Here is a 192,803-nt window from a genome sequence, read left to right as displayed (position 1 = left end):
GTGCGCCTTCGGCGTGGCGGGTGACGACGGTGACCTCGTGGCCGGCGGCGGCGAGGGCGACGGAGAGAGCGTGCACGTGTCGGCCGAGGCCGCCGACGAGCACCGGCGGGTACTCCCAGGAGAGCATCAGCACCCGCAGCTGCCGGCCAGGGTGGATCTCGATCACGTGGGCGTTGGGTGACATGCGGCCCCCTTTGAGTTGTCCCCGGGCGCGCGCCGACCAACACCGGAACGGTGCCCGCCGTTGCGTCTGGATCGCAGCCCATCCTGCCGGGGCCGGGATAACCAGCGGAGACACCGCCGTTGCGGTCGTGTAAAGCGCTACTGGCCCTTTCGGCGCACCCGCAGCAGCTCGGCCACCGACCACGCCTGAAACGGGCAGCCGGTCGCGGTGTGCGGCGCGAGGCCGTCCGCCGTCTCGCTAACTGAGCCTAGCCCATATTCGGTCAGATGAGCCTCAATACCAACGAACACGTCATCGACCGACATCTTGGCCCGGCGGCAGGCGTCCACGTACGGGCCCAGCAACCACGGCCAGACCGTGCCCTGGTGGTAACCGCCGTCCCGCTCGGCCGGCCCACCCCGGTGTCGCCCGACGAACTCCGGCGAATCCGGGGCGAGGCTGCGCGGCCCGAGCGGGGTCAGCAGACCCGCCGCGACGCGGCGCAGCGTCGACTCGTCCGGCTCCAGCGGCGCGTACGGCAGCGACCAGGCGAGTAGCTGGTTGGGGCGCAACGCGTCGTCGTCGTGGTGGGCGGCACCACCCAACGGGTACGCCGGCGCGGGCGCGTCCAGCACGTCGTGCAGCCAGCCGGTCGGCGCCGGGAAGCGCTCCCGGAACGACGCGGCGGCCTGTCCGTGCTGTCGCCACAGGTCGCCCGCGTCCTGCCCGGCCAGTTCGGTCAACTCGGCCAGCCCGGCCAGCCCGTTGATCCACAGGGCGTTGACCTCGACCGGTTTGCCGGTACGCGGGGTGACCGGCACCCCGTACACCCGGGCGTCCATCCAGGTGAGCGCGGTGCCCGGGGCGCCCTGGGTCAGCAGCCCGTCGGCCGGGTCGACAGCGATGCCGTAGCGGGTGCCGGACACGTGGGCGTCGACCACCGAGCGCAGCGCGGGCAGCAGCTCGTCGCCCAGGTCGGTGTCGCCGGTGACCGTGACGTGTCGGCTCACCGCGTGCAGGAACCACAGCGTGCCGTCGACGGTGTTGTACTCCACCCGCCCGGTGTCGGCCGTGTTGGCCAACATCCCCTCGGACAGCGTCGCCGCGTACGCCCGCAGGAGCTCCCGCCCCTCCGCGGCCCGCCGGGTGGCGAGGAACAGCCCCTCGTACGAGATCATCGTGTCCCGCGACCAGGCGCCGAACCACGGGTAACCGGCCACCACGTCGACCGCCCTGCCGCCGGGGCGCACCACGAACGCGTCCGCCGCCAGCACCAGCGTCGCCTCCACCGCGTCCGCCGGCTTCGCCGCCGTCACCACCTCGCGGTTGCGTCGCCGGGCCGTCGCCACGATGTCCGCGGCCGGCGGCGGCTCCTCGTCGAGCCGGCCGGCCCAGGCCCGCACCGACACCGTGTCGCCGGGGCGTTCCAGCTCGCCGACGAAGCGTCCCGCGTACCAGAGGTCCTCGTCGGCGTGCAGGCCCCGGGTGGCCTCCTCGCGGTGGTGCACGCCCAGCCACCACTGCCCCTCCGGCACCCAGCCCGGGCCGGCGATCCGGTAGGTGCCCTCGATCACCGCGCCGTCGGCCACCGGCTCGACCTGCGGCGTCGGGCCGTCGGCCCGCCGTTCGCCGTGCGCGTCGCGCCACGTGCAGGCGGCGGCCAGCTCCAGCCGGACCGGCCCGCCGGCCACCAGCCGGTGCACCACGGCCACGGCGGACCGGCCGGGCAGCATCGCGACCTCCCGCTCGATCACCACGGCGCCGATGCGCCACCGCCACCGGGGCAGCCCGTCGACCAGCTCGAAGCGCTCCAGCAACTCGAAGCCGCGCGGGTCGACGTCGCCGGAGGACCACTCGTGCGCGCCGAGTCGGACCCGCGCGCCGGAGGGCAGGGTGACCGCCGGGTCGAGGCTGGCCAGTCCCACCCGACGGGACGCCGGGGTTTCGCCGGGCACCACGAGCAGACCGTGGTAGCGGCGGGTCCGCAGCCCACCGACGGTGCCCATCGCGTACCCGCCGACGCCGTCGGGCACCAGCCACTCCCGGCTTGCCGCGCTGGTCAGGTCGCCGCAGACCTGCGGGCCGAAGCGAATGTCGATCAACTTTCCTCCACCGGCGGCGGGGTGTAACACGCCACGACGAGAATGGCCGCTGTGGTCAAGTACCGCGGCGACGTCAAAGATGTGCACGTGATCACTGACCGTTCGTCCTCCGACGCCTCGCCACCCGACGCCGAGCGGCTCCGGCTCGCCCAGGCCGACTCGGGGGAGCAGGACTGGCGCGCATGGGGTCCCTATCTGTCCGAACGGGCGTGGGGGACGGTGCGGGAGGACTACAGCGAGCACGGTACGGCCTGGGACTACTTCCCGCATGACCACGCGCGGTCCAGAGCCTACCGGTGGAACGAAGACGGGATGGCGGGCGTCTGCGACGACCGGCAGACCTTCGCCTTCGCCCTCGCGCTGTGGAACGGCAAGGATCCGATCCTCAAGGAGCGGATGTTCGGCCTCGGCGGCGACACCGGCAACCACGGCGAGGACGCGAAGGAGTACTGGTGGTACGAGGATTCGACCCCGACCCACTCCTGGATGCGCTGGCGTTACCACTACCCGCAGGCCGCCTTCCCGTACGACGAGTTGGTCGCGGTGAACGCGCTGCGCGCCCGGGACGACACCGAGTACGAGCTGGTGGACACCGGGATCTTCGACGACGACCGGTACTGGGCGGTGACCGTCGACTACGCCAAGGCGTCCCCCACCGACCTGTGCATGGTGGTGACCGTGGCCAACCGGGGCGACCGGGCCGCCACCCTGCACGTGCTGCCCAGCCTGTGGTTCCGCAACACCTGGTCGTGGGGGCTGCCCGGCGGTGACCGCATACCGCGGCTGGTCGGCGAGGGCTCCCGGCTGGTCGGCGAGCACTGGGTGCTGGGCCAACTGCTGCTGGAGGGCGACGGCGACCCGGTGCCGCTGCTCTGTGACAACGACACCAACGCCGAGCGGCTCTGGGGGCTGCCCGGCCGGTCCCGGTACCCGAAGGACGGCATCAACGATCACGTGGTCAACGGCGCGGCCACGGTCAACCCGGCGGGGGAGGGCACCAAGGGCGCGTTGCACTACGTGCTCGACGTGCCGGCCGGCGGGCAGCGTCAGATCCGGCTGCGGCTGACCCGTACCGCGCCGCCGCCGGCCGCCGCCCCGCCGCCCCGGGCGGAGTTGGGCAACGACTTCGAGGCGGTGGTGTGGGCGCGGCGGGCCGAGGCGAACCGGTTCTTCGCGGGCGTGATCCCGGCGGCCGCCAGCCCCGACGAGGCGCTGGTGGCCCGGCAGGCCATCGCCGGGCTGATGTGGGGCAAGCAGTTCTACCACTTCGATGTCAAACGCTGGCTCGAGGGCGATCCGGGCTCCACGCCGCCGCCGGCCGGTCGCCGGCAGGGGCGGAACAGCGCCTGGTGGCACATGACCAGCTTCGACGTCATCTCCATGCCCGACCCGTGGGAGTACCCCTGGTACGCCGCCTGGGACCTGGCCTTCCACTGTGTGAGCATCGCGCGCGTCGACCCGGGCTTCGCCAAGGAGCAGTTGCTGCTGCTGTTGCGGGAGTGGTATCTGCACCCCAACGGGCAGATCCCGGCGTACGAGTGGGCGTTCGGTGACGTGAATCCGCCCGTGCACGCGTGGGCGGCGCTCAAGGTGTTCGAGATCGACGGCGGCCGGGACTACGAGTTCCTCGCCCGGGTGATGCACAAGCTGCTGCTCAACTTCACCTGGTGGGTCAACCGCAAGGACACCGGGGGCAACAACGTCTTCGAGGGCGGCTTCCTCGGGCTGGACAACGTCGGGCCGTTCGACCGGTCGGCGGCGCTGCCGGTGGCCGGTGTGCTGGAGCAGTCCGACGGCACCGGCTGGATGGCGATGTACGCCCTCAACCTGCTGGACATGGCGATCGTGCTGGCCGAGCACGACCGCACCTGGGTGGACACGGCCACCAAGTTCTTCGAGCACTTCGCGTACATCGCCGCCGCCGCGTACGAGCAGGGTCTGTGGGACGACGAGGACGCCTTCTTCTACGACGTGCTGCGCCTCGCCGACGGCTCGAAGGTGCCGCTGAAGGTCCGCTCGGTGGTCGGGCTGCTGCCGCTGGCCGCCACCACCCGGCTGACCGCGAAGACCCTGCACCGGCTGCCCGAGCTGGGGGCGCGGCTGCGGTGGTTCCTCACCAACCGCCCCGAGTACGCCCAGGTGATCGGCACCCGCCGGCTGGGCCCGGACGGGCGGCAGCAGCGGCTGCTGTCCATGGTCGGTCCGGAGCAGGTGGTCCGGCTCCTGGCCCGGATGCTGGACCCCGACGAGTTCCTCTCCGACTTCGGCCTGCGTACGCTGTCCCGCGCCCACCTGGACAAGCCGTTCTCGGTGACTCTTGGCGGGCAGGATTTCTCCGTCGGCTACGAGCCGGCCGAGTCGACCAGCGGGCTGTTCGGTGGCAACTCGAACTGGCGGGGCCCGATCTGGATGCCGACCAACTTCCTGCTGATCAGCGCCCTGCGCGACTACGCGGCGTTCTTCGGCGACGACCTCCAGGTGGAGTACCCGACCCGCTCCGGGGTCAAGCTGACGCTGGACGAGATCGCCGACGACCTCTCCGCCCGGTTGATCTCGCTCTTCACCCAGGACGACTGGGGCCGGCGACCGATCTACGGCGCGTGCCGGATCTTCCAGACCCACCCCGACTGGCGGGACCTGATCGCCTTCCCGGAGTACTTCCACGGCGACAACGGCGCCGGGCTGGGCGCCTGGCACCAGACCGGCTGGACGGCGCTGGTCGCCGACCTGATCCTCACGTTGCGCCGCTGACCCGCCGGTGTGAGCGCGGGCGTGAGCGCGCTACGACACCGAGCAGGCCGATCATGTGGTGGGGGGTGCATGGACGTCGCGCGGTCGGGTAGGAGCGCAGCATGACCGCCTCCGCGATTCCCGCAGACGATCCGAAGCGTGCGCTCGTACATGTCACGCCCGACGACGCCCGCCTGCCGCACCTCTCGATCGCCGGCGGGACGTACACGATCCTCGTTGGTGGGGGTGACACGGCCGGGCGGTACTGCCTGATCGACATGCGGGTGCCGCCGGGCGGCGGTCCGCCGCCGCACCGGCACGACTTCGAGGAGATGTTCTCGGTGCTGGAGGGTGCGGTGGAGTTCACCTTCCGGGAGGAGACGACCGTCGCGCGGGCGGGGGAGACGGTCAACATCCCGGCCAACGCACCGCACTTCTTCCGTAATACCTTCGACCAGCCGGCCCGGCTGCTGTGCATGTGCACACCGGCTGGCCAGGACGACTACTTCCTGCGGGTGGGCGACCCGGTCGACGGTCCCACCGCGCCGCCGCCGTCGCTGAGCGCCGACGAGCAGGAGGTACGCAAGCAGCGCGCGGCCGCGTTGGCCGCCGAGTACCGCACGGAGTTGTTGGTTCCGTAGCGCTGTCCGCCGCTCATGGGTTGACCGGTTGCGCTTGGTGAGGCCCCCTACGCTGCACTTCATGGATCGAAGGATCTGGTTGCGTCGCCCGGCGTCGCTTGGCCGGCACGTCGCCGTCGTGCTGCTCGCCGGCGCGATCGTGTTCGTTCTGGCGGCAACGGCGCTGTGGCTCGCCGTCGGTTCGCCCCGGCTCCCGCGCGGCGCGGCGTACACCGTCTCGAACCAGTTGGAGCTGGTGAAGCTGGCACTCGCGGTCGTGGCCGGGGTCGGTGGGGTGGTCGCGTTGGTCGTGGCCTACCGGCGGCAGGCGGTCGTCGAGGAGGAGAACGAGCGGTCCCGTGCCGCCGCCCGCCGCGACGACACCCGCCTGTTCAACGAGCGCTTCGGCAGCGCAACGACCCAGCTCGGCCACGAACGGCCGGCCGCCCGGGCCGCCGCGGTCTACGCCGTGAGCGGTCTCGCCGACGACGCGCCGAGCCAGGAGTTGCGCCAGATCTGCGTGAGCGTCCTCTGCGCCTACCTGCGGCTGCCCTACGAGCCGGACCCCTCCGCGCCCGGCTGGACGGCGGGCGAGCGGGAAATCCGCCAGGGCATCCTCGGCACCATCCAGGCCCACCTCGCGCCCGGGCCGCTGCCGGACTGGAACGGCTGCGCGTTCAACCTGAGTGGTGCGGTGCTCGACGGAATTCCGCTGCCCGGCATCCACCTGAGCGACGGCACCAGTCTCAACCTCACCCGGTGCCGGGTCGTCGGCGGGACGATCGACCTGCGGGGAGCGCAGCTGACCGGCGGCCGGGTGACGCTCACCGGCTGCGCACTCGACGCGGGGGCCAGGTTCGCCTTCGAGGGCGCGGTGGCCAGCGGTACGCGCTTCGTGGGCGACCCGCTGCCAGCGGATGTCGTGGCGTTGCTCAGCCCCACATCCGGGTCGCCTGGGTCAGCATCGCGGTCAGCCTGAACGATCCTCCACCGGCTCCGCTGCGAACGGCGGTTGTCGGCACGTCGGGCAGGTGCGAGCATGCCGCTGAGCCCACTCTCCTACGTGGAACGTGCATTCCGCCCCGGGCAGGAATCTGCTCGAGTCGGGTCGGCAGCCGGAGGGAGCGAACGTGGAGAACGCCGCAATGCCCGCCGTGTGTGTCCTCGGCCCGATCGAGATAGTCACATCGGGTTCCGTGGTCGGCCTTGGGCGCCTGGAGCAGAGCCTGATAGCGAACCTGGCAGCTCATGCGAACCGAGTCGTGTCGATCGACCGACTGATTGAAGGGCTGTGGGGTGAGCACCCACCAGCTTCGGCCCGGAATCGGGTGCAGGCGCTGATCTCGTCGCTGCGCCGGGCTCTCAACGACCGCGCCGTGGTGGTGACCCACTCCACGGGCTACCTCCTGCAGATCGACGACGACAATTACGATGCGGCCCAGTTCGAGAGCCAGGTACGGCTCGGTCGGGCGGCAGCCGAACGGGCAGCCCACGCTGACGCATCAGTGCTCTACGAGGCGGCGCTGGGCCTGTGGCGCGGGCCCGCGTTCGAGGGCATCGATTCGACGTTGGTAAAGGGCGAGGCGACGCGCCTCAATGAACTGCGGCGAACGGTGCTGGTGGAGTGGGCGACCACCAGGTTGGCCGGCGGCGACCAGCAGGCAATGGTGACTGAGTTGATGGGACTCGTCGCCGCGGACCCGCTGCACGAGGGCCTCCGGGGCCTGCTGATGGTGGCACTGCACCGCGCTGGCAGGAAGGCCGATGCGCTTCGCGCGTACACCGAGGGTGCCAGCTTTCTGGCCGACCAGTACGGCCTGGACCCCGGCGCCGATCTGCAGCGACTACGGCAACGGGTGCTTGTCGACGACCCGGAGCTGGTGGCGACCGCTCCCGAAGCGCCACCGGCGGGCCCGACTCCTGCCCAGCTTCCCGCCGCGACCCGTGGATTCGTTGGGCGCGACGCGGAACTCGAGCGCCTCGACGCGGTGTTGGCCAGCCATCACGGATCTGCCGCCGTCACCATCGTGGCCATCTCCGGGACTCCGGGCGTCGGCAAGACAGCCCTCGCGGTGCACTGGGCGCATCACGTCGCTGACCATTTCCCCGACGGGCAGCTCTACGTCAATCTTCGGGGCTTCGACCCAAGTGGTACGGCGGCGCATCCGGCCGAGGCACTGCGGGGTTTTCTCGACGCGTTCGAGGTGGCTCCCCATCGCATCCCTGTCGAACCTGCTGCCCAGGCCGGGCTCTACCGCAGCCTGCTCGCGGGTCGCCGAGTGCTCGTGGTGCTCGACAATGCCCGCGACGCTGAACAGGTCCGCCCACTGTTGCCGGGGTCGCCCGGTTGCCTGGTCCTGGTGTCCAGCCGGACGCAGCTCACCGGTCTGGTCGCAGTGGAAGGCGCTCATGCGGTGCAACTGGACCTGTTCAGCCGAGCCGACGCGCGGTACATGTTGGCGCAGCGTATCGGCGGCAGCCGGGTAGCGGCCGAACCGGCAGCCATCGACACTCTCATTACCCATTGTGCGCGCCTGCCGCTCGCCCTGGCCATCGTCGCGGCGCGCGCGGCGATGCACCCGGCCGCCACGCTCGACACGCTCGCGGACCATATGCGCCTGGCCGGAGGCGGCCTCGACCAGCTTGACGGCGGCGACGCGACCACCAACGTGCGGGCGGTCTTCTCCTGGTCTCTGGGCGCCGTGAGCGGCGAGGCGGCGAGCCTGTTCAGACTCCTCGGCCTGCACCCGGGTCCTGACTTCGCCGAGCACGCCGCCGCCAGTCTCGCCGGGGTGTCGGCAGTACGTGTCCGCATGATGCTTGGTGAGCTGACCCGAGCCCATCTGCTCGTCGAGGTCGGTCCTGGTCGGTACGCCCACCACGACCTGCTCCACGCGTACGCACGGGAGCTGTCCGAGGCATCCCTCAACGCCGTCGAGCGGCGGTCTGCGCTCCGCCGGATGCTCGACCACCTTTTGCAGACCGCGTGCAGCGCGGCGCTTCTGTTGACGCCGCACCGCGATCCCATCACGGTGCCCGATCCGGCGACCGACGTCGCCCTGGAGCAGGTCACGACTCGGGAGCAGGCATTGAGGTGGTTCACCACCGAGCATCGCGTTCTGCTCGCGCTGGTGGAGCTGGCAGCCGAGCAGGCCGGCATAGAGGAGTACGCCTGGCGGTTGGCGTGGTCGATGGGGGACTTCTTCGACTGGCAGGGCCATTGGCGGGACTGGGCGCACACGCAGCAGCTCGCGCAGCGGTCGGCGACCCGGATCGCCGACCAACAGGGGCGCGCGCAGAGCCATCGCGGGCTGGGCCGCGCCTATATCCGCATCGGGCGCCTCGGCGAGGCTGACGAGGCGTTCGCGGCGTCGCTGCAGTGCTTCGACCAGTTGGGTGACCCGTCCGGCCAGGCGCATGTCCATCTGGATCTGAGCTGGCTGCGGGACACCCAGCAGCGCTATGCGGAGGCATCCCACCATGCGGAGCAGGCGCTCATGTTGTACCGCGCCATCGGCAACGCGCACAAGGAGGCACACTCGCTCGCAGCCGTTGGCTGGTCCTGGGCGCGACAGGGCGACTACGAACGTTCCCGCGACTACCTGAGCGAGGCGCTCGTTCTGCACCAGCGCAACGGCGACCAGCATGGTGAAGCCTCGGCGTCCGAGAGCCTCGGCTACGCCCACCACCATCTCGGTGAGCACCCTCAAGCCGTGCAGCACTACACCCACGCCCTCGCACTGTGTCAGTCCCTCGGTGACCGGTACGGACAGACGGTGATCCTCGATCGCCTTGGCGATGTCCACCACGAGGCGGGGACCATCCATGCCGCACGCGACGCGTGGAAGAGGGCCGCGGACCTCCTCGACGAGTTGGGCAACGACGAGTCGGGGCGGATACGCGAGAAGCTCACCACCGTGACCTGAGCGGGGTGGCGCTTCGCTCACGGAAGGACATTCGTCGCACCACCACACCTAGCACGCTGTCGATCGGCACATATCCGAAGTGCCGTGAGTCGCGGCTCTCGGCGTTGTCACCTCGGACCAGGAGGCAACCACTCGCCACCGTGGACCCGGCAAGAATGCGTCGTTCCTCGGCCGGTATCCGGTCGCCCGGTCCGGCATTGACACGTTTGATCATCCAGGACAGGTCGTCGTCAACATGCTCGTCCGGCATTCGGAAGACGATCACGTCGCCGAGGCGTGGCTGGCGCCGGACCCGCACGAGCACGATGTCCTGGTCTTGGAGGGTCGGGTTCATACTGCTTCCTCGTACGACGATCATGTGGAAACGTTGGCGAACGAGGCGGACGCCGACTGCTGTCAACACGGCGGTGAGCAGGAAGGCAGCGGCCGCGAGATAGGTCATGTGCCGACCCGTTCATCTTGGTAGCCCGCAGCCTGTAGCCGAAACAGGCCTGCGTACTCACCGTCGGCGGCCATGAGTGCGTCGTGGTTCCCATGCTCCGCGATACGGCCGTCCACCAACACGGCGATCAGGTCGGCGTCCCGCAGCGCTGCCAGACGATGGGACACGAGGAGGCTGGTCCGACCGCGTCGGCGGTGGTGCAACGTCGCGTGAATCTCGTGCTCGGCGACGACGTCGAGGCCCGCGTTCGGTTCATCGAGTATCAGCAGGTCGGCGTCCTCTCTCATCAGCGATCTGGCGAGCGCGACGCGTTGCCACTGCCCACCAGAGAGAAGCACTCCGCGTTCCCCGGTCTCATCGTCAAAGAACGCTCGGCTCAGCAGGGCGTCATATTGCCGGGGGAGCGTCGAGATCATGTGGTGAATTTGGGCCATCTCGGCGACCTGCTGGATCCGGCTGCGGTCGTCGATACGGCCGATGTCACCGATCCCGATGTTCTCCGCGGCAGTGAGTTCGAAATTCATGTGGTCCTGAAACGTGGCTTGGATCCGACTCCGTAGGTGTTCGATGTCGAACTCGCTGATGTCGACGCCGTCCCAGAGGATCTGGCCGCGCTCGGGATCGTACAACCGGCAGAGCAACTTCGTTATGGTGCTCTTTCCGGCGCCATTCGCACCCACGAGTCCCGCCGAGGCGCCATGCGGCACGGCGAGCGTGAAGCCCTTCAGCACCCAAGGACCGGTGCCGTATCGGAACCAGACATCCCGGAACTCGATGCTATTACGCAGGGGCGGCACCTCTCGCCGACCGCTCGGTAGGTCCGGTGGCGTCTCGAGCACGGCGACGAAGGACCCGAACAGGGACAATGCTGCAGAGAGCTGTCCTATTTTGAGGACGATGCCGAACAGCGCACCCTGGACACCCGCGACGGCGGCGCCGAACAGGCTCAAGTCGCCGATCGTCAGGTGGCCGGTCAGCACCCCGCGGGCCACGACAAGGCCACCCAGGCCGATTACGGCTGCGCCAAGAGAGGCGAGGAGAGTCTGCGCGACAGTCGTTCGCCTCGCCACCTGCAATTCGAGGTTCGCTGCGTCCCGCTGCAGGTGGATCATGCGGCCGTGAAACAGCCGACCGAGCCCAAAGAGGCGGATCTCCTTGGCCGCTCGTGTGTCCGTGAGCATGGCGGCAAAGAACGCGCGACGCCGATGGCTGGTGGTCGCCTGCTCGGCCGCCCGTACCTCGAGGCGGGCGATGTGGAGATGCACCAGGGTTGCGGGCACCGCAACCACGACGAGCAGGGGTGCCATCGGCGCCCAGAGAACTGTCAGCACTCCGATGTACGCCGCCAGCGTGACAACAGATCGCACGGTCTCCCGCGCGAAGCCGGCGATCTCGCCAGGAGCACCCTGAGCGCCCTGCTCGGCCAGCCTCAGGCGGTCGAGGAACGATGGATCCTCAAAATGCTGAAGTCCGGCGATGGCATTCACCCGGCGATACAACTGGTCGGTGACCTGAAGCGATGTGGCGTGCCGTTGCTTGAGTTCAACCAGCCCCGACAGGTGCCCGAGCGCTGCTATCGCCACCGCTATTCCGCCTGCCCACACCACCAGGAGGGTCACCCGACTCATGTTGGCGGCACCGCCCGACGCCAGTTCGTCCAGGAGAAGCTTGCCCAGCCAGGCTGCGGCGCCGGGCAGTGCCGCCGAGGCGCAGGTGAGTGCCAAGAGGATGAGGGTCTCGGTGCGCGCCGCCCGCCAACCCAGCGCTAGGGCCTTGGCTGCCAATCTGAGCTGAATGTGCTGGCGACCAGAGGATGATTCGTCGGGCGGCACGTCACCGCTCTTCACGTGAGTGACTGGGTCAGGAGCGGCTCGCGCTGCGCCCCGTTGACCGCGTCAAATTCTCTCCCTACGGAGGTGACGACCCCGTCGTCCACCCGCAGGAGCGTGGGGTAGCCCGTGATTCCGCCGAACGCGCCGTTGACGGCCTCATCGAGGTCCCCGGACATCACGACCACTCGGGCAACGCTCCGCAGATTGTCGACGAGGTATTGGGCCTCATCTGTGGCGGGGATCCCGGCGCGGACGAAGAACAAGGCAGAGGTGCCCGAGGGGAACCGGCCGTCCCGAGCAGCGTCGACGAGATTTCGGCAGGGACCACAGCCGGGCATCACGAAGCCGACAACTGTTGATTGTCCGGCCAGGTCCGAAGTCGAAGCAGTCGCACCGTCGATGTCACGGGCGAGAAAGTCGCCTATCCGTGTGCCGATCGCGGGCAGGTCGAGCTCCGGAGGATCCTCGTGGGGCGTCGCCCCGCGCAGGCTTCGGATGATTGCGAAGCACAGTGTCAGGTTGAGAATAGTGATCGCGGCCAGCACAACCACGCACGCCAGCAGAGTGTTAATCACGACCTGCCTCCGATCCCTTGATGGACCCGCGGGACGCGGGTCGTGAGAAAGATGAGGTCTTCCATACGCACCACAGCCAACCCCCCGATTACCGCGACGGCTATGGCGGCGACGGCACCGGGGTGAGAGAAACTGCCCCCAGGTGCCGCATTAATCCAACCTGCGACCCCGACTCCGGCTACGACGATGAGGAGAAGGTCGCGCACCAGGTGCGGTGCGCCCTGCGGCATGGTCCCGCTCATGCCGAAGCACTGACAGGTCCGGTGCCGTCCCTGCACGAGCGATACGGCGGTCGCGGCCGTGAACGCTGAGGTCATGGCCATGGCTAGTGCGAGCCCAAGCCAGGTCCATCGTGGCAGGAGAAGCAGAAGGACGATCGCACCCTCACCCAGCACGACGACGTACGCGACCGGCGTGTGGAGCCTCTTCGGGATCCAATCGTATTCGCGCATTGACCGAGCAAACTGAGCAAAGGCAGTCGGCCTGCCTTTGCCCACGACCGCCGCAAGGAAAACCAGCAGCAGCAGGACTCGACACATCAACAGCACGTTAGCCACGGCCAGCCCTTCGACGGGACGGGTGGGCTCCCGATGGCGCCCACCCGCCGTGACGTGTCAGCAGTAGGAACGGAACACGTCGACGGTTCCGCACCTGGTGGTGGTCCAATAGCACGGTCCATTGCACGAGATCTTCATGATGTACTGCGGGACCCTGAGCGTTTGGTTGCCAATGCACCAAGCCTTGGCTTCGTTGCCGATACAGCCGCAGGATTGCCCCTGTTCGGGCACGCAGGCCCCCGCTTCGCTGCGCTGGATGAGCAGACCGAGCATCCGGTCACCCAGCCGGTTCATGACTCGCGTCATCAGACCTCCCTGGTGGTAGGAACTTGCTGGTCACCACCATGAGGTGCGGCGCTGCGATACCGCTGCGATAGCGCTGCGTTAGCTGGTCGAGGACTTGCGCAGAGCCAAGCGGTAGACCTGGCGTGAACCGCCATCCGGACCCGGATCGGTTACCTCGCCGGGGGAGAAGCCAAGGCGCTCGTAGAAGACACGTGCACCGCTCGCGGAGGCACCGGGGTGATCCGCCCCGAAGGTCACCACCTCGACGATGCCTGGGCCTGGCACAAATCGTCGCATTGCGTCCGCCATCAGCGCGCGCCGGACGCCCTTTCCTCGTGCCTGTTCGGCGACGACCAACCAGTGGACGTGGTAGGTCGGAGCCTTCACCGCGAACAGCAGGCCACCCAGAAGATCCGGCCCCGGGGTGGCGGCGACGAGCGCCGTGGACCGTCGAATGTGCTTGCGTACCGCGTCTTGGAAGCCGCGATCCTCGACCATCGGGCCGAACCAGTGCTCGACCTGGGCGGCCAAGCCAAGAAGACCCGGAAAGTCCTGCTCTCCCGCAACTCTGACGTGCACGCGAGCATTCTGGCTGAGGGGCGCGGCGGGCCGGCTCGAACCGGCCCGGACCCGCCGCGCGGCGCGGTGGGAGCGGCCGGGGCTACGGGCGTACGCAGCCCTGGATGCGGGGACGCTCACGTGCTGGCGGGGCCACGCCCGTCGCCAACACGCAGCCGCCTGGTTCGTACCCGCTCGCTGGTCTGCGTCGCTTGGACCTGGCCACCGTCGTCCTTCCCACCTCGCTCGGGGTGGTCCTTCACCCCGACGTCGACCAGCACATCCCAAGGCGGTGGGCCCGGACAAGGATCTTCACGCGCTGTAGACGGCCGACGCCCCCGATTTCACGTCGCCGATACGCCGGGTCGAGCGTGAGCGTCGGGCGAACGGCCCATCGCAGTGGCCTTCTACGCGTGCCCACTCAGATCGGTCGACGGCGCACCTGATAGCGCAGGTGAAGCACCCGGTCGCCCTGGAGCATCACGTCAGGATCCTCCAACAGGTGCTGCGCGTGGACCGACCCGAAGTAGCGCTTGCCGGACCCGAGCACGACGGGTACGACGTCCATGCGCACCTCGTCGACCAGGCCCGCGGCGAGCACCTGGCCACCGACGTCGCCAGCGGCGACCTCGACGATGCGGTCACCCGCAAGCTCCTGCGCCTTGGCCACGGCTGCCTCGACGCCGTCGACGAAGTGAAACGGCGCCTGCGGGTCCCAGCCCTCGGGCGCCGGCCGGTGTGTCACGACGACCACGTGGTCGATCCCACTCGGAGGTTTCCCGTCCCAGCCGTCCGTCAGGTCGAAGACGTGGCGGCCGGCGATCGTCACCCCGATCTGGTCCCAGTACGGCCGGGTGTAGTCGTAGGACGTCTGCGACACCTTCACCACGCCGCTCTCGTCCAACGGGACGTCACCGCTGGACAACCAGTCGAACAGCGGTCCGGGCTGATCCTTCTCGTCCGCGATGAAGCCGTCCACCGACACCGAGCTGTACATGACCACCTTGCCCACGGACCCTCTCCTCTGCTCTGGGGTGAGCTCAAGTTAGCGTGTCGTGGGCTGTCGCTCTTGTACGAAATCAATCGGTTGGCAACGGCCAGCCGTCCAGCACGTGGCCGGGATGGTCGCGCAGGAACCGCCGGCGGACTTCGACGTACCGGGTCGGCGTGAGCCCGGTGAACGCCCGAAACTCGTGGCCGAAGTGGGCCTGGTCGAAGTAGCCCGCGCCACCGGCGACGTCGCCCCAGTCGATCGGCTCGGCGAAGTCGATCGCGAGCAAGGTGGCGGCGAAGCGGTGGGTGCGGGCCAGCCGCTTCGGTGTGACGCCGATGAGCTCCTTGAACCGTTGTGCCAGATGAGTGCTGCTGACACCGGCTGCCACCCTCAGGTCGCCGATCGCCACCGCCCCGCTGGTCGCCGCGATGACGCTGCTCGCGTGGCGGACCAGCCCCAGGCCGGCGGTCTCGCACAGCCGTCGCATCAGCTCCTCCTCGAGCAGCGTCAGCATCTCGTGCGGGCCGGCCGCCGTGGCCAGCCGCTCTCGCAGCTCAGCAATGGCGGGTCGGCCCCAGACCTGCTCTACCGTCACCGGCCGGTCACACAGCTCGGCCGCGGGCATCGGCAGGAACGGCGCTGGCCCCCACGGCTTGAAGTGCACGCCGACGGACCGGGTCTGGAGTGGGTAGCCGAACTCCCACGCGTGGGTGGGCATGGTGACCACGCAGCCGTCGGCGTACTCGGCCGTCTCGATGTCCGTGCCGGCGCGGATGCGGAACGGCGCCCCGAGGTTGACGATGAGCAACGCCGCCGGACTCGCCGGCAGCGTCAGCCGGGCGTACGGCGGCGCACCCTCCAGGTAGTAAAGGTCGTCGATCAGCCCGTCCAGCGGCGGTCGCGGCACTCTGGACAGGTACTCCACGCCCACAGTATCGCCGGCATCGCGCGCCGGGATGGTCCAGCCGCGCCGCCAGCATCGAGCTGGCGAGAATCCAGTGGCACTCGCGATCGCGGTACGGGTGCGCCGGCAGGGCCGTACAGCGCTCAAAGAGTGAGGAGTACCTAGAGCGGTGGCATGGGTGTCTCCGTTGGTCGGCGGCGTGACCGTCGGGCGTCCGCGCCGGCCACGCCGAGCAGCACCGCGGCGGCGGTCGCGCCGGCGATGATCGGGTGCAGGTGGCGGGTTGCCGGCACCAGCAGGCCGAGGGCGAGCAACCCGAGGGCGAGCAGCCCGAGGAGCCGGGATCGGGAGACCCTGCCGAAGACCTGGAACTCGAGGGCCGACCGGCCGGCGAGGAAGAGCGCCGGGCCGCCGAGGATGGCGATGAGCCAGGCCTCCGGGAGGTGCCCGAGTGGCTCGTCGATGAACAACTCCATGCCGACGCCGGTCAGGACGATCCCGGCGATCATCGTCAGGTGGGCGAATGCCATGTCGGTGGCGAGTCGAGAGGCGTTCCGGGAGCGGCTGATGGCGGCATCCAGCGCCTCTCCCGCCACGTGGAAGTAGATTCGCCAGAGCAGGACGGTTGTCGCCAACGCCAGGACGAAGCCGCCCGTGTGTTCGGCCTGGAAGGTGCTGCCGCTGAACGCGAGCCCGATGACGAAGATCGCCTCGCCGAGCGCGATGAGGAGGAACTGTTGGTACCGCTCGGCCAGGTGTTCGGCCGCGATCGCCTGGACGCCGAGTCGTTGCGCGCCGAGTCGGGGGGTGGGCCACCCGAAGAACGCCCCGACGTAGTCGATCAGCACGGCGATGGACCAGAGCCAGCCGCGCAGTGCGCCGTGATTCGTCAGCCCGCCGACGACCCAGAGCGGAGAGCTCAAGCCGAGCCAGAACAGGATCCGGATGGACTGCCGGGGGTCGGGCCGGCCGTGTGCGGCGAGGTAGAAGTACGTCACCCGGCCGATCTGCAGGGTCACGAACGTGATGGCGAAGAGGGAGGCCCGGGCGCCGAATCCGTCGGGCACCGCGACGGCCATCGTCATGGCGCCGCCCATGGTCATGACGATGACGACCTGGACTATCGACGCCTCCGGATCCAGCCAACTGGTCGACCAGACCGTCAACGACCAGACCGTCCACAGGGCCAGGAACAGCACCAGCGCTTGACCGAGACCCGCGAGCACTCCCCGCTGACCGTCGGTGAAGTCGGTGATCAGCCGGGCGGAGATCCGGGTGAGGGCGAAGACGAAGACGAGGTCGAGGAACAACTCCAGGAAGGTGGCCCGCTGGAGGCTGTCCTTGGTACGCAGCAGCCGTTCGCGGCGCGTCTCTCTCATCTCCTCAGCTAACGAGCGAACGTCGGGTTTGGCGTCACCCGGCGCACCCGGTGGATCGGACGTGAGTCACCAATCTGTCACCACACGGCTACGAGCGGTGTCCGCCACTACGCTTCGGGACGTGTCCGGACCTACCGATGGGACCACCGAACGGGACCGACGTGACGTCATCGTCACGGCCGCCAGGGAGTTGGCCGAGGAAGAGGGTTGGACGGGGATCAGCGGCCGACGGCTGGCCGACCGGGCCGAGGTGGACGTCGGCGACCTCTACCGGCACTTCGTCGATCAGGAGGCCGTGCTCGCTGCCGTCGCGGTACGCGGCTTCGCCGACCTGGCCGCCGCGCTGACCGCGGCGCACGCGGACAACGAAGTCCCCGAGCGTGCGTGGGAGGTGATGGCGAGCGCGTACCTCGACTTCGCGTACGCCAATCCGGCGGCATATGACGCGATGCTGACGCTGACCCCCGACCTGGCCCTCGGCGCTGATGGGGTGCCGGCCGCGCCCCGGGCCGTCTTCGCTGCCCTGCGGGCGGCCCTGACCCCGCTGGCGGCGGGCCGTGACCCGGACACCCTGGCCGAGGTGGGCTGGAGCCTGCTGCACGGTGTGGTGATGCTGACCCGGGGCGGCCGGCTACGTCCCGAGGGACAGGACGAGCGGGAGACGATGATCGCGGAACGGTTGCTGCGGTGGCCCTGACCGTCAGCCGGACATGGGGCGGCGGGCCGGACCCTTGTCGACGAACCGGAACGTGCTGGGCGGCCGCCCGTTGCCCGACTCCTTGAGGATGAGGCCGTTGCCCGGGGCGTGCTGCAGGGACCGGGTCTCGCTGCCGATCGCGTACGTGCCGTCGCCCGTGGCGGTGATGGTGAACCGCTGGATCGGGTTGTCCTCGTCGCAGACCGCGGCCTCGATGGTCAGCTCGGGCTCGATGTCCAGGCCGTTCACCTGCCAGCAGGACGGGTCGTCGTTGGCCGGGTGACCGTCGGCCGTGCCGTAGGCCTTGATCACGTAACGGTCGCCTCCGATGGGCGTCGGAACGAACAGTTGGCGGCCGCCGGTGTCGCCGCCCTCCTCGAGTCGACCGCTGAGCTCCAGTTCCTCGGATGCCTGCACCCGCATGATGGTGACCTCCCGCTGACCGGACAGCAGCGGATCGGTCGCGGGTGCGCCAGGGGACGGCGCGGCGAGTGGCGTGCCCGTCGCGGTGCCCGAGGGCGTCGCCGTACCAGCCGGGGCATCCGGTGTCTTGTCGCCACCGCTTCCGCAGCCCGCCAGCGCGCCGGCACAGGCCAGCATCGCCGCGCCCGCGACCCACTTCATCCTGATCACCACGTGCTCCTCGAGGCGCAGCTCCGGCAGACGATCGACGAGTATAGAGATGCCCGCGCGATGATCTCGCGGCTATCCTCCTGGCTTGGCCTTCGAGGCGCCGAGGACGAGGAGGGGACGGCATGACGGTCGACGCGACGGGTCGGCGACAGGCGCAGGTGCTGATCTTCGACGCGGACGACACGTTGTGGGAGAACAACGTCGTCTTCGAGCGGGTGATCGACGACTTCCTGGCCTGGCTCGACCACCCCACCCTGGACCGGGTGGAGACCCGGGCGATCCTCGACGACATCGAGCGGGCCAACGCCGTGACACACGGCTACGGCAGCAAGGTCTTCCTGCGCAGCCTGGCGGAGTGCCTGGAGCGGCTGCGCGAGCGCCCGGCCACCGACGCCGAACGCCAGGAGATCGACCGGCTGGCATTGGCGCTGGTGGAGCACCGGGTGGAGCTGATGCCGGGGGTGGCCGAGGCGTTGGACGAGTTGGCCGGCCGGCACGAGCTGCTGCTGCTGACCAAGGGCGAGCGGGAGGAGCAGCAGCGCAAGCTGGACGCCTGCGGTCTGCTGCACCACTTCCGGGCCGCGCACATCGTCACCGAGAAGGACGTCGACACCTACCGGTGGCTGGCCCGGGAGCACGGCTTCGCCCCGACGGATGCCTGGATGATCGGCAACTCCCCGAAGTCGGACATCCTGCCGGCCCGGGCCGCCGGGCTGAACGCGGTGTTCATCCCGAACGAGAACACCTGGGTGCTGGAGCACGACGAGCTGGATCCGACCGACGCGGGAGTGCTGCGGCTGGCCGCCTTCCCCGATCTGCTTCGGCACTTCTGACCCCGCCGCCACGGGACCGCGGGCGGGGCCTCCTTCTCGTAAAGTGAGCGCGCCACACCTCGACAGCCACCGGCCGTACTCCGTCCCGGTGGCGCCGTGTCGCCGCAGCCCTCCGTGACATCGGGACCGAACTCATGGACACGACCAGCGACGGTCCGCCTCCGGCCGAGGCGACCACGACCTGCTACCGGCACCCCCGCCGGGAGGCGTTGCTGCGGTGCGTCCGCTGCGACCGATACATCTGCCCGGACTGCATGCGCGAAGCTCCGGTCGGGCACCGCTGCCCGGAGTGCGTCCGCACCGAGAACCGTACGGTCCGGGAGGCCCGTACGGTCTTCGGTGGCCGGCTCGTCAGCGTGCCGGCAGTGACGTACGCGCTCATCACGCTCAACGTGCTGGCCTATCTGGTCGAGCTGGTGCACCCGGCGATCCTCGGCCAGTTCGACAGCCTCGGCACGGGTCTGGTCGACGCGGACGGCCAGCGCTACATCGACGATGGCGACAGCTACGCCGGGTTCCGCCCGATCGGGGTCGCGCACGGTGAGTGGTACCGCCTCATCACGGCGGCCTTCCTGCACCTGCCGCCCGGCTCGGGTGGGTTCGGGATCACGCACATCGCGTTCAACATGATCTGGCTCTGGGTGCTCGGTCGTGTCCTCGAGGAGCGGTTGGGGTCGGCGCGTCTCCTGGCCGTCTACCTGCTCGCGGCACTCGGCGGGTCGGTGCTGGGTTTCCTGGTCGACCCGGGGCAGGCGGCGGTCGGCGCCTCGGGCGCGATCTACGGCCTCGCGGGCTGCTACTTCGTGCTCACCCGGCGCCTGCACCACCACCCCCTCGACCGGAACCGGCTGCTCCTGATGTTCGTACTCTGGATGGTGCTCTCGGCCGGCTTCACCTCCTGGGAGGGGCATCTCGGCGGTCTGCTCATCGGCGGCCTCGCTGCGGTCGGCATGGCGTACGCCCCGGCGCGTCGACGGGTCGTCGTACAGACAGCCGTCACGGTCGCACTGGCGATGCTGCTCGTCGCACTGGTGGTGGGGCAGTCCCTGAACCTCGGCCGGTGACACGTCGCGTGGGGGCTGACCGCGAGGGGGGTCGGCTGTCAGGATGGGCGGCATGAAGCGCAGAACTGTCCTGTTCGGTGCCGCGGCGGGCCTGGTGACGCCAGCGGTGCTCGCCCCGACGGCGCCCGCGCTGGGCGCGACCCGCCCGTCCGCGCCCGCCTGGGACCCGACGCCGGCGCCCCGGCCCGTCCGCCCGACGGCGCCGCGGCGCCGTAACCTGGCCCACGGTTTGCGGACCCTGCCGGCGCAGACGAAGCAGGTCATCATCGTCACCACCGCCACCGCCACCGCCACCACCACGTACGCGACCCTGGAGGCGTACACGCGGGTGCAGGATCGCTGGCAGCAGGCCTCGGCGCTGATGCACGCCCGGATCGGGTCCAAGGGGTTCAGCGACAACCACGTGGAGGGTGTGCCGAGCACGCCCACCGGCGTCTATGCGATCGGCTCGACGATGTACGGCATCGCCGCGAACCCGGGCGTGCGGTACCCGTACCACCGGCTCGTCAGTGGTGACTGGTGGAACGAGAACCCGACGTCGTCGCGGTACAACTCCTTCCAGCACAGCACGAGCAACCCGGGTGGGGCCAGTGAGGCGCTGTGGACGGAGGTGCCCGCCTACACGCACTTCGCGGTCATCACGTACAACATGCCGCCGACCGTGCCGACGCCGGTGCCGTACAAGGGCAGCGGCATCTTCCTGCACCAGTTCAGCACCAGCGGCGGCAACCCGACCGCCGGCTGCGTCTCCCTCGCGCACGCCGATCTGGTCGATGTGCTGAGCTGGCTGGACCCGACGCTCTCGCCGCGCATCGTGCTCAGCCCGTACAACCAGCTCGGCCGCTACTGATCTGCGCCTCGGCGGGGTCTCCGGTCAGGAGACCTCGCCGCCGCGGACGATGGCGACCGCCACGCGGCAGAACTCGTCCATGTCGGGGTTGAAGCCCGCCGCGATGTCGGGGTGCAGCCCGGATCGGGTCTCGTCCAACAGTCGCTGGCAGACCTGCTCAATCGGCTCGCCGGCGTAGCCGGCGCGGACCCGGTCGATGGCCGCCTGGAGCGCCGAGGTCAGCTGGTCCTCCAGCGGGCCGCGCAGCTTCTGCTGCACGGGGTCGAGCCCGCGCGGGTCGAGCGTGACATGTGGCTCCGACATCGGTGGTGCTCCCTTCGTCGGCGTCCGCGGTACCCCACCGGGGACGTCGGTCAAACCACGGTCGGTGCGGCGGCGATCCGCACCTGGTACGAGAATTCCTCGGCCGGCTCCTCCTGGTACGACAATCGGCGAATCTGCCGGTCGTCGGCGAAGAGGGCGACGTCCACCAGGACGCCGAGGTGGGCCAGGCCGATGCTGGCGACCCGCTTCTTGTCCTGCAGCACCGCGCAGACGCCGCCGAGCAGGGTGCTGGCGTCGGACGTACGGTGGCCGGGCGGACAGCGCAGCACCAGGTGGACCTCGATCGGCCCGGGCAGCGGTGTCCAACCCGTGCGCTGGGACGCCTCGCAGGCGGCCTGGAGTAGGGTGCGGACCCTCGTCGCCTGCCGGTGGCCGGCGGCGAAGATGGACAATGCTTCGGTCTTGACCGGCGGCAGGCCGCTCACCTCGAACGTCAGGGTGAGAGCGCGAGTGTCCTGCACGACGAGCACCTCCTCGTTGGGACGATCCTGCCGAACCGGAAGAGCGGCGGTGTGACGTTCCCGCGATTACCAACCGATCGGGCAGGCTGGGTCGGCCGGAGGCGTGTCGACGGCGGCGGCGAACGCGCTGGCAGCGGCGCTAGGGAAACGCTAGCCCACCGCACGCGCGCTGGGTAGTCGGTCGATCACCCGATGGGACGTGGCGCGGTGTCGGCGGCCGGATCGACGTCAGGTTTCGCGACTTCCCAGCTCGGGCAGTGTGGAGGTCACGAAACGTCCGGGCCGCCGTTCCGCAGGTCCAGCGTCCCGACCGATTCGCCGTGCGCCGGGCACGGTGCCTTCCCCGGCTGCTGGCCGACACGAGGGGAGGGGTGATGAACGACCCTGACGAAGCCCGACGTCGACGGCGACCATGGGTACGCGCCGTCGCGGCAGCCGCCGCGGTGACGCTGGTGGCGCCCATGGCTGCCTGCGGTTCCGGTGACGATGGTGGCCCGCCGACGATCAACCTGTACTACCCGCCCGAACAGAACCTGCAGAAGGTCGTCGACGACTGCAACGCGCAGGCCCAGGCCCGGTACGAGATCGCGTACCGGGTGCTGCCCCGGCAGGCCGACGACCAGCGGGTGCAGATGGTGCGCCGGCTGGCCGCCGAGGACACCGGCATGGACCTGCTCGGTCTGGACGTCACCTGGACCCAGGAGTTCGCCAGCGCCGACTGGATCCGCGAGTGGACCGGCCAGGACAAGGCCGAGGTCGAGCAGGGCACCCTCGCCGGGCCGTTGGAGACCGCCCGCTACGAGGACAAGCTGTACGCGGCGCCGAAGAACACCAATGTCCAGCTGCTCTGGTACCGCAAGGACCTCGTGCCGCAGCCGCCGACCACCTGGGACCAGATGATCAGCGCGGCCCAGCAGCTCAGGGACCAGGGCAAGCCGTACCAGGTGCTCACCATGGGTGCCCAGTACGAGGGCCTGGTCGTCCTCTACAACACCCTGGCCGAGAGCGCCGGAGGGAAGATCCTCAACGACGACGGCACCAAGGCCGTGATGGACGACGGCACGGTCCGGGCGTTGGAACAGCTGAAGACATTCGCCACGTCGGGCGTGACCTCGCCGTCGTTCAGCAACGCCACCGAGGATCCGGTCCGGCTGGAGTTCCAGTCCGGCTCGGGAGCGTTCCAGGTGAACTGGCCGTTCGTGTATCCGGCCCTGCAGGAGGCGAACCCGGACCTGGCCAAGCAGGTCGGCTGGGCCCGGATCCCCGGCATCGACGAGGGCACCCCCAGCAAGGTCACCATCGGCGGGGTCAACCTGGCGGTCAGCTCCTACTCCAGGCACCCGGAGCTGTCGTTCGAGGCGGCCCGGTGCATCCGCGACGCCGGGCACCAGAAGTTCTCCGCCATCAACGACGGCGTGCCGCCGACCATCGAGGCCGTCTACGACGACCCGGAGATGGCCGAGGCGTACCCGATGAGGGAGACCATCCTGGAGGAGCTGAAGGACCCGGCGACCCGTCCGCTGACCCCGGCCTATCAGAGCATCTCCACCGTCATGTCGGCGATCCTGTCGCCGCCTTCGGCGATCCGTCCGCAGAAGACCGCGGACGAGCTGCGTGACGCCATCGCCGACGCCCTCCAGTCGAAGGGGGTCCTGCCGTGACCCGGCCCGCCGCCACCGCCATCCCGGAGGAGACCGACGGCCAGCGTGCCACCGTGCCGGCCCAGCGCGGCCGTCGCAAGCCGCCGCTGAGTGAGAACAAGAAGGCCGAACGCAAGCTGGGTTGGCTGCTCTGTGCACCGGCGGCTCTGGTCATGGTGGCGGTGACCGCGTACCCGATCATCTATTCGGTCTGGTTGTCCCTGCAACGCTTCGACCTGCGCTTCCCCGACCAGCGCGAGTTCATCGGGCTGGACAACTACGTCACCGTGCTGACCAACGAGTTCTGGTGGACGGCGTTCGGGGTGACCATGCTGATCACGGTGGTCACCGTGGCCGTCGAGCTGGTGCTCGGTATGGGGCTGGCGATCATCATGCACCGCACGCTGGTCGGGCGCGGCCTGGTCCGGACCTCGGCGCTCATTCCGTACGGGATCGTCACCGTGGTCGCGGCGTTCTCCTGGCGGTACGCGTGGACGCCGGGCACCGGCTACCTGGCTGACCTGTTCAGTGACGGCGCGCCGCTCACCGAGCGGGCCAGCTCGTTGGCGATCATCATGCTCGCCGAGATCTGGAAGACGACTCCGTTCATGGCGCTGCTGCTGATGGCCGGGCTGGCGCTGGTGCCGGAGGACCTGCTCAAGGCGGCCTCCACCGACGGGGCGACCGCCTGGCAGAAGTTCACGAAGGTGATGCTGCCGGTGATGAAGCCGGCGATCCTGGTCGCGCTGCTGTTCCGCACGCTGGACGCGTTCCGGGTCTTCGACAACATCTTCGTGTTGACCGCCGGCGGCAACGAGACCTCGTCGGTGTCGATGCTCGCCTACAACAACCTGATCCGTGGTCTGAACCTCGGCATCGGCTCGACGATGTCGGTGCTGATCTTCATCACCGTGGCGATCATCGCGTTCGTCTTCGTGAAGCTGTTCGGCACCGCTGCCCCGGGCAGCGACGACGGGGAGAGGCGCTGACATGGCCACCGGTACCGAAACCACCACCCGCGCCCGGCTGCGCTGGGGCCTCCTGGACGTCCTCGTGGTCGTCTTCGCGCTGGTCCCGGTGCTGTGGATCGCGTCGCTGTCGTTCAAGACGCCGGCCACCCTCACGGACGGGAACTTCATCCCTCGCGAATGGACGCTGGACAACTACCGGACGATCTTCGACACCGACCAGTTCGTCCGGGCCTTGATCAACTCGATCGGCATCGCGCTGATCGCCACGCTCGTCGCGGTGGTCCTCGGCGCGATGGCGGCGTACGCGATCAGTCGGCTGGACTTCCCCGGCAAGGGCCTGCTGGTCGGGGTCTCCCTGCTGATCGCGATGTTCCCGCAGGTGTCGCTGGTGTCGCCGCTGTTCGAGATCGAGCGGCAACTCGGCCTCTTCGACACCTGGCCCGGGCTGATCCTGCCGTACATCACCTTCGCGTTGCCGCTGGCGATCTACACGCTGTCGGCGTTCTTCAAGCAGATCCCGTGGGACCTGGAGAAGGCCGCGAAGATGGACGGGGCCACCCAGGGTCAGGCGTTCCGGCGGGTGATCGCGCCGCTCGCCGCGCCGGGGCTGTTCACCACGGCGATCCTGGTCTTCATCTTCTGCTGGAACGACTTCCTGTTCGCCATCTCGCTGACCTCGACCGAGCGGTCACGTACGGTGCCGGCCGCGCTGTCGTTCTTCACCGGCGCGTCGCAGTTCGAGGACCCCACCGGGGCGATCTGCGCCGCCGCCGTGGTGATCACCGTGCCGATCATCCTGTTCGTTCTCTTCTTCCAGCGTCGCATCGTGTCCGGTCTGACCTCCGGCGCCGTCAAGGGATAGGTGAGTAGTCATGGCTGACATCGTGCTGGACAAGGTGAGCAAGAGCTTCCCGGACGGGACCGTCGCCGTGCAGGACGTCGACCTGGAGATCGCCGACGGCGAGTTCGTGATCCTGGTAGGGCCCTCAGGCTGCGGAAAGTCCACCACCCTCAACATGATCGCCGGGTTGGAGGACATCAGCTCCGGTGAACTGCGCATTGCCGGGCAGCGGGTCAACGACAAGGCTCCCCGGGACCGGGACATCGCCATGGTGTTCCAGTCGTACGCGCTGTATCCGAACATGACCGTGCGGGAGAACATGGCGTTCCCGCTGCGGCTGGCGAAACTCGACAAGGAGACCATCAACCGGAAGGTCGACGAGGCGGCGAAGGTGCTGGAGCTGGCCCCGCTGCTGGACCGCAAGCCGGCCAACCTCTCCGGTGGGCAGCGTCAGCGGGTGGCGATGGGCCGGGCAATCGTCCGCCAGCCGAAGGCGTTCCTGATGGACGAGCCCCTGTCCAACCTGGATGCCAAGCTGCGGGTGCAGATGCGCACGGTCGTGTCCCGTCTGCAGAAGCAGCTCGGCACGACCACCGTCTACGTCACCCACGACCAGACCGAGGCGATGACCCTCGGCGACCGGGTGGTGATCATGCGCGGGGGCGCGGTGCAGCAGGTCGGCCCGCCGCAGGAGCTCTACGACCACCCGCGCAACCTGTTCGTGGCGGGTTTCATCGGCTCGCCGTCGATGAATTTCCTGCACGCCGCCGTGCAGGAGGGTGGGCTGCACACCGCGCTGGGTGAGGTGCCGCTCGGTGACCGGATGCGCCGTGAGCTGGAGGCCGCCGACGCGCCGCGTGAGCTGATCCTCGGTATCCGCCCCGAGCACTTCGAGGACGCCGAGTTGATCGACGAGGACACCCGCCGCCGGGGCCTGGAGTTCGAGGCGCCGGTGGAGATCGTCGAGTCGATGGGCTCGGACAAGTACGTCTACTTCACCGTGGAGGGGGAGCGGGCCAGCGCCGCCGAGTTGGAGGAGCTGGCCGCCGACGCCGGCTCGGCCGACTTCGCCGGAGCCGGCGGCAACCTGGTCACCCGGCTGTCGGCCGAGTCCCCGGTGGCCGAGGGACAGCCGCGCCGGGTCTGGTTCAACCTGGAGAAGATCCACCTTTTCGATCCGGCCAACGGCCGCAACCTGACCCTGCACGAGGGCCGGGCCGCCGGCGCGCTCGCCGACTGACCGCGTCACCCACGTGGTGCCGGCGGATCCGCCCGCCGGCACCACGACGGTCAGGTGAGCCAGTCGACGCTTAGGGGCAGCTCGAGATAGTCGGCGTACCGCGCCAGGGCCTGCTCCACCCGGGCGCGATCGCGGGCGGCCAGCGGCAGCAGCGGCTGGACCGTCACGGTGACCGCCTTCCGACCGATCTTGCGCTTCCACACGGCCACCACGCGGCCGGCGCGGACCACCGTGGCCTGGAAGATGCCGTTGTTGCCGGGGACCACGGCCTGCTGGTGCGCGGCGTCGAGCATCAGGGTGCGATCCCGGTAGCCCAGCAGGTACTCGTCGAAGCCGGGCAGCACCAGCACGTCGTCGACCGCGGCGGCCGGTGTGTCGGCCAGGGCCGCGTCGACGTACATCTCCTCGCCGTCGACCCGCACGACGCGCAGCGCGTCGCCGGCGGCGGCCAGCCCACGCCGTGCGTCGGTCAGGGTGAGGCCGGTCCAGCCGGCGAACTCGCGGGCGGTGACCGGCCCGTGCCCGCGCACGTAGCGCTGGGCGAGCAGCGTCAGCGCCTCGTCCCGGTCGAGCCGATGTGATCCGGGCGCCCACTCGTCGAGCAGCGCGAAGGTCTGCTCGGTGCCGACGGTCGGCGCGAGGCAGGTCACCCCGCGCACGCTCGCATACCAGAGCAGGTGGTAGCCGCGCTGACCGTCGGTGCCCAGGCCGGCGGCGCGGAGGGTGGCCAGGCACTGCGCGCGGGTGAGCCGGCCGCCGCCGACCAGCGCCGCGCCGAGCACGTCCACCGCCCGGTCGGCGTCAGCGTCGGTCAGCTCGAGCTGCGCGCGGCGGGTCGCCGCGCCGGCCAGGGACCGGACGCCGGTCAGCTCCAGCATCCAGCGCGCGTCGGCGGGTGGGACGAGGTGCACCGTGCCCCGCATCGGCCAGGTGCGCAGGGCCTCCCGCCGTTCCAGTGCCGCCTGCACGTCGGCCACCGTCTGCCCGGGCAGACGCGCGCCCAGTGACCACAATCCGCTGGCCAGGTCCTGTGCCTGCATCGCGCCGAACCACTCGACCACCTCGGCGACGCTCCCGGCGTGGGCGCTGGGGTGCGGGCGTAGTAGCAGGCTGGTCATCCGCAGCGCGAGCGCGTCTGCCGTGGTGACGTCGTGCGTCATCGAGCTCCTTCGTCCAGGTGCTCGGCCAGGGTAAGGCGGACCACCGACGTCTAGGGTTCCGGGATGGCGATCGAATGGCACTTTCGGGTGCGACGGCCCTTTGCGCTGCGGGAGGCGCTTCGCCTCACGAACGTCCGGTTGGTCGAGCTGCTCGGCCGACCGGACGGCCTGCCCGCGGTGGAAGCCCGTGCGGCCACCACGGCGCGGCGCCGGGGTGGACCGAGCGGCCCGGCGTCGGACCGTGTGCTCGACGCACGACTCGACCCGCTCGCGGAGGTGCTGACCGATGACCTCGACGTGTTCTTCGAGATCCCCGGCGTGGCCGGGGGCGCCCTGGTCACCGTCATGCTGTATCTGCCGGGTGCCGAGGACCCCGGTGACGATCCCGAGGAGTGGGGCCTGTTCGTCTGGGTGGACTCGCACCGCGACCCGACCTCGCAGGTGGTGAGCATCGCGGCCGTCATCGCGCTCGCCGAGTGCGGCGACGGGAGAGTCATCGACGAATCCGGGATCCTCTCCGACACACGCTTCAATTCGCCCGCCGAGCTGCTCGAGCGACTGCGCGTTCCGGCCCCGCTCGACGCACTCGACGACGCCGTCGACGCGGTGCTGGCCCGGACCCGGCTGCGCGGAAGGGCATAGCGGCCGTCGCAGCGGGAAGGCTGCCGCTCGGAAGTGCGCGCGCCGCGCGTACGGAGGGGAGCCTCATGACTGCCGCAAGCGAGCCGGCCCGTGGTGCCGGCGTAACGGCCGGGTCCCGGAGCCAACGGTCGGGCACCGGCGGGAAGACCAGCGCCGCCGCCACGTTCGCCCTGGTCTTCGGGGTGGCCGCGCTGTTCAGCGTGCTGACCGCCATCCTTTTCTGGCTCGGCCTGGTGCTGGGCATCATCGGGATCATCCTGGGCATCTTCGGGCTCAAGATGGCCGCCCGACCGGGGGTGACCGGCCGTGGCGTGTCGATCGGCGGCCTGGTGCTCAGCATCCTGTCGGTGCTCATCGGCCTGGGACTGGCCGCGGGCATCTCCACCTTCGTCAACAACGAGAGTGCGGTGGACCGCCTCCAGAGCCAGGTCGACAAGCTGCGCGACAGGCTCGACTGACACTCGGCGAGCGCAGCGGGAGATCACAGTAGGGTGGGCGGCGTGCTCCGTCAGGTCACCGCGATCCGCTACGTCACCCCGCTGCGGGAGGGTGGCTCGCTGCCCGGCGTGGTCGAGGCCGACGACCTCGGCACGTACGTGGCGAAGTTCCGCGGCGCCGGGCAGGGGCCGAAGGCGCTGATCGCCGAGGTGATCTGCGGTGAGCTGGCCCGTCGGCTGGACCTGCGGGTGCCGCCCCTGGTGGTGCTCGACATCGACCCGGTGATCGGGCGGGCGGAGCCCGACCAGGAGGTGCAGGAGCTGCTGCGCAACAGCGGCGGCGCCAACCTGGGGATGGATTTCCTGCCGGGGGCGCTGGGCTTCGACCCGGTCGCGCACCCCGTCGACGGGGCGCTGGCCTCGCGGGTGCTCTGGTTCGACGCGTACGTGGAGAACGTCGACCGGAGCTGGCGCAACCCGAACCTGCTGGTCTGGCACCGGGAGCTGTGGCTCATCGACCACGGCGCGTGCCTGTACTTCCACCACAACTGGCCCCGGGCCGGTGCGGCCGTGCACCGGCCCTACCGGGCCGAGGACCACGTGCTGGCGCCGTACGCCGACCGGCTCGCCGAGGCCGACGCCGAGCTGGCTCCCCGGATCACGCCGGAGCTGCTCGGCGAGGTGCTGGCGCTGGTGCCGGAGGCGTGGCTGACCGCCGCGGACTTCGACACGGGCGACGAGGCGCGGGAGGCGTACCTGACGCATCTGTCCGCCCGGGTCGCCCGCACCGCCGACTGGCTGCCGCAGGGGAGCGCGGCATGAGACAACCCTTCGAGTACGCGGTCATCCGGCTGGTGCCCCGCATCGAGCGCGGCGAGCTGATCAACGTCGGGGTGTTGCTCTACTGCCAGCAGCGCGACTTCCTGGCCGCGCGTACGCACCTGGACGCCGACCGGGTCCGCGCGCTGGCGCCCGACGTCGACCTGCCGGCGGTGGAGGCGGTGCTCGGTTCCTGGAACCGGACCTGCGCGGGCGACGGGCCGGCGACCCGGATGCGCCTCGGTGAGCGCTTCCACTGGCTTGCCGCGCCGCGCAGCACGATGATCCAGACGGGGCCGGTGCACACCGGGCTCACCGTTGATCCGGCGGCGGAGCTGGAGCGACTGATGGCGGCCCTGGTCCGCTGATCGTTCGATCGTGGGGCTGTGGGCCCCTGATCGCGCTGCGCCAGCGCCGTTGCTGGCGAAGCGCGATCCCCCGTTCAGGTTCCCGGCGCGGGGCGGCGGCAGGTTCCCGCCGGCGCCGGATGGGTTCAGGATCGCGGTCCGCGGCGGCCGGGGGGCGGGGATGTCGGGGAACTTGCGGAAAATTTGAGCCCGTCGCCGACTGCCGCCCGGGCGGCGTCGGCCGGCCGCCGTTTGACGGCGTACGTAACGGGAAGCCGCCGGAGCTGACTCTGACGGAAAAGGGGTACTTCTGATGGCTGCTCAGGTCAAGGTAGCGGTGATCTACTACAGCGCCACCGGCACCACGTACCAGTTGGCGCAGGCCGCGTGCGAGGCCGCCGGGGACGCGGGTGCCGATGTGCGGCTGCGCAAGGTGCGTGAGCTGGCACCGGACGAGGCGATCAAGTCCAACGCCGGCTGGCACGCGCATTCCCTGGAGACCCAGGATGTGCCCGAGGCGATGATCGACGACCTGTCCTGGGCCGATGTGACGATCCTCGGTGCGCCGACCCGGTTCGGGATGATCGCCGCCCAGCTGAAGCAGTTCATCGACACCACCGGCCCGCTCTGGAGCCAGGGCACGCTGGTCAACAAGGTCTACGCCGCGTTCACCTCGTCGGGGACCGTGCACGGCGGGCAGGAGACGACCCTGACCTCGCTCTTCAACGTCTTCTACCACTGGGGTGGCATCGTGGTCGCCCCTGGCTACACCGACACCAGCCAGTACATCGCCGGCAACCCGTACGGCGCCTCGCACACCAGCAACAACGGAGAGATCCCCCCGGACACCGTGGCGCGGGGCGCCGCCGCGCTGACCGCCCGGCGGGCGGTGCACATCGGCGCGGCGCTGAAGCAGGGCCTGGCTGGCTAACAGTGGCGGGCGACCGGTGGCGCGGACGGGGGCTCTCGGCCCGCCCGGCCACCGGTCGATGAAGCCCTACCCCAGCGGTGGGACGACCATGCCCCGTCGCCTCGACAGCTCGTCCGGTGGTGACGCCGGCAGCAGGTCACCCAACAGGTCGGCGAGCACGGCGAGCCCGTCCGGGCTGAGCACCGACTCCGGGTGGAACTGCACCCCGGCGAAGCCGCGTCCGCGCAGGGCGTGCACCGCTCCGTCGCGCTCGTCGCGGGCCAGCTCCACCGGCCCGTACGCGGTGTCCAACCGGTCGACCTCGGCGCGGGCGGTGAACGTGGAGTAGAAACCCACCCGGCGGACCTGGCCGAACAGCGGCACCTCGCGTTGCAGGCCCTGGTAGGGCGCCTCCCGGCGGTGCGGTGGCAGCCCCAGCATCCCGGCCAGCACCTGGTGACCGAGGCAGACCGCGAGGGTCGGTCGGCCGGTGGCCAGCAGCCCGGCGAGCAGGCTCCGCAGCGCGACCATCTTCGGCTCGGCCACGCTGCCCGGGTCGCCCGGTCCGGGCCCGGCCACCACGAGGTCGTAGGGGTCGACCGGGCCGCTGGCGTGCCACGGCCGCAGGGTGACCGCGAGACCCAACGCGCCCAGTTGGTGGGCCAGCATCCCGGTGAAGGTGTCCTCGGCGTCCACGATCAGCGCCCGGCGGCCGACCAGCCCGGGGAGCCCCGGCGCGTCCGGTGCCCGCTGATCCAGCCAGAACCGTGCCAGCGGCGCGTTGCGGGCGGCCAGCGCCTCGCGTACCGCCGGGTCGTCGGCCAACCGCGCGACCGGCCCGCGGCCGCCGGCGGGCGCCGCCGGCCCGAGGCCGAGGGCGGCCAGCACCCCGGCGGCCTTGGCGTGCGTCTCGGCGACCTCGCCGGCGGCCGTCGAGTGCCGGACCAGGGTGGCACCGACCGGCACCCGCAGCTGCCCGGTGGGGGAGATCTCGGCGGTACGGATCAGGATCGGCGCGTCCAGCGTCTGCCGGCCGGCCGAATCGTGACCGAGCAGGGCCAGCACGCCCGCGTAGTAGCCTCGCCCGCCGCGCTCGTGGCGGGCGATCACCCGGCAGGCGTTCTCCATCGGGCTGCCGGTGACGGTCGGGGCGAACATGGTCTCCCGCAGCACCTCCCGCACGTCGCGGGTGCCCCGCCCGGCGAGCAGGTACTCGGTGTGCGCCAGGTGCGACATCTCCTTCAGGTACGGGCCGATCACCTGGCCGCCGTGCTCGGCGACGGTGGCCATCATCTTCAGCTCCTCGTCGAGCACCATGTACAGCTCCTCGACCTCCTTGGGGTCGGCGAGGAAGCGCAGCAGCGCGGCCCGGTCCGGCTCGCCGCCGGTGTGCCGGAAGGTGCCGCTGATCGGGTTCATCAGCACCAGCCCGTCGTCGACGCTGACGTGCCGCTCGGGGCTGGCGCCGACCAGGATCCGGGTGCCGGTGTAGACCACGAACGTCCAGTACGCGCCCCGTTCGGCGATCAGCAGTCGACGCAGCGCGGCCAGGGCGGCGACCAGCGGCGGGCCCTGCACCCGAGCGTGCAGGCTGCGGCGGATGACGAAGTTGGCGCCTTCACCGCGGCCGATCTCCTCGGCCAGCACGCGTTGCACGGACCGCGCGTACTCCTCGTCGGTGACGTCGAACGCGGCGTCCACGGCGTGGACCGGCTGGTCGGGCAGCGCGGCCAGGGCGTCGGCCAGGTCGATCCGCTGGTGGTCGCGAACCTGGAGGCACTCCAGGGGCGCGCCGTCGTCGTGGCAGGCGAAGCCGCGTTCGGTGATCTGCCGGTAGGGCACCAGGGCCAGCGTCCGCGGCCCGGGCGTGCCCGGCGGCAGTGGGATGTCCGCCAGTCGGTCGACCGCGCCGACCGGGCCGGTGAACAGCTCCAGGTCGTCGGCGCCGTCGCGGCGCAGCAGCGCGAAGGGACCGGGGTCGACGCCGGATGTGATGGCGGCGAGCAGATCGGTCAGGTGGGTCATCGAAGTCTCCGTCGGGCCGGGCGTCGCCAGTGGGCGACCATCCGGGCTGGGAGATCCGGCGGCCGCCTCTGTGGCGGCCGCGTGGATGGAGCTACGCGCGGGGGGTGGCCGCCGGGTCGGCGGGCCACCAGCGGGTCGGCTGCGCGAGCATGCGGTCCACCCTACGCGCTGACGGCCGGGCCGGTAGCCCGATCAGGCGTACCGGTACGCCCGGCCCGACCGAGGTTCCCGCGCGGTCGGCACCGGGTAACTTGACCGGCGATGAACATTCTCGCGCTCGACCTGGGCACCTCCTCGGTACGCGGGCTGGTGCTGGACGGTGACACCCAACCGCTGCCCGGCGCGCTGGCCCGGCGGAAGGTCAGTCTGGCCATCGGCGACGACGGCACCGGCACGCTGTCGGGTCCCGGCTACCTCGCCTGCCTCGTCGAGTGCCTCGACGAGCTGGCCGCCGCGGGGCACCTGCGCGACGTCGACCTGGTGGCGGTCTCCGCGCAGTGGCACTCGGTGCTTCCGCTGGACCGTGACGGCACACCGTTGGGCCCGGTGATCACCTGGCTGGACACGCGGCCGGGGCCGGTCGGCGGGGCGCCGGGCCCGACCGACCCGGATGGCTTCCATCAGCGCACCGGCTGCTGGTGGCACCGCACCTACTGGTCGATGCGGCTGCCGTGGCTGCGCGAGCACTCCGGGACGTCGATCGCCCGGTTCGTCGGCCTGCCCGAGTACGTGCTGGGTGAGCTGCTCGACGCGGCGCCCATGTCGGTTTCCCAGGCTTCCGGGACCGGCTTGCTGGACCTCGGCACCATGCGGTGGGACGAGGAGGCGCTGACGCTGGCCGGGGCGCGACCGCAGGACCTGCCGCCCCTGGGTGAGCTGGACTGGCACGGCCGGCTGCGGGCCGAGCACGCCCGTCGTTGGCCGCAGCTCGCCGAGGCCCGCTGGTCACCGCCGGTGGGTGACGGCGGGGCGTCGAACGTCGGCTCGGGCTGCACCGACCCGAGCCGGGCCGCGGTCACCGTCGGCACCTCGGCGGCGGTCCGGTTGATGCAGCGCATCCCGGCCGGTGAGCCGCTGCCCCGACTGCCCGAACGGCTCTGGCGTTACCGGGTCGACCACGACCACGTGGTGACCGGGGCGGCGTACTCGAGCGGCGGCAATCTGTTCGCCTGGGCCGACCGGGAGCTGCGGCTGCCCCAGGGCACCGAGCTGGACGCGGCGTTGGCGCTGGTGCCGCCGGGTGGTGGTCGCCCGGCGGACCCGCGTTTCGGTGGCGACCGGGCACCGGGGTTGGCGCCGGCGGGCACCGGTGAGCTGCGCGGGATCAGCTTCAGCACCACCGCGGTGGACATCCTGGCGGGTCTGATGCAGGGGCTGTGCGAGCTGGTCGCGGAGGATCTTGCGGTGCTGGAGTCCACCATCGACAAACCGGTCGGCGTGGTGCTGGGCGGCGGCGCGGTGGCCGCCTCGGTGTGGTGGCGGCAGGCGTTCGCGGCCGCGCTCGCGCCGCGACCGGTGTCGCACCAGCGTAATCCGGAGATCGGTGCCACCGGTGCGGCGTTGGTGGCGTTGGGCCGCTTCGGTGACGCTGCGGAGCTCGCGGACATCGGCCGGACGGACGAGTTGGTTTTGCCGACCACGACAGGACGTTCGCACCCGCAGTATCCTTCCTGAACCTTCGCCCTGCCCGGGCCGTTGACAGCGCTCCCGAGCCTGGTTGGATGGACTCCGCTCCCCGGGCCGCGGCGGACACGGTAGGGACGGAGGAGGCAGGGTGGCGGTAGGTCCCGACCCGGTGAACGGCGCGGTGTCCAACCATCGTCGGCGTCGCTTCGACGTTCGGGTCGTCCCGCACCGGCGCCGCTCGCCGTTCCGGCTACGGGACTGGCGGATGCGCACCAAGCTGGCCACCGTGCTGGTGGTGCCGTCGGTGGCGTTCCTCGTGCTCGCCGGCGTGCAGACCACCACGCTGGTGGGACGGACCGCGGCGCTCAACGACTTCGCCCGCCAGGTCGGCATCGGTCGGCAGATCACCGGCGCGGTGCACCAGCTTCAGCAGGAGCGGGACCGCTCCGCGGGGGAGCTGGGCGAGCTGCGCAAGGGTGGTTCCGGTGGCGACCGGGACACCGCGGCCACCGCCCTGAAGCCGCTGCAGTCGGCCACCGACCGGGCCATCGTGGACCTGCGTCGGGCCGCCGAGCCGTTGGCCGACGCCGACGCGTCCTGGCGGGTCGCGTTCTCCGAGGTGCTGGAGGCGTACGAGCAGGTGGTCGACATCCGACCGGCGGTCCCGCCGGCGGTGCTGAGCAACGACACGATCCTGAGCAACTACCACCGGGCGATCGACGCGCTGCTCGACCTGCTCGCCGAGCCGACGCCGGGTCAGGACCGGCCGGCGTTGAGCGACGCGGTGCTGCGCTACGTGCAGCTGGCCCGGGTCAAGGAGCTCTCCTCCCGGGTACGCGCCCAGCTCTATGCCGCGTCGCGGGCCGGCCGGTACGGCACCGAGGACCGGGTGCTCCTGAGCGACCTGCGGGCCCAGCAGTTGACCGCACTCGGGGCGTTCCGGGTGGCGGCCACCCCGGAGCAGATCCGCCGCTATGACGAGACCTCGGTGGACCCGGCGTTCCAGGCGGCCACCGGGTTGGAGGAGCGGAGCCTGCCGACCGGTGCCGCGACGTCCGCGGTGTTGCCCGCCGAGCAGTGGTGGACGGCCAGCGAGCAGCGTCAGGAGTTGCTGCGGCAGTTCGAGGCGGGCGTGCTCGACGACGCGGTGCGCCAGGCCGACGACGTCAGTTCCGGTCAGTTGCGGACCACCCTGCTGGTGGTCGGCGGGATCGTCGCGGTGCTGCTGTTCGCACTGCTCATCTCGCTGCTCGTCGGGCGGTCGGTTGCCCGGTCGATGCGGCTGCTGCGCAGCCAGGCGCTGCGGATCGCCCAGGTCGAGCTGCCGGACGCTCTGGACCGGCTGCGGACCGTCACCGGCGGTGTGCCGGGCATCGAGGTCGCGCCGGCGGTGGTCCGCTCGCTCGACGAGATCGGCGAGTTGGCCGAGGCGTTCGTGGCGGTGCACCGGAGCGCGGTCTCCGTCGCCGTCGAGCAGGCGCTGATGCGACGTAACGTCAACGCGATGTTCGTCAACCTGGCCCGGCGTAGTCAGGTGCTGGTGGAGCGGCAGCTCGAGCTGCTGGACGACCTGGAACGCGAGGAGAGCGACCCGGACCAGCTGGAAAACCTGTTCAAGCTCGACCACCTTGCCGCTCGGATGCGCCGTAACGACGAGAGCCTGCTGGTGCTGGCGGGCACCGACTCCACCCGGCGGTGGAACCGGCCGGTGGGCCTCGGCGCGGTGCTGCTGGCCGCGGCCGCCGAGATCGAGCAGTACCAGCGGGTCCGCCTCGAGTCGGTGGGCGACGTCTACCTGGTCGGGCACGCCGTTGGTGAGCTGGTGCACCTGCTGGCGGAGCTGTTGGAGAACGCGACCGCGTTCTCCCGGCCGGACACCGTCGTGGTGGTCAACGCCCGGGTCGAGGCCGCGACCGCGTTGATCGAGATCGCCGACCGGGGCCTGGGCATGAGCCCGTCGGCGTTGGCGGAGGCGAACGCGGTGCTGGCCAGCCCGCCGGCCGCGGACGTCGCGGCGGTCGAACGGATGGGTCTGTTCGTGGTGAGTCACCTGGCCGCCCGGCTCGGTGCGCAGGTGCGGCTGGACGGCGGCCGCGACGGCCTGGTGGCCCGGCTGGTGCTGCCTGCCGCGCTGCTGGCTCCGGCGGGCACGGTGGAGTTGGACCCGCCGGTGTCGGCCCGGATGTTGGCCGCTGGGGCGTCCCGGGGTGCGGGTGCGCAGCGGGTGCCCGGCGCCACTCGGCCGACCGGCGCGTCCGGGCCGGCGCGGCCGGCCATGGTGCCGCTGGACCTGCCCGTGGCGGGGCGCTCGCCGGGGGCCGCCGGGCCGCGTCAGGCCAGCGGGGTGCCGGTACGGGCCGAGGACGTGCTCACCCCGGCGGCTGCGGCTGTCGGCGGCGGCTGGTGGTCCCGGCAGGGGCCGGCCGAGCCGACGCGGTCGGCGGGGCCGGCGCCGACGGTTCCTCCGAACACCCCGGTGACCGGGGGTACGAACGAGCGGGGTCTGCCGGTGCGAGTGCCGATGGCGCAGCTCTCGGCGGTCACCCGGCCGGCTCAGCCGGCGCCGGCGTCCACGCGCGACGATCTGGACCCGGCGGCGGTCGGCGGCATGCTCTCGCGGCTTTACAGCGGGGTGCGGCGGGCCGAGGCTGAGGACACCACCGAGATACCCGTGCCACCGTCCCGGGGGCACGAAGAAGGGGGACGACGACAGTGACGACGTTGAGCCAGGAGGCGCGGGACCTTAGCTGGCTGGTGAGCGCGTTCGCGGAGCGGGTGCCGGGCGTGGCGCACGCGGTGGTTGTCTCCTCCGACGGGCTGCTGGTGGCGCTCTCCGACCATCTGCCCCGCGACAACGCGGACAAGCTCGCGGCGGTGACCTCCGGGCTGATGAGTATCACCGCGGGTGCGGCCCAGATGTTCGACGGCGACGTCGTCAAGCAGACGGTGGTCGAGATGGGCCGGGGGTACTTCCTGGTGATGCAGGTGCGGGACGGGTCGATCCTGGCCACGCTGGCGGCCGGGGACGCGGACATCGGCGTGGTGGGCTACGAGATGGCCCGGCTGGCCAAGCAGGCGGGGGAGATGCTCACCCCGGCGCTGCGGGCGGAGTTGCAGCAGGCGTTGCCCCGCTGAGGTGTCCGGCCGTGCCCGGACGGTCACCGGCTCAGCGGAGCCGCACCGTCCGGGGCACGGCCGTCGGGTCAGAAGCCGCTGTCGGCGATGACCGAGCGGTACCAGTGTGCGCTGCTCTTGAGCACCCGCCGCTGGGTCGGGTAGTCCACGTAGACCAGACCCCACCGCTGGTCGTACCCCTCGTTCCACTCGAAGTTGTCGAGCAGTGACCAGACGTGGAAGCTCTCCAGCGGCACCCCGGCGGTGATGGCCTGGTGGGCGGCGGCCAGGTGGTCACGCAGGAAGCTGATCCGGCCGGCGTCGTCGACGGTGTCGTCGGCGGCCAGGAGGTCCGCGGTGGGCAGCCCGTTCTCGGTGACGGTGAGCGGGATCGGGCCATAGTCGCGGGTGACCCGGGTCAGGATGTCGTACATCCCGTCGGGGTAGATCTGCTGCCATCCGGCGGCGGTGGTCGGCCAGCGCGGTTCGGTGCCGCCGTCGGCGGTGACGTAGATCGGCGTGTAGTACTGCACGGCCAGCAGGTCGACCGGCGCGGAGATCACGGCGAGGTCGCCGTCGCGGATGCCGCGGACCATCCGGCTCTGTGGGCCGAGGTCGGCGAGGACGTCCTGCGGGTAGCTGCCCTTGAGCACGGAGTCGAGGTAGAGGCGGTTCTCGTACCCGTCGTAGAGCTGGGCGGCCGTGGCCGCCTCGGGTGAGTCGTCGGCGGGGTAGCAGGGGTGCAGGTTGAACGCGGGGCCGATCCGACCGGTGCCGCCGGTGGCGCGCAGCGCGTGGACCGCGAGGCCGTGGGCGAGTTGCAGGTGGTGGGCGACCAGGTACGCGGCGTCCGGGTCCTGGCGTCCGGGGGCGTGGTGGCCGTCGAGGTATCCGTTCTGGACGACGGTCTTGGGCTCGTTGATGGTCAGCCAGGCCGGCACCCGGTCGCCGAGGGCGTGGAAGACGGCGTCGGCGTAGTCGGCGAAGCGGAGGGCGGTGTCCCGTTCTTCCCAGCCGCCGAGGTCCTGCAACGCCTGCGGCAGGTCCCAGTGGAACAGGGTGGCCATCGGCGCGATGCCGCGCTCGTGCAGGCCGTCCAGGAGGCGGCGGTAGAAGTCGAGCCCGCGTTGGTTGGGCGCGCCCGTGCCGTCGGGCTGGATGCGGGGCCAGGAGATGGAGAAGCGGTAGCTGCGGAGGCCGAGGTCGCGCATCAGGTCGAGGTCTTCGGCGTAGCGGTGGTAGTGGTCCGCGGCGACGTCGCCGGTGTCGCCGTTGTGGGTGCGCCCGGGGGTGCGGCTGAAGGTGTCCCAGACCGATTCGCCGCGGCCGTCCTCCTTGGCGGCGCCCTCGATCTGGTAGGCGGAGGTGGCCGCGCCCCAGCCGAAGTCGCGGGGGAAGCGCAGCGGGCCGACGGGCCCGGTGGGTATCGACATGGATTCTCCTCGGGGATACGGGCCGCCGCGAACATTCGGGAGCGCTCCCAGCATAGGCCAGGGGCGGTCGGCCCGGTCAGCCGGCCGTCGTGGTGGTCGGGGGTGGCGGGGTGCGGCGGAGTGGGGCCCGGACAGCGAACGAGGCCGACCGGGCGGCGCGGTGCGCCTGTCCCGTCGGCCTCTTTTCCCATCGAGTACGGGGGTTTAGTGTGGGGACGGGGGAGGGCAACCCCCGTCCCCACCGTAACTGCACACGCACGGGCGAGATGTCGGTCCTGCCGTGTGTGTCGCGCGGGAGCCGGGCCACGCGAGTGGCTGTGGTTCCACCTCCCTCCGTGTGGCGGGTCGATGGCTGACGGCGGCGTCCGGGCTGGCCCGTCGTCAGCTCTCGGGCCGATCGATGGAAGCGCTCCCATCGACGATGCTGCGACTGTAACGCCCGTCACGGCTTTGTGAAAGACCCAAAACGAGATCGAAACATGTGACTGAATCAGCTCGCCGTGCGCTTGTTGTGGGAGCGCTTCCATGGCAGACTGTCGATTCAACGCGACAGGAGCCAGAGCGCGTCAGCGCGGGTCCGCCGAGGGCAACCGGCAGCACGACCTCCGGTCACGGCCACCCGAGCGCAGCCGACCCGACCCCGTGCCGGCCGCGCCGCCGTACCCCCGGCCCGGGCCCGGGTGACCACCTTCCCGGCGCCTCGAATCCCCGCGGACCACCACCCTCGCGGGCAGGCGCCCCGCCGGGACCAACCCGGCCTGGTCCGAGGAGACACCGCGCACATGAGACAACTGGCACGACGCCGTCGACTGGCGATCATCGCCGCCGCCGCGCTCGCCGTCGGCGGGGTGACCCTGCCCGCCGGCGCCGCCCAGGCCGCGCCCGCCTGCGACGTCGTCTACGCGACCAACGACTGGAACACCGGTTTCAGCGCCAACGTGACGATCAAGAACCTCGGTGACCCGGTCAACGGCTGGACGCTGACCTTCGCCTTCCCCGGCAACCAGCGGGTCACCCAGGGCTGGTCGGCACGATGGAGCCAGACCGGCAACCAGGTCACCGCCGTCAACGAGTCCTGGAACGGCAACCTCGGCACCGGCGCCAGCGTCAACATCGGCTTCAACGGCTCCTACACCGGCACCAACGCCAAGCCCACCTCGTTCGCCCTCAACGGGGTCACCTGCGGTGGCGCGCCACAGCAGCCGCCGACCGTCGGGCTCAGCGTGCCGGCCGGCCCGTTCGAGGCGCCGGCCGACGTGCCGCTGACCGCCACCGCCAGCGACCCGGACGGCAGCATCAGCAAGGTCGAGTTCTACCGCAACGGCCTGCTGGTCAACACCGACACCACCGCCCCGTACGCCTACACCCTCGAGGACCTGCCGGCCGGCGCCTACACGGTGCAGGCCAAGGCGTACGACAACGCCAACCTCAGCGCCACCGACGAGAAGTCGTTCACCGTCACCGCCGCCTCCGGGCCGACGCTGATCGCCACCCCGTCCGCGGTCGCCGTCACCGAGGGCGGCAGCTCGACGGTCAACCTCACACTCAGTGCCGCCCCGACGGGCACCGTGCCGGTCAGCCTGGCCCGCACCGGCGACGCCGACATCACCGTCTCACCCGCCACGGTCAGCCTCACCCCGAGCAACTGGAACACCGGGGTCACGGTCACCGTCGCGGCGGCCGAGGACACCGACACCATCGGCGGCACCGCCACCGTCACCGCCTCGGCCACCGGCTACGCACCGCTCGCGGTCACCGCGACCGAGGTGGACAACGACACCCCGGGCGGCGACAACGTCTACACCGCGCGCTTCCTCGACCAGTACGGCAAGATCAAGAACTCCGGCTACTTCAGCCCCGAGGGCGTGCCGTACCACTCGGTGGAGACGCTGATCGTCGAGGCGCCCGACCACGGGCACGAGACCACGTCGGAGGCGTTCAGCTTCTGGCTCTGGCTGGAGGCCCAGTACGGCCGGGTCACCCAGAACTGGGCGCCGTTCAACAACGCCTGGACCGTGATGGAAAAATACATTATTCCGAATCATTCGGACCAGCCGACCGCCGGTGCCGCCGGCACGCCGCAGTACGCCGCGGAGCACGACCTGCCCAGCCAGTACCCGTCCGCGCTGGAGCCGTCGGTGCCGGTCGGCCAGGACCCGCTACGCGGTGAACTCCAGTCCACCTACGGCACCGGTGACATCTACGGCATGCACTGGCTGCTCGACGTCGACAACACGTACAAGTTCGGCCGCTGCGGCGACAAGACCACCCGGCCGGCGTACATCAACACGTTCCAGCGGGGCACCCAGGAGTCGGTCTGGGAGACCGTGCCGCAGCCGTCCTGCGACACCTTCACCGCCGGCGGCCCGTACGGCTACCTGGACCTGTTCATCAAGGAGTCCGCGGCCCCCGCCAAGCAGTGGAAGTACACCAACGCCCCGGACGCCGACGCCCGTGCCGTGCAGGCCGCGTACTGGGCGCTGACCTGGGCCAAGGCGCAGGGCCGGCAGGCCGACGTGGCAGCCACCGTGGCGAAGGCCGCCAAGATGGGTGACTACCTGCGCTACTCCATGTTCGACAAGTACTTCAAGAAGATCGGCAACTGCGTCGGGGCGAGCACCTGCCCGGCCGGCAGCGGCAAGGACTCCGCGCACTACCTGATGTCCTGGTATTACGCCTGGGGTGGCGCGTACGAGCCCAACCAGAACTGGTCCTGGCGGATCGGGTCCAGCCACAACCACTTCGGCTACCAGAACCCGTTCGCGGCCTGGGCGCTGACCAACACCCCGGAGCTCAAGCCGCAGTCGCCGACCGCGGTCGCCGACTGGACCAAGAGTTTCGAACGGCAACTGGAGTTCTACACCTGGCTGCAGTCCGCCGAGGGCGGCATCGCCGGCGGCGCCACCAACAGCTGGGGCGGCAACTACGGGCAGCCGCCCGCCGGCACCAGCACCTTCTACGGCATGTACTACGACGTCGACCCGGTCTACAACGACCCGCCGTCCAACCAGTGGTTCGGCATGCAGGCCTGGTCGATGCAGCGGATCGCCGAGCTGTACCTGCAGACTGGCAACGCCAAGGCCAAGGCACTGCTGGACAAGTGGGTGCCGTGGGCCATCGCCAACACCACCGTCGGCGCCAACTGGTCGATCCCGTCGGACATGGCCTGGACCGGTCAGCCGACCACCTGGAATCCTGCGGACCCGCAGCCCAACACCAACCTGCACGTCGAGGTTACCGTTCGCGGCCAGGACGTCGGCGTCGCGGCCGCCTACGCCCGGACCCTCACCGCGTACGCGGCCAAGTCGGGCAACGCGGCGGCCAAGACCACTGCCAAGGGGCTGCTCGACGCGCTCTACAGCGTCAGTGACGCCAAGGGCGTCTCCACCACCGAGAAGCGCGGCGACTACCGGCGCTTCGACGACACCTACAACGCCAGCACCGGCCAGGGCCTCTACGTCCCGCCGGGCTGGACCGGGACGATGCCCAACGGCGACGCCATCGCCGCCGGCAAGAGCTTCGTCGACATCCGATCCTTCTACAAGAACGACCCGGACTGGCCCAAGGTGCAGGCGTACTTGAACGGCGGCGCCGAACCCAGCTTCAACTACCACCGGTTCTGGGCTCAGGCCGACGTCGCCATGGCGTACGCCGACTTCGGCAACCTGTTCCCGAACGGCTGACCGCGCCCCGGGGGGGGTGGCGTGCGCCCCCCCCCCCGGGGGCCGGCCGGGTCCGGGGGATCGACGGGACCCGGCCGGCGGACGGCCTGACACCCACGGTCAGGCCGGGGCGGGCCGGCCATCCGGCCAACGCAGCGGATCGGCTGGCCCGTCCCACCGCCCGGACTGGAGGCTGCCGCGAAAAAGCCCAGAAATTCGGGTCGTCTCGGGATCACACCGCGGACCCTGACGGAGTAACGTACGTCACCGGAGAGGCCGCTCCCCCCGTGGCGGCCTCTCCGCTTTTTTGCCCATTTCTCACCTGTCCCCGGCGGCGTCGTGGTGCCCGCCGGCAGGCCGGTCACGTCGGCGGAGCGGCCGACTCCGCGGTGACCGGGTGACGCAACCCCGGGTGCCCGGCCGGCAGCGACCGACGCAGCACCACCCAGCTCACCGCCAGCGCCGCCGCGACCAGCGGCCAGGTCAGCGCGACCCGGGCTACGACGAGCGCGAGCACCTGACCACCGAAGTACAACGGCACGAACACCGCCAGGCGCACCAGGTAGGTCGCCGTCCACACCCAACTGGCCCGCCCGTACCCGCGCAGCAGCGCCGGGTCGCGCCGCCACCGGGACCGCTGGCCCAGCGCCGCGCCGACCAGCAGCCCGAGCAGCGGCCAGCGCACCACGATGCTGACCGCCCAGACCAAGGCGCTGGCCGCGTTCGAGAGCAACTGGATCAGAAAGAAATTCTCGGCCCGGCCGGTGCGCACCGCGATCAACGCCGCGACGCAGACCGCGAGCAGCCCGATCAGCACCGAGCGCGGCCGGTCACCCCGGCGCAGCCGTACGACGGCGACCAGCGCGCCGACGACGAGCGCCGCGCCGACCCCAGCGCCCAGCGAGTCGCCGCCGAGCAGCCAGCCCACCGCGAACGCCAGCGGCGGCAGAGTGGCGTCGATCGCGCCGCCCCGACCACCCAGCAGATCCGCCAACGACTCGGCCCGGGCTGGCTCCCGTGGGTCGGCCGGTGACTCGGCCGGGGCTGGCTCCCGTGGGTCGGCCGACGACTCGGCCCGGGCCGGCTCACCGGGGCCCGGACTCACCTCCGCGCGCTGGTCCGCGCCGGTCGCGGCGTCGCCCGCGTCCTGCTCCGGTGTGCCGCCCACCGCCACCTCCTCGCCTCCGTCCCAACCTAACCGCTGGCGGCCGGTGGGCCACCGGGCACGCGGCCGACGCAGGCCGCTACGGTGTGCGGATGCGGGCGACGGCACGGGGTTGGACGGCGGTTTGGTTGGTCGTACTGGCCCTGGTGCAGGCGGCCGCGTTCTTCGTCGTCTGGCGGGTGGCCGTGCACACCGAGATCGGCCAGTGGGTCGACACGGTCGCGCTCACCGGTAACCGGATCGGCCAGGACCGCATCGAGGAGCCGGTAAGCAAACTCCTCAACGCGATGTCGGTGGTCTCGCTGCTGGCCGCGACCGCGACGATCGGGTTCATCGCGCTGATGCGCGGCCGGATCGCCCTGGCCATCACCGCGACCCTGCTGATCGCCGGGGCGAACATCTCCACCCAACTGCTCAAGTACGGGTTCAACCGGCCGGACTTCGGGCTCGACCCGGAGCGCGCGGGGGTGGGCAACAGCCTGCCCAGCGGGCACACCGCCGTGGCGGCCTCGGTGGCGGTCGCGCTGGTGCTCGTGCTGCCGCCGAAGGTGCGGGCGGTCGGTGCCTTCCTGGGCGCCGCGTACGCCGCCGTCGCCGGCGTGGCCACCCTCTCCGCCGGCTGGCACCGACCCAGCGACGCGCTCGCCGCGTTTTTGCTGGTCGGCGTCTGGGCGGCGCTCGCCGGGTTGGTACTGCTGATCACCCAGCGGGAGCAGGCTCAGATCGCCCCCGGCGACGCGCATCGGCTCGCCGTGCTGCTGCTCGGCGGGGCCGGCGTACTCGCGCTGGTCGCCTCCGGGCTGGCCCTGTCCTGGCTGGTCGACCTGCGCGACATCGGGCCGGACGAGTTGGCCCGCCGACCGCTCTTCGTCGGGTACGCGGGCAGCGCCGCCGGCATCGCCGGCACGATGGCGGTGGTGATGGCGTTGGTGCTCACGGTCGTGCACCGGCTGGTGCCGCGCGTCAAGGGCTGAGCCGGGGGTGGACATCGTTCGGGCCGCGTTCCGCGCCGAGTGTGCACAGCTCACCGCGATCCTGTCCGAGCTCGACGATGCTGACCTCGACCGGCTCACCGACTGCCCGCCGTGGACGGTCCGCGAGTTGTTCGAGCACGTGCGTGCCGGCGTCGCTCGGCTAGCCGACATGCTCGCCGAGCCGGCTCCGCCGCGCGCCGAGGTGGACGCGGCGGCCTACTTCGGCGCGGCGAAGTTCACCCCCGAGGTCGACGCCGCCCGCATCGAGGCGGCGCGGGTCGAGGCGGCGCGGGTCGAGGCGGCGCGGGTCGAGGCGGCGCGGGTCGAGGCGGCGCGGGTCGAGGCGGCGCAGGTCGATTCCGTTCAGGCCGACGCGGCGTTGGTGGCTATCGCGCAGGTCGACGGCGGACGGCCAGGGGTGCGCCGGGCCGGGCCGGTGTTGTCGGCTGACCTTTACCGGGCCTGGCGGGACACCGACGCGGCGGTCGCTGCGGCACCGACTGAGCGGGTGGTCCGGACCCGGCACGGCGACGCGATGCGGCTCGCCGAGTTCCTTCGGACCCGGGTAGTCGAGGTGGGCGTGCACGGCCTGGACCTGGCCGCAGCACTGGACCGGCCGCCGTGGCTCACCCCGCAGGCGGCGGCGGTGATCGCCGACCTGCTCACCGGCGGCCGATCGGTGCCCGCGGGGTTGGGCTGGGACGAGCTGACGGTGATCCGTAAGACCACCGGGCGGGCGGAGCTGACCGGCCCGGAACGCGTCGTGATCGACGGTGCCGGCTTCCACTGGCTCACCTTCGGCCGCTGAGCGCCCCGCCAACGCCCCCGGGGCTCGCCACCGGCCCGGCTGGAGTCGCCCACCGGCCCGGCGGAGTCGCCCACCGGCCCGGGCGGGGTCGCCACGGCCCGCTGATCGCCGCTGCCTTGCGCGAAGGTCGCCCCAACCTCACTTCGAGATTCAAGATCCGCACAACATCAGGGAAACTGCTGCCTCGTCGCGCTACGGAGGCAGCAGTTTCCTGGAAACTGTGCGGATCTTGATCGGCGCCAGCCCCCGGGAGCGCGCCAGCCCCCGGGAGCGCGCCAGCCCCCGGGAGCGGGTCAGGCCCGGGAGCGGGTCAGGTGGGGGAGCGTGTCAGGTGGGGGAACGGGGTCAGCGCGCGGAGCGGGGCGCGGGTACGTGCGGGGCGACCTGGCGCAGGTGCGTGAGCACCACCGGGTCGATGCGCCCCGGCACCAGCCGCTCCTCCAGGTTTTCCAGGCCGGCCCAGGAGACCAGTGCCGCCTCCGGCCCGTCGTCGGCCACCGGGTGCCCCAGCGCGGTCAGCAACGCCCCCACCTCGGCGGCCACCGCGCCGCTCAGGTCGAGCAGCGTGGCCGGGTCGGGTCGGCTGAACAGCAGCGTGTGTACGGCGAGCAGCCGGCCCAGCTCGGCGACCGGATCGGGGTGATCGTCGATCCGCAGGTCGACCAGCACGTCGCTGCCGCCGCCGTAGCCGCCTGCGCGTTCGACCACCAGCAGGCCCGCGCTCTGCCGGCCCCGCCGGTCGCCGCCGGCCTCGTCACCGGCGCGCAGCGCGGCGACCAGCCGCTCGGCGAACGGCAGCGCCGAGCCAGCCAGCCAGGCGTCGCCCAGCGCGTCGACGACCTCCGGGCCGGTGAGCACGTTGCCCTGCGCGGCCCAGCCGTCGCCGGTGCGTCCGCCGGCCCACGGGTGGCAGGCCGGTCCCGTCCAGCTGGCGCCCGGGCCGCTGGCACCCACCACGCCGAGTTGGCGGTGCTCCCGCTCGGTGTCGGCGGCGACCAGGCCGGCCACCACGTCGGCGGCGGCGACCCCGGTGCGCAGCAGCGTCAGGCCCTGCGGGCGGTAGGCGAGGTTGACGTGCGCCTGGGTGGCGAGTGCGCCGACCTCGGCCTCGGCGGCCGGCACCAGCGCGCCGGCGGCGAGGAACTTGCTGGCCACCGCCACCCCGTGCAGGCGGCCGTCGGCGGAGCGGGCGACGAGGGAGAAGGTCACCCGCCGAGATTAGCCTGCCGCACCCGGCCTGCCATCGTCGTACACCGATGGGTTCAGAACGGAGGCGAGGGCGCCTCGGGCGGGTGGCCGCGCGCCCGGCGGGCGTCGGCGACCGCGACGGCGAGCAGCACCAGCACCCCGGTGGCGGTGGCCACCAGACCCGGCAGGAACAGCAGCGGTACCGCTGCCCCGGCCAGCACCAGGATGGCGATCCACCGGGACGGGGAGACGCGGCCGAACACCTCGTACTCGAAGCGCGCCCGGCCGGCCAGGAACAGCGCGGGCCCGCCGAGCACCATCGCCAGCCACGGGCCGGGGACCTGTTCCATCGGATGGTTGATGATCAGCTCGTAGCCGATCGCGGTGGCGGCCAGGCCGACGACCATCACGAGGTGGGTGTCCGCCGCGGAGCGGCCAATGCTGGCCGGGTGTCGGGCCTTCGTGACGGCCTCGCCGAGGATCTGCCCGGCGCGCTGGATGTAGATCCGCCACAGCATGATCGAGGTGGCCAGCGCCAGCGCGAACGCCCAGGCGTGCGACATCTCGAAGGGCCCCTTGCTGTAGGAGAAGCCGGCCACCAGGATCGTCTCGCCCAGCGCGACGAGGAAGAACTGCTGGTAGCGGTCGGCCAGGTGCTCTCCGGCGATGTCCCACTTCGAGACCGTCGAGCGACCCAGGCCCGGCACCGGCCAGCCACAGCGGGCGGCCAGGTATTCGAGGGTCAGCGCCGCCGTCCAGAGCACGACCTGCCGGTCGGTGGGCAGTGCCGCCCCGACGATCCAGAGCACGCCGCTGGTGGCGAACACCACCGCCATGCGGATCTTCAGCCGGCGGTGCGGCTGTGGCCCCAGTGCGATCACCAGGATCAGCGGCCGGGACACCTGCGCGACCACGTACGCCACCGCGAACATCATCCCGGTCGCGCTGAACGCGCGGGGGATCGCCACCCCCATCACCATGCTGCCCACCAGCGCGATGACCACCACGGCCTGAAGCGGTGTCCGGTACGGGTCGTAGCGGCTGGTCGTCCACGCGGTGCCCTGCCAGACCGCCCACAGCGCGAGGAGCAGCAGCAGTGTCTTTCCGCTGCTGGTCACGGCGGCCCAGGCATGGTCCCGGGCGCCCTCGCGGATCAACTCCTCGAAGGCGCGCGCGGAGATCCGGGTGAGGGCGAAGACATAGACCAGGTCGAAGAAGAGTTCCAGGAAGGTGGCCCGGCCGGGGACGTACGACGCCGGCTCCAGGCGTCCGGCCGCCCTGGATGCCACGGTCAGCGGCCTCGGCCGTCGGTCCGGTCCACCTGGCAGTCGTAACATCGCGCGGCGGCCCGAGCGGTCGGATGTGACAAATCCGCCCGGTCCGGGGATCTTGCTCGCGGGCCCGGTCAACCGGCACGATCGATCGGTGACGAATCGATGGGGCATGACGGTGCCGTTGGGCGGGATCCCGCTGGCCGACCACGCGGCGGTCTACGCGACTCTCGACCGGGCCGGATTCACTGACGTCTGGTCGTCCGAGGTCGCGGGGACCGACGCGTTCACTCCGCTGGCGCTGGCCGCGGCCTGGCAGCCCCGGCTGCGGCTGGGCACCGCGATCACTCCGGTGTTCACGCGGGGGCCCGGGTTGCTGGCGATGAGCGCGTCGGCGCTGGCCGAGGCCGCGCCGGGCCGGTTCTCGCTGGGCATCGGCGCGTCGTCGCCGGTGCTGGTGCGGGACTGGAACGCGGTGCGGTTCGAGGAGCCGTTCCGGCGTACCCGGGACGTCCTGCGTTTCCTGCGCGCGGCGCTGCGCGGGGAGACGGTGGACGAGGTCTACGACACGTTCACCGTGCGCCGGTTCACCCTGGAGCGGCCTCCGGCGGTGCCGCCGCCGATCCTGCTCGCCGCGCTGCGGCCGGGCATGCTCCGGTTGGCCGGCGCGGAGGCCGACGGCGTCATCCTCAACTGGCTCGGCGCCGACGACGTGCCGCGTGCTCTCGCCGAGTTGGGTGAGCGTCGCGCCGGTTTCGAGGTCGCGGCGCGGATCTTCGTCTGCCCCACCGAGGACGTCGCTTACGCGCGGGCGTTGGGCCGCCGGCTGATCACCAGTTACCTCACCGTCCCGGCGTACGCCGATTTCCACCGCTGGCTCGGCCGTGACGAGGTGCTGGCGCCGATGTGGCAGGCCTGGGCCGCCGGTGACCGGCGTGGTGCCGGTGCGGCGGTGCCGGACGAGGTGGTCGACGCGCTGGTGCTGCACGGCTCACCGGAGCGGTGCCGCGCCGAGGTACGCCGCTACGCCGACGCCGGTGTGGACGTGCCGGTGTTCGCGCTGCTGCCCACCCCGGAGGTGACCGCCGGCGGCGCGACGGCGCTGACCACCCTCATCGCCCAGCTGGGCACCAACCCCGTAGGAGCCTCGACGTGAACCTCACCGATCGGATCGTGGTGGTCACCGGTGCCGCCGGTGGCATCGGGGCGGCCCTGTCGCGCCGTTTCGCCGCCGAGGGCGCCGCCGCCGTGGTGCTCGCCGACCTGGACGCCGACGCGGCCCGCGCGGTGGCCGAGGGCATCGGCCCGGTCGCGCATGCCGCCGCGCTCGACGTCACCGACGAGGAGCAGGTCCGCGCGCTGGTCGCGGACACCGAGCAACGGTACGGCCGGATCGACCTGTTCTGCGCCAACGCGGGCGTGACCAGCGGTGGCGGGATCGAGGTCGACGACGCCGCCTGGGATCGGGCGTGGCGGGTCAACGTGCTCGCGCACGTCTACTCGGCTCGGGCGGTGCTGCCCGGGATGCTCTCCCGGGGCGGCGGCCACCTGCTGCACACCTGCTCGGCGGCGGGCGTGCTGACCGCGGTGGGCGACGCCGCGTACACGGCGACGAAGCACGCCTCGGTGGGGTTCGCCGAGTGGCTGGCCATCACGTACCGGGACCGGGGCATCCGGGTCAGCGCGCTCTGTCCGCAGGGCGTGGATACGCCGATGCTGGCCGACGGCATTGTCGAGGGTCACCTGGGTGCTCGGGTGATCGCCGCCTCCGGGGCGGTGCTCACCGCGGACCAGGTCGCTGACGCCACCATCGCCGGGTTGGCCGAGGAGCGTTTCCTGATCCTGCCGCATCCCGAGGTCGCCGACTACGCGCGCCGCCGCGCCGAGGACCCCGACGGCTGGCAGGCCGGCCTGCGCAAACTGGTCCGCCGCCTAACCGCCTGACCCCTACCCCTACCCCTACCCCTACCCCTGTCCCTGGCCCGCGGCCTGCCGCGGTGATCAAGAGGTTTGTGTCAGGAAACGGCCTGGCCGTGACCCAAACCTCTTGATCACCGGGCTGCTGGGTGGGGTGGGGTGGGGTGGGGTGGGGTGTTTTTAGGGGCGGCGGCGCAGGGGGGCGGGGTGCGTTGACCAGAGCAGGCGGCGCCACCAGGGGCGGGCGGAGCGCAGGGCGGTCACGTAGGCGGTGACCACCTCGGCGGCCCGGGTCGCCTGGTCGGGGGTCGCCGCGTCGGGGGCGAACGCCATCCGATTGAGCAGGTCGGCCAGCTCGTCGACGCCGGGGCCAGTCCCCGTATGCCCGCCGTTCGCGGCGCCGCCCGGACCGGCGTTGGTCACGTTGCCGCCCGGACCGGGGTTGGTCACGTTGCCGCCCGGACCGGCGTTGGTCACGTTGCCGCCCGGAGCGGCCGACCCGCCGGTCACGGTGCTGTCCGGGGCTGCCGGCCCGCCGCCGGATCGGCTGCCGGCGCGGTGCAACGCGTCGGCGAGGGTCTGTCGGGCATGGCGGGCCACCTCGGTGGCTGCGAGGTCGTCGCCGACCGGTCGGCCGGCCAGGCGGAGCGCGTCGGTGACCTCCCGCCAGGCGCCGGCGATGCGCTGGCCGGGGTCGCCCCGGCTGAGTCGGGCGCGGGTGAGTGAGCGGCGCATCGCCAGCAGGGTCAGCAGCAGCGCCCCGACGAGGAGCAGCAGACCGCCGCTGCCCCCGGCGACGAGCACCGGAGTGGACACGCCGCCGTGGTTGTTCGGTCCGGCGGGGGCGGCCACCGGCTCCGGCGTGGCGGTGGGCTCCACTGTGGGCTCCGGTGCCTCGGACGGTGGCGGGTCCTCCGGCGTCGGGCGGAAGTCCTCCTCCACCGGCCGGGGCTCGTTGTTCGGTTGGGGCATCGGGTTGAACGGCACCCAGCCCAGGCCGTCGAAGAGCACCTCCGGCCAGGCGTACGCGTCGCCGGCCTGCACCGGCCCCTGCCCGTTGGACTCGAAGCCCACCACCACCCGGGTGGGCAGCCCGGAGAGCCGGCCGAGCACCGCGAACGCCGCCGCGAACTGCTCGGAGGTGCCCTCCTGCCCGCCGGCGTTGCGGGGGCCGAAGAGGAAGAAGCCCAGGTTGGGGTACGCGTGCCCGCTCGGCGCGTCCGCGGCCACCCGGTAGTGCTCGGCCAGGAACTGCTCGATCGCCTCGGCCCGCGAGTACGGGGCGCCGTTCTCCTCGGCGAGTTGGGCGGCCAGTCGGCGCAGCGGGTCGGGCACTCCGTCGGCGACCCGCAGCACCCGGGCCACCTGCTCGCCGGCCGGTACGTTCGCGGTGGCCAGCAGGTTCGGGTCCGGCTTCTCCTGAGCCGAGGTCACCGTATAGCGCAGCCCTGGCGTCAGCCCCTCCGGCCGGATCAGCGTCCCGGTCGCCGGGTCGTACGCCACCCGAGCGCCGCTGACCTCCCGCGGGGTGGCGACAGCGGGCAGTAGTTGGCCGCTGAGGTCGGCGACGGTGATCTGCTGTTCAATCGTCTCGACCGTGCTGTCGGGTGCCGGCGCGGTGGCCGGCAGGTTCCGGCCGGCGTTGCGGTACGTCGCGCCGACCCGCCAGGTCACCCCGTCGTAGTCGCTGAGCACCGCCAGCCGGATCCGCACGCCGTTGGCGGCGCTCGGCGCGGCACCTTCGGCCGGGCTGCCCGTTGCAGGGGTGGTGCCGGGGCGGGCCGTGCTCACGTCGAGCAGCTTCTGTTCCGGGTGCAGCGCCCAGCCGGAGATCCGGATCAGCGGGTTCTCGTCCAGCGTCTGCACCTGCGGCGGTTCGACGTACCGGCGGGGGTCCACCGGCCGCCCGTCGACCTGGTTGGCGACCAGCGGGCCGAGCAGCGCGACCAGTCCGACGACCAGCGCCACCCCGAGGGCCGCGGTGGCGGCGAGCCGGAGTCGCACGGCCGCGCGGACCCGTGGGGCGAGGCCGGCGCTCGGATCGCCGCCGGCCGGTGGCGCGCCGGTCGGCGCCGCGAGGCCGATCGCCGCGACGGTGACGAACGCCAGCGTCGCCCCGATCGCCGGTTCGGCGTTCGGGCCGACCACGTAGAGGGCGGCGGCGTAGAGCCCGGCCGCCGGCAGGTAGCCCAGCAGCACCCGGCCGGTGCGCAGGGCCACCTCCGCGCCGGCCAGCCCGGCCAGCCAGGCGGCGACCACCGGCACCAGCACCGTGTCCGGTGTGGGCTCGACGGGGATCATCGCGGTGAGCAGGCGGGGGATGCCGTTGCGCGCGGCGTCCGCGGTCACCTCGAGCAGGCTGCCCGGCAGGCCCGCGCGGGTCGCGGTCAGCCGCAGCGACCAGAGCGTCCAGCCGGCCATCGCGGCCACCGACACCGGCGCGACCAGCCAGGAGGGCAGCCGTCGGGCGGCCACGCTGACCAGCACCGACCAGGCGGCGGCGCCGATGACCAGCCGGGTCAGCAGGTCGCCCGCGTACACCCGGCCGAGCACCACCCCGGCGAGCGCGGTCAGGCCGATCAGTGCCAGCGGGACGACGGCCGTCCGCACTGCCCGTACGATCCGCCCAGGCCGCGCGGGGCCGGCCGGATCCTGCGGCTCGGGCCCCGCCGGGTCGCCGGCGGCCGTGCCGCGCGGCTCGACGGCCGTCACCATCGCCGCACCCCGTCCCACTCGGCGGCGAACTGCGCGCCGTCGGCCGCGTCGATGACGATCAGGCCGGCCGCGCCGGCCGGCGTCGGCTCGGCCGCGCCGAACACCCCGACGACCACCGAGGGGTACGCGCCGCGCAGCGCGCCGACGTGCCCCAGGTCGCCGCGGCCACCCGGGCCGGTCAGGAAGATCAGTGTGTCGCCGAGTCGGTCCTGTCGCAGTCGGGTGGTGGTCGCGCGCAGGGCGTCGGCGTCGCCGGAGAGGTCGGCGGCGGCGAGCCGGTCGAGTGGCCCGAGGCCGTACCCGTCGGCCGGGTCACCGCCGTCGGTGTGCTCTGCGGTGGGCTCCGGGGCGACCAGCAGCAGCGTCACCGGGAGGTCCGTGCGGTGCGCGGCGGTGACGACCGACGCGGCGGCCTCGCAGGCGGACTCGAAGGACTCCACCACGCCGCCCACCCGCTTCGGGTACGCGGCGGCCCGGTTGTCGAGCAGCACGACGAGGCGGGGCAGGCTGGTGTCCACGTTCTCCCGCACCATCAGCTCGCCGACCCGGGCGCTGGTGCGCCAGTGCACCCGGCGCAACTCGTCGCCGACCACGTACTCGCGCAGCGAGTCGAACGTGATCGACCCGTGCGGCACGCCGTCGACGCGGCCGTCGAGGCTGCGCCCCGCGCCGGTGGGCACCGCCGCCAGCGGGTGGATCCGGGGGTGCACCCACACCGGGGTGCTCGCCCCGTACGGGCGGGCCAGCGCCACCAGGCCCAGCGGGTCGCGTCGGGTCACCCGCAGCGGCCCGACGGGCACCACGCCCCGGCGGTGGGTCGGCACGTCGTAGCGGACCTCGGTGTCGCGGCCGGGTCGCAGGCGCAGCAGCGGCACCGGCACCGTGCGGTCCCCGCACCGGTCCTCGGCGAGGAGGTTCGCCGAGCGCAGCCGGCCGGTGTTGCGCACGGTCAACGTCATGCTCGCCGGTTCGCCGCGGGCCACCCGGTCCGGGTCGGCGTGCCGGGCCACGGTCAGGCGGGGCCGCCAGGCCGCGGTCAGCGCGGCGTAGAGGACGGCGGCGCCGGCCGCCGCGCCGAGCAGCGTCAACTCGGGGTACGCGAAGCGGAAGCCGACGCCGAGCAGGACGACGGCGGCGACGAGCAGCCCGACTCCGCGGGCGGTGATTCCCATGGCGGTGCTGCCGGTCAGCCCTGCACCGGCGCCGGCTGCCCGGACGGCAGCGGCACCGGCACGGAGGCGATGGCCTGGCGCAGCACCTCGCCGGCGGTCAGCCCGCGCACCTGGGCGTCCGGGGTGAGCAGGATGCGGTGCGCGAACACCGGTTCGGCGAGCGCCTTCAGGTCCTCCGGCATGATCCAGCCCCGGCCGTCGATCAGCGCGTACGAGCAGGCGGCGCGGGTCAGCGCGATGACGCCCCGGGGGCTGACCCCGACCCGGACCTGCGGGTGCGTACGGGTGGCGGCGGCCAGCCGGACTGCGTACGCGTAGAGCGGCTCGGCGATGTGCACCCGCAGGGCCATCCGGACCATCTCTCCGACCGTGGCGGTGTCGGTGACCGGGGCGAGCGCCTCGGGGGAGCGGACGGTCGCGCCGCGCAGCACCTCCACCTCGACGGCCTCGTCCGGGTAACCGACGGACAGCTTGACGAGGAACCGGTCCAGCTGCGCCTCGGGCAGCCGGTAGGTGCCGTCCATCTCCACCGGGTTCTGGGTGGCGACCACGAGGAACGGCGCGGGCACCGGGTGCCGGACACCGTCCACGGTGACGGTGCGTTCCTCCATCACCTCGAGCAGCGCCGACTGGGTCTTCGGTGACGCCCGGTTGATCTCGTCGGCGATGACGATGTTGGCGAACACCGGCCCCGGGTGGAACTCGAAGTCGCGGGTCGCCTGGTTGAAGATGGTCACCCCGGACACGTCCGAGGGGAGCAGGTCGGGGGTGAACTGGATCCGCCGCCACTGACCCTTCACGGTGGCGGCGATGGCCCGGGCCAGGGTCGTTTTGCCCACCCCCGGCACGTCCTCCAGGAGCACGTGCCCCTGGGCGAACAGCGCGGTCAACGCCAGCCGGACCACCTGCGGCTTGCCGAGCACCACCGCGTTGACGTTCTCGGCCAGCCGGGCGGCCAGGGCGGCGAAGCCCTGCACCTCCGTCTGGGTGAGCGGCTCGTGGGTGTTCACGGTCGGTGGTGCTCCTTGCCTGACTGGTCTAGCAGGTGGGCAGGACGTTGATGTTGTCGCCGCCCTCCAGGTTGAGCCAGGCCCAGGGGATGTAGTTCTTCCCCTCGTAGTTGACCTGCACCCACCAGGTGCTGCGCTTGTCGTTGTTGTAGATGTAGGCGTAGACATCTTCGCCCGACTTCTTGCAGTACGCCTGCAGCCGGGTGCCCGGCCTCGCCCAGCCGACCTGCTTGTCGTTGTCCTGCCGGGTGACCGAGAAGACTTCGTTGCCGTTGCGGCCGCTCACGTCCCGGTCGCAGTAGGTCGACTCCGGCCCGGAGGCGCCGTTGCGGCAGGTCGCGATGCCGTACAAAGCGTCGGTGCTCTGTGCCCTCGTCGCGGTGCCCTTGCCGGCAGCGTTGCTCGCGGTCACCGTGAACGTGTACGCCGTGCCCGGCGTCAGGTTCGGCACCGTGATGCTGGAGCACGCCCCCGCCTTCGCCGGCTCACCCGGCGTGCTCACCGAACAGGTCGCCTGGCCACCGCCGGCGTCCACGGTGAACGTGATGGTCGCCGCGGTGGCGGTCGCCGACGAGCCGGTCACCGTGACCCGCGGCTCGGCGACCGTCCGGGCCGTGGCGGTGGCCTCCGGGCCGGGCCCGGCCTCGTTGACCGCCTTCACCTTGACCGTGACGTTCTGGCCGTTGCCCAGCCCCGTGACGGTCGTGCGGGTGTCGGTCACCTCGCTGCTGCGCCCGCCGACGTCCACCAGGTACTTCGTCACCGGGCGGCCGTTCTCCTCGGCCGGCGCCCACTGCACCGTGACCGCGCCCGGCTGGGTGGCGACCGTGCCGGCCCGCAGGTCGGCGGGCCGGCCGGGCGCCGCGTACGGCACCACCGTGTTGCTGACCGGTGAGGCCGCCGAACCGGCGCCCTTGTCGTTGACCGACACCACGGTGAACGCGTACTGGGTGCCGAACTCCAGCTCACCGGCGGGCACCACCAGCTCGGTCTTCGTCGACTCGCCGGCCGGCGCGTTCGCGCCCGCCGAGCTGGCCGTTACAGCGTACTTCGCGATCTTGTTGCCCTGCCCGTTCGCGGCCGGCCACTTGACCAGCACCGTGCCGTCCGGCCGCTCCTGCGCGGTGACGCTGGCCGGCGGGTCGGGCACCGCGGCGGTCGGGGTCACCGGGTTGCTGTTGCGTGACGGGCCGTCGCCCTTGGCGTTCACGGCGTGCACCGCGAACCGGTACGTCTCGCCGTTGGTCAGGCCCTTGACCTCCACCGCGCGCTGGTTGGCGCCCACCTCCAGGCGCTGGCCGGCGCCCTCCACCACGTACTTCATGATCGCGGCGCCGTTCGCGGCCGCCGGCCGCCAGCTCACCCGGGCCTGGGCGTTGCCGGCGGCGGCGGTGACGCTGCGTGGCGCGCTCGGCTTGCCCACCTTGGGCTTCTTCGGCGGGGTCGGCGGGGGGGTCGGCGGTGGGTCGGCGCCGAGCACGTCGGCGGCGTACTTGTTGACCTCGCGGACCTGGTGCTTGTCGTCGACCACCCGTGCCACGGCCGAGTCGGGGGAGTTGATGAACAGGTGGTTCTCGCGAACTTCCAGCTCCAGAGGCCCGTTCGCCCGACCGCGGATCGTGTCGACCAACTGGCCGCCCGCGTCGAAGGCGTAGATGGTGCCGGTGGACTCGTCGGCGCAGTAGAACCGGTCCGCCCAGGCCACCGCCGGGCTGAGCCGGTCACCGGCGCCCGGCACGGTGAACGCCTTCTCCTCGCCGCCGTCACCCACCACCGTCACCCGCCGCTCGGCGGTCACGGTGACCGGGACGCGGGGCCCGCTGGTGCGCGCCGGCAGCTCGCCCGGCCCGGTCAGCGTCAACGGCGTCGGGTGGACCACGCCGCGCTGCACCCGCACCAACTTGCCGGCGGTGCGGTCGAGCACCGCCACCCCGTCGTCCAGGGTGGAGACGACCAGCTCGTGGCTGGGCTCGGCGACGTCGTACGTCTCGACCCGCTTCGGGCTGAGGCCCTCACCGGCGGATGCGGCCGACGCCGGCGCGGACGGCAGCTTCGCGGCGGTGACCGCCGAGACGGTGCCCTCGCTGGGCACCGCGATCCAGAGTCGCCCCTCGCCGTCGAAGCTGCCGCCGGTGATGCCCGGCGGGTAGCGCACCGGCTCACCGACCGGCGCCAGGGACCGCGGGTCGAGCTGTCGCACGATGCCCTGCACGGCATCGACGACGAACGCTGCGTCCTCGTGCAGCGCGACGCTGACACCCAGGCCGGGGGTCGTCTTGGTGGTCGCGGTGAGCTGCAGGGTCGCCAGGTCCAGTGAGCTGATCTGCCCGGTCCGCAGATCGCGCAGGATCAACAGCCGGTCGGTCTGGGTGACCTGCATCGGGTGCTGGCGGGCGTTGGGCACCTCGGTGCGGGTGTCCACCCGGGCGGTGACCCCGTTGACCCGGGCCAGCTCGCTGCGCGCCGTGCTCCACAACCAGGAACTCGCGTCGTAGTTGGCCACCGCGTTGTCCGCGGCACCCAGGCCGAGGACGGTCAGCCCCATGGCGGCCAGCAGCGCCGTCACCGTGCCGACAGTCACCAACCCGCCGCGCATCCGGGATCGAGATCGGGGGGCGCTGGACTCCACGGCGTCGTCGATGTCGGCCACAGCCGGCTGCCTCCCCTGAGTCGTGGCAGGTGGCGTGCCTTCCGGCGACGCCTCCCCTGAGCCGGGTGCCATCATATGGCGCGGCCGGTGACGGGGGAACCCGCACCGTCACCCTTGTGGATACCGAGCGTGTGCGTTGTGGACGCCCAGCTCAGCTCGGTGGGGTGCTGCGCTCCCGTGCGGTGCAGACCTGCCCGGACGTGGCGAAGCTGTCGGTGGAGTAGACCGCCAACACGGTGAAGCAGTAGTCCACCCGCGAACTCAGACCATTGACCGTCCAACTCGTCCGGCCCGGGTCGACGGTCGCCATCACGCCCAGCGTCAGCCCGGCCCGCCCGCCGGCGACCATGAACGGCACCGCCCCCTTGGTCGGGTCCGTCCAGGTCAGCGTGATCGTGACGGCGTCGTCCCGCAGTTTCAGATCGCCCGGGGGAGGGCCCGCCACCGTCGGCGCGACCGACGGCGCGGTCGTGTTCGGCGGCGCGGGCGCGTCGTCGCGGTTCAACACGACCGCACCCAGGCCGGCCACCGCCACCACGGCCACCCCGGCGGCCACCACCGCGCCGATCAGCGCCGCCCGGCTGCGGCCCGCCGACCCCGAGGCCTCCTCATCGGCGTACGCCGACCGGTACCCGTCCGAAACCGAGGGGTACTGCTGGCCCGGGTAGATCTCCTGGCCCGGTGGATACTGCTGGGCCGGGTACTGCTCGGGGACCGGGTACTGCTGCTGGACCGGGTATGGCTGCTCGGCGACCGGCTGGGACACGGGGTACGTCGGGGCCGCGCCGGTCGACGACGCGTACTGACTGGGGGTCGGCGGGGTCGACACCGGCTCCGGGTACCCCGCGTCGACCGGCGTGCTCGGCGTCGTCGCGACGGGGTCTGCGCTCGGCGGCCAGGTCGACGGGCCCGCCGTGGACTGGACCGGGCCGGCGCTCAGGCCGCTCGTGCCGCTGCTCTCCGCTCGGACGGGCGGGAACACCTCGGTGTGCGCTTGCGGGATCACGGCCGTGAGGTCCGGCGCGCTCGGCAGCGTCGCCGGGAGGTCGACTCCGCCTGGCCCGACCGCACGGTCGGCGTCGGTCCCGTCGCCGTCCACCGGGGAAACGTCCGCCGGGTCGGTGTCGCCCGCAGGCAGCGGCTGCGGCGGGGCGGTGCTGCTCCACGGCGGCGCGGTCAACCCCCACGGCGGTACGGACGGCGCGCTCACCGGCGGCGCGGAGACAGGCGGGCCGTAGCCGGGCGGCCCGGAGACCGGGTAGGGCTGGCCGGGTGGTGCGGAGACGGGCTGGCCGTGGCCGGTCTGGCCGTAGCCGGGCGGCGCGGACACCGGGTAGGGGTGCCCGGGTGGCCCGGAGACGGGTTGGCCGTGGCCGGTCTGGCCGTAGCCGGGTGGCGCGGACACCGGGTAGGGCTGGCCGGGTGGTGCCGACACCGGGTGGGCGTGACCGGGCGGTGCGGAGACCGGGTGGGGCTGGCCGGGTGGTGCCGACACCGGGTGGGAGTAGCCGGGTGGTCCGGACACCGGGTGGGGCTGGGCCGGCGGACCCGACACCGGATAGGGGTGTGCGGGTGGCGCGGAGACGGGTTGGCCTGACCAGGGCGATCCGGACGGGTGCGGATGGCCGGGCGGGGCACTGACCGGCTGCGTCGAGCCGAAGCCGGCGGTGGCGGGGGACTGGCCGGTCGACGCCGGAGCCGAGGCGCCGCTCGCTGTGACGCCGATACCGCCAGCCGAACCACCGGTGGCCCCTGCCGTGGCGGCAGCGGCCCGGGCGGCCTCCTCGGCCAGCAGCGGCTCGAGCTGCCGTACCTGGATGGTGGGGTTGTCCCAACGGGGAGCCGGCTCGGGCGGTGCCGGCTGCGCCGACGGCACCGGCACGGCGGTCGGCCCCTGGGTGTGGGGTGTCGGTGGTGCGCCGGCCGCGGGCCCGGTCGGGTGCGCAGGCTCGACGCCTGCCCGCTGCCTCGGTGGTGTGGCTGGTCGGGACGGCTGCCGAAGCGACGCCGTCGGCTGACCATGCACCGGCGGCTGAGGCGGTGTGCCGACCGAGGGGGGCGGCGGTTGCGCCTCGACGCGCTGACGCGGCGGCACGGGAGGCGCGGGCGGCGGCCCGGGCTGGGCTGGCGCGACGGAGGGCGGCGCCGGCCGGGTGGACGTCACTCGGGGGGCGGGGATTGGCGGTGGGCCGGCGGAGAATGCCGGCTCAGCCAGCGTCAACCGGGGCGCGGGTGCCGGTGGTGGGCCGGAGGCGGTGGGCGGTGCCGGTGGTGGGCCGGCGGCGGTGGGCGGTGCCGGCGCGGCGGGTGGGCGTACCGCCGGGGGGATTGGTGGGGGCGCGGCCGGCGGTTGCGGCGGTGCCCAGGGTGACGCGGCGGCCGTTGGGCTGACCGCCGATGGCCGCATCGCGGCCAGGGTCGCCAGGGACAACGTCGGGCCGGACAGCGCCGAGCGCATCCCGGGGTCGTCCGCCGGCCCGGTGTCGCTGCGCGGGCCGTCCGGGACTGACGGCGACCCGTGTCGCTGGGCTGGCGTGGCTGGTCCGGGAGCGGGTTCGCCGAGGTAGTGGCGGGCGGCGCGTACCGCCGGGTGGTGCTCCCCGAGGGCGGCGGGCCCGGCGGTGGCGACGCGGGTGTAGTTGCGGCGGGCCTCGTGGCGGTTGCCCAGCTCCTCGGCGACCTCGGCGAGCTCGAACGCGAGCGCGAGCATCACCGGGTTGGAGTGGTCCCAGCGCCGCTCGCCCGCGGCGAACGCCTCCTCCAGCACGCGGCGGGCGGCGAGGGGGTCGTCCGACTCCCGGTGCAGCCGCGCCAGCAGGTGTGCGGTGTGCAGGACCTCGGGGTGGTCCTCGCCGTAGGACGGGCGGGCGGTCCCGACGGCGTCCGCGAGCAGCTGCCGGGCGGCGCTGAGGTCGCCAGCGGTACGCAGGGCGAGAGCCCGGTGTTGGGCGGCTGCCAGAGGGGAGGGATGGGCCACGGGGCAATGCTGCCGTTAGAGGGGCGCCGGACGCTACCCGGACACGCCTGGATGGGGCGTGGGGAGCGCTGCCGTGAGGGTCTGAGCTGCGGTTTGACCGTCTTGTCGGAGGGGGCGGAAGGCGATGTGCATGATCCACGAGCGGCGTGTACAGTAACTCCCCGTGCGGCCCGCTGGGCCGGCCAACGATGGAAAGATCATCCAGGTCGAAGCGGTAGGCTTGTACGAGTAGGTCCGGGTGGCGGAATGGCAGACGCGCTAGCTTGAGGTGCTAGTGCCCGTATAGGGCGTGGGGGTTCAAGTCCCCCCTCGGACACATTATTTTCCCACGAAGCGTGATTTCTCCTCGCGTTTCGAGCGATCCCCGTCCCGTTGGGCAGGGATTTTTGCTGTCGTGGCAAGGAAGCTCCCCGCCGGGGTGAGCGGGTAGATCGCGGTCTCGGCTTCGATGGTCCACGCGTGGTGGTCACACACAATGATCATGTTGTTATTGCGTAAGTAGGCGGCCAGCCCCACCGGTCGACACCGTGCTCGCGGAGCACGCCGGCGGCATACAACCGGATCGCTCGGTGCCACGACGACGGCGCCACCTTCTCCGCGATCACGCGGATGACGTCGTCACGGGAGCGCAGGTAATGCAACAGCGTCCAGTCGTCGAACAGGTCGTGGGCGAAGGAGACCCGGCCGTCGACCTCGGAGAGGATCCCGTCGACGCGCAGCTGGTCGACGAGCCCAACGGCCTGGACCGGGAGGTCGTCCAGGGGAGTCGGTGACACCGAGCCGCCAGCCGCAGCGCGCGGATCTGCCGATGTGCGCTCATCTGAGCATTCGGACGTGGTCGCATCGAAACAGTCGTGTCGCCGACCACCGTCGGACCCCAGCCTGACCCACCGCGACGCCAACAACCGATACCACCGGATGAACGGCGGCCGCGAGCCAGTAGCCGACGTGCGCGCTGTTCGGGACGTTGCGATGGCAGGTTTGGCCGGCGATGCGGTGGCCGTTCGTGCTTCCTCCGGCCACCGGAGAGTGCTCGTGTGGCTTGTTCGGGTCTGCCGGTCGCGCGGCGTGGCCCGGACTGCAAGCAGGCGATGTAAGCGCCCCGGGCGGCGCGGCACCAGTGCCGTTGCACCATAGTCAGACAATCTTTATATTGACGATTATGTCGAAGGCCATGCGAGAGCCGACGTTCTGGATTCTGACCGCACTGGTCGATCAACCACGGCACGGGTACGGCGTGATCCAGACGACCGAGGCGCTCTCCGAGGGCCAGGTCAGGTTGCAGGCCGGCACCCTCTATGCGGCGCTGGACCGGTTAGCCGCCCAAGGACTGGTCGCGATCGACAGAGAGGAGACCGTCGAAGGGCGTCCTCGGCGCTACTACCGCCTCACCGACGACGGCGCGGCGGCACTCGCTGAGGAGACAGCGCGATTGGCCCACAACGTTCGCACCGCATCGCGGCGGCTGAACGCCACGCGGCCTGGCCCGGCGTTCGCATGAGCCGCCGCCTCGCCACCCCATATCGCCTGCTGCTGCACGTCTACCCGAAGGGCTCACGTCGCGGAGAACTGGCAGACACGCTGCTCATGGCCGCCGAGGCCGGACACGTCCGGCCCGGCCCTATTGCGACGCTCAACCTGCTTCGGCACGGCATGCGAGCCCGACTCGGTCGCCCACTCAGCAGAGGCGTGGTCGTGCTGGCAATCTTCGCCTCAATTGTCTCCGGCTTTCTGAGCGCGTCGCTGGCGAACCGTATCGGTTGGGAGGCGGCGCCAGCGCTTCCAACCGGCGCAGCGTGGACTCAGCTCGCCCAGATGCTCACCCCAGGCTTATCGGCACAATCGTACGGAAGGTCGGACGACCCCTTCCGCAACAACGGTGGTGAGACCGATGCGGCGTCGGTCAGCTACAGCACGGGTCGAACGCCTGCGACCGAGGACGTCGACGCCTATCTAGCCGGCCTGCAGCAACGCCTGGAGGCGGCCGGCTGGCGCGTCACCGACACCTACTCGACCAGCCCGACCGACATCGAAACCGGCGCCCGGCAAAACAACTCGCAGGCGTTGACCGCACGCAACGGCGCGCTCGTGCTGTCGTTCGAGGACTACTTCGACGCAGCGAACGCCGAAGGCGGGCTCAGGGTCTCGATCTACCGAGCGGAACCACGCTGGCTCACCGGTTCGACGCTCGCCGTCGGCCTGCTCGGTATGTTGGCCGGCTGGCTGCTAGCCGGCTGGGCCAGCCGCCGTCTCGAGCACCGTCCGTGGGCCGCTCATCTCGCGGCCACCGCCGCCTTTGGCGGTCTCGTCCTGCTGATCCCCGCCTGGCTGCTCGGTAGTCTGCAATTCCTGGGCACACTGTCCGACGCGGCCGTGCCTGACTCGCCGTTCTGGCGTGGCCTGGTGCCCACCGACGAGTTTGGCGGCATGGCCTACCCCGCCGGGGCGGCGATAACAGCAGCCATCGCCGTGGCCGTGCTCTGCCCGCCCCGCCACGGCCCGGCCCGGCCCGCACTCGCCACCGACCCGGGCTCAGCCAGTGATCTGACCCATGAGGCCAACCTCGACCAAGATCAGAAGTAGCCGCCGACCGGGCGCGGCGTCGCGCCGATCACCATCTGCAGCGGCCCCCGGCCGGTGGGCACATCCGGCTTTGCCGCTGATCGAGTGTCTCCTGGTCTGGATGGCCTAACGATCGTCTATTTTCCGGCATCCTCTTCTAGCCGCATATGGTGCGCGGGGCAGCTACCCCGGCGGTCCCCTGAGGCGTCGGTGGCGGCCATGAACGCCTGCCCCATGGTGGAGGCCAGATGGCGGTAGTCCTCAATGAGCGGCCCCACCAATCGTCCGTCGGGCTCGAAGGCATCACGCAAGCCCTTCGCCAGGTCTTCTAACCGCTGATTCCAGATCCCGGCAGCCTTCCAGTGCCTACGCTTGAACGACTGCCAGCGGCGCCAGCCGACCTCGATGACATCGTCGGCGGTATCCGGCATGACAGCAGGGGATCCATCCTTGTGGAGTTGCTCCATTGCATCGCGTGCCGAGGACCGTGTTGCAGGCGGCATCTCCATGAGTGCGAGTATCGCCGAGGCGTCGGCAGCGGCACGTCTGAACATCCGCTCATGCCGCAGATAAGGCGCGTCCCGACAGGACGGATGTCACTGTCCGTAAGGCGCTCCGCCCAGCGACGAGCACGCGTCGGAGTCCGAGTCCGAGTTGGCAGTAGACCTCGGCCTTGTCGGTGGGCTCGGCGTCGCGGAGCACGGCGGCGATATTGCCGCGTCCGTCGACCAGCTCTTTGATCTCGGCTCGGCTCATGCGGCGTGGGCTGTTGCTCGAGTGGGTGTGGAGATCGGCTTCGGCGCGGGCGCGTTCGGCTGGGTCTGTGAGATCCAATCGGTGACGACTGCGGGGTCTGTGCTGGCGTCGAGGGCGGCGCAGTAGATGAGGCCGCGGAACACGAAGGGGTTGCGGATGCGCTGTCCCATCGCCACGTCGTCGACGTCGAGCAGCACTTCGTCGGTGCGTTGCTTGTTCCACACCTGCCGTCCGGTGTACCCGGGTTGGTGAGGATGACGCGGATGGCGCTCTTGGACCAGGCGATGCCGCTGCGGTGCCGGTGCGGGCGCGCTCGTGTGCCGAGGGACAGGGCACGCGCATGGCGGTGAGACTCTCGGCGATGGCGAAGAGGCCGATGCCGGCGAGGAGCTCGGCGAAGATCCGCCGGAGTCGTGGTGGTGATGTGCGCTGTTCAGCAGCGGGACGGCACGTGACCAGCAGCTTTTCTTTCTCCGGCAAACGCTTGGCGCCCCGACGGCTATGACCGGGAGAATGCTCGCAACGCGGGGAGTGTAGGCATTGTTCATCGACGTGCGTGCCCGCTGCCTCTGATCCCGCCGCTATCAACATCCCATGGGAGGTTCACGGAATGACCACACGCAGGACACGGGCGCGAGTAGGTTTTACGGCGCTCGCCGCGCTTGGGCTCGCATTGTCCGCTGCAAATCCCGCCATGGCCGTCGCCAACACATACGTTTTTGAAGGTAGTGACTACGCCGCAATCGTCCCAGCCTGGAGCAACTGGTTCGAGGTATGCGACATGGAGAAGGACGGCAGCGGCGTCTATGCCCAATTCCGCGACAGCTACGGAAACTACATTGGGGGATATGACGCCAAATACTGGGACAGTGATGGGTCGGCTGGCGGGTGCAGGAGTGGCAACCTGTCTGGTTATGTCGCAAATATCCAGGTCTGCGAGGACGATTGGGGCGATGACACCTGTTCCGGCTGGAAGCCTGTAGCTCATTAGTTGCGGCAGTTCTTGCAGCGCCGTTGCACGAACATCGCGGCCGCTGAACGGTAATGGAGACGGAGACCCTCTGATCTCTCCGGGGGTCTCCGTCTGCGACCCCACGGCGCCGGCACCATGATCATCAGGCCTGCGCCAAGCCTTACCGGACGCCATCCGCCGGCAACTGCCAAGCGTTACTGCAGCTTGGCGGCACGAGCGCGGATCGCGGCACGAGACCCGACTTGGCTTACCGTTCTGGGTTATGGGCCTTCTTGAGGTTGTGACCTGCATTTTCGGGTTCGCGAGAGCTGAGACTGTGACCCTGCCATCCGAGTCGAGCCCGTGGAAATTGGTCCCGCGCACCGCGAACGATGTCGACCGCGTCCGGCGACCCGGCGGACGAGCGACCCGCGAACGCCTCGAACGAGGGCTCTCGATCGATGATGTTCACCCAGCCCGTAGGCAAGCCTGATCGAAGTGTGCCCGAGCGCAACCCGAAGTGTCCGCACACATGCCGATGCGCGGATGTGCGGCCGTGCCGGCATTTCGCGGCGAAAGGCCAGGTCTTGACAAACTCACGGCATGGCTTCCCGGACGGCGTGAACGGTGGGGACGATGTCCGCGACGGCCACCATATCGATCGACCGCCTTGCCGGACAGCCCGATCTGCAGCGACAGGTCCGGCAGCGCCTTCAGATGCAGCATGCGTCCCGGATACCACTGCACTCGTACGGGGCTTGCGCCGGTTACCGGGAAGCGGCCGGCGGGAAGGTGTTGCTGGCGTGGTCAGCGGTTGTTCGCCGATGTTGGCCGCCTACCGCTGGACGGGGTGGCACCCTGGGCACGTGGACTGGGCAGGGAAGGTGGCATCGGAATTACGGTGAACGGCCTCTGATGCGTACCGCGTTGATCGTAGTAGCCGCGGTGGCGACGGCGGTGGTCGTGGACCTGATCTCTGGCCTGCTCATCCGCCGCGTAGCCCGCGGCCGTTACCAGTGGGTGCTGGAGCCGTTGCGGCATGCCTGTCGCCGCCCGGCTGCAGCGGTCCTGCTGGTCGGGGCGCTGCACTTTGCACTGCCGGTGGGGCCTGCCGGGTGGCAGCGGAACCTGCGGCACGTCGTTCAGCTGGTCCTGGTCGTCCTCGCGGCGTGGCTAGTGATCAAGGCGTTGCACGTCGCCGAAGCGGTCGCGTTCAGCCGACTGCCGGGCGACCCGGTCGCCAGCCGGCGGATCCGACGGGCTCGCACACAGATCCGCCCCGTGCGGCGGCTCACCGTCGCCGTGGTGACGATCGTTGCGATCGGCCTGGTCCTGATCACCTTCCGGCCGGTACGCCTCTTCGGCATCTCCGTGCTGACATCGGCGGGCGTGGTCGGCGCACTGATCGGCCTGTCCGCCCGAACCGCGCTCGGCAACGCGTTCTCCGGCATCCAGGTCGCCTTCGCCGATGGCCTGAACGTCGGCGACGTGCTGGTGGTGGACGGTGAATGGGGCCGGGTTGAGGAGGTGAAGCTGACCAACGTGGTGATCCGGCTCTGGGACGAGCGGATGCTCATCCTGCCGACCACGTACTTCACCGAGCGGCCGTTTCAGAACTGGACCCGGAACGAGTCCCGGGTGGTCGGCAAGATCCAGATCCATGTCGACCACACCGCCGACCTGGACGACCTGCGCCGGGAGGCGCGCCGGCTGGTCGAGTCCTCACCGCTCTGGGATGGTGACCAGTGGGTGCTCCAGATGGTCGACTCCACCCCGCAGACAGTGGTCATCCAGGTGCAGGCCTCGGCCGCGGACGGTGCCAGCGCGTGGGACCTGCGTTGCGACCTGCGCGAAGGACTGATTCGCTACCTGCGCGACCGTCATCCCCAGTGGCTGCCCCGCACCCGCAGTCAGTATCAGCCCTGAACGGCCTTTGGGTGGACCACCGACACGATGCCGCCGCTGCGGCATGACAGGATCCTGCCGCGGCGCGTGCGCCGCGCTCGGTCTCCGAACGGAGCGCGGCGCAGTGACTGAGCCGAACGGCGGCCGGCGGTCCTGGCCTCGGCGGAGTTCGGCGGCTCCCCCTGGCCGCGCGTGCTCGGGTCAGGTGGACGGGGGCTTGGTGGGGCGCCCTACGGTTTCAGCACGATTTTGCCTCGCGCGTGGCGGGACTCGCTCAACTCGTGGGCGGCGGCCGCCTCTTCCAGAGAGAACACGGCAGCGACCGGCACTGTGAAACCACCCCGCTCGGCGAGTTCGCCGACGGCGGCGATTCCTTCGAGAGCCGGTGTGTCCGCGCCGGGGCCAGAGCCGCGCGAAAGGTGCACGCCGTAGGCCGCGGCGTTGATGTCGGCGATGCTCACCACCCTGTCCGGGCCAGCGACCAAACCGACCAGGTCGGGTATAGAACCAGAGCCGGCACAGTCGAGTACGACATCCACTCCGCCGGGCACCAGAGTATGGACCCGCTCGGCCAGCCTGGGGCCGTAGGTGGTCGGGATCGCCCCGAGCGAGGCGACGAACTCATGGTTGCGGTCGCTGGCCGTGCCGATGACTGCCGCGCCGCGAGCGACCGCGAGCTGGATCGCGGTCGTACCGACTCCGCCGGCCGCGCCCTCGATCAACAGCGTGGTGCCGTCCTTGACGCCCAGTCTGTCGAGCACTCGGGTGGCCGTCTCGATGTTGCCGGCCGCGCCGCCGGCCTGTTCCCAGGTCAGGGCGGCGGGCTTCGGTGCCCATGCGGCCAGGACGGCGTATTCGGCGTTCGCTCCGCCCATCTGGGCGTAGTCCGTGATCCCGAAAACCTCATCGCCGACCCGAGCCGTGGTCACCCCGTCACCAACCTCATTCACCACGCCGGCAGCGTCGACACCGGGCACGTGCGGCAGACGGAGCGGAATCCAGTCCTGGAATTGGCCGGCGCGGACGTACGTGTCGGCCGGATTGACGCCCGAGGCCCGAACGGCCACCCGTATCTGGCCGGGTCCGGCGTGCGGTTCCGGTGCCTTCGAGACCTCAAGGACACTCGCGGGACCGTACTGGGAAAATTGCAAAGCCCTCATGCAGACGGACGCTAACGCACGCCGCTGTCCGCCTCGCTAAAGTGAGAGTCGTGACCGATCGTTTGCCTCACGCTCTTCGCTCCGACGCCCTGGACAACCGCGAGCGCATCCTCGAGGCCGCCCGCGCGGTCTTCGCCGTTGACGGTCTGGACGTGCCGATGCGGGAGGTTGCCCGTCGCGCCGGGGTTGCGCCAGCCACCCTGTACCGCCGATTTCCGACCAAGGAGATGCTGGTCACCGAGGCATTCGCAGAACAGATGTACGCGTGTCGCGCTGTTGTCGACGAGGGCCTTGCCGATCTGGATCCATGGCGCGGTTTCTGTCTCGTGATCGAAAAAATGTGTGAACTGCACGCACGCGACCGAGGCTTTACCGCAGCCCTTATTTCGACCTTTCCCAATGCGGTTGATTTCGACGCGCGCCGTGAATACGCGCTCAGAGCAATCGGCGAACTGGCCCGCCGCGCCAAGGAAGCGGGCCGCCTGCGCACCGACTTTGTCCTGGATGACGTCATCCTCGTGCTCATGGCCAACAGCGGTATTCACGCGACTTCGCCGACTACCCAGGTCACCGCCTCCCGGCGCTTCGCCGCGCTCGCCATCTCGGCATTCCAAGCCTCCCCGGATGTCTCACCGCTTCCGCCCGTGGCGCGGTTGGCACCCCCGGCGTCGGTATCCAGACCCAGCCAGGTGGGCTAGTACTCCAGTGACACTTCGCGACCTGGACGACTGGTAGTCGGAGTCGTCACTGGTGGGCTTGCCGTGCGCGGGCGTGGTGGGTGCGGCGCCAGGCAGACCAGCGCAGGGCGCGCCCGACGTCAGATCACGGCAAGCCCGATGCTTCGCCGGTCCGATCGCGACTCGGCGTGTGCCCACCTACCTCCCGCTGTGGGACTGCCCGTCCTTCTCGTCCCGCCAGCCGTCAGGTTCGGGATGGTAGCCGTAAGCGGCGGCCCGCACTGTCTCCTCGTTTTCCAGCCCGGAGCCGATCGCGCCCCCGACGGTGGCCAGCGAGCTGGTGATCCAGGCGAGCGTCAGATAGTCGGTGACGTTGACTGGCCGCTGCAAGGTCTGTTCCAGCACGGATGGGGCGATCAGCAGCGCTCCGACGAGCGCCGTTCCAACGAACAACACCACGTAGGACACTGCCGTGGCCAGAGTGAGGGTGAGGACCGTGCCCAGGTTGAACAGCCGTGCTAGCTCGGTCGGTGTCTCTCGGTCTGGCTTCTCCCACAGGCCGTGCGCGACGATCAGCCAGGCCACCAATGCGGTGAGTCCGAGCAGCATGATCACGGCGAGCCGGAGTCCGCCGAGCGCATCGCCCATCTGCCAGATGGTGTCCGTGGTAAGCGCGAATGCGGCCGTGCCGAACGCGCCGACCAGCAGCTTGGACAGGCCGAGCAGGGTACGCCCAGGGCGGTTGGCGCGGACCATGCCGGACAACAGCCGCACCCGGCCGATCAGCCGCGAGGCAACGTAGCGCCGCTCACCGGCGTCGGCCTCGCCGACCACTCGGTGAACGGCGGGAATCCGGCGTGCCATCCCGGCTGGTGCCCGGTCGGCCGGCGGCACCCGCTGGTCGGAAATGTCGGTCAGCAGCCGGCTCACCAGATCCGGGACGGCTGCGCGGGCTTTTCGCAGCTGGTGCAGTCCCAGCGCGGGCAGGGACACCACCGCGACTCGACGCCGAGCGGAGGTTTGCGCGACCAACGGCACCCGGTCGGCGTGCAGCGGCAGGTCGGTCAGGCAGATGGCGACGTCCCATTGGTCGTCGGCACGCCGATGCGCGAGATCGTCGAGCAGGGCCTCAACACCAGCGTCGCGGCGGGGCGCCCTCTCGCCCCAGCCTTCCCGCACGGTCCACCGCACGTCCGCGTCTACTCGCTCGGCGAGCCCGCTGGCCAGCTCGGCGGTGAGCCGTGCGGCGACCCGGGCGGGGTGGTCCGGTGGGGTTGCCACCAGTCCGACGATGATCTCCGGGCGGTGCTGTTTCCTGTGTGTCATCGGTGCTCCTCACCGGTAGCCGGGCTCGGCCGCCGACGGCGAACAAACCGGGGTATCAAGCACCATCGCGGCAGCTCCCGCGCCAACTGAGGTAGTGATAGGGCAAGGCCGCCGAGAGGAGCACCCCGACCAACCCGTGAACGCACCTTGGCGCCCTCGTAGAACGATCGCCCGTCTACGCAGCCTAAAAGACCACTCCGGCCGGTGTAGCGAATTCAGTCGAAGGCGCTCTGCGGCTCGCAGAGCACTGCCTCGTGGCGCACATCGCAGGTGGCCGACAGATCAGCGCTCACGTCCAGCCGACTGGGCGTGGCGTCGGCGCGGACGAGGGGTCTCCGTCTCCGCCCCCACGGCTGCTGGAGAACTTAGCTTGAGGGTTTGGCCATGCCTTGCAGTACGGTGAGACCTCCGTAAGCGGGCGGCGGTTTGGTGCTGGAGTGCTGAGGCGTTCCGTCGCCGACCTGGAGGCAATCGGGTGATCCCTGCGAGGTCGATGAGCCGGACGGGCGAGACGCCAAGTTGGCCTGTCAGGCCGAGGCCTTGGGACCATGCGGAGCTCGGGGCAGTTTGTTCTTCACAGTGGAATTCATCGGGGGCGAGGCGTGGGTAAACTCTTAAATGTCCTACTAATGTGGACAGTGCTGGCCGGCATCGCGCCGACCCAGCCTGCCCTGGCAACCGCGGCGGATCCGCCTCCACCCGTGGTCGGCTCGGAGTTCTCATCCCAGGACGTCGGCATCGGCTCAGGTCACCTTGGGGGAGCCGATCGGCAGATGGACGGCATCCGGACGTTCCTTCCCAACAAGTCACCTATCGTTCGGATCGAGTTGGATTGGTGGTATGTCGAGGACTACCGCGGCAGTGTGCTGCGATGGGACCGCATCGATCCGTTGGTGATGGCGGCGAAGGCCAGAGGCATGCGGGTTCTGCTGATCTTGGCCTATGCACCACCCTGGGCCAACGGCAACCACAATGTGCCGAAGGTGCCGGTCACGACATGGTTCCCGACCAATGACGACGACTGGAAGTCAATCGTCGAACGGACGGCAGCGCATTTCGAGCTGCCTGAGTTCGGCAATACCGTGAAGGCCTACGAGGTCTGGAACGAGCCGAACATGGTTGGTTCGTTCGGGAACTACGAATCCGACCGTAAGACGCGGTACTGGCAAATGGTTCGCATTGCCAACAAGGCTGTCCACAGTGCCTGTGTCACTTGTGTCGTCGTGGCAGGCGGGTCGGCCCGGGGTGTCGAGTCGCCGGCCGGCAGCAACCCTGACGAGTCGGCTGTGTGGCTGGATTGGGCGTACGTCAACGGTTACGGCGACGACTTCGACGCGGTCGCGCTGCACCCGTACTCGGAATGGCCGGGGCCTGGGCAGTCCACGTGCGCAACGCCCTGGTCGAACATGTTCGGCCCGCCCGGCGAGGCTAGCCCGTGCGGTGAACTCGCCCGGGTTCACGCCGTGATGGTCCGCCATGGTGATGTGGCGAAGAAGATCTGGGCCACCGAGATCGGCTTCCCCGCGCAGGACGGCACACCCTACGTCCAAGACGCGCGGGCCAATATGGTGTTGGCCGTCCAGATGTGGCGAGCGTTGAGCTACACCGGCCCCTTCATCGTCTACAACTTCCAGGACGCGTGTGAACCGGTTACCGAGATCGAATGCCAGTTCGGTGTCGTTAACCGGGCGTTCCAGCCGAAGGAGCCGTTGTACAGCGCGCTGTCCACCGCGCTGCGGCATGACAGCCTGCTCACTGTGAACCAGCAGCTCCAGCCCGACGCTGTGGCGGCCCTCCACTCCGTGGACGGCCGGTTTGCCCTGTCGCTGCAGCCTGACGGCAACCTCGTGTTGCGAGGCCCTGGTTCGACCGTGCGGTGGACGAGTAACACCTTCGGGGACCACCGGCTGATCAACCAGTCCGATGGCAACCTCGTGTTGTACCGCTCGGACGGGACCGTTGTCTGGTCCTCCAACACCTGGTCGAGCGGACCGTCTACGCTGACGGTCCAGAACGACGGCAACCTCGTACTCCGCCGCAACAGCGACTCCTTCCCAGTCTGGTCGTCGAGGACAGCCACGCTCGACGCCGATCAGCAACTGCGGGCCGGCAGCCCACCGCTCTACTCGGCCGATTTGCGGTTCGCCCTCTCCATGCAGACCGACGGCAACCTCGTCATCAACCGCCTGCACGGCGGCGCCGCGCTGTGGGCCGCAGGGACCAACAACGGTCACCGGTTGATGAATCAATCCGACGGGAACCTCGTCTTGGTCGCGCACGCAGGCTCCACCCCTGTCTGGTCGAGCGGGACCTGGGCCGCTGGCCCTTCGACGCTGCGTCTGCAGAGTGATGGCAACCTTGTGCTGCGCCGCAACAGTGACGGGGTGGTCACCTGGACGTCGGGCACCTTCGGTTAGGACAGAGGATCCGGACGCCTGCGCTGAGGAGTCCGGATCCTCTCAACGCAAAGTCCATCGCCGGGTGACATGGCTTGACTCTTCGCGGATTCCTCGCGCTGCCTGGCCGCGTCCGGTCCAGGGTCGTGTGGGGCGCGGCCTGTTGGCCAGCTGTCACCGCGATTCTGCACTCCCACCTCTTTGAACGGTGGGGTTGGCACCTTGCGGTCATCAAGGGGCTTGCGGCCCGGGATCCGGTGCCGCCGGGGTGGACGGGGTGACAGCAGCGGCGTGATTAAGCCCGGAGGTCGTTCGGGACGAACCACGGCGACTGCTCATCTCTCCTCACGATCAGGCAGGACGAGCCTCACGTCCCGAGGCACCGGCCTGTGTCGAAGTCGGTGCTGCCGCTAACGGCCAAAGCCGTGCTGGCTCGAAGCGAGCCGAGTCGCGGCGGCGACGTCGACCCGGCAGATGCTCAGGTAACGCAGCACCTCGTCGTAGTCCACAAGTAAGACCGTCCGACCCTGCGTACGCCACCTGGGAAGATTCGCCGCGAAAGCCGCCCACAAACCGGTGCACGGCATGCCGTCGGCAGCGTGGCGAGCATGCTGCGCGGCCGGGCCGCCGTGGGCGAGCCAGCCCGCGCTGCCCACCAGGTCGACACGGCCGCCGTCGGCCGCCGCTCGGGACACGGCCTCGGCCACGCGTGAGGCCACCTCGCCTTCGGTAACATTCGTGGCCTGCTCGACCAGCACGCGGTCGAGTCCGGGTGCTGATTCGAGCACCAGCACGGCGACCGCATCGACCGTCGGCGTGATCGACGCGGGCACCGCACTGCGGTGCAGGCGCGCCTTCTGGTCCACGATCAGGACGAGCGCCCGTCGGACCGGACCGGGCAGGATGGATTCTGCGGCCAGGCGCAGGGCGGTGAACGGAGCGGCCGTTCCCTGGTCCGACACGGCGAAGGTGAACGCCTGCCCGCCCATGCGCTCGGCCAGGTGTGCCATCGGGAAGACGGGATCGGTGTCGGGCGTGGTGCTGGCCATGATCGCCAGCTCGAACGGCGCGTCCACCCATCTGGTCGAGGCGACCAGATCATGGAAGGTGTTGCGCTCGACCGTGAAGAGTTCCTCTTCCCAGGGCAGGTCGTACATCTGCCAGAGGTCCTGGAAGTAGCCGCGGGAGAAGTCGTCGAACGGACGACCGGCTGCCACCACGTGGTGCTCGACGTGCGCCAGCCGCAGCGCGGTGGTAGCGGGCTGATCCGCGTGCTGGGACGAGGTCGCGGAACGGGACGTGACGTACATGGGCACCTTTCGCGATAGGGGCGGAACGGCGGCTCGGGTCAGCAGGCCAGCACCATCGCCGAGAACGTCGCACCGAGCCCGACCGATGTCATCACGTAGTAGTCGCCGTTACGCAGGCGTCCCTGCTGCTGTGCCGTCTCGCGGTTGAGGAACGGATCGGCCGCGAAGCAGTGACCCGTCGACGCCAGGTTGTCGAGGAAAAGCCGGTCTCTGCCCCGAAGGCCCAGTCTGCGCAGCACCCGTACCCACGACATCCGGTTGACGTGGTGCGGAAGGATCAGCGCGATGTCGTCGATGGTCAGCCCGGCGCCGTCGACCGCCGCGCGGATCACCTCGGCCAGCGCGTCGGCATACCCGTCGGCGAACTGGTTGTTCAGCTCTGCCGGCATCCGGGGGCCCAGATAGTAGCGTCCGTATATCCGTGAGGCGTAGCTCAGCACGGTGTCCGGACCCTCGCCGGGTGCGACGAGCACCGCCGCTGTGCTTTCCCCCATCACGGCGGTGAACGACAGCACCTGCGCGGAGGAGGTGAACATCTTCTCGCCGACGAAGATCAAGGCCAGTGCCTGCGGGTCACCGTCGCGCTCCAGCAGCCGTCCGGCGACTTCGACGGCCAGCAGACCGGACGCGCACGCCTGCTGGTTGAGGCAGAACGCCGTCGCGTGCTCCAGACCCAACCCAGACCGCACGGTGTGCAGCGGGTTTGTCGGGTAGGGCGAGGCGATGGGCATGGTCCGGGCCTGGATCACATAGCGAATCCGATGCCGCAGCCGCGGCAGGTCCGCCAGCCTGGCGGCCGACACGAGCATCTGGTCGGCGAGCCCCATGCCTTCGGCGATGCGTATCTCCGAGAATCCGTAAAAACGCTCGTAGACCTTGATCTCGGCCTCGTCGACTCCGTGCCGGCACAGGTAGTCGGAGATCGACACGCGTTGGGCCGGGTGGAAGCCGGCAATCGCCGCGATCGAAGTCACTTTCCCTCCAGGGCGGGTGCACGCTGTCGTCACGTCGAGTCCTCGCCCGTGCCCGGCGGAGTCGGCGGAATCGACCCGTACCGGGGTCGCGCCCCGCCGCGACCAATGTGCCCGGCCGGGTTCGGGAGCAGGAGTCCCGCCTGCCCGCCCGGCCGACCTGATCGCATGGGCGTGCCCGAAAGGCACCGCGGCCCCCGCTGGTCCCGGCCTGCCCGGTTGGCGCCCGATCGGTGTGGGCCCAGCCGGTTATGCCCGATGGAGGGCGCGACAACCCCGGGCCACGCGGTGAGACTTGACCCGTCCGCGCACCACAGCCCACGCCTGGCCGGACGCCATCGCGCACCCGGGTCGGCGGAAGGAGTCGTTCATCCGGCCATGAAGACCATCGTGACAGGTGGAGCAGGCTTTATCGGATCGCACCTGACTTCGCTGCTGCTCGAGCGCGGCCACCAGGTGGTCGTGGTCGACGACTTCTCCACCGGACGTGCCGAGAACCTTGAGGGTATGCCCGTGACCGGCAAGCTCACGATCGCTGAGGCCGACATCGTCGGGCCGCAAGCAGCCCACCTGGTGGGCCAGGTGCGCCCCGACGTCATGTTCCTGCTGGCAGCCCAGTCGACCGTTCAGGTCTCGATGCATGACCCGATGCTCGACGCCCGGGCGAACGTACTCGGCCTGGTCAACATGCTGGAGGCGGCTCGCCTGGCCGGCTGCCACAAGATCGTTTTCGCGTCTAGCGGCGGCACGATCTACGGCCAGGTCGAGGCCGAGCGGCTTCCGGTGACCGAGGACCACGCGCACGCCCCTCTGTCGTTCTACGGCGTGACGAAGTCCGTCGCGGCCGAGTACCTCAGGCTCTACCACACCGAGTACGGCGTGGACTACGCCGTGCTGGCGCTGGGCAATGTGTACGGGCCGCGGCAGCAGCCGAACAGCGAGGGTGGCGTGGTGGCGACCTTCGTGAACCGCCTGCTGCAGGGCCTGCCGTGCCGGATCAACGGCGACGGCACGACCACGCGCGACTACGTCCACGTCTCCGACGTGGCGGAGGCGTTCGCGGCGGCCGCCCGCAGCGGCACCGGCGTTTTCAACATCGGCACGGGCATCGAGACCTCGCTGCTGGAACTGCACCACCTGCTGTCCGAGCGGACCGGTGCCCGCCTCGAACCAGAGTTCGGCCCGCCCCTGAGGGGCGAGGTGCGGCAGATCCGGCTCGACATCTCCCGCAGCCGCACGCAGCTCAGCTGGCGGCCCTCCATCCGCATCGACGAAGGCGTCGACTCGGTGGTCGAGTGGCTGCGCTCCACCCCGCAAGACCTGCGCGCGTCGGACGACCGGACGCTCTCCACACAAGGGATACGTCGATGAGCCAGGGATCCGAGCAGCAGCGGCCGTTCGACGACGGCTGCCCCCACCGCAGGTACGCGCAACTGCACTCCAGCGGGCGCTCCGCGCATCGGATCCGGACGCCTGACGGGTTGCCGGCATGGCTGGTTACCGGATACGACGAGGTCGAGCAGCTATTGGCCGACCCTCGCCTGGCCCGCAACATCACGCGGGCGGGCACCCGTGCCCAGGTCGCCCGCAGCCAGGCGATGCCAATGCCGCCGCAGTTCACCACCCGTACGGTGGCCAGCCTGGACGGACCCGAGCACGCCCGGCTGCGGACTTTCCTGAACCGGACCCTGGCTTTCAAGCGGGTCAGGGCACTACGACCGCGGCTGGAACAGGCCGCGGCGAGTGTCCTGGAACCGCTGGGCGCCTCGGGCGCGGTCGACCTGATGACGGCGCTGGCGGTGCCGTACCCGATGGTCGTCATCTGCGACATGCTCGGGATCCCGCAGACCGACCGTGCCCGGTTCCAGCACTGGACCAATGTGATTATTGACATCGATCCGTCCGGGAGTATGCCCGGCGGCAGGCGGGCGGCCGGGCAGGAGCTGCTGGCATACCTGGGCGACCTGGTTGCCCGGCGACGGCAGGACCCGCAGGACGACGCCATCTCCGAATGGGTCCACTCCCGCGACGACCACGGCGCCCACCTCGACGACCACGAGCTCGTGGGGCTCGCCTTCGCGCTGCTGCTGGGCGCGTACGACACGTCCATCGGCATGATCGGCGCCAGTCTGCTGGAGCTGCTGCGCAGACCGGAGCTGTTCGCCGCCCTGCGCACCGATCCGTCCCTGGTCCCGAGTGCCGTGGAGGAGCTGCTGCGCAGCTGCGGCGCGCTGCACACCGCCCGTCGATTCGCCACCGAGGACATGACCGTGGCGGGGACACCGATCGCGCGGTCGGACACCGTACTGCTCTCCATCGCCGCGGCCGGGCTGGACCCCGCACGCTTCCCTCACCCGGACGAGCTCGACTTCGGGCGAGCCGACCAGCGACACCTCGCCTTTGGCCGCGGGCGTCATTTCTGTCCCGGCGCGGAACTCACCCGCATCGAGCTGGCCGTCGTCATCGAGCAGGTGACGACCCGCCTGCCGGACCTGGCCCTGGCCGTGCCCGCGGACGAGGTGACCTGGCGCCGGTCCTCCTACGTCGTCCAGTTGCCGAACGCGCTCCCGGTCACCTACTGACGGTGATGCGTCGGGTGCCTTCCGCAGCGCGGCACCACCTCTGGCCGCCGGGTCAGGATGGTGCGCGGTTTCAGGTCTGGCTGGTGCCGTGACCACGAACGTTCACGGTGTTGGTTGACACGCCGGGTTGCCTTGTCGGCCGATTGGCGTCATGACGGTCAGGCGGTGGCGGATCCTGTACGTCTGCGGCGGCTCGGTGACCAGGGCGGTCACCGGCTGCCCAGAGTCACCCGGCGGGGAACCGGCCCACCGCTCCGACTACGGCGGGCGATGGTCGTGCTCGTTTGGGCCGGGCGGGAACACGTGCCGGCGATGGACCTCGGATCGGTGACGCACGCGTTCGCCCCCGATTGACGCCCCGACCTATGCCGCGGCCGAACGGGGTGCCAGGGGGCGAGAAGGTCAGGCATCGGAGCTCAGGAGACGATCCAGCGGTGGGGTGCCTATCGGGTCCAGATGCTCGGCGAGCAGGCGCGCCGCGGCGAGCGTCGTCAGATCGCCCAGATAGGGGCCGGCGATCGCCACCCCCACCGGCAGGCCACGCGTGTCGAGCCGCACCGGGACCACGGTCGAGGGCAGGTAGACCACTCCGGTCAGGCCTGCCCACACGGTTTGCTGCCAGTAGGGGCGCTCCTGCGCGTCGACGGTGATCTGGCGCGCGGCGATCGGCCGGTGATCGTGCCGGATCGCCAGATTGGGCGCGACCGGCAGCAGGATCGCGTCGTATCGGCTGAAGAACTGCCGCCAGTGCTGCCGCAATCGCTGCCGCTGGGCGTCGGCGTGGAACCAGTCATTCAGCGGCCGGTCGGCCAGCTCGCCGCCCAGCCGCGCCGCGTTGCCGCCCGCGGGGCCGGTGGACGCGGCGAAACCCGCCAGCAGCTGCCGGAACACCTGATCGCTCTCGGCCAGTCGTACGCCCGGCGGACGGGCGGGTTCCACCGCGATCCCGGCGCGGCAGAACGCGTCGACCGCCGTCTGCAGCGCGACGGCGACCTCGGCGTCGACTGGACAGTAGGGGTCGTCCACCCAGGCGGCGATCCGCCGTACCGGTTGGGCCGGCGGCAGGCTCACCTGCCATGCCGGCTGATCCCAGGGATGCGGCCCGACCGTTGCCCTCAGGACGGTCTCCAAGTCGTCGACCGTACGCGCCAGGGGGCCTGTCACCGCGAGGTCGACAGTGGTCTGCTTGAAGGGCATGGGCGGGATGTGCCCGTGCATCGGCACGATCCCGAAGCTCGGTTTGTGCCCGAACACGCCGCAGGCCGAGGCGGGCAGCCGGATCGAGCCTGCGACGTCGGAGCCGAGCTCAACCGGGGTGAAGCCGCTGGCCACCGCACCGGCGCCGCCGCCGGAGGAGCCGCTGGTGCTGTGGTCGGGATGCCAGGGATTGCGTGCGGTGCCGAAGACGTCGTTGTAGGACTGGATGTCGGCCGACGCGGCCGCGAGGTTCGTCTTGCCGAAGACGATGGCACCTGCCCGGCGCAGGCCTGCGACCGCGGCGCCGTCCTCGCGCGGGACGAAGCCGCTCAGCACCGGTACGCCGCCGGTGGTGCGCAGCCCTCCGGTGGCCAGGCTGTCCTTGACCGTCATGGCGACACCGTGCAGCGGTCCCAGCCGGTCGCCCCGGACCACCGCCTCGTCGGCCCTCCTGGCCCATTCGTACGCCCGCTCGTCGAGCGTGGTGACCAGTCCCAGCGGCGCGTTGTAGCGCTCGATGCGTGCCAGCAGCACATCGAGGTACTCGCGGGCGGACAGCGTGCGCGCCGCCACGGCGGCTGCCACCCTGCCGGCCGACCACCAGCACAACTCGTCCACCGCTATGTCCCTTCCGGGTCGCGCCGCCGCTGCCCGACCCGCGCTCGCCGCTCAGGCACCGAAGACGGGGTCTTCCAGCGCCCTCTGCTGCACCAGGGCGTATTTCTGCGGCGTGCCGATGTCGTGCCACTCATCGGAGAAGCGGTACGCGCCGACGGAAGCGCCCAGGCGGGTCAGCGTCGTGATGAGCGCAGGCATGTCGGTGGTCCGGTCGGCGGGGATGTGCTCGCGCACCGCGGGGTCGGCGACGTAGATCCCCGCCGCCACGTCCAGCGTGAGCTCCGGCTTCTCGCGTACTCCGACGACCTGCCCGTCCGCGATGTCCAACACGCCGAGCTCGATGGGCACCCGGTGGGTGTGCGTGGCGACAGTGAGCACATCGCGGCCGGCGCAGTGCGCCCGATGCAGCTGGGCGAAGTCGATGGTGCTGAGCACGTCGCCGTTGACGATCACCGCGGCTTCGTGCCAGTCCTCGACCAGCAGCAGGGGTCCCGCCGTGCCCATCGGCTCCCGGTCGAAGGCGTAGTCCAACGCCACCCCGAACTGGCAGCCATCACCGAACCGCTGGCGGATGGCGTCGGCCAGATGCGACACGCACATCGTGATGCGATCAGTGCCGGCCTGGCGCAGCCTGTCGACGAGGATTTCGAGTATTGACCGACCACCGACGCCGAGCAGCGCCTTGGGCGTGTTCCGCGTGTGCGGCAGCAGCCGGGTTCCCTTGCCTCCCACCATGACGATGGCATGCACGAGGTCCTCCCTGGCGTTTGCTCCGGCGGCGCCGCGGTGGTCCCGACGGCGGTGGTGCATGGGGAGTATTCGCCGAGGGGGAGGGGGCTTGGGAAGCACCGAACGAGCGCGCGCCGACGGACCCCCAAATGGGCATGGTCCGACGGAGGCGTTGGCTCGCCTGGCTCGGGCCGATTGAATGGCAAAGGCTCGGAGTCCGCGGCGATACCCACTCCAGCGCTGCCGCCTGACCTCGGATGCGCCGCCGCCGCCGGCGTTGCGACCGTCATCGACCACGTGGGAGGAATGGGCGCATGCTTCAGGCCCGACACGTCGCCGTGCCCTTCACCGGCCGGGACAGGGGTATCCACGATCTGACGCGGGGCCAGGCGAACCTGCTCAGGGTGATGCTCGATGGTGTCCCCGTGACGCTGAGCGCGACGCTTCCCGCGCCTGACGGCACCGATCTGGCCGGTCTGTGTGCGGCGACGGCGCAGCTCATGGCCCGGCACGACTCGCTGCGCACCTCGTACCGCCTGGGCGCGCGGCCGGTCCAGGTCGTCAACGGCGGCGGTCATCTCGACATCGCGGTCTACGACAGCGAGGTGCCACTGAGTGACCAGGCGCTGGCGCGGGTACGCGACGACGTGCGCGGCGGCGCCTGGAGGGACCTGGACACCAAGGCGCCGTTCCGGGTGGCGGCGGTGTCTGTCGGCGCCGTCGTCTCGCACGTGGTCGTGGCGGTCTCCCACGTGGCCGCGGACATGGCCGCACTGATGATCATATTGGCGGAGCTGGAGTCACTGCTGGCCGGGCGGGACCTGCCGCCGCCGGGACCGCAGCCGGTGGATCTGCTGGCGTTGGAGGATTCACCGGCGATGCGCCGCCGGCAGCGCAGCAGCCTGAGCTACTGGCGGTCGCAGTTGCGCGGTACGGCCCACTCGCTGTTCGAGCCCGGCGTGGCCGTCGACCGGCCGTTCCACCGGGGTCTGCTGGTCCGGTCTGCGTCGGCCGCCGACGCGCTCCAGGCGGCGTCCCGCCGGATCGGGGCCGGCAGGCGCACTGTCGTCCTCACCGCGGTGTCCATGGTTGTCGCCCACTACGCCGGGCAGCGACGCTGCCCTGTCACCTCACCCACCGCGAACCGCTTCCTGCCCGGAATGCAGCGGTACGTGGGCCAGCTGGCCTCGGATGCCTTCGCCTGCTTCGATCTGGGCACCGTGAAAACATTCGACGCTGCGGCGCGGCTGGTCGCCCGCGATGCGATCCGGGCGTACTGGCACGGCTGGTTCGACACCGCTGAGCTGTGGGGCCTCTACGACGACATCGCCCTCGAGCGGGGTGTGCGGGCGCACGCGCGCGAGTTCGTGTTCAACGACATGAGCGCCCTGGACGGCGTACTGGCAGAGGAGCGGGACCAGTTGACCGCGATCAGGTACGGCCTGATCGAAGAGCTGGGCCCGCACGATGATCCGTCGCGTAAGCAGGTCCGCCTAGGCGCCGGGATGCTCTGGCTGGCCGATGAGCCCGCTGTCTCGCGGTTCTCCTACGACCTGCTGGCCGTCGACGGCGAACTCGCTGCGGCGCTGTGGGCGGACCCGCGGTGCTTCAGCTGCGCGGACCTGGTGACGATGGCCGAAGCCGTCGAGAGGCTGCTGATCGCCGCCGGCGGTGGCGACGTCGGGTTCGACGAGGTGGCGGCGGTGACCGGGGTCAGCCCGCCCGAGCGGGGTGACGGCTGGCATTTCGTGGACTCCGGCTGGGTGGAGCTCGGCGTGGTGCGCCGGCTGCTCGGCAGCGTCGTCGGCGACGACTGCCTGGTCGCGGCGGTCGAGGATGAGACGCGCGGAACACAACTGGTGGGCTTCGTGGCGGACCGGACCGGCACGCTCACAGCGGAGTCGGTCCACCGGGCCTGTGTCGCGGCGCTGCCCGCGCTGTCGGGCACCATGACCCCGCACACATACGTGATCTGCGCCGACGCGCCGCGCGACCGCGACGACCCGCAGGCGTGGCGCGCCCAACGGCAGCTGGCCAGCGGGGCGGGACGCGGCTGATGACCGCTGATCTCGTGGTGGTGGGATCGGGGCTGTTCGGTCTCACCATCGCGGAACGCTGCGCGACCAAGTTGGGGCTGAACGTCCTGCTCCTCGAACGGCGAGGGCACATAGGCGGCAACGCCTACAGCGAGATCGATCCCGAGTCGGGCATCGAGGTGCATCGCTACGGCACCCATGTCTTCCACACCTCCAACGAGCGGGTGTGGGCCTACGTCAACAGGTTCACCTCCTTTACCGATTATCGGCACCGGGTGTTCGCGCTCACCGGCGGACGCGTCTACCCGATGCCCATCAACCTCGGCACCATCTGCCAGTTCTTCGGCCGGTCGATGTCGCCGCAGGAGGCCCGTCGACTGATCGCCGACCAGGCACAGGACGTGACGGACCCGCAGAACCTCGAGGACAAGGCCTTGTCGCTGATCGGGCGGCCCCTCTACGAGGCGTTCATCCGGGGTTACACCGCGAAACAGTGGGAGACGGACCCGCGGCGCCTCCCCGCCGACATCATCACCCGCCTTCCGGTCCGCTACACGTTCAACGACCGGTACTTCGACGACGTGTACGAGGGAATGCCGGTGGACGGGTACACGCCATGGCTCGAACGGATGGCCGACCATCCGCGCATCCAGGTATGCCTCGACGTTGACTTCTTCGACGTCCGAGCGGACTTCGCCGGCAAGGTACCGATCGTGTACACCGGTCCCATCGACCGCTATTACGACTATGTCGAGGGTCCGCTGGCCTGGCGCACGCTGCGATTCGAGCGGGAGGTGCTGCCGATCGGTGACTTCCAGGGCACGCCACAGATGAACTATTCCGATCCGGACGTGCCCTTCACCCGGATCCACGAGTTCCGCCACTTCTATCCGCAGCGCCGCCACTATCCCCGCGACCGCACCGTGATCGTGCGGGAGTACTCCCGGTTCGCGACGCGCGACGACGAGCAGTACTACCCGGTCAACACCGCGCAGGACCGTGCGCGGCTGCTGCGTTACCGCAAACGCGCGCGGGAGGAGGACGCGGTGTTCTTCGGGGGGCGGCTCGGCACCTACCAGTACCTCGACATGCACATGGCCATCGCATCCGCGCTGGCCATGTTCGACAGGATCGGCCCGTTGCTCACCGCGCGGCGCGCCCGGCGCCGGCCATGACGACCGGGTGGGTCGTGACCAGGGGGGTTGACGCGACGCAGCCGTGGCACCTGTTGCAAGGATTGGCTCGGGAGCAGGGCTGGCAGGGGGCGCTCACCCGTCTGCACGCGCTGGCCGGCTCCGACGTCATGGTGGTCGGTCCAGGCGGTCAGGCCCTGGTGTGCCCGGAGCTTGCCCGCACCGCCGTAGGGCTGCACGTCGGCGGGACACGCCTGCCCCGTGACCGGGCCCGCGAACGCGTGCTCCCCGTACCGGTCGCCGGCTTGGTCGCGCTGCGCGTGCGGTCGGAGCCGCCCACGGCCGCCGCCGAGTGGCATCCGTGGACCGCCGCGATCGCGGGGCTGCGGCTCGGCCTCACCTACCGCCTGCTGGACCAGGCGGTCGCCCATCTCGGCCGGCGCAGCAGCGGCGGCGTGCCCCTGCTGCACCACCAAGCGCTGCAGGTCTCCATCGCCGACCTGGCCGTGGAACACCTCGAGCTGGGCTGCGTGCTCGACACGGCCCAGGGCCGCCTCGGCGCCACAGCTGCAGCGGATCTGCACCGCCGGATCACATGGGTCGACCGCAAGCTGCTGCATCTGTTCGGGGCCTATGGCTACGAGGCCGACGGGCCCGCCGCCACGGGCCACGTGTCGGAGTTGCTGGCAGACACCTACGGCCTTCCCCGCGGTGAGGAGGTCCCCGCGTGATCGAACTGGATCGGCGGCTCCGGCTACTCCAGGCTGAGGCGCGTGACTGGGCCGACGAGATCCGTCCGTACGCCTTAGCGGTGGACCGTGACCCTGATGCGATCTCATCCCTGACCCGCCTCGCGGTGCTCTCGCGGCTGGGCGGGCTGCAGATCCCGGCCGAGTACAACCCACGTCCACTGGTGGTGTCCGGGGAGCGGTTCTACCTGACCAGTGCCCTGGAGCGGATCGTCTTCCTCGAGGAGGTCGCGGTCGGCGACCTCGGCATCCTGCTCGCCTCGCCCGGTGCGCCGATGAGCGGCGTCGTGGTGGACGCGATGGGGAGCCCGGAGCAGAAGGAATGGTTCTTCGGACGGCTGCTCGACCGGCCGACCTGGACGTTCTTCGCACTCACCGAACCGGAGCGCGGCTCCGACGCCAGTCACCTGCAGACCCGGCTGGAGCGCCCGGCCGGGGACGGGCCCGCGCTGCTGCACGGGCACAAGCGATACGTGGGCAACGCTGCCCGTGCCGACCTGGGGGTGGTGTTCGCCCGGACCGGCCGGGGGCCCCTCGGGCTCGGCGCTGTGCTGGTGGAGCGGGACGCGCCGGGTTACGCGGCCGAGCCGATCCCCACCCTGGGTGTGCGGGGTGCCCAGCTCGCGGCGATCCGGCTGACCGGGGTCGCGGTCTCCGACGAACGGGTCCTGGGCCGCCACCTTCCGGCTACACGGCGGGGTGCGCTGGGCTGGCTGCGCACCTTCAATCTGCTGCGTCCGGTGGTCGCCATCATGGGAGTGGGTGTGGCCCGCGCCACGTACGAGTACCTGCTGCGGCAGCGACAGGCGTCCGGGGGCGCTGTGCGGGACCGGCTCGCGGTTATGGCGCGCGACATCGAGGCGGTCCGCCAGCTGACGCTGCGCAGCGCGGTGGCGGTCGACCACAACGCCGACGACGGTCATCTGGCTTCGGCGGCGAAGGTGAGCGCGGCCCGTCTGGCCGAGCGGGTGACCGTCGAGGCGCTCGAGATGCTGGGCCCGGGTGCGCGGCTGGACCATCCTCTGCTCGACAAGCTGGCCCGCGACGCCCGGGCGGTGGAGTACATGGAAGGCACCAGCACGATCCAGCGGCTGGGCGTCTTCAAGGAACTGATCCGTCGCGGTGCCGGGGCCGAGCCCTCGCAGCGGTCTGGGTAGTTTGATGTTGCGAGGGCTGCTGCTGGACGGGCGGCGCAAGTCGACGCAGCCGATGGCGGATCGGCGCGGGCTGGCTGTCCAGCCTGCCCGCGACCCACCAGCCACGCCGAGCTGGTCCGCTGCGGCAAGACCCGCCGGCGGATCGAACACGGCTACCGCGAGCTGAGGACCGGCCTCGGCCTGGGCCACTTCGAAGGCCGCTCATGGACCGGCTGGCACCGCCACGTCACCTGGGTCACCGCCGCGCACCTGTTCATCAGCGACTACGCCTGGACCCATGAGTGGCTGTGCCAGCCTGACCCTCTACAAGGTCATCCACGAGCTGCAACGGCTCCTCGCGGCCTGGATCGGCGCTGCAACACACGCCACCAACCCGTGAAACCGTCACACCGTAACAAAAACCACTGAACCTGACGAAGCGCTACTAGACGAGGCCGCTCTTCATCGCCGTCACCACTGCGGCGGTCCGGTTCGGAGCACCCAGTTTGAGCAGCACCGCACCCACGAGACGCTTCGCACCATGGGTGGAGATGCTCAGTGCCCGCGCGATCTGCTTGTTACTCAACCCGTCTGCGAGCAGCACCAGCGCCTCCGACTCGCGAAAGGTCAGCGACACTGGGCGCGACTCACGGCCGTGTCCGATCCGCCGCGCGCCGGTGAGCAGTTGGCGCGCCAGCGACGGCGGCATGGGCATCATGCCCGACACGGTCCGCGAGAGGCTGTCGTTCAGGGACTCGGCGGACAGGTCGGTGATGTAGACGAAGCCGTCGGCGGTTGCGCTGGCCGACTTGAACGCCTTCCGGATCCGCGCCTCGTCGCCGGCGACGAGGATGCGGGGTAGGTCGCCGCCGGCGATCGTCGGCTTTTCGTCGAGCGCAGACCACTGCTCAACCGAAACGATCACCACGTCGCACGGGTGGGAGGCGAGCAGCGGGCCCAGGTCCTCGGAGTCGACCAGGCGGTAGACGTGGCCGACGTTTCGGACATGGCTCAGCAGGACTTCGAGTCCCTTGCTCAGTACTTCGCCCTCCACACATAGAGCGATGTCGAGCGCGGCGTCGTTCTCGTCTGGACTCTGTTGGGCACGGTTGTTGTCCAATCGTTCCTCCCCCGTGATAATTCCTCACTTTCTATCACTGTAAAGTTACTTTACGCAACAGATTTGGCCCGCATAAATGCACAAAGGCCGCGTTCGCGGTGGTCAGGGCGGCGAGAGGGCAGCGCTGTCACTCCAATGTGGACTGAACCTACGGCGGGTCGCACGGTAGTGACCCTGGGCCTCGGCAGAGTCGTCAGGTGATGCCGAGTAGTGCTGGCCCTACACCTCGCCGTGCCGGTTCAGGTACGCGGCCACGATCGGCTGTTCCGGCAGGAGGATGTCCGGCGGCAGGCGATGCGGCGGGAAGAACCGGGCACTGCGTACCTCGGTCGCGTCCAGTGTCCGCGTCGACGGGACGGTCACCCGGCCCACGTATGCGGCGGTCACGTTGAACACCTCGTCGCCGTTGGGGTAGCGGTAGAAGTACTGCGGGCCGGAGAAGACGCCGAGGAAGTCGAGCCCGTCGAGCTCGATGCCGACCTCCTCACGGACCTCGCGCCGCGCGGCGTCCTCGAACGACTCGCCCGGCTCCATGAAACCGCCGGGCAGGCCCCAGTCGCCGGTGTCCGCCCGCTCGATCAGGAGTAGGTGGCCGTTGTCGCTGACGACCACAACGGATGATCCAGGCAGGATCAGCGGACGGCTTCCAACGAGGTGACGCAGCTCTTTGAGATAGTCGTTCACGCGATACCTGTTCTCTCGGGCGACGAGACAGCGGTTACCGGCTGCGGAGCCGGGTCGGCCGCCCGCAGGACGCCTGCGATCCGTTCGGCGTGCCGGTGGATGTCGTGTATCACCGCACAGATCCGATCGACCAGCGAGGATTGCATGAGTGAGTGCATCGGCAGCGTCAAGCTGGTCGCGGAGAGTCGGTCGGTGCCGGCCAGCGAGGTGACCACCGGTACGTTCCGGTAAACGGCCTGGCGGTGCAGAGGCGGGTCGAAGTACGGCCGAGTCTCGACGTTCTCCGCAGCCAGAGCGGTCGCGAGCTCGTCGCGCTCGAGCCCGAACTCGGGGTCGACCCGCACGGTGAAATCCTTCACCGAGCTTTCGGCGCCGGTCATGATGCTCTGGAAGCCGAGGCCGGGTATGCCGGAGAGGTTTCTCTGGTATCGCGCTGCCAGCTCGCGACGCCGGGAAAGCCAGGACGGCAGCATGGGGAGGGCGGCTCGGCCGAGGATCGCAGCCATCTCCGGCAGGCGGCCACTCAGCCCTACCATCGTCGCGTCGTAGCCACCCGCGTTTCCGTAGACCCGGGCGGTGCGCAGGTCTCGGGCGAGGCTCGCGTCACCGGTGCTGATCAGACCTCCCTCACCAGCCGAGAGGGTCTTCGTCGGGCTGAGGCTGAACACCTCGGCGAGCCCTTTCGAGCCAATCATGGTGCCGTCCGGGTAGCGACCGCCGAACCCGTGGGCGGCGTCGAAGAGCAGGACGCTCCCACTGTCGTTGGCGACCGCCTGCAGCCGTTCGGTGTCGCAGGGCGCACCGAACGTGTGCACGGCCAGGATGGCGGCCGCGCCCGGTGCGACGGCGGCGACTGATTCCGGGTCGAGCGTGCACGTGAGCGGGTCGCTGTCGGCGAAGACGAGCTCCATGCCGTTCCACACCACCGCGTGCCCTGTGGCCATGAAGGTGAAGCTGGGGACCACCACCTTGCCGCGCAGCCCGAGGCAGCGCAGGAGCAGGAGTAGTCCGGTGGTGCAGCTACTGACGGCCACCACGTGGGGGACGTTCAGAAATTCGGCCGTCTCCTCCTCGAAGGCCCGTACCTGAGCGCCGTTCGTGACCTGGCCGGACCGCAGGGTCGCCCCGATGCGCTCGAGCACATCAGGGCCGCTGGGCATGGTCGGCCGAGCGACCGGGACGGTTTCGGAGAACGCCGGCGGGTTGCCGAGAAGGGCCGGGATGCCAATCATGCTCTGCCGCTTCACGATGCCGGGTTGGGTTGGACAGCCTGCATCGCGGTCAGGTAATTGCTGTAGCGCGCGGCACGGAAATCAGCATAGTGCCCGGCGCGGATGGCATCTCTGATCTGCCGAACACCGTCCACCAGGCCGCGGGCCGGTGCGAAACGGAAGGCACGGGCGTAGGCGCCGAAGCTCACGCGGTAGTCACGCGTGTCGACGACCTCTTCCTGGACATCGATCATCGTACCCGGAACCTCCTGCGCGATGATCTGTGCGATCGACGATATCCGGTGGTTGTCGCGCTGGCTGCCCACGTTGTGCACCAGCGGACCCGGCCAGGACGGTGTGGCGAGCGCGCGCTCGATGGCAGCGGCGGCATCGCGAACGTGCAGGATCGGGCGCCGCTGACGCCCGCCATATACGACGATCCGGCCGTCGGCTACCGCGTTGGCCGTCATGATGTTGACCGACAGGTCGAAACGCATCCGGGGCGACAGGCCGTAGAGCGTGGCGAAGCGCAGGATGCACGGGGTGGGGCCGGCGTCGTGCGGCGACAGCAGGTAGTGCTCGGCGAGCACCTTGGTCTCGGCGTACAGCGACTGCGGCCGAAGCGGCGACCACACGTCGACCTCCTCGTCTCCGGTGTACCCGTAGGTGCTGCACGTCGAGGCCAGGAGCAGCCGGCGAACACCCTGCCGTCGGCACGCTTCCGCCACTCGGATGGTGCCCAGGTAGTTCGTATCCCACGTCCGGTCCGGGTCCACGCCGCACGCTGGATCGCCGACGACGGCGGCGAGATGCACCACGGCTGACACGCCGGCGAGGACGCCCTGCCAGTCGCCGGGATCGGTGATGTCGGCCTCGATCTGCTGGACGCCGCGCGTGGGTGGGTGCGTGTCCTCCCAGGGCACCCGGTCCAGCGCGACGACCTCGGCGCCGCTCTGGGCCAACGCCTCGACGAGGACCGAACCCAGGTAGCCGCGCCCACCGGTGACCAGTATCTTTCCGCGATTCATTGGTTCCTCCTGCTTGACACGTGATCGGTGGGTCTACGCCTGGGCGCCGGCCCGGATCGCAGGTCCGGCGGCAGCGGTCGGCTTCTCGCTGAACAGCCGCTGCGGGCGGAGCAGATCCTCGACCGTGCCACGGGCCCGTACGCGGTGCGGCACACCGTCGTGGACCAGGACCTCGGCGGGACTGCCGTGGTTGAGAAACAGCACGGGCGAGGCGGTGGGGCCATGGGCTCCCGAGCGCAGCACCCCGATCGGGTCCGAGGGTCGTACGGGCGGCAGCGGAACGACTCTGAACAACTCGTCGCTCATGCGCTGGTCCCTTCTGCGTGGATGGTCGGTGGCCCGGCATCAGTGCTGGCGCGACCGCCCGCGCTCCACGGTCATGGCGCCACGCTCCCGTACCCCGTGGCCGCGGACAAGGTGTCGCCGAGCACTCGATCGGGCGGTCGTTTTCTCGAACCCGCTAGTCCATCGGGTATGCCGCATCTATCACGTTGAGGGGATTCCGGCCAGTCGCGTAGCTTCGCAGTCGCGGCTCCCGGCTGTCCGCAGGGTGCCAGGCCACTGCGTCGCGGTTGACGAAGCCGCGTCGATCCGTGCGACCGGATTGGGGATTGCGATGGGAGGCCGATGAGCGGCACCGGATCGCCCGACTCCGCGGCGCCGACCAGGTTCGTCTTCGTCACCGGGCACGCGTTCGGCCGTCGTGCGGTGGAAGGCATCGTGACCTCCTCGGCGTATCTGGCCGGCGACCTGGCATGGTCCGGGGCCGTGCAGCTCGGCGTCGGCCGGCGGCACGCGACCGTCGGATACGACGGCATGGAGGACGTCGCTGCGTGGCACGGCGTCGAGCTGCGGCACACGGTCGACGGCTCCCTGATCGGCCTCGTCGACTGGATGCGGGAGCTGGCGCCGCATTTCATCCTCGTCGTCGGTTGGTCGCGGATCGTCGCGGCGCCGGTGCTCGACCTTCCTCGGTCGCTCTGGGGCGCCGAGGGCGAGCCGCGGAACACCCCTCGTTTCGGTGCCGTCGGAATGCACCCGTCCCTGCTGCCGGAGGGCCGGGGGCGCGCGCCGATACCGTGGACCATCATCAAGGGTTTGCGGCGGACGGCCCTGACGACGTTCTTCCTCGAAAACACTGTGGATTCCGGTTCCGTCGTCGCGCAGCAGCACCTCGATGTCCGTGATACGGAGACCGCGGCGTCGCTCTTCCTGCGGCTCGCCGACGCTCACTACCACGCCGGCAGGCAGCTTGCCGGCCTGATGGCGGCGCGGCGCGTCGTCGGCCATCCACAGGACGAGAGGCTCGCCACGACCTGGCCCAAGCGCACACCGGCCGAGAGCCAGATCGACGTCGCCGCGCCTCGCCGCGTGGTCACGGCGTTCGTTCGCGCGCTGTCCGGACCGTACCCTCACGCCTTTGTCGAGACCGCAGGTCAGATTCTGCGCGTGGACGCTTGCCGCGATCTGCCGGCCAGCCGGGCGGCGCGGCCCGGAGAGATCCTCGGCACGGACGGCAGGTGGCTGCACCTGGCCGTCGGCGACGGGGCCCTGGCAATGCGGGTCGTCGACGACGATCTCGCCGGTCTGGCCAAGGTGGTGGGGGCGGCCTGAGCTCCCGGGGTGGGCCCGATCCGGCGAGCAGCCGCTGCCCGAAGCACGAGGAGGAGAGGTATGTCCGGCCGAATACTGGTGGTCGCCGCGCATCCGGACGACGAGATCCTGGGGATGGGGGGCACGATCGCCAAGCATGCCCAGTACGAGGGTGCCGAGGTCGCCGTCCTGTGGGTCTCCGATGGCAGCACCGGGCAATATCCGGGCAACCGCGAGATCCTCGAACTGAAGCAGAAGGAGGCGGAGTCGGCCGCCCGAACCCTCGGGGTGGTCCACTGCATCCAGCGCGAGCTGCCCAACATGCGCCTGGACGCTGTTCCGCACGTCGAGGTCAACCGGGTGGTCGAGGAGGCGGTCGAGGAGTTTCGTCCGGACACCGTCTACACCGTCTATCCGGACGTCAACTTGGACCACCGCATGGTGTTCCAGTCCGTGATGGTGGCGACCCGGCCGCGGGTCGGTTGCCCGGTGCGCCGGGTGCTCAGCTACGCGACCACGTCGGCTGTCGAGTGGACGTCCCCGCACGAGGCGTCCTTCCGGCCGAACTGGTTCTCGAACATCACCGACACCATCGAGGACAAGGTGCGTGCCTTCGCCTACTACACGACAGAGACCCGCGCCTGGCCGCACCCGCGCTCCTCACGTGCGATCCGGGCGAACGCCGAGACCTGGGGCACCTGGGTGGGGTGGGAGTGCGCGGAACCGTTCCTGCTCGTCCGACAGCTCTGCGATTGAGGGATTCGATGGGTGACGTCCAGCTGAGCGGTGTGGTCATGGCGCATCCCAACCGGGCCGTGCCTGGCCGCGCACTGATCCGGTCCCTCCGACCGGGCTTGTTCGACCTCGTGCTCGACCCGGTGCCGGACGGGCCGCCGACCACCCTCCGGACGGCGACGCTGGCCTGGTCGTCGATTCCGGCGACAGCCACGCACCACGTGGTGTTGGAGGACGACGCGGAGCCGGTGCCGGGATTCGTCGAGCACGCTGAACGGGCCGCCGCCGCCATGCCGCACGCGGCGATCGCCTTTCACAGCAACTGGAGCTCACGCAACGGCGGAGCGGCGCGTCTCGGCGTGCTCGCCGGCGCCCGCTGGGCTGTCGCGACGCAGGAGTACACGCCTGCGGTAGGACTCATGCTGCCCGCGGCGGTCGCGGCCGGCTTCGCGGCGTACGTCGCCAGGCACGGCGACGGGTGGCCTGCCGACGTCGTGCTGGCGCGGTACCTCAGATCCGTCGGCGTAACCACGTACCTCACCGTGCCGAACCTGGTGGAGCACGGCGACCTGCCCAGCTTGGCGGACAACGATCAGCACGGGTCGCGCCGGTCCGCCTGCTTCGCCCCGCTCGCGGCAGACGCCGACTGGAGCCCTCGGCTGGTGCTGGAGCCGGACGTCGTGCCGTTCTTCAAGTTCGGCATGGCGCACTGCGCGTTCCGCGACAGCCCAGGCGGCCGGTGGCGGACGTTCGGGTTCGAACGGAGCGCCCGCCGGCTCGGCATCGACATCGAGGCCTGCAACGACGCGTTCCGGTCGGCTATGGCGCGGCTGCCCGAGGCGGTGCGCGGGCTCGGCGAGCTCTCTCCACCGGTGGTGGAGTCGCTGTGGCGGGCCGCGTACCTGACAGGTTGGGTCGGGCGCCGCCCGGAGCGCTTCCCCGACCCGGCCGACGCGCTGGCCGCGTGGTCGGCCGACCCGTTGGTGGACGTGGCGCTGACAGCGATGGGACAGGGCGGGATCTGCATGAGCCTCCCGGCGCGGCGGTTGGTGGCGCTCGGCGACCATCTCAACTCGGTCGCGCGGGCCGGCCTCGTCGCGGGCGCGGTCGACAGCGGGCGGGCGACACCGGCCGCCGCGACCGCTACGCGCCGCCGGGTCGTCATCATCGCCGCGAAGGGTCAGGCGCTGGGCCGCTATGTGGCAGCCGACCTGGCCGACCGCGGGTACCACACCGAGATGGCGGACCTCGACGGCGCCGGGCCGCTGGGTGGGGAGCTGGACCTGGTTCTGCGTGGTGCGGACGCGGTCGTGTACGTCGGCTCCGGCGCGACGGACCACGCGCTTGCCGGGCTGGGGGCGCTCGCGCGGTCCGCCGGCGTCGCGCACCTCGTCCACCTCGACCCGCCGGGTGCGCCCTGTCCGGCACCGACCACCGCGGACGAGCCGGCGACGACCACGCTGCGGCTCGGCGTGCCGTACGGCCCCGAGGTCGACTCGACCCCGCTGAACGACCTTGTGGCGCGCTCCCTCGTCAAGCGGCCGCTCGTCGTCCCGGCGGGGCAGGACCGGCTGCGGTTCACCCACGTGTGGGACATCGGCGAGGCGGTGAACCGGGCACTCGTCACCGCTTCACCGGGTCGGACCTGGGACATCTGCGGCGAGGAGTACGTCACCGCAGCCGAGTTGGCCGAAGTCGTGACGCGGGTGGTGAAGCCGGTGCCGGTCGAGACGACACCGGACGCCCCGGGCGGTTGGCCGGCAGGGCGGGAGCTGACGCCGTACGCAGCCAGGTCAGGGCTCGGCTGGACCCCGGTCATGCCGCTCGCGGAAGGCATCCGGACCGTGTCGCAGTGGTTGGCGTACGAGGTGGACTGACAATGGAGGTCGTCTGTGCGACAAGCCCCGGCGGCGTGGGGGTGAACGAGGACGCGCTGGTGGCGGGCCCTGACTTCGCGGTCGTGGTCGACGGGGCGACCGCCGAGCCCGACACCGACCCGGGGTGCGTGCACGGCGTGCGGTGGTTCGCCGTGTCGCTCGCCGGTGAGCTGGCACGGTTGCTCACCGGCGACACCGCCCGTGCGTCACCCCTGACCGAGGTGCTGTACCGGGCGCTGGACACGGTCGCCGGCGCGCACGCGCACACCTGCGACCTGACCAACCTGTGCAGCCCGTCCGGGACTGTGGCGATGCTTCGCACGACGCCCGAGGATCTGGAGTACCTGGTCCTGGGTGACGCGGCGTTCGTGGCCGAGGACGGGCAGCGCGAGGGCCAGGTGGTGGTCAGCGACGACCGAATTCGGCGCTTCGACGACCGCCCGTGGGCGCAGGTGCGCTACGTGCGCAACGTGCCAGGCGGGTTCTGGGTGGCTGGGAGCCGGCCGGAGGCCGCCCGTCACGCCGTGACCGGCGTGCTGCCGCTGGCCCGGTTCAGCCGCGCCGCGCTGCTCACGGACGGCGCCGCGCGACTGGTGGAGCGGTACGGCTGGGAGTGGCCGGCGCTTCTGGAACTGCTGGCGGCGCGCGGCCCGACCGGCCTGATCGCCGAGACGAGGGCGTTCGAGCGCCGGACGCCACCGGGCCGTTTTCCGGGCAAGGCGCACGACGACGCCACGGCGGTGCTCTGCCGCATTACCGCGTGATCGGCGATCCTCCAAGGGATTGACGGGCCTGACCGATTGGCCATGCCCCCTAGTCAAGGCAGCGGTCGACGGATTCAGTGTGGACGATCGGCACGGCACTGGCAGGTGGTGGTGTCCGCGTCCGGTTCCCAGTACGTGTCATGGGCCAGCCACTGGGTCAGGCCGTGCAGGCCGTGCTCGACCTCGACGGTCGGCCGCCAACCGAGTCGCCGTGCCCGCGACACGTCGACCACCGGATTGTCGCCGCCGGCGCACGCCACCGGTCGGTCGTCGACCGGGCGTACCACCCGGCACACTAGATCGACCAGCTCACCGCGGTGAAGTGGCTCGCTGCCGCTCACGTTGACCAGGCGGTCCGCCGGGGGACGGTCGACGACCGCCGCGACCGCGTCGGCGACGTCCTTGAGGTGGACGAGCTGGATCGGCCAGCCTCCGGTACACGCCGTGATCGGCCGGCTTGCCGCCGCGTGGCCGGCCATCTTCGTGATTGTTCGGTCGGGCGGCGTACCCGGGCCATAGACCGCACCCAACCGCAGCGTCACGGCGCCGGCGTCCCCACAGAGCAGCTCGACCTCGCGGAGCGCCACCGTGACCGGATCCCCTCCGGCGAGCGGGGTCGTCTCGTCGACCCGGCCGGTGCAGCCGTCGTAGACCCGGTACGAGCTCAGCAGTACGACACGGGCGCCTTCGCGAACCGTGAGCAGGGCGCGGATCTGGTCGCGCTCTCGCTCGACGTCCGCCGCGGAGATTTCGGCACCGAAGGCGGTCGCGTGCCGACCAGCGAGCACGATGACATCTATCCCGTCGAGGCTGGGCTCGTCGGGATCGATCCGCGTGACGCGGCGGCCGAGGTCGGCCAGCCGTGTGACGAGGTATTCGGCGAGGAACGTGTCCGCGCCGAGGACACCGAGCCGCGGACCGGCTGCGGAACGGCGGCTGCGGAGCGGGCCGAGGCCCGCCTCCAGGCCGTCGAAGATGGTGGCTTCGAGGGCCGCCGCGGTCCTGCTCGCGGCGGCGGCGTCGACGAGGTGCGATATTCCGCCCTGGACCATGGTGCCGAGCGCGGCGCGCAGCACCGGGTCGTCCAGGCTGACCGCTGCGTGCCCGTCGGCCTGGTTGACCACACCCATGGTGTACGCGGTGAGCCACGTCATCCAGGCGAGGTCGTCCGTGACGCCGGGCGCGTCGGGTCGGCGGCGTTCACGTAGCCGGCTCACGTCGACGGCGAAGCGGTCCAGGTATTCCGCGCACTGTATGTGTCTGGTACGCGGCAGGTCTGCGCCCGAAACGGGTACGACCGCCTGCGCGGCGGCCGAGGTGAACGCGACGAAGAACGGCACGGCGGACGGTTCGCGCAGCAGTTCGTCGCCGGGCCGGACGGGCTCGTCCGGCAGGAAGCACGCAGACCGGCGCAACCCCTGGTAGTCGTTGTTCGCCAGTGACCGCACGTTGTCGTGTTCGACGAGGTTCGGCACCGCAACGTACGCCGGGACGCCCTGTTCCCGCAGGAACCGGTGTAGCAGTACGTCGGCGGGCCAGCTGGTGCGCCGCGTGCCTGCCCATGTCACGAACCGCGCGGCGACTTCCCGGGGCAGCACGACGGCATTGGTTGGGGTCCATTCGTTGACCGCACGCACCCACCGCGCCCCGGACAGGGTGCCCTGCCGCACCGCGGCGCCGTTGCGGGAGCCCCAGAACGCGAAGAGCGCGAGCGCGGCGTCCGGGTGCGCGCGTACGGCGGCGTGTACCCGTTTCAGCAGGCCCGGGTGGGGGCTCATGTCGTCGTGCATGAGCAGGTGATGGGTGGCGCGGTCACCCGCCGACGACCAGCCGCGCAGGGCGGTCCTCAGCTCCGAGGGCGGTCCGGAAGGGTCGGGGTCGGTCACGACGTCGCAGACGCCGCCAGGCAGTGCCGCCGCGAGTGCCCGTGCCTGATCCAGCCGTCGGGGGTGCGTGATCACCGTGGCGGTGACGACCGGGTGGGTGGTGTCGCGCACGGTCACTGTCATCAGCCCTTCACCGAGGTGATTTTGATGCGGGTGTACTCCAGCAGGCCCCAGTAGCCGTATTCGACGCCGAGGCCGGAGCTGCGGGTGCCACCGAACGGCACGTCGTGGCGCAGGTCGCCGTGGTCGTTGATCCAGACGGTGCCGCAGTCGAGTTCGTCGGCCACGGCGCGCGCAGCCGAAGGGTCACCCCAGACTGAGGCGCCCAGGCCGTACTCGGTGGAGTTCGCCCGCGCTACGGCGTCCGCGAGCTCGTGGTAGGAGATCACCGGGAGCACCGGGCCGAACTGCTCGGTGAGCTCCAGTTCGGTGCCGGCCGGCAGGTCCGAGACGATGGTCGGGCGGTGGAAGTACCCGCCTCCCCGGCTCGCGGCCCCACCGTGGTGAACCGTCGCGCCGCGGGCACCGGCATCCTCGACCAGCGCTGCGACGCGATCGGCGAGCTGTCGGCTCACCAGCGGCCCCAGTTCGGTGCCGGCCTCGAGCCCGTCGCCCACCACCACCCTGTCCGCCAGCGCCGACAGGGCCTCGACGAGTTCGCGCCGGCGGTCCTCCGGGACGTAGACGCGCTTGATGGCGGCGCAGAACTGGCCGCTGTTGCGCATGGCGCGCCAGAAGATCTGTTCGGCGATCGCGGTGACGTCCGTGTCGGGCAGGACGATGCAGGGATCGTTGCCGCCCAGTTCGAGCACCGTGTGGGCCAGACGTGCGGCTGCAGTGCCGGCGATCGCGCGACCGACCTCGATGGATCCGGTGAACGAGACGAGCGCGACGTCCGGGTGCGCGACCAGGGCGTGGCCGAGTTCGGCGTCGCCGACCACGGCGGTGAGCACGCCCGGCGGCAGGGCGCCGGTCAGGATCTCGGCCATCCGCAGTGACGACAGCGGTGTCAGGGGTGACGGCTTGAGCACGACCGTGTTGCCGGCCAGCAGCGCTGGAGCGATCTTTGTGACCGCCAGGATGATCGGATAGTTCGACGGTGCGATCGCCGCGACGACGCCGTATGGGACACGGTCCATGGCGATGTGGGCCGCCGGCTCGTCGACGAGCGACTCGCGCTCCAGCGGTAGTGCGGCGGTGTGCCGGAACCAGTCCGCGGCGAGCCCAACCTCGGCGCGCGCGTCGGCCAGCGGCTTGCCCTGTTCACGTGCGAGCAGCTCGGCGAGTTCCTCGACGTGGTGGGACAGCGCGGCACCGCAGGCGTGCAGATGCTCCCGCCGGTCGGCGTCGGTGCGGCGCGACCAATCCCGGAACTCGCTGCGGGCACGCGCGACGATGCGCTCCAGCGCGTCGACGGTGCACCGCGGGGCGTGGTCGAAGACCTGCCCCGTGGCGGGATTGGCCACCGGCAGTCTGCTTTCTCGAGCGGCGGTAACGGTTGTCGTCACGTGGTCTCCACCAGCTGTCGGATCATCGTCGCGCCCGACGTCCGGTCGGCGCGTGGGCGGTAGCCCCAGTCTGGCCGTGGCGGCGTCGGCCGACGACGCTGTTTATGGACATGCCTTTTCGGCCAGGTCTGTTGTGCGTACCGGGGAGTCTTGCCGGGTTGTCGGCGGTTCGGTGAGCATCTGTCGGCGGCGCCCCGTCGGCTCGCGCGGCCACGACCACGTGCCGCCGGTGAGCTCGGCGCGCTGTGAGCTGCGGGCGCCGGTGCCGGCACAGAGATTGACAGGAGAGACCGATGGACACTGCACACACTCCGGCCGGCGGCGTTGCCGGCGACCTCGTCGGCGCGATCGCCGACATGCTGGACCGCGAACCCGCGTCGATCTCCCGCGAGACCCGGTTCTTCGATGACCTGGGTTTCGACTCCACCAGCATCCTGGTGCTGCTGACGCAGATCGAGACGCGGCTGAGTTTCGAGTTCGATCCGGACGAACTCGAGCCGCAGGACCTCGAGACGGTGGGATCGCTGATCAGCTTCGTGGAGCGCCAGGCCGTCTCCTGATCCCGCGCCGACGGCGCGGCCGCGACCGAGGTGGCATTGCCGGCCGCCTTCTCTTTTGCGCCGATCGGCGCCTAGGCCGGTCCCGTCGATACCGCTGTCATAAAGCATGCTGAGCGCCTTTTGGCAAGCACAATCTGCCGGCCTGGCATGTCAATCCGATCGGCAAATGATGAGGGTGCAGATTCTCCGGATCGGACGAGTAAGAGCGCTTCTCGCAGCGATTCATCGGTAGTAGCTTGTAGGCGGTTTCACGCGGCAGGCGCCTGGCATGCCGTGCCGGCGACCGCGATGATGCGTGCCGAATCCTGCGCCGACGACGATTCGCCAGAGGATTCCGCCCGCATGGAAAAGGAGCACATTGATGTCCGACCAGCTGTTGTGGCCGCCTGGCCCGGGCAGCCCGGAATCAGCCGCCCGGGCGCGGGTCAGGCCCGCTGGAGACATGCGGGGAGCATCATGATGCCGGACAGCGTGGTTCACGCCAGCGGGCTGATCAAGCGTTACGGAGACAACACCGCCGTCAACGGTGTCGATCTGGACATTGTCCGCGGTGAGACGTTCGGGTTGCTGGGACCGAACGGCGCGGGCAAGACGACCACCATGCACATGATCAGCTGCATCTCGCGCCCCAGCGGTGGCACTTTGCGCGTGCTCGGGATGGATCCGCTCTCCGACGAGGTGCGCATCCGCAGTCGGATGGGGATCTGCGGGCAGGCCGACCGGCTGGACCAGGAGCTCACCGTACGGGAGAACCTGATCACCTACGCCAGGTACTTCGGCATGTCCCGGGCGCTGTCCCGGCAGCGCGCGGACGAGCATGCCGAGTTCGTCCAGCTGGCGGACCGGGCCGGCGACCGGGTGGACACGCTGTCCGGAGGCATGAAGCGGCGGCTCAGCATCGCCCGCGCGATGATCAACAATCCCGACCTGGTGATTCTGGACGAGCCGACCACCGGTCTGGACCCCCAGGCCCGGCACCTGCTCTGGGAGCGCCTCTACCGGCTCAAGCAGCGTGGCGTCACGCTGCTCCTGAGCACCCACTACATGGACGAGGCCGAGCAGCTGTGCGACCGGATCGCGGTGATGGACCTGGGCAAGGTCGTCGCTGTCGGGTCGCCTCGCGACCTGATCGCCGCCCATGCCGGTCCGCACGTCGTCGAGCTGCGGTTCGGCGACGACCCGGTCGAGCAGTATCGCGACAAGGTGGACGGCATCGGCGACCGGATCGATGTGCTGCCGGAGCGGCTGCTGATCTACGCGGTAGACGCAGACGCGGCCGCGGCGGAGGTGCACCGGCGGGGCTTGGCGCCCTCGGGCGTCCTCGTCCGGCGCTCGACCCTGGAGGACGTGTTCTTCCGCCTCACGGGAAGGATGCTGGTGGAATAGGCATGGCGCATCCATCGACCGCGGTGTTCGAACGCCACCTGCTCATCTACCGGAGCCTCTGGCGGACCACCGCGTTCTCGTTCTTCCTCGTGCCCATCCTCTACCTGGTCAGCATCGGCATGGGCGTCGGCGAATACGTCGGCCGCGTCGGCGGGTTCAGCTACCTGGACTGGATCGCGCCCGGCCTGCTCGCCACGCTCGCCTTTCAGATCGGGGTGAGCTCGTCCACCTACGCCGTGTTCGTCGACTTCGCCTGGGTCGGCGGCCTCTACGTCATGCGCAACACCCGAGTCCGCATCAACGACATGCTCGCCGGCTGGTTCCTGTTCGTGCTGGTCGTGCTGGGGCTCGCCGTGTCCGTGTTCCTGGCTGTCACGGCCGCGATCGGTGCCGTGCACTCGATCTGGACGCTGCTGGCACCGCTCGTGTGTGCGCTGCTGGCGATCGCCTGCACCGCGCTTGTGGCGGCGTTCTCCGCGACGATCCGCAGCGACAGCTACTTCCCGCTGCTGTTCCGGTTCGCGGTGGTGCCGACCACGCTGTTCTCGGGCGTGTATTTTCCGGTCGCCGCCATGCCCGAGTACGTGCAGCCGCTGGCCTACGCGCTGCCGCTGTGGCACGGCGTCGAGCTGGTCCGCGCCACGATGCTGGGCACGACGCCAGCCTGGCCGGTCGCGGCCCACCTCGGCGTCCTGGCGGCGTACCTGGTCGTCGGCTACGTACTGGCGCGGCAGGCGTTCCGCAAGCGGCTCGTCGACTAGGGGGATCCATGGTGACAATGGCAATCGCGCACCGGCTCTCCGCCCGCCGAGCGGCGGCCGTGCTGGAGCGCAACGGCAAGGCGACCCGGGTCGGGCCGTCATACTGGCTGCTGTTGGTGTCGGGCATCCTGGAGCCGCTGCTGTACCTGCTGTCGATCGGCGTCGGCGTCGGACAGCTCATCGGCGGGGCGGTGCAGTACGGCGACCTGGCCATCTCCTATCAGAGTTTCGTCGCACCGGCGATGCTGGCCTTCTGCGCGTTCAGCGGTGCCTTCGGCGAGAGCATCTTCGGGTTCTTCAGCAAGCTCAAGTTCGCCGGCGTCGTCGAGAACCAGTTCGCCGCGGGCGTGCGGGCCACGGAGATCGTGGCCGGTGAGCTGGTCGCTGCGACGCTGCGAGGCGCGGTCTACAGCCTGCTCTTCCTCGGCGTCACGGTCGCGTTCGGGCTCGTCACGCTGGGCGCGGCGGTCCCGACGCTCGCCGCGACGGTGCTGATCGGAGCCGCTTTCAGCGCGCTGGGCCTGGCGATCAGCGCCACGCTGCGGGGGTGGCAGGACTTCGAACTCGTCACCACTGGCCAGCTTGCGCTGTTCCTGTTCTCCGGTACGTTCGCACCCATCGCCACCTACCCACCGGCGTTGCAGGTCATCATCGAGGCGACCCCGCTCTACCACGCCGTGGAACTGGTGCGGGCGCTGTCGCTTGGCGCGGCGGGGCAGGGCACGCTCGTGCACGCGGCATACCTGGCCGTGATGATCCCCGTCTGCGGCTATCTGGCGGTCCGCCAGGTGGATCGGGCCCTGCGCCGCTGACCCGGGCGCGGCGGCCGCCGGGCGCGGACCGGTGACCCCCGAACAGGGGCCCCGGTCGCTGCCCCGGCGGCCGTTGCCTTTCCTCGGGTCAGCGACGCCGCGCGAAGCGTGGCGGATCGGCGCTGTGCATGGTCGCGACCGCGGCGACGTAGCCGTCGTCGGCCGCTGTGTCCCACACCCGGACCCCCGGAGGTGGGGCGGCCGCGTTCAGTCTGGCCATCTGGGTCACGCGCAGACCGGTCACCTTGAGCAGCGCCTCCTTGCGCACCCACAGCCGCAGCAGCGTCATCCCGGCGATCTCCGCGGGCTCCTCAGGGTGCAGGACCAGCCGCCGGAGTCCGTCGATATCGCGTCCGACCTGCTCGACGTCTGCGCCTACCCGCTGCCGCTCGCAGACCGCCAGCAGCACTCGGTCGCCTGAATGCGACAGCGAGAACTGCGGCCCCGCGAACGTCAGCCGGGGACGCCCGTGTGACGGGTGCGCGCAGTTCTCGCATGAGCGGGAAAAGGTGAGGCTCCGCGGCGGCAGCCCGGTCAGCTCGCCCAGCTGCCGCCTGGCCAAGGACCAGGCGGCAGCGAACCGGTCACGGTCGGCCGGCTGGCCCATGCGCTCCATCCGGGCCAGCTCCGAAGCCGACAGCAGCGAGCGGTCGTGATCATTGACTGCGGACGGCCGGACCCACCAGATCGATACCATGAGCCCGCCGGTGCCTACCGCCGCGCGGACACGAAATAGCTGCGCGGCACGACCGCCGTCGGCGGTGGGGTGCTCGCCTCCGGCCAGCGACCGAATGCCGCCGCCGGCATGCCCGGCTCCAGGACCGCGTCGACCTGCCAGCCGGTGCCGGCCACGAAGCCGGCCGGGTCGTCGGTGCCGAACCGCCACGGGCTGTTCGCCTCCCGCAGCCGGCGCAGGAACTCCTGCGTGTACGGGAAGGAGAAGATGCCCGTGCCGATCAGGTCCACGGCCAGGCGGCTGCCAGGAACGGAGAGGTCAGCCGCGCGGCTCAGCAGCCGGTGGGCGAGCGGCTCGGGCAGGTAGAACAACAGTCCCTCGCCGAACCACACTGTCGGGCGGCCGGGGTCAAATCCCGCTGCCGACAACGCGTCGACCCATCCGTCGGTGTCGTCGAAGGCCACGGGCACGATGTGCCGCTGCGCACTCGCGGGCACGGGGACGTCGTGCAACCGGTCCACCTTGTACGCCAGCAGCGAAGCCTGATCCAGCTCGAACAGCGTGGTGCCGTCGGACCACGGCAGCCGGTACCACCGGGTGTCCAGGCCGGCGCCCAACGCCACCACCTGCGCGGGCGTCCCGCCGCACGCGTCGCCGATGAAGTCGTCGAACCATCTGGTGCGGATGGCGATGAAGGGGTTGCCGTCGCTGGGCGCACGGTCGGTGTGGAAGTGCTGCAGCAGTGCGGCCCCTTCCTCCCCGGCGAGCAGCCCGGCGAAGGGATCGTCGAAGATCCGGTCCGGTCGGCTGCTCTCGCGGGCGCGCGCCGCGGCGGTCCAGAGCGCGGTTTTCGCCACGGCTGCCATCGATTGCCGGTCAATCATGCGGTCGGTGTCCACCTGCCGAATTGAAGTGGCCCGGATGCCGTCGATCCACTCCTCCGTACGGCTATGGCCGGCCGGGTAGCCGCAGTGGCCGGACGAAGGTCGCTTATCGCCGTGACCGGCCGTTGGCACCATGTGCTGGCACCGTCAGCGTAGCCGTGCCTCGGCGGCTGGGGGCGCGCTGAATCGGCCGATCAGGAGGTCATCGTCGCCATGGATCTGACGCGAGCACAGTTCACCGAGATCGTCGGCAGGGAGATGGGCAGCGTGCTCATGCGCCCTCCGCTGGCGGACTCGGACGACTTCTTCCTGGCCGGCGGTGACTCGTTGCGCGCTGTCGCGCTGATCACCCAACTGGTCTCCCGGTGGCATCCCACCGAGGGCGAGGAGGCCGATCGTCTGCGTAACGCCCTGCTCCTGGGCATCTTCGAGAACGCGACCCCCGAGTACCTGGCCGACCTCATCGGTGCAGAGCAATGACATACACCGTGCGCGAAGGGACACTCCTTCGCGACGGTGCACCGCTGCGGCTGCTGGGCGCGAACTACTTCCCGGCGCTGGCCGGCTGCCGGATCTGGGTCGACTGGGATCCGGACACCATCCGTCGCGACTTCGCCGCGATGGCGCGCGCCGAGCTCAACGCCGTCCGGATCTTCGTGATCTGGCGCGACTTCGAACCGGAGCAGGGGCAGATCGACCCCGTCAGCCTCGACCGGCTCGCCGAGGTGGTGAGCGCGGCGCGATCGAACGGACTGCACTGCCTGATCTCGTTGTTCACGATCTGGATGAACGGCGAGCGGCTCGACCTGCCCTGGCGCGAGGCGCGCAGCCTGTGGCGCGACCCGCTGATGCTGGAACGCCAGGAGCAACTGGCCGGGCGGATCGCCGCCAGGTTGCACGAGCACGACAACGTCGTCGCGTTCGACCTGGGTGACGAGATCGCCAACGTCGACCCCGCCGAGGCCGGGCGTCTCACCCGGGCGGACGTGGCGTCCTGGTACACCCGGCTGGTCGCGGCCGTACGCGCGCACTCCCCGAACAGCCTCGTGCTGCAGGCCAACGACGCGTCGGCGGTGTTCGACACCACGCCCTTCGGCGTGGACAACGCCGCGCAGCTCGACCTGCTCGGTGTGCACGCGTTCCCGCTGTGGTCGCCTGGCGGCATCGAGTCGACGAAGTCGTACAAGGCGACCAACCTGGCGCCGTTCGTGGCCCGGTTCGCCGCCGCGTACGGCGCCCCGCTCATCGACGAGATGGGCAGCTACGGCGTCGATGAGCCGACGGCGACGGCGTTCCTGGGTGCCAGCGCGGCGGCGAGCATCGCGGCCGGTGCCGCCGGGGTCTTCGTGTGGTGCTGGACCGACATCGTGTCCGAGGCCGACCCCTACCGCCAGCGCCCCACCGAACGGGCTGCCGGGCTCGTCACCGCCGACGGAAACCCCAAGCCCAGGCTGCGGGCTCTGCGCCGGATCTCCCGGACGACACCTTCCCTCGCGGTCGACCGCGGCCCGGCGCAGGCCGCGATCTTCCTCAACGAGCGGCTGCGCCACCCGGTCGAGTCCTACCAGGACATCAGCGGCGCCGGGCCGCGGGCGGTGTTCGTCGCCGACCTGCTGCTCACTCGCGCCCACCTCGGCCACATCATGCTCGCCGAGAGCACACCGATGCCGGACGGTGCCGGGCCGGGGCTGGTGATCTGCCCCTCGGTGGAGCATCTGACCCTGCGCGACCTGCGCCGGATCCGCGAGTTGGCGGAGCGCGGAGCCACGGTCTACCTCTCCTCCGGCAGCCACCTGACCGGTTTTCCCGGCGACGACCTGGCGGGAGCCCGGGTGGTCGACTTCTGCCGCGGCGACCCCGGCAAGGCCGGACTGCGCTGGGGTGACCAGCGCTGGCCGCTGGACTGGCGCGACGAGGTCGGCACCCCCTCCACCCTGGAGGCGACCACGGGCACGGTGCTCGCCGAGTATCTCGACGGCACGCCCGCCCTCGTCGACAACCCGGTCGGTCTCGGCCGGATCCTGTACACGAACCTGCCGCTCGAGCGCTTCCTCGACGGAGTAGGCGGCCTCGACTCGGCATGCGGCGAGATCTTCTATCGCATGCTGGCCGAGGTCGCGCGGGTGCGGCCGAAGGTTGACTGCCCCGAGCCCGAGGTCGAGCTGATAGTCGGCACCGTGTCCGGGTCCCGGTGCGTCGTGGTGGTGAACCACGCCGACCGGCCGGTCCAGACCGTGCTCGCTACGCCGTCGGACGCCGTGCCGGTGGCTCTGGCGGCGAAGGACTGGACCGTCGTCGAGCTCGGGGAGGCGACGGCGTGAGAGCGGTGGTGTATCGCGGCCCGCGAGATGTCGCGGTGCGAGCGGACCTGCCCGAGCCGACCGTGGAGCATCCGCGTGACGCCGTGGTCCGGGTCACCCGGGCGGCGATCTGCGGCAGCGACCTGCATCCCTACCGGGGCCAGATCCCGGGATTCGCTGCGGGCACGGTCCTGGGACACGAGTTTGTGGGTGTGGTCGTCGACGCCGGCGCCGAGGTGTCGATCCCGCGCGGCACGCGGGTGGTGGCCTCCGACGTGATTGCCTGCGGCCTGTGCGCGATCTGCGCGAAAGGCTGGCACTACCACTGCGCGCAGGCAACGCTGTTCGGCTACGACACGGTCGTCGGCCCGGCGGTCGCCGGCGGTCAGAGCGAGTACGTGCGGGTGCCGTTCGCCGACACCGTGCTGTACCCGTGCCCTGACGACCTCGGCGACGAGCAGATGCTGTTCGTGGGGGACCTGCTGACCACGGCGTGGGCCGCGGTCGACGCGGCGGTCGCCCCGGGATTCACGGTCGGGGTCGTCGGCGGAGGTGCCCTCGGGCAGCTCGCCGCCATGTGCGCCGCGGCCGCCGGTGCGTCGCGCGTCGTCGTCGCTGATCCCCATCCGGCCCGGCGTATCGAGGTCGAGGCGCGCGGCTTCGCGGCGGTCGAGCCCGCCCTGCTGCCCGCCACGCTCGGCGACGCCCAGGCGGTCATCGAAGCCGTCGGCAATGATGCGGCGCTGGCGTGCGCCGTCGACAGCGCCGGCCGTCGGGGCACGGTGGTCGCCGTCGGGGCACACAGTTCAGTGGCGATGCCGTTGCATACGCAGCGTGCGTTCACCCGGGAACTGACCCTGCGCTTCGTCGTCGGTGATCCGATCCGTGACCGCGAAGCGGTGGTGGCTCTGCTCAGGTCGGGTGCGGTGGACCCGACTGCGGTCGTCTCCGACCGCCTGCCGCTGGCCGAGGCCGTTGAGGGATATCGCGGATTCGATCGACGTGAGTCGCTCAAGGTGCTGCTGATCCCCTAACCGCGGCCGGGTCGGCGCTCGCGGAGCGGTCCGCACCGGCCCGTCCGGTGTGCGCAGAAGACCGGTGACGTTCCACCGTCCGATCGGGGGCTCGTTAATACTTCAACAACACCAGGGGGACGTTGCGTTTCACGAACCAGCCGACACCCACCGCGGCCATGTGGTGGTTCCCACCGCCGTCGGCGAAACCGAACATGTGCGGCTCGACTTCCTCGAGGGGGTCGACGCGTCATCGCAGCGCGGCGAGCACGGCGTCGACGACGATGCGGGATTGGTCGCCTGTCATCGACGCGTGCAGCGGTAGCGACACCAACTGCTCGGCGACCGCGTCGGTGACCGGCAGCCGCAGGTCAGGTAGCGCTCGCCGGTAGTAGGTGAGGTGGTGGGTCGGCGTGTAGTGCACCGACGTCTGCACGCCGGCCGACCGCAGCGCGGCACGGAACGCGGGCCTCGAGGTCCAGGCGGGCAGCACGACCGCGAAGAGGTGATCGGCGGTGACCGCGGGCGGGCGGTCGGCGAAGGGCAGCACCAGCTCCGGAACAGCGGCCAGCGCCGTGCGGTAGTCGGCCACGACGGCGGCGCGGACCTCGCGGTCAGTGGCGAGCCGTTGCAGCTGGACCCGACCTATCGCGGCGCCGATCTCGGTCGGCCGGTAGTTGAAGCCCAGCGCGGTGATGTCGTACCCCGAGCCGCTGTCGCGTTCGCGCGGTGACGTGCTCATCGCGTGTGACCGCAGCGACCGACAGCGGGCCAGCACCTCCGGATCGGTGGCGACGATCATGCCGCCCTCGCCGGTGGTCATGTTCTTGTTGGCGTAGAAGCTGAAGCAGCCGACGTCGCCGACGGTGCCGAGGCACGCGCCGCCGCGATCGCGCACCACAGGGGCGTGCGCGGCGTCCTCGATCAGGAGGAGCCCGCGCTCGGCGGTGAGCCGGCGCAGGGCGGCCAGGTCCGTGGGGTATCCGGCGTAGTGCATCACGACCACCGCCCGGGTGCGCGCGGTGATGCGGCGTTCGACGTCGTCCGGATCGATGGTGAGATCGGTGGGGGAGCGCACATCGGCGAAGACCGGCACGGCGCCGACGGCGACGGTCATCGCCGCACCGGCGACGAAGGACAACGACGGCATGACGACCTCGTCACCGGGGCCGATGCCGAGCGCCAGCAGCGCCAAGTGCAGCGCGGCCGTGCCGCTGCTCACCGCGACCGCGTCGGCGACGTCCAGGGCGCGCGCGAACTCCAGCTCGAACGCTCTGGTGACCGGTCCCATCGACAGCCAGCCGCTGGTGAGCACGTCGGTCACAGCGGCAATCTCGCGGTCGCCGAGCGTCGTCGCGCCGAGGGGCACCCGCCATGCCATGGTGTCGGCGGCGCTCATCGAGGGACCTTCACCAGGCGCTCGGCGTACCAGCGCACGGTGTCGGCGATCCCTGCGGCCAGTCCCGTCCGCGGCCGGTATCCGGTCAGCTCCCGCAGCCGCGTCAGGTCGGGGACCCGCCGGTCCGGAGAACCCGGGGGAGCCGCGTGGACTTCCAGGCGCGGTGCGGTCCCCACCGCCCGGGTGACCAGCTCGGCCAGGTCCCGCATGGACAGTTCGGTGGTGTCGTCGCCGATGTTGGCCGTCACCGGTGCCGCGCCTGGCAGCTCGGCCAGACGCATGGTCGCCTCGACCGCGTCGGAGACATGGCAGAACGCCCGGGTGTTCGTACCGCCATAGATGGGGAACGGGTCGACGCCCTGCAATGCGCGGTCCACGAACTGCGGGATGACGTGGTTGAGGCCCATCCTCGGCCCGTACACGTTGTAGTAGCGGCCGATCCGGATCGGAAACCCGCCGTGGTGCAGCAGCAGCGCCTCGCTGACCAGCTTGCTCAACGCGTACGTGGCGCGCGCCTCATGCGGCTGCCGCAGCACGAACGCGCCGTCCTCGGGCACCGGGAAGCCAGTCAGGCCCGCCGCGGCGGCCCCGTCGGCCACCTCGCTGGTGGAGCTGAGGAAGAGGGCCCCGACCGAGCGGCGGGTGCACCAGTCGACCAGCGCCATGGTGCCGGCGACGTTGTCCCGCAGCACCCGGAACGGCTCGCGGGCCACCCGGTCGACGCCCACCCATGCGGCGAGATGGAACACGATGTCGTACTGCGCGGGTAGCGAGGACGGCATCCCGTCCGTCAGGTCGTGGTCGATGATCCGCAGGTGCGGGCGCAGCGCGACGAGCGCGTCGTCCGTACCGTGCCGCGACATGTTGTCCACGACGACGACCTCGAAACCGTCGGCGAGCAGCCGACGGCACAGGTGCAGGCCGATGAAGCCGGCGCCACCGGTGACCAATGCTCTTCGCACGTTCACCCGTCCTTCCGCTGGGACCTGCCAGGCAGGCTGGTGAGATCGACCTTTCCCATACCGGTACGCGGCAGCCGGGACAGTTCGTGCACCCGGTGCGGCACTTCGTAGGCCGCCAGCCGGGTGCGGCAGTGCGCGATCAGCTCCGCGACCGACCCTCCGCCCGTCAGCACGATCGCCACGTGGACCTCCTGCCCGCCGAGGGAGTCGGCGCCGTACACGGCGGACTCGGCGAGACCCGGATACTCGGCGACCACCCTCTGGACGCGGGCGGTGTTCACCTTCCGGCCGCCCACGTTGATGAACGCGCTGCGACGCCCGCGCAGGAAGAGCCGCCCGTCCTCGTCGAGCACGGCCAGGTCGCCGGTGTCGTGAAAGGTCGGTGGCGGAGACGACTCGCCCAGGTAGCCGCGGAACATCGTCGTGGTGCGTACCAGCAGCCGACCATCGTCGAACCGGAACTCGGCATCGCCTGCCGGTAGCCCCACGCAGTCCGCGGGCCACGGCCGGTCGGTCGGCCGCTGGCAGGCGATCAGCCCGGTCTCGGTGCTGCCGTAGACCTGGAGCACACGGGTGCCCAACCGCTTGCCTGCGGCAGCCGCGACGTCGGCGGAGATCGCGCCGCCGGATGACAGCGCCAGCCGCAGCCGGCTCGGCCGGGGGTGGACGGTGCGCGTCACCAGCTCGTACACCAGCGGGGTGCCGAGCAAGACGGAGCTCTCCTCGACGGCGGTGGCCAGCCCGCGCGGGTTGAACTGGGTGAACATGGTCAGCGCGGCACCGGAGACAATGGCGGCGAAGAGGCCTCCCACCATCCCGAAGGAGTGGGCGGCAGGCACTGCGGCGACGATGACGTCGTCGGGGGTGATGCCGTAGATGTCCCGGTAGAGGGTGCCGCCGCGCACCAGGTTCGACAGGGGCTGCCGCGCCAGCCGGGATTCACCGGTCGAACCGGAGGTCGCCTGGTAGACGTGGACTTCGCCGGCCGGGTGAGGGTGGCTCGATGGGACTCGGCCATCCGGCGCGACGAGCCGGTCGACTGGGATGATCTCGTACCCGTCGGGCTGTCCGGTGGTGTCGCTCGTGACCAGGGTCCGGGTCCCGGCCGCGTAGAAGACCGAACCGGGATCGCGCAGCTGCCGGCTGCCGGATTCGAAGACCGCGACGTCGACACCGGCCAGCAGCACACCGAGCAGTCCGGTCAGCCCGGCGACGGTGTTGTCGACGGCGTACAGGATCGTGTGTCGCTGTGGGAACAGCTCGCCGCAGCGGGTTGCCGCGAGCTGGGCCTTCCGCTCCAGGTCGGCCCAGGACAGTGACGTTCGGTGCCGGCCCTGGTACACGGTGAGGGCGGTCTGCCCGCCGTAACGTCGCGCGTTCGTGCGCAACGCGCTGCCCAGCTCGGTTCTCACACTGCTCCGCCTCACTGACCCGCAGAACTCCGGTCCGAGCATCACTGACCCTCGAAGACCAGGTCGGGACCCGTTCGGCCACGTCTAGGGCTCACGCTAGGGCGGGTGCGTGACAGCGGCAACGGTCGATAATGGGTATAGCTGGGTGTCCAGGTCCTTCGACCGTCTGTGATGGGGCTGTCGCGTGGCACTGCGTGCGGGAGGCTGGCCGGAAGAAGCGCCGTCCGGACGGGAGAGGCGCACGAGATGAGGGCGGCGGATGTCAGGAGAGCACCGCGCCGGCGGCGAGGACGGCCACGCCGTCACGATCGTCGGCCTAGGCTACGTCGGATTGCCGCTCGCGGTCTGTTTCGCCGCCGCGGGCGTGCGGACGCTGGGGGTCGACACCGACGGTGACGCTCGGGCCGCAGCCGCGGCGGGCAGACCATCGTTCTTCGAGCCTGGTCTGCACGACGAGTTGCGCGCCCTGCCACCGGGGGCCCTCACCTTCGCTGGAGGACTCCCGGACACGCCGTCAGCTGCCGTCGTGATCTGCGTGGGCACCCCGTTCGACCTCGCCTCGTGTCAGCCGGACCTGCGCCAGCTCGAAGCGGCGGTGGCCGCCGTCGCGGCGCACATCGGCCCGCAGACCCTGGTGGTGGTGCGCAGCACCGTTCCGGTCGGCACCTGCCGCGACAAGGTGCTGTCCGTCCTGCGCACAGTGGTGGATGAGCCGCTGCTCGCGTTCTGCCCGGAGCGCACCATCCAGGGCCGTGCGCTGGCCGAGATCCGATCTCTGCCGCAGGTCGTCGGCGCGCTCGACGAGCGGTCCCGGGAGCGCGCCCGGGCGCTGTTCGACCGGATCGCACCCGACCAGGTGCATGTCTCCTCGCTGGAGGCCGCCGAGTTGGTCAAGCTCGCGTGCAACGCGCACACCGACCTGATCTACGGCTTCGGCAATGAGCTGGCGACACTCGCCGAGCATCTGCGGCTGGACGCCAACGAGGTGATCCGCGCCGCCAACGTCCGCTATCCGCGCCCCGACCTCGCCAGACCGGGCTTCGTCGGCGGCAGTTGCCTGACCAAGGATCCGTACCTGCTGGTGCACAGCGGCGAGGCGGTCGGCTACCGGCCACCCATGGTCGCCGCCGCGCGCAAGGTCAACGAGAACGTGCCCGTCCGCGCCGCCCAGCGGGTGCTCGGCGCCCTGGCCGTCCGCCAGACTCCGGTCGAGGAGTGCAAGGTGTTCGTCTGCGGGGTCGCCTACAAGAGCCGGCCTGCGACCGACGACGTGCGCGGGGCCGCTTCGGAGGTCATCGCCCGCGAGCTGGGCGCGCAGGTCGGCCTCCTGGTCGCGCACGACTTCCTCGTGCCTGCCGAACGGACGGCGTCGATCGGGTTCAAACCCGTCGACCTGGAGGAGGGCCTGCGCGACAGCGACGCCCTCATCCTGCTCACCGACCATCCCGGCTACGCGGACCTGACGCCGCAGCTCCTGCGTGCCGCGATGCGACCGGACCCGGTCGTGTTCGACATGTGGGGTGTGCTGGCCGATCGGCTGAGCGACGCGGAGGGTGTCGACTATCTCCGGCTCGGACGAGGTTGACGGCGTGCGCCGGATACTCACCGCGTTCGGCTGCATCGACGGTGGGCAGACCTCCGGCGCTCAGCGCATGGCCTGGCGGACCACCGCAGCCCTCGCGCGGCGCGGTCACCAGACGGCGGTGATGACCGACGCGCAGTTGCCCGCCGGCGGCGACGCCGAGCGGTGGCGGCGGTTCGAAACGGCCGGCGCGGCGCAGACGTTCGCCCCGGACGTAGTGCACGCCTACGACCTGGCCCAGCCGGTGGTGGTGCAGCGGGCCAAGGAACTCGCCGACCGCGCCGGAGCGTGCTTCGCCCTCACCCCGGCGTCGACCCCGGAGTGGTGGCCGGACATCCCGGCCGGAGAGCGGCTGTGCCGCCAGGCCGACGTCGTGTACGTGCTGACGGCCACCGAAGCGGAGCGGATCCGCGCGCTGGGCGTCGACCCGGCCCGGATGAGGCGGCTGCCTTCGGCGCCGGATCTGGTCGGCAGGCCCGACCCGGCGGCGTTCCGGGCGCGGTACCCGGTGTCCGACCGGTCGGTGCTCTTTCTCGGGCGGAGGGTGGCGGCGAAGGGGTACCGCACACTGCTGGACGCCGCGCCGCTGGTGTGGGCGGCCCGCCCGGATGTCACCTTCCTGTTCGCCGGACCGTACGGCGAGCCCGCTGCCGCCCCTGCCTTCCGCACCGTGACCGACCGGCGCATCGTGGATCTGGGTGTGGTGGACGACCAGCTCAAGCATGACGCGCTCGCCGCGTGCGACGTGTTCTGCCTGCCGACACGGGCCGACGTGTTCCCCCTGGTCTTCGTTGAGGCGTGGGCGCTGGGCAAGCCGGTCGTCGCCGGGCGCTTTCCCGGGGTCGGCGACGTTGTCCGCGACGGAGTGGACGGTCTTGTCGTCGATCATGATCCAGAGTCGGTCGCCGCTCATCTGCTGGACCTGCTGTCCGATGACGCCAAGCGGACCGCGCTGGGGCGGGCCGGCCTGCTGCGGGTCCGGGCCGAGATGAGCTGGGAGCGCGTCGCGGAGGCGGTCGAGGCCGGTTATCCAGGGCGGTGCTGTTAGCTGCGATCGGGTGCCGTAGGGCGTTAAGCGGTTCCAGGTGATGTGGGCGCGACAATGCAAGGCCGATCTTCGTTCGCTGTCCCGGGGGCAGGCCCAGGAAGAGGAGCAGCACCGCTGACACGCCGCAGTGGGTAAAGGGCCAGGCGCAGCGACGCGATCCCAAACGAGAGGGTGAGGACCAGGACGATGCAGCTCAGCGCCGCGAAGCCATACCCGCCTTGGTACTGCCGCTGGCGCCCGCGAAAAGGGGACTCCCCATCAAGTCCGGCGACACCCCACAGCTCCTGGCGTTGCTCGATGCGATCTGGGTCAACGAGCCCGGACCCGGACGGCCCCGCAAGCGACCTGATGTGCTGATCGCCGACAAGGGGTACGCGCAGGACTCCGCTAGGCCCGCCTCCACGTCGGTCATCGACATGTCGGCGCATTCGGCCGCATCCCCTCCGTGGCGATCCCACGGTCCGGCCGACGTGCTGGCTGCCGCACCCGACCTGCTGCGCCCATGAGCGTTGTCGAGCTCCACCTCGTCGATACGGCGACGGCCATGGCCGAGACGGAGCTGCTGGACGAGGCGGAGCGCCGGCAGTGCGAGACGATCGGGCACCCGCTCGACCGGCACCGCTTCGCCGTCGCGCACGCCGCGGTCCGTCGCGTCGTCGCGGATCGCCTCGCGGTGCCACCGGCCGCGGTCTGCTGGACCTACGGCCCCAACGGCAAGCCGGAGCTGGCTGACGCTGTGCTGCGGGTCAACCTCTCCCATTCTGGCGGCCTGGTCCTCGTCGCGGTGAGCCCCGACCGGGCCGTCGGCGTCGACCTGCAGCAGGTCCTGCCGAGCCTCGACGTGGCCGCCATGGCAGCCCGCTTCTTCCCGCTGGGCGAGGCCGCGCTGGTGGCCCGGTCCGGCGATCGCGGCCCGGAGCGGTTCGCCGCGCTGTGGGCACGCAAGGAGGCAGTCGTCAAAGCGGCCGGCGACCGGCTGACCCGGGGCCTGCGCCTGCCGGTCGCCGGGGGCGCGTTCCAGGTGGTCGAGCACGACGGTACGCGGTACGCGGTGGCCGATATCGTCGCTCCGCCGGGATTTCGCGCAGCGGTCGCACTGGCCGGCCCGCAGCCGTTCCGGGTTGACCCCGAGACGCTCACGCGGAGGTAGCCGAGGCTCGGGGCGCGGTCAACGACAATGATCCTGCCCGCCTCGGGCCAGCTGCGCAACGCGCTGCTGGCCGTCTTCGACGACTCGACGCCCGGGCACCATGATGCGGCGGAGGGCTACCGGCGCTTCGACCGGCGTGAGCGCTCAAGGTGCCGTGATCGCGGCCACCGCCGGTGCAGCCCCGGCCCGCGACATCCGGCGGACGAGCGCGACGAGGGTCGCCACAACGGTCACGCCGCCGAGGTTGGCCACCGCCACGGCGTCGTACAGCGCACTCGGGCTGGATCCGCGCCGCGCCAGCCAGCCGCCCACTGCGACGACGCCGGCGAAGTACACGACGTTCAGCACCAGGGCCAGCGGGCCGTGGCCGATCTGTTCCAGCACCGTCAGCGCCAGCAGTACGAGGCCGAACAGCGCGTACGTCGGCGAGACCACCGCCAGGTAGCGGCTCGTCTCGTGGGCCACAGCGGGATCGCCGGTCAGAACCAAGGCCAGCGGGTCGCGAGCCGACCAGCACACCAGCGCGGTGAGCGCGTAGCCGCCGGCCCCGAGTTCGAGCCCGGCCCGCAGCAGCGCCCGCAGCCGCTGTGGTTGGCCGGCACCGAGGTGCTGGTTCATCAGGATCGCGACCCCGGAGCCGAGCGCCACGGCCGGTACGACGAGCACGCTCTGCAGCGTGATGGCGGCGGCGAAACCGGACACCACGAAGGGCCCGAACGTCGACAGGACCCACAGCATCCCGAGGTTGCTGGCGAAGACCAAGACGAACGACATCGCCACCGGCAGTCCGATCCGTACGAGGAGGCCGGTGACCTCGGGCCGCCAGGTGAGCGCGGCGCCGGCCGGCCACACCGAGCGGCGCCGCGCGAGGATGAGGCCGAGGACGGTGCCGGCGACGCCGCCGACGGCCGCCGCGGCCGGCACGCTGAGGCTACCCAGACCCCAGCGCAGGCCGAGCAGGTACACCAGGCCGATCTCGAACAGTGCGGTGGTGACCAGCACGAGGCCGCCCAGCCATGGATGGCCGGTGCCGCGCAGCGCCGCGACGCACAGCGCCGGTCCCGGCAGGAGCACCATCGCGGCACTCACCCATCGCACGAACGCCACGAAGTCCGCACGCACCGCCGGCTCGACGGAGAGCAGGGTGGCCAGCGGTTGCGCGCATAGCGCGGCGACGAGCCCGACGAGTGCCACACACGGGAAGCCGACCCGGGCAATGCTGGCCACACCCGCAGCGACGGCGCCCGGCTGCCCACCACCGTGCGCGACGGCCGCGGCGACCTGGGCGCTCACCCCGATACCGGCCTGCAGTGCGAAGAACAGGAAGGCCAGCGGCGTGAACAACGACCGTACGTACAGCGCGTCGCCTCCCATGATGCCCATGAGCACGAGCACGGCGGCCGGGGTGATGACCCCGATGAGCTCGCTGGGCACCATCGGCGCGACCATGCGCCACAGCGCGCGCCGCTCAGCCGCGAGGGCCGTGTGCGGATGTGTCGTCTCACCGGCCGAAGCGGCCATTGATGACTCCCTGACTGGCGTTGAGGCGCTGGATGTTGCGGGTGCCTTCCATGAACTCGACCCCGCGGGCGTCCCGAGCGAGCTTGTCCAGCAGCGGGTGCTCCAGGCGGGCGCCCGCCCCGAACAGGGCGAGCGCGGCGAGGGTGGCGTCCTCCGCGACCGCGGCCGCCCGTGCCTTGGCCGCCGAGCCGGCATGCCCGTTGCGGGGGTTCGCGTCCACCGCGTACGCGGCGGCGTAGAGCAGGCGGCGGGCCGCGTGGAGGTCGGCCTCCAGTCCGTCGACGCGTATCCGCTCGGCGCAGCGCAGCGACCGCCGGTTCGCCGACACGTAGTCGAGCGCGGCCCGCGCGATGCCCAGTCCGATCGCGGCGACGCCCGGGCGGAGCTGGTTGAAGGTCTGCGTCGCCGCCCACATCCCGGCCGCGGACGCGGACAGGTGCCGGCCCAGGACGTCGCGCTCCGCCACGGCCACGCCGTCGAGCGTCACCGCGCACAGCTGCGCCGCCCGCAGGCCGATCATTGGCAGTGGCGTGGCTGCGTAGCCGGGGTCGGTGGTGTCGACGAGGACGGCGGTGACACTCAGTGGGCCGGGTCCGTTGCGGGCGAACACCGCAGCGACGCGCGCCCGGGCGGCGTTGCCTACGTACCGCTTGGTGCCATCGAGGCGGTGGCCGTCGCCGGTCGCGGCCAGCGTTGTGGCGAGCCGGCCCGCGTCCGAGCCGCCAGTGGGTTCGGTAAGCGCGAAGGCCGTCCACAGCGTGCCTTCCTGTGCCCTCGCGAAGAAGCCCTCCTGCTGCTCCGAGTCGCCGAGCCGGCTCACCAGCACCCCACACAGCGCCGGGCCGGGGGCGGCCAGCAGAGTGCCGGCGTCGCCGCGGGCCAGCTCCTCGCCGGCGACGACTCGCTCAATGGCGGTCATGCCGTCGAAGCGGTGGCCGTCGAGGACCGGCGGGTCGTCGTTGAACTGCGGCGGGATGGTGGTCCGCCGCAGGTAGGACACGGCGGCGCTGTCGAGGGCGCGGGGCGTGCCGGGTTCCCGGTCGGCGTCCAGTGCGTGCGCCCGCAGATCGTCGGACCAGGCCCGGGTGTGCCGGCGCAGTGTTGCCAGCCGGTCGTCCAGCTCGATCACGCGTCCTCCGCTTCACTCCGGCCGCATGTGCCGAGCCGCTGATGACGGACCCCTGAACCGCACTCCGGCTCGATCATGCAGCTGCCCCGCTGTAGACGTCGGCGAGCAGCTCGGACAGCAGTGCCACCTGTCCCGGGCCGTCGCTGCGGTAGCCTGCGGCGCCGAGCAGCCGCAGCAGAGCGCGGTCGGTGTGCAGGAGCCGCTCGTGCAACCTATGGAGCCCTGCCGGCTCCAGGCCGCCCGTGGACAGCTCGACGATCAGCTGATCGGCGGCCGCCTCAGCCAGCTCGACCCGCACCAGCTGGTGGCTGATCAGCGGGATGCCGCCCGAGGTGCGTTCGCCGAGATGGTCGAGGCATCGGTCGAGCAGCCACTGGGACAGGCCGAGACGTAGCCGCAGCACGCCGGTCCGCCACGCCTCGGGCGGCTCGGGTGGGGCTGACCCGGCACTTCGGATCGCCAGCCATCGGTCCGGACCCACGGTCAGCTCGGCGAGCGGTGTGGCAGCATGCTGGCGGGCGTTCGCGTCGACGAGGAGGGCGGCCGGCGCGACGGCGTGGCCGCCCGGGCCGTACGGGATCGCGACGTCGAGGACCTCGGCCCGCAACTCGGCGAATGCCGCTGCGGGTCGGCCCGCTCGCGCGGTGCGCCGCGGGTCGCTCACGCGGCATCCGGTAGGTCGAGCCGGCACAGCGACAGGTAGCCGAACCGATCGTCGTACTCGACGAGGACCAGCGGCCCGGCGCCGGTGGCGGCGGCCGGCCAGACGGAGGTGGCCATCGGGCCGGCCCAGCTGACGGCGTCCGAACGGTCAAGCGACGGCGGCAGAGCGTCCGGGGGCACGCCGGGCCCGGCGAGCACCCGGACCGGGCAGGTCGGGTTGGTCCGGCCCGCCAGCTCCGCCAGGTCCGCGGCCAGCCGGTCGCCGACCGCGTCGGGCGCCACGCCGTTGTGCTGCCAAAGGAGGACGCCGCCCGGGTCGCCCGGTGGCACCCGGTCGAACACCAGCGCGACCGCCGCGTCGATGCCGGGCACGGCCTCCCGTTCGGCCACCTGCCACGGCACCGCACGCTGGTCGAACGCCATGACGAGCACGCGGGCGAATGGCTCACTCGCCGCGTAGGCGCTGGCGACCCGTAACGCCGTGAACATCGCGACGCGGCCCTGCTCCGATACGGCGAACGCGACCGGCGCACCGGGAAGTGTCTCGGTCAGCAGGCAGCCAGCCGAGAGCCGAGGGTCGACGTCGGGTTTGGCGTGGGCTAGCACGACTAGGTCGACGGACGGACCGTCGCCGACGATCTGCGCCGCCATGGCGGCGAACGAGACCGGCCGGGCGTCGCGAAGGACCTCCGGCCGGTACGCCCGACCGTAGTTGACGACCAGGTCGCCGAGGTACCGGTCGATCTGGTCGTACAGTGCCGGGCCCAGCTCGTCGTCGGCCGGCGGGAAGATGCGCCACCGGGCCTCCGCGAGCCGCAGTGGTAGCACCACCGGCGCGCCCGGGACACGGCGGCCCGCCAGCGGCGGCGGGGTCGTCACGTGCACGCCTACGCCCCGGCGGCGACGGCCGGCTCGGGTACCACCAGCCGCTGCGGCCGCAGCAGATCCTCCACCGTGTCTCGGGCTCGGACGAGGTGCGCCTGCCCGTCGAGCACGAGAACCTCGGCCGGGCTGCCGTGGCTCAGGAACAGCACGGGCGACGCGGTGGGGCCATAGGCACCCGAGCGGAGCACACCGATCAGGTCGCCGGGGCGCAGGGAGGGCAGCTGCACGGCCCGGCCGATGGTGTCGTTCGGCGTGCACAGCGGCCCGGTCACATGCCATCGCTCGGTGGCCGGCTCGTCGGTCCGGCTCAGCAGCGACATCGGGAAGTTGCGCTTGACGAACGAGCCGACGCCCACGGCCGCCATGTGGTGGTTGGTGCCCCCGTCGGTGACCGCGAAGTTCTCGCCCATCGAGGACTTCACGTAGGCGACCCGGCTCACGTAGGTGCCGGCGAGCGCGGTGAGGTAGCGGCCGGACTCCAGGATCAGCCGCGTCCCGGGGTGTCTGGCGGCGAAGCCGTCGATGACCGGGTTGAGCCGGTCGGCCAGCGTGGGCAGGTCCAGGTCGGACTCGCCCTCGAAGTAGGCGACGCCGAGCCCGCCTCCGACATCGACCAGATCCAGCGGGAAGTCGGCGTGGGCGGAGATCCGCTCGGCCAGCTCGAAGATCCGCGCGGTGTTCTCCACGATGGCGTCCTCAGTGAGGATCCGGGTGCCCATGTACGCGTGGATACCGGCCAGCCGGACGCCGTCGACGCGGATCGTGGCCGGGTCGGCGTCGAGAAGCTGCGTATCGTCGATGCCGAACTGTCGGGGCTTGCCGCCCATCGTCAGCCCCGATCCCTTGACGGAGAAGCCCGGATTGACTCGCAGCACCACGGGGACGACCTGGTCATGCTGCCGGGCGATGCGGCCGATGAGGGCCAGCTCGCCGAGCGACTCGCAGACCAACGCGCCGATGCCCGACCGCACGCACGCCGTCAGCTCCGCAATACTCTTGCCCGGTCCGAGGAACATGATGTTCTCCGGGGCGATGCCGGCCCGCTGTGCGGTGACGAGCTCGGCCATGGACGAGACTTCAGCGCGGGCGCCGAGCGAGCCGAGCAGCGCGCAGATCGACAGGTTCGGGTTGGACTTCAGCGAGAAGAAGATCTCGACGGCCGGATGCAGCGCCGCGCGCAGCGCGGTGAACTGCCCGCGCAGCACGTCGGCGTCGTAGAGGTACATCGGGGTGCCGAACCGCTCGGCGATCTCGCCGACCGGGATGCCTTGCACCGTGAACTCCTCGCTCATGCTCTGGTCCCCTCCGCAAGTCTGGTGAGCCGGTTGGTCAGCTCCGCGTCGAGCGCGTTCAGCCCTGCGGGCGTGTCGGAGACGAGGAGCGCGTACAGGCGACCGTCGAACGGCTCAGCATCGCCGCTGGCCGCGGCATTGACAGTCGCGAAGTTGTGGACGAGTACTCCGGCGCCGGCCGCGGCGGTCAGCAGGATCCCGTCGAGCGCGGCGCGCAGCCGCTTGAAGGGCAGCCGCGCGCCGAGGCGCAGCGGATACTGGCGGGCCGCCAGCAACCGGTCGGACGGTACGAACGCTTCCTGCAGACGGGTCTGGTAGGTAGACATGTTGTTGCGGGCGTTGATTTCGATTACCGGGAACAGCCGATCGTCCGCGCCAGCGAGCGCATCGATGCCGGCCACGCCGCAGTAGCCGTCGGCGGCCAGCCGGCGCCCGATGGCCTCGCCGGCGGCGCGCAGCTCGTCGTGTTGGGTCGGGCTGAGGTCGGCCGGGAACCGGTGCCCCTTGTGGACTGCATTGGTGGTGATCGCCTCCTTGACGAAGTCGAACCGGACCGTGCCGTCCCGGCCGACCGTCACCTGGTAGTTCAGGTCGGTCCGCTTAGCCACCCAGCGTTCGATGAGCAGGGTCAGCCGATCGTCGCCGGTGCGGTCGGCTCGGGCCCGGAGCTTGCGGTCGAGTGAGCGCAGGATCCGCTCGTCGTCGATGACGAGGATGCCCTTGCCGGAGACACCGAACGCATCCTTGACGACGATTCTTCCGCCGTCCCGCAGAACCGCGAGTGCCCGCGATACCGCGGCATCCCACTCCGGCAGGCTCGCGCAGGTCCAGCCGTCGGGCTGGCGCAGGCCCAGCTCGTCGGCGATCAACCTGCTGTAGATCTTGCTGTTGACCGCCTTGCAGATCGCCGCCGGGCTGCCGGCCACCGCGATGCCACCTGCGGCTGCTAGACGCTCCTCTAGGGCCGAGACTCCGTGCGGCAATAGCCGGGCGCCGCCTCTGCCCAGCTCACGCAGGCGCTCCAGCAGCGCGGAGTCGGCCAGCGCGTCCTCGGTCACCACCCGCGCCGGGTTCTGGCCTCGGACGCACAGCAGCGACGGCAGGGCGATGCCGAGGTCGGCCAGATAGGCCAGGAAGTCCGCGTCGGGCTCCTCCTTCAGTACGACGTGGTCGCCGGGGCCGGCGAGCAGCATCGCGAACTCGTCCATCCGGTTGACCACCGCTGCAGCGGTGCGCAGGCTGTAGCGGGGCAGCCCGGGCTCGCCCTGCGCCCAGCGGTCCTCGACCTCGAAGTTGCCGAGGAACACCAGCGGCGTGGCGGCGTCGCTGCACAGCGCGACCTTCAACCGGGTCAGGAAGTCCATCCGTCTGTCTCCTCGCGTCAGTGCTCGAAAACCATCGCCGAGAACGTGGCGCCGAGCCCGACTGCCGCCATCAGGTAGCGGTCGCCCGGCCGCAGCCGACCGAGCTCGACTGCGGTCGCGTAGTTGATGAATGTGTCGGCGCCGAAGCAGTGCCCGGTCACCGGCACGTTGTCGAGCAGCACCCGCTCGACCGGGAAGTTCACCGCCTCACACAGCCGTGCCCAGGACAGCCGGTTGACGTTGTGCGGCAGCAGGAGGTCGAGCTGCGCCCAGCCGAGCCCGGCCCGATCGAGGGCGGCCGTCATCACCTCGACCAGTGCGTCGACGTACACGGTCTCGAACTCCTGGGCGAGCTCGGGGCTCAGGAACAGCCCACCGTGGAAGCGGCCGTACGTGCGGGTCGCGTACGACAGCAGCCGGTCGCGGCCGCCTCCGGGTCGTACGACCACGCAGACGGTGCCCTCACCCATCACGGTTGTAGCCGGGATGAGCTGAACGGTCGGCGTGAACGCTTTCTCACCGGCGAACACCAGGGCTAGCGCGTCCGGATCACCGTCGTCGGCGAGCAGCCGACCGGCCATGTCGAGTGCCAGCAGCCCGGAGGCGCAGGCGTGCTGAGTCACGGTGAACGCGGTGGCGTGGCCGAGGCCAAATGCGTCGCGGACCTCGTGCAGTGGGTTCTCCGGATATGGCACGCCGCTGTCCATCGTGCGGGCCTGCAGCACGTAGCGGACCCGGTGCTCCTGGCCGGGCAGTACGTCGAGCCTTCCGGCCGCGGCGGTGAGCAGATCGGTCAGTGTGCCACCGGGCTCCAGGCGGACCTCGGACAGTCCGTAGTACCGGACGAACATGCGCACCTGCCGGTCGGTCAGGCCGAGTCGCTCGGCCAGGTCGCGGATCGGCACCCGGGCCGGTGGCAGATAGACGGAAACCGCCTCGATCGCGGTCACACCGTCCCCCGGTCGGCCGGCACCACGCCTGCACAGTGCGCCACCAGTTCGTCGACTGTCGGATGATCCCAGACCACGGTGGGCTCGAGCCGGATCCCGAGTCGGTCCTCCAGGTCACCGCAGAGCGTCAGGGCGAGCACGGAGTCCAGGCCGTAGTCGGCAAGGGATCGCGTGGGATTGATGAGCGCGGACTCGCACTCGAGGTAGTACGCAATTCGGTCGATCAGCCAGGTGCGCAGCGCTCTGGCCTGAAACGTGGTCATGAGTCTCCCCTGGGCAGCGGTCGATCGGCGAGGTCGAACGTGCGGTGACCGGCGAGGCGGCTGGCCAGCTCGGCGTACAGGGCGGCCCGGCGTGCCGCGAGCGGGCGAGGGCCGGCCGCGACGGCGATTCGACCGCTGCGGGCCAGCCGGTGCAGGGCCGCGACCACCCACGCCGGGTCGCCGAGGAAGCGGTCGTCGGGTTCGTGGCACCACACGTTGAGGCAGGCGGTCGCGGCCAGCACGGTGGCGTAACGCGCGGCCAGGCCCAGCGCCTCCGGGCTCGCCTCGGGGCCGAGGTCGCGCGGGTGCAGCTGCGCGCAGTCGGTGGTGAGAGCGGCGAGCTCGGCGCGGAACGCCACGGCGAGCCGGTGCAGGTCGGGGTCGGCGCCGGCGGTGATGTCCACTGCCGGGGCGAGCGCGGCCGCAAGCGGGTCGCGGCCGCCGGTGGTTACCGCGAGGTCGGCGAACGACAGCGGCGGGAGCGGGGTGCCGCGCTGGTACACCGCTGCGGGTGGCGGCTGGCCGCCGGATCGCCAGTCGCGCCGGGCCATCAGCGGCAGCTGGGGCAGCATCGTCATGAGGCAGGCCACCCGAGCCGCATGGGCGAAGCCGGCAGGCGCCAGGTCGCGCAGTAGCTTCTGGAACAGGGCGTGCTCGCCGGTGCGGACGTAGAACTGCGCGCCCAGTAGCCGCGAGAGCCGGTCCATCGCGTCCATCAGTCGCCGGGACACGAGGAACTTCGTGGCCGACGCGGCGACGCTTGTGCGGTCCGGCACCGCGTGGATGGCGCGCGCCGTGACCAGTGCCATGCTGTCGGCGATGAGCAGGTCGACGAACGCGTCGACGAGCGTCGCCCGGACCGCTGGTAGATCGCCAACGGTGCGGCCGTAGAGCGTGCGGGCCGCCGCGAACCCGGCGGCCACGCGGATGCCGGTGTCGAGCACTCCGGCCAGCATCGCGGGCAGCGCGGTGCGGGTGACCTGGAACGAACGCAGCGCCACCTCGACGCCATGGCCGGGCGCGCCCAGCACGGCCGACCGGGGCACCGGGCAGCCGTGGAACTCCAGTCCGCCGAGGGGCACGCCGCGCATGCCGGTGCTGGCGTAGCGGGGCAGCTCGACCAACGTCGCTGGAGGTGCCGCCGCGCGGTCAACGATGAGCTGCGACAGGCTGCGGCTGCCCGGCGCGGGGTCGGTACGCGCGAGCACGACGAGCGCGGCGGCTCGGGCCGCGTTCGTGATGACCTCCTTGCGGCCGGTGAGCCGCAGCCCTGCGGGCCCGGACGGCGTGGCGGCCAGCTCGACGCGGGCGAAGTCGTTGCCGTGGGCGAGCTCGTGGTACGCCGAGGCGACCCGGTTGCCGGCCAGCAGCAGGCCGGCGATGGCCTGGCACTGCTCGGTCCGGCCGGCGGCCCAAACGTTGACTCCGGCGATGAAGGAACTGACCCCGTAGCCGAGGCCGAGTGCGGGGTCGCGGCGGAACACGGCCCGCATGACATCGATGAGGTCGTCGAGGCGCACCAGACGCCCGCCGTACCGGGCCGGCACGAACTCGGCATTGAGCCCGAAGTCGTCGAGCAGTCGTTCGCCCTCGGCGCACATCTCGGCCCGCTCGTCGGCCCGCAGGACAGCCTGGTGCGACAGTGGTGCGCCGGGCCGCCACGGATCGCCGAGCAGCTGGTCCAGCTCCTTGGCGCGGGACGGCTTGGCGGTCGTCAACTGGGCTCACCCCCGAGGTCCATAACCGGCAGGACCGACGCGGCGCCGGTGGCGGCGAGTAGGCGCGCCAGCTCGTCGAGCGCCTGACCGGCACCCGGGGCTGGCGCGTCGAGCCGCTCCAGCACGAGCGCGAGCGCGCCGCGTAGCCACGCCGCTTCGTGCCACCAGGCCTCCCGCCGACGCTCGTGGTTGGCCAGCCACAGGTGGACCGCGGCCGCACCGGCAAAGCACCACTCGTAGCGCTCGACCAGCTCGAATGACTCGGCCGGCACGTCGCGGGCGAGGGTGGGATGCGCGTCGATCTCAGCCTGTACGCGCTCCGTCGCCGTGAGCAGTGCCGCGCCGAGCGGGCGCAGCGCCGCAGGCAGCTCGGTCACCGCGGTGGGCAGCGCCTGCACGACCGAGCAGCCGGCGCGGGACCGCTGCGACAGCGCGCCGATGGGCGGCAGCGGCGTGCCCAGCATCGCGGCCCGGCGTACGGCGTCGTGGTCCGCGTTCCGCCCCGACCAGCCGCGGGCCAGGGCGGGGAGCTGGTTGAGGACGGCCTGCCGGTTCACTGCCGTGTTGCCGTCGAAGATCGCAACGACCCGGTGGTCCCGTTCGAGCTTGGCGAAGGCGCCGTGCGCGTACACGTCGGTCAGGAACGCCCGCGCGCCGAGCAGCTCGGCAGCGCCGGCGACGAGCTCGTCGACGACGGTCGGAACGAAGGCCTTGGCCACGGCCGACACCAGGGACAGCTCGCCGGACAGGGTGTGCGCCGAGCGGGCCGCCAGCAGGGTGGTGCACTCGACGAGCAGGGCCCGGGCGCACAGGCCGCCGAGGGTGCGGCGCACGTGCGGCAGGTCGAGCAGCCGCCGCTCGTACAGCACGCGGTCGCGGGCGTACTCCAGCACCAGCCGAAGCGCGTGGTCCGCGGCGCCGAGCGACAGACCGGCACACGCCACCCGGGTCAGTTGGAGCGCGCGCAGGACGATCTCCAGCCCGTCGCCCGGCGCGCCGACGAGGGCGTCGTGCCCGACAGTGGCGGCGGTCAGGGCAAGGCCGCTGATGTCGGCGCCGCGAATGCCGTGTGTCAGAGCCTTCGGTAGGCAGGCGTAAGACCCGGGGGCGAGCCGGCGCTTGTCCAGCAGCAGGAGACTGAGGTCGCGAGGACCGCGGCCGGTGCCGGTGCGAGCGAGCACGCACATGAGCGCCCCGCGGGTGGCATTGTTGACCGGTTGCTTCACGCCGGTCAGGCGGTAGCCGTCCGGCACCGGCTCGGCGGCCATACCGGTGGCCCACAGGTCGCTGCCGCAGCCGGGTTCGGTCAGGCCCCAGGCGACCGGCACCCCGGCCAGGACGTCGGTGGCCAGTCGACCGCACTGGCCAGCGTCATTCGCCAGCCACACGGAAACGGCGCCGAGGAATGTCTTGGCGTGGGCCACGGCGACGGTGAGGTCGCGACCGGCCAACTGCCGGACCAGGTGCACCAGTTCGTCGTGGTCACGCCAGGCGCCGCCGAGGCGCTGCGGGACGTAGTGTGCGGGCACGCCGAGCCGGTCGAGCAACGCGACGGCTGCCGCCGGGAACGCCTCCGACCTGTCGAGGTCGGCACAGGTCGCGGGGGAGAACGAAACGTCGTCACGCAGCCGCGCCGCCAGCAGGTTCACGGCCGGGTAGAGCTCGGTGGCCGTGGCCGTGGCCGAGGCCGCCGTCACGAGCGGCCGCCATTGTCGTGCGAGCGGGCCGTGCGCGCGGTGAGGCGGGCGGCGGTCGGCGCGAGGTCGGCCGTGAGGAATCGGCTCCGTACGGCGGAGCGCCGGACCTTGCCGCTCGTGGTGCGCGGCACTGAGCCGGGACGGACCAGCACGACGCTCGTCGTGATGCCGAAAGACCGGGCCAAGCGGCGCTGGATCGACTCGGCCAAGCCCGCCGGTGCGGCCGGGCGGCACTCGTGCACGAGCACGACCTCGTCGTGCGCTACCGGGACGGTGAAGGCCGCGCCCGCGAGGTCGGCCAATGCCGGGTGCACGAGGCGGGCCTCGGCCTCCAGGTCCTGGGGTTGCAGGTTGCGTCCGTGGATGATCAGGACGTCCTTGATCCGGCCCACCACGTAGAGTTCGCCGGCGTGCTGCACGCCGAGGTCGCCCGTGCGCAGGAAGCCACCCTCACCGGTGGCGGTGGTCGCGCCGAACGAACGCGCGGTCGCTTCCGGATCACGCCAATAGCCCTGAGCGACCGACGGGCCGCGTAGCCAGATCTCGCCGACCGTCCCGTCAGGCAGCACCGCGTGGCTGCCCGGGGCGACGATGCGCAGCTCCAGCCCGGTGACCGGGCCGTTGCCGACGAGCCGTGGCAGAAAGCCCTCGCCGGTCGGCTCGCCGGTGACCGGGCGCAGTTCGTCGTGGGTCATCAGCTCGTCTTGCACGGTCGTGATGGCCGGCCGGCGGTCCGGTCGGCTCATGGCGACCGTCAGGGTCGCCTCGGCCAGCCCGTAGCCAGGGCAGAACGCCTCCGGCCGTAGCCCAGCCGCCGCGAAGCGGCGGATGAACCCCTCGACCGTGCGCGCCTGCACCGGCTCGGAGCCGCAGCCGGCGACCGCCCAGCGGGACAGGTCAAGGTCGACCAGTTGCTCTTGGGTCACCCGGTTCACGCATAGTTCGAAGGCGAAGTTCGGAGCGGCGGAGAATGCGAGCCCGCACCGATCGACCACGCGCAGCCAGGAGACCGGCCGTCGCAGGAAGGCCATCGGCGACATGAGTACGGCGGTGCCACCGGACCACAGCGGTGTGATGACGTGCCCGACGAGACCCATGTCGTGGTACACCGGCAGCCATCCGCCGGCCCGGACCGGCCCGTCGATGCCGAGCATCGCCGCGAATGACCTCGCGTGGGCAGCCACGTTGGCATGGCTGACCACGGTGCCTCGGGGGCTGGCCGTCGAGCCGGACGTGTACTGCAGGAACGCGACGCTCGCAGGGTCCGCCACCGCGGGCGTCCAGTCGGCTCCGGTGTCGATGCCGGGGCCGTCGGTCACGACGATCGGCACCTTCGCCCACATGCGGGCGTCGCGGTCGTCGACCGTGCCGGTCAGCACCGCCGCGGCGTCACTGTGGGCGACGATGCCGGCGAGCCGCCGCCGGCCGTTGTCGTGCCCGGTTGGCGGTGGAGCCGGCACCGCCACGATCCCCGCGTACTGGCAGGCGACGAACGCCGCCACGAACCCGATTCCGGGCGGGTACAGCAGCAGCACCCGTGCGCCGGCCGGATGCCGCGCGCGCAGGTGTGACGCGAGTGCGCGGGCCTGCTCGTCGAGCTCGCGGTAGCTGAGCACCTGGTCTTGCGTCGGATCGTCCGGCTCTGCCACGAACACCACGGCGGGGTCGTCGGCCCGGTCGCGGACGTGCCGACGCAGCGCCTCAGTGAATGTTGACCCCGCCTGCATGGTGCCCACGGTGGCCGGTGGCGGCGCGGCCGGGCAAGCGACGGTGGTGCGCTCCTTGTGCCATGGCGGGACTACCCGTCTGGGCCTCCCCGGTCGTCGCTGTTGAGGCCGCACCGCTGCGGCGGCTAGCGTCGGACCTCATCCGGCTCTCCGATTTGCAGAGGGGTTCGCATGCCCGCCGTCTTGGAGATGGATCTGCCGGTCGAGCGAATCCTCGCCGAGCCGTCGGTGGCCCGCCAGGTGGTGCCGCCCGGCTTCGACTACATCCGTACGGCCCGTGGGCTCGAGGCCGTCAGCTACGCCGCGTGCGAGGCGGTGCTGCGCAACACGGCGCTGGAGCGCCGGCTGCCCGAGGTGTTCCGGGCTAGCGGGGTGCGCGACGAGACAGTCCTCGACATCTCCGCCGGTCTACTGAACAACGCTCAGGGCGATCGGCACCTAAGGCTGCGCCAGGCCCTCGGTGCCTTCTTCGCCCCGCAGCGGGTCGAGGCCGCCCGCGCGATGATCGCGGAGCGGATCGCCACGCTGCTGGCCCGGGCGGACCGCCCGGCCGGGCTCGACCTGGTACGCGATGTCGCCCGGCACATTCCGGCTCACCTGTTCGCCCACCTGATCGGCGTGTCGCCGCGGCAGCGGGCGTACTTCAATCGGATCTCGATCGAGGCGTTCCGGGTCTTCGAGATGAACCCGGAGTTGGGTGACGGCGTGACCGGGGCCTGGCGGGACGCGGCCGCGTGGGTCAACGGGCTGATTGAGAGCCAGCGTGGGGAGACCGGCGACACGCTGCTGCCGTACCTGGCTGAGCAGCGCCGGGCCGGCCTGCTCGACGAGGACGAGATGCGCCTCGCCGTCACCATGCTGCTGATTGGCAGCGTCGACACCACACAGGGGCTGATGGGCGTGATGATGCGCGCCTTCGTCGACTGCCCGGACCAGTGGCAGGCGCTGCGCGAGGACCCCTCCCGGGTACCAGCGGCGGTGCTGGAGGCGGCCCGTTGGCGACCGGCCGAGCCGTGGATCTTCCGGGTAGCGCCCGACGGCGTCGAACTCGAGGGCATTCCGGCCCGGCCCGGCGAGCACATCTACGCTCTCATCGCTGCTGCAAATCGCGACCCTGCAGTGTTTGAGAACCCGGATACCTTCGATATCAACCGCGTCGGCGAGCACCTGCCGCTGACCTGGGGCCTGGGCCGGCACTTCTGCCTGGGCCGTTCGTTCGCCGTGATGGAGCTGGAGGAGCTGCTGCTCGGCTGCCTGCTGCGGTGGCCCGCGCTCGGCTACCGCGACCCGGTATCCGGTGCCGCGGCATCCTACTTCAGCGCCCGTTTCACCCTGCCAGTCAAGCCCGTCACACCTGTCTAGCCGTCGGAGCTTGCCATGGATGATATTAACTCCCGCCATGTGGTCGTCGACGCCGACCGGTGCGTGCGGTCCGGCCTGTGTGTGACGCTCGCGCCGGGTGTCTTCGACCTCGGCGCCGGGCACGCGGTCACGGTCCTGCCGCACGGCGAACAGGTGCCGGCCGAGCACGTCACCGATGTTGGTAAGGCGATCGTGCTGTGCCCGGCCGAGGCCCTACGCTTCGCCCCAGACCCAGTGCCGTGAGGACGCTGTCGGTGACCGTCTCGACGTCCTGCGCGGACATCCGGGCGTGCGGGGTGTCCGGCCCGCTGGTGCTGCTCGTCGGGCGGCGGCTGGCGAGCAAGGGTTACGGGATTCTGCTCGACGTGCCTGGCCGCGCTCCTCGCCGACCCCGCACGCCGGGCGGCGCTGGCCGCGGCCGGTCGGCAGCGGGCCGGCGCCGGTGGGGACAGCGTCGCGATGGCCGTCGAAGCCGGCTACCACACAGCGGAGGCCTCGCATGGGTGACCTGATCGTGCGCTTTGCCGGCTGCGAGATCCGCGAGGGCCCGCTGACGACCGGGCAAGAGAACATGATGCGTGCGCAGCTGCTCGACGCGGTGCCGATGGTCGAGGAGTTCGTGCCTGCGCTGCCCGACGGCACGACCCTGCGGGCCGTGACCGCTGCGCTCGCCGACTGGTTCGTCCGGCATGAGGGGCTGCGCACGCGCTACGTGCTCGCCGACCCGGGCGTGCCCGGGTCGTGTCACCGGCAGCGCGTCGACGGCGCCGGGACCATTCTGGTGCGCTTGGTCGACACGACTGCGGACACCGCCCTGGCCGCGCTCGAGGACGTCCGCGCGCAGCTGCGCGCCCGGCCCTATGACGTGGAGCGCGACCTGCCGGTGGCGCTGGCTGTCGTCCGGGTTGACGGCGTGCCGCGGGGGATGGTCATCGTCGTATCGCACCTGGCCACCGACGGCATCGGCATCGGGCTGCTCGCCGACGACCTGCTGGCGCTGATCGCCGGTGGGCCTGTCGGTGGGCCTGGCCTGCAGCCTCTGGACCTCGTCGAGCTGGAGGCCACGCCGGCGATCCGGCGCCGGATCCGGCAGAGCCGACTGCACTGGGCGGAGCGGCTGCAACGTGCGCCGCACGCGGTGCTGCCGGTAGATGACCCGGGCGGTACCGAGGCTCTGCAGCGCGGCGTGCTGCTGCGCTCGGCAGCCGCGGCGGCGGCGGTGGCGTCGGTATCGGCGCGCACGAACGCCACCCCGGCTGCGGTCGTCGTGGCCGCCTACGCGGCGCTGCTGACCCACCACACGGGCAATCCGAACTTTGCGTTCGTGTCCTCCTCGTCGAACCGCTACCTGCGCCGGCTGCGTGACTACGCCGGCACCCAGGCGACAGACGCCTTCGTGCAGTTCGAGGTGGATCCGCGCGACACGTTCGACAGTTTGGTTCGGCTGGCCGGCCGCAGCTGCCTGCAGGCATACCGAAGCAGCTGGTTCGACACGGCCGAGATCTGGGCCGAAATTCAGAAGGTTGGTACGCGCCGGGGCATCGACGCGTACACCCGGAACTGCCTGTTCAGCGACCTGAGCGCGGCCGGCTATCAACCCGAGGTGCACTACCCGGTGCGGGTCGGGGCGGAGCCGGTGGTGTTGCCCGGCCTTGGCGAGTTCGTCGAGCTGGCCCCTATCCGGCGGCCGCACCGGGTGGCGCTTACCACCTACCGACTCGACACGGATCTGGTCGCGGTCGCCTGGGGTGACCCGCGCTGCTTCGCCGACCGGCTCCCGGCGTTCGCGGGGGCGCTGGTGCGGCTGCTGGCCGCGGCGGGCAGCGCAGATCGGCCGTTGGCCGAGCTACTCCTCGCGACGGACCTGGAGGTCCAGGTCCGCTCGGCGTCCTGGCACCTGGTCGACGGTAGCTGGGTGGACATGGACGCGGTGCGGCGGCTGCTCCGCGCCGCCGTCGGCGACCGGCCGGTGGCGGTCGGGCTGACCGGAGCGCAGCGGCCGCTGATCGAGTGCCACCTCGCTGGCGCGGAACCTGCGGCGGAGACGGTGCACGCTGCCTGCCTCGCCCAGCTGGGCGGCCGCTCGTCGGCGATGGCACCGCACCGCTACGTCACGCACTCGGCCGCTCCCGCCAACCCCGGCGACGTGGCGGCGTGGCGGGCGGCTCCGGTCATCGCCGACAGCGATGGACGTCCGGTGCCCCGGCCCGAGGAGGAGAGGACAACCGATGGATGACGCAGGAGATGGTGCGGTGGACGTGACGGCCATGGTGGTCGGCACGCTGGCCCAGTTGACGCACCGGGATCCCGCCACGATCACCCCGCAGATGCGGCTCTTCGCCGACCTGTCGTTCGACTCGACGACAGTGCTCGAACTGCTGCTGGAGCTGGAGACGGAGTTGGACGTGCTGTTCGACCCGGAGACGATGGACGCGCGGCATGTGGAGACGGTCGGCGCGCTCGTCGAGTACGTGTCTGTCAACGTCGGCGGTGCTGCGTCTCCGTCGCGCACCCCATCCTCGTAGGGCGGCGCCGAGTGTGACAGCTGGCTGCGGGTCGAGGAACTCGCCTTGGCGGGCGAGATCGACGCACTGCTTGTGCATGAGTCGGACGTGATCGGCGACGGGGACCTCGACGCGTTGCGGCGAAATGCGGCGTGCGCGGACGGTGCGTCGCACTGCTGCCAGCGGGGTGAGCAGCACCTCCCGTTCTGGCCGGGAAGTATTACCCGGTCGGAGCCTGGCCGCGTCGGCGTGTCACGCCACGGTGACCTCCGGATCCTGCGCCGGCACGGCCGACCGCTGCAGAGGGGAACGGCCGGCCAGCGCGACCGCCAGCGCCGTCACCCCGCACACCAGGGGCACCGCCAGCGCGTGTACGGCGCCGCCCGCCTCGGCCGCTCGGCCGGCGACCCCCGAGCCCAGCGCCACGCCCGCGCCGCTCGCCGCCGATATCCATGCCAGCGCCTCGGTGCGTACGTCGTCGGGCGCGACCCTGCCGACGATCGCGAATCCGACGATCATCGCGGGCGCGATGGTGAGGCCCACCACGAACACGTTCATGGCCAGCACGCGTAGATCCGCCACCATGGACAGTGGAGCCAGCAGCGCCGACATCGCAGCCAGGACCACCAGGAGTTGCGTGGTGAGCGTTGCGTTGGGTTGCGCTGCGCCGTATGTCAGACCGCCGACCATGGCGCCACCGGCGAAGCAAGCGAGTACGGCGCCACTGGCCACATTGGCGTCGGCGGTATCGGCGAGGGCCACGATCCCCAGCCCCGTCGAGCCGGACACTGCCCCGAGCGCGAGGAAGATCGCTGCCAGCAGCGCGAGCGGCGGCTGACGTAGCGCGAGACCCGCACGGCGTCGATTGCGGCCGGCCGTCAGCGGTGGCGCGGTGGCACGCTGAGCAGCGAGCCACAGTCCTCCCACGAGCGTCAACACAGCCGAGACAACCAGCCCACCCTGCGGGTGCACCACCGCCACCAGCAGGGTGACGACGAGCGGTCCGGTGACGAACAACAGCTCGTCGACGGCCGACTCCCAGGCCATCGCGGTGGGCAACTGGTGGGTGCGGCCGAGGACCGCGATCCAGCGTGCGCGGACCAGCGACCCGATCGGCGGCAGGGTCGCGCCGGTAACCGATGCCGCGGCGAGCAGCGCGGGTACCGGCACCCGCATCTGTACGCACACCGCGAGCACCACCAGCGCCGAGGCGTGTACACAGGCGCCGACGACGAGCACCCGGGCCTGGCCGTACACGTCCACCAGCCGACCGGCGACCGGTGCTCCACAGGCCTGGCTGAGCGCGTACGCGGCAGCGGCGGCGCCGGCGGCGCTGTACGACCCGGTGCTCTCCTCGGTCGCCAGGATGATCGCGATGCCGAGCATCGCCATCGGCGCCCGCCCGACGAGGCCGGCCAGCGCGAACCGGCGCTGCGGCGCCGGCGCCAGCAGTGCGAGGAACGCCCTCACCGGTCGGCCTCGGCCCGTACGCCGGCTGCCGCCACGCCGTCTCCGAACAGTGCGTCCCGCACGTCCCGCATGCCGACCACGGTCACGCCGGAGCTCTCGACGATGTCGATCCACGCGTCGTCGCGGCAGAGTTCGAAGTCGGCGACGCGAGCCTGCCAATCGGGTGCGATTGCCTTGAGTTCGTCTGTCTCCGCCGCGGGATGCATGACGAAGACCGCCAGCCCCGCCGGAAGGCTGTCCAACAGGCGCGTTGCGGTTTCACGTCGGTTCTCGGGCCGCCCCAGTGGCAGGTCCACCCAGGTGTCGAAGGGCACGAGCCCCTGCCGCTCGGCCCCGGCGAGTTCGTCCGCCACCGCCACCGCCTCCGATTGGGCGATGTTGCACAGCTCGCCAACCTGTTGGGCGTTGTGGCGCAGCAACGTCGCCGGCAGGCGGTACCGAGCGGACAGCTCGACGTACGCGCCGATCAGTTCGGCCCCGTACAGGGTGAGCATGTGCGAGTCGATGTGGGTGACGTCGATGCCGAGCGTGCGGGCATGGTCGACCTGTGCCGACAGCTCGGCGAACACCGCCTCCCGGATGCCGGGCCGGCCGTGCAGGTGCCCGGCGGTGCCGGGGAGGTAGCCGGACTCGTCGGTGAGCGCGACGTGACCTGCCGCGGTCAGTGGACGCCAACGGTATCCCGACCATTCGCTGTTCAGGGTCAGGTGCACGCCGAGGTCCGGTGCCGTGGCGAGCTCCGCGCACAGCTGCGCCAGCGCCGGGAACCAGGCGCATGGCACCATCGCCGAGGCTGCGGAGACGACTGGCGAGGAGACGATGTGGCGGTACGCGGTGACCGTCGCCCCGCACATGCCGATGTCGTCGGCGTGCAGCACCACCGCTCGGTCGGTCGGACCCAACCCGAGTCGGTCGAGCAGTTCAGTGGTGTGCACCAGGACTCCCTATTGCCGTGGCCGCTGCGCCACGGAGTTTCCGCAGCCGCTGGTGGACGTACGGGGCCAGGTGTGCCGCCGTACGGTGGACCGCGTTGATGCTCTCCACATGGGTCGCGATGGCATCGCGGTTGAGTAGCGGCCCGATGACGAATACGTGCGGGGCACCCTCGACCTCGAACGTGACCGGGTCCATCCGTAACCCGCGCCGGGTCGGGTCGGGCGTGAACCCCTGCGTGCCGCCGACCAGGTTGGCCAACAGCGATGACGCCGTGTCGTCCATACGGCCCGCGCCCGTGCAGTCGACGACGATGTCGGCGTCGACGGGCGTATCCGCGCTGGCGAGGCGTAATTGCAGCCCAGGACCGGTGCGGGCGACGCCGGTGACCCGGCCCGACCGCGTGACCAACTTCCCGATCTCTTCCAACCGTTCTGCGCCTGCCATGTATTCACGCGGTGAGGGACGCAGCCCCGCAGGATCCGGCCGGCCCGGCAGCCGTCCGCTGCCCGAGATGACCTCGATCGTCGCAACGCGTTCCAACAGCCCCGGGGTGTGCGTCAGGTAATGCAGCAGCTCAGCCGCGGCAGCGTTGGATCCGATGACGACGATCCGGGACCGACGTCGCCCTGTGATCAGTGCGTCGATCTGCTCGAACCCGCCGTCGTACAGGTCGTGCACGTACCCGTCGGCGGGGTCGAGGCCGGTCCGGTTCAGCCGGGGCACGCTGCCGATGGCCAGCACGACAACCCGCGCCGGCAGACGACTGCCGTCGGCGCACCGCGCCTGCCATCCGCTGTCCTCGCCGCGCAGGTCGACGACCTCGCCGACGACCTCGCGCACGTCGGCGCCCCACCTGCCTCGGGCGAGCGCTACGGCGTTGCTGTGCTGCTGCTCGGCGTATGCGCCGAAGGTGTGGCGGGGCAGGCGCACTCCGGTGAGGTCGCCGCGGGTCAGCTGCGCGGCATTACGCGCGTGCCAGTCTGCCAGCGCGGGCACGTCGGCGGCGACGCCGGGCAGGAGCTGCTCGGGGTGCTCGCGCAGCCATGTGTGGAACTCCGGCGGCGTCGACTCGGTGACGGGCTCGATCAGCAGCGACCCTGGTCGGCTGGGCATGCCGTACGGCACGCCCCGGCCGAACGCGCCGAGCCGGTCGACCAGCGCGACGCTCGGCGGCGGGTCGGTCTCGGTCTCCCACAACGTCACCAGTTCCACGAACAGCCGGCTGCCCGACAGGCCTGCACCCACGATGAGCAGGTCGACGCCCTCCAGCGCGGGGTTCAACTGTCACGCCCGTTGAGTCGGTCGACGTAGATCCCGACGTCAGATCCGGCGATGTCGACGGCTCCAAATTCCTTGGCGTACAGGGGCGCGGCCTCCTTCGGGCCGCCGACGACGGCGTAGGCGTACCCCATCTCTGCCATGGCGTGCAGGCAGTGCAGCACCAGCGCTGACCCGACCTTCCTGCCGCGGAAGCTTTCGGCGACACCGACCGGGCCGAGGAAGTTGCGATATGTCGCCTCGTAGGAGCAGAAGCCGATCAGCTCGCCGCCGGTGGTCGCGATGAAGGTGGTGATCGGCTGACGGCCGAAGGTGACGTCGCACTCGCCCATCCAGCCGTTGCTGAAGTGTTCGCGTATCCATGTGAGCACTTGTGGCTTCTCGTAGGACCGCGGCCGGCGGATGGTGATGGCGTTGGCCACAAGCACGCTGTCGTACTGCGACTGGTCCGGGATGGCGTAGAGCTTGATGAGACGATCGAGCATTTGGGTCATGTGGTTCCCCGTTGTCCTCCGTAGGAGAAGGCATGCGGGAACCGCCGTCGTTCAGCTGGTGGTGTGACCCGGTACAGGCCTGCCACGCACCGTCTCGCAGGCGACCCCCGTGCCCCCGTGGCTCCTCGAACGTGTTATGTGAACCTATCCGTTACTGTAAACAAAGGTCAATATCTATTTAAGGAGCGTTGGTGCCCCTGGCTTCGCGGTTTGTCGACCGTCTCTTGTGGGGTGACACACGGCCGGCGGCACCCGCTGACCCGAAGCGTCGGTCTACAGCCTGCTCACCAGATCCGGGACGTTCCGGCTCACCTCACGCGAGTATTGGGACGAGTTGGAACACGACCGCAAGCCGTTCTACATCGCCGTCAATGCCACCGCGGCCCGAGCCGCGGTCGACGACCTGGCCGACAAGTGGGGCGGGCGGTATCCGGCGGTGATCCGCCTGTGGGACAACGTGTGGGCCGAGTTCATCCCGTTCCTCGACTACGACGTGGAGATCCGCGCCGTCATCTGCTCCACGAACGCGATCGAGTCGTTGAACGCCCGCTACCGGCGGGCGGTCAAGGCCCGCGGCCACTTCCCCAACGAGCAGGCCGCGTTGAAGTGTCTGTACCTGGTGACCCGGTCCCTGGACCCCATCGGAGCAGGCAAAACCCGATGGACGATGCGCTGGAAACCCGCATTGAACGCCTTTGCCATCGCCTTCAGCGACCGCTTCCCAGCCGCTGAAACCTAATAGCCAAGATCGCGGAAACACCGTGTTCGGCTGCCGTGCGCGGTGGCGTCAACAGCAGGGTCACGTTCCCAGCCGGGCACCTCCGCAGTCCGGCTGCCGTGGTTCGGTCGGTCACGATCTCGCGGTGCGGAATGCGAGCAAGACCGCGACTGTGGTCCCGCTCGCGTTCCTGGCTGTCGATCGCCCCCGCGTCGGATTCCCCGGCGCGGGGGCGTCGATCTCCCCGCTACGGCAGCAGGGGCAGGATCGAGCAGTTGGAGACAGCCGGCCAGCCGGCCAGGCGATGGGTAAGCCAGTCCACGGCCGTGGACTGGTCGGTGAGCAAGGGCCCGAAGTGGTTGAGCAGCGCGCTGCTGCCCTTGGGCAGGTTGATCGGGTCGTAGACGACCTTGCCGCCGAGGCCGCACCAGTCCACGGCCATCCTGCGTGCCTGTGCGTGCGGCACGAGGTTGTCGTTGACACCGGTGGCCACGCGCACGATGCCGGTGGGCTTACGCGTGCCGATGAGTTGGTCGTTGATGAACGCGCGCAGGACGGGTTCGGCTCCGATGATCTCGGCCACGGACTCGCCGTTGGTGGTCCAGGTCGAGGAGCGTGTTCCGGCGTACGTGATGATCGCGTCGCCGACGCACATGGTTGACATGTCGAGGAGCGCGGCGCGGCCGTTGTCGCTGAGGTGCCGGTCGACCAGTGGCCGAATTTCCGGCTTGGCTTGCAGGAAGCCGTTAACCGACCAACCGAGCGCTCCCAGTAGTTCACTGCCGTCGATGGCGGCGGTTACCTCGGCCAGGTTGGCGGGCGGGGCGCCCGCGTAGGTGGCCTTGAGTGCGACGTCGGGCGCGTAGGTCGCCTGGAGTTCGGCTGCTGAGGCGACTGCACCGCCGCCCTGGCTGTAGCCGTAGAGGCCTACGGGCGCCTGTGCGGTGATTTTGGTGTCCGGCAGGGCCTTGGCCGCCCGGGCGGCGTCGAGTACGGCGTGACCGCTGTCGATCCGGTTGACGTAGGTGTGCAGTCGGCCGGTCGTGCCGAGTCCGACGTAGTCGGTCTGCACGACTGCGATGCCCTTGGCGAGGAGCCGGTACATGGCGAGGATCTCGTAGCCGACCGAGACAGTGCTCTGTTCCTTGCCGATGCCCAGGATGAGACCCCGCTGCAGGGCCAGCGATGTGGAACACTGGTCGCCCTGGCCCATCGTGCCCGGAGCGAGGACCACCAGCGGCCTCGGTCCCAGCCCCAGCCAGGGTGCCGCGGGTTCGAGGTAGGCGCCAGTGACGGCGACCGGGCTGCCGGTGGAGTCGGTGGACCTGTACATGATCCGGGTGGCGTTGCCCGGCATGCTGGAGTTGATGCCCGGAAGGTTCAGGGCCAGTTCGAGCGGTTCGGTGCGGATCAGTTCTCCGTTGGCTGCCGGTAGGTTGGCCGGTGGCGTGTAGAAGGCGGGGATGGTGATGCCGCGCGACGTGGCGGCCTGAGCAGGGACCGCCCCGAGGCCGACGCCGGCGAGGGTTCCGGCGAGCAGCGTGGCGAAAACGCGGGTGCGTAACGACATGTGCGCCCTCTCTCGTGTCGCCGCGTACTTGGCTGCATCGATGCGTGAGCGGCGGTTACCGGACGGTAACCGGGAGAACCGAGAACCTCCAGAGGGACGTCCTATCACTACGGCGTCCACGATTCGAGCGATGTTCCGGAGGGCTCAGGTCGGCGCGGCTGCAGCCCGTTGGCGTCAGGCGCAATGCGCAGGATGGCGATCACCGTCGCGGTGCCTCGTGCCGGGCTGCCGCCATCGAACGCGGCGTCGATGCGGACACCGAGTCGGCGTCCACCGCATCGAGGCGGTCGGGTGGGCGTAACCGGCAGCGCAGAGACTGGTACCGATACACCAGATTCGTGGCATCATTATTACCGTCAGGTAACATGAGTCGCTTCGAGGAGCATGTTGGTGAGGTACGGGTCGCCGCCGTCACGTCGCCGAGACGCCCTGCGTAACCGTGCCGCCATCGTTGCGGCCGCGAGCGACCTGATGACCAGCGTCCGTTCGGGGCCGCCGATGCCCGAGATCGCCCGCCGGGCGGGCGTGGGACAGGCCACCATCTACCGGCACTTCCCTGACCGGCGCGCCCTCGCCGAGGCGGTGGTCACCCACCAGGTCGACCGGCTCGAGATCGTCGCAGCGACCGTCGATCATCCGGCGGCGTTCCGCGCGCTGCTGCTGGAGGTGCTGCGCACGCAGGTTGCGATGCGTTCGCTCGTGCCTCTTGCCCTCGAGCTCGACCAGGGCAGCCGTAACCGCCTCCAGCACCGGGTCATCGCCGCGCTCACCGGGCCGCTGCGCCGCGCGCAGGCCTGCGGGCACGTACGCGCCGACCTCGCACCGGCCGAACTGGCATTGTTGTTCGCGATGGTGCACGGCGCTGCCGAGGCCGGCGTCGCAGCCGAACGTTCGGTGGACCTGCTGCTGGACGGCGTGTTCCGCAGTCCAGCGTGAAGGTCCGGCGCTCGAACCGGCCGCGACTGAGGGCGGCATGACCGGCGGCTCGACGTGAAGCTACGCGTTCGCAATCGCCTGCAGCACGATCGCCTTGCCGCTTGGGCGGCGAGACCATGAACTCGCTGCCCCTTGCCGATTGGCATCATTAAGGCTGTGCGGGCGGTTTCCGGCGTCCACCTCGGCCTCAACGCTGCCCCGGAAGCGACCGATGCCCAGTCGGAAAAAGGCGCTCCATGGTTTGCCGCGCTCCAGATAACGCCGTCGAATCGCGCGGCGGTCGGACGAGGCAACCGCGCGATGTCGGCCTGTCTCTGAGGCGGTGACGTAGAAGAACCACCCCTTTAGGCGCACAATCCAGGTCAGCCGCCTGCGGCGTCGTGGACGAAGGTGCGGATCAGTGTGGTCTCTGCGGCGGTGCGCCAGACCGGGGCGTACCGCAGGATCGGGCCGTCGGTGATGGGCACGAATGCGAGGTCACGACGCTGCCGGGAGGCGGCCGCGTACGACCCGACGGGGGACACGACGCTGCCGGTGCCGATCACCGTGAGGGCCTCCTCGAGGGTGGCCGCGGTGGTGCCGCGCCGGATGGGCCGCCCGGACGGTGTCGTGGCAGGGGTGTGCGCCTGCCACACGTAGTCTGGCACGGGCCCCTCCAGGTCCACCACCGGGTGATCGCCGAGGTCCTCCATCTCGACCCGGTCCCGGACGGCCAGCGGATGAGTGGGGGCGACGGCCAGCACCAGCCGCTCGGTGTACAGCTCCGGCCCGACGGTGAGGTCGGGCTCGCGGACGGGCAGCCAGAGCAGGCCGATGTCCACCCGGCCCGCGCGCAACCCGCCGAACGGGTCGGAGGGGAGGATCTCGCGCATGCGCAGCTCGCATCGCGGATGCCGCTGCCGGAACAGGTCGAGGACGGCCGCAATCTGTCGGTGGTGGGTGTCGAAGGTACCGATGGTCAGCGTGCCGACCTGTCCGCGAGCGGCGGCGGCGGCCTCGTCGATGCCTGCCATGATCTCGCGGTAGCCCGCAGCGAGCCGGTCGCGCAGCCGCTCGCCGAGCGGGGTGAGTCGCACGCTGCGGCTGGTCCGCTCGAACAGGGCGCCGCCGATCCGGCGCTCCTGCTGTTTGATCGACTGGCTGACCCGCGCCTGGGACACGTGGAGGCGTTCGGCCGTACGCCCGAAGTGGAACTCTTCGGCCAGTGTCAGGAAGATCTCGATGTCGCGCAGCTCCACCAGGCTGTCTCCCTTTCCTGTCACCGCCCGTCCGGATCCTGCCCCTGCACTGCGTGATCGGGGAAGTTTACGACTTCGGGGCCGAACGATAACCGGTGGCTTAAGCGGCGGTTCGATCTTTCGCGTTGTTCCGCCCGGGTGGCGGAGGTGATCGTGGGCCCATGAGCGAAACCTTGATCGACATTGGGACAGGGATGCCACCGATGAGCACAGCCGCGTCGCTGGTCCTCGGGCGGTACCAGCCGGCTCGGCGCCAGCAGGTCGAGGGGGAGGGGAAGTGACCCGGAATCGGATGACCGAGATGGTGAAGCTGCCGACCGGGTTCGGGCGGCTCTGGACCGCGCAGACGATCTCCTCGCTCGGTGACGGAGTAACGCACGCCGCCCTGCCGCTGCTCGCGTTGACCTTGACGCGGGACCCGATGGCGCTCGCCGTCGTCACGGCCGCCGGAACACTGCCGTGGCTGCTCTTCGGAGTGCTCGGCGGTGCGCTGGTGGACCGCTGGGACCGTCGGCGCGCGATGTGGATCGCGGACGCCGCGCGCGCGGTGCTGCTCGCGATACCGGCCGCGGCGGCCGCGCTCGACGTGCTGAGCATTCCGCTGCTCGCGGCCGTCGCCTTCCTGCTCGGCCTCGGTGGACTCTTCTTCGACACGGCCGCCACGGCCTATCTGCCGGATCTGCTCGGCCGCAACCCCGCGCTCCTGGAGCGCGCCAACGCCCGCCTGCGCGGCGCTCAGACCGCCGCGTCCGGCTTCGCGGGGCCGCCTGCGGGCAGTGCGCTGCTCGTGCTCGGGCGGGCGGTTCCGTTGCTCGTCGACGCGGTGTCGTTCGCGCTGTCCGCTGTGCTCGTACGGTCGTTGCCTGCCGTGCCGCGGCCCGTACCGCAGGTCCGTGAGTCGCTGCTTCGGCAGGCGCGGGCCGGGGCCTCGTACGTCTTCGGGGACCGGTTGCTGCTCGGGCTCGCGCTGCGTCCGGCGGTCGGGAACGTCGCCTTCCTCGCCGTGGAGACCGTCCTCGCCCTCTTCGCGCACGACCGGCTCGGCATCGACACTTTCGGCTTCGGCCTGCTCCTCACGGCGGAGGCCGCCGGCGGCCTGCTCGGCGCGGGCATCGCCTCCTTCCTCGGCCGCCGGCTCGGCACCGGCACCGCACTGACCTGCACGGCCGCCGTCGAAGGGCTTGCCATCCTGGGCCTGGCGGCTGCCCCGAACCCGTACCTGGCCGGGCTGGCGCTCGCCGTCTGCGGGGCGGGCATGGGCGCCACGATGGTGCTCGGCCCCTCCCTCCGGCAGGCGATCGTCCCCACCCACCTCATGGGCCGGGTCGCCTCCACCTCCCGCATGCTCGCCATGTGCGCCGCCCCCCTCGGCGCCATCCTCGGCGGCTGGTTGGCCGCCGCCTACGATGTACGCACCCCGCTCTACGTCGCCGCCGGCATCCTCCTTGCCATGACCGCCGTCACGGCCACCATGACCAGCAACCGTCGGGTGGAATCGGCACTACGCGCCGCCGCCACGACTCCCGGACTAGGACACCTGGAACCCGATGGCCCGAGTCACGAGAGCGCACCCGAATCACCGCAACCCGTTGGGGTTTCGGCGTCTGTGGATCTAACCGAGACAGGCCCTGCCGGCCTGTCACCGCCGCACCGAGGTCAGATGTCGGAAAGAGTCTCGTCGTACCAGACGTCCTCGTAGCCGGGTGCGAGTACCACGCCCCAACCTGGTGGGAGTGCGAGGTACGGCCCAAGCTCTGGGGCGTGCTCGTCCAGGTGCTCAACATGCAAGGGTGCGAAGAAGTTGTCGTCTTCCTGGGGGATCGCGGGGCCGCGCCACACGAACCAGCCGTTGCTGTTGGCTGCGATCGGGTGCCGCAGGGCGTTAAGCGGTTCCAGGTGGCGTGGGCGCGACAGTGCGAGGCCGACCATCGTTCGCTGTCCCGGCGGCGCTGGCTCGACCGCGAAGCGTCGACACATGTCGCGTTGTGCGGCCGAGACACTGGGGTCCGGCAGGCGACGACACCAATTGATCATTTACCCATCATGTGGAGTCGAACTGTCAAGGGTCAATCGGAGCACGACATCGGCCGAGTAGTGCTGCTTGGTTCCGCATCATGTTTGACGGATCGGCGTCGCAGGATCCTTGACGCTAGGTCGTGATGATTAGGTCTGGTGCCTTCGGTCGATGGTAAGGCTGGTCACCGCCAGCAGACGCTAGGGTCTATGCGTGCCTGAGGAACCCGACGAAGATCTTTTGATGCACGAGGAGTCGGTGTTGGCCAGGCTGAGTGAGCTGTCCGGCGTCGAGATTCTGTGGTGCGACGACTTCTACGACGGGGATATCGACGGGCTGGCCCGGTGGGAGGAGCGGGAGTTCTGGTTCGCCGGGGTCTACCCACTCGATCGTCGTCCCCGCCGGTACGTGCTGCACGAGATCAGGGCATCGGACGTCGAGGCGGCGTCGGCGCTGCACCGTCGACTGGGCGCATACGCTGACGCTGCCCGGCACGGACGTCTGGACTCGACGCAGGAGCACGCGTGGGACCAGGTGTGGGCGAGCCGGCCGGATTACCGCCGCGCCCCGGCGGTGGGCTGGTTCACCGCCTGACCCCAGGCTGAAGGTTCAGCTAGTGCTGTGTCCACTAACGTTCACGGTGTTGGTTGACACGCCGCGCGGCCTGTCGGCCGGGCGGCGTTGTGCCGGTCACGCTGTGGCGGTGGCAGATCTCGTACGCGTTCGACGGCTGAGTGATCAGGAAGGTCAGCAGCTGTTCAGAATCACCCGCCGGGGAACCGGCTCGGCGATCCGATTGCGGCGGGCGATGGTCGTGCTCGCCTCGGCCAGGCGGGAACACGGGGCCTCGCCCGCCTGGTTCAGGCCGACGAGGACACGATCCGGCAGGTCATCCACCGGTTCAACGAGAGGGGGATGGCCAGCCTGGACCCTCAGTGGGCGGGTGGCCGTCCCCGCCAGGTCAGTAGCGACGAGGAACAGTTCATCGTCGAAACGGCCAACACCCGCCCCGAGAGGCTGGAGCGACCGGTCACCCGGTGGAGCATCCGCAGGCTCGCCGACCACCTGCACCTTCATGCCGCGCGACGGATGGTCGTGGGCGGGAACGGCTGCGGCAGACCCTGCACCAGCACCGGATCACCTTTCAGCGGACCAAGACGTGGAAGGAGTCCACCGACCCGCAGCGCGATGCCAAACTCGCCCGCATCGAGTACGTCAGCGCCCACTTCCCGCAGCGGGTGTTCGCCTTCGATGAGTTCGGACCCCTCGTGATCCGCCCTCAGGCCGGCATCACGGCCGCGATGAAAAACGATGACCTGCCGATCCGGTCCCTGTGCGCCCGAGGGGCCGTTCGGGCCGCGACGGGCCCGGCTCAATTGCGGGGGTTACTGTCAGCCGTACTGCGCTGGTTCGGGCTGAGGCGCTGCAGGCCGTGACTGCGGTCGGTGATCTGGGCGCTGCTGAGGCGGCGTTGCCTGATCGGCATCCGCTGGTGCGGGCGATCGCTCAGGCCGGGCTCCGCCGTAGCGGCGCGGATCCGGCAGAGTTCTATCGCCTGCTTGCTCGGCGGGAGCTGCCGGTGCCGGGGGTGATCGCCGGGCTCGGCGAGACCGGTGGCGTCGAGGATGCCGGCCTGGTTCGGCGGTGGCTGGCGCATCCGCGTGCGCGTGGTCGGGTCGAAGCGGTCCGAGCATTGCGTCGCCTGGGCGTGACCCGGTCGGCCGAACTGGTGCCACTGCTGCGCGACGAGTCTGGCGCGGTGACCCGCCAGGTGGTGGCGGCCCTGCGACACGACCTCGGGGTCCTTGACCCGGAGATGCTTGAGGCCCTGCTTAGGCCGGGCAACGCGCCGCATGTCCGGTTCGCGGGCTACCGGCTGCTGACCTGGGGCAGCGCGTGGCAGCGGCTGGCCACCAACTTACGTCTGGTCGATGATCCCGACGACCGGTTGCGCGTCGGTGCGCGGGCGGACATCAGCTCGTGGCTCGATCGGCAGGCGGCCACGACCTATCACGGGCCGTCGGGCGATCGCGCCGCCGAAGTCGACAAGCTGATTGAGGGTGCTCGCCCGATCCTGGGTGAGCACAAGGTCCGGCTGCTGCGGTTCCATGCCGGCCTGCCCCATCAGGCGGCGCTATGACCGGCGACGACATGCCTCGCCCGCTCAGCGAAACCGAGCGGGACGTCATCGCGCGGCTGCTGTCCGTGCCGTTCCCTGGGCGCGACGAGTTGCGTGCGCAGTTGCCGCTCGCCACTGTCGAGGGACGGTGCGGCTGCGGCTGCGTGACCGTCAGCCTTGCTGTGGACCGCGCTGCAGCGCCGGCCACGGTGTTGTCCGGTGCGCCAGTTTCGGCTGACATCAGCGACGACGAGTTCGACGCCGGCATCGTGTTACTCGTCGATGGCGAGGGCTATCTGTGCTCCTGGAGGTCTACTCCATCGCTGACGAACCCGTCCGGCGGCTCCCACCCGTCGAGCAGATCAACGCCCGTCTGCAGATTTGAGCCTCAGCTTCAGCTGGACGGAAGGCGCAGAGCCGGACACAGGATTCACCGACATGATCGTGGGCTCATGCCGGACCAGCGGCGGCCGGTCCGGTAACTGGGTCGGCGTGTTGAGTCCGACGGCCTCCGGTGGCCCCAACCCTGATGGCCATAGTGGCCCCACCCGGCTCTGGACGGCAGCCGTTGTGACGGCTTGAAGTGGCCCCACCGCGGGCGCATTGGGTTCCCTGCCGGGTCACCCAATGTGATAGCGGCTGCCCTCTGAGATCTCGTCCCCGCGGCCTTGGCGACCGCTCTGTGCCACGAATGCGGTTGCAGCGCCCCGTAGGATTCCGATCATGAGTTGCTTCGCCGCTTGGCGTACCCGCCGCTGAGGGTCGGCTCGCCGTCGTCACGGCTGCTGGCTGGCCATCTGATGCCCGTTGTGTTGGCTTTCAGAACCTCAGCTTGAAAGGCACACTCACATGCGTATCCGCTCGTTTCTTCAGCATGACCTGACCCGGCTCACCGAACTGACCATCGAGACGTTCGGGCCGTTCTACGAAGAATCCTTCCGCCCTCTTGTGGGCGAGGCTGTCTTCGCCAACCAGCACGGCAAGTGGCGCGACGACTACGTCAAGCAGGTTGCCGAACTCCACGACCCCGCCGAGCACCGGTACGTCGCGGTCGCTGAGATCGACGGTGCCATCGTCGGCTACGTGGCCTGGGCAGTAGAACCCGAGCGCCGAAATGCCAGCGTCACGATCCTCGCCGTGTCCGCGGAGCACCGCCGGCTCGGCGCGGGCACCGTGCTGTGCGAGCATGCGTTCGCCGCGATGCGGGAACTCGGCGCCGAGGTCGTCACGATCGGCACGGGCGGAGACGGATTCCATGCGCCCGCCCGAGCCCTGTACGAAGCACTGGGCTGCACGCTGCTGCCGGTCGCCGTCTACTACCGGGAACTCTGATCTGATCCGGGGCGGGGTGCGCTCACGTGCCCCGCGCCGGGTCACAGCAGCCCAACGGGCCGTGCCAGCCGCTTGTGTTAGGCGGGCATCGGGTGGTGTTGCTTCCGTCTGGTGTGGGCGAGACGGTACGAGTCGGTGCCGGTTTCGATGATGTTGCCGTCGAAGGTGAGCCGGTCGACGATGGCGGCGCAGAGCCGCGGGTCGGTGAGCGTCATGGTTCAGCCGGAGAACGACTCGTTCGACGCGATCGCCACGGATGCCTTCGCCTCCCGCTCGGTCAGCACCTGGAACAGCAGCTCGGCGCCGCGCCGGTCCAGTTCCATATAGCCCAGCTCATCAATACACAGCAGGTCGATGCGTCCGTAGCGGGCGATGGTCTTGTTCAGATCCTTCTCGTCAGCGGCCTGGAGAAGCTCGTTGACGAGCTTCGCGGCGAGGAGGCGGAAGAGCACGCGCGAGGCGAGCTCGGTGTTGTTTCCGCTCTCCTGTCGGGACTCCGTGATAAGCGCCCGGAACGTGTCCTCGTCCAGGAACGGACGGTAGCAGCCAAGCTCGTCAGCGCCTCGTCCGCCGGATCGTCCGGGCTCTCGCGCCGACACGCCCGGGAGGGGTCCGCGAGGAAGTCCTCACCGTCACTCGTGGTGAGGAGCAAGAGCTTGGACGGTCTGCATGACCGTCCAACATCATTTCGGTTAAGCAAGCGTGTTCGTGCTGGCAGGGCGGTCCCGAAGGGCCGGTCGCTGGTGCGGAGGGCGGCTTTGCGGAGTTGGGAGTGGTCGTTCAACTGACCGCGCGCCAATTGTCGAGGCTCGTCCGACTGTTCGGTCAAACGGGACGTGCTCGTACTGGCAAGAGCCCGTAGGGCCGATCGCAGGCGCCCAACGCGACCTGCGGGCAAGGACAGTTATCAGCTCTGGCCTGTCGAACCCTGTTTCACCGCATCCACCCTCCGGGCATCGCTTCGGGTGAGCGTCAACCTCCTGCAGATCGTTGAGTGGCGCGACATGCCAGTAGTGCGGTCAGCCGATCCAGGGAACGCTGCGGTCCGATGGCGGTCACCTGTTCAGCTGCGTCAGGTCCGGCAGGGGCCGAGAGTCATCGTCACCGTCTCCGCAGGAACGCGTAGACGATCTTGTTGGAGGCGAATTCCGAGATGTTGACGAGGTCCCAGCCGAACTGGCCCAGGACCTCGGCGGCAGCAACCGCCTCGCTGACCTTGTCGCCGCCGAGGCCGTGGTGGGAGACCACGGCCAGCAGACGATAGGGGTACGTACGAAGATCGGCTTTGCCCTGCAGGACCGCCCGGGCGGTGACCATGCGGGTCCGGGCGATGTGCTCCGGGGTCTCTGCGGCGGTCATACCCGGCACCATAGTGGCTCGTCGCTCGGGCAGTCTGCCAGCTCCGCGGCCGGTATGTTCGAGACGTGTCTGCGTCGGCCGGTGTTTCTCGTCTTGTCGTGGCGTTCGTTGCGGTGTTCGCCACTGCCGCCTGTGACGGTGCCCCGGCTCCTGCGGGTGCGCCGACCGCCGGGCCGGCCACGAGCAGCGTTGCCTCCACCGCGCCCACCGCCTCGGTCGGCCCCATTTATCGCGCTCAAGATCTGGAGCTGTGCAAGCGTACTGATCTTCGGCCGTTGGCGGAACTGTCTTTGACGGTGGCCCGTACCGATCCGACGCCACCGCTGGGGCAGCCGGGTGCGTCGTGTCTGTTCGAGATGCGGACGAGGGGCGGGTATCAGGCGAACCTGCGGGTGGAGGCGTCCACGCCTGTCAGTGAGCAGGAGGCGCGGCTGCTCTACCGGGCTACGGCGCAGGTGACGGTGATGACTCCAGCCGGCGTCATCACCGGTGTGGGCGACGAGGCCGAAGCCTTCACCAGGCGCTCCGAGCCCGGCTTCAAGTACGCCGAGTACATGGTGCGCGCGCGCACGGGCAACCTGGTGGTGAAGGTCTGGTTGGCCGTCGGCGGTGCTTCGTATGCCGCCACCGAATCGCTCGCCTCGAAGGCGCTGACGTTGCTCAAGGCGACGCAGTCGGCCGTACCCACGGTGTGATGGGCCCGTCGGTCATCCTCGGACGGCCTCGGGCCACCGCCCACCGGGTAGCTTCGAGTGGTCGCCGACCTGCGTGGCGATGTCTCGGATGTTGCCCAGCGCGTCGACGAAGCGCTGGCCGATGGTGAGTAGAACGTCCAGGCCGGCGGTGACCAGGTCGCCGACCGACTCGGCGAGGGTGGAGATGGCCCACGGTAGGTCGATGACAGTTGCACCCTCACTCGCTGCCTGCGCCAATTTGCCGACCAGTCCCGTGACGATCTTCGCGAGTTGAACGGCGTAGTCGACGTTCGCCTTGGCGATCGTGAACAGCCACTGGCTGATGAACTCCGACTTGACGACGGACTCGTCGACTGCGGCTTTCTGCTTGAGTGCCTTGGCGTTGTAGGCACTCGCGGCGTCGCCGGTCCATTTGGGCAGGTTCTCGTTCGCCGGGTCGGTGGTGGCGGAGGAGAGTTCGGAGACCGGGGTCTTCACGTCGTTGACCCAGCGGAAGCTGACCTCGATCAGCGAGAGCACCGGCAGTTGATGCTCCAAGGCCTGCTCGACGCGGTCGAGGACGGCGTTCAGTGCCGTTTTGGTGCTGTCCAGGCTGTGCTTGATCCACAAGAGTGCTGCGGGTCCGAGGAGCCACTTCCACTGCTGTACCTGCTCGACGATCTCGTTGAAGGTGGCGATTGCCGTGTCGACGCCGGAGCGGATGTGGTCGAACGCCTTGTTGAACGGTTCCCCGTACTCGAGATCAGTGGTACCTGGCTGCATGGGGGCGCTCCGTAACCTCTCCGAACGTCGTGCGGTGGGTCGTTAGGCCTTGTAGATCTTGTTGAGGTCGAGTGAGACGATCTCGTCGGCCCGGTCGTACTCGTCGGCGATGTGCCGTAGGGCCTTGCCCACCTGTTCGAATTCGGTCACCGCCCCATTGAGGACGGCGACCATGAAGGTGTGGAAGTCGGTGTATGCCAGCGAGTGGATGAGGACGTTCGCGTCACCGATGAAGAAGGCCGAGGGGTCGAGGTGCAGCTGCTCCGCGGCGACCTTGATGGCGGCGACCCGGTCCGACAGGGTCAGCCACTTACCTCCCTCATCGCGGAGCGAGTCGGTGATGACGTTCAGTTCAGCCATCTCATTACCTCACGATCCAGTCCGTCCGGTGCGGTCCAGCGCGAACGCGCGGAAGAGGGAACGGGCTTCGAACTGCAGCTGGCCCGCGTCTGCCCGTGCGATCCGCCTGACGTCGCCGGTGATGGCGGTGATGCCGCCTCCGCGGATGCGCAGCGTCAGGCAACCGTTGGGGCTCGACATGCTCGACTCGTCCGTCCGCGTCCCCAGGTGAGCCGCAGCGTCCAAATCCGCGTCGAGGTCGTCCAGCGTCCGCCAGGTGTCGCGCAGCCAGGTGTGCTCGTCGACGTCCCGCTCGGGGCTCCTGTCGAGCGGCTCCTGATCCGGCGCTGCGGGACCTTTCTCCTCCGCCTGCAGGTGGAGGAGCGCTGCCAGTTCGAGGGCAGCCTGCACGGCGGCGGCGTACGCCTCGAAGAGCGCGTCGGCGAACCTGCTGGGGCCGAGCCGGCTGCGCCAGTCGCGAGCGATCGTGACAGCTGAGACCTTTCGTTGGGTGTTGACCACCACGCGGACGGAGCCGGAGTGGTCCGTCCTGGAGCACTCTTCGGGTCGCAGTTCACGTCCCGTCTCGCGCAGCGCACGATCGGCCTGCTCGCGTAGGGCGGAATCGTCGCCCAGGAAGTCCAGACTCGCCAGTTTGAGGCGTTCATGCCTGCTGCCCTGCATTCGCCCCCCGGCTTCCTGCTCGGTCAACGCTTTCCGTGATGCGCCCGCCACGGCGAGGTAGGACCACGGTACGTGAATGACCAAGATCCGTGGGACCCTGGGCGTTGGGCTGGACGTCTCGCTACGGCGAGGACATTGTCGCGGCAGAGATGCCTCGGGGGACCGCGCCGATCTCCGTCGCGGTGTCCCGTCCGGTAGAGGTGGCGTCTGGTGGTGAGCGCTGAGCTGTGGTCGTTCCAGGTGCGCCCGGACAAGATCGAGGTTGCTGGTCCGGGTCTTATCCCAGCACGATCCCGTTGTCGTCTAGCTGGACCCTGCGGTGCGCTCTCGATATCGCCACGCGGAGATGCGGTCGTATGCCGACGCAGCGGCGGTGTGGCCGGCGACAGGGGCCGGAGTCACCGCGCAGCCCGCAGCCTGCAGCGGGTTCGGCGCGTCGTGACGCGCTGCCTTCGATCTGTCTCTCGTCGGGGTCAGCCATGACGAGTTCCGATGGTGAAGACCAGGAGGTCGACGCTGTAGCTCGTTCCGATGTCGCCGTCTGGCCAGACCCGTCGTGCCGCCTCGGCTTCGGCCCGCCGGGCGTAGTAGAGGAATTCATCGCGGCCGGTGGGTCCGGTGACCGCGACGATGTGACGGAGGTGGGTGAGGCCCGCGGCGCGGGCAGCGGGCAGTAGGTCGCGCGTGTGTTCGGCGTACGCCGCGCCGGGCTGGCCGGGTGCTGCGGAGCTGACGGCGGCGATGACGCAGGTGTCGGCGGTCATGATGAGCTGGCAGGCGGCGAACAGGTCGGTGATGCTGGCGGGTGTCCGGGTGTGGTGCCGTGGCGGCCATCGCAGGACGACGAGGCTGACCGGATCGGTGAGCGCGTCGAGGTCGGCGACTGCGGTGGGGTCGGTGATGGGCAGGTAGGTGCGGGACGTGCGGGCGCTGGCGTGTTCCAGTTGTGGGTCGTTGTCGAAGTCGACGATGGTGTCGCCGCGTCGGGTGTACACGAGGATGAGTCGCTGCGCCAAGCGCGACGCGAGCGGGCTGCCCGGGAGGGCGGCGGGGCCGGCGTCGTCGCGGTCGTCGAGGCGCCAGACGGCGATCGGGACATCGCCACCGACGACGATCGCCTCGTCGGTGTGCGGGCGGGCCGGGCGGTGAAGCAGGTTCGGGCGGATCGGGCCGATCGGCGTGGGGTCAGGTAGAGCAGTCATGTGCGGGTGGCTCCCGCGCTGACTGACCGTGTTCGCATGGACAAATGGCCTCGCCAAACCGGCGTAGAGCACCCGGTGACGTGGTCGGTTGCCCAACGGCATCCAACAGCGTCGAATCTGTTGGCCCGTGGCTCAGATTGCTCCCCGCCACGGCCGGGGCGCTGCCGGCTGCCCCGGCCGGCCGTTCGTCGACTTGCGGATCTTTCCCGGCCAACAGCACCCAACAGGGGTCGTGAGCCGGACTGTTGGGCTGCCGCGCCCTGTCGATGCCGGGCGGTGTCCTCCCATTGGTCGTTGGGTGGAGATGGTCCCGGAGCAGGCACAACAGGCTCTTGGCCCCGCGCGCGTGATCGTGGACTGTTCGGTCGCCGTGGGCGGATAAGGGTCTCGCATCGCCGTCAAGGTGCGGTGCCCGAGCGTCTCGTGAGGGATGCCATGTCTGCTCGAACCTGGCCGTCGTCGCCGCTGTCCGCGGCCGGCCGTGCCTTCACCCTGCTCGTCGCGCCGCCCACCCATGTCGGATTTGACGCTCGAGGGTTCGACGGCCTGCCGGACGAGATCCTGCCGTTGGAGCGGCTCCGTGGGCTGCTGTTGACGCCGCAGACCAGCGTCGAGGTCCGCGACGCGGTGTGGCGTGAGCTGGTCATCCGCGCTCGCCGGGACGGCCCGGCCTGGGTCGTGGCCGCCGTCGGCATCGCTTTGCCGGGCCTGCGGCATCTCGCCGGGCTCCTCGCGTCGGGGTGGCGGGGGGACACCCGTGACCTGGACGCCGAGCTGCTGGTCGGGTTCGTCGAACGGCTGACGACCATCGACCTTGAGCCGCCGCGGGTGGTCGGCCGGCTCCTCGACGCCGGTCTGCGCGCCGCCCGTAAGGCCCGCGATGCGGACTCCGACGCCCCGCTCGTCCGTACCGACGCGACCGGGCCGATCGCGCCGGTGCAGCCGTGGGATCACCCCGACCTGGTGCTGGCCAGGGCGGTTGCGGCTGGGGTCATCGACGCCGACGAGGCGAACCTGATCGCCGCGACTCGCCTGGAGAACGACACGCTCGCGCAGGCCGCGGTGCGCCTCGGTATCACCGCCAGTCTGGCCTCGTCGTGGCGGTTGAAGGCCGAACGTCGGCTTCTGGAGGCGATCCGCGCGGGTGACCTCGCGTTCGTGCCGCTGAGGCGTCGCCGTAGTGACGAGGCCCGCCGCCGGGTCGCCGCGACTCACCAGCGGGTCGCCGTCATTCAAAGCGCGTGATGGCCGTCTACCAGCGGCGCACTCCTACCGACCCGCGACCCACCGGCAGGCGGCCGCGACCCAACAGTGACGGCCTGTTGGGTCGCTGTTGGGTCGCCGCGGCGCGCCGCAGGTCGTGTTGGCCGCCCAACAGTGGGCCTTTGTGGGCAAGACATCGGACCGAGAAGCGGCCGGTGTCGGCGCCCCGGGGATCGGGGCGCGGCCGGCCTGAGTGGCCGTGTTCGCACCCGATCACTTCACGGCTGGAAGGAGCGACGCTCCCACGGCCCGCCCCGATCCCCGGTGGCGCACTTCAATCCCCAATCGGCCCCGCGCAAGCGGGGCGGGAGGTGCTCACCATGATCCGCCGCATCCTCTACCGCGCCATCGCGGTCACGGTCGTGTTCCTGGCGACCGTGACCGGCGCGGACCCGGTGTACGCGGCCGAGCCGCATCACCTGGCCGCCAACTCCCTGCCGGTGGTCATCAGCAACATCACCAGCTGGATCGTCGGGATCCTCATCGGCGTCGCCACCTTGTTCCTGACCATCGGCGGCCTGCGGTACCTCGCGGCGGGCGGCGACCCGACCGAGGTGGAGAAAGCCAAGTCCGCGCTGAAGAGCGCGCTGATCGGCTACGCCCTGGCGGTGCTGGCGCCCATCCTGCTCGCCGTCGTGCAGAGCTGGGTCGGGGGCTGACGTGGACGACTGGCTCGTCGGCCAATTCATCAATCCCATCATCGGCTGGTTCGCCGAGACCATCCTCGGCGCGCTGACCGCCTTGTGGGACCTGTTGGCTGCCACGGTGTTCGTCAGCCCCGACGTCACGCTGCTGCCGCAGGTCACCGCGTTTGCCGACACCTCGCTGGCGATCGTGAACACGTGCTACGTGCTGGCGTTTCTGTGGGTGGCGATCCTGGTGATGGGCCGCGACACCATTCAGTCCCGGGTGGGGCCGGGGGAGCTCATCCCCCGGCTGGTCATCGGCCTGATCGCGGCGAACTTCGCCATCCCGATCTGCTCGACGGCGATCCAGCTGGCCAACGCGTTCACCGCGGCGCTGACCGGGCAGGACATCACCGCGCCCGGCTCGTTGCGGCAGCTGCGCGCCATCACGGTCGCCGCCCTGTCGGGGCAGGCGGGGACCAGCCCGGTCGGGTTCCTGCTCATCCTGATCGGACTGCTCATCACCGTCCTGCTCGGCATGCTCGTCGTGCAGTGGATCATGCGGTTGGGGTTGCTGGTCGTCACCGTGGGCATCGCCCCGATCGCGGTGGCCCTGCACGGCACGGCACAGACCGAGGGCGCGGCGAAGCTGTGGTGGCGGACCCTGCTCGGCTGTCTGGGGACGGTCACCCTGCAGGCCGTCGCCCTGCACACCACGTTGACGATCTTCCTGGCCCCGGACGCGAACCTTCCGCTGCTCGGTCTGCCCGGCGATCCCGGCGCGGTCATGAACCTGCTCATCGTCGTCTGCCTGCTGTGGGGCGTGGTCAAGATCCCGGCGCTGATGAGGCGGTACGTCACGCAGGGCCGGCCGAACGCGATGGGCACGATCCTGCGGGTGGTGCTCGTGCAGCAGCTGACCCGGGGCCTGCCCCGTGCGCTCGGCTCCCGGGGAGGGCCCGGCCGTGCCGTCGGCGGTAGCGGCGGTCGAGGCGGTGGGGCGGGCGCGGCCACCCGAGGGTGGCCGGTGACTTCAGGCGGGGGAGGCGGGGGTCGACCTCGCCCCGCCGCGTGGTCCCCGGCACCGCGTCTCGGCATGTCCGCACCCCGACCGCTGCCCCGACCGTCGGGTGCCGGTCCCGGCCGCACCGGTATCGCCTACCCGACGGGGCGCCCTGTGCGCCCATACAGCCGCGACGACATCGCCGGCGGCGTCGACCTCTCCACCCGCGCGATGAAGGCCCGCGCGGTCTCGCCCTCGCGAAAGGCACCCCGATGACCACCATTCACCGCGCCTCGCGCTCGGACACACCTGCCGACCCTCCCCCCACCGGCGGGGACACGTCCACCCTCGTCGCTATCGCCTGGCCCACTGGCCGGCCGATCAACCGATACACCGCCACGGAGATCGCCGACGGCGTGGACCTCTACACCCAGGCGATGAAGGCCCGCGCCGCTGGCGGCACCCCCGGTCAGGGTGACTGTGATGCGCCCGAGTGACGACGCCGCCCCGCGCGCCCGTATTTCCGCCGACGTCGACACCCCGGACAAGATCGTCTACGGGTTGACGGCGCGGCAGGTGGCCATCCTGGCCGTGGCCGCTGTGCTCGGCTACGGCATCGTCCGATCGGTGGGGACGCTGCTGCCGCAGCCGGTCCTGATCGCGCTCCTCACCCCGTTCGCCGGCGCGGCGATCGTGCTCGCCCTGGGGCGCCGCGACGGCCTGTCCCTGGACGCCTGGCTGATGGCAGCGGTCCGGCACACCCGCAGTCCGAAACGGCTGGCCCCTGCCGCGACCGGACGACCGGCCGTGGCACCGGCGTGGGCGCCGGCCCCCGCGACTCCCTGCACGACGGTGCCGGTCCTGCGGCTACCGGCGACGGCGATCAGCGACACGGGCGTCATCGACGTCGGGGCACACGCGGTGGCGCTGGTCGCCTGCACCACCGTGAACATCGGCCTGCGCACCGGCGACGAGCAGGCCGCCCTGATCGGCAGCTACGGACGGTGGCTGAACTCGCTGTCCGGGCCGGTGCAGATCGTGATCTCTGCGCAGCGCGTCGACCTGTCCAGCCACGCCCACCGCATCGCCGCGACCACCGGGACGATCGCTCATCCGGCGCTGGCCCGGGCGGCGCTCGACTACGCCGGCTTCCTCGACGACCTCGCGGCACGACGAGACCCGCTGTGGCGCACCGTCACCGTCGCGGTCACCGCGGCCGGCGACAAGGGCCGCGACACCGAGGTCCTGCGCCGCGCGGAGCACGCCGCGTCGGCGCTGTCCGCGCTCGGGGCGCAGACCGCGGTCCTGGACGGCGGTCGCGCCGCCGCGGTGCTGACCTGCGCCACCGACCCCTACACCCCGGCCGACGTCACCTGGGCCCGTGCCCTGCCCGATGCGGCCATCACCGAAGCAGGAGACTGACATGCCCCCATGGAGGTGGCGCAAGCCCAGCACTGTTGACGCGGGCCCGGCCGACGCGGCGGGACTCGCAGCCGTTGTCGGCCCGGCCGGAGTCGAGAACACGCCCCGCCACCTGCGCGTCGGCGACGGATACGCGGCCACGCTGATCGTGACGGGTTATCCCGCCGAGGTCGGACCGGCCTGGTTGGACCCGCTGCTGGCCTGGCCGGGTCGCCTCGATGTCGTCGTCTACATCGATCCCCTCACACCGCAGACCGCCGCGGCCCGGCTGCGCCGGCAGCGGGCCCGGCTGGAGTCCAACCGGCGCACCGACGCCGAAAAGGGCCGCCTGGGCGACCCGATCGCCGAGGCCGCCGCCGACGACGCCGCGGAGCTGGCCGACCGGATCGCCCGCGGCCACAGCAAACTGTTCCGCGTCGGCCTGTACCTGTGTGTGCACGCGGCCACCCTCGACGACCTCGACGAAGCGGTCGCGCACGTGCGGGCCACCGCCGCGTCGGTGCTGCTCGATACCCAGCCGGCGACCTGGCGGCACCTGCAGGGCTGGACCACCACGCTGCCCCTGGCGACCGATTCGCTGGGCATGCGGCGGGTGATGGACACCGACGCGATCGCCTCGGCGTTCCCCCTGGCCTCCGCGGACCTGCCGGCGCCGCTGCCCGGTGAGCCCGCCGCCACCGGCGGCATGCTCTACGGACTCAACCCCGACAGCAACGGCATCGTCTGGTGGGACCGATGGGCGCAACACAACGCCAACAGCGTCGTCCTCGCCCGGTCCGGGGCCGGAAAAAGCTACTTCGTGAAGCTCGAAGTGCTCCGCTCCCTCGCCGACGGGGTGCACGTGGCGGTGATCGACCCCGACAACGAGTACATCCGCCTCGCCGACGCCGTCGGCGGCGTCACCATCGCCCTCGGCGCCGCCGGCGTCCGGGTCAACCCCCTCGACATTCCGCCCGGAGACCGCCGGCCGCAGGCCCGCACCTACCGGGCGTTGTTCCTGCACACCCTGATCGCGGTGCTGCTGGGGCAGCAGCCGCCGCCGTCGGAGCGGGCCGCCCTGGACACGGCCATCAACGACGCCTACGACCAGGCGGGCATCTCCAACGACCCCGACACGTGGCGCCGGCACGCCCCGCTGCTCCGCGACGTCGCCGCCGCGCTCACCGACCAACGCACCGACGCCGCCGACACCCTCGCCGCCCGGCTGTCCCCGTGGACCACAGGATCGTTCAAAGGCCTCTTCGACGGCCCCACCACCACCGTGCCGAGCGGCCAACTGGTGTGCTGGTCGACCCGGCAGCTCGCCGACGAACTCCGCGCCCCCGGCATGCTCCTCGCGCTCGACGCGATCTGGCGGGACGTCGACACCCCCGCCATCCACTCGGCGCAGACGCCCCGCCGGCTCGTCGTCGTCGACGAAGCCTGGACCCTGCTGCGCGACGGCGAAGGCGCGAAGTTCCTGTCCCGCCTGGCGAAGGCCGCCCGGAAACGCCGGGCCGGGCTGGCGGTCATCACCCAGGATGTCGGGGACCTGCTCGGCTCCGACCTCGGGCAGGTGGTCATCGCGAACGCCGCCACGCAGGTGCTGCTGCGGCAGGCGCCGCAGGCGGTCGACCTCGTCGCCGACGTGTTCGGCCTCACCGCCGGCGAAGCCCGGGTGCTGCTCGGTGCCCGCCGCGGCGAAGGCCTGCTGATCTCGGGTACCCACCGGGTGGGTTTCCAGGCCGTGGCCTCCAAGCAGGAACACCGGCTGTGCATCGGTGACCTGGAGCTCCCCGACGACGAATGACGCCCGCCGCCGCACCGCGACGGCCGGGACCGGCCGTGACTCAACCACGTGACCGAGGGCCGAGGGCCGTGGGCCGTGGGCCCTGGGCCGATGGCGACCGCGGCCCTTTCGGCATTTCTGGAAGGACCCGATTAGTGAACAGCAGCGTCGTCTTCCCGAACATCCCCGCCGTCGTCCCCACACCCACGTCCACGTCCAGCTCACCGTCGGCGCCGCCGCTGCCCGGTCCGTCGCAGTGGCTGCTCGACACGGCTACCGCTGGCGTCGACTGGTGCCGGGACCGGCCCTGGCTCGCGCTGGTCACCGTGCTGCTCACCGCCGCCGGCTACATCGCACGCACCGCCGTGGCCCGTCGCCGGCACACCCGAATGGCGCGGCACGCCCACCTGATCACCATCAGCCCGCCGCCGGAGGTCGACCCGGACGGCGCCGCCACCCTCTGGGCCACCCTCGCCGAGATCCTGCACGCCGGCTGGCGGCGCCGGCTGCGCGACGGCCGCCCGCACCTCGCCGTCGAGTACCGGTGGAGCGGCCGGGAACTCACCATCGCCCTCTGGGTGCCCGGCACTGTGCACCCCGCGCCGGTCCAGGCCGCGATCCGCGGCGCCTGGCCCGGCGCCGCGTGCACCGTCACCGACGCCAGTGCGCCGCTGCCTCGGGGCGCGCTCGCCGTCGGCGGGGCACTCGCCCCCACGCTGGCGCCCTGGTACCCCCTGCACACCGACCACGACAACGACCCGCTGCGCACCCTGATCGCCGCCGCCTCCGGCCTGCACGCCGCCGAGTCCGCCTGCGTGCAGGTCCTGGCCCGGCCCGCCACCGCCCGGCAGGTCCGGGGCCTGCGCCGCGGCGTGCAGAGCCTGCGCACCGGGCGGGCACCCCACGACCTGCTCGACCCCGCCACCTGGCTGCGCGTCGTGTTCAACCTCAGCGCGGGGCTGTTCACCACAGGCCGGCGGCCGCCGGCAGCCGCGCCGCACACGCCCGTACCGAACGGTGACCCGCGGCGCGAGCGGGACGGCCGCGCCGGCATCGACAAACTCGCGAGCACCGCATGGGACGTGGCGGTGCGTTTCGGTGTCGCGCACACCAACCCCCGCGGCAGCGACCCCGACACTCTCACTGCGCGGTTGGTCATGCTCGCGCAGGGCATCGCGTCGGCGTTCGGATCGTGGACCGGCCGCAACCGGCTACGTCGGCTGCCCACCAGGCATCCGGCCCGGGTCCTGGCCGCCCGGGTGCTGCGCCGCGGGTTCCTGCTGTCCGCCGCTGAGCTGTCCACGATCGCGGCCCTGCCGCAGGACATCGCCGTGCCCGGGCTGGACCGGGCCCGCGCCAAGCCGATGCCCGCACCCGTCGCCGTCGCCGCCGGAGGGCGTGGCACGAAAGTCCTCGGCCGCGCCGACGTCGGCGGGCACTCCGTGGCCGTGACCGTCCCCGACGCCCGTCAACACCTGCACGTGCTCGGCTCCACCGGCTCCGGCAAGAGCACCTTGCTGCTCAACATGATCCTCGACGACATCCACGCCCGCCGCGGCGTCGTCGTCATCGACCCCAAGGGTGACCTGGTCCTCGACCTGCTCGACCGGATCCCCACCAGCCACGCCAACCGGCTGACCATCATCGACCCGGATCAGCCGGCCGGCACCACCCTCAACCCGCTGCAGGGCGCCGACCACGACCTGGTCGTGGACAACATCGTGTCGATCTTCGGGCGGATCTTCGCGAAACACTGGGGGCCGCGCATCGACGACACGCTGCGCGTGGCGTGCCTGACATTGTTGCGCAAGGCCAACGCGACGCTGACGCTGATCCCGCCGCTGCTCAACGACAAGAAGTTCCGCTACGCGTTCACCCAGGACCTCGACGACCCGGAGGGGTTGCGCGGCTACTGGGAATGGTTCGAGTCGACGCCGCCGCCGCTGCGCGCCCAGGTCATCGGGCCGGTGTTGTCCCGGCTGCGCGCGTTTCTGCTGCGCGACTTCGTCCGCCGCACCCTCGGCGCGCCGCAGTCGAGCTTCGACATGCGTCGCGTCCTCGACGGCGGCATCCTGCTGGCCCGCCTACCCAAGGGGCAGATCGGTGAGGAGACCGCCCGGCTGATGGGCAGCTTCGTCCTCGCCTCCGCCTGGCAGACCGCGACCAGCCGCGCCCGGCTACCCGAAGCCGACCGCCGCGACGCGTTCGCCTACATCGACGAAGCCCACAACTTCCTCAACCTGCCGGGGTCGGTCGGCGACATGCTCGCCGAGGCCCGCGGCTACCACTTCGGCCTGGTCCTGGCCCACCAGAACCTGACGCAGATGCCCCGTGAGACGCAGCTGGCTCTCTCCGCGAACGCCCGCAACAAGGTGTTCTTCTCCTGCGCCCCCGAGGACGCCCACCAGCTGGCCCGGCACACGATGCCCGAGCTCGACGAGCACGACCTGTCGCACCTGGACGCCTACCGGGCGGGATGCCGGCTCGTCGTCAACAGCCGCGAGACCGCCGCGTTCACCCTGCGCACCAACCCGCCGCGGCCGCTGGTCGGGGAAGCGACGGCCGTCCGGCAGGCCGCCGCGCCGGCCGTCGCCGAGAGGTCGGGGAACCGGACGGCGATCGCACGGCTCGCCCGCGTGACCGACCCACCGGTCCACGGCAACCCTGATCCGAGCTAGTCCAACAACCACCCGCCAGGGCGCACCGGGTAGCCCGGCGAGCCGGTCACGCAACGCATCCACCAGCCCAGGGTTCACGGTCGTCGCCGCCGGGGCGCGACGACCCGCGCACACCGGGGCGGGACGCGATGCCACCCGGTGGCCACGGGGGAGCCGCCGGTGGACCGGCGAGCTGTGCCTGCCGCAGCCGGTCGCCCGGTTGTCGGATGTCCCCGCGAAGCACCCGGTCATTGCCTTCTCGCCTCGGCTACGTCCCCGGTCCCTGCTACCGCCACCGACCCGGCCGGTGACCGGCGCCGCACTGCCGGGGCCAGGCCGCCCCTGACCGCCCAACAGCCCAGCTAGGAGCCGTCATGTCCGCACACACCGCATCCCGACACCTCCCCGAGGGGGAGCTCTCCGCGGGGGACGCAACCCCTGCCGTCCTGCGCGCCATCAACCCTCGTCGCAGCCCCGCCACCACCCTGATCGATGTTTCCCACCGTCTCCGGGCGCGCGACTACACCATCGCCACCCTCCTCGACGACCACCTCACCCTTACCACCGACCACCTGACCTCCGTTCTCTTCTCGAACCTGACCACCTGTCGCCATCGCCTGCACCTGCTGCGCCGCCTCGGCTTCATCGACCGGTTCCTCCGCAACCGGCCGGGCGCACCCAACCCGGTGTGCTGGCTGCCCGGCCTGTTGTCCTCCCGATACGTTGCCCTCGCCCGCGACGACAACCCGCCGACCGCCAGGGCAGTGCGGGAACGCCAGGACCGCATCTACTCGAGTCCGACCTTGCAGCATCTGCTCGCGGTCAACGACGTCTTCGTCGCGCTGCTCGTGCACGCCCGCCACCAGCCGGGTGCGGCGCTGACGCGCTGGTGGTCTGAACGCACCACCGCTGCGGCGTTCGGGCACCGCATCAAACCCGACGGCCACGGCGTGTGGACCGACGGCGATCAGGAGACCGGGTTCTTCCTCGAACTCGACCGCGGCACCGAGCCACTCGGTCGCCTCGTCGACAAGTTGACCTCTCACCGCAAGCTGGTCGCCGAGGGCGGCCCGCAATACCCCGTCCTGTTCGTCCTGCCCAGCCGGCTGCGCGAGCAGAACCTGCACCGCAGGCTCGCCGACCGGCCCGAGCCGACTCTGATCGTCGCCACCACCTCACCGGAATCCGGGTCCGATCCGGCGGGGCCGGTGTGGCGGATGGCCGGTAACGGACGCCACCGACTCACCCTGGCTGACCTGCCCAGTAGCCACGGCCAACCCGGCCCCTTCACCCCCGGACCGGCGCGACCGGACGACCACCCACTGCGCCTCGTCCTCGACTCTGCGGGCCGAACCGAGAGCTGACCCGCACCAATGGGTAGCGTGCCCTCGCCGCGTATGACCGGCGCCGGTTCGTGAGCTCAGGGATGTCGGTCGGTATCGGTGACTGGCCGAACGGGCCGTCGGCCGTTCCACCAGCGCGTTCCTAGCGCCGAGGGCGCCGGAGCTTCCCACCACGGCCCGTTTAGGTAAGGCCGTTGAGGACGCGCCAATGAGCGGATGGCCCGTGAGACTTGTGAGTGGGCCGCCGCTCATGCGGCGAGAATCGAGCACGCCAGCGCGGGTTCGGTCCCAGGGGTGGCGACGTTCGCTGATCGGTGGTCAGACGAGCAGCGTGGCGTTGTCGAAGACCAACGGTGACCACTGCGGTGCGCCGTCGCGTCCATGTTTCGGATCGACGCCGATGAACCGGCTCAAGCCGATGCGGGTGAACGTGTGACGGGCAGCCCAGTCCACCGCGGTGCGTTGCCGGATTCGCTCGCCGCACAGCCACGCTTCGCGGCGGTAATCGACGACGGTGGAGTGGCCGTGTACCTGCCCGAATGGCGAGGGTTCGGCGGCGTGCAGCCACGAGTCGTACAGGTCGGTGCCGGCTTCGGCCCAGAGCGGCCCGCGTTCGTGCCACAGCACCTCCTCTGGGCGGGTGTTGAGCAGATCCGCGGCTGTGGTCGCGGTGACCGGCTCACCCAGTTGCTGCCAGGCAGAGACGGTGAGCCCGGCGTGAGTGACGAGGAGTTCCTCTCCTTCGGCGGTGCGTATCGCGGCGGCGACCTGCAGGCGGTCCCGCAGCCACCAGGCCTGCAGGAGCGCGCCGTCTTCGTCCGCGAGCCGGTGTGGCCAGAACACGTCGGCACCCACGTACTGCGATTCGTGATTGCCGATGAGTTGGATCCATCGCTGCGGCGAGTCCTCCAGTTGGTGCCGGACGAAGGCGAGAACTCCGGCGCTGTCCGGGCCTCGGTCGATCAGGTCGCCGACTTGGATTACCACGGTGCCCGGATCCTCGATCGCAGGTGTTGCTGCCGCCACCAGTTGGGTGACGCATCCCCCGACATCACCGATGATCATGATCCTCGTCATGCTGACCTCCGTCGGTCCGACGGTAGCCCCTGCCCGAACCGCTACCGTTGCCGCGAATTGTGGGGGCGGTGGCAATGTGGCTCTTGGGCAGGTTCGTCGTAGCGTCGAGGGCGGCAGGCGGTAACTCAGCGAATTATGCCGAGGGTGGCACCCCGGTAGCAGCTCTCTCATATTCGCGACCGCCTTGAAGGGCAACGCCCGTGATGGCGCCGTCCTACCAGTCGCTGAACGGCTTTTTCTGGACCCCGGCCAGCTCAGGCAGGCTCGGAAGGCGCGAAGCGGCGTGCACATCGCCGACCATACCGCTGGGCGCGAGCTCACGAAGCTGGTGTTTCCCTCTGCCGCGAGTCGCGCGTTACTGAACGTCAGGGCGCTTGGTCAGGTCGGCGTCCGGCCGTTGGGTGGGTTCGGTGGCCAGCTGGTTGCGTGTCCCCGCGGCCGCTCGATCCATGGATTGTCGTCGAGGTAGGCCGTGAGGTTGGGGGATTGTTGCCTCGTGAGGGTTCGTCGGTCAGGTCTGCGGGGGTTCCGAGGTTCTCTATTTGCTCGATTAAGGTCATCGATCGCGAGATCCTCCGGGGGGCCGGTGCGACGCGTCAGGCGGCAGGGGGTGCGCGAGCGCCTGCCGCCTGACGTGACGAGCGATCAGCGACGTCGTTGCGCCGCGTCAAGCAGGGCGGGCGGCGTGTCGTTCTTCTCGTGTGCGGCGAGGTCGACGCCGGGAGCGACGATCGCGTCGATCGCGTCGAGCACGTCGGCGGAGAGCGCGTTGTCTGCGGCGGCGAGCTGGGAGCGCAAGTGATCTATCGTGCGGGGGCCGATGATCGCGCTGGTCACGGCGGGGTGCGCGGTGACGAATCCGAGCGCGAGCTGGATCATGGTCAGGCCGGCGTCGTCGGCGACTTTGGCCAGTTGCTCGACCGCGTCGAGCTTGGCGCGGTTGGCGGGGACAGCGATGTCGAAGCGCTGCCGCAGGAAGCCTGAGCGGTTCGTGCTGATCTCCTGACCGGCGCGGATCGCACCAGACAGCCATCCCGATGCCAACGGGCTCCAGGCGAGCACGCCCATGCCGTATTCCTCGGTTACGGGCAGCACGTGGGTCTCGATCCCACGCTGCAGGATCGAGTAGTTGGGCTGTTCGGTGACATACCTGCTCAGCTGGTTCTCCCGGGCGGCCCACTGCGCCTGCACGATGCGATAGGCGGGGAAGGTCGACGAGCCGAAGTGCCGGATCTTTCCCGCCCGCTGTAGGTCGGTCAGCGCCGACAGCGTCTCCTCGTCGCTGGTGCTCGGGTCCCACCGGTGGATCTGGTAGAGGTCCACGTGGTCGACACCGAGACGGCGCAGGCTGTTGTCCAACGCGGTTACCAGCCAGCGGCGCGAACTGCCCCGATGGTTGCGCTCGTCGCCCGTCGGCAAGCTCGCCTTCGTGGCCAGCACGATGTCGTCGCGGCGGCCGGCGATGGCCTTGCCGACCATCTCCTCGGACTGGCCGCCGCTGTACACGTCGGCGGTGTCGATGAGGTTGATCCCCGCCTCGATGGCCGCATCGACGATGGCGGTGGCTTCTTCCTGGCTGGTGTTGCCGATCTTCCCAAAGTTCATCGCGCCGAGCACGAGGGTGCTGACCTGCACGCCGGTGCGGCCCAAAGTGCGGTACTGCATGACTGTTCTCCCTTGAGGGGTGAAGCGAGTTTGCGAAGCGTGGCTTGGTCGTGGCTCGCCTGCTCGGTATCCTGAGGAAGCGGAACCATGTTCCGTTACCAACATACGGAACATGGTTCCGCTTACCAAGTCAAGTGACGGAGGTAACGCGCAGTGGTCGACATCGACAACGGATCAGGGTCGTCGGGCCCGCGGAAACGGGCCGACGCCCGGCGCAACGAGAAGACACTGCTGGACGCGGCCGCTGCGGCTTTCATCACGTCCGGCGTCGATGCGCCCGTGCGCGACATCGCCGCCAGAGCCGGCGTTGGCGTTGGCACGATCTACCGCCACTTCCCGACGCGAGCCGATCTCATCGTCGCCGTCTACCAACACCAGGTCGAGGCATGCGCTGAGGCCGGTCCGACACTGCTGGCGAACAGCAGCACACCGCACGCCGCCCTGGTGGGTTGGATCAACCTTTTCGTCGACTTCCTGGTCACCAAGCATGGCCTCGCCGAGGCGTTGCAGTCCGGCGATGCCGCCTTCGAGACATTGCACGCCTATTTCCTCGACCGCCTCGTCCCCGTGTGCGCCCAACTTCTCGAGGCTGCTGCCACGGCGGGCGAGATTCGCCCCGACTTGGATGCCTACGAACTGCTGCGTGGCGTCGGCAATCTCTGCATCGGCGCGAACAACGACCCCCGCTACGACGCGCGTCGGATGGTCGAACTCCTCATCACAGGGCTACGCCTCCATTAGGCAGACTCCGACACGAGTTCCTCATGTGCGGCGTGCCGGCAGCGGCGCGGGTGCCCTGATTCACGCAAACGGAATATCGACTCCTTGGTTCTGACGGTCCGGGGTCGCCCCACCCGGACGGCGTGATCCGGCCCCGCCGGTCGAGGATTGTGAGTGGTGTGGCGGTGTGATTTGGCCCCGGCTGGGCCCAGTGCAGGGCTCAGAACATGTCGCTGAGCGTGACTGCCATCCCTGGTCCCTGGCCAGGCGGCGGCACCGCGATAACCAGTTGCGTACCGGCAGTCGCTTCGTCACCTTTGCCACGTGACACCACAAGACGGAGAGCTGATCGAGCTCCGCCGGGAGATCCACCGCCAGCCCGAGCTCGCCGGCGAGGAGCGGGAGACGGCCGGGTTGGTCGCGGAGCAGCTGCGCGCGGCGGGGCTGGAGGTGACGACCGGCGTCGGCGGGCATGGAGTCCTCGCGGTGCTCGACGGTTCCGCGGACGGCCCGACGGTGGTGTACCGGGCGGACATGGACGCCGTCGACGCAGAACGGGCCGTGCTGCCCTTCCCGCGTTCGGACAGGGTTTTCGATGAGGGCTTCGCCTCGCGTGTCCCCGGCGTCGCGCACCTGTGCGGGCACGATCTGCACACCGCGATCGGCGTCGGCGTCGCCCGGGCCCTGGCGCAGGGCTCTGAGCCGGTGCGCGGCCGGTTGGCGTTCGTCTTCCAGCCGGCCGAGGAGCCCCTGCAGGGTGCGCGGGCGATGCTCGAGACCGGGCTGGTGCAACGGCTCGCGCCGCGCGAAAGCTATGCGCTGCACTGTGCCCCGTTCCCGGCCGGCACCATCGCGGTGTCTCCGGGATACGGCCTGCCCGGGTTGGACCATATCCGGATAGTGCTGCCGGGTGGGGACGATGCGGCAGTCGCCGCAATCGCTTCCGAAGTGGCCGCGCTCGGCACCGTCGAGTACCCGCAGAGCGTCGGCGACTATCACGCGCGCTTTCGCGCGGTGGTGGAGCCGGAGATCGCCGCCTCGATCCAGGAATCGGTGTGCGTCGACCAGTGGACCGAACACACGTCCGACGCGCAGCCCGTCGCGAACATCCTGCTGCGGGTCTGGCCGCAGGAGCGGTTTCCTGAGCTACGCGCGCGGGTCGAGCGGCTCGCGGCGGCCGCAGGCGGACACGTCGAGTTCCCAGGCGATCCGTTCCCCGCCATGGTGAACTCGGCGGAGCTCAGCACGGCGGCCGGCCGGTACTTGAGCGCGGCGCTGGGGCAGGAGTCCGTCTTGTGGGCCCGGGCGTCCTGGCCCTTCAACTGCGAGGACTTCGCACTGTTTCTCAACGAGGCGCCGGGCGCGATGTTCTACCTCGGTGTCGCGGACGCCGAGTCGGGGATGAACGGCGCGCCGCACGCCCCCGACTTCGCCGCCGACGAGCGGGCGATCGGCCACGGCGTGCGCGCCATGGCCGGTCTCCTGACCGACCGGCTGGCAGCCTGGTCCACCGCGGGCATCGGCCTCAGGTCTCGGCCCGGGGACGCAGCGCGTTGATTCCGACCTCGCCGTAGTCGTCAGCATCTACAGACAAACTTTGATTGACGCAAACCCCTGATGCGGACAACCTGCGCCGGCCCGAGGGACAACCTCGATGGCACACGACACCTGTGATGAAGCCGAGCCCTCCCGGTCGACTAGTTCATTGTGCCGAGGCGGCAGATCGCGCGGGTGGAGGCCCTGGGAATGGGGTATTGGACGATCGTCCGGGCTCGGCTGGCGGAGGGGCGGCATCGGCGTCGGGTGCGGCAGGCCGGGCACGAGGCCGCGAAGACCGTGATCGGTTGGGCGGTGCGGCACCGGGTCGGGACGCTGACCGTCGGTGACCCGCGGGGTGTCCTCGATCTGCCGGCGGGTCGGCGGCACAACCTGCGGTTGCGGCAGTGGCAGATCGGCCGGGCGATCGCGGTCCTGACGGACAAGGCGGAGTTGGCCGGGATCACCGTGCATCTGGTCGATGAGCGGGGCACGTCGTCGACCTGCCCGGTGTGCCAGCGGAAAGTGGTCAAGCCCCGCGGGCGGACCATGACGTGCAGAAGTTGCGGGTTCGTCGGGCATCGTGATGTTGCCGCGGCGTTCACCATCGCCACCCGAACCCCGGGCGGCGCCACCACCACCCCACCCCCAACGGCGGGTCAGGTGGTCACGCACCGTCGAGCAGGCCGGCACCTTCCCGGTGCCGGGCTGTCCCGGCGTGACCCACGCCGCCCACCAGCGGTGTCAGGGTCGGTTGGCCGGCTGAGGCCCGCCCCACCACCGGTGGGGAGTCGCTCGCCCCGACAACGTTCGGGCGAGGAACCACAACACCACCGACAATCTGGTGAACGTTAGTGGTCACAGCACTAGTTGAACTTGCCCGCGACGGCATGCTCCAAAGAGCTCACCCTGCCCGTTTCCAGCAGTTCCTTCAACCTGCGCAGATTCGCCGGCACCTCGCCGGCGGGAGGCTTACCCATTAGCGAGAGGATTCGATGCCCTAGCCTTCCCAGCGGCGTCCGCATCACCTCGCGTACCTCGGTTTCGCCGACCGTTGGACCCTTGGTGAAGTGGACCTCCCAGTGGGTCCGAAGCCCAGGCAGGGAGCGTGTTTCGTATCCGATGACCTCGTTCGTACGCTCCTCGGTCACCCTCATCGTCGAGGTGAGCCGAACGCCTAGCGGGCCCTGTATCGTCCAGCGTGACACCGCAGGGCCGACCTGTTCGACGGCCATGACGTCGCCCAGAAACCGGGGCAGGTTGCCGAAGTCGCGGTAGAAGGCGAACACTTCCCGCACCGGGCGGCAGATCGTCACTCGCGCTTCGACCGCCTCCGGTGTTCGCGGTCGCCGTGTTGTTCCCCGCATCGCCGTCTCCGATCCGGTCGGCACATCGTGAAAGCTGCCGCTTGACGCGACTCGTGTACCCGCTGGCGCTGCCGCCATGCCGGCGGGTTGCAGAGGCGTTGAGCAGGCGATCGCGCCGAGCGGCCGTCGGATCAGATCGGGTGCTGCGACGACGACCGGGCGGGCCGCCGGGGGAGTGGGTGACAGCCAATGGTTGGGCTCGCGAAAGCCTGGCCGGCGGCGGCGACGTTTCGCCCCTCGCGAGTACGCCAGCGTGCACATCAACACCGACACAGCTGGCGCTAGGAAACGGCCCTGTTCTTGACGGCCATGCGGTGGCCGCTGGGCAGGACCGCCCAGCCGCGGCCGCGCGGCTGGGCTTCAGTGAAACCGTCTATCGTCGATGATGCCGGCCCGGGGGTCGTTGATATCTACCACGGGTCCACCCAACAGTCACCCTTAGCGGTCGGTGTTGGCCGCCAGCCGCTTCACGCCCACCCGACCCGCCTTCGAGCGTGGCGTCGCCAACCGCGCGACGTCACAACAACGTAGGTCAGCGGAGGCCCTGGCGAACCCGTGCGGACGGTGGCCTGTTGGGTGACCCCGCTACGGTCGAGGCTCAACTCATTGAAACCCCCCCCAGCACCACCATCCGGGCGACGCCGCCCACGACCGCGGTCGCAACCGCCCACCCGCCATCTGGCCGGTCGGCCTGCCCCGCCCGTCGGCGCCCCCCACCGCGAGCATCACCCTCGCGCCTTCGCGCACCCCTACGCGGGCTCTGCCCGTGTGCCCCGCTGACCACGTCGCGGTCAAACCCTTACCCCTGCCGGGGCGTCGACATCGGCGTGCCCAGCGCCTTCGCGCGTCACCACACCTGGAGGAGGAGAACCGTGCCTCATCCGTCCCTGACGATCGTGTGCCTGCCCCACGGCACCCCCACCCATCAACTGGCCACCACGGCCGCCCATCGCCTCGCGGCCACGCCATTGACCAACCTCGGCAGCGCCGGGCACTTCACCGTCACCACTCGCCTGCACCGCGGGAGCCTGCTACAGCCCTGGCGGGACACCGCCGCCGGTGGACCAGTCCGGCTCCTGAACCTCAACGCCATGCGGGCCGCCGCCCACCGGGCCTCCTGGCACCGTTGGCACATCTGGAACCAGGTTGTTGAGGGCACCCGGCCTGCCCAGCCCTACTGGACCTTCCTCGAACGGCACCGCGCCGACCCGGCCCGGTACCCGATCGCCAAGGCCCGGCAGCACTATCTCGCTCAACCGCGCGTCGCGGCCATGCTCACCTACAACGCGCTGCCCACCAGGATCACGGATGTGCCCACCAGTCACCTGGAGGCATTCCAGGTCGGCGCGAACGGCTACGCCTCCCACGGCTGGCTCAGCGCCATCGCCGGCAACCGTTTCCTCTGCCTCGACGGCACCTTCCTGGTCAACGCCAACGACCAGTACGCCGCCCAGGTGCGGTACCTGACCGACGTCAACAGGCGCGTCGACGCGCTCAACCCGCGCGACATCCTGGTTGCCCTCTGTACCGGGTGACCCCGTGCCCGCCCGCGCACGCCATCCGGGCGACTCGGTTCGCCTGTCGGCGTCTGCGGGATGGCGATCCATACCCCGGAGGGAGACCCCCGTCATGCATGTCGCACTGTCGGAGACGGCCAGGCGCTGGACTCCGATCGTCATCACGGCGCTCATCCCGTCTGTTGTGCTCTCCCTGTTGCTCACTGGTCACGCGGTGGTGGCGGGTTGGCTCGCCGCGTGGGGCATGGCCGTGCAAGCGATCCTCCTGGCCGTTCAGGGTGACCGCGCAGTGGGCGCCGTATACCGCATCGCCGAATTGGAGGCGGACCTGGCGGTTGCGTACCGGGACCCGGTCACCGGGCTTGCGGTGCGCCGGGTCGCCGAACGGCACATCGTCAACAATGCCGGCAGCGACCTGACCGTCGCCCTCATCGACGTCGACGGTATGCACGACATCAACACCGCCTACACCCACGACGGCGGCGACCGGTACCTCGCCGAGCTCGCCGACCGGCTTATTCACGCCGCCGAACCCGGCGACCTGGTTGCCCGCCTCGGCGGCGACGAGTTCCTCGTCGTCACCCGGCGGGATCCGCAGGCCCTGGCCGGGTCCCTCACCGCCGCTCTGGCGCCGCCGGTCACGATCGGCGGCAGCACGACGCCGATGCGCGTCAGCATCGGCATCTGCCGTACGCCCGGTGGTGATCCCCACGTCGCCCTCGGCCAGGCCGACCGGGCCATGTACACGGCGAAGCGGTCCGGCACCGGGATCGAACGCTACGACCCCGTCCGCGACGACACGCCGCCCTCGCCGGGTGTGCGCCCGACGGCACGGCACCGCGACCTGCGCGCCGCCCGACATGGCACCGCCAACTCCTGACCCACCTGGGGCGCAGCCGTTCTGCTGTGCCCGGGCTCTGTCCGCTCTCCGAATTCATTGGCCGATTCGGCTGACAGGAGCTGCGGGCCGGGTCGGTGCGCGCCTCCTGCTGCCCTGCACTACAGGAGGTGCATTCCATGCCATCCGCGACTGACGCGGCACGGCGCACCATGACCGTTCTCGACACCGGCGCCCTTCATGCTGCGGCGGTGATCGCCCGGTGCCGTGGATGCGGCACCGAAACCGTCGACGGGTCGCCGTGCGACTGTGTGACGTGCCGCCGCTGCCACGGCGTGGTTGCCGAGGACGAGACCACCGACACCGTCCGCGGATCCATCATCTGCGACCGGTGTCTCGACGAGTGCTATTGGCAGTGCGGCCGGTGCGACGGCTGGAACCGCGACGGCGCCGACTGCGGCAACGGCTGCTGCAGCGCCGACTGCGACTCCTCATCGTGCCGCGACGACGCCGACGACCGTGGTGGGCTCGTCGAGGACTACGGCTACAAGCCGTCTCCGATCTTCCACGGCGTCGGGCCGCTGTACCTCGGACCCGAGATTGAGGTCGACACGCCACCGGATCGGGACTGGGAATGCGCCGAGGTCGCCGCCGCGCACCTCGACGATCTGGGTTACCTGAAAAACGACAGCACCATCGGCGGGGGCTTCGAGATCGTGGCCCATCCGATGTCGTATGCCTGGGCGCTGGAGCACTTTCCGTGGCGGATGCTCGACGCCCTGCGGGAGCGGGGCTGCGAGGCCACCTGCCAGACCGGCATGCACGTCCACGTCTCGCGGGCCGCGTTCGTTTCGCCGGCGCACGTGTACCGGTGGATGAAGTTCATCTACCGCAACGAACGGCAGGTCACCCGGCTGGCGCGCCGGTCCTCACCGCAGTGGGCCGCGTTCACCAGCGGCGACCGCCGCGCGGTGAAGGACTACGCCAAAGGCGCCCGGAGTCAGCGGTACCGGGCGATCAACACCGGTAACGCCGACACGTTCGAGCTGCGGATCTTCGCCAGCTCACTGGACCCGCGGCAGGTCAAAGCCGCGTTCGGGTTCGCCGCCGCGTCGGTCGAGTACACCGCGCACCTGAGCGTCCGGGAGATCGCCTGCGCCGGCGGCTGGAGTTGGCCGGCGTTCGTGCGATGGCTCGCCGAGCGGCCCGTGTATGCGCCGTTGAGCGAGCAGTTGGAGGTTCTGGCGTGTGCCTGCTGACGTTCTGCCCTGCCACGGTGATGCCTGACCTGACCGCGCTGCTGCACGGCGCTGACGCCAACCCGCACGGGCACGGCTTCGCCATCGTCACGGGTTCACGGATCGTCGTCGAGCACGGCATGGACGGCCCGTCGGTGATCGAGGCGTTTGCGGCGGCCCGCCGCGAGTATCCGGACGGACCGGCGCTGTTTCATTCCCGGCTCACCACTCACGGCGCCACCAGCCTGGACAACTGCCATCCGTTCCCGGTCGGGGGTGATCCCCGCACGGTGTTGGCGCACAACGGGGTGCTGCCGCGTCGCGTCCAGCCGGGCCGGGGTGACACCCGCTCGGACACGCGGATCGCGGTGGAGGACTTCCTGCCCCGGTTCGGGTCGCTGCATCTGCGTCGCAACCGCCGGCGGTTCGCGCGGTGGATGACCGTGACCAACGCGGTGGTGGTGCTGAGCGTCGACCGCCGTTTCCCGCAGCGCGCCTACCTGCTCAACGAGGAGTCGGGCATCTGGGACGGCGGCCGGTGGTACTCCAACGACAGCTACCTGCCGTTCCCGCTCGCCTGGGCGGACGGGGACGACGGGTGGTCGCGCTGGGGACGGCCGATCGACGCGGACGACCAGTGCGGGACGTGCGGGGCGGTAGCGGACCTGGGCGAGACGGTCTGCCGGTACTGCGGGTGCTGCGTCGACTGCGGCGACCTGCCCCAGGACTGCTCCTGCTCCACCCCGGCAGCCCTCGACGAGCGGTTCGCCACCCGCCGGCAGGCCGGCTGACCCGCCTCCGGCAGTCACCGCCCGCACGGCCTTGCCGGACACCGGGCGGTACTGCCGTCCGCTGAGGGGATCGCGCCGCCACGTCGCGCGCTGCCCGGCACCACCGCGGCGCACCGCGTGTGTCCGGTTCACCGGCCGATGCCCGGCCTGATCACACATCACCTCACGCCCCGGGCACGGCACCGCCGCCATGCCCGGGCTTTTCCCATCCCTCGATACAGGAGCCCGGCATGACTGATCTGTTCGCGTCTCCCTTCCTGCCCACAGCGGTACTGCATGTGGGGCAGGCCGTGCACGTCAACGCCCGCGCCACCTGGCTACCGGCCACCGTCACCTCCCTCGCACCTGCGCGCGTCGGCGTCGACTACCGCCTCGCCCCGGCGGCGGGTCGCCGCCGCGTCGACGTGGTCGCCCCGTGGGTGGTGCGGCCCGCCGACGGGGTGCGCCTGCGCCCGGTGCGGGAGCTGCGCTCCGGCGACGACGTGCTCGCCTTCGACGGCACCACCCGCACCGTCGCCGCCGTCCGGCCCCGCCGTGACTACTGGTGGGTCATCTCCCACGCCGACGGCGCCCACGTCGTCGTACCGCCGAGCGCTGTCCTGCGCCTGACCGACCCGACCCCGACGGTCAGCGTCCACGGCATCCCGCTGTGAACACCTGCCGTCACGAAGGAGAGAACACATGATGGGTAACCGCGCGGTGGTCACCCTCACCGACCGGCACGGGAACAGCCGCTCGTTCTGGGCCGGCTGGGGCAGCCCCGAGTACCAGATCCCGCACCTGGCTGACTTCGTTGCCTGGGCCGACGGGCATCAACGGCCGCTGACCGTGGACAGCTGGCTCGCCCACGCCGACACGTTCCCCGGCACCCTGCCGCGGCTGGAGGTCACCGGCACCGCACCCGCCGACGACACCTACATCGGTGACCTCGACTACCGCTACCAGCTGGTGCTGCACGACGACTCGCACGCGGTATGGCTGCGCGTGCACCAGCTGCGCGCAGCGACCGGGGAGCCGCAGCCGCGGCTGGTCGCCGAGCTGACCCACGCCACCCTCTACGGGGAGGCGGCGCGGCTGTGCGAGCTGATGGCCGACCGCGCCCAGCAGTGGGCCGACCGGCACGGCGGCACCCCGCTACCGGGTAACGACCCCGACGGGTGGCGGCGCCGCGGCGCAGGCTTCCTCGAGATCCACCAGTCGACGCCGGTGGTCGCGATCGCCGCGAACCTCGACGCCCGCCTCGTCGCGGCGAGCTTCGACGCGCCGCACCCGGCGATCCACGTCGCCGGGGTGTGGGTCCTCGCCTACGTCGACGCCGGCGGCGTGCTGCAGCTGGCCGCCTATCTGCAGGACGCGGCCGGGTGGCTGCGCCGACCCGACGGCACCGTGCCGCTGCGGGTCACCGTCGACGGCGAACCCGTCGTCGACGCCTAACCACCACCCCCGCATCCGCGTCGCGGAGGGCCCGCTGACGGCGGGCTCGACAGGCGCACACCGTCCGTTCCTGGCCGACGCCCGGCCATCACGTGTCGCCGGGCAGGGCCAGACGGCCATGCCCGGCGACCCCACCTATAAGGGGAGTCCCGCATGGCGCATACCGCGTTCACGTTCATCGTGGTCGCCGAGGACGGCACCAGCCACGAACACCACACCCGGCAGCGCACCGGCGCCGTCGACGCCCTGCTGCGCCGCGCGGTCGGCGGACCGCCGGCACCGATCCCGCTCGACACCGCACACCTGGCCGCCTGGTGCCACGTCGGCGGACCGACGGTGGGCCGCCGCCCCAACCCCGTCGCCCGTCTGCTCATCGCCCGCCTCGGCGGCGCCCAGCTGCCGCTGGCCGGACCGATCGCCGTCACCGGTGTCCGGGACGGCGCCGCCGGCAGCCTCACCAGCGGCCAGGTCGACGCGGTGCTTGCCGCTCTCACCCACTGCCGCTGACGCCCCGACCGGCGGCCCTCGAGTCGCCGGCCCACCTTTCACCGCTTTGTCACGGAGGACCCACCTGTGATCACACCCCGCCCGCTTCGGCTCACCAGCCGCGACGACATCATCGTCGCGGTGCCCTACCTCGTCGGTTTCCACCCCACCGACAGCCTGGTCTGCATCGCCCTGGACGACCGGCGGATCCGGTTCGTCGCCCGAATCGACCTGCCCGAGCCGTCCGAGCTCGACGACTTCGCGGAACCGGCCGCGCACACCGCCACCCTGTTGGCGCAGTACGCGTCGGCGGTGATCCTCGTCGGCTACGGCCCGGACGACCGCGTCGCACCGGCGAGCGCCGTCCTGCGGACCGCGCTGCAGGCGATCGACGTCGATGTGCCCGAGGTGCTGCGCGTCGACGGCAACCACTACTGGTGCCTGTGCGGCGGCCCGGACTGCGCCGACGGCGTGGCGTATGACCCGTCCGCCAGCAGTGTCCCGGCGGAGGCCGTCTACCTCGGGATCGCGCCGCTGCCGAACCGGGCCGCACTGCAGCAGCTGATCACGCCGGTAACCGGGCCGGGTCGCGCGTCGATGCGCGCCGCGACCGACACCGCGCTGCGTCGCCTCGCCGACCTGCTCGCCGACGGCCGGACGGCCGCCGACGGGCAGCCGCCGTCAACCCCGCCCGAGCAGGTCCTGCACGACGGCATCACGGCGGTGGACCGCGCCTACGAGTGCGCCGTCCGCGGGGACATCCTGTCCGACGACGACGTGGCGTGGCTGACCGCCGTGCTGATGGTCCCCGAGGTCCGCGACCATGCCTGGATCACCGGCGACGGCAGCGACGAGCAGCGGCGGCTGTGGATCGACGTGACCCGACGGGCGATACCAGGATTGGGCGCCGCCCCGGCCTGCCTGCTCGCCATCACCGCCTACCTGGGTGGCGACGGCGCGATGGCGCGCATCGCCGTCGAACGGTCACTCGACGCCGACGCGGACTACCGGCTCGCGCACCTGCTCGGCCAGGCCCTACAGGCCGGCGTGCCGCCGCACGTCTGGCAGGCCGCCATCACCAGCGACTAACACCCCGTCCGCCGCCCGCCCCGGGCGTCGCCGGCATCCCCCGCGAACCCCGCGTACGGGGTTCGCGCACCCCGTGAGGGTGAGGGCAGCCGGTGACACCCCGGCTGCCCTCACCACGTCCTCAACCCCCTGTGTGGGATTGGAGGTGTGGGCATCCATGTCTACCTTCGCGCAGATCACCGCCGTCGTCGCGGCGCTGACGATCACCGCCGCCGTCACCTACTACCTGACCCGGCGCCGTACCGCCGGCCGCTACCGCACGGCCATCGACGCCGCCGTGCGCGCCGCTCACCGCGACGACCTGACCGGCCTGGGTAACCGCGCCGGCTTCCACGCGGCGCTGGCCGCCGCCGTCACGCGCCGCCGCCCGGCCGCCGTGATCCTGATCAACCTCGACGGCACCCGGACGTTCGTGGGGCGTCTCGGTAACCGCGCCCTCGACCAACTCCTCGTCCTCACCGCCGGCCGCCTGCGCCACGTCGCGTCCGCCGCCGGCGGCGCGGTGTTCCGGATGCGCCGGGCCGAGTTCGCCGTCATCCTCGAGCATCCCGGCGACGCCGCCGGCCACGCCGCGCGTCTGGTCGCTGCCGTCGCCGAGCCGACCGACCTGCGCATCACCCGGCACCCCATCACGGTCACGGTCACCGCGTGCGCTGGTGTCGCCGTCTTCACGCCCCACGAGGATCCTGATCAGCGGCGGGCACTTATTCGCGCCGACCGCGCGATGCGCGCGGCGAAGCGAACGGGCCGCGGACACACCGCGGTGTTCGACCCGGTGACGATGCGGGGTCACGGCGGCGCACCTGCCTCGGACGCCGGCAGCGGGGAGGCGTGATGCAGACCCGCAGGTTGATCATCTGCCGGGTGGGGGAGCGGCCGACGGCGGCGCCACCCGGTCTGGATGTGTATGGGCTGATCGACTGGGACGACGCGCCGATCCTCATCGTCGGCCGCAGCGCCGACGCGGTCACCCGCGAAGCCATCCGGATCTTCGCCAATACCCTCGCCGAGACCGGTGGCCTGGCCGAGGACGACCCGGACTTCACGCGCCGGCATCCGCTGCCGGACCCCGACGGCCCGATCGCCGTCATCGGCAGCTGGCTGACCCTGCTGCGCCGGGCGACGGCCATCCCCTGGTTCGCGATCCTCGACGACGAGGTGGTGATCGCCCGATGACCGACCCTCCCCTCGCCGGGCTGACGCTGCCCTCTGTCACCGATCAGCCTGTTCCCCTGGCCGACCTGCCGATCGGTGCGCACCGGGTCAGGGTGTGGGCGGACCGGCCCGCACGCGGGTTGACCAGGATCATGCTGGTCGATGATGCCGGCCGCGGCTGCGGCGACGCCGTCCTGCGGGGCGACACCCTCACGGTCACGCTGCCCGCCGAGTGGAGCGCCGCCGAGCGCGTCGCCGCCGCAGGCGTGATCGCGCACCTGGTCTATCAGGTTCCCGCGGGCGCGTAGGACGTCAGCCGCCCGCGGCGCCGCGACGTCGTGCGGTGGCACCACCGGCGACCCGCGGCCGAGCTCCTTGCCTGGGTGTAGCGACATAGCCGCTGAGGGGCGACGGCCCCGACAACCGTCAGCCCGGCGGGCCTCCCGGTGCCGATTCGTGCATCACTCAGTACCGCCTGCGTTGCGGACCATCGGCCGTCCGCGTCGACGTCGGCGTCATCGCAGCGCTCCCGCAGGTCCCTGACTCGCAGGGGCGGCGGCTTCACCTCGTGCCTACGGGCAGGTTGGGGCCGCAGCGGGTCCCAACCTGTCCGCCGCCACGAGGCGGGGATAGGAGGCCACCCTGATGGCCACGCACCACCCCCTGGCCAGCAAGGCCAGGGCCAACGGCGCCGCGAAGCGCCACGCCACCGCCACACCCGAGGAACCCCGCCGCGGCGACGGCGAGCGCGGGGAGCTGCTGGCGAAGATCAAAGCCGACTTCGACGCGCGGCTGGCGCGGCTGGCGGCCGACCCGGCGCAGTGGGTCGAGTTCATCGACCACGTCGCCGCGTTCGGCGCCCGTTACAGCCTCGGCAACCAGATCCTGCTGCTGGTCCAAGCAGAAGAACGGGGCATCGTCCCACGCTACTTCCTGCCGTTTGGCAAAAGAGACGGCTCGACCGGGTGGAAGGCCCACCAGCGGCACGTGCGCGCCGGTGAGACCGCGTTCAGGATCTGGGCGCCGATCAAGCGCCGGCCGACCGAGGAGCAGGCCGCTGCCTGGGAGGCCGCCGGCCGCACCGTGAGGCGGGAGCCGTCCGGTCGCCCGGCGGTCCAGGTGGTGGGCTTCGGCCTGGCCAACACCTTCGAGGTGTCGCAGACCGACGGGGAGCCGTTCGACCCGCCGACCGTGCTCGTGCGCCGGCGCAGTCACCAGCGTGCGCACCACCCGCAGCTCCTCGCCGGCGACGACCCGACCGGCGTCTACGACGACCTCGTCCGCCTCATTACCGACGAGGGCTACGGCTACGCGCTCGTCGCACCGCACACCGGCTATCTGAACGGCGCGAACGGCGTCACCGTCCGCGGCCGGGGCGTCCAGGTCGTGCAGGTCCGCGATGACGTCGACCCGGCGCAGCGCACCAAGACGACCCTGCACGAGTTGGCGCACATCCGCTGTGGACACCTCGACGCCCCGGTGTCCAGCGCCGCCCTGCACCGGGGCCGCGACGAAACCGAAGCCGAGAGCGTCGCGCACATCGTGTTACGGGCTCTGGGCATGGACAGCGCGGCCTACTCCGACGCCTACGTGTTCGCCTGGGCCAACGGGGACATGGACCTGGTCAAGGAGTGCGCCGCAACGGTGCTGCGGGTGGCCCAGCAGATCCTGGCCGACCTCACCCCCGCCGACCGCGACGACACCGCCGACCCGACCCCGGCCGGACCCGACGAACCGGACCCGCCCGCCCTCGCGGGATCGGCGGCGCTCGGACGGGAGGCAGCCTGATGGACACCATCGACGATGAGCGCACCGCGCGGGCCACGCTCGGCTGGCTGTGTGAGCCCGGTGACGCCGGGCTGCGGCAGCTCCTGGCGCAGCACACGCCGACCGACGTGGTCGACTTGCTGTCCCGGCAGGCAGGGCCGTTCGTCCCCCGGTCCGAGATCCGGCACCTGCCCACGGCCCGACGGTGGGGCGAGGCGGCTGCCGCGGTGAAGCAGGCCCAGCGCGGCGGCGGCCGAGTGGTCATCCCCGCCGACGCGGACTGGCCCACGGGCTTGCGGGACGCGGGCGGGGGACAGCCGGTGTGTCTGTGGGCGCGCGGGCCGGCCCCGATCCCACGGCCGGCGGCCTCGGTCACCATCGTCGGGTCGCGGGCCAGCAGCAGCTACGGCAACCACGTCGCCGCTGACCTCGCCGCTGACCTGGCCACCCACGAGTGGACGGTGGTGTCCTCCGGTGGGCTCGGGATCGACGGCGCCGTGCTGCGGGCGGCGCTGGCCGTCGGCGGTCGTGCGGTCGCGGTCCTGCCGGGCGGCCTTGACCGACTCCACCCGCACCAGCATCGGGCGCTGCTGGAACGCCTCGCCGAGGCCGGTCTGCTGCTGAGCGCCCAACCCCCGGGAGCCCACCCGACCCGGGCGCGGATGGCGGCGCAGCAGACCCTGCTGGCGGCGCTGACGGCGGGCACCGTCGTGGTGGAGGCGTCGCCGCGCAGCTCGGCGCTGCACACCATCCGGCAGGCCCTCGACCGGGGCCGCGTCGGCCTGGTCGTGCCCGGTCCGGTGACGTCCGCGCTGTCGACCGGCTGCCTCGAGCTGTGGCGCACCGACCCTCGGGTCCGGCCGGTCGGCTGCGCCGCGCACATCATGGCCGACCTCGCCCCGCAACCGGGGGTCACACCGCAGGGGGGTGACGCCGGTGACGGTCACGCCTGACATCCCGGTGCATCTGGTCGACCGGCCTCGCGCCGGGGGTCTCGTCGTCCCGTGGATCACCCCGGCCACCGCCGGCGGGGGACTGTACCTGTTCGGCACGATCGACGGCCTCAGTCAGTACCGGTGTGTGACCCGCCGCCTGTGCCAGGTCTGCGGTCGACGGCTGGGCGAGCGGGCGGTGCTGTTCGCCCGAGAATCCGACCTGCTCCATCAGTGCGCGGCGGAGCCGGCGGTCTGCCCGCCGTGCGCGGCGTACAGCCGCCGGGCCTGCCCCATGCTCGCCGGCCGGCGGCACCAGTACCGGGCCGGAAACCACCCGGCCCTGGCGGGCACCCCGATGACCGCCAGTCAGGTGCTGCGTCAGGCCGCGCCCGCGGAGCCCTGGTACGCGGTGTGGATCCGCGACTACGACGTCGTCGACCACCCGGCGCAGCCGGGCACCCTCGCCGCGTCGTGGCAGCGGATCCCGCCGCGGCGCATCCGGCCTCTTCCGGCCACCGCGTAACAGCACCACCGCACGCCGCCGCACGGGGCGTGCGCCCTCCGGCACCAGCGGCGCCTGCGCGGCCACGACGGCGTGACCCGCGCGGTCGCACGGCCGGCCCAGGCCCACCGCTGACGGCACCGCCCCGCCGCGGCCGGTCGGCCAGGTCGCGGCGCGCCGAGGTGCCCCGCCGACCACGTCGGCGATCCGCCCACCCGGGACTGGCGACCGCCAGCCCCACCACCTAAACCCCTTCCGGGGATCGCGTCGGCCGCGTGCCGTAACCCCGGGGGGATGCCCCTGGGAGGAGGTGGCGCGGCCGGCGTGGCGCCCGGTAACTCAGGAAGGACACCATGTTCGAGCCATCCGCGCAGATCACGTCCCTGCTCACCGCCATCGCCGTCAACGAGTCCGCCGCCGCGGGCATGCGGGCGATGATGCAACGCGAGCAGGAGTTCCCCAGCCCGACGCAGGCGAGACTCACCGGTATCGCCCTGGACCCGTCCGGCCGCGCCTACGCCGATGAGGTCCTGGACACCGCCTGGTCCGACGAACGGCGTCAGCAGGAACTGCTCAGCGCCGAGCGCCCCACCCGCGAGGTCATCATCGGCAGCGGCTTCCACGCCGCGACCTACGCCGCCGTCCGCGTGCTCAGCGGTCACCCGAAGCCGCTGGTGCTGGAACGCACCGAACGCGTCGGCGGCAGCTTCGCGATGACCACCCGCCCGGTGTTCTACCTCAACTCCCGCAACCGCGCCGGCGGCGCCGGACTGTCCGGGGACCAGGGAACCAGCCTGAACTACCTGCCGGGCGCCCCGATCCAGGCCGCGAACGTGTCCATGGCCGAGTACCAGACGAACACCGACATGGCCTTCGTCATCCGCCTCGCGTTGGCGCAGTTCGCCGACGTCGTGCCCACCGCCACCGTCCGGTCCGTCACCCCGGTCTACCCCGGAGTGGAACTGGAGATCGAGGGCAAGGCGCCGCTGATCGCCGGGCGGGTCATCGACGCCCGCGGCCTGGGTGACCCCACCGACCAGGACCTCGCCAACGGCGCCACCATCCTCACCTACCCGCAGTTCATGCACCGCATGGCCGGCATGTGGCCACTCCGTGGGGCCCGGCGGGTCGCGGTGATCGGTGGCGGCGACTCCGCGAAATGCGCCGTCGAATCGTGCCTGGGCATCGCCCCGCAACCGTCCATGGCCGCGGTCGCCCTCGACCAGGTCGACCGCGTCGACTGGTACACCAACGACCTGCCGACGACCTGCGACCAGTGGCGGCAGGACATTCGGGGCCGGTACCAGGCCATCGGCCGCTACCTGCGGCCCGACCGGTTCGGGGTCCGACGACTCACCGTCCTGCCGCGCCGGGCGCAGCCCGTCGCGCTGCCCGGCGCGGGCCTCATCGACGGCCGCACGTACGACCTCGTCGTCGTCTGCACCGGCAACCAGGAGACCGACATCGACCGGCTCGACTTGGGCGATTTCTACGAATACACCACCGCCGACGGCATCGTCGTCGCCCGTGAACACTACGAGCTACCCGCGTTCCGCGTCGGCCCGCACGCGCGGCTGCCCTTCACCGCGCGAGAGCGCGCCGACGGCATCGCCGACATCGCCGCGAACGCGGTGTCGATGTTCCGGACCGCACCCAAGACCGCCGCGTTGGCGGCCACGCTCCCCAACCTGACACCCAACTAGCCTGCTGCTCTCACGCGACCAGCCGGCAGCACCGTCGGCACGAGGCGGGGGAGTCGCTGCGGCGGGCGAGCGGTCGCCGATCAACGTCGACCGGCTCGCCGGGGCAGCCCGCATCGACCCGCCCGCGACAGGTTCGGGCCGCCGCGCCTGCGGGAGCTGGCTCGCGCCCGCCCGGGCGGCGCCGCCACGGCCGCCGGTCCCCGCCCCGTCAACCCATCCGCCGACGCTGTTGCCCCTCCTGGCCGTCGCCCGGCCACCGACATCACCCGTCCGGGCACGGCCAGCAGGCCGTGCCCGGACCCCTCTCCGACCGCCAGAAACGGAGCTTCGCCATGGCAGACACCAGCCGAGGGCCGGCGGCGCCGACCCCGCGCCGCCGTGACCACCCGCACCGCCCCGGCAGAGACGGGGACCCGATGAGCACGAACCCACCCGACACCCGCATCTTCAGCGGCGACTGGCTGGAGACCACGGACCCGTCCTGCCCGCACCGCTACCGCGAGGGATACGCCGGCACTCCCGCCGGAACGTGGAACGGCTGGCAGGTCTTCACCGCCACCCCGCAGGTGATGGACGCGATCATCGACAGCCACCACACCGCGGCCCTACACATGATCACCGCCGAGGTTGCCGGCGGCGCCCACCTCGACGAGGCGTGGCTCCACGCCCTGCAGCACCTGGCGTCGATCTCCCGGCTGGGTGACCTGGTCGTCGTCGACACCCGCGTCCTGCAGAGCGACCCCACCCAGGTCGAGATCCTCGCCCCCGACACCGACGGCCGCTACCGCGTCGGGTTCGGCTGGATGTGGAACACCGTCGACCCCGCCGACGTGCACACCGTCCACGGCACCATCGCCGCCGACGGGCCGCCGCCACCGTGACGCCGCAGCGCGGCGCGCGCACCGCCCGCACATCGACGTCAACCCGCACGAGCCGCCGAGGCTCTTGGCTGCGCCCACCACACCGTTCGCCGCAGCCCGCGGCGCGCGCCCGGCCAAAGCTGGCGTGGCGACCCGAACCCGGCGGCCTCACTGGTTCCGCATCACCTCGTGGCCCACCAGACCCGCTCATCAACGGACCCCTGCCCGGCACTCGTCGCGGCCGGACGCACACCCCACGTCGCCCAGCGCCCCGAGCCGTCGCTGAAGGAGAAGCCCATGACCCTCGACCAGCGCCACCGGCACCGGCGGGCAGGTCACCGATGAACAGCACCCACACGACGCACTCACGCCGACCCGCGGTCGAACACGCCGCCTGGATCTTCTACGCCATCGCCGCCCTCGGCTCCACCATCGGCCAGATCTGGGTCGGCGTGCAGACCCCGCCCTGGCCCGACACCCTCGACTGGTGGTGGCGCGCCCTGTTCGTCGCGCCGTTCGCGATCGTCATCGACCTCGGCGGCGCCGTCGCGGCGGCCTTCGCCGACTGGCGGCAGCGCCTCGGCGAGGCCGCCTACGGCTGGCGGATCCTGTCCGCCACCACGGTCACCGTCGGCGTCACCACCAACATCGTCGGCCACGCCGACGTGGCATACCTCGCCGTCGTCTTCGGCGGCCTCGGCGTGTTCGCCTACGCGATCTGGCTGATGCACAGCGCCGCCCGACGCCGTGACGCCCTGCGCGCCACCGGGAAACTCGCCGACACCGCCCCGGTCTACGGCCTCACCCAGTGGTGGCGGGAGCCGGCGGTCACCCGCCGCGCCCGTTCCCTCGCCCTCGCCCAGCGGCTACCGCTGCACCGGTCCCTCGACATCGCCCGGCAGCAACTACGTGAGGAGAAACGGCGCAGCGCGCTCGCCGCCCACGTGGAGAAGCTGATCCGGTCCCGGCACGACGACCCCGTCCGGGCGGACATCGCCGCGACCACGCTCGACCTCGACGCGGTCGCCGCCGCGCTCACCGCCCAGGCCGACGTGCCCGGGTGGGCCCGCGTCATCGGCGCCGACCTCCTGCCCCCGCCACCGTTGGACAGCGCAGCGGACCTGGACGCCGAACGGGACACCGTGGCGGTGGCCGGACCGATGCCACCCGCCGACGTGTTACGCCGAGTACCACAGGACCAGGCGTCCTACGACCGGTGGCGGCAGCTGTGGGCCGACCTCAAAGCCGACCCGGACACGGAACTCCCCGAGTTCGCGCAGCGGCACGGCATCTCCCTGCGGCAGGTCCAGTGGATCCGCCGTACCGGAGCCAGCGGCCTGCTCGACTCACCGCTCACCTTGATCGACCGGATCGCGCAGCTCGCCGCCAACAACCCGGTCTCCGCCTCATGAACCCGCCGCTGGCGGTGGCAGACCACGCCTGCGTCTCGGCACCGGCGCGCCTCGCTGCCAGGCCCTGCCGGACCGTCCGGCGCCCACGCGGCAGATCGCCGCCGGCACCCACCGTGAAGGGGAAACCGTCATGCCCGCACACACCTTGCGGCGGCTGCCGTGACCAGCCGCATCATCGCCGTCATCGCCTGCGCCGTCGTCGGCGTCGCCTGCCTGTGTGTCGCCGGACTGGTCGCCGTCACCGGGGCGGCCTCGGCCTGCTCGGTCGCCGCCACCCCGAGTGGCACCACTGGCCGCTACGACACGGAGCAGGTGCACTACGCCCGCGTCATCGTCACCGTCGGCGTCCAGAAGAGCGTTCCGGTCCGCGGTCAGGTCATCGCCGTGGCCGCCGCGCTGCAGGAATCCGGACTGCGCAACCTCGGTCACCTCGGCGAGGGCAACGACCATGATTCACTGGGGCTGTTCCAGCAGCGACCGAGCCAAGGCTGGGGCACACCCGCGCAGATCATGGATCCCGAGTACGCGGCGGGCGCGTTCTACCGCACGCTCGTCATCGTCGCCGGCTGGCAGTCCCTGCCGCTCGCCGTCGCCGCGCAGGCCGTGCAACGCTCGGCCTACCCCGACGCCTACGCCAAATGGGAGGGCGACGCGACCGCCCTCGTCGGGCTCGTCTCCCATCAACCGGCCGCTTCCGGCAGCCCCGGTGGGCAGTGCATCAGCGTCGGCGGCTGGATGGCTCCGGTCCAGGGGGCGTTCGTGTCCGGGTTCCGGACCGACAGCCGGCCCGGCCACGACGGCGTCGACATCGCCGCCGCCAAAGGCACTCCGATCCACGCCGCCGCGTCCGCTCTGGTCATCCGTGTGGTCTGCAACGCCCACCTGCGCGACGGCAGCCTGTACTCCTGCGACGTGGACGGCCATCCGGTCACCGTCCTGGGCTGCGGCTGGTACGTGGAACTGCTGCACCCCGACTCGACCGTCACCCGCTACTGCCACCTGCTTCGCCGCCCGTCCGTGGACGTGGGTCAGCAGGTCGCCGTTGGTCAGGTCATCGGCCAGGTCGGCAGCAGCGGCCACTCGTCTGGGCCGCACCTGCACCTGGAGACGCACGCGGGCGAGCCCGCGACTGAATCCAATGCCGTTGACCCCATCGGCCATTTCGCGCTGCGCGGTATCGATCTGATGTCCACCTAGCGCACGACGCGTCCTTCGAGGAGGCTCACCACGCGCTCGCGGCCTTCACCTCACTCGGCAACCGAACGTCAACAGGCGCCCAGCCGGCAGCTCACCACCGACGCGCCCGTAAGCGCGACAGCCTCTTTTTCTGTGCCCCGATACAACCACTCTGAGTAATTGAAAAGCTCCTATGGGTGTAGATGATCGGGTGACAGCTGTCGGCGCGGCGGCTCTCGATCGAGATGCCGAACCTGGGCGCCTATCGGACGGGCTCGGCGTCCAGCAGGTCGGCTGCGGTGAGAACGGTGGTCGCGAAGTCGTCCGGCGGGAGTGTGGCGACGAAGATCCTGCCCAGATCGTCGGGGAAGGGGTGCGTCGGTCGCCAGAACGCGAAGACAAGCACCAGGTCGTCGTCCAGATAGGCATACCGGGACACGTTGTCCAGGGTCTCGCCCCACTGCAGGAACCAGAAAACCTCCCGCAACTCTGTCTCGTCCTGCTCGAGAAGCCGGAACACGGCCTCTGGCGAACGTCCCGGGAGAGGGCAGGCCCGGACGTTGCGCTGCCGCACCTGCGCAGCGGTCGACCGCATGGCCCGACAGAGGGAGGGGAGGTAGGCCGAATTGTCGTCCGTGGTCAGCTGCTTGCCCGCCGCCCAGACATCAACGGTCCGGAGGTGGGGCGACTCGACGTCTCCGACCTCCACCGCGAAGGTAGCCCGGTCACCGAACCGTCGTGTCATCAGACAGGATGCTAGTGCCTTGACCACCAACGTTCACGGTTGCTCGGCCCACGGCACCGAGCGTTGCCGGTACGGTGAACCACCATGATCGACCCGCATCCGACACCGCAACCCCTTTCACCCGAGCGTGTGCTGGAACTTGCCGCGCCGATGCTTGCCAAGGTCGGTGGCGAGTGGCGGCTGACCGACGGGCCGATGCTGCGGTCGGGATCGTTGGGCGTCCGGCTTCTTCCGTCACACAGCGACGATTACCGCCACCTGGACCTGGAGATCCTGCTCAATGCAGACCGGCCGGACGTGCCCACGGTCGTCGACTGCACGCTTGGCCTCGCGGCCGATCCGGTCGAGGCGGCCCGTCAGGCGATTCAGGCGTGGATTGAGACCTGCCTGGTGACGGTCCTGGAGATGATCGAGCAGCAAGGGCGGCTGGCGAACCACTTCAGGTCCGGCGACCAGGGCGGGTTCGCTGGCTGGCATGCGATCGTCGGCAGTGTGACCGGGTGGTCCGTTGACGGATCGCGGAGTAAGCAGGAGTGGTTCGCCGAAGCGAAGCCGTGGTCGACCCTGGCGCCGCTGATCGCGACTGGGCTCGACCGCCCGTATCTCAATGGCGTTCGCATGCTGGTCGGCCAGGGTGGCGACTTCACCGAGAGTGAGGTCCGGATCAACGGCCAGCGGCACGAGCCGTCCGCCACGGCGCTCGCCGCCCTGGACTGGCCCCGTACCGACGATTTCGGCCTGGCACGCACCTTCGTCCTCCTGGTCGGCCCCGACTAGGGCCTGTCCTGCCGATCATGAGGATCCGGCTTCCATTATTGACAGGTCAAACTCCAGGGCTACTCCGCCGGTGCGTGCGCGTTGAGCAGTGCCTCAAAGGCGGGGAACTGGGCTTGCGCGGCGGCGATCACCTCTGCGGTCGACCGTCGGGCGGAGCCGGTGTGCCGCTGTGCGATTGTCGTCAACGCCGCGATCGGCTCGGGCACGCGCTCGATGCCGTCGACCGTCTCGAGCGGGCCGACGCCGTTCGCCAGCAGCCACAGATAATCGCCAAGGTCGCGCGCGATGACGGTGTACTCGCCTTCAGAGCCCAAGAACACGACCGATTGGCGGTCGAGAGGGTCGCCTGGGTCGCGGAGCCAGAAGGCGGCCAGGCCACCGGTGCCGTCCTGGCCGAAGGCGCGGAATGGAGGAGCGCCGACCATAGGGGCGTTCGTCCAGTTCTGCCACCACTCCAACATTTCGCCCGACCACATGAACGTGTCGTACGGATCGAAGTCATGCCCGCCGTGCTCGTGGAAGAACCCCGCCATGTGTGCCTCGACGAGCACCGCAGGCAGCGTCGAATCCTCGACCGTCATCGACACAGTCTAGATAGTGCCGAATCATGGAAGCCACATGATCGCGGCGATCAGGACCAGGCCGGATCGGTAGAGCGATGCACGTTTGACGTAGCGGGTGGCCAGGTCACGCCACTGCTTGAGGCGGTTGAAGCAGCGTTCCACCACGTCGCGCTTCTTGTAGACCACCTTGTCGAAGGTTGGTGGTCGGCCGCCGGCGCTGCCCTTGGCAGCCCTGCGGGCGATCTGGTCCGACCGTTCCGGAATGACGTGCCGGATCCCGCGTTGCCGCAGCACTCGGCAGGTCGACTCGTGCGCGTAGCCCTTGTCCGCGATCAGCACGTCAGGGCGTTTGCGGGGCCGGCCGGCCCGGGCTCGTTGACGCGGATCGCGTCGAGCAGGGCCAGCAACTGCGGATTGTCGCCGGCCCGACCCGGGGTGAGCAGGATGGACAACGGCCTGCCACGCCCGTCGACGGCGAGGTGAATCTTCGTACTCAATCCGCCGCGGGATCGGCCGATGGCCTCGCCAACTTGCGCACCAGACGTCGCCGCACCAGCCGGGGATCCCCTCTCTCGCGGGCGCCAGCAGCATGCTGATGCGCCCGCACGATCGACGAGTCGACGCTGATCGTCCAATGCACTGGTGTCCCGCCTTCATGCACCTGCGCCGCGGACAGGATCCGGTCCCACGTGCCGTCCGCGGTCCACCTTCGCAACCGATCGTGGCAGGTCTTCCACGGTCCGTAACGTTCCGGCAGGTCACGCCACGGCGCCCCGGTGCGCAGCTTCCACAAGATCCCGTTGATGACCTGCCGATGATCCCGCCACCGACCCCGAGCCCCACACGGCTCCGGCAACAACGGCGCTATCACCGCCCACGCCTCGTCCGTCAACTCGCCACGGCGCACCACCGGCACATCGTCAATGACCCACCGCTACAAGATCGGCAGGACACGCCCTAAGCGATGTCTCGTAACTCGGTGCCGACGTTGCCCGTAGGCGGTTCCTGAATTAGCCGGCCAGGGCGATGTTGTGTAGGTGAGCGATTCCGGCGGCGGTGGCCGCGAAGGTACGGCCGGCGCGGCGGTAGCCGCGGAGGCCTTTGTAGGTCTTGAGGTGGGCCAGGCAGTGCTCGACCCGGGCCCGGATCTTGCGGTGCTCGGCGTTGTAGTCCTCTTTCCAGGAGGGCAGTTCGCTGCCGTTGGCGGGTTTGCGGTACGGGATTATTGCCTCGGGATTGCCGCGGTAGGCGCCGTCGGCCATTACCGCAAGACGGCGAGCCGGTCGTTGATGCCACCGCTGCGGTAGACGATGGTGTCGTGACGGTTGCCGGGCCGGGGACCGCCAAGGGCGATGACCAGTTGATTATTCGCGTCGATGGCGACCCGCAGATTGGCCGAGTAGCGGTAGTTCTTGCTCGGTACCGCGAGGCGGTGATCGCGCGTCGGGATCAGGGTGCCGTCCACGATCGCGATCTGGTCCTTCGGCCGGCGACGTACCGGTGCCAGGGCCAGTAGCGGTCCGACGGTGTCGAGGACCCGATGGACTGCCGAGTGTGATACCCCGAGCAACGGCCGGAGTTGACGCATGGTCAAGTTCGTACGCCAGTACACGGCCAGCAACAGGACGCGGTCCGCCAGGCCAAGAGCCCACGGCCGACTCGGACGGTTATCGGCGATGTCATCGCCGCCGCGTCGCGCGACCAGGCGTACCAGCCGACGGAACTGCGCCGGACTCAGCCCCGTGAACGGGTGGATCAACTCATGACGGACGGCCGACATCCCCTGCACTCATCGGTGATGGAACACCGTCTGGAGCGGGCCAACCCGGGCTACGTGGCCCTCAGCCGTCTTATGACGGGAGGAGGACCGGATCGATCTCGGCCAGCGTGTCGATCAACTGCGCGGCGCCATCGCGAACGTGATCATCCGGGTCATGGATCAACATCTCACACTCCCGCACCGCGGCGTCGCGATCGCGGCCGAACACCATGAACACATCGAGCACCGCGTGTGAATCCAATCAGCGTGGTTGGAGTCGGCCGCCGCGAGCGCTGAGGCGACCACCGTCAGTCCGGCCGCGTCCTGACGGCGGAGCAATGCCATGACCGTCACGCGCGTAACGAACGTGTCCTCGGTGTCCAGCACGAGGCCCAACAGCCTTCTGCGGGCATTCGGATCCTCTGTGAAACTCGCCAGACTTCGGCCCGCGTCAGCCCGATCCTGGACGTCGGGGCTTCCTGCGAGCTCGATCAGCGCGGCCACCACAGCGCGTCTTGTCTCTTCGCTCATGGCCTCATTCTCCGCGACTGCACGACCTCGCCCTCCCGGCAGACCTCGTCGCCGCGTTCAAATCAGTTAGGAGACATCCCTTAGGCCTTGACCGCAACGTCGGTCCGGGGTTGGTCAGGCCGCTCCAGTGCTGGCCCCAGCGGTGTTGGCGATCGCTGCGAACGCGAGCGCGTCCGCAGCGCTCGACGGCGAGGACGTCCGGGTGGCGGGCGTTCGCGTCGTGCCATCGCAGGTAGGCGTGCGGCGACCGGCTGCTGTAGGGGCGGGGCTGTGACGTCCTGTGGGAACGGCGGGGTTGGTGACGACGGGATGAGACGCTGCACGCCACCGTCCGTTTCAGTCGACCTGCCAGCGGGATAGCGGCTACGGCGACTACGGTCCAGCCGGTGCTCCAGGTGCCTGAAAATCTGTGTTGGCTCGCGGGCCTCAACGTGCTGGTGGCGGGGGCCGACCATTCACGGGTTGGCGAGACCGTGAAGCAGGCCAGTGGCGAGGTCCTCGGTGTCGGAGTCGATGTCGATGCCGGCGTCAACGAGTTCGCGGCGCAACGCGACAAGCCGTTCGCGCACGCCGACGGCGTCACCGAGACGTGCCGCCGTGCGCATCGCCCGGCGGGTCAGCTCGTCGGAGAGCGGATCCAGGGCGCGGGCCCGGTCGTAGAGGGCGAGCGCGGCGGCGGGATCGCTGCCGACGTGCAGCCCGGCGGCCTGGGCGTACATCTTCACGAGGCGGCGTCGGGCGTGCTCGCGGTCGGTGTCGATCCACTCGTAGGTGCTGCCGTCGGCGAGGCCGCCGCTGGCGGCGGCCATCGCGGCGTGCAGGTGGGCGAGGCGATCCGCGTCGTCGACTGCGGTGGCGACCCGGGCGTAGGCGTCCTCGACGGTCCACCAGTCGACGTCGAGCAGGTTCGGGTCCAGGTGGTAGCGACCGCCGGTGTTGATCACCGGTTCGATCTTGGGCGTGTCCTCGTTCAGTGCGGTGCTTGTCTGCGCGGTGGAGCGGATGGTGGTGCGCAGGTTCGCCGCGCAGGTGGACAGGCGCTCGGACGCGCGGGAGACGGTGACGTCCGGCCAGATCGCCTCCATGATGTCGCCGAGGCTGGCGCCGCCGCGGTGAACGACCAGGTAGACGAAAAGTTCCAGGCTCTTCGCGCGGAGACCGCGTACCGGCATGCCGTCTGTGTCGAGGATCGCGGGCTCGCCGAGCACCCGGGCGCGCACCCGGGGTGCGGCGATCCCCGAACCCGGTGGGATCGCGCCGTACTCGGGCGCACGGGTCTGCTGCGGCGGGCCCTGCCTCTCGGGCTCTGCGGGGTCGTTGTCGTCGCCACGTCGTAGGGAGGTTGTCGGCGGCTTGGCTTGGCCAGCTGCGGGACTTGGCGCGGGAGTTGGGGGTTCGGTGTCGCCGTGCGCTTCGGCGAGCATGGTCAAGATGTTGGCGGTCGCGGCGGTGTCGAGTACGGCAACGCGCTCGCCGTCACCACCTGCCGTGGTGCCGTCGGCGGCGACGGTCAGGGTGGTGCCGTCGACCCAGCTGCCGATCACGGCGGCGCCGATGTCAACGCTCGCGCCGAGACGGATCGCGGTGGCCAGCCGTGGATGCCAGCTCTCGTCGGGGATGTCCGCGATGAGCAGCAGCTGCGGCAGCCGCTCGTAGGTCCAGTCCTCGTCCTGTCCGAAGAGGGCGGCCGCTTCCCGGTCGGCGGCGATCCGGCTGCGGCGAATGACCTCCTCCTCGAGGAGGGTGAGCGCCGCCGCGAAGGTCGGGGTGACGGCGAGCCGCTGCATCGGGTTGCGGTCGACCGCGGACACGCCGAGAAGGGTGGCCAGCGTCGCAGCCGGGATGACCACGCGGCCTTGCGCGCCCGGGTCATCGGTGTCACCGGAGGTGAGGGTGGCCACGAGCAGGGCGCGCGCGGCGTCCAAGGCGGCGGGTCCATCCAGACCGAGCCCGGCGGTGACCGGGAGCGCGTCGACACCGGCCAGTTCGGCGCCGCTAGTTCCGCTGGCTGAAAGCGGAGGTTTCACCTCCGCGGCGATGTACTCGCGGACGGTCGGGCCACGGTCTGGGCTTCGGTCCAGCAAGTGCGGTGCGGCGCGGCGCACGCCGTGCCGCAGCCGAGTCAACGCAGCCAGCGGTGACGTCAGGTCCGCATCAGCGAGGACCGGGCCGGTGATGGGCGTGGGCCGGTAGCGGTGGCGGCGTCGCCTCCACACCATCGTCACGGCGTAGACCAGCGCCGCGGCCAGCCCGACGCCCATCGCGCCGCCGGCGATATCGACCCACCCGCGCGGCGAACTCGAGGGCCTGTCGTCGGCGGAACGGGGCGGCAGAGTGGTGGCGTCCTTCCGATCGGCAGTTGACGGGCTCGGTGCGATCGAGGGCGTCGCCGGGCCGGCGGCGTCGGACGCCGGCGGTGCTGTCACCGATGGTGAGGGCGGTACGAAAACCCCGTCGTCGCCGGTTGGTGGGCGCGGGGTCTCGGCGCTGGATGTGGCCGACGCGCCTGGTGCTACCGCTGGTGGGGTGGCATGCGGGGTCGTGCCCGGCGTTGTGGTCGGGTTGGTTGTCGGTGGTGCTGGCGACTCTTGCGGGGGCACCTTCGTGGCGGGGTTGCGCGGTGGTGTGGTTTCCGGCGGCGTGCCAGCGGTGGGCATGGTCAACACCCAGCCGGGGAAGATCAGGTCCGGGTTGCGGAGGGTGCCGCCGACGTTGGCGAAGTGGGTGCCGCGGTTGAGTTTGAAGATCTCCGGCCAGCGGTTGCCATCGCCGAGGCACCGTTCGGCAATCTTGGACAGGGTGTCGCCTCGCCGCACGGTGTGGGTGGGCACGCCCTGGTGGCCGGCCTGCGGAGTCACGGAGGTGCGGTGGGTGCTCAGCGACGTGGCGGCGGTGGAGACCGGTTCGGCGGTGGGCAGGTCGGCGCTGCTGGCGGCGGGCGCGGCGTGGGCGCTGACGCCGGTGGCCGTGGTGACCGCGCTCGCACCGAGCAGCGCCGCTGCCAGGCTGCGGATCGGGCCAGGGAGACGGATCGTCACCGTCCAGCGCGCTCGGCGCGCCAGCGCGGCGTAGGCGTGGCTCAGCACGGCGGTGGCCAGCAGCAGCCACAGGGCCACCGCCGCGGCGCAGATCAGGACGGCGATGATCTGAGGGCTCAGGGGAGCCGCCATCCACTGCTGAATGTCCTCTGACGTGGGCGGCGACGGCCGCCAGGTGCCGGTCGCGGCGAGGATGACCGGTACCGCGGCAACGGATAGCGAACTCGTCGCAATCGCGAGGGTACGAGCGCTTCGAAGTGTCACCTGGCCTCCGTTCATCGTCCGGCGCACACGTTGAAGGTGGTGCCGGTGGGTGCCGTTGACCCGTGCCGCGACGCTATGACCGTTGACCTGCTTGCGGAATGAGTCGCTGTCTGACAGAACCTCACGTCTCCTGACACGACCTCACACCTGCAGCTCAGCGGTGTTCCGTTGGTGAAAGGCGCCCGGGTCGTGTCAGAACCGGATGCCCGATCATGGGCGTGGCCGAGGTGGTGTTGCTGCCGTTAGCGTGATGACCGCGGTCGAGTAAGGGTTCACACCGAGTGCAAGGAGATTCATGGTCGACGGGTCTGCGCGAAGCACCTTTCCGGATCTTGACCTGGACTCGGTCTGGAACGACAACGAGTACGCGCTCAGCGCCTACGTCGACGCGCCGCCATCGGATGCATTGATTGCTTCGGTTCAGGCGGACCTGGGCTACCGACTGCCAACGTCGTACGTGACGCTGATGCGGTGGCGGAACGGCGGGATGCTGTCAAACACGTGCTGCCCGGCGCCGAACCGGACCAACGTGGGCTGAGGATCACATCGCCGTTGACGGCATCATGGGGATCGGACGGGACAGGCGTTACTCGCTGGCGGGCGAAGCCGGCAGCCGTTTCTGGATAGAGGAATGGCGCTATCCGGCGATCGGGGTGTACTTCGCCACGTGCCCGTCGGCGGGGCACGACATGATCGCGTTCGACTACCAGGACTGTGGTCCCAATGGCGAGCCGCGGGTAGCCCACGTAGATCAGGAGTGGGACTATCGGATAACCGTGCTGGCACCGGACTTTGTCGACTTTATGCAGGCGCTGCGACGTGAGAGCATGTACGAGGACGAGAAGTAATGTCCTGGTTGACCAATCCCCGGCGTTCGTCGGGTGACGGTTTGCGGCGAGTCGTGCCGGCCGGTCGGCGGCAGATCCGGACGGCTGGGATGTCATACCGGGAGCGGCGGGCGGGTTCGGCTTCGAATGCGGCGAGTAGGGTGACCTCGTGAACCTCCCGGGGGCCGTCCAGGAGCTCTGCTACCACTTCCTCTCGCTGGCTCCGAAGGGGCTGGTGACCGGCCTCTACCTGACTGGTGGCACCGGGTTCGGGGAGTGGATCGAGGGGCAGTCGGACGTCGACTTCGTCGCCACCCTCACCCACCGGCCATCCGACGGCGAGGTGGAGCAACTGCGGCAGGCACACGAGCAGCTGGTCGCGTTCTCCCCGATCGATTTCGACGGGATGCACGTCCTCGTCTCGGACCTGGCGTCCGATCCGAGGAAGCTGCCTCCGGTGCCCGTGGTGCTGCACCGCGAGTTTCGCATCGGGCACCTGGATCCACTCGTCGCCTGGCACGAGTTGGCCCGGCACGGCGTTACGGTCACCGGCCCGCAGCTGTCGACCCTCGGCATCTGGACCGACTCGCATGTCCTGCGGGCCTACACCGTTGACAACCTCGACACCTACTGGCGCACCATCACCGGCCACCTCGCCACCTCTTCCGCCAACGCGCCGCAGGCGGAGCTCGACTACGCTTGCTGCTGGTGCGTCCTCGGGGTCGCCCGCCTGCACCACCTGATCGTCACCGGGGAGATGACCACCAAGTCGGGCGCCGGCCGCTGGGGGCTCTCCTACTACGACGGGCGCTGGCACCGGGTCCTTCGCGAGGCACTGCGCCTGCGCGAAGGCGGACATCCCGAGTATGACAACCAGGCATCCCGGCTCCGGGACACGACCGATTTCGCCGCATACGTCGTGGACGCCGGCACGAGCCGCCGAATCGCGCCTCCAACTGAGTGACGACGTGAAGCGCGGCCAGCACGATCATGCCAGGCCAATGGTGTGGTCCCCCTCATTGCTCATTGAGGCGCGCTGTCCTCGCGACGCCCAGGCGGGCATCCAAACCGGCTCCCCCTAACCCTGCGTAGCACACGGGTCGCGGCAGATGCGGGCACGAGGGCTGGCCTCAAACACAGCGTGGGGGGCGTCCGTTCCTGAGATGCGCCCTCTGCGCCGCAATGCCGGATGATCCCTGCGTGGAAATCACCCAACTGCTCCAGGCGGGAGTGACCAAACCGCACCCCGATCAGGCGGCCAGTGCCACCTGGCTGGCCTTGGTGCACGCCAGCACCAGGGCAGTCGGCGGTGTGGTCACAACCTCGGTCGAGGAGCCGACGACCGGCCGAAACCACTACAGAGTCGGTGTGCGACTTCGCGATGGCAGGCCCTTGAGCATCCTCTTCAACGCTGCGGCACTCCTGGTCGCTGGGGCCGAACGACAAGATGTCAACGCCGCCCCAACCCTGACCACCGTGGTCCGGCTGAAACTGGACCACCTCGGTTGGTTGATCTTTAGTCGTTAGTCTTATTTGCTG

The 192,803-nt window shown here is 70.8% G+C and carries 171 protein-coding genes, 1 tRNA gene and 9 pseudogenes; 99 read left to right on the top strand and 82 right to left on the bottom strand.

Annotation, left to right across the window (positions count from 1 at the left end):
- A partial coding sequence (locus V6V47_RS14465; RefSeq protein WP_334628701.1) for a glycogen/starch synthase occupies window positions 1–184 on the bottom strand: 184 nt, incomplete at its 3' end.
- Window positions 185–321: 137 nt separating this feature from the next.
- Entirely contained in the window at window positions 322–2,265 is a 1,944-nt protein-coding gene (locus V6V47_RS14460; protein WP_334628700.1) for an amylo-alpha-1,6-glucosidase, read from the bottom strand.
- Window positions 2,266–2,307: 42 nt separating this feature from the next.
- Between V6V47_RS14460 and V6V47_RS14455 the strand changes: the two genes are divergently transcribed.
- From V6V47_RS14455 to V6V47_RS14440, 4 genes are all read left to right on the top strand, one after another.
- Window positions 2,308–5,016 carry an MGH1-like glycoside hydrolase domain-containing protein gene (locus V6V47_RS14455; protein WP_334628699.1) on the top strand — a complete coding sequence of 903 codons (2,709 nt, stop codon included), beginning with the start codon at window positions 2,308–2,310 and terminating at the stop codon, window positions 5,014–5,016.
- Between the two features lie 101 nt (window positions 5,017–5,117).
- Window positions 5,118–5,636, top strand: coding sequence for a cupin domain-containing protein (locus V6V47_RS14450; protein WP_334628698.1), 519 nt, complete (start codon window positions 5,118–5,120; stop codon window positions 5,634–5,636).
- A 61-nt stretch (window positions 5,637–5,697) separates the two neighbouring features.
- Window positions 5,698–6,594 (top strand): hypothetical protein, encoded by an 897-nt coding sequence (locus V6V47_RS14445; RefSeq protein WP_334628697.1) that lies wholly within the window; start codon window positions 5,698–5,700, stop codon window positions 6,592–6,594.
- Window positions 6,595–6,745: 151 nt separating this feature from the next.
- The gene (locus V6V47_RS14440; RefSeq protein ID WP_334628696.1) at window positions 6,746–9,541 is read left to right on the top strand and encodes an AfsR/SARP family transcriptional regulator; all 2,796 of its coding nucleotides are present in this window, start codon (window positions 6,746–6,748) and stop codon (window positions 9,539–9,541) included.
- On the opposite strand, the gene lepB is transcribed toward V6V47_RS14440, so the two are convergent.
- The 9 genes from lepB to V6V47_RS14395 form a co-directional block, all read right to left on the bottom strand.
- Window positions 9,525–9,983, bottom strand: a complete 459-nt coding sequence (gene lepB / locus V6V47_RS14435) for a signal peptidase I (RefSeq protein WP_334628695.1) — start codon at window positions 9,981–9,983, stop codon at window positions 9,525–9,527. The two genes, V6V47_RS14440 and lepB, sit on opposite strands and share 17 nt — an antisense overlap.
- Entirely contained in the window at window positions 9,980–11,830 is a 1,851-nt protein-coding gene (locus V6V47_RS14430; RefSeq protein WP_334628694.1) for an ABC transporter ATP-binding protein, read from the bottom strand. Before V6V47_RS14430 ends, lepB begins: the two co-directional genes overlap by 4 nt.
- Window positions 11,827–12,390, bottom strand: a complete 564-nt coding sequence (locus V6V47_RS14425) for a hypothetical protein (protein WP_334628693.1) — start codon at window positions 12,388–12,390, stop codon at window positions 11,827–11,829. Before V6V47_RS14425 ends, V6V47_RS14430 begins: the two co-directional genes overlap by 4 nt.
- Window positions 12,387–12,947 (bottom strand): MauE/DoxX family redox-associated membrane protein, encoded by a 561-nt coding sequence (locus tag V6V47_RS14420; protein ID WP_334628692.1) that lies wholly within the window; start codon window positions 12,945–12,947, stop codon window positions 12,387–12,389. Before V6V47_RS14420 ends, V6V47_RS14425 begins: the two co-directional genes overlap by 4 nt.
- 57 nt (window positions 12,948–13,004) lie before the next feature.
- Window positions 13,005–13,253, bottom strand: a complete 249-nt coding sequence (locus V6V47_RS14415; RefSeq protein WP_334628691.1) for a hypothetical protein — start codon at window positions 13,251–13,253, stop codon at window positions 13,005–13,007.
- 78 nt (window positions 13,254–13,331) lie between these two features.
- A complete protein-coding gene (locus tag V6V47_RS14410; RefSeq protein WP_334628690.1) occupies window positions 13,332–13,811 on the bottom strand; it encodes a GNAT family N-acetyltransferase in 480 nt (159 codons plus the stop codon).
- Between the two features lie 400 nt (window positions 13,812–14,211).
- A complete protein-coding gene (locus V6V47_RS14405; protein ID WP_334628689.1) occupies window positions 14,212–14,802 on the bottom strand; it encodes a dihydrofolate reductase family protein in 591 nt (196 codons plus the stop codon).
- Between the two features lie 67 nt (window positions 14,803–14,869).
- Window positions 14,870–15,709 carry a helix-turn-helix domain-containing protein gene (locus V6V47_RS14400; RefSeq protein ID WP_334628688.1) on the bottom strand — a complete coding sequence of 280 codons (840 nt, stop codon included), beginning with the start codon at window positions 15,707–15,709 and terminating at the stop codon, window positions 14,870–14,872.
- Between the two features lie 140 nt (window positions 15,710–15,849).
- Window positions 15,850–17,067 (bottom strand): low temperature requirement protein A, encoded by a 1,218-nt coding sequence (locus tag V6V47_RS14395; RefSeq protein WP_334628687.1) that lies wholly within the window; start codon window positions 17,065–17,067, stop codon window positions 15,850–15,852.
- Between the two features lie 121 nt (window positions 17,068–17,188).
- Here V6V47_RS14395 and V6V47_RS14390 point away from each other — a divergent pair, with 121 nt between their 5' ends.
- Complete coding sequence (locus V6V47_RS14390; RefSeq protein WP_334628686.1) at window positions 17,189–17,764, top strand: TetR/AcrR family transcriptional regulator; 576 nt, start codon at window positions 17,189–17,191, stop codon at window positions 17,762–17,764.
- A 3-nt stretch (window positions 17,765–17,767) separates the two neighbouring features.
- On the opposite strand, the gene V6V47_RS14385 is transcribed toward V6V47_RS14390, so the two are convergent.
- Window positions 17,768–18,397, bottom strand: coding sequence for a hypothetical protein (locus V6V47_RS14385; RefSeq protein WP_334628685.1), 630 nt, complete (start codon window positions 18,395–18,397; stop codon window positions 17,768–17,770).
- Between the two features lie 122 nt (window positions 18,398–18,519).
- Here V6V47_RS14385 and V6V47_RS14380 point away from each other — a divergent pair, with 122 nt between their 5' ends.
- The 3 genes from V6V47_RS14380 (at window position 18,520) to V6V47_RS14370 (ending at window position 21,144) form a co-directional block, all read left to right on the top strand.
- Window positions 18,520–19,230 (top strand): HAD family hydrolase, encoded by a 711-nt coding sequence (locus tag V6V47_RS14380; protein ID WP_334628684.1) that lies wholly within the window; start codon window positions 18,520–18,522, stop codon window positions 19,228–19,230.
- A 134-nt stretch (window positions 19,231–19,364) separates the two neighbouring features.
- The gene (locus V6V47_RS14375) at window positions 19,365–20,294 is read left to right on the top strand and encodes a rhomboid family intramembrane serine protease (RefSeq protein WP_334628683.1); all 930 of its coding nucleotides are present in this window, start codon (window positions 19,365–19,367) and stop codon (window positions 20,292–20,294) included.
- Between the two features lie 52 nt (window positions 20,295–20,346).
- Window positions 20,347–21,144, top strand: coding sequence for a L,D-transpeptidase family protein (locus tag V6V47_RS14370; RefSeq protein ID WP_334628682.1), 798 nt, complete (start codon window positions 20,347–20,349; stop codon window positions 21,142–21,144).
- Window positions 21,145–21,168: 24 nt separating this feature from the next.
- On the opposite strand, the gene V6V47_RS14365 is transcribed toward V6V47_RS14370, so the two are convergent.
- Window positions 21,169–21,447 (bottom strand): hypothetical protein, encoded by a 279-nt coding sequence (locus tag V6V47_RS14365; RefSeq protein WP_334628681.1) that lies wholly within the window; start codon window positions 21,445–21,447, stop codon window positions 21,169–21,171.
- Window positions 21,448–21,497: 50 nt separating this feature from the next.
- The gene (locus V6V47_RS14360) at window positions 21,498–21,929 is read right to left on the bottom strand and encodes a hypothetical protein (RefSeq protein WP_334628680.1); all 432 of its coding nucleotides are present in this window, start codon (window positions 21,927–21,929) and stop codon (window positions 21,498–21,500) included.
- 374 nt (window positions 21,930–22,303) lie between these two features.
- Here V6V47_RS14360 and V6V47_RS14355 point away from each other — a divergent pair, with 374 nt between their 5' ends.
- Genes V6V47_RS14355 through V6V47_RS14340 form a run of 4 tightly spaced genes read left to right on the top strand, consistent with a single transcriptional unit; the run spans window position 22,304 to window position 26,621 of the window.
- Window positions 22,304–23,590: an ABC transporter substrate-binding protein gene (locus V6V47_RS14355; RefSeq protein WP_334628679.1), complete on the top strand. Its 1,287-nt coding sequence runs from the start codon at window positions 22,304–22,306 to the stop codon at window positions 23,588–23,590.
- Window positions 23,587–24,558, top strand: a complete 972-nt coding sequence (locus V6V47_RS14350) for a carbohydrate ABC transporter permease (protein WP_442934234.1) — start codon at window positions 23,587–23,589, stop codon at window positions 24,556–24,558. Before V6V47_RS14355 ends, V6V47_RS14350 begins: the two co-directional genes overlap by 4 nt.
- A 1-nt stretch (window position 24,559) precedes the next feature.
- Window positions 24,560–25,402, top strand: coding sequence for a carbohydrate ABC transporter permease (locus V6V47_RS14345; RefSeq protein WP_334628678.1), 843 nt, complete (start codon window positions 24,560–24,562; stop codon window positions 25,400–25,402).
- 10 nt (window positions 25,403–25,412) lie between these two features.
- On the top strand, window positions 25,413–26,621 hold the full coding sequence (locus V6V47_RS14340; protein WP_334628677.1) for an ABC transporter ATP-binding protein: 1,209 nt from the start codon (window positions 25,413–25,415) through the stop codon (window positions 26,619–26,621).
- A gap of 50 nt (window positions 26,622–26,671) precedes the next feature.
- Here the strand turns inward: V6V47_RS14340 and V6V47_RS14335 are convergent, their stop codons facing one another.
- Window positions 26,672–27,781: a winged helix DNA-binding domain-containing protein gene (locus V6V47_RS14335; RefSeq protein WP_334628676.1), complete on the bottom strand. Its 1,110-nt coding sequence runs from the start codon at window positions 27,779–27,781 to the stop codon at window positions 26,672–26,674.
- A 63-nt stretch (window positions 27,782–27,844) separates the two neighbouring features.
- Here V6V47_RS14335 and V6V47_RS14330 point away from each other — a divergent pair, with 63 nt between their 5' ends.
- From V6V47_RS14330 to wrbA, 5 genes are all read left to right on the top strand, one after another.
- Window positions 27,845–28,423 carry a hypothetical protein gene (locus V6V47_RS14330; RefSeq protein WP_334628675.1) on the top strand — a complete coding sequence of 193 codons (579 nt, stop codon included), beginning with the start codon at window positions 27,845–27,847 and terminating at the stop codon, window positions 28,421–28,423.
- A 65-nt stretch (window positions 28,424–28,488) separates the two neighbouring features.
- Window positions 28,489–28,881 (top strand): hypothetical protein, encoded by a 393-nt coding sequence (locus tag V6V47_RS14325; RefSeq protein WP_334628674.1) that lies wholly within the window; start codon window positions 28,489–28,491, stop codon window positions 28,879–28,881.
- Between the two features lie 42 nt (window positions 28,882–28,923).
- Complete coding sequence (locus V6V47_RS14320) at window positions 28,924–29,682, top strand: HipA family kinase (protein WP_334628673.1); 759 nt, start codon at window positions 28,924–28,926, stop codon at window positions 29,680–29,682.
- The gene (locus V6V47_RS14315) at window positions 29,679–30,047 is read left to right on the top strand and encodes a DUF3037 domain-containing protein (RefSeq protein WP_334628672.1); all 369 of its coding nucleotides are present in this window, start codon (window positions 29,679–29,681) and stop codon (window positions 30,045–30,047) included. The genes V6V47_RS14320 and V6V47_RS14315 overlap by 4 nt, the downstream gene beginning before the upstream one ends.
- A gap of 292 nt (window positions 30,048–30,339) precedes the next feature.
- Entirely contained in the window at window positions 30,340–30,957 is a 618-nt protein-coding gene (wrbA, locus tag V6V47_RS14310) for an NAD(P)H:quinone oxidoreductase (protein ID WP_334628671.1), read from the top strand.
- A gap of 66 nt (window positions 30,958–31,023) precedes the next feature.
- On the opposite strand, the gene V6V47_RS14305 is transcribed toward wrbA, so the two are convergent.
- On the bottom strand, window positions 31,024–32,961 hold the full coding sequence (locus tag V6V47_RS14305; RefSeq protein ID WP_334628670.1) for an anthranilate synthase family protein: 1,938 nt from the start codon (window positions 32,959–32,961) through the stop codon (window positions 31,024–31,026).
- Window positions 32,962–33,222: 261 nt separating this feature from the next.
- On the opposite strand from V6V47_RS14305, the gene V6V47_RS14300 reads away from it, so the two are divergent.
- From V6V47_RS14300 to V6V47_RS14290, 3 genes are all read left to right on the top strand, one after another.
- Window positions 33,223–34,635: an FGGY family carbohydrate kinase gene (locus V6V47_RS14300; RefSeq protein ID WP_334628669.1), complete on the top strand. Its 1,413-nt coding sequence runs from the start codon at window positions 33,223–33,225 to the stop codon at window positions 34,633–34,635.
- A gap of 100 nt (window positions 34,636–34,735) precedes the next feature.
- Window positions 34,736–37,303 (top strand): sensor histidine kinase, encoded by a 2,568-nt coding sequence (locus V6V47_RS14295; protein WP_334628668.1) that lies wholly within the window; start codon window positions 34,736–34,738, stop codon window positions 37,301–37,303.
- Window positions 37,300–37,722 carry a roadblock/LC7 domain-containing protein gene (locus V6V47_RS14290; RefSeq protein ID WP_442934233.1) on the top strand — a complete coding sequence of 141 codons (423 nt, stop codon included), beginning with the start codon at window positions 37,300–37,302 and terminating at the stop codon, window positions 37,720–37,722. The genes V6V47_RS14295 and V6V47_RS14290 overlap by 4 nt, the downstream gene beginning before the upstream one ends.
- Before the next feature lie 68 nt (window positions 37,723–37,790).
- Here V6V47_RS14290 and V6V47_RS14285 read toward each other — a convergent pair whose 3' ends face one another.
- Window positions 37,791–39,134, bottom strand: a complete 1,344-nt coding sequence (locus V6V47_RS14285) for a GH1 family beta-glucosidase (RefSeq protein WP_334628667.1) — start codon at window positions 39,132–39,134, stop codon at window positions 37,791–37,793.
- Between the two features lie 791 nt (window positions 39,135–39,925).
- Here V6V47_RS14285 and V6V47_RS14280 point away from each other — a divergent pair.
- Window positions 39,926–42,817, top strand: a complete 2,892-nt coding sequence (locus V6V47_RS14280) for a glycoside hydrolase family 48 protein (RefSeq protein ID WP_334628710.1) — start codon at window positions 39,926–39,928, stop codon at window positions 42,815–42,817.
- 340 nt (window positions 42,818–43,157) lie between these two features.
- Here the strand turns inward: V6V47_RS14280 and V6V47_RS14275 are convergent, their stop codons facing one another.
- Window positions 43,158–43,790 (bottom strand): DUF3159 domain-containing protein, encoded by a 633-nt coding sequence (locus V6V47_RS14275; protein ID WP_334628709.1) that lies wholly within the window; start codon window positions 43,788–43,790, stop codon window positions 43,158–43,160.
- Between the two features lie 257 nt (window positions 43,791–44,047).
- Between V6V47_RS14275 and V6V47_RS14270 the strand changes: the two genes are divergently transcribed.
- Together V6V47_RS14270 and V6V47_RS14265 are read left to right on the top strand one after the other, a co-directional pair.
- Window positions 44,048–44,935 carry a phosphatase PAP2 family protein gene (locus V6V47_RS14270; protein WP_334628666.1) on the top strand — a complete coding sequence of 296 codons (888 nt, stop codon included), beginning with the start codon at window positions 44,048–44,050 and terminating at the stop codon, window positions 44,933–44,935.
- Between the two features lie 7 nt (window positions 44,936–44,942).
- The gene (locus tag V6V47_RS14265; RefSeq protein WP_334628665.1) at window positions 44,943–45,743 is read left to right on the top strand and encodes a maleylpyruvate isomerase N-terminal domain-containing protein; all 801 of its coding nucleotides are present in this window, start codon (window positions 44,943–44,945) and stop codon (window positions 45,741–45,743) included.
- 345 nt (window positions 45,744–46,088) lie between these two features.
- On the opposite strand, the gene V6V47_RS14260 is transcribed toward V6V47_RS14265, so the two are convergent.
- Entirely contained in the window at window positions 46,089–46,952 is an 864-nt protein-coding gene (locus tag V6V47_RS14260) for a DUF1028 domain-containing protein (RefSeq protein ID WP_334628664.1), read from the bottom strand.
- Window positions 46,953–47,005: 53 nt separating this feature from the next.
- Window positions 47,006–48,220, bottom strand: coding sequence for a low temperature requirement protein A (locus V6V47_RS14255; protein WP_334628663.1), 1,215 nt, complete (start codon window positions 48,218–48,220; stop codon window positions 47,006–47,008).
- Window positions 48,221–48,374: 154 nt separating this feature from the next.
- Here V6V47_RS14255 and V6V47_RS14250 point away from each other — a divergent pair, with 154 nt between their 5' ends.
- Both V6V47_RS14250 and V6V47_RS14245 read left to right on the top strand, forming a co-directional pair.
- On the top strand, window positions 48,375–49,358 hold the full coding sequence (locus V6V47_RS14250; protein ID WP_334628708.1) for an LLM class F420-dependent oxidoreductase: 984 nt from the start codon (window positions 48,375–48,377) through the stop codon (window positions 49,356–49,358).
- Entirely contained in the window at window positions 49,355–50,146 is a 792-nt protein-coding gene (locus tag V6V47_RS14245) for an SDR family oxidoreductase (RefSeq protein ID WP_334628662.1), read from the top strand. The genes V6V47_RS14250 and V6V47_RS14245 overlap by 4 nt, the downstream gene beginning before the upstream one ends.
- 153 nt (window positions 50,147–50,299) lie before the next feature.
- Here the strand turns inward: V6V47_RS14245 and V6V47_RS14240 are convergent, their stop codons facing one another.
- The 5 genes from V6V47_RS14240 to V6V47_RS14220 all read right to left on the bottom strand — a co-directional run bounded on the left by V6V47_RS14240 (window position 50,300) and on the right by V6V47_RS14220 (window position 60,643).
- On the bottom strand, window positions 50,300–52,852 hold the full coding sequence (locus tag V6V47_RS14240; protein WP_442934232.1) for a transglutaminaseTgpA domain-containing protein: 2,553 nt from the start codon (window positions 52,850–52,852) through the stop codon (window positions 50,300–50,302).
- Window positions 52,828–54,006 (bottom strand): DUF58 domain-containing protein, encoded by a 1,179-nt coding sequence (locus tag V6V47_RS14235; RefSeq protein WP_334628660.1) that lies wholly within the window; start codon window positions 54,004–54,006, stop codon window positions 52,828–52,830. The genes V6V47_RS14240 and V6V47_RS14235 overlap by 25 nt, the downstream gene beginning before the upstream one ends.
- 14 nt (window positions 54,007–54,020) lie before the next feature.
- A complete protein-coding gene (locus tag V6V47_RS14230; RefSeq protein ID WP_334628659.1) occupies window positions 54,021–55,016 on the bottom strand; it encodes an AAA family ATPase in 996 nt (331 codons plus the stop codon).
- Between the two features lie 28 nt (window positions 55,017–55,044).
- Complete coding sequence (locus tag V6V47_RS14225; protein ID WP_442934231.1) at window positions 55,045–57,666, bottom strand: fibronectin type III domain-containing protein; 2,622 nt, start codon at window positions 57,664–57,666, stop codon at window positions 55,045–55,047.
- A 151-nt stretch (window positions 57,667–57,817) separates the two neighbouring features.
- Window positions 57,818–60,643 (bottom strand): tetratricopeptide repeat protein, encoded by a 2,826-nt coding sequence (locus V6V47_RS14220; protein ID WP_334628658.1) that lies wholly within the window; start codon window positions 60,641–60,643, stop codon window positions 57,818–57,820.
- Window positions 60,644–60,875: 232 nt separating this feature from the next.
- Here V6V47_RS14220 and V6V47_RS14215 point away from each other — a divergent pair.
- Window positions 60,876–60,959 (top strand) — tRNA-Leu (locus V6V47_RS14215).
- Between the two features lie 163 nt (window positions 60,960–61,122).
- On the opposite strand, the gene V6V47_RS14210 is transcribed toward V6V47_RS14215, so the two are convergent.
- On the bottom strand, window positions 61,123–61,419 hold the full coding sequence (locus V6V47_RS14210; RefSeq protein WP_334628657.1) for a hypothetical protein: 297 nt from the start codon (window positions 61,417–61,419) through the stop codon (window positions 61,123–61,125).
- Window positions 61,420–61,805: 386 nt separating this feature from the next.
- On the opposite strand from V6V47_RS14210, the gene V6V47_RS14205 reads away from it, so the two are divergent.
- Both V6V47_RS14205 and V6V47_RS14200 read left to right on the top strand, forming a co-directional pair.
- On the top strand, window positions 61,806–62,144 hold the full coding sequence (locus V6V47_RS14205) for a PadR family transcriptional regulator (RefSeq protein ID WP_334628656.1): 339 nt from the start codon (window positions 61,806–61,808) through the stop codon (window positions 62,142–62,144).
- Complete coding sequence (locus tag V6V47_RS14200) at window positions 62,141–63,226, top strand: hypothetical protein (protein ID WP_334628655.1); 1,086 nt, start codon at window positions 62,141–62,143, stop codon at window positions 63,224–63,226. The genes V6V47_RS14205 and V6V47_RS14200 overlap by 4 nt, the downstream gene beginning before the upstream one ends.
- A 116-nt stretch (window positions 63,227–63,342) precedes the next feature.
- Here the strand turns inward: V6V47_RS14200 and V6V47_RS14195 are convergent, their stop codons facing one another.
- The gene (locus V6V47_RS14195; RefSeq protein ID WP_334628654.1) at window positions 63,343–63,714 is read right to left on the bottom strand and encodes a hypothetical protein; all 372 of its coding nucleotides are present in this window, start codon (window positions 63,712–63,714) and stop codon (window positions 63,343–63,345) included.
- 243 nt (window positions 63,715–63,957) lie between these two features.
- Window positions 63,958–64,185 (bottom strand): hypothetical protein, encoded by a 228-nt coding sequence (locus V6V47_RS14190; protein WP_334628653.1) that lies wholly within the window; start codon window positions 64,183–64,185, stop codon window positions 63,958–63,960.
- A gap of 386 nt (window positions 64,186–64,571) precedes the next feature.
- Between V6V47_RS14190 and V6V47_RS14185 the strand changes: the two genes are divergently transcribed.
- A complete protein-coding gene (locus V6V47_RS14185; RefSeq protein ID WP_334628652.1) occupies window positions 64,572–64,952 on the top strand; it encodes a hypothetical protein in 381 nt (126 codons plus the stop codon).
- 563 nt (window positions 64,953–65,515) lie between these two features.
- Here V6V47_RS14185 and V6V47_RS14180 read toward each other — a convergent pair.
- Window positions 65,516–65,672, bottom strand: a pseudogene (locus V6V47_RS14180) (DUF4291 family protein); the annotation flags it as partial.
- 156 nt (window positions 65,673–65,828) lie between these two features.
- Here V6V47_RS14180 and V6V47_RS14175 point away from each other — a divergent pair.
- Window positions 65,829–66,839: a mechanosensitive ion channel family protein gene (locus V6V47_RS14175; protein ID WP_334628651.1), complete on the top strand. Its 1,011-nt coding sequence runs from the start codon at window positions 65,829–65,831 to the stop codon at window positions 66,837–66,839.
- 209 nt (window positions 66,840–67,048) lie between these two features.
- On the opposite strand, the gene V6V47_RS14170 is transcribed toward V6V47_RS14175, so the two are convergent.
- Window positions 67,049–67,978 carry an NADP-dependent oxidoreductase gene (locus V6V47_RS14170; RefSeq protein ID WP_334628650.1) on the bottom strand — a complete coding sequence of 310 codons (930 nt, stop codon included), beginning with the start codon at window positions 67,976–67,978 and terminating at the stop codon, window positions 67,049–67,051.
- Between the two features lie 50 nt (window positions 67,979–68,028).
- On the opposite strand from V6V47_RS14170, the gene V6V47_RS14165 reads away from it, so the two are divergent.
- Window positions 68,029–68,676, top strand: a complete 648-nt coding sequence (locus tag V6V47_RS14165; protein ID WP_334628649.1) for a TetR/AcrR family transcriptional regulator — start codon at window positions 68,029–68,031, stop codon at window positions 68,674–68,676.
- Window positions 68,677–68,853: 177 nt separating this feature from the next.
- Here the strand turns inward: V6V47_RS14165 and V6V47_RS14160 are convergent, their stop codons facing one another.
- Window positions 68,854–69,846 carry a hypothetical protein gene (locus V6V47_RS14160; protein WP_334628648.1) on the bottom strand — a complete coding sequence of 331 codons (993 nt, stop codon included), beginning with the start codon at window positions 69,844–69,846 and terminating at the stop codon, window positions 68,854–68,856.
- Between the two features lie 764 nt (window positions 69,847–70,610).
- Here V6V47_RS14160 and V6V47_RS14155 point away from each other — a divergent pair.
- Window positions 70,611–72,398, top strand: a complete 1,788-nt coding sequence (locus V6V47_RS14155; RefSeq protein ID WP_334628647.1) for a hypothetical protein — start codon at window positions 70,611–70,613, stop codon at window positions 72,396–72,398.
- A 389-nt stretch (window positions 72,399–72,787) separates the two neighbouring features.
- Here V6V47_RS14155 and V6V47_RS14150 read toward each other — a convergent pair whose 3' ends face one another.
- Both V6V47_RS14150 and V6V47_RS14145 read right to left on the bottom strand, forming a co-directional pair.
- On the bottom strand, window positions 72,788–73,687 hold the full coding sequence (locus V6V47_RS14150) for a hypothetical protein (protein WP_334628646.1): 900 nt from the start codon (window positions 73,685–73,687) through the stop codon (window positions 72,788–72,790).
- 38 nt (window positions 73,688–73,725) lie between these two features.
- Entirely contained in the window at window positions 73,726–74,661 is a 936-nt protein-coding gene (locus tag V6V47_RS14145) for a 3-oxoacyl-[acyl-carrier-protein] synthase III C-terminal domain-containing protein (RefSeq protein ID WP_334628645.1), read from the bottom strand.
- A gap of 375 nt (window positions 74,662–75,036) precedes the next feature.
- Here V6V47_RS14145 and V6V47_RS14140 point away from each other — a divergent pair, with 375 nt between their 5' ends.
- Entirely contained in the window at window positions 75,037–76,029 is a 993-nt protein-coding gene (locus V6V47_RS14140; protein ID WP_334628644.1) for an NAD-dependent epimerase/dehydratase family protein, read from the top strand.
- Window positions 76,026–77,240: a cytochrome P450 gene (locus V6V47_RS14135; protein ID WP_334628643.1), complete on the top strand. Its 1,215-nt coding sequence runs from the start codon at window positions 76,026–76,028 to the stop codon at window positions 77,238–77,240. The genes V6V47_RS14140 and V6V47_RS14135 overlap by 4 nt, the downstream gene beginning before the upstream one ends.
- A gap of 402 nt (window positions 77,241–77,642) precedes the next feature.
- Here the strand turns inward: V6V47_RS14135 and V6V47_RS14130 are convergent, their stop codons facing one another.
- Both V6V47_RS14130 and V6V47_RS14125 read right to left on the bottom strand, forming a co-directional pair.
- The gene (locus tag V6V47_RS14130) at window positions 77,643–79,055 is read right to left on the bottom strand and encodes an amidase family protein (protein ID WP_334628642.1); all 1,413 of its coding nucleotides are present in this window, start codon (window positions 79,053–79,055) and stop codon (window positions 77,643–77,645) included.
- A gap of 51 nt (window positions 79,056–79,106) precedes the next feature.
- Complete coding sequence (locus tag V6V47_RS14125) at window positions 79,107–79,805, bottom strand: sugar phosphate nucleotidyltransferase (RefSeq protein WP_334628641.1); 699 nt, start codon at window positions 79,803–79,805, stop codon at window positions 79,107–79,109.
- A 404-nt stretch (window positions 79,806–80,209) separates the two neighbouring features.
- Between V6V47_RS14125 and V6V47_RS14120 the strand changes: the two genes are divergently transcribed.
- The 5 genes and pseudogenes from V6V47_RS14120 to V6V47_RS14100 all read left to right on the top strand — a co-directional run.
- Window positions 80,210–81,841, top strand: coding sequence for a condensation domain-containing protein (locus tag V6V47_RS14120; RefSeq protein ID WP_334628640.1), 1,632 nt, complete (start codon window positions 80,210–80,212; stop codon window positions 81,839–81,841).
- Window positions 81,841–82,995, top strand: coding sequence for a UDP-galactopyranose mutase (gene glf, locus V6V47_RS14115; protein WP_334628639.1), 1,155 nt, complete (start codon window positions 81,841–81,843; stop codon window positions 82,993–82,995). The genes V6V47_RS14120 and glf overlap by 1 nt, the downstream gene beginning before the upstream one ends.
- Before the next feature lie 14 nt (window positions 82,996–83,009).
- Entirely contained in the window at window positions 83,010–83,684 is a 675-nt protein-coding gene (locus tag V6V47_RS14110) for an acyl-CoA dehydrogenase family protein (RefSeq protein WP_334628638.1), read from the top strand.
- Window positions 83,681–84,859 carry an acyl-CoA dehydrogenase family protein gene (locus V6V47_RS14105; protein WP_334628637.1) on the top strand — a complete coding sequence of 393 codons (1,179 nt, stop codon included), beginning with the start codon at window positions 83,681–83,683 and terminating at the stop codon, window positions 84,857–84,859. Before V6V47_RS14110 ends, V6V47_RS14105 begins: the two co-directional genes overlap by 4 nt.
- Window positions 84,860–84,879: 20 nt before the next feature.
- Window positions 84,880–85,123: pseudogene (locus V6V47_RS14100) on the top strand (IS701 family transposase); the annotation flags it as partial.
- 160 nt (window positions 85,124–85,283) lie between these two features.
- On the opposite strand, the gene V6V47_RS14095 reads toward V6V47_RS14100, so the two are convergent.
- The 5 genes from V6V47_RS14095 to V6V47_RS14075 all read right to left on the bottom strand — a co-directional run bounded on the left by V6V47_RS14095 (window position 85,284) and on the right by V6V47_RS14075 (window position 89,187).
- Window positions 85,284–85,958, bottom strand: a complete 675-nt coding sequence (locus V6V47_RS14095) for a response regulator transcription factor (protein WP_334628636.1) — start codon at window positions 85,956–85,958, stop codon at window positions 85,284–85,286.
- Between the two features lie 219 nt (window positions 85,959–86,177).
- Window positions 86,178–86,570 carry an NUDIX hydrolase gene (locus V6V47_RS14090; protein WP_334628635.1) on the bottom strand — a complete coding sequence of 131 codons (393 nt, stop codon included), beginning with the start codon at window positions 86,568–86,570 and terminating at the stop codon, window positions 86,178–86,180.
- Window positions 86,571–86,638: 68 nt separating this feature from the next.
- Window positions 86,639–87,874 carry a DegT/DnrJ/EryC1/StrS family aminotransferase gene (locus V6V47_RS14085; RefSeq protein WP_334628634.1) on the bottom strand — a complete coding sequence of 412 codons (1,236 nt, stop codon included), beginning with the start codon at window positions 87,872–87,874 and terminating at the stop codon, window positions 86,639–86,641.
- An 11-nt stretch (window positions 87,875–87,885) separates the two neighbouring features.
- Window positions 87,886–88,881: an NAD-dependent epimerase/dehydratase family protein gene (locus V6V47_RS14080; protein WP_334628633.1), complete on the bottom strand. Its 996-nt coding sequence runs from the start codon at window positions 88,879–88,881 to the stop codon at window positions 87,886–87,888.
- A gap of 33 nt (window positions 88,882–88,914) precedes the next feature.
- Window positions 88,915–89,187 carry a hypothetical protein gene (locus tag V6V47_RS14075; protein ID WP_334628632.1) on the bottom strand — a complete coding sequence of 91 codons (273 nt, stop codon included), beginning with the start codon at window positions 89,185–89,187 and terminating at the stop codon, window positions 88,915–88,917.
- Window positions 89,188–89,508: 321 nt separating this feature from the next.
- Here V6V47_RS14075 and V6V47_RS14070 point away from each other — a divergent pair, with 321 nt between their 5' ends.
- The 4 genes from V6V47_RS14070 to V6V47_RS14055 are packed head-to-tail and all read left to right on the top strand — an operon-like array spanning window position 89,509 to window position 93,850.
- Window positions 89,509–90,495, top strand: a complete 987-nt coding sequence (locus tag V6V47_RS14070; protein ID WP_334628631.1) for a methionyl-tRNA formyltransferase — start codon at window positions 89,509–89,511, stop codon at window positions 90,493–90,495.
- Window positions 90,496–90,555: 60 nt separating this feature from the next.
- Entirely contained in the window at window positions 90,556–91,230 is a 675-nt protein-coding gene (locus tag V6V47_RS14065; RefSeq protein WP_334628630.1) for a PIG-L deacetylase family protein, read from the top strand.
- Window positions 91,231–91,238: 8 nt separating this feature from the next.
- Window positions 91,239–93,086: an NAD-dependent epimerase/dehydratase family protein gene (locus tag V6V47_RS14060; protein ID WP_334628629.1), complete on the top strand. Its 1,848-nt coding sequence runs from the start codon at window positions 91,239–91,241 to the stop codon at window positions 93,084–93,086.
- 2 nt (window positions 93,087–93,088) lie between these two features.
- On the top strand, window positions 93,089–93,850 hold the full coding sequence (locus tag V6V47_RS14055; RefSeq protein WP_334628628.1) for a protein phosphatase 2C domain-containing protein: 762 nt from the start codon (window positions 93,089–93,091) through the stop codon (window positions 93,848–93,850).
- 74 nt (window positions 93,851–93,924) lie between these two features.
- On the opposite strand, the gene V6V47_RS14050 is transcribed toward V6V47_RS14055, so the two are convergent.
- Window positions 93,925–95,859 carry an NAD-dependent epimerase/dehydratase family protein gene (locus V6V47_RS14050; protein WP_334628627.1) on the bottom strand — a complete coding sequence of 645 codons (1,935 nt, stop codon included), beginning with the start codon at window positions 95,857–95,859 and terminating at the stop codon, window positions 93,925–93,927.
- Window positions 95,859–97,244, bottom strand: coding sequence for an aldehyde dehydrogenase family protein (locus V6V47_RS14045; protein ID WP_334628626.1), 1,386 nt, complete (start codon window positions 97,242–97,244; stop codon window positions 95,859–95,861). Before V6V47_RS14045 ends, V6V47_RS14050 begins: the two co-directional genes overlap by 1 nt.
- A gap of 293 nt (window positions 97,245–97,537) precedes the next feature.
- Between V6V47_RS14045 and V6V47_RS14040 the strand changes: the two genes are divergently transcribed.
- From V6V47_RS14040 to V6V47_RS14025, 4 genes are all read left to right on the top strand, one after another.
- On the top strand, window positions 97,538–97,804 hold the full coding sequence (locus V6V47_RS14040) for an acyl carrier protein (RefSeq protein ID WP_334628625.1): 267 nt from the start codon (window positions 97,538–97,540) through the stop codon (window positions 97,802–97,804).
- Between the two features lie 453 nt (window positions 97,805–98,257).
- Window positions 98,258–99,190, top strand: coding sequence for an ABC transporter ATP-binding protein (locus tag V6V47_RS14035; RefSeq protein ID WP_442934235.1), 933 nt, complete (start codon window positions 98,258–98,260; stop codon window positions 99,188–99,190).
- Between the two features lie 2 nt (window positions 99,191–99,192).
- On the top strand, window positions 99,193–99,951 hold the full coding sequence (locus V6V47_RS14030; RefSeq protein ID WP_334628624.1) for an ABC transporter permease: 759 nt from the start codon (window positions 99,193–99,195) through the stop codon (window positions 99,949–99,951).
- Between the two features lie 8 nt (window positions 99,952–99,959).
- Complete coding sequence (locus V6V47_RS14025) at window positions 99,960–100,763, top strand: ABC transporter permease (RefSeq protein ID WP_334628623.1); 804 nt, start codon at window positions 99,960–99,962, stop codon at window positions 100,761–100,763.
- 88 nt (window positions 100,764–100,851) lie between these two features.
- On the opposite strand, the gene V6V47_RS14020 is transcribed toward V6V47_RS14025, so the two are convergent.
- On the bottom strand, window positions 100,852–101,460 hold the full coding sequence (locus V6V47_RS14020) for a 4'-phosphopantetheinyl transferase family protein (protein WP_334628622.1): 609 nt from the start codon (window positions 101,458–101,460) through the stop codon (window positions 100,852–100,854).
- 14 nt (window positions 101,461–101,474) lie between these two features.
- On the bottom strand, window positions 101,475–102,323 hold the full coding sequence (locus V6V47_RS14015; RefSeq protein WP_334628621.1) for an SAM-dependent methyltransferase: 849 nt from the start codon (window positions 102,321–102,323) through the stop codon (window positions 101,475–101,477).
- 213 nt (window positions 102,324–102,536) lie between these two features.
- Here V6V47_RS14015 and V6V47_RS14010 point away from each other — a divergent pair, with 213 nt between their 5' ends.
- Genes V6V47_RS14010 through V6V47_RS14000 form a run of 3 tightly spaced genes read left to right on the top strand, consistent with a single transcriptional unit; the run spans window position 102,537 to window position 105,657 of the window.
- A complete protein-coding gene (locus tag V6V47_RS14010) occupies window positions 102,537–102,803 on the top strand; it encodes a phosphopantetheine-binding protein (protein ID WP_334628620.1) in 267 nt (88 codons plus the stop codon).
- Complete coding sequence (locus tag V6V47_RS14005) at window positions 102,800–104,644, top strand: glycoside hydrolase 5 family protein (protein WP_334628619.1); 1,845 nt, start codon at window positions 102,800–102,802, stop codon at window positions 104,642–104,644. The genes V6V47_RS14010 and V6V47_RS14005 overlap by 4 nt, the downstream gene beginning before the upstream one ends.
- Window positions 104,641–105,657 (top strand): alcohol dehydrogenase catalytic domain-containing protein, encoded by a 1,017-nt coding sequence (locus V6V47_RS14000; protein WP_334628618.1) that lies wholly within the window; start codon window positions 104,641–104,643, stop codon window positions 105,655–105,657. Before V6V47_RS14005 ends, V6V47_RS14000 begins: the two co-directional genes overlap by 4 nt.
- A gap of 229 nt (window positions 105,658–105,886) precedes the next feature.
- Here V6V47_RS14000 and V6V47_RS13995 read toward each other — a convergent pair whose 3' ends face one another.
- Genes V6V47_RS13995 through V6V47_RS13985 form a run of 3 tightly spaced genes read right to left on the bottom strand, consistent with a single transcriptional unit; the run spans window position 105,887 to window position 109,409 of the window.
- Window positions 105,887–107,035, bottom strand: coding sequence for a DegT/DnrJ/EryC1/StrS family aminotransferase (locus tag V6V47_RS13995; RefSeq protein ID WP_334628617.1), 1,149 nt, complete (start codon window positions 107,033–107,035; stop codon window positions 105,887–105,889).
- On the bottom strand, window positions 107,032–107,997 hold the full coding sequence (locus tag V6V47_RS13990) for an NAD-dependent epimerase/dehydratase family protein (RefSeq protein ID WP_334628616.1): 966 nt from the start codon (window positions 107,995–107,997) through the stop codon (window positions 107,032–107,034). Before V6V47_RS13990 ends, V6V47_RS13995 begins: the two co-directional genes overlap by 4 nt.
- A gap of 2 nt (window positions 107,998–107,999) precedes the next feature.
- On the bottom strand, window positions 108,000–109,409 hold the full coding sequence (locus V6V47_RS13985) for a class I adenylate-forming enzyme family protein (protein WP_334628615.1): 1,410 nt from the start codon (window positions 109,407–109,409) through the stop codon (window positions 108,000–108,002).
- A gap of 259 nt (window positions 109,410–109,668) precedes the next feature.
- Between V6V47_RS13985 and V6V47_RS13980 the strand changes: the two genes are divergently transcribed.
- The 3 genes from V6V47_RS13980 (at window position 109,669) to V6V47_RS13965 (ending at window position 113,189) form a co-directional block, all read left to right on the top strand.
- Window positions 109,669–110,994 (top strand): nucleotide sugar dehydrogenase, encoded by a 1,326-nt coding sequence (locus V6V47_RS13980; protein WP_334628614.1) that lies wholly within the window; start codon window positions 109,669–109,671, stop codon window positions 110,992–110,994.
- 4 nt (window positions 110,995–110,998) lie between these two features.
- The gene (locus V6V47_RS13975) at window positions 110,999–112,039 is read left to right on the top strand and encodes a glycosyltransferase family 4 protein (RefSeq protein ID WP_334628613.1); all 1,041 of its coding nucleotides are present in this window, start codon (window positions 110,999–111,001) and stop codon (window positions 112,037–112,039) included.
- Between the two features lie 502 nt (window positions 112,040–112,541).
- Entirely contained in the window at window positions 112,542–113,189 is a 648-nt protein-coding gene (locus tag V6V47_RS13965; RefSeq protein ID WP_334628612.1) for a 4'-phosphopantetheinyl transferase family protein, read from the top strand.
- A 144-nt stretch (window positions 113,190–113,333) separates the two neighbouring features.
- Here V6V47_RS13965 and V6V47_RS13960 read toward each other — a convergent pair whose 3' ends face one another.
- From V6V47_RS13960 to V6V47_RS13910, 11 genes are all read right to left on the bottom strand, one after another.
- Window positions 113,334–114,710: an MATE family efflux transporter gene (locus V6V47_RS13960; RefSeq protein WP_334628611.1), complete on the bottom strand. Its 1,377-nt coding sequence runs from the start codon at window positions 114,708–114,710 to the stop codon at window positions 113,334–113,336.
- Window positions 114,691–115,839 (bottom strand): acyl-CoA dehydrogenase family protein, encoded by a 1,149-nt coding sequence (locus tag V6V47_RS13955; RefSeq protein ID WP_334628610.1) that lies wholly within the window; start codon window positions 115,837–115,839, stop codon window positions 114,691–114,693. Before V6V47_RS13955 ends, V6V47_RS13960 begins: the two co-directional genes overlap by 20 nt.
- Window positions 115,840–115,912: 73 nt before the next feature.
- Window positions 115,913–116,503, bottom strand: coding sequence for an acyl-CoA dehydrogenase family protein (locus V6V47_RS13950; protein WP_334628609.1), 591 nt, complete (start codon window positions 116,501–116,503; stop codon window positions 115,913–115,915).
- Window positions 116,500–117,387, bottom strand: a complete 888-nt coding sequence (locus tag V6V47_RS13945; RefSeq protein ID WP_334628608.1) for a hypothetical protein — start codon at window positions 117,385–117,387, stop codon at window positions 116,500–116,502. The genes V6V47_RS13950 and V6V47_RS13945 overlap by 4 nt, the downstream gene beginning before the upstream one ends.
- Before the next feature lie 2 nt (window positions 117,388–117,389).
- On the bottom strand, window positions 117,390–118,679 hold the full coding sequence (locus tag V6V47_RS13940) for a type III PLP-dependent enzyme (protein WP_334628607.1): 1,290 nt from the start codon (window positions 118,677–118,679) through the stop codon (window positions 117,390–117,392).
- The gene (locus V6V47_RS13935; protein WP_334628606.1) at window positions 118,676–120,043 is read right to left on the bottom strand and encodes an ATP-binding protein; all 1,368 of its coding nucleotides are present in this window, start codon (window positions 120,041–120,043) and stop codon (window positions 118,676–118,678) included. The genes V6V47_RS13940 and V6V47_RS13935 overlap by 4 nt, the downstream gene beginning before the upstream one ends.
- A gap of 17 nt (window positions 120,044–120,060) precedes the next feature.
- Window positions 120,061–120,993 (bottom strand): ketoacyl-ACP synthase III family protein, encoded by a 933-nt coding sequence (locus V6V47_RS13930; RefSeq protein WP_334628605.1) that lies wholly within the window; start codon window positions 120,991–120,993, stop codon window positions 120,061–120,063.
- Entirely contained in the window at window positions 120,990–121,256 is a 267-nt protein-coding gene (locus tag V6V47_RS13925; protein WP_334628604.1) for an acyl carrier protein, read from the bottom strand. The genes V6V47_RS13930 and V6V47_RS13925 overlap by 4 nt, the downstream gene beginning before the upstream one ends.
- Complete coding sequence (locus V6V47_RS13920; protein WP_334628603.1) at window positions 121,253–122,974, bottom strand: acyl-CoA dehydrogenase family protein; 1,722 nt, start codon at window positions 122,972–122,974, stop codon at window positions 121,253–121,255. The genes V6V47_RS13925 and V6V47_RS13920 overlap by 4 nt, the downstream gene beginning before the upstream one ends.
- Window positions 122,971–124,671: an acyl-CoA dehydrogenase family protein gene (locus V6V47_RS13915; protein ID WP_334628602.1), complete on the bottom strand. Its 1,701-nt coding sequence runs from the start codon at window positions 124,669–124,671 to the stop codon at window positions 122,971–122,973. Before V6V47_RS13915 ends, V6V47_RS13920 begins: the two co-directional genes overlap by 4 nt.
- Window positions 124,668–126,398, bottom strand: coding sequence for a fatty acyl-AMP ligase (locus V6V47_RS13910; RefSeq protein ID WP_334628601.1), 1,731 nt, complete (start codon window positions 126,396–126,398; stop codon window positions 124,668–124,670). Before V6V47_RS13910 ends, V6V47_RS13915 begins: the two co-directional genes overlap by 4 nt.
- A 171-nt stretch (window positions 126,399–126,569) precedes the next feature.
- On the opposite strand from V6V47_RS13910, the gene V6V47_RS13905 reads away from it, so the two are divergent.
- The 4 genes from V6V47_RS13905 (at window position 126,570) to V6V47_RS13890 (ending at window position 130,285) form a co-directional block, all read left to right on the top strand.
- Complete coding sequence (locus tag V6V47_RS13905; protein ID WP_334628600.1) at window positions 126,570–127,760, top strand: cytochrome P450; 1,191 nt, start codon at window positions 126,570–126,572, stop codon at window positions 127,758–127,760.
- A 15-nt stretch (window positions 127,761–127,775) separates the two neighbouring features.
- Window positions 127,776–128,003: a ferredoxin gene (locus V6V47_RS13900; RefSeq protein ID WP_334628599.1), complete on the top strand. Its 228-nt coding sequence runs from the start codon at window positions 127,776–127,778 to the stop codon at window positions 128,001–128,003.
- Between the two features lie 256 nt (window positions 128,004–128,259).
- Window positions 128,260–129,996, top strand: coding sequence for a condensation domain-containing protein (locus V6V47_RS13895; RefSeq protein ID WP_334628598.1), 1,737 nt, complete (start codon window positions 128,260–128,262; stop codon window positions 129,994–129,996).
- The gene (locus V6V47_RS13890) at window positions 129,989–130,285 is read left to right on the top strand and encodes a phosphopantetheine-binding protein (protein ID WP_334628597.1); all 297 of its coding nucleotides are present in this window, start codon (window positions 129,989–129,991) and stop codon (window positions 130,283–130,285) included. The genes V6V47_RS13895 and V6V47_RS13890 overlap by 8 nt, the downstream gene beginning before the upstream one ends.
- A gap of 231 nt (window positions 130,286–130,516) precedes the next feature.
- On the opposite strand, the gene V6V47_RS13885 is transcribed toward V6V47_RS13890, so the two are convergent.
- The 4 genes from V6V47_RS13885 to V6V47_RS13870 are packed head-to-tail and all read right to left on the bottom strand — an operon-like array spanning window position 130,517 to window position 134,442.
- The gene (locus tag V6V47_RS13885) at window positions 130,517–131,734 is read right to left on the bottom strand and encodes an MFS transporter (protein WP_334628596.1); all 1,218 of its coding nucleotides are present in this window, start codon (window positions 131,732–131,734) and stop codon (window positions 130,517–130,519) included.
- Window positions 131,731–132,669, bottom strand: a complete 939-nt coding sequence (locus tag V6V47_RS13880) for a polysaccharide deacetylase family protein (RefSeq protein WP_334628595.1) — start codon at window positions 132,667–132,669, stop codon at window positions 131,731–131,733. Before V6V47_RS13880 ends, V6V47_RS13885 begins: the two co-directional genes overlap by 4 nt.
- A complete protein-coding gene (locus V6V47_RS13875; protein WP_334628594.1) occupies window positions 132,656–133,951 on the bottom strand; it encodes an FAD/NAD(P)-binding protein in 1,296 nt (431 codons plus the stop codon). Before V6V47_RS13875 ends, V6V47_RS13880 begins: the two co-directional genes overlap by 14 nt.
- On the bottom strand, window positions 133,948–134,442 hold the full coding sequence (locus V6V47_RS13870; RefSeq protein WP_334628593.1) for a GNAT family N-acetyltransferase: 495 nt from the start codon (window positions 134,440–134,442) through the stop codon (window positions 133,948–133,950). Before V6V47_RS13870 ends, V6V47_RS13875 begins: the two co-directional genes overlap by 4 nt.
- A 298-nt stretch (window positions 134,443–134,740) precedes the next feature.
- On the opposite strand from V6V47_RS13870, the pseudogene V6V47_RS13865 reads away from it, so the two are divergent.
- A pseudogene (locus tag V6V47_RS13865) lies at window positions 134,741–135,181 on the top strand (transposase); the annotation flags it as partial.
- 226 nt (window positions 135,182–135,407) lie between these two features.
- On the opposite strand, the gene V6V47_RS13860 reads toward V6V47_RS13865, so the two are convergent.
- Window positions 135,408–136,850 carry a lipase family protein gene (locus tag V6V47_RS13860; RefSeq protein ID WP_334628592.1) on the bottom strand — a complete coding sequence of 481 codons (1,443 nt, stop codon included), beginning with the start codon at window positions 136,848–136,850 and terminating at the stop codon, window positions 135,408–135,410.
- A gap of 270 nt (window positions 136,851–137,120) precedes the next feature.
- Between V6V47_RS13860 and V6V47_RS13855 the strand changes: the two genes are divergently transcribed.
- Entirely contained in the window at window positions 137,121–137,666 is a 546-nt protein-coding gene (locus V6V47_RS13855) for a TetR/AcrR family transcriptional regulator (RefSeq protein ID WP_334628591.1), read from the top strand.
- 362 nt (window positions 137,667–138,028) lie between these two features.
- Here the strand turns inward: V6V47_RS13855 and V6V47_RS13850 are convergent, their stop codons facing one another.
- Window positions 138,029–138,928, bottom strand: a complete 900-nt coding sequence (locus tag V6V47_RS13850; RefSeq protein ID WP_334628590.1) for a LysR family transcriptional regulator — start codon at window positions 138,926–138,928, stop codon at window positions 138,029–138,031.
- Window positions 138,929–139,196: 268 nt separating this feature from the next.
- Between V6V47_RS13850 and V6V47_RS13845 the strand changes: the two genes are divergently transcribed.
- Window positions 139,197–140,603, top strand: coding sequence for an MFS transporter (locus V6V47_RS13845; protein WP_334628589.1), 1,407 nt, complete (start codon window positions 139,197–139,199; stop codon window positions 140,601–140,603).
- On the opposite strand, the gene V6V47_RS13840 is transcribed toward V6V47_RS13845, so the two are convergent.
- Entirely contained in the window at window positions 140,561–140,938 is a 378-nt protein-coding gene (locus tag V6V47_RS13840; RefSeq protein ID WP_334628588.1) for an immunity protein Imm33 domain-containing protein, read from the bottom strand. The two genes, V6V47_RS13845 and V6V47_RS13840, sit on opposite strands and share 43 nt — an antisense overlap.
- A gap of 193 nt (window positions 140,939–141,131) precedes the next feature.
- Here V6V47_RS13840 and V6V47_RS13835 point away from each other — a divergent pair, with 193 nt between their 5' ends.
- Together V6V47_RS13835 and V6V47_RS13830 are read left to right on the top strand one after the other, a co-directional pair.
- Complete coding sequence (locus tag V6V47_RS13835) at window positions 141,132–141,512, top strand: hypothetical protein (RefSeq protein WP_334628587.1); 381 nt, start codon at window positions 141,132–141,134, stop codon at window positions 141,510–141,512.
- A 201-nt stretch (window positions 141,513–141,713) separates the two neighbouring features.
- Window positions 141,714–141,926: pseudogene (locus V6V47_RS13830) on the top strand (helix-turn-helix domain-containing protein); the annotation flags it as partial.
- A gap of 65 nt (window positions 141,927–141,991) precedes the next feature.
- Here V6V47_RS13830 and V6V47_RS13825 read toward each other — a convergent pair.
- Window positions 141,992–142,294: a hypothetical protein gene (locus V6V47_RS13825; protein ID WP_334628586.1), complete on the bottom strand. Its 303-nt coding sequence runs from the start codon at window positions 142,292–142,294 to the stop codon at window positions 141,992–141,994.
- A 56-nt stretch (window positions 142,295–142,350) separates the two neighbouring features.
- Here V6V47_RS13825 and V6V47_RS13820 point away from each other — a divergent pair, with 56 nt between their 5' ends.
- The 3 genes from V6V47_RS13820 (at window position 142,351) to V6V47_RS13810 (ending at window position 144,369) form a co-directional block, all read left to right on the top strand.
- Window positions 142,351–143,058 carry a hypothetical protein gene (locus tag V6V47_RS13820; protein WP_334628585.1) on the top strand — a complete coding sequence of 236 codons (708 nt, stop codon included), beginning with the start codon at window positions 142,351–142,353 and terminating at the stop codon, window positions 143,056–143,058.
- A complete protein-coding gene (locus tag V6V47_RS13815; protein ID WP_334628584.1) occupies window positions 143,055–143,519 on the top strand; it encodes a hypothetical protein in 465 nt (154 codons plus the stop codon). Before V6V47_RS13820 ends, V6V47_RS13815 begins: the two co-directional genes overlap by 4 nt.
- 367 nt (window positions 143,520–143,886) lie before the next feature.
- Window positions 143,887–144,369, top strand: a complete 483-nt coding sequence (locus tag V6V47_RS13810; RefSeq protein ID WP_334628583.1) for a GNAT family N-acetyltransferase — start codon at window positions 143,887–143,889, stop codon at window positions 144,367–144,369.
- 77 nt (window positions 144,370–144,446) lie between these two features.
- Here the strand turns inward: V6V47_RS13810 and V6V47_RS13805 are convergent.
- Window positions 144,447–144,821 (bottom strand): annotated as a pseudogene (locus tag V6V47_RS13805) (ATP-binding protein).
- A gap of 649 nt (window positions 144,822–145,470) precedes the next feature.
- Window positions 145,471–145,728: a transcriptional regulator gene (locus V6V47_RS13800; RefSeq protein WP_334628582.1), complete on the bottom strand. Its 258-nt coding sequence runs from the start codon at window positions 145,726–145,728 to the stop codon at window positions 145,471–145,473.
- A 65-nt stretch (window positions 145,729–145,793) separates the two neighbouring features.
- On the opposite strand from V6V47_RS13800, the gene V6V47_RS13795 reads away from it, so the two are divergent.
- Entirely contained in the window at window positions 145,794–146,423 is a 630-nt protein-coding gene (locus V6V47_RS13795) for a hypothetical protein (RefSeq protein WP_334628581.1), read from the top strand.
- Between the two features lie 12 nt (window positions 146,424–146,435).
- Here the strand turns inward: V6V47_RS13795 and V6V47_RS13790 are convergent, their stop codons facing one another.
- The 4 genes from V6V47_RS13790 to V6V47_RS13775 form a co-directional block, all read right to left on the bottom strand.
- The gene (locus tag V6V47_RS13790; RefSeq protein WP_334628580.1) at window positions 146,436–147,185 is read right to left on the bottom strand and encodes a hypothetical protein; all 750 of its coding nucleotides are present in this window, start codon (window positions 147,183–147,185) and stop codon (window positions 146,436–146,438) included.
- Window positions 147,186–147,227: 42 nt separating this feature from the next.
- On the bottom strand, window positions 147,228–147,545 hold the full coding sequence (locus V6V47_RS13785) for a hypothetical protein (RefSeq protein WP_334628579.1): 318 nt from the start codon (window positions 147,543–147,545) through the stop codon (window positions 147,228–147,230).
- 9 nt (window positions 147,546–147,554) lie between these two features.
- Window positions 147,555–148,235: a hypothetical protein gene (locus tag V6V47_RS13780; protein ID WP_334628578.1), complete on the bottom strand. Its 681-nt coding sequence runs from the start codon at window positions 148,233–148,235 to the stop codon at window positions 147,555–147,557.
- A gap of 446 nt (window positions 148,236–148,681) precedes the next feature.
- Window positions 148,682–149,410: a hypothetical protein gene (locus tag V6V47_RS13775; RefSeq protein ID WP_334628577.1), complete on the bottom strand. Its 729-nt coding sequence runs from the start codon at window positions 149,408–149,410 to the stop codon at window positions 148,682–148,684.
- A gap of 435 nt (window positions 149,411–149,845) precedes the next feature.
- Here V6V47_RS13775 and V6V47_RS13770 point away from each other — a divergent pair, with 435 nt between their 5' ends.
- From V6V47_RS13770 to V6V47_RS13735, 8 genes are all read left to right on the top strand, one after another.
- Window positions 149,846–150,655 (top strand): hypothetical protein, encoded by an 810-nt coding sequence (locus V6V47_RS13770; RefSeq protein ID WP_334628576.1) that lies wholly within the window; start codon window positions 149,846–149,848, stop codon window positions 150,653–150,655.
- Between the two features lie 338 nt (window positions 150,656–150,993).
- Complete coding sequence (locus V6V47_RS13765) at window positions 150,994–151,332, top strand: pilin (RefSeq protein ID WP_334628575.1); 339 nt, start codon at window positions 150,994–150,996, stop codon at window positions 151,330–151,332.
- 1 nt (window position 151,333) lies between these two features.
- Window positions 151,334–152,578 (top strand): conjugal transfer protein TrbL family protein, encoded by a 1,245-nt coding sequence (locus tag V6V47_RS13760; RefSeq protein WP_334628574.1) that lies wholly within the window; start codon window positions 151,334–151,336, stop codon window positions 152,576–152,578.
- Window positions 152,575–152,799 carry a hypothetical protein gene (locus tag V6V47_RS13755; protein ID WP_334628573.1) on the top strand — a complete coding sequence of 75 codons (225 nt, stop codon included), beginning with the start codon at window positions 152,575–152,577 and terminating at the stop codon, window positions 152,797–152,799. The genes V6V47_RS13760 and V6V47_RS13755 overlap by 4 nt, the downstream gene beginning before the upstream one ends.
- Window positions 152,786–153,724 carry a PrgI family protein gene (locus V6V47_RS13750; protein WP_334628572.1) on the top strand — a complete coding sequence of 313 codons (939 nt, stop codon included), beginning with the start codon at window positions 152,786–152,788 and terminating at the stop codon, window positions 153,722–153,724. The genes V6V47_RS13755 and V6V47_RS13750 overlap by 14 nt, the downstream gene beginning before the upstream one ends.
- 1 nt (window position 153,725) lies before the next feature.
- Window positions 153,726–155,513 (top strand): VirB4 family type IV secretion system protein, encoded by a 1,788-nt coding sequence (locus tag V6V47_RS13745; RefSeq protein WP_334628571.1) that lies wholly within the window; start codon window positions 153,726–153,728, stop codon window positions 155,511–155,513.
- A 134-nt stretch (window positions 155,514–155,647) separates the two neighbouring features.
- Complete coding sequence (locus V6V47_RS13740; protein ID WP_334628570.1) at window positions 155,648–158,170, top strand: type IV secretory system conjugative DNA transfer family protein; 2,523 nt, start codon at window positions 155,648–155,650, stop codon at window positions 158,168–158,170.
- A 353-nt stretch (window positions 158,171–158,523) separates the two neighbouring features.
- A complete protein-coding gene (locus V6V47_RS13735) occupies window positions 158,524–159,513 on the top strand; it encodes a replication-relaxation family protein (protein WP_334628569.1) in 990 nt (329 codons plus the stop codon).
- A 297-nt stretch (window positions 159,514–159,810) separates the two neighbouring features.
- Here the strand turns inward: V6V47_RS13735 and V6V47_RS13730 are convergent, their stop codons facing one another.
- Both V6V47_RS13730 and V6V47_RS13725 read right to left on the bottom strand, forming a co-directional pair.
- Complete coding sequence (locus V6V47_RS13730) at window positions 159,811–160,557, bottom strand: metallophosphoesterase (RefSeq protein ID WP_334628568.1); 747 nt, start codon at window positions 160,555–160,557, stop codon at window positions 159,811–159,813.
- Window positions 160,558–161,214: 657 nt separating this feature from the next.
- Entirely contained in the window at window positions 161,215–162,234 is a 1,020-nt protein-coding gene (locus tag V6V47_RS13725; protein ID WP_334628705.1) for an aldo/keto reductase, read from the bottom strand.
- A gap of 153 nt (window positions 162,235–162,387) precedes the next feature.
- On the opposite strand from V6V47_RS13725, the gene V6V47_RS13720 reads away from it, so the two are divergent.
- The 3 genes from V6V47_RS13720 to V6V47_RS32715 all read left to right on the top strand — a co-directional run bounded on the left by V6V47_RS13720 (window position 162,388) and on the right by V6V47_RS32715 (window position 165,345).
- The gene (locus tag V6V47_RS13720) at window positions 162,388–162,975 is read left to right on the top strand and encodes a TetR/AcrR family transcriptional regulator (protein ID WP_442934230.1); all 588 of its coding nucleotides are present in this window, start codon (window positions 162,388–162,390) and stop codon (window positions 162,973–162,975) included.
- A gap of 393 nt (window positions 162,976–163,368) precedes the next feature.
- The gene (locus V6V47_RS13715) at window positions 163,369–164,511 is read left to right on the top strand and encodes a M20 metallopeptidase family protein (RefSeq protein ID WP_334628567.1); all 1,143 of its coding nucleotides are present in this window, start codon (window positions 163,369–163,371) and stop codon (window positions 164,509–164,511) included.
- Window positions 164,512–164,700: 189 nt separating this feature from the next.
- Window positions 164,701–165,345: a zinc ribbon domain-containing protein gene (locus V6V47_RS32715; protein WP_442934229.1), complete on the top strand. Its 645-nt coding sequence runs from the start codon at window positions 164,701–164,703 to the stop codon at window positions 165,343–165,345.
- 11 nt (window positions 165,346–165,356) lie between these two features.
- Here V6V47_RS32715 and V6V47_RS13710 read toward each other — a convergent pair whose 3' ends face one another.
- Window positions 165,357–165,857 (bottom strand): SRPBCC family protein, encoded by a 501-nt coding sequence (locus V6V47_RS13710; RefSeq protein WP_334628703.1) that lies wholly within the window; start codon window positions 165,855–165,857, stop codon window positions 165,357–165,359.
- An 872-nt stretch (window positions 165,858–166,729) separates the two neighbouring features.
- Between V6V47_RS13710 and V6V47_RS13705 the strand changes: the two genes are divergently transcribed.
- From V6V47_RS13705 to V6V47_RS13620, 18 genes are all read left to right on the top strand, one after another.
- On the top strand, window positions 166,730–167,392 hold the full coding sequence (locus V6V47_RS13705) for a hypothetical protein (RefSeq protein ID WP_334628566.1): 663 nt from the start codon (window positions 166,730–166,732) through the stop codon (window positions 167,390–167,392).
- 94 nt (window positions 167,393–167,486) lie between these two features.
- Window positions 167,487–168,254 (top strand): GGDEF domain-containing protein, encoded by a 768-nt coding sequence (locus V6V47_RS13700; protein WP_334628565.1) that lies wholly within the window; start codon window positions 167,487–167,489, stop codon window positions 168,252–168,254.
- Window positions 168,255–168,391: 137 nt separating this feature from the next.
- Complete coding sequence (locus V6V47_RS13695) at window positions 168,392–169,471, top strand: hypothetical protein (protein WP_334628564.1); 1,080 nt, start codon at window positions 168,392–168,394, stop codon at window positions 169,469–169,471.
- Complete coding sequence (locus V6V47_RS13690) at window positions 169,459–170,241, top strand: hypothetical protein (protein ID WP_334628563.1); 783 nt, start codon at window positions 169,459–169,461, stop codon at window positions 170,239–170,241. The genes V6V47_RS13695 and V6V47_RS13690 overlap by 13 nt, the downstream gene beginning before the upstream one ends.
- A 230-nt stretch (window positions 170,242–170,471) precedes the next feature.
- Window positions 170,472–170,894: a hypothetical protein gene (locus V6V47_RS13685; RefSeq protein WP_334628562.1), complete on the top strand. Its 423-nt coding sequence runs from the start codon at window positions 170,472–170,474 to the stop codon at window positions 170,892–170,894.
- A 28-nt stretch (window positions 170,895–170,922) separates the two neighbouring features.
- Window positions 170,923–171,675 carry a hypothetical protein gene (locus V6V47_RS13680; RefSeq protein WP_334628561.1) on the top strand — a complete coding sequence of 251 codons (753 nt, stop codon included), beginning with the start codon at window positions 170,923–170,925 and terminating at the stop codon, window positions 171,673–171,675.
- A 153-nt stretch (window positions 171,676–171,828) separates the two neighbouring features.
- The gene (locus V6V47_RS13675; protein WP_334628560.1) at window positions 171,829–172,182 is read left to right on the top strand and encodes a hypothetical protein; all 354 of its coding nucleotides are present in this window, start codon (window positions 171,829–171,831) and stop codon (window positions 172,180–172,182) included.
- A 66-nt stretch (window positions 172,183–172,248) separates the two neighbouring features.
- Window positions 172,249–173,250 (top strand): DUF4192 domain-containing protein, encoded by a 1,002-nt coding sequence (locus V6V47_RS13670; RefSeq protein ID WP_334628559.1) that lies wholly within the window; start codon window positions 172,249–172,251, stop codon window positions 173,248–173,250.
- A gap of 157 nt (window positions 173,251–173,407) precedes the next feature.
- Window positions 173,408–174,085, top strand: a complete 678-nt coding sequence (locus V6V47_RS13665; protein WP_334628558.1) for a GGDEF domain-containing protein — start codon at window positions 173,408–173,410, stop codon at window positions 174,083–174,085.
- Window positions 174,085–174,426 carry a hypothetical protein gene (locus V6V47_RS13660; RefSeq protein WP_334628557.1) on the top strand — a complete coding sequence of 114 codons (342 nt, stop codon included), beginning with the start codon at window positions 174,085–174,087 and terminating at the stop codon, window positions 174,424–174,426. The genes V6V47_RS13665 and V6V47_RS13660 overlap by 1 nt, the downstream gene beginning before the upstream one ends.
- Window positions 174,423–174,713, top strand: a complete 291-nt coding sequence (locus tag V6V47_RS13655; RefSeq protein WP_334628556.1) for a hypothetical protein — start codon at window positions 174,423–174,425, stop codon at window positions 174,711–174,713. Before V6V47_RS13660 ends, V6V47_RS13655 begins: the two co-directional genes overlap by 4 nt.
- Window positions 174,714–175,050: 337 nt before the next feature.
- Window positions 175,051–176,193, top strand: a complete 1,143-nt coding sequence (locus V6V47_RS13650) for an ArdC family protein (RefSeq protein ID WP_334628555.1) — start codon at window positions 175,051–175,053, stop codon at window positions 176,191–176,193.
- A complete protein-coding gene (locus tag V6V47_RS13645; protein ID WP_334628554.1) occupies window positions 176,193–177,125 on the top strand; it encodes a DNA-processing protein DprA in 933 nt (310 codons plus the stop codon). The genes V6V47_RS13650 and V6V47_RS13645 overlap by 1 nt, the downstream gene beginning before the upstream one ends.
- Window positions 177,109–177,630, top strand: a complete 522-nt coding sequence (locus tag V6V47_RS13640; protein ID WP_334628553.1) for a hypothetical protein — start codon at window positions 177,109–177,111, stop codon at window positions 177,628–177,630. The genes V6V47_RS13645 and V6V47_RS13640 overlap by 17 nt, the downstream gene beginning before the upstream one ends.
- Before the next feature lie 332 nt (window positions 177,631–177,962).
- Window positions 177,963–179,312, top strand: a complete 1,350-nt coding sequence (locus tag V6V47_RS13635) for a hypothetical protein (RefSeq protein ID WP_334628552.1) — start codon at window positions 177,963–177,965, stop codon at window positions 179,310–179,312.
- Window positions 179,313–179,728: 416 nt separating this feature from the next.
- Window positions 179,729–180,193, top strand: coding sequence for a hypothetical protein (locus V6V47_RS13630; protein ID WP_334628551.1), 465 nt, complete (start codon window positions 179,729–179,731; stop codon window positions 180,191–180,193).
- A 320-nt stretch (window positions 180,194–180,513) separates the two neighbouring features.
- Window positions 180,514–181,584 carry a hypothetical protein gene (locus tag V6V47_RS13625; RefSeq protein ID WP_334628550.1) on the top strand — a complete coding sequence of 357 codons (1,071 nt, stop codon included), beginning with the start codon at window positions 180,514–180,516 and terminating at the stop codon, window positions 181,582–181,584.
- A 159-nt stretch (window positions 181,585–181,743) separates the two neighbouring features.
- Window positions 181,744–182,781, top strand: coding sequence for a M23 family metallopeptidase (locus V6V47_RS13620; protein WP_334628549.1), 1,038 nt, complete (start codon window positions 181,744–181,746; stop codon window positions 182,779–182,781).
- Between the two features lie 241 nt (window positions 182,782–183,022).
- On the opposite strand, the gene V6V47_RS13615 is transcribed toward V6V47_RS13620, so the two are convergent.
- Complete coding sequence (locus tag V6V47_RS13615) at window positions 183,023–183,505, bottom strand: hypothetical protein (RefSeq protein ID WP_334628548.1); 483 nt, start codon at window positions 183,503–183,505, stop codon at window positions 183,023–183,025.
- Window positions 183,506–183,589: 84 nt separating this feature from the next.
- On the opposite strand from V6V47_RS13615, the gene V6V47_RS13610 reads away from it, so the two are divergent.
- Window positions 183,590–184,282, top strand: a complete 693-nt coding sequence (locus V6V47_RS13610; protein ID WP_334628547.1) for a DUF6348 family protein — start codon at window positions 183,590–183,592, stop codon at window positions 184,280–184,282.
- A gap of 59 nt (window positions 184,283–184,341) precedes the next feature.
- Here the strand turns inward: V6V47_RS13610 and V6V47_RS13605 are convergent, their stop codons facing one another.
- The 6 genes and pseudogenes from V6V47_RS13605 to V6V47_RS13585 form a co-directional block, all read right to left on the bottom strand.
- Window positions 184,342–184,863 carry an SMI1/KNR4 family protein gene (locus V6V47_RS13605; RefSeq protein WP_334628546.1) on the bottom strand — a complete coding sequence of 174 codons (522 nt, stop codon included), beginning with the start codon at window positions 184,861–184,863 and terminating at the stop codon, window positions 184,342–184,344.
- Between the two features lie 24 nt (window positions 184,864–184,887).
- Window positions 184,888–185,752 (bottom strand): annotated as a pseudogene (locus V6V47_RS13600) (IS5 family transposase).
- 103 nt (window positions 185,753–185,855) lie between these two features.
- Window positions 185,856–186,634, bottom strand: a pseudogene (locus V6V47_RS13595) (transposase family protein).
- Between the two features lie 61 nt (window positions 186,635–186,695).
- Entirely contained in the window at window positions 186,696–186,851 is a 156-nt protein-coding gene (locus V6V47_RS13590) for a hypothetical protein (protein ID WP_334628545.1), read from the bottom strand.
- A 414-nt stretch (window positions 186,852–187,265) separates the two neighbouring features.
- A pseudogene (locus V6V47_RS32710) lies at window positions 187,266–187,376 on the bottom strand (integrase); the annotation flags it as partial.
- 214 nt (window positions 187,377–187,590) lie between these two features.
- Window positions 187,591–190,305, bottom strand: a complete 2,715-nt coding sequence (locus V6V47_RS13585) for a LysM peptidoglycan-binding domain-containing protein (protein ID WP_334628544.1) — start codon at window positions 190,303–190,305, stop codon at window positions 187,591–187,593.
- A 427-nt stretch (window positions 190,306–190,732) separates the two neighbouring features.
- Here V6V47_RS13585 and V6V47_RS32705 point away from each other — a divergent pair.
- From V6V47_RS32705 to V6V47_RS13565, 3 genes and pseudogenes are all read left to right on the top strand, one after another.
- Window positions 190,733–191,285, top strand: a pseudogene (locus V6V47_RS32705) (SMI1/KNR4 family protein).
- Window positions 191,286–191,433: 148 nt separating this feature from the next.
- Window positions 191,434–192,228 (top strand): aminoglycoside adenylyltransferase domain-containing protein, encoded by a 795-nt coding sequence (locus V6V47_RS13570; RefSeq protein ID WP_334628542.1) that lies wholly within the window; start codon window positions 191,434–191,436, stop codon window positions 192,226–192,228.
- Between the two features lie 236 nt (window positions 192,229–192,464).
- Window positions 192,465–192,791, top strand: coding sequence for a hypothetical protein (locus V6V47_RS13565; protein ID WP_334628541.1), 327 nt, complete (start codon window positions 192,465–192,467; stop codon window positions 192,789–192,791).
- Window positions 192,792–192,803: the final 12 nt, after the last annotated feature.

Source organism: Micromonospora sp. CPCC 205539, from assembly GCF_036906815.1.
Taxonomy (GTDB): domain Bacteria; phylum Actinomycetota; class Actinomycetes; order Mycobacteriales; family Micromonosporaceae; genus Micromonospora.
The sequence above is the reverse complement of the archived record's forward strand: the minus strand, read 5'-3'. Positions and strand labels throughout refer to the sequence as shown.

What these genes read in the sequence shown, in the direction of transcription:
- V6V47_RS13935 (WP_334628606.1), bottom strand. Translation starts at nt 120,043, where the DNA reads ATGGACTTCCTGACCCGGTTGAAGGTCGCGCTGTGCAGCGACGCCGCC.
- V6V47_RS14175 (WP_334628651.1), top strand. Translation starts at nt 65,829, where the DNA reads ATGCGTACCGCGTTGATCGTAGTAGCCGCGGTGGCGACGGCGGTGGTC.
- V6V47_RS14330 (WP_334628675.1), top strand. Translation starts at nt 27,845, where the DNA reads ATGGCGATCGAATGGCACTTTCGGGTGCGACGGCCCTTTGCGCTGCGG.
- V6V47_RS13905 (WP_334628600.1), top strand. Translation starts at nt 126,570, where the DNA reads ATGCCCGCCGTCTTGGAGATGGATCTGCCGGTCGAGCGAATCCTCGCC.
- V6V47_RS13750 (WP_334628572.1), top strand. Translation starts at nt 152,786, where the DNA reads ATGCGCCCGAGTGACGACGCCGCCCCGCGCGCCCGTATTTCCGCCGAC.
- V6V47_RS13735 (WP_334628569.1), top strand. Translation starts at nt 158,524, where the DNA reads ATGTCCGCACACACCGCATCCCGACACCTCCCCGAGGGGGAGCTCTCC.
- V6V47_RS13815 (WP_334628584.1), top strand. Translation starts at nt 143,055, where the DNA reads ATGACCGGCGACGACATGCCTCGCCCGCTCAGCGAAACCGAGCGGGAC.
- V6V47_RS13685 (WP_334628562.1), top strand. Translation starts at nt 170,472, where the DNA reads ATGACTGATCTGTTCGCGTCTCCCTTCCTGCCCACAGCGGTACTGCAT.
- V6V47_RS13610 (WP_334628547.1), top strand. Translation starts at nt 183,590, where the DNA reads ATGATCGACCCGCATCCGACACCGCAACCCCTTTCACCCGAGCGTGTG.
- V6V47_RS14050 (WP_334628627.1), bottom strand. Translation starts at nt 95,859, where the DNA reads ATGACAGTGACCGTGCGCGACACCACCCACCCGGTCGTCACCGCCACG.
- V6V47_RS14185 (WP_334628652.1), top strand. Translation starts at nt 64,572, where the DNA reads ATGACCACACGCAGGACACGGGCGCGAGTAGGTTTTACGGCGCTCGCC.
- V6V47_RS14150 (WP_334628646.1), bottom strand. Translation starts at nt 73,687, where the DNA reads ATGTACGTCACGTCCCGTTCCGCGACCTCGTCCCAGCACGCGGATCAG.
- V6V47_RS13615 (WP_334628548.1), bottom strand. Translation starts at nt 183,505, where the DNA reads ATGACACGACGGTTCGGTGACCGGGCTACCTTCGCGGTGGAGGTCGGA.
- V6V47_RS13680 (WP_334628561.1), top strand. Translation starts at nt 170,923, where the DNA reads ATGATGGGTAACCGCGCGGTGGTCACCCTCACCGACCGGCACGGGAAC.
- V6V47_RS14370 (WP_334628682.1), top strand. Translation starts at nt 20,347, where the DNA reads ATGAAGCGCAGAACTGTCCTGTTCGGTGCCGCGGCGGGCCTGGTGACG.
- V6V47_RS13585 (WP_334628544.1), bottom strand. Translation starts at nt 190,305, where the DNA reads ATGGCGGCTCCCCTGAGCCCTCAGATCATCGCCGTCCTGATCTGCGCC.
- V6V47_RS13840 (WP_334628588.1), bottom strand. Translation starts at nt 140,938, where the DNA reads ATGATCAATTGGTGTCGTCGCCTGCCGGACCCCAGTGTCTCGGCCGCA.
- V6V47_RS13730 (WP_334628568.1), bottom strand. Translation starts at nt 160,557, where the DNA reads ATGATCATCGGTGATGTCGGGGGATGCGTCACCCAACTGGTGGCGGCA.
- V6V47_RS14205 (WP_334628656.1), top strand. Translation starts at nt 61,806, where the DNA reads ATGTCGAAGGCCATGCGAGAGCCGACGTTCTGGATTCTGACCGCACTG.
- V6V47_RS14395 (WP_334628687.1), bottom strand. Translation starts at nt 17,067, where the DNA reads ATGAGAGAGACGCGCCGCGAACGGCTGCTGCGTACCAAGGACAGCCTC.
- V6V47_RS13745 (WP_334628571.1), top strand. Translation starts at nt 153,726, where the DNA reads ATGCCCCCATGGAGGTGGCGCAAGCCCAGCACTGTTGACGCGGGCCCG.
- V6V47_RS13650 (WP_334628555.1), top strand. Translation starts at nt 175,051, where the DNA reads ATGGCCACGCACCACCCCCTGGCCAGCAAGGCCAGGGCCAACGGCGCC.
- V6V47_RS14135 (WP_334628643.1), top strand. Translation starts at nt 76,026, where the DNA reads ATGAGCCAGGGATCCGAGCAGCAGCGGCCGTTCGACGACGGCTGCCCC.
- V6V47_RS13785 (WP_334628579.1), bottom strand. Translation starts at nt 147,545, where the DNA reads ATGGCTGAACTGAACGTCATCACCGACTCGCTCCGCGATGAGGGAGGT.
- V6V47_RS14300 (WP_334628669.1), top strand. Translation starts at nt 33,223, where the DNA reads ATGAACATTCTCGCGCTCGACCTGGGCACCTCCTCGGTACGCGGGCTG.
- V6V47_RS14195 (WP_334628654.1), bottom strand. Translation starts at nt 63,714, where the DNA reads ATGGAGATGCCGCCTGCAACACGGTCCTCGGCACGCGATGCAATGGAG.
- V6V47_RS13645 (WP_334628554.1), top strand. Translation starts at nt 176,193, where the DNA reads ATGGACACCATCGACGATGAGCGCACCGCGCGGGCCACGCTCGGCTGG.
- V6V47_RS14355 (WP_334628679.1), top strand. Translation starts at nt 22,304, where the DNA reads ATGAACGACCCTGACGAAGCCCGACGTCGACGGCGACCATGGGTACGC.
- V6V47_RS14235 (WP_334628660.1), bottom strand. Translation starts at nt 54,006, where the DNA reads ATGGGAATCACCGCCCGCGGAGTCGGGCTGCTCGTCGCCGCCGTCGTC.
- V6V47_RS13675 (WP_334628560.1), top strand. Translation starts at nt 171,829, where the DNA reads ATGGCGCATACCGCGTTCACGTTCATCGTGGTCGCCGAGGACGGCACC.
- V6V47_RS13755 (WP_334628573.1), top strand. Translation starts at nt 152,575, where the DNA reads ATGACCACCATTCACCGCGCCTCGCGCTCGGACACACCTGCCGACCCT.
- V6V47_RS13665 (WP_334628558.1), top strand. Translation starts at nt 173,408, where the DNA reads ATGTCTACCTTCGCGCAGATCACCGCCGTCGTCGCGGCGCTGACGATC.
- V6V47_RS14020 (WP_334628622.1), bottom strand. Translation starts at nt 101,460, where the DNA reads ATGGTATCGATCTGGTGGGTCCGGCCGTCCGCAGTCAATGATCACGAC.
- V6V47_RS13960 (WP_334628611.1), bottom strand. Translation starts at nt 114,710, where the DNA reads ATGGCCGCTTCGGCCGGTGAGACGACACATCCGCACACGGCCCTCGCG.
- V6V47_RS13770 (WP_334628576.1), top strand. Translation starts at nt 149,846, where the DNA reads ATGTCTGCTCGAACCTGGCCGTCGTCGCCGCTGTCCGCGGCCGGCCGT.
- V6V47_RS14200 (WP_334628655.1), top strand. Translation starts at nt 62,141, where the DNA reads ATGAGCCGCCGCCTCGCCACCCCATATCGCCTGCTGCTGCACGTCTAC.
- V6V47_RS14345 (WP_334628678.1), top strand. Translation starts at nt 24,560, where the DNA reads ATGGCCACCGGTACCGAAACCACCACCCGCGCCCGGCTGCGCTGGGGC.
- V6V47_RS14080 (WP_334628633.1), bottom strand. Translation starts at nt 88,881, where the DNA reads ATGAATCGCGGAAAGATACTGGTCACCGGTGGGCGCGGCTACCTGGGT.
- V6V47_RS13605 (WP_334628546.1), bottom strand. Translation starts at nt 184,863, where the DNA reads ATGACGGTCGAGGATTCGACGCTGCCTGCGGTGCTCGTCGAGGCACAC.
- V6V47_RS13655 (WP_334628556.1), top strand. Translation starts at nt 174,423, where the DNA reads ATGACCGACCCTCCCCTCGCCGGGCTGACGCTGCCCTCTGTCACCGAT.
- V6V47_RS14325 (WP_334628674.1), top strand. Translation starts at nt 28,489, where the DNA reads ATGACTGCCGCAAGCGAGCCGGCCCGTGGTGCCGGCGTAACGGCCGGG.
- V6V47_RS13965 (WP_334628612.1), top strand. Translation starts at nt 112,542, where the DNA reads ATGAGCGTTGTCGAGCTCCACCTCGTCGATACGGCGACGGCCATGGCC.
- V6V47_RS14030 (WP_334628624.1), top strand. Translation starts at nt 99,193, where the DNA reads ATGGCGCATCCATCGACCGCGGTGTTCGAACGCCACCTGCTCATCTAC.
- wrbA (WP_334628671.1), top strand. Translation starts at nt 30,340, where the DNA reads ATGGCTGCTCAGGTCAAGGTAGCGGTGATCTACTACAGCGCCACCGGC.
- glf (WP_334628639.1), top strand. Translation starts at nt 81,841, where the DNA reads ATGACCGCTGATCTCGTGGTGGTGGGATCGGGGCTGTTCGGTCTCACC.
- V6V47_RS13895 (WP_334628598.1), top strand. Translation starts at nt 128,260, where the DNA reads ATGGGTGACCTGATCGTGCGCTTTGCCGGCTGCGAGATCCGCGAGGGC.
- V6V47_RS14025 (WP_334628623.1), top strand. Translation starts at nt 99,960, where the DNA reads ATGGTGACAATGGCAATCGCGCACCGGCTCTCCGCCCGCCGAGCGGCG.
- V6V47_RS14450 (WP_334628698.1), top strand. Translation starts at nt 5,118, where the DNA reads ATGACCGCCTCCGCGATTCCCGCAGACGATCCGAAGCGTGCGCTCGTA.
- V6V47_RS13900 (WP_334628599.1), top strand. Translation starts at nt 127,776, where the DNA reads ATGGATGATATTAACTCCCGCCATGTGGTCGTCGACGCCGACCGGTGC.
- V6V47_RS14455 (WP_334628699.1), top strand. Translation starts at nt 2,308, where the DNA reads ATGGCCGCTGTGGTCAAGTACCGCGGCGACGTCAAAGATGTGCACGTG.
- V6V47_RS14040 (WP_334628625.1), top strand. Translation starts at nt 97,538, where the DNA reads ATGGACACTGCACACACTCCGGCCGGCGGCGTTGCCGGCGACCTCGTC.
- V6V47_RS14340 (WP_334628677.1), top strand. Translation starts at nt 25,413, where the DNA reads ATGGCTGACATCGTGCTGGACAAGGTGAGCAAGAGCTTCCCGGACGGG.
- V6V47_RS13630 (WP_334628551.1), top strand. Translation starts at nt 179,729, where the DNA reads ATGAGCACGAACCCACCCGACACCCGCATCTTCAGCGGCGACTGGCTG.
- V6V47_RS14285 (WP_334628667.1), bottom strand. Translation starts at nt 39,134, where the DNA reads ATGTCGATACCCACCGGGCCCGTCGGCCCGCTGCGCTTCCCCCGCGAC.
- V6V47_RS13660 (WP_334628557.1), top strand. Translation starts at nt 174,085, where the DNA reads ATGCAGACCCGCAGGTTGATCATCTGCCGGGTGGGGGAGCGGCCGACG.
- V6V47_RS14250 (WP_334628708.1), top strand. Translation starts at nt 48,375, where the DNA reads ATGACGGTGCCGTTGGGCGGGATCCCGCTGGCCGACCACGCGGCGGTC.
- V6V47_RS13910 (WP_334628601.1), bottom strand. Translation starts at nt 126,398, where the DNA reads ATGCAGGCGGGGTCAACATTCACTGAGGCGCTGCGTCGGCACGTCCGC.
- V6V47_RS14170 (WP_334628650.1), bottom strand. Translation starts at nt 67,978, where the DNA reads ATGAGGGCTTTGCAATTTTCCCAGTACGGTCCCGCGAGTGTCCTTGAG.
- V6V47_RS14380 (WP_334628684.1), top strand. Translation starts at nt 18,520, where the DNA reads ATGACGGTCGACGCGACGGGTCGGCGACAGGCGCAGGTGCTGATCTTC.
- V6V47_RS13800 (WP_334628582.1), bottom strand. Translation starts at nt 145,728, where the DNA reads ATGACCGCCGCAGAGACCCCGGAGCACATCGCCCGGACCCGCATGGTC.
- lepB (WP_334628695.1), bottom strand. Translation starts at nt 9,983, where the DNA reads ATGACCTATCTCGCGGCCGCTGCCTTCCTGCTCACCGCCGTGTTGACA.
- V6V47_RS14315 (WP_334628672.1), top strand. Translation starts at nt 29,679, where the DNA reads ATGAGACAACCCTTCGAGTACGCGGTCATCCGGCTGGTGCCCCGCATC.
- V6V47_RS13890 (WP_334628597.1), top strand. Translation starts at nt 129,989, where the DNA reads ATGGATGACGCAGGAGATGGTGCGGTGGACGTGACGGCCATGGTGGTC.
- V6V47_RS14015 (WP_334628621.1), bottom strand. Translation starts at nt 102,323, where the DNA reads ATGATTGACCGGCAATCGATGGCAGCCGTGGCGAAAACCGCGCTCTGG.
- V6V47_RS13810 (WP_334628583.1), top strand. Translation starts at nt 143,887, where the DNA reads ATGCGTATCCGCTCGTTTCTTCAGCATGACCTGACCCGGCTCACCGAA.
- V6V47_RS13870 (WP_334628593.1), bottom strand. Translation starts at nt 134,442, where the DNA reads ATGACCCAAATGCTCGATCGTCTCATCAAGCTCTACGCCATCCCGGAC.
- V6V47_RS14305 (WP_334628670.1), bottom strand. Translation starts at nt 32,961, where the DNA reads ATGACCCACCTGACCGATCTGCTCGCCGCCATCACATCCGGCGTCGAC.
- V6V47_RS14375 (WP_334628683.1), top strand. Translation starts at nt 19,365, where the DNA reads ATGGACACGACCAGCGACGGTCCGCCTCCGGCCGAGGCGACCACGACC.
- V6V47_RS13980 (WP_334628614.1), top strand. Translation starts at nt 109,669, where the DNA reads ATGTCAGGAGAGCACCGCGCCGGCGGCGAGGACGGCCACGCCGTCACG.
- V6V47_RS13710 (WP_334628703.1), bottom strand. Translation starts at nt 165,857, where the DNA reads ATGCGGGGAACAACACGGCGACCGCGAACACCGGAGGCGGTCGAAGCG.
- V6V47_RS13995 (WP_334628617.1), bottom strand. Translation starts at nt 107,035, where the DNA reads ATGAGCGCCGCCGACACCATGGCATGGCGGGTGCCCCTCGGCGCGACG.
- V6V47_RS14060 (WP_334628629.1), top strand. Translation starts at nt 91,239, where the DNA reads ATGGGTGACGTCCAGCTGAGCGGTGTGGTCATGGCGCATCCCAACCGG.
- V6V47_RS14335 (WP_334628676.1), bottom strand. Translation starts at nt 27,781, where the DNA reads ATGACGCACGACGTCACCACGGCAGACGCGCTCGCGCTGCGGATGACC.
- V6V47_RS13625 (WP_334628550.1), top strand. Translation starts at nt 180,514, where the DNA reads ATGAACAGCACCCACACGACGCACTCACGCCGACCCGCGGTCGAACAC.
- V6V47_RS13775 (WP_334628577.1), bottom strand. Translation starts at nt 149,410, where the DNA reads ATGACTGCTCTACCTGACCCCACGCCGATCGGCCCGATCCGCCCGAAC.
- V6V47_RS14365 (WP_334628681.1), bottom strand. Translation starts at nt 21,447, where the DNA reads ATGTCGGAGCCACATGTCACGCTCGACCCGCGCGGGCTCGACCCCGTG.
- V6V47_RS32715 (WP_442934229.1), top strand. Translation starts at nt 164,701, where the DNA reads ATGGGGTATTGGACGATCGTCCGGGCTCGGCTGGCGGAGGGGCGGCAT.
- V6V47_RS13925 (WP_334628604.1), bottom strand. Translation starts at nt 121,256, where the DNA reads ATGACCACGTTTCAGGCCAGAGCGCTGCGCACCTGGCTGATCGACCGA.
- V6V47_RS14075 (WP_334628632.1), bottom strand. Translation starts at nt 89,187, where the DNA reads ATGAGCGACGAGTTGTTCAGAGTCGTTCCGCTGCCGCCCGTACGACCC.
- V6V47_RS13725 (WP_334628705.1), bottom strand. Translation starts at nt 162,234, where the DNA reads ATGCAGTACCGCACTTTGGGCCGCACCGGCGTGCAGGTCAGCACCCTC.
- V6V47_RS13695 (WP_334628564.1), top strand. Translation starts at nt 168,392, where the DNA reads ATGCCATCCGCGACTGACGCGGCACGGCGCACCATGACCGTTCTCGAC.
- V6V47_RS14415 (WP_334628691.1), bottom strand. Translation starts at nt 13,253, where the DNA reads ATGACGCGAGTCATGAACCGGCTGGGTGACCGGATGCTCGGTCTGCTC.
- V6V47_RS13765 (WP_334628575.1), top strand. Translation starts at nt 150,994, where the DNA reads ATGATCCGCCGCATCCTCTACCGCGCCATCGCGGTCACGGTCGTGTTC.
- V6V47_RS14055 (WP_334628628.1), top strand. Translation starts at nt 93,089, where the DNA reads ATGGAGGTCGTCTGTGCGACAAGCCCCGGCGGCGTGGGGGTGAACGAG.
- V6V47_RS14005 (WP_334628619.1), top strand. Translation starts at nt 102,800, where the DNA reads ATGACATACACCGTGCGCGAAGGGACACTCCTTCGCGACGGTGCACCG.
- V6V47_RS14445 (WP_334628697.1), top strand. Translation starts at nt 5,698, where the DNA reads ATGGATCGAAGGATCTGGTTGCGTCGCCCGGCGTCGCTTGGCCGGCAC.
- V6V47_RS14010 (WP_334628620.1), top strand. Translation starts at nt 102,537, where the DNA reads ATGGATCTGACGCGAGCACAGTTCACCGAGATCGTCGGCAGGGAGATG.
- V6V47_RS14070 (WP_334628631.1), top strand. Translation starts at nt 89,509, where the DNA reads ATGAGCGGCACCGGATCGCCCGACTCCGCGGCGCCGACCAGGTTCGTC.
- V6V47_RS13845 (WP_334628589.1), top strand. Translation starts at nt 139,197, where the DNA reads ATGACCGAGATGGTGAAGCTGCCGACCGGGTTCGGGCGGCTCTGGACC.
- V6V47_RS14140 (WP_334628644.1), top strand. Translation starts at nt 75,037, where the DNA reads ATGAAGACCATCGTGACAGGTGGAGCAGGCTTTATCGGATCGCACCTG.
- V6V47_RS13940 (WP_334628607.1), bottom strand. Translation starts at nt 118,679, where the DNA reads ATGAGCGAGGAGTTCACGGTGCAAGGCATCCCGGTCGGCGAGATCGCC.
- V6V47_RS14155 (WP_334628647.1), top strand. Translation starts at nt 70,611, where the DNA reads ATGTGGACAGTGCTGGCCGGCATCGCGCCGACCCAGCCTGCCCTGGCA.
- V6V47_RS13790 (WP_334628580.1), bottom strand. Translation starts at nt 147,185, where the DNA reads ATGCAGCCAGGTACCACTGATCTCGAGTACGGGGAACCGTTCAACAAG.
- V6V47_RS14065 (WP_334628630.1), top strand. Translation starts at nt 90,556, where the DNA reads ATGTCCGGCCGAATACTGGTGGTCGCCGCGCATCCGGACGACGAGATC.
- V6V47_RS13635 (WP_334628552.1), top strand. Translation starts at nt 177,963, where the DNA reads ATGTTCGAGCCATCCGCGCAGATCACGTCCCTGCTCACCGCCATCGCC.
- V6V47_RS14085 (WP_334628634.1), bottom strand. Translation starts at nt 87,874, where the DNA reads ATGATTGGCATCCCGGCCCTTCTCGGCAACCCGCCGGCGTTCTCCGAA.
- V6V47_RS13700 (WP_334628565.1), top strand. Translation starts at nt 167,487, where the DNA reads ATGCATGTCGCACTGTCGGAGACGGCCAGGCGCTGGACTCCGATCGTC.